This is a genomic window from Streptomyces antarcticus (genome assembly GCF_026627255.1).
Lineage (GTDB): Bacteria > Actinomycetota > Actinomycetes > Streptomycetales > Streptomycetaceae > Streptomyces > Streptomyces antarcticus.
The window spans coordinates 1-230,686 of record NZ_JAPNLM010000005.1 but is presented as its reverse complement, the minus strand read 5'-3'; the positions used below and the strand labels follow the sequence as shown (position 1 = coordinate 230,686).

Genomic DNA, 230,686 nt, shown 5'->3' with positions numbered 1-230,686 from the left:
GCCGTCAACCGCTTCGACGGCACGCCGATCCGGGAGGAAGGGGCGCTGCGCGAGGCCCTGGACCTGCTCGACGACACCCCGGTCGTCACCTGCGACGCGCGCGACCCCAAGTCGTCCGCGGACGCGCTGATCACCCTTGTCCGCTATTTGCTGGACCGCTCTCGCTAGGAACAGACATGGACGCTCAACACACCGCCCCCGTGCCCCCGCCCGGGTGCCCGGCCCACAACAGCGGCGGACGGGTGCCGTTGCACGGACCGGGGTTCGCGGCCGATCCGCAGGCGTACTACGCCTACATGCGTCACTACGGCCCCACCGCGCCCGTGGAGCTCGCCCCGGGGGTGGAGGCCACGCTCGTCACCGACTACTCGACGGCGCTGCAACTCCTCCAGGACTCGGGGTCGTTCCGCAAGGACGCGCGCCGCTGGCGGGACCTCGACGAGGGCCGGATCAGCCCGGACAATCCGGCCGTGCCCGTGCTGGCGTACCGGCCCAACTGCATGTTCAGCGACGGCCCCGAGCACCTGAGGCTGCGGCAGGCGGTCACGGACAGCATGGCCCGCGTCGACACGCGCAGGCTGAGCCACAGCACGGCGCAGGTCTCCAACTACCTCATCTCGCAGTTCGGTTCGCGCGGCTCGGCCGACCTCCTCGCCGACTACGCCAAGCAGCTGCCGCTGTTCGTGTTCAACGAACTGTTCGGCTGCCCCGCCGACATCGGCGACCGCGTGCTGTTCGGGGCCACCGGCATGTTCGACGGCGTCAACGCGGAGCGGGCGATCGAGGTGCTGTTCGGGGCCGTGGGCGAGCTGGTCGCCCTCAAGCGTGCGAGGCCGGGCGACGACGTCACCTCGTGGCTGATGCAGCACCAGGCGAAGTTGACCGACGAGGAGATGGTCCATCAGCTCGCTCTGCTCCTGGTGGCGGGCAACGAACCACTGCGCAACCTCATCGGCAACACCCTGCACCGGCTGCTCACGCACGACGCCTACGCCCACAAAGGCGGTCTGATCGACGAGGCGATCGACGACACACTGTGGGAGAACCCGCCGATGCAGAACCTCGCGGCGCACTACCCGGCGGCCGACATGGAGTTCGCGGGGCAGAAGCTGCGGGCGGGCGACCTCGTCCTGGTCAGTTTCGCGGCGGCCAACACTGGGCCGGCGCTGACGGCCGCACGTCAGGCCGGCAGCAACCGCGCCCACCTGGCGTGGAGCGCGGGCCCGCACGCCTGCCCGTCGAAGGAGCCCGCCCGGCAGATCACGGTGACCGCCATCGAGAACCTGCTCAATCGGCTCCCCGACGTCGAACTCGCCGTACCGGAGGACAGTCTCGTCTGGCGCCCGGGCCCCTTCAACCGGGGACTCGCCACGCTGCCCGTACGGTTCACCGCGGTCGGTCCGCGGCCCGGGACCTCCGCGGCCCCGCACACGGAGGCTCCGGGACCTTCCGAGACGGGCGGCCGGCGCGAACGGTCGGGGATGTGGAGCCAGTTCCTCACCTGGCTCACAAAGTGATCTACGCAACTCCCGTCAACTCCCCCACCACAGCATGAACGTTTCGCCTCGAGGGTAGTGAGCACCGCGTTGTTCCATCCTGCTCACGAGGCGAAAGGAGGTGTCGTGGACCACATGTCCGACGACGCCACTGTCATGCAACACCCCGCCGACCTCGGCCCCTTCGATACCCGCCCCTCCAGGCGGGTATCTTCTTGGGCGCTCCGGACCGCGGCGGGAGCCCCGGCTCCGGCGACGGGGTCCCGGCAGAACGGCCCGAAACCGCCCGACGTGGAGACACTGGGCGGACATGCGGCGAGACAGATGCTGCGGCTGTGCGAGGCCGCGGGGTTGAGCGGCGCCGACTGCGCGGACTACGCACGGACGCTTCTCGCGGTGCTCGGCCCCGCCGGTGAACGGCCGCTGGACCTGCCGCCCCCCGAGCGCTCCTTCCTCTCCGACGACCACACGCCGGTGGAGTTCTCGCTCTCCTTCGTGGCGAACGCGGCTCCGACCCTGCGGGTGTTGCTGGAGCCGGGGTTCGGCGCCGGCAGCCTGGAGCAGAACGGCCGCACCGGCCTGCGGGTCATCCACGAACTGGCCCGGCGGTGGGGGTTCGACACCACACGGCTGGACGAACTGGAGGACCTGTTCTTCCCGCCGGACCCCGAGGGCCCGCTGGCACTGTGGTGCGCGCTGGAGCTGCTCCCCGGCGGGGTCCCGAAGGTCAAGGTGTACCTGAACCCGGCGGCGTCCGGACGGGATCGTGCCGCCGCGACGGTGCGGGAGGCCCTGCACCGGCTCGGCCACCGGCAGGCGTTCGCGGCGCTCCCGGAGGGCGATCGTCACCTGTTCTTCGCCCTGGACCTGGGCGCCTGGGAAGAACCCCGGGTGAAGGTCTATCTCGCGCACCACGACCTGTCGGCCCCGGAGGCGGCCGGGCTGTCCCGCGTGGCCGCCGGCCCCGGTGCCGGTTCGGCAGCCGAGGTCAGCAGGTTCTTCGGCATGGCGGCCGGGCACGACACCGACGGCGGCGCCCTCGCGGCGGGGGACGGGCCGGACCCCCGGCTCGGCCGGCGGCCCGTCCAGTCCTGCCACGCCTTCACCGAGACGGCGACCGGCCTCCCCAGCGGCTTCACCCTGTACGTCCCGGTCCGCGACTACGCCCCGCACGACGGCGAGGCCCTCGACCGCGCGGTGGCCGTGCTCGGCCGGCACGGCATGGACGCCGCCCCGCTGGTCCGGTCGCTGTCCGCCGTCACGTCCCGGCGCCTGCACGACGGCGTGGGGCTCATCGCCTACCTGGGGCTCGCCCACCAGCAGGGGCGACCGGCGCGGGTGACCGCGTACATCTCCTCGGAGGCGTACCGGGTCAAGCCGCCGGTCGCCGCGGCGTCCACGCGGATCGAAGCCGTCCGCTGAGGCTTCCCGGCAGCCGCTACGCGTCCTGCAGCTCCCGGAGCTCCCGCAGGTACGGTCCGACGTCCACCTGGATGGAGGCCCCCTCGGTCCGCCCGTAGCGCTCCTCGACGCGGCTCAGGTAGGCGCCGATCTCCTCGCGCATGACGTCCGCCGACGGCAGGGCGACGTCGCCGTCGACGATCCGCGCCACCCACCGGGACTGCGCTTCCACCAGACGCGTGATCGAGCCCACGGGACGGATCAGACCGACGAAGTACAGGCCGCTCCGGTCGGGCGCGACCACGCGCCGGTAGAGCTCGACCGCCTTCCGCGGGCCCGCCGGACACCCGGCGGGCAGGAAGGGGAACGCCATGCGGAATCCGGTGCAGTAGACGATCGCGTCCACGTCGGCCGCGGTTCCGTCGGTGAAGCGCACCCGGCCGCCGTCCAGGGAGTCGATCGCGGGGCGCGGGACCACCCCGCCGTGCCGTATCCGGCTGAGGATCTCGTCCGAGATGGTCACGGCCGAGGAGAAGACGGGGTGGTCGGGCTCGGGCAGGCCGTAGCCGGACAGCCTGCCCCGGGCCACGAGCAGCGCCTGCTCCACGAAGCGGCGCTGGTCGGGGAAGGACATCTCGTTCCACCACGGCGCGTCGGCGATCAGGTCCACGGACATGCCGAAGAGCTGCTTGGGCACGACGTGCAGACCCCGGCGGACGGACAGCAGGGTCCGCGCGGCGTGCCGGGACAAGTCGGCGGCGATGTCCACCCCCGAGGCCCCCATCCCCACGACGACGACCCGCTGCCCGGCGAAGTCGCTGCCGTCGTGGTAGTCCATCGAGTGGAGGATCCGTCCGGTGAAGGAGTCGGAGCCCGGCGGCAGCGTACTCGGGAGCGACGCCTCGGTGTTGTGGCCCGAGGCGACGACGACCCGCTCGAAGCGCCGCACGGACTCGGTTCCGCGCGCGTCCCGGCTGGTGACCGTCCAGGCGCCGTCGGCGTCCTGCCGTACGGAGAGCACCTCGGTGCGCAGTTCGATGCGGGGCAACAGCCCGGCCCACTCGGCGAAGGACCGCAGGTAGGCGGCGACGTCGCTGTGACGGGGATAGAGGGGCAGTTCGGCCGCCATCGGGAAGTCGGCGTAGCCGGTGAGCTGTTTGGCGCTGTTCAGGTGCAACGACCGATAGGCCGGACCCCGTTCGCCCGCCCCCGGCTGCCGCCAGATCCCCCCGACGTCCGGCGCTTTCTCCAGGCAGACGAAGTCGATTCCCCTGGCCGACAGGGCGTGTGCGGTCGCCAGGCCCGCCAGGCCCGCACCGATGACGCATACGGTCGCGGCAGTGGGAACGTCGCCGGCACGTGACCCGTTCAAGGACCCCTCCACAGAACACCCTCCGTTGGTACGACGGGCGTTGACTTCCCCGCGTACGGGAGCCCGGACGCCTCACGATACCCATCGGCCCCCAGCGCGCGGGTGCGGAGGTCATGTGCCGCCCGGTGCCCGGCACGCGCTCCGTCACCGGGCAACAGGTGCGCCGGTCAGCCGACTCCGCGGGCCCACCGGGGCCGGCCCTCGCCGCCCGGCCCGCGCCTTACGCCTCGCGCCTCGCGCCTTGCGCCACTGCACTTCCTCGGCGGTGAACCTCCCGTACCGGGCGCGCAGGGCCTCGGCGACCAGAGTGCGGTCCCGGCGCGCGCCTGTGCACCTGGAGGGTACGGCGGCGGCCCGACCAGGGGCCGTCGGGGTGCCCCGGTGCGTTCACGGGGCGGATCATCGGCCTCCGGGCCGCGGAAAGCGTCGTGGAAGACGACGCGGCAAAAGGACGCGGAGGGTGGCGCGGAAGCCGCCCGGACGGCGGGGCGGGGCCTCGCCGAGGGGGTGGCAGGGGGCGGACAAGGGTTTTCCCTGTATCGGGTTCATCTCCGTGTTGCCTACTGTCTGCCCACCGGCGATCTTCCCCGGGGCCCGCGGCCCACACGTCACCCCACATGGACGTGAAGCCGCACCGACCCGGGGGAACACCGGTACCGCCCTCGTCCCTGCCGCCGTGCGACGCCCACCGGGCGGGCGGACGGGACAACACGGCACACGGCGGCGACCGGGACCGGACCGACCACCCCACCCCGGTCCCGCCGCTGCCGTACACCTCCCACATGCACCGACCGGCCGCTCCGGCCTGCCCGGAAGCGGCCCGCGAAAGGGAACACCGTGCACGCAACGAGACGCAGGCTCATATCCGTCGTGGCGATCTCCGTCACGCTCCTCGCCGGCACCGCCACCGCTTCCGTGGCCGTCGCCGCGGACTTCCCCGCCCCGGCCCCGGCCGGTGCCGGTGCCGCGGCCGCGGCTCCGGTGGAGAACCTCATCGTCGGGTACAAGGCCTCCGCCAGCGAAGCCAGTTCCAACACCGCCGCCGCCGACGACGCGGCCGCCAAGAGCAAGAAGGCCGGCAAGAAGGCGAAGTTCGACCGCCGTCTGGGCACCGGAGCCGCCCTCGTGAACCTCGGCCAGGCCGTCGCCCCCGCCGACGCCGCCGACGTCATCGCCCAGTTCCGCGCGGACCCCGACGTCGCCTACGTCGAACCCGACTCCCGCGCCTACGCCCTCGCCGCCACCCCCGACGACACCGACTACGCCAAGCAGTGGGACCTGTTCGAACCCACCGCCGGCATGAACGTCCCCGCCGCCTGGGACAAGACCACCGGCAGCGGCGTCACCGTCGCCGTCATCGACACCGGCTCCGTCGCCCACAGCGACCTCGCCGCCAACACCGTCGCCGGCTACGACTTCATCACCAGCTCCACCGCCGCCCGCGACGGCAACGGCCGCGACAACAACCCGGCCGACCAGGGCGACTGGAGCGCCGCCGGAGAGTGCAGCGCCACCTCCAAGGCCAGCGACTCCTCCTGGCACGGCACCCACGTCGCCGGCACCATCGCCGCCGCCACCGGCAACAGCAAGGGCATCGCCGGCATCGCGTACAACGCCCGCATCCAGCCCGTCCGCGTCCTGGGCAAGTGCGGCGGCGCGACCTCCGACATCGTCGACGCCATCACCTGGGCCTCCGGCGGCACCGTCCCCGGTGTCCCCGCCAACGCCACCCCGGCCAAGGTCATCAACATGAGCCTCGGTGGCTCCGGCGCCTGCGGCACCAGCTACCAGAACGCCATCAACGCCGCCGTGGGGCGTGGCACGACCGTCGTCGTCGCCGCCGGCAACAGCAACGCGGACGCCGCCGGGTTCTCCCCCGCCAGCTGCAACAACGTCATCAACGTCGCCGCCAGCAACCGCACCGGCGACCGTTCCTTCTACTCCAACTACGGCAGCATCATCGACGTCGCCGCCCCGGGCGGTGAGACCCGCCGGGCCACCGACACCCCCGGCACCGTCACCACCCCCGAGAACGGCATCCTCTCCACCCTCAACGCCGGCACCACCACCCCCGGCGCCGAGAACTACAAGCCCTACCAGGGCACCAGCATGGCCGCCCCCCACGTCGCGGGCCTCGCCGCCCTCCTCGTCGCGGCCAAGCCCACCCTGACCCCCGCCCAGATCGAGTCGGCGATCAAGACCAACGCCCGCCCGCTGGCCGGAACCTGCACCGGCGGCTGCGGCACCGGCCTCGCCGACGCCACCGCTACGGTCAACGCCGTCGCCACCACTCCCACCACCCCGACCTTCCAGAACACCACCGACGTGGCGATCGGCGACAACACCACCGTCGAAAGCCCCATCACCGTCACGGGTGTCACCGGCAACGCCCCCGCCACCCTCAAGGCCGGCGTCACCATCGCGCACACCTACACCGGCGACCTGAAGGTCGACCTCGTCGCCCCTGACGGCAGCGTCTACACGCTCCACAACCGCACCGGCGGCAGCGCCGACAACATCAGCCAGACCTACACCGTCAACGCCTCCACCGAAGCCGCCAACGGCACCTGGAAGCTCCGCGTCAACGACAACGCCAACGGAGACACCGGCAAGATCGACGCCTGGAACCTCACCTTCTAGGACCCCACGCCACCATCAGGTCCGAGCCCGGGCGGGAGCCCCGGCTCCGGCCCGGTGGCAGGCGGTACGGACCACACGAGCGCGCGGGCCTGCCGGTACCTCCCGTACCGGCAGGCCCGCGCGTGTGCGGGCCGGGCCGTACGGCTCCGCCCATCCGAGGGGCCGGGCGGAGCCGTACGGCCCGCAGGACGCGGGAACGCCTCACCCGGTGAGGCGTTCCCCGTCGCGTCAGGCGGGTTCGACCACGACGGCTCCGTCCACGATGAGGGGGGTCAGCGGGGAGGCCGGGTCCCCTCCGGCCGCGCCCCGTCGCTCCGGAAAGCGCCGAGGTGCTCGCGGAGGAAGGCCTCGAGGGTGCGGGGCGGCCGCCCGAGTATCCGGGAGACGGTGTCGTCGGGCTCTTCGGGGTGGGTGGTGGCCATCTGCTGGATCTCCACCACATGGGCGGCGAGCCAGTCGGGCATGCGGGCGGTGGAGACGAGGTGGCGGTGCAGTTCCGCACCGGTCAGGGCGACGTACCGCACCTCGCGCCGCAGCAAGGTGCCGAGCAGGCCGACGAGTTCGGGGTGGGAGTACGTCCGTCCGCCGGTGAGGGTGTAGGTGTACCCGGCGATCTCGGGCCGGGTCAGAGCGGCGGCCGCCACGTCGGCGATGTCGCGGCAGTCGATGTAGTTGCAGGCCGCGTCCCCCATGGCGCCGTGGACGACGCCGCCCGCGGCCACCCCGGGCGCGAGGAGGAGCAGCTTCTGCATGAACGCGTAGGGGCGCAGGACGGTACGCGTGACCCCCGAGCTCCGGAGGGCCTCCTCGACGGTGTGGTGCCCGCGGGCGACGGCCACGGGAGAGCCGGGGCCGGCGCCGGGGGCGGAGAGCTTGACGATGTGCCCGATGCCGCTGTCGCCGGCCGCCGCGATCGCGTTGGTCTCCAGGGTGACCTGGGCGGGGCCGTTGGCCATGGTGAGGAAGAGCCGGTTCGCGCCGGTGAAGGCGGCCCGCAGGGACGCGGGATCGGCGGCGTCGGCGGCCAGGACCTCGGTCCGCGCGAGGGCGGCGCTGCCGAGCCGGGCCCGGAGCCGGTCGGGATCGCGGCTCAACGCCCGGACGGGTCCGCCGAGTTCGGTCAGGCGGTGCAGGAGTGCGCTTCCGGTGGCTCCGGTGGCTCCCATGACGACGATCATTCGGTGTCCTTCCGTGGCGGTGCGGTGGATGGCGGGTGCGGTGGACTGCGGGTGCGGCAGACGGCGGTTGCGGCGGCGCGGCGGCAAGGCAGCGCGGATCAGCGCACGCCGCGGGTGGCTCCGCGCCAGCGCCAGGTGGTGATGGCGGCGGCGAGCGCGGCGGAGAGCGGAACGTCCAGCCGGAGGCGTCCGGGCCACGGCGAGCCGGACGGGAACGGAGCCGGCCACACCGTCAGGCCCCTGACGGCGAGGTGCGCGGCCCCGGCCGCGACGGCTGCCGCCATCAGCCCCGCGCCCGCCGCCAGTACGGCCTTCGGCAGGGAGGCGGCCCGGCGAGGACGGATGCCCGCGCGCCGGAGCCGGGCACCGGTGAGGGCGGCGACGAGGGCCGAAGTGCCCGCGATGGAGGTGAGGGCGGCAACGGTCAGGTCCTGCCGGCCCGAGGCCAGGCCCCCGGCACCGGCGGTGAGGGCGGGGGCCGCGTAGGCAACCAGCACCTCGCGCCAGAGGACGAAGCGTGCCGGTGGACGCTCCTCGACGTTCGGGGCGTTTCTTCGTGTACCCACGGAGATCTCTCCTCGGCTTGTAATTAGGAACCTAACTATATGGACATGCGAAACGACCCTCCCCCACCTCACGTGCGAGTGCGAGGAGCGGCACGCGTGCCACGCGAGGACGAGGGCACGCACCGGCGGGCACGGCGCGCCGCGCCGGCTACCGCTCGGTCAGCGCGCCGATGCCCCGGGTGACGCGCGAGAGCAGATCGAGGAAGACGGTCCGCTCCTCGACGCTGAGGCCGGCCACCATCGCCTGGAGGCGGCGGAAGTGGTCGGGGGCTAGGTCGCGCAGCTTCTGCGCGCCGCGCGCGGTCAGGACGACCACCGAGGCGCGCCCGTCCCGCGCGGACGGCCGCCGCAGGACCAGCCCGTCCCTCTCGAGGGAGTCGATGAGCCCGGTGACCGTCGCACGGGAGACGCCGAGGCTGGCGGCCAGGAGCGAGGGGGACTTCTCACCCTCGCTGTCCTCGAGGTCCGCGAGGAGGCGGTAGCGGCCGGTGGACAGGCCGAACCGGGAGAAGTGGACCTCGCTCGCCTGGCCGAGCCGGGCCCCGGCGGCCATCAGCCGCACCGCGACCAGTACGGCCTGCGGGTCGGAATCGAGACCGTAGTGCCGGATCTGGCGCCTGGCCTGATCCAGCGTCGGGGCCTCCTCGAACGAGGATTCATGTGCGTCCATGGAGATAATATGGATCCTAACCACCTTCCGCGTCAAGGGAGTCGATCACACCGCCGGAGGTAGGCTCACCCCTTGCCCGTTCCGGTCCCGCCGGCCGCCGCGACCCGGGCGATGCGCAGGGCGAGCTGGATCTCCAGCACCCGTTCCGGTGACTGCCAGTCGCGGCCGAGGAGTTGTCCGACGCGGTCCAGGCGCTGCACCACGGTGTTGATGTGAACGTGCAGCGCGTCCTTCGCCTTGGACTGGCTCATGCCCGCGGAGAAGTACGCCTGGAGGGTATGAAGAAGATCGGTGCCGCGTTTCGCGTCGTACTCGATCACGGGGCCCAGGGTCTGCTCGACGTAGCCGCCCAGGTCCGTCCGGTCTCCGAGCAGTACGCCGAGGAAGCCCAGTTCGGCCGGCGCGGCCCCGGTGCCGCCGCGGCCCAGGGCGAGCAGGGCTCCCAGGCAGCGGCGGGCTTCCGCGTGGGCGTCGGCGAAGCCCGCGGCGCCCGTCACCGGCCCCGCGGCGCCGACGGTGACCGGTGCGGCCACCGCCTGACCCAGCTCGTCCGCGAGGGTGCGGGCGTCGGCGCCGGGGGTCTCGGACGGGGCGACCAGCACCACCTCGTCGAGATGCTGCCCGGCGAGTCCCTTGCGGATCCGTACGGAACGGGCGGCCGCGGCCAGCAGCCGCCGACGGGGCACGGTCTCGGCGCGCAGGACGAACACCGCGTGCAAGTGGTCGAGGTTGACCCTGAGCCGGCGGGCCCGGGCGGCCAGGCTGGTGGGTTCCGCCGCCCCCGCGAGCAGGTCCCCGAGGAGTTCGCCGCGTACGCGGTCCTCGGCCTCGGCGACGGAGCGGCGCTGCAGCAGGAGCAGGGCGGTGACGACGCTGGCGCGCTCGAAGAGGCGGCGGTCCGCCTCACCGAGGTCGGCGCGGCCGGTCAGGGCGATGCTGCCGAGGAGTTCGGGCCCGGCCAGGACGGCGCACACCCAGGTTCCGTTCACGGGCACGGCCCGTCCGCCGGCCCGGGAGGCGGCGACGGCCCGCGCCGGCGGGAGCTGGGGCTCCGCGCCCGCCCGGGCGAGTTCGGCGCCGTCCGCGTCGTGGATGAGGGTCCCGCCCTGGAGGACGGCGCCGATGGCGGTCGCGACCTCCGCGATGTCCCCTCCGCGCAGGACGAGGTCCGTCAGCCGGTCATGGGCGTCCGCGGCCCGCCGCATGGCATCGCTGTGCGCCTCGATGGTCCGCGAGGCCTCGTTGAGGTCGACCAGCGCCGTGCGGGTCTCGTCGAGCAGCCGGGCACTGTCGATGGCGATGGCGGCGTGGTCGGCCAGCGAGGAGAGCAGGGCGACCTCGTCGGGCGCGAAGGCGCGGGCGGTGCGGTCCGCGGCGTACAGGACGCCGATCACCCGGGTCCCCAGGCGCAGCGGTACGCCGAGGATCGCCCGCAGCCCTTCCTCCGTGACGGCGGCGTCGATCGTCTCGGTGTGCTTGAAGCGCGGGTCTTCGCCGTAGTCGCCGGTGGTGTAGGGGCGGGCCGACTCGGCGACGAGTCCGCCCAGCCCCTCCCCCATCCCCAGTCGCACCCGCTGGAACGCCGCCGAGACGCAGCCGTCGGTCACCCGCATGTACGTGTCGCCCGCCTCCTCGTCGTTGAGGGACAGGTACGTGACGTCCGTGCCGAGGAGCAGCTTGGCCCGGTGCGTGATCGCCCGCAGTACGGCGTCCAGGTCCCTGAGCGCCGCCAGGTCGCCGGCGGTGTCGAAGAGCGCCGCGAGTTCGACCTCGCGGCGCCGGTGCTGGCCGAGCGTACGCCGTACGCGCAGCGCCACCTGGGTGGCCTCGACGATCGCGGCGGCCTCCGGCCCGCCCGCCGCGGCGTCCCGGGCCGCCTCGGCCGCCCGCGCGAAGTCCTCGGGCGGCGCGCCCTGCTCCAGCAGGTCCAGCAGCTGCCGCAGGGCGGTCCAGGCCGGGCCGGTGCCGGAGTTCTTCACGGTGGTGGGCATGGGCGCTCTCCGTGGCTCGGGAAGCCCGCCGCTGCCTGCGGGATACGGCGGGCGGGGCGCGGCGGGCGGCCGGAGCTCACCTGTCGGCCGGGATCGATTCGTGCGCGGGCCGGCGGCCGCCGGGGACCGTCGTGGCGGCCGGCTCGTGCTCCTGGGCCAGGCTACGCCCGCGGGTCTCCCTGGCCACCAGGACGGTCAGGGTGGTGACGAGCGTCGCCGCGGCGAGGTAGAGGGAGATCGGAAGGGACGAGCCGTAGCGGTCGAGCAGGGCGACGGCGACGATCGGGGCGAGCGCGCCGCCGATGATGGAGGCGAGCTGGGATCCCATCGAGGCGCCCGAGTAGCGGACCCTGGTGTCGAACATCTCGGAGATGAAGGCGGCCTGCGGTCCGTACATCGCGCCGTGGAGGACGAGTCCGATGGTGACGGCAGCGGCGATCACCGGGAAGGACTTGGTGTCCAGCATCGTGAAGAACACGAACGCCCAGCCGGTCATGCCGACCGAGCCGATCAGGGTGACCGGGCGGCGGCCGATGCGGTCGGACAGCGCGCCCCATGCCGGGATGGTGACGAAGTGGACGGCGGAACCGATGAGCGCGGCGTTCAGCCCCTGGCTCTTGGACAGCCCCAGGTGGGTCGTGACGTAGACGAGCAGGAACGCGGTGATGATGTAGTACGAGATGTTCTCCCCGAGGCGGGTCCCGATCGCGGTGAGCACGGCCCGCCAGTGCGACCGGAACACCTCGGCGATCGGCAGCTTCTCCTTGACGCCCGCGGCGGCCGCCTGTTCGGCGGCTTTCGCCCGGGCCTCGAGGAAGACCGGGGACTCGGAGACCGACACCCGGATCCACAGACCGATCACGACCAGCACACCGGAGAGCAGGAACGGGATCCGCCAGCCCCAGGCGAGGAACGCCTCCTCGGACTGCACGGCGGCCAGCAGCGCGAGGACGCCGGTGGCCAGCAGGTTGCCGCCGGGTGCGCCGGCCTGGGGCCAGGAGGCCCAGAAACCGCGGTTCTTGTCGTCCCCGTGCTCCGAGACCAGCAGGACCGCGCCGCCCCATTCGCCGCCGAGCGCGAAGCCCTGGACCAGGCGCAGCAGGGTCAACAGGACCGGTGCGCCGACGCCGATGCTCGCGTGGGTCGGGAGCAGGCCCATGGCGAAGGTGGCGCCGCCCATGAGGAACAGGCTGAGAACAAGGAGCTTCTTCCGGCCGATCTTGTCCCCGTAGTGGCCGAAGACCAGGCCGCCCAGCGGGCGGGCCGCGAACCCGATCGCGTAGGTCAGGAACGCGAGCAGGGTGCCGACCAGCGGTTCGCTGCTGGGGAAGAACAGCTTGTTGAAGACCAGTGCGGCGGCGGATCCGTAGAGGAAGAAGTCATACCACTCGATGGTGGTGCCGATGAGGCTCGCTGCGATGATTCTCCGGATGCCGGACGGGGCCTGCGTATCCGTTGCTGGGGTGACCATGTGCACCACTTCCGGGGTCTGCGGGGACGACGTTGTCGCCACAACGTAGAAGTCCGCAGGTCACCGGTACATGTGGCCGGTCCTCACAATCACCTCCACTCCGATGTGCCCGACCACCACACAACCGGAACGGGTTCGCTCCGGCCGGGCGGCGTAACCGGCGCTCTGCCGGCGGGCCGCCGCGGAGCACGGGAGCTCCGGGGCCGCTTCATCTTCGGCTGTTATAGTGCAGCCCTCCGGTGGGAAATCCCGGAGTGGTTGAGCGGTTCAGTCGCCGAGCGGCACCAACAGCAATGGGGGGCGTGGAGAATGCGCTGCGGGAAGACCCTGGCCCTCTGTGTCAACGCCGCCGTCTTTCTCGTGGTCTCCGTCTTCACTCTCGGATTCCTCAACCCGACGCCGCAGTCGGCCGAAGCAGCCGTGACGTCGTCCTCCCAGGCCCATTCCGCGTGGGACAACTCAGGGCTGGATCTTCCGGACGAATTCGAGGACGGGGACGTCGCGCTCCGCCACCGCAGTCAGGACGCTGAAGTCACCACGATTTCACCGCCCTCCAAGGAAGCGATGAGCTCCTCTGCGCCGGGCTGCCACGCGTCCGCTCCGGATTCCCCCTGCCAGGATTCCCGCGGCTGCGCCACCCCGCTCGTTTCTTCCCTGGTGCGGGTCCTTCGCTGCTGAGCGGCGCACCGGATTCCCTTCCGGTTGACGCCAGGGTGACCCGTGGCCCGAATCGCGCCGCAGCCGGTGCCCGCCGTAGCCCGTGCCCGTCGTAGCCCGCACTCCGGCTGCGCTCCCGCCCCGGCCCGTGGGCACCTCACGCCACGGCGGATGTGCCGTCGGCCCCGAGCGGTTCCGGTGCGCGGGGACGCCGTGCGCGGCGGCGGCGCGGTTCCCGGCGTCACCCGGTGACAGCCGCTGCGGGGGGAACTCGCCCGCGCCCGCTCCGCTCGAGCCGACGGGCCGTACATCTGAGCCGCCGAAGCCCATGCAGGGGCGATCGAAGCCCTGCCGCAACGCCCCCGCCGTGTGGCCGAAGAGCCCACAGAGCGTGGCCGAAGCCCACAGAGCCCGGAGTAGACACATGAAGGAATTCCCATTGGCCGCGGAACCCGCAGGCGGAATCGCGGGCTGGGCGGCGGACCTCGTCGACACGATGGGCGGCCCGGGAGCGGGACTCGCCATCGCGCTGGAGAACCTGTTCCCGCCCTTGCCGAGCGAGGTCATCCTGCCGTTGACGGGATTCGCCGCGGGGAAGGGAGTGATCAGCCTCTACTCCGCGCTCTTCTGGACCACCGCCGGTTCGGTGGTCGGCGCCCTCGCCCTTTACGGGATCGGCAACCTCTTCGGCCGGGAACGCATGTACTCCCTGTGGGCCCGGCTGCCCCTGGTCAAGACGTCCGACCTGGAGAAGACCGAGCAGTGGTTCGCCAAACACGGCACGAAAGCCGTGTTCTTCGGCCGGATGATTCCCATTTTCCGCAGCCTCATCAGCGTACCGGCCGGTCTCGAACGGATGCCCATACCACTGTTCCTGCTTCTCACCGCACTGGGCAGTTCCATCTGGAATTTCATCCTCATCATGGCCGGCTACTGGCTGGGGGACCAATGGGAAACAGTGGGGCAGTACGTGGGTATCCTCTCGAAGGTCATCTTGGTTCTCGTCGTGGTGGCTCTGGCCGTCACGATCGGACGGAAGGTGCGTTCCCGCCGGAAATCCCGGAATGCCCGGAACGAAAAGGCTGCGTGAATCCGGTCGCCATCCGGGACTTCGCCGGAAAGCGGTCACGTGCGCCCCCGCACGGCCGCCTTCGGTGGTCCGTGTGGGTTTCCGGGAACACCGGACGGGGCGTTGCACGACGAAGGGGCCGCGCGGCAAGCGCGCGGACAGGCATGCGATCGAAGAGGTGGCACGGATGGCAATGTGGGACCGCATCAAGGACCAGGCCAAGGGACGCCTTCAACAGCGGCCGCAGGGCTCCGGGGGGCACGGGCAACCGGGCGCCGGTTCCGGCGGGGGATCGAAGGCGCAGCTGGTGGACGTGTTCAAGTCTCAGCTCAGCACGCTCAAGACGGAACTCAAGAGCGGTGCCTACCGGGACGCCACCATGGCCGTGTGCGCTCTGGTCGCGGCCGCGGACGGGACGGTCGACGCGGCCGAGCGCCAGCAGGTGGAGTCGCTGATCCTGCAGAACGACGTCCTGCGGAACTTCCCGCCCGACCAGCTGCGGCAGCGGTTCAACAAGCACGCCGATCAGCTGGCCCTCAACCCCGCGCAGGGGAAGACCGAGGCCATGCAGGAGATCGCCAAGGCGGCGAAGAAGCCCGTGGAGGCCAAGGCGGTGGTTCAGACCGGCTTCGTGATCGCCGGCGCGGACGGATACATCTCCCCGGACGAGCAGCGGGTCCTGCGGGAAGCGTGTGCGGCGCTTGGTCTGTCCCCGCAGGAGTTCGGTCTCTGACCGGAACGGTGTGGCGCCTCGGGGCCCTTCGTGGGACGGGCCCCGGGGCGGTCAGGCGGCGGTCCAGCCGCCGTCCACGGGAAGGGAGGCGCCGGTGATGTATCCGGTGTGCGGACCGCAGAGCCATACGGCGACGGCCGCGACCTCCTCCGGCTCGATGAGGCGTTTGACCGCGGAGCGGCCGAGCAGCACTTCGCCGATCACCTGCCCGGCGTCGATGCGGTGGGCGGTGGCCTGCGCCGCGATCTGCCGCTCCACGAGGGGGGTGCGCACGTAGCCCGGGCTGATGCAGTTGCTGGTCACTCCGTGGGGCGCGCCTTCGAGGGCCGCGACCTTGCTGAGCCCTTCGAGGGCGTGCTTCGCGGTCACGTATCCGGCCTTGAACGCGCTGGCGCGCAGGCCGTGCACGCTGGAGATGTTGACGATCCGGCCCCAGCCCCGCGCGCTCATGTGCGGCAGTACCCGGCGGATCAGGAGGAACGGTGCCCGGACCATGACCTGTTGCATGAGTTCGAACTGTTCCGGGGGGAACTCGGCGAGCGGCGCCACGTGCTGGAGTCCGGCGTTGTTGACGAGGATGTCGACCTCGGTGGGGAGTTCCCCCAGGAGGTCGGCCCGGGCGAGGTCCACGACGTGTGCCCGGCCGCCGATCTCCTCGGCGGCGGCCGCGGCCGCCCGGGCATCGACGTCCACCACGTGGACGAGGGCTCCGGCGGCGGCGAGCGCCGTGGCACAGGCCCGTCCGATGCCGCTGCCGGCGCCGGTCACCATGGCGGTACGGCCCGCCAGGCCGGCGGCCGGTGTCCCCCCGGACGGGAGATTGATTCCGCGTGTCATGCCGGAAGCATGCGCGACGTGCGGTCGCCGCTTCCATGTGTACGCCCCACACAGTCGGCATCCGCCCTGTGGCGCGGTGCCCCACCGGGGCCGTCGCGGTCGCTCCTACCGCAGCAGGCGCTTCCAGTCCTCCGGGACCCGGCCGGCCGGGCCCGGGGCCGGCCGGTCCGCGGGATGCCCGGCGGGCGGCGCCAGCCTGGGACCGGACTCGTACAGCTCGCTCTCGGCGTAGTCCCAGAACCACGGTTCGCCCGGTTCGAAGCTATGCACCAGGGGTGGCCGGTGGACTTCCAGTGGGCGGTGGCGTGCCGGCCGGGCGAGGAGTCGCAGCATCCGATGTGGCCGCACTGGGCGCAGCGCCGCAGGTGGAACCACCAGCCGCCCGCCGCGTCGCAGTCGGCGCAGCCCGTTCCGGCGGGCGGGACTCCCGGGTCGATTCCGTTGGTTCCCTGGTTTCCGTCGGTGCCGTTGATTCCGTTGGTGCCGGTCATACGGGCTCCTCCTCAGTGGCGGTTCCGGGCCCGGTCTCGGGTTCCGGGTCGGTCAGGGGCAGCAGTACCTGGAACCGGGTGTCGCCCGGCGCGGACTCCACCTGGAGACTGCCGTGGTGCTTGTTGACGATGATCCGCCAGGAGATGTCCAGGCCGAGGCCGGCGCCCTCGCCGACCGGTTTGGTGGTGAAGAAGGGATCGAAGATGCGGCTGCGGATGTCCGCCGGGACGCCGGGTCCGGTGTCGCGGAACTCCACCAGCAGCCGGTCGCCCTGCCGGGCCGTGCGGACCGTCAGCGTGCCGTCGAGGCCGGTGCTGCGAAGAGCGAACACGGCGTTGTCGATGAGGTTGGTCCACACCTGGTTGAGTTCCGCCGGGTAGGCGGGCACGTCCGGGAGGGTCCGGTCGTACTCCTTGACCACGCGGATCCGGGGGCCGATCTTGCCGGTCAGCATCAACAGGGTGCTGTCGAGGAGTTCGTGGACGTCGACGACCCGGTGCGGAGCGCGGTCGAGCTGTGAGTACTGCTTGGCGGCGTCCACGAGGTGGGAGATGCGGGTGGTGGAGTCGTCGATCTCGTCCATCAGCAGCTCGGTCTCGACCGTGTAGTTGAGCCAGCCGATCGCCCCCGGCAGCATGTCCTCGGCCACGGTCGCGGCGACCTGCTCCAGCCAGTCCGTGTCCAGTCCGGCCTGTACGAAGGTCGGCGCGATCCGCCAGCCCTCCGCGATGCCGTGGCCGTCCAGCCAGTCGGCGAGTTCGTCCTCCCGGTCGGAGGCCTCCAGTGGGCTCAGCACCGGTGCCTTGGCGACGCGTTCGGCGGTGCGGTCCTGGATCTCGATGAGGTCGGCGAGCGCCTCGCGGGAGTAGGAGCCCTGGGCGATGACGGCCAGCTTGTGCCGCATACGGCCCACCCGCTCCCGCAGACCCGGGGGCCAACCGCCGGACCGCCCCGGTGCTGCCGCGCGCGGGGCGCTCGCCGTACGCGTTCCTCTCCGCCGGAGGGCCCGGGCGGGGGCCGGGGGTGCGCCGTACGCTGGTGGCAGGAACGAACCGGGAGGCTGCCGTGGCGGCCCATCAGCGCTTTCACCTGGATCAGGACGGGCACTCGATCACCGTCCTGTGCGACCTGCCGCGCCACCACGTCGAGGTCCTCGTGGACGGGAAGGCCGTCTCCTCGGTCCGCACCGGCCGCGCCGCGGTCACCCTTGTGCGGGGTGAGATCACCACCGAGCCGCCACGGCCGTTCACGGTCCGCCTCGAGCACCCCGACGACCCGGGCGGGATCCCGCTGTGCGTGCTGGAGACGGAATACATGCGCTACCTCATGCCGAACGTTCCGCTGACCCGGCAGGAGGAGTGGCCCGCCGAGCCCACGCCGTCGGCCCGCACGCCCGGGGAACTCCTCGCACGGTGGCGCGCCCGGTACCGGAACCGCCGCCCGCCCGGCGGGAACGGGCCGCGCTGACGGGAAGCCGGCCACCCCGAGAGTTCGTCCCCGGAGTTCGCCCCATGGGTTCGTCCCTGAAGTCCTGCCCTTGAGTTCGTCCCCTGAGTTCGTCCCTTGACGGACGCCTTCGTTTCGCGCATCCTGACTGAAACTTCAGTCAGGAATCTCCCGAAGGCGGCTCGCCGTGACCTCGTACGCACTCTTGTCCGTAGGGCCCGTTTTGTCGGCCTGCGTGACACTCCCGCGCCCGCCCTGGACGGAAGTACCCCTTCCGCCAGCCCACGATCGGAGTCCCCCGTGTCCTTCCAGCCCCCCACCCGTCGGACCCTCCTGCGCACCATCGCCGGAATCGGCGCCGCCATCGCGGGTGCTTCGGCCTGCGCCCCCGCGAACGGCGCCGAGCCCGCCGTCACGTCCGGGCCCCCCGCCGCGCCGGCGGCCGGCAAGCGCCGCCTGGGCGCCGAGTGGGAGAGCCACACCCGCACCTTCATGGCCTGGCCCGCGCTGACCTCGGTCTGGGCGGAGGACCTGCGGTACGTACGCGAGGACATCGCCCGCATCGCCCGGGCCGTCGGAGAGTACGAGGCGGTCGTCCTGATGGCCCGCCCGGACCAGGTGGCCGCAGCCCAGCGGGCCTGCGGCTCCCAGGTCGAGGTCATCCCGCTGGCCGTCGACGACATGTGGGCGCGCGACACCGTTCCCGTCTTCGTCGAGGAGGGCGGCAAGGTCCTCGGTGTCGACTTCAACTTCAACGGCTGGGGCAACAAGCAGGAGCACAAGAACGACGGGGCGGTCGGCCGCGCCGTGCTCCAGAAGTACGGGATCCCGCGCGTCCAGGCCCCTCTGGTCGCCGAGGGCGGCTCCTTCGAGCCCGACGGCGAGGGCACCCTGCTGATCACCGAGAGCTCGATCGTCAACGACAACCGCAACCGCGGCAAGAACCGGGACACGATCGAGAAGGAGCTCAAGCAGACCCTCGGCGTCGAGAAGGTGATCTGGCTGGCCGGCGTGCGGGGCGAGGACATCACCGACGCCCACGTCGACGGCCTCGTACGCTTCACCGAACCCGGGGTCATCCTGCTGGACCGCGCGCACCCCAGCACCCCGCCGGACTCGTGGTCGCGCTCCGCCGACCAGGCGAAGTCCGTTCTGACCAAGGCCACGGATGCCCGCGGCCGGCGTTTCGAGGTCATCGACCTCCCCCAGCCCGACCTGAACAGGATCACCGGCGAGGGTGACGACTTCGTGTCCACCTACGCCAACTTCTACGTCGCCAACGACGCCGTCTTCATGCCGAAGTTCGGTGACCGCAAGGCCGACGACAAGGCCCGCTCCATCCTGCGGGAGCACTTCCCCGAGCGGGACGTCGTCCCCGTCGGGATCGACACCATCGCCTCCGGCGGCGGCGGCATCCACTGCGCCACCCACGACCAGCCCGGCAAGCCCGCCGCCTGACCGCACGCAGCCGCACGCAACCGCACGCAACCGCACGCAACCGGAGCACACCGTGTCCCAGTCCAGACGCCCCACCCCAGCGCGTCGCCTCCCGCTGCTGCCCGGCCTGGTCCTGCCGGCCATCGTGGCGGCGGTCGCCGCGGGGGCTGCTCCAGTTCGGCGAACGCCAGGCCCTGGACACGGTGTACACCGCGGGCCGGTCCGATCCCGACCGGGTGGACGTCGAGGCGACGGTCCAGCGCGTCGACGCCGCCGGGCGGGAGCTGGTCCTGCGCATCCAGGTCACGCCCCGCGCCACGCTGGCCGAGGCCGGCGGGATCTCCCCCGCCGAGGACCTCACCCTCCAGACCTCGACGGCCACCCGGGCCGACCTGACGTTCAAGGCCCACCAGCGCATCTCCACCCTGGACGTGCCGGTCGCGATGACGGGCGGCTCCATCACGGACTATCCGTTCGACGCCTATGAGGCGGCCGTCGAGTTCACCGCGGTGCTCGGCGGGGAGAAGGTGCCGGTCCGCGTCCTGTTCTCCAACAACGACGTGCTCTTCTCCTCCGCCGTGGACGCCTCGGCGGAGGACGGCGCCGCCGTCCTCGACATCAGGCTGACCCGGTCCAACAGCGTGCTCGTCTTCGCGGTCTTCATGATGATCGCGATGTGGGCGCTCGCCGTGTCCGTCCTCATCGGCGGATGGTTCCTCGTCACCCGCCGCAAGGGGCTCACCTGGCCCGCCCTGGGCTGGATGGCCGCCACGCTGTTCGCCCTCGCGGCCTTCCGCAACACCGCCCCCGGCAGCCCGCCCATCGGCTGCCTGCTCGACTACTCGCGTTCCTCTGGGCGGAGACCGTCATCGCGTTCTGCCTGATCACCGTGGTGGTCGGGGGATCCGCGCCGAACCCCGCCGCACCGCCGACCCGCCGGTGCGAGCGGAACCCTGACGGCGCGGTCAGAGGTCCCACGACCTCGGGCGGTCCAGCACCTCCCACTCCGCGCGGAGCAGGGACAGCACGGCGACGTCCAGGCGGCGTCCGCGGTGCAGGCAGGCCGAGCGCCGCACTCCCTCGTGCACGAATCCCGCCTTGGCCAGGACGGTCAGCGCCGCCGCGTTGCCGGTATGGGTGATCGCCTCGATGCGCTGCATGGGCAGCTCGCCGAAAGCGAGGTCGGCCAGCGCGTCCAAGGCGTCTGTCCCGTGGCTCTGCCCCCGGTACCGCGGGTCCATCATCAGGTGGACCGACGCCGTGCCGTCGACCATGTCCTGGCCGACCAGGGCGATGTGGCCGATCGGGGTGCCGTCGGGGAGCAGCACCGTGAAGTCGTCCCGCTCGTGGTCGTCCCTGTCCCGCTCCATGCGCTCGCGGAGGGAAGAGAGGGACCGCGGCCAGAAGCCGATCTCGTGGGCGGCCACCGGGTCGGACCGCCAGGTCTGCATCAGCTCGGCGTCGTCGGCGTCGAGCGGTGCGAGGACGATCGCCCTCCCCCGCCAGCACGGCACCCGGTCCGTCCCGGCCACGTCGTTCGAGTCGTCATCGTTCACGGACGGATGTTACGGCTCCGCCGAACGGGCCGACCACCGGTTTACGCCGCCGGACGCGCACGCCGGGTGCGGGTGTCCTCCGGGCCGGACTGCCCCGTACCGGCCGCCGGACGCGGCGGGGGCCGGGAAAAATGCTCCGCAATGGACAGTTGGGCCCTGACGGGGCCGGGGTGCGGTGAATGATGGCCCCGACATGGCCGGAGCCCGTGCGGGAACCCTCTCGTGTCCGCGGCCCGCGCGACGGGGCGGACGATGGCCGCGGGCTGCCGTTTTCACGCTGCTCAGCGCGGTGTTGGCCGTCGTGGCCCATCAAGTGGCTGCGGAGGAGGCGGTGTCCGGGCCGGGGGCAGCGTTCGGGGCTGCTTTCGGTGCGGTGTTCGGGGCCGCGGCCTTCGGAACGGCGTTCGGGTCGGCGGGCGTCCTCGCCGTCGCGTGGCCCGCGGCCCGGTCCTCCCGTTGCCGGTGGCAGGTGCTCGCGGCCACGGGCGCCGCTCAACTCCTCGTGCACCGGGCCGTGTCCGTCCGGCACCCCGCACGACTCGGACACCCGGAAGGGCACGCCGGGGTGCCGCGCATCGTGCACGCGACGCACCACGGCTCGTGGACGATGACGGCCGCCCATGGTGTGGCGGCGTGCGTGATGGCCCTGCTCGTGTACCGCGCGGACCAGGTGCTCAGCCGATTGCCGGAGAAGGTGGGCCGCTGGGCCCGGACGAAGATCGCGGCCGCGGCCGCGGCTCTCGGCGCTCGCTGCCGGCTCCGCGTCCGGCCGCGTCCGCGGACCGTGTCCGTACCTCTCGACGGCCTGGCCCTTCGGCCGAGGGTGACCACGATGCTCTGTCACGCGGTGATCCGCCGGGGGCCTCCTGCCCGGTGTGCGGGAGACGTTCCCCTGATCCCGGCGGGCCGTGCACCTGCACGGTGAAGCCCGCCCCGCGCACCGAGAGGGTTCCTCCATCGTGAACCGATCCACATCAGTCCGCCGCGTGCACCGCCGCAGGCTGGGCCTCGGCGCCGCCGGCGCCCTGGTCGCCCTGGGCGTGGCCGCCGGACCGGCCGCCGCGCACGCCGGGGTGACCGCGTCCGACCCGCGCGCGCTCGCCGAGAACGTCACCCTGACCTTCACCTCCGAGGCGGAGTCGGACACGGCGGGCATCGCGGAGCTGCGCGTCGTCCTCCCCAAGGGCATCGCCCCCGACGCCGTGACGCTGAAGGAGGCGCCCGAGGAATGGAAGCTGACGGCCACCCCCGACGGGTACGCCATCGGCGGTGCGGCCCTGGCCACCGGTACGGACGCCGAGTACAGCATCACGGTGCGCCAGCTGCCCGACGAGAAGTCCCTGGTGTTCAAGACCCTGGAGACCTACGGCGACGGGAAGGTCTCCCGCTGGATCGAGGTGCCCACCAGCGGCGAGAAGGTCGACAACCCGGCCCCCGTACTCGCGCTGCGGGCCGCGGCACCCGGGGCCAGGCCGCCGGTGGCCCCGAGCCCGTCACCCTCGCCGACCGCGAGCGCCGCACCGCCCGCCCCGCCCGCCCCGCCCGTCCAGCCGTCCGCGGCGGCTCCCTCCGCTCCCGCCGCCCCAGGCCCGCGGACTTCGGGCGAGGGGGACGCGAGCAGCGGTACCGGCTTCGTCGTCGGCGGCGTCGCGGCCGTCGTACTGCTCGCCGCCGGCGGCGCCTTCTGGTGGCTGCGGCGCGGCCGTAGCGGGACCTGACCGGAGCGACCGTGGCCGAGGCCGCCGTGGCCCGCCCGGGCGCCGGCCACGGCGGCGGGGCCGTGCGCCGCCACGAACGCCAACATCAACACCGCACCGCCACCGTCACCGTGGCGAGGCTGTGATGCGGACGCTCTCGCGCACGGTGACCTGGTCGATGTCGGTGGTGCGCACCGTGAGGTTCAGGGTCCACTCGCCGGGCATGGGCAGCCGCAGGTCGTAGGCGGCCCAGTACCCCTTCTGGTTCTTGAGCCTGGCGTCGAGCGGGCCGATTCCCTGGTCCTCCTGCGTGAGGGTGAGGCGGAGTTCGGGGACGGTGGCCAGTCCCCCGTCCGCGCTGAACACCACGACCTCCACCGTGTTCTCGCCGACGCGTCCCGGCGCCAGTGTGATCTGCGCCGTGCCGCTCCGGCCGGCCGTCCCCATGTCGAACGGGACCGTGACCACCTTCGCCTGCGGCTCCCGCGCGGTGGCGGCCGCGGCCGTCCCGCCGGCGGCGCGGCTGGGCTGGGTGCCGGTGAGCAGGGTGGTGATCGCCAGAACCACGACCCCCAGTACGGCTTCGGCGGTCACCGTACGGCGCAGGCCGCGCCGGTACCGCTCGGCCTGCGGGGCGGGCGGCGTCCCGGTGTCGTCGCCCGGCTCCCCGCCGGCGGACGCGCCGGAGGAGTCCGCCGCGCCTGTCGACTCCGGGGAGGCCGGCGCTCCGATCGTCCGCGCGGTGCTCACCAGCCTGCGTTCGGGCACCACCTGCCACTCCGCGGCCGGCGGTTCCCCGGGAACGAGGCGGGCGGTCCACCGGCGGGCGAAGGAGGCCGCGCACAGGACGAGGACCACGGCGGCGATCTTGACGATGAGGATCCTGCCGTACGACGTGGTGGTCAGCGCCTCCCAGGAACCGACCTGCCGCCAGGACTGGTACACCCCGGTGGCGACCAGGACGGCGACGGCGGTGAAGGCCAGGGTCGAGAAGCGGCCGATGGCGGCAGCCGGAACGTCGCGGCCGCCGGGCCCCCGGTGCCGCAGCAGGAGCACCAGTGTGATCAGGCCGCCCAGCCAGACCCCCATGGCCAGCAGGTGCAGCACGGACACGGGAACGGCCAGCGGCACCTGGATTCCGGCGGAGGCGTGTTCGGCGGCGGCCCAGGTGAACGCCAGGCCCACGGCGAGCAGCGCTCCGGCCTGACGGACCCGGGCACCGGGGTCCCGCTGCCGCGGTCCCTCGTCCGGAGGGTCGAGTCGTAGGGCCGGGCTCCTCAGCCACACGGCGGCGGCCGCGAGGAGCGCGAGCCGTGCGAGGAGCGCGAGCCCGGGTCTCCCGGTGACGGTCCGGCCCAGGTCGGACAGGTCGAACACCGACGTGATCGGGCCCGCCGTCTCGTACGGTCCGCGCAGCAGCAACAGGGCCGCGGTGGACGCCACGAGCATCGCCCACCCCGTAACCAGCAGTCTGCGCACCGGTCGGGCCGCGGCCGCGCCGGGCCAGCACACCAGGACGAACGCGGCGGCTCCGACGAGGAGGGCGAGGCCGCTGTAGGCGACGTGGCGGAAGAAGCCGTACGCGCGGCTGGCCGCGGTGTCGTCCGGCGATCCGGTGGCCACCACGGCGGCGGTCTCCGACATCCGGCCGATGGAGAAGACGAACGCGCCGGAGATCGGGTGGCCGTCGGCGGAGACGACCCGCCAGGCCACGGTGTACGTGCCCTGGGGCAGTGTGCCGGACAGCTCCACCCGGGCGGTGTTCCCCTGGCCGTCCACGTGGTGGGCCTGACGCGGGTTCACGCGCTCGTTGTCCGGCGACAACACGCGCAGGGAGTCCTCGGAGAAGCCGACCGACTCGGTGAAGGTGAGGGTGACGTGCTGCGGAGCCGTCTTGAGGACGGTGCCGTCCGCGGGATCGGAGCCGCTGAGGCCGGTGTGCGCGAAGGCCGGCCCCGCCCCGCCGAGGACGAGGGCGAACAGGGCGAAGAGGGTGGCGACCAGCGCCAGGGCCTTGTGCGACGTCCTGGCGGGCGGCGGTCCAGTGTGCATGAAGAGGCAGTCTCCGGGGGCGGTCGCCGGCGGGGGCACCGCCGCCCGGGGCCGGTCGCGCACGGCAGGAGCCGGACGGTACGGCTCCCCTGTGGTGACGGGACGGACTCGGGCAGAGCAGGAACTCATGGCGAGATGTGGACGATAGTGCGGCCGGCGCCGGGTCCGAGCCGGTTGCGCAACATCGGCTAAAGGCGGCCCGGAGGGCCCGGGCCGGGGCCCTCTCCCTGTACCGTGCGCGCGCTCCGCGGCCGGTCGTCCGCCCCGGATCGCGTCACCGATCGCCGGATCCGGTGCGGTCCGGTGGAGAAGGCGGGTTTGAAAGCGCTCACGCCGAACAGACGGTGTTCTGACACAAGCTTTATACGACGAGGTAGGAGACACATCGTGGGCATCATCGCTTGGATCCTCATCGGGCTGCTGGCCGGCTTCATCGCGAAGGCTCTGATGCCGGGCAAGGACCCGGGCGGCATCATCATCACCATGCTCATCGGCGTCGCGGGCGGTCTCCTCGGCGGATGGCTCGGCAAGGTCATATTCGGCGTCGACTCCATCGACGGCTTCTTCGACCTCTCCACCTGGATCGCCGCCATCATCGGCTCGGTCATCCTCCTCGTCGTCTACCGCCTCGTCACCGGCGGCCGGCGCAGCCACGCCTGACACCGCGCCCCGCGCGGGCGTCACACGTACAGGGGTTCACCCGTTCACGGGCGAACCCCTGACGCGTGTCCGGCCCGCCGGCAGGGACCGCCCGAGCAGGCCTCAGGACACGTCGCCGCGGTGGTTCTCGCGGCCGAGCGGCGTTCCACCAGATCCCACGCCTACCGCGCCGGGCCGGACTGCGGGCCCGGGTCCACCGGGCGGGCGCGGCGCGGCGGGAAGGCGAGGCCGGTGGGGGTGTTGAGGCCCGTGGAGTCCAGGGTCGTCTGGGCGCCGTCGGCGGGCCGGACGCGGATGACGCGGTTGTTGAAGGCGTCGGCCACGTAGAGCATGCCCCGGCCGTCGAGGGCGAGGCCGAGCGGGCTGTTCAGGCCGGTGGTGGGAACGGTCGTCTGGGCGCCGGTGGCGGCGGCGATCCTCACCACCCGGTTGTTGCCGCTGTCGGAGACGTAGAGGTCTCCGTTCGTGCTCAGCGCCAGGCCGGTGGGCTGGGAGAGGCCGGTGGTGGGGACGGTGCTCTGGCCGCTCCCGTCGGCGGGGACCTTCACGACGCGGTCGTTGACGAAGTCGGAGACGTACAGGTCCCCGTCGGGTTCCAGGGCAAGCCCCCAGGGGTGCAGCAGCCCGGTGGTGGGAACGGTCGTCTGGGGGCTCCCGTCGGCGGGGACCTTCACGACGCGGTCGTTGAAGCTGTCGGCGACGTACAGCGCGCCGGCGCCGTCGACGGCGAGGCCCAGGGGGCGCGAGAGGCCCTCGGTGGGAACGGTGGACTGCCCGCTCCCGTCCGGGGACGAACGCACCACGCGGTTGTTGCCGGTGTCGGCGACGTAGAGGCGGCCCGTACGGTCCCAGGCCAGGCCCGTCGGGCGTACCAGGCCGTCCAGCGGGACGGTGGTCTGAGCGGCGCCGTCGGCGGGCAGGGTGACGACGCGGTTGTTGCCGTAGTCGGAGACGTACAGCGGCGGGTTGACGGGTGACCGTACGTCGTCCGGCCCGGCGGCGCCCACCGGACGCGCGGGCAGCGCGCACAGGAGCAGCAGTCCGGCGAGGGCGGCGAGGCGCCGGGTCAGCCGCGGCCGGGTCCGCCCGGCGGGGGTCCGGGGCTCGTGTGCGTGCGACTCGGCCGTGATGCGTTCCACGATTCCACCCGCCTGTTCCGGAGCGGTCGGCCGGAAGCCGTGCCGGCCTGGTCCCGCCGACCCTAGGCAGCCGCCGGGGGCCGAGCGGGAGCCACGCCCTCCGCCGCGGCGCGGGCCACTCCAATGCACCGCGCCTCCCGAGCACCGCGTCGCCCGAGCACCGCGCCGGCGACAGGCGCGATGGGCGGTGGTGCGCGTCGGACGGACCGTGCGGAGGTCTTGACGCGGGCGTACCGCGCACCTTGAATCAAGTAGTGAACAAAGAGGCCCGGACGGCCTGCTTCCGCGTTCACTCCCTGACAGATGTTTGTCATGGGCATGGCTTCGCCGCCTTATGGCACCGCTCCGCACACCCCCCCCCACACCCGAAGCGATGTGATGACCGTGCACCCCACCTGGCACCGGCGCGCGCTCTTATGCGCCCTCGCCCTCACCTGCTGGGGCGGCCTGGCCGCCCCCGCCACCGGCGCCGCCGACCCCGCCCCCGCCCCGATGGCGGCCGCCGCGGCCCCCGCGGCCGTGACCTTCTCCGACGACTTCGACGGACCGGCCGGAGCCGCCGTCGACCCCGGTAGATGGCAGGTCGAGACCGGCGACAACGTCAACAACCACGAGCGGCAGTACTACACGGCGGGCAACCGCAACGCGGCCCTCGACGGGCAGGGCCACCTGGTCATCACCGCACGCCGCGAGAACCCGTCCGACTACAGCTGCTGGTACGGCCGTTGCGAGTACACCTCGGCCCGGCTGAACACGGCGGGCCGCTTCACCCAGACGTACGGACACGTCGAGGCGAGGCTCAAGGTGCCGCGGGGCCAGGGCATGTGGCCCGCCTTCTGGATGCTCGGCAACGACATCGGCCAGGTCGGCTGGCCCAACTCCGGTGAGATCGACGTGATGGAGAACGTCGGCTTCGAACCGTCGACCGTGCACGGCACCCTCCACGGGCCCGGCTATTCCGGCGCCGGCGGCATCGGGGCGGCGTACTCCCTCCCCGGCGGCCAGGCCTTCGCCGACGCCTTCCACACCTTCGCCGTCGACTGGGCGCCCGACTCCGTCACCTGGTCCGTCGACGGCGTCGTCTACCAGCGGCGCACCCCCGCCGACCTGGGCGGGCGCAGCTGGGCCTTCAACAAGCCGTTCTTCCTGATCCTCAACCTCGCGGTGGGCGGCTACTGGCCGGGCGACCCCGACGGCAGCACGGCCTTCCCCCAGCAGCTGGTGGTCGACCACGTCCGCGTCACCTCGTACGACGGCGGCCCCGGCGGCCGGACCGGCCAGATCAGCGGGCTCGCCGGCAAGTGCGTCGACGTGGCCGCGGCGAACCCGGCCAACGGCACCCCGGTCCAGCTGTACGACTGCAACGGCACGGGCGCCCAGCGCTGGACCCTCGGCTCCGACGGAACCGTACGGGCGCTCGGCAAGTGCCTCGACGTCGCGAGCGGCGGCACCGCCGACGGCACCCCCCTCCAGCTGTACGACTGCAACGGGACCGGCGCCCAGCGCTGGGCGGTGTCCGGGGCCCGGGACATCGTCAACCCGCAGGCGAACAAGTGCCTCGACGTCTCCGGCGGCAACTCCGCCAACGGGACGCGGCTGCAGCTGTGGACCTGCACCGGGGCCGCCCAGCAGAAGTGGACGGTCCCGGCGGGCTGACCCGGCCCGGGACGCCCGGGGCGGAATCCGCGCGGCCGATGGGGATCCCCGGGGCGCCTCCTTCGCTCGAGGAAGCCCGAATCATCCCGATAGGCACCGACACCCCTCCACCGCACCCTCTGGCTTAGGTTAGCCTGACCTAAGCGAATGCGGCTGAAGGGGTGTCGCCGTGCCCGACCGCCGTCGGTCCGCCCCCGAACCGGCCGGGCGAGGGCCCGGCATCGAGCGAGCGCGAAGAGGGACCAGAAGCATGACGGTACGGGTCGCGGTGGCCGGAGCCAGCGGGTACGCCGGAGGGGAGATCCTGCGTCTCCTCTCCGCGCACCCCGGTGTGGAGATCGGCGCGCTGGCCGCGCACAGCAGTGCGGGCCGCCCGCTGGGGGAGGTGCAACCGCACCTGGCCCCGCTCGCGGACCGGGTGCTGGTGGAGACCTCGGCCGAGTCGCTCCGCGGGCACGACGTGGTGTTCCTGGCCCTGCCGCACGGCCGGTCGGCCGCGCTCGCCGCGCAGTTGGATCCCGCGACCCTGATCGTGGACTGCGGCGCGGACTTCCGGCTGCACGACCCCGCGCAGTGGCGGCGGTTCTACGGCTCGGACCACGCGGGCACCTGGCCGTACGGACTCCCCGAACTCCCCGGCGCCCGGGCCGAGCTGAAGGGAACGAACCGGATCGCCGTACCCGGCTGCTACCCGACTGCGGTGACCCTGGCGCTGTACCCGGCCTTCGCCGCGGGCCTGGTGGGGCCGGAGGCGGTGGTCGTCGCGGCGAGCGGTACCTCCGGCGCGGGCCGCGCGGCCCGGGCCCAGCTGCTGGGCTCGGAGGTGATGGGCTCGATGAGTCCGTACGGAGTCGGAGGCGGCCACCGGCACACGCCGGAGCTGACCCAGAACCTGTCCCGGGTGGCGGGCGAGCACGTGACCGTGTCGTTCACTCCCACGCTCGCGCCGATGCCCCGCGGCATCCTCGCCACCTGCTCGGCGCCCCTGCGCGAGGGCGCCGCCGCCGGGCCGCTCAAGGCGCGGGCCGCGTACGAGGACGCGTACGCCGGCGAACCGTTCGTCCGGCTGCTGCCGGCCGGGCAGTGGCCGCGGACCGCCGACGTGCTGGGGTCCAACAGCGTGCGGGTGCAGGTGGCGGTGGACGAGTACGCCGGCCGCCTGATCGCGGTCAGCGCGATCGACAACCTGACGAAGGGCACCGCCGGCGGCGCGGTGCAGAGCATGAACGTCGCCCTGGGCCTGCCGGAGTGGCTGGGCCTGCCCACGAATGGAGTGGCTCCGTGACCGTGACCGCCGCACAGGGATTCCTCGCGAGCGGTGTGGCCGCCGGGATCAAACAATCCGGTGACCCCGACCTGGCCTTGGTGGTGAACCGCGGCCCGTCGTACGCGGCCGCCGGCGTGTTCACCTCCAACCGGGTCCAGGCCGCGCCCGTCCGCTGGTCGCGCCAGGTGCTCGCGGACGGCCGGATATCCGCCGTCGTCCTCAACTCCGGCGGGGCCAACGCCTGCACCGGGCCCTCGGGCGCCGAGGACACCCGCGTGATGACCGAGCACACGGTGGACATGTCGGCGCGCGAGATCGTCATCACGATCGATCTGCGCGCCGGTGACGCGTCCGCCACGGTCTGGACCAACGACCTCACCGCCGAGTACGTCCACGAGAACAGCGCGTACAGCTCATGAGCGCGACGGGCACACGGACGGATCCCGTCGCCGCCGGGAACGCGAACACTGCGAACACGGCGGTCGCGGCTGTCACGGCTGTCACAGGGGTCACGGCTGTCCTGGAACCGCCCCTGCGGGAGCGGCTCCGGGTCGAGCACCTCCAGGGCCGGATCGTCGTGATCAAGTTCGGCGGCAACGCGATGGTGGACGAGGACCTCAAACGGACCTTCGCCCAGGACGTCGTGGACCTGCGGCGCGCCGGTCTGCTCCCGGTCGTCGTGCACGGCGGCGGTCCGCAGATCAGCGCCCTGCTCGGCCGGCTCGGCCTGGAGGTCCGCTTCGAGGCGGGCCTGCGGGTGACGACCCCGGAGGTGATGGACGTGGTCCGGATGGTCCTCACGGGCCGTGTCCAGCGGGAGCTGGTGGGCCTGGTCAACGCGCACGGGCCGTACGCGGTGGGGATGTCGGGCGAGGACGCGCACACCATGACCGCCGTCCGGCGGACGGCGTGGGTGGACGGCGAACCCGTGGACATCGGGCTGGTCGGCAACATCGTCGACGTGAACGCGGACACCGTCCGGGCACTCCTGGCTCAGGGGCGCATCCCGGTCGTCTCCCCCGTGGCGCGCGGGGCGGACGGACAGGTCTACAACATCAACGCCGACCTCGCGGCGGCGGCCCTGGCGGTCGCCCTCGACGCGGAGAAGCTGGTGATGCTCACCGACGTCGAGGGGCTGTACGCGGACTGGCCGCACAGCACCGAGGTCATCGGGCGGATGACGGCCGAAGAGGTCGAGAAGCTGCTGCCGGAGCTGGCGAGCGGCATGCTGCCCAAGATGGAGGGCTGCCTGCGGGCCGTCCGGGCGGGCGTGCGCTCGGCGCACGTCCTGGACGGCCGGGTGCCGCACTCCGTGCTGCGCGGGGTCGTCTCCGGCGACGTCCCCGGGACCACCGTGGTCCCGGACCTGGAGGAGAGAACGGCATGCCCCTCGGCAACGACGTGATCCGCCGGCCCGCCGCGGACGGGGACCGCGAGGCGCTGGCGGACCGCTGGCGCGCGGTGATGATGCACACCTACGGCACCCCTCCGCTGGCCCTGGTCCGCGGGGAGGGGAGCACCGTGTGGGACGAGGCGGGCCGGGCGTACGCCGACTTCACCGCCGGGATCGCGGTGAACGCCCTCGGCCACGCCCACCCCGCCGTGGTGGCGGCGGTCGCCGCGCAGGTGGCGCGGCTGGGCCACGTCTCCAACCTCTACGCCGCCGAGCCGCCGGTCGCGCTCGCGGAGCGGCTGCTGGGACTGCTGGGCAGGCCCGGCCGGGTGTTCTTCTCCAACTCCGGCGCGGAGGCGGTCGAAGCCGCCTTCAAGATTGCCCGGCGGACCGGGCGGACCGGGATGGTGGCCGCCGAGGGCGGTTTCCACGGGCGCACCATGGGCGCGCTCGCGCTCACCGGTCAGCCCGCCAAGCGCGAGCCGTTCCTGCCGCTGCCGGGCGATGTGTCGCACGTACCGTACGGCGACACGGACGCCCTGCGGGCCGCGGTGACGCGGGACACGGCGGCCGTGTTCATCGAGCCGGTCCAGGGCGAGGCCGGCGTGATCGTGCCGCCCGCGGGTTACCTGCGGGCGGCCCGTGAGATCACCCGGGCCACCGGGACGCTGCTGGTGATGGACGAGGTGCAGACCGGGATCGGCCGTACCGGGCACTGGTTCGCCCATCAGGCGGCGGACGGCGTCGACCCCGATGTGGTGGTCCTGGCCAAGGGGTTGGGCGGCGGCATGCCGATCGGCGCGACGATCGCCTTCGGGGCGGCCGCCGACCTGCTGACGCCGGGGCAGCACGGTTCGACCTTCGGCGGCAACCCGGTGGCCTGCGCGGCCGCCCTGGCGGTCCTGGAGACCATCGGGGCGCAGGACCTGCTCGCGCACGTCACCCGGCAGGGCGAGCGGCTCCGCCGCGGCATCCGGGCGCTCGGCCATCCCCGGGTGGCCGAAGTGCGGGGTGCGGGGCTGCTGCTGGGCATCGGCCTCACCGAACCGGTCGCGGCGCGCGTACAGCGGGCGGCCCAGGACGCGGGCTTCCTCGTCAACGCGGCCGGACCCGCGACCGTACGGCTCGCCCCGGCACTGACCGTCCCCGGCGCCCAGGTGGACGCGTTGCTCGCGGCGCTGCCGGACGCCCTCGGCGCCTGAGGCGGTGAGGGCCGGGCTTCCCCGCGGGGAAGCCCGGCCCTCACGCGTACCCGGCCCTCACGCGTACCCGGCCCTCACGCGTGCCCGGGGCGCCCGTCAGAGGGCGCGGGCGAGGATCCGCGAGTTCCGCCGGGGAGAGAGCGAGTTCGCCCAGTCCGCCGGGGCCCGGCCCGCGTCGGCCGGGGCGAAGCCGTGCCGGAGGAACAGCGCGCCGCCTCCCGTCGTCGCGGTGAACAGGGCGGTCAGGCCGCGGGAGTTCGCGCGGAGCAGCGCGCCGCGCAGGAGCATCGCCCCGATGCCGCGGCCCTGACTGCGGGGAGCTACGCAGAAGTTGTACAGGACGCCTGCGGGCCCGTGGCCGCGCGCCGGGTCGGCCGGGTGGGCACCGAGGCCCAGGCAGCCTTCGAGCGTCCCGTCGGAGGCCTCCACGAGAAGGAAGTCGGCGGCGTCCGACAGGTAGAGGGAGAAGGGGCGCGCACGCAGCGCCCCGGACCGCGCGAACGGCCGGGACAGGGCCGAGAGGGCGGCGGCGTCCCGGGGTTTCGCGGAGCGTACGGGAAGGGCGGCGGGCAGGGGGGTGCGGGCGGACCGGGGGGCGGTCCGCGCAGTGGCCGTGATCAAGGGTTCCCTTTCCTTACGGCTCCAGCACGCGCGGAAGGCGGCAGGATCGCCGCACCACCGGAGCCATCAACTAAGGGTAGCCTTACTTAAGCTGGCGGACCAAACTCCGCACCGGTCCCCGCCCGGGCCGCATCCCGTCCGGCCCCTACGCGCAGGGGCGGCCCGGATAGTCACGGCTCTCCGGCACACCGGCGTCGCGCATCCTGCGCAGCACCTCGGAATGGATCGCGTCGTCGTCGATGTGGACGGGGCAGTTGATCTCCCGGTCGAAGACCATGGTCTCCTCGTCCAGGTCCCAGATGACCCACCGGAGCCCGTCCTCGGGCTCCTGCCACAGGTAGGCGAACGCCTCGGCCTCCGCGGCGGTCTCCGTGCGCGCGCTCACAGCGACTTCGACCCTTCCGTCTTCAGGCCGTCCACGTACGTGGCCACCACCTCGATGTCACCGATGAGCGAGGTGTCGACGCGCCGCGGATCGTCGCCCAGCACCACCAGGTCGGCGCGCTTGCCCGGGGCGAGGCTGCCGGCGGCGCCGTCCCAGTGGCAGGCGTACGCCCCGGCGACCGTGTACGCGTACAGGGCCTCGTCGACCGTGATGCCCTCGTCCGGGCCGATGGACCGGCCCGACGACGAGGCGCGCTCGACCATGAACTGGACGGCCCGCAGCGGTGAGCCGTCGGTGACGGGGCGGTCGGAGCTGCCGACCAGGGTGACCCCGTGGTCCAGGAAGCCGCGGCCCCGGTACAGCCAGGGGGCCCGCTCCTCCCCCATGACGGCGGCGTAGTCGTCGCCGAAGGAGCGCAGGAAGTTCGGCTGGACCACCGCGCTCACCCCGAGGCGCGCGAAGCGCGGGAGCTGGTCGGGCCGGATCAGGCCGGCGTGTTCGACGCGGTGCCGGGCGTCGGGGCGTGGCCGCAGGTGCTGGGCGCGTTCGATGGCGTCGAGGGCGAGGTCGGCGGCGCGGTCGCCAATGGCGTGGACGGCGAGCTGCCATCCGGCGAGGTGGCCGTCGACGATGGTGTCGGCGAGGCGCTCTGGGTCGTCCTGGAGCTGCCCGGCGTGCTCCGAGCCGTGGTACGGGCTGGTGAGCGCGGCCGTACGGGCCATCATCCCGCCGTCGGTGTAGATCTTGAGCGCGCCGAGGGAGAGCCAGTCGTCGCCGAAGCCGGTGCGCATGCCGAGGTCGAGGGCGCGGGGAATGCCGTCGGAGGTCTGCGGCGTGACGGGCCGCAGGGTGTCGGCGGCCGCCATGAGCTGCACCCGCAGCGGCAGCCGGCCCTGGTCGCGCAGGAGTTGGTACGCCCCGAGCTCGACCGTGCTGTGGCCCAGCAGGCCGCCGCCGATGCCCGCCTCGGCGCAGGCGGTGACCCCCTCGGCCAGACAGGTCCGTGCGGCGCGCTCGACGGCGTCCGCGAGTTCCGCCTGTGCGTACGGCGGCCGCAGCGCCCGGGCGGCGCTCATGGCGCCCTCCACGAGGAAGCCGTTCTCATGCGGGACGTGGGCGGGGAGCCGTTCCAGCACGGCGCTGTTGACCACGCAGGCATGTCCGGAGTCGTGCGTCAGGAACACCGGGTGGCCGCCGCTGACCCGGTCCAGTTCGGCGGCGGTCAGGTGGCGCCCCAGCCCCCGCTGGTCGTACCCGGCGACGTCCACCCAGGCGCCGGGCACGCTCTGCCGGGAGACGGCCTCCGCGACGACCGCCAGGACGTCGTCGATCCGGGTGCACGGTGCGACGCTCGGGGTGCCCGCCTTCAGGCCCGTCCACGCGAGGTGCACGTGGCTGTCGATGAACCCGGGCAGCACGGTGGCGCCTTGGAGGTCGATCACCTCGCGCGCGGGGAGCGAGGTCACCGCGTCGTCCAGGCCCACGATCCGGCCGTGCCAGATGCCCAGGTCGTGGGCGACCGGGTGGTCCGGGTCCATCGTGAGGATGTTCGCGTTCGTCAGCCGGGTGGTGAGCATGCGGGTCCGTCCCTGGTGCTGTGGCCGGAAGGGTTTGCCGGGTCGTGGTGTCCGGTGCGGTGCGTCGCGAGGCGGAGGGCCACGCCCCGTACTGGACGTACCGGTGTGGTCCGACGACGCGGCGGGCGTGCGTGCCGGGCGCCGCACGGCGGGAACGAGTGTGACGCCACCCCCTAGGAGGTGGCGGGGGCGGCGGTCCGCCTGCGGGCGGTGGGCACCATCAGGGGCGTGCCGGTCTCGGGGTCTTCGATGATCCGGCAGGACAGGCCGAACACGTCCTCGATGAGCTCCTCGGTCATGATCTGCGAGGGGTCTCCCTCCGCGGCGACGATGCCGCCCGGCTTCATCACCACGAGGTGGGTGGCGTAGCGGCAGGCCTGGTTGAGGTCGTGCAGGACCGCGACGATCGTGTGGCCCTTGTGCTCGTGCAGATCGGCGCACAGGTCGAGCACCTCGACCTGGTGGGCGATGTCCAGGTAGGTCGTCGGTTCGTCCAGCAGCAGGATGGACGTCTGCTGCGCCAGCACCATGGACAGCCACACGCGTTGCCGCTGGCCGCCGGAGAGGTCGTCGACGGGCCGGTCGGCGAGGGAGAGCACGCCGGTCTGGCGCATCGCCTCGGCAACCGCGGACTCGTCCTCGGCGGACCACTGCTTCAGCAGTTTCTGGTGCGGATAGCGGCCGCGGGCCACCAGGTCGCCCACGGTGATGCCGCCCGGCGCGGTCGAGGACTGCGGGAGCAGGCCGAGCCGGCGGGCGACCTCGCGGGACCGGTAGGACGCGATGGCGGCCCCGTCGAGGTAGACCTCGCCGGCCTGGGGCTTGATCATTCTGGCCAGCGCCTTGAGCAGGGTGGACTTCCCGCAGGCGTTGGGCCCGATGATCACCGTGAAGGAGTGGTCGGGGATGACCACGTCCAGGGAGGTGGCCACGGTCCGCTGGTCGTAGGACAGTGTCAGGTCCTCGGCCCTCAGTCGGGCCGTGGGGGGAACGGTTCCGGTCATGCGCGGCTCTTTCGTGACTCCGTGACCAACAGCCAGATGAGGTACAGGCCGCCGATGGTGCCGGTCGCCGTGCCCACCGGCAGAAGGGCGGGAGAGAAGACGCGCTGGACGGCGAGGTCGCTTCCGGCCAGCAGGACGGCACCCATGGCCGCGGCCGGAACCAGGGCGGGGCCGGACGAACGGGTGAGTTTGCGGGCGATCTGGGGAGCCGCGAGGGCGACGAACCAGATGGGCCCGGTCACCGCGGTGGCGAAGGCCGCCAGCGCGACGCTGATGAGGAGCAGGGCCGTACGGCTGGCGCGTACGTTGACACCGAGCGCCCTGGCCGTGTCGTCGCCCATCTCCACCATGGAGAGCCTGCGGGCGAACAGCAGGGCGAGCGGGAGCAGTACGGCGACGGCGGCGCCGATCGCGGTCGCGTGGTCCCAGCCCCGGTTGCCCAGGCTGCCGATCAGCCAGGCCTGGGCCTCCAGCGCCTCCTGCCAGCTCGCCCGGGTGATCAGGTACGAGTTGGCGGCGAGCAGCAGGGAGCTGACCCCGATGCCGATGACGACGAGCCGGAAGCCCTGGAGCCCGCCGCCGACGACGAGGAGGTAGATGGCCGCGGCGGTGAGGAGGCCGCCGACGAGCGCCCCGATCGCGATCTGGGTCATGCTGCCGTGCAGGACGACGATGACGACGAGGGCTCCGGTCGCCGACCCGTTGGTGAAGCCGATGATGTCGGGACTGCCCAGCGGGTTGGCCGTCAGGCTCTGCAGGATGGCGCCGCTGACGGCCAGGGCCGCCCCGACGCACAGGGCCGTCACGAGCCGCGGCATGCGCAGCGTGTTGACGACGAAGTCGGCCGCGCCGCCGCCGCTGCCGAAGAGCGCCTCCAGCACCTCGCCGACGGACAGGTCGAAGTCTCCCGTCGTCAGGGTGATTCCCATGACGGCGACGAGGACGACCAGCAGGATGACGGTCACGGCCACGGTGCGGCCCTGCATCCGCAGGGAGTACCGGCCGCCCCGGGTGCGCAGGACCGAGCCGCTCAGGATGCGGGGGCCGGGCACGTGGGCGACGGCGGTACGGGACTCGTGGCCGTCGCCGGTACGGGACTCGTGGCCGTCGCCGGTACGGGACTCGTGGGCGACGGCGGTGTCGGCGTCGTGTGCGGCACTCACAGCATGACCAGCTTTCGGCGGCGGCACAGCGCGATGAACAGGGGTGCGCCGAGGAACGCGGTGACGATTCCGACCTGGACCTCGCCGGGCGCTCCGAGCACCCGGCCCAGCACGTCCGAACCGATCAGCAGGACGGGCGCGATCAGCATCGAGTACGCGAGCACCCAGCGCTGGTCGGGTCCCACCACGAACCGGGCCACGTGCGGAACGGCCAGGCCCACGAAGCCGATCGGGCCCGCGGCGGCGGTCGCCGCGCCGCAGAGCAGCATCACCGCGAGGGCGCCCAGCAGGCGGGTCCGGGTGACGTTCACCCCGAGGGCGCGGCCGACGTCGTCGCCCATGCCCAGGGCATTGAGCGAGGGGGCGAGCAGGAGGGCGATGAGCAGACCCGCGGCGACGAACGGCAGGATCACGTAGAGGAAGTCGAGGTCGCGGCCCGAGAGGGAGCCGACCGTCCAGAACCTGAACTTGTTGAAGGCCTGGGGATTGAGCAGCAGGACCGCCGTGTTGAAGGCGGTGAGCACCGCCGTGACGGCCGCTCCCGCGACGACCAACCGGTCGGGCGTGGCCAGCGACCGGCCGGACGAGCCCAGCAGGTAGACCACCACCGATGCGGTCGCGGCGCCCGCGAACGCGAACCAGACGTAGCCCAGGGCCGCTCCCACGCCGAGGAAGGCGATGGCGACGACCACGCCGGTGGAGGCGCCGAGGCTCACGCCGAGCAGGCCGGGGTCGGCGAGCGGGTTGCGGGTCAGTGCCTGCATCAGCGCACCGGACAGGCCCAGGGCCACGCCCACGGTGAGGCCGAGGAGGGTACGGGGGATGCGGTACTCGTGGATGATGACCGAGGTCTGCGACCCGTCGGGGTGCCACAGCACGTTCCAAGTCGACAGGAACGGGATCCCCTTGGTGCCGACCCACACGCTGAGCAGTCCGGTCAGGACCAGTGCGGCGAGCCCGACGAGAAGGCCCGCCGTCCGTACGGCCGTCACGGACCGGGACGTCGACGGCGCGATCGGACCGGCGGCCTCGCTTCCGGACGCCGCCCGGGTTTCGATCAACAACAGCGACTCTCCCTGGCGGCATCGCACCGGTTACGAGAACAGGACGTACGGATCAAAGGATACTTAGGCAACCCTAAGCGTATTCGCCCTACACGGTCAACGTGTCGACAGATGGCGCAAGTAGGGCATCCGGACCTGCACGCGGGGCCGGGGCGGAGTCCTGCTTAGACTAGCCTTACCTAACCATTCGACCATCTCGCGGAGGAACGCATGCTCGACGGAGGACCGACGGGGCGCCAAGTCCTCCGGAAGGCGGTCGGGGGTCAGCGACGCCGTGTCGCGACGGCCTCGTTGCTCGGCATGGCGCACCAGGGCTGCGAGGCCCTGGTGCCCGTGGTCATAGGCGTCATCATCGACCAGGCGGTGGCGACCGGCGCCACCGGGCCCCTGCTGCGCTGGCTCCTCGTCCTGGCCGCGCTCTTCTTCGCCCTGTCCACGTGCTACCGGATCGCCGCGAGGATCACCGACGGCTCCGCGGAGCACGCCTCCCACGGCCTGCGCCTCACCCTGGGCGCCAAGGTGCTCGACCCGCGCGGCGGCGCCGACAAGGGCCGGCTGCCCGGAGCGCTCACCGCCATCGCCACCGGCGACGCGACCCGGGTGGGCGCGACCGCGGCCGCGGTGACGTACGCCCTGTCGGCGACCGCCGGCCTCGTCATCAGCGCGGTGGCACTGCTGCGCATCTCGCTGCCGCTGGGCCTGCTGATCCTGCTCGGCGTCCCGCCCCTGCTGTGGCTGGGCCACCTCATCAGCCGGCCGCTCGAGGAGCGCAGCGAGGTCGAACAGGAGCGCGCCGCGCACGCCTCGGGCGTCGCCGCCGACCTCGTCGCGGGACTGCGGGTGCTCAAGGGCATGGGCGCCGAGGCGGCCGCGGTCTCCCGCTACCGGCGCACGAGCCAGGACTCGCTGGCCGCGGCCCTCCGCGCCGCCCGCAGCCGCGCCTGGCACGACGGTGCGATCCTCGCCCTGACCGGAACCTTCATCGCGATCATCGGGCTGGTCGGCGCGCACCTGGCGATGCGCGGCTCGATCAGCGTGGGCGAACTCGTCGCGGCCGTCGGCCTCGCCCAGTACCTGCTGGGCCCCTTCCAGCTCCTCACGTACGTCAACGGCGAGTTCGCCCAGGGCCGCGCCTCCGCGGACCGGATCGCCGAGGTGCTCGCCTCGCCGCCCGCCGTCACGGCCGGGACGACCGTGCTGCCGGATCCGGTCACCGGCCGGGTCCGGCTGCGCGGCGTCACGTACGGGGCGCTGCGCGGGCTGGACCTCGACGTCGCACCCGGCAGCCTGATCGGTGTCGTCGCCGGTGACCCGGCCGCCGCCAACGACCTGCTGTTGTGCCTGGGCCGCGAAGCGGACCCCGACGAGGGGGTGATCGAGCTCGACGGCGTACCGCTGACCGAGCTGGACCCCGACGACGCACGCCGGGCCATCCTGGTCGCCCACCACGACGCCGACCTGTTCGAAGGCAGCCTCCTCGACAACGTACGGGCCGCGATGGCTCCCGACGCGCGGGACGCCGGGCCGGCGCTGGCCGCCGCGGCGGCGGACGACGTCGCGCGGGCCCTGCCCCAGGGCGCCGACACCGTACTCACCGAACGCGGCCGCTCCCTGTCCGGCGGGCAGCGCCAGCGCGTGGCACTGGCGCGGGCGCTCGCCGCGGACCCCCCCGTGCTGGTCGTCCACGATCCGACCACCGCCGTCGACACCGTCACGGAGTCGCACATCGCCGCCCGCCTGCGGCTGCTGCGCCCCGACCGCACCACCTTCCTGGTCACCACGAGCCCCGCCCTGCTCGCCGGAACCGACCTGGTGGTGGTCCTCGACAGCGGCGCCGTCGGTGCGCGGGGCCGGCATCAGGACCTGGTCGCCGACGACACGGCCTACCGCGCGGCGGTGCTGGCATGACCGACACCGACGGAGCCGACACCGCGGCCGCCACGGGCGCGGTCACCGAAGACGCGGGAACCGAAGACGCGGACAACGAAGGACGGACGATGAACGGACCGAGCACCCCGGAGCGCGAGCTGCTGCCCACGGCCACCGGGGCGCAGACCGTCGCGGTCCTCGGCACCCTGCTCCGCGGTCACCGCCTGCTGGCCGTCACCGCGCTGGCCGTGCTGGTCCTGGGGACGGGCGTCGGTCTGCTGACCGCTCCGTTGCTCGGGCGCATCGTCGACCTGGTCGTCGAGCAGCGCGGCCCCGCCTCGCTGACCGTGCCGATGGTCCTGCTCCTCGTGGTGGCGGTGGCCCGTGGCGTCGCCACCGCGATCGGCAGCTCCCTCGTCGCCCGGCTCGGCGAGACGATCCTCGCGAGCCTGCGCGAGCGGTTCATCGCGCGGGCGCTGCGGCTTCCCCTCGAGCGCGTCGAGCGGGCCGGTTCCGGCGACCTGACCTCGCGGGTCACCCAGGACGTGACCGTCATCGCGCGTGCGGTGCGTCAGGCCCTCCCCGAGTTCGCGGGCGCCCTGCTCACCATCGCGCTGACGCTGGTCGGGCTGGCGGTCCTGGACTGGCGCTTCCTGGTAGCCGTCCTGCTCGCCGTGCCGGTCCACGTCCTGTCCGTGCGCTGGTACATCCCCCGCGCCTCGAAGGTGTACGCCGAGCACCGCGTGGCGACGGGCGCCCTGCAGCACCAGCTCCTCGACAGCATCGGCGGCGTGCGCACCGTCCGCGCGTTCCGGCTGGGCGGCCGGCACTCGCAGCTCCTCGAACAGCGGTCCCGGGAGGCCGTCGACCTCGCGCTGCGCGGCATCCGGCTCGTGTCCGGGTTCTTCTCGCGGCTCAACCTCGCCGAGTTCATCGGCCTGGCGGCGGTCCTGCTGACGGGGTTCTTCCTCGTCGACAACGGTTCGGTGAGCATCGGCACGGCGACCGCGGCCGCGCTCTACTTCCACAGCCTCTTCAACCCCGTCAACGCCGCGCTCTTCCTCATCGACGAGGCACAGTCGGCCGGCGCGAGCCTGGCCCGCCTGGTCGGCGTGTCGAGCCTGCCGGCCGAGCGGGAGGCCGGGGAACGGGACGTACGGATGGCCGGATCGGTTGAGGTCCGCGGCCTGAACCACGCGTACGTCCCCGGGCACGCGGTCCTGCGCGACGTCGACCTGGAGGTGCGCGACGGCGAGCGGGTGGCGCTGGTCGGCGCGAGCGGCGCCGGGAAGACCACCCTCGCGAAGCTGATCGCCGGCGTCCACGACCCGTCGGACGGCTCGATCCGCCTCGGAGGCGTGGACACCCGGGAGCTGGGCCCCGGCGGGATCCGGCAGGCGGTGACGCTGATCAGCCAGGAGGTCCACGTGTTCGCCGGACCCCTCTGCGAGGACATGCGGCTGGCCCGCCCGGAGGCCACCGAGGACGAACTCCGCGCGGCACTGGACCGGGTGGGCGCGCTGGACTGGGCGCTGGCACTCCCGGAAGGGCTGGACACGGTGGTCGGCGAGGGCGGGCACCGGCTCACGGTGACCCAGGCCCAGCACCTGGCCCTGGCCCGTCTCGTCCTCGCCGACCCGCCGGTGGCGATCCTGGACGAGGCCACCGCCGACGCCGGCAGCGCGGGCGCCCGCGTGCTGGAAACGGCCGCGCTGCGGGCCCTGGAGGGGCGTACCGGTCTGATGGTCGCCCACCGGCTGCCGCAGGCCGCGACCGCCGACCGCATCGTCGTCCTCGACCAGGGACGGGTCGTGGAGACCGGCACGCACGACGAACTCGTCGCGGCGGGCGGGCGGTACGCCGACCTCTGGGCAGCCTGGTCCGCCAGCCGCCGGGAGCCGGGTGACGCGACGCTGCCCGGGCCCCGGAAGGCCTCCCCGCCGGCCGCGTCGCCGCACTGAGCCGCCGCGAGAACCCACGGCCCGGCTGAACCGCCGCCCGTACGCCCGCACCCGGCCCGCGCCGTGTGCCGTCCCCCCGCCCGGCACCCGCCGGAGCCGCAGGACGGCGCACGGCGCTTTCGCGTACCGGCGAAGCCGCGAAGCCGCACCCGTGCGTTTCCCGTGCGTCCGCGTCCGGCCGGGGACGCACGGGGACGCACGGGAAACGCACGGGAAACGCACGGACGCCGCCCCCGGCGAGGAGGGTTCTCCTCGCCGGGGGCGGCGTCCGTGCTGCCGGAACGGGTCAGCTTTGCAGGGCGACCAGGCTCGCGGGGCGCAGGTCGGTCCAGTTCGTCTCGATGTACGTCAGGCAGGCCTCGCGGGTGTCCTCGCCGAACACGGTCCGCCAGCCCGCCGGCGCGTCGACGAAGGACGGCCACAGGGAGTGCTGGTTCTCGTCGTTGGCCAGGACCAGGAAGCGGCCCTGCGGGTCCTCGAACGGGTTGGTGGTCATGCGTTCTCACTCCTCGTGGACATAACGGTGAACAGCTCCGAGAGCGGCTGTCCGGGTTCGGCCACCACATGGCGCAGCAGCCGGTGAAGTTCTTCGGCCAGCCGACGGGCCTTGGCCCGGCCGAGCAGGTCGGTGGCGTGGATCAGTTCGCAGTGCACCGGCCCGTCGCCGCGCGGCTCGTAGAAGCTGAGCGTCAGCTCCGCCTTCGCCGACCCGGTCGGCACCGCGTGGAAGGATCCCACGCCGCCCTCCAGTTGTCCGAGGTCCGCCTGTTCGTGGTGGATCACCATGACCTGCGGTCCCCCGGCGGGCAGGGCGGTGGCGCGGACGACGGCGTCGAACGGGACGTCCTGCCGGTCCAGGGCGCTGAGCGTGGTCTCCCGCACCCGGCCCAGCAGCTCGGCGAAGGTGGGGTCCCCCGCCGTGTCGGTGCGCAGCACCACGGTGTTGAAGAAGCAGCCGACGAGGTCGGCGAGCTGTTCCTCGCCGCGGCCGGCGACCATCGTGCCGATCGGCAGGTCGGTGCCCGCGCCGTGGGCGGTGAGCAGGGCCGACAGGGCCGAGTGCAGCACCATGAACATGCTGGTGCCCGTCGCCTGGGCGAGGGCGTCCACGTCCGCGTGGAGCCGCTCGTCCAGGACGAAGGAGACGTAGTCGCCGCCCGGGCCGCGGACGGCCGGGGCCTGCGGGCGCGGCCGGTCGGCGGGGAGCGCCAGCTCCCGCGGGACGCCCTCCAGGTTCCGCTGCCACCAGGCGAGCTGGCGGCCGCCGGTGCTGGTGGGCTCGGCGAGGTCCCCGAGGACCTCCCGCGCCCAGGCCGCGTAGTCGCGGTAGCTGACGGGCAGCGGCTCCCAGGCGGGGGCGCGGCCCCGCTCCCGGGACTCGTAGGCGTCGGTCAGGTCGCGGAACAGGGGGACGACGGACCATTCGTCCACCGCGAGGTAGTGCGCGGTGAGCAGCAGCGCCTGGTCTCCCGAGGCGCCGGTGAGCAGCGTGGCGCGCAGGGGCGCCTCGCGGGTCAGGTCGGGGTGGAGCGCGGCGAGTTCGGCGAGCCGGGCGTCGAGGTCGGCGCAGGTCTCCGTCTGCAGTACCAGGTGCCCGGCGGGCTGCCGGTGAACGGCGCCGTCCCGCTCGGTGAAGCGGGTGCGCAGCGGCTCGTGGCGGGTCACCACGTCGTCGAGGGCGGCGGCCAGGGCGGCCGCGTCCAGGGCTCCGGGCGAGCGGAGCACCAGGCCGTGGTCGAAGCCGTCCCAGCGCCGGTACGCCGACCACTGCCAGCGCTGTACGGGCGCCGGGGCGGCGTCCTCGTCGGCGGGGGCCGGACGCAGGGCGGGGCGGGCGGCGGCCGCGCCGTCGAGCTTGGCGGCGAGGCCGGCGACGGTCAGGGCGTCGAAGACGTCGCGGATGCTCAGCTCGACGCCGAACTCGGAGCGGATGCGGCCCAGGAGGCGCATGGAGGCCATGGAGTGGCCGCCGAGGGCGAAGAAGTTGTCGTGGACGCCGACTTCGTCGAGCTGGAGGATCTCGCCGAAGAGGTCCGCGAGCTTCGCCTGGGTGGCGCCGACCGGCCGGGCCCCGCCGGACATGCCGGACCAGTCGGGTGCGGGCAGCGCCTTGTGGTCGAGCTTGCCGTTCGGGGTCAGCGGCAGCGGGCCGTCGAGGACGACGACGAGCGCGGGGACCATGTACTCGGGCAGCTGTCCGGCGACGTGCGCCCGCACGTCCTGCGGGTCGAGCGCGCCGTGCTCCGGGACGACGTACCCGACCAGGCGGACGATGTCCCCCGCGCGGTCCGGGACGACGGTGGCCTGGCCGACGCCGGGGTGTCCGGCGAGGGCCGCCTCGATCTCGCCGAGTTCGATGCGGAAGCCGCGGATCTTGACCTGGGTGTCGACCCGGCCGAGGAAGTCGAGGTTGCCGTCGCGGCGCCAGCGGGCCCGGTCACCGGTGCGGTACATGCGGCTGCCGGGCGCGCCGAACGGGTCGGCGACGAACCGCTCGGCGGTCAGCCCGAACCGGCCGAGGTAGCCGCGGGCCAGGCCGCGGCCGGACACGTACAGCTCGCCGACGACGCCGGGCGGGACGGGCTGGAGCCGGTCGTCCAGGACGTAGGCGGTGGTGTTGGGGTCCGGGATGCCGATCGGCACGCGCGCGCCGGGGCGCAGCCGCGCGTCCCGGGACTCCCACAGGGTGGAGTTGACGGTGGCCTCGGTCAGTCCGTAGGCGCAGATCAGGTTCGCGTGGTCGCCGAACCGCTCGAAGAGGTCCGGCGGCACGGTCTCGGTGCCGACCAGGACGGTCGACCCCTCGGGCAGGACGCAGCCGGCGGGCAGCGCGGAGACGAGGGACGGCGGCAGGATCATGTGGCTGATCGCGTGGTCGGCCAGGAAGTCCGTGAGGGCCGGTCCGGCCACCCGGGCCTCGTCGGTGATGAGGACGAGGCGGCCGCCGTGGCAGAGCGCCATCGCGACCTCGAAGACGAACACGTCGAAGCCGATGGAGGCGAACTGCAGGACGCTGCTGTCGCTTTCCAGGCCCATCCGGTCGACCGCGGTGGCGACCAGGCTGGCCATGCCCTCGTGGGGGACGACGACGCCCTTGGGGCGGCCGGTGGAGCCGGAGGTGTAGATGACGTACGCGGCCTGGTCCAGGGCCACCCGCGGGGCGGGCACGGCGGTTTCGGGCTGCCGCGCCAGGGCGTCGGCGGTGGCGTGCTCGTCGAGGAGCAGGACCGGGACGCCGGTGGCGGGGATCTTCCCGGCCACGGGCTCGGTGCCGACGACCAGGGTCGCCCGGGAGTCCTCGATCATGTAGCTGAGCCGGTCCGCGGGGTGGACCAGGTCGAGCGGCAGGAAGGCCGCGCCGAGCTTCAGGGCGGCGAGCACGGTGGCGATCATGTCCGCGGAGCGGGGTACGGCCACGCCGACCACGCTCTCCGTGCCGACGCCGTGGGCGGCCAGCAGGTGGGCGATCCGGTTGGACCGGGCGTCCAGCGCGGCATAGTCGAGGCGGGTGTCGCGGTCGACGACGGCGACCGCGCCGGGGCGCTCGGTGACGTGCCGGGCGAACAGGGCGGGCAGGGACAGCTCGTCGACCTCGCGCGGGGCTCCGTTGAAGCCCTCCAGGACCAGCGTCCGCTCGTCGCCCACCAGGAGCGGGGCGGCGGACACGGGCCGGTCGGGGGCGGCTGCGAGGGCGCCGGTGAGGGCCGCGAGGCGCTCGCCGATCAGCTCGGCGGTCTCCTGGTCGAAGAGTTCGGTGGCGAACTCCAGGCGGCATCCCAGGGATCCGCCGTCGCCGTCGGCGGCGGTCTCCTCGGTGAAGCTGAACACCAGGTCGAACTTGGCGGAGCGGATGCGGAACGGTACGTACTCCACGCCCAGGCCGGCCAGGTCCAGTTCGCCGTCGGTGCGGGCGTGGTAGCCGACCATCACCTGGAACAGCGGGTTGCGGGCCAGTGAGCGGGTGGGGTTGAGCTTCTCCACGACGGACTCGAAGGGGACGTCGGCGTGCGAGAAGGCGGCCAGGTCGGTGTCGCGGACCCGGCCGAGCAGCTCGGTGAAGGTGGGGTCGCCGCTGAGGTCGGTGCGCAGCACCAGGGTGTTGACGAAGAAGCCGACGAGGTCGTCGAGGGCCTCGTCGCCGCGGCCGGCGATGGGCGAGCCGAGCGGGATGTCGGTGCCGGCGCCGAGGCGGTGCAGCAGGGTCGCGACGGCCGCGTGGACCACCATGAACATGCTGACGCCGTTGTCCTTGGCGAGCCGCTTCAGGCCCTGGTAGGCGGCGCCGTCGAACGCGACGTCGAGTTCCGCGCCGGTGAAGGCGGGGCGGGCCGGACGCGGCCGGTCGGTCGGCAGTTCCAGTTCCTCGGGGGCGCCGTCCAGGGTGCGGTGCCAGTGGTCGAGCTGGCGGGCGGCGAGGCTCTGGGCGTCGGCGGGGTCGCCGAGCAGCTTCTGCTGCCAGAGCGCGTAGTCGGCGTACTGGACCGGGAGCGGCTCCCAGGCGGGGGCGCTGCCGGAGCGGCGGGCGGCGTAGGCGGCGGCCAGGTCGCCGAGGAAGGGGCGGTCGGACCACTCGTCGGTGGTGATGTGGTGCAGGAGGATCACGACGACGTGCTCTTCGGGCGCCACCTCGATGACGGTGGCGCGCAGCGGCAGCTCGGCGGCGAGGTCGAAGGGGCGGCCCACGGCCGCGTCGACGAGGGCGCGGGCCTCCTCCTCGGTGGCGCGCAGGTGCTCGACCGGCGGGTGGGCCTGCCCGGCGGGCAGGACCCGCTGGTACGCCCGGCCGTCGCGCTCGGCGAAGAGGGTGCGCAGGGCCTCGTGGCGGTCGGTGACGTCGGCGAGGGCGGCCCTCCAGGCGTCGGTGTCGAGGTTCCCGCGCAGCCGCATGACCAGCGGGAAGTTGTAGGCGGCGGAGGTGTCCTCGATCTGCTGGATGACCCACAGCCGCTGCTGGGCGTGGGACAGCGGCAGCTCGTCCGGGCGCTCGCCGGCGACGAGGGCGGGGCGTGCGTCGCTCTGCGAGCCGCCGGCGCGCAGGGCGAGTTCGGCGACGGTCGGGGCCTCGAAGAGGTCGCGGATCGCCAGCTCCGCGGAGAGCGCGGTGCGGGCCCGGGCGATGAGCCGGGTGGCGAGCAGCGAGTGTCCGCCGAGCTCGAAGAAGTTGGCGTCGATGCCGACGCTGCCCTCCGCGAGGCCGAGGACCTCGGCGAACAGCGCGCAGAGGGTCGTCTCCCGCGGGGTCCGCGGGGACCGGCCGGCGCCGGCGAACTCGGGGGCGGGCAGGGCCCGGGTGTCGAGCTTGCCGTTGACGGTCAGCGGCAGGGTGTCCACGGCCATCAGGGCGGCCGGGACCATGTAGTCGGGCAGGGTGGCCTTGAGGTGGTCGCGCAGGCTCTGGACGAGGGCTCCGCCGCGTTCGGCGGTCTGTTCGGGGACCACGTAGCCGACGAGGCGCTTGCCGGCGGCCTGCTCGTTCACGACGACGGCGGCGTGTGCCACGTCGGGGTGGGCCGACAGGGCGGTGGAGATCTCACCGAGCTCGATGCGGTAGCCGCGGATCTTGACCTGGTCGTCGGTGCGGCCGAGGAAGTCGATCAGGCCGTCGGGACGCTGGCGTACGAGGTCGCCCGTACGGTACATGCGCTCGCCGGGGGCGCCGAAGGGGTCGGCGACGAACCGCTCGGAGGTGAGCCCGGGCCGGTCGTGGTAGCCGCGGGCGAGGCCGGTGCCGGCGATGTAGAGCTCGCCGGGGCAGCCGGGCGGGACGGGGCGCAGCATGGCGTCGAGGACGTAGCCGCGGGTGTTGCGGATGGGGCGGCCGACCGTGGGGGTCGGGCTGTCGGCGGTGGAGCCGCCGAGGGTGTTGATCGTGTACTCGGTGGGGCCGTACAGGTTGTAGCCGTAGGTGTCCTCGGTGTCGGCGAGGCGGGTCCAGACGGTGTCGGAGACGGCCTCGCCGCCGAGCAGGACCAGCGCGGGCCGGTGCTTGCCGGCGCTCTCGTCCCGGTCGAGGAGCCCTTCCTCGATGAGGAGCTGGGCGTAGGTGGGGGTGACGTTGACGACGTCGATGCGGTGGTCGTCGCAGTAGGCGACCAGGGCCTCGGCGTCGCGGCGCAGTTCCTCGTCACAGACGTGGACCTCGTGGCCCTCGACGAGCCAGAGCAGCTCCTCCCACGACATGTCGAAGGCGAAGGAGACGGTGTGCGCGATGCGCAGGCGGCGTCCGCCGACCGCGGCGATGGCCGGGTCGAACACCTCCACCTGGTGGTTGAGCTGCATGTTCGTCAGGCCGCGGTACGGGGTGACGACGCCCTTGGGCTTGCCGGTGGAGCCGGAGGTGTAGATGACGTAGGCGGGGTGTTCCAGGCGGCCCGCGACCGAGTGCGCGAACGCGGGGCGCTCGGCGTCGGTGACCTCGCCGCCGGGGTGCCCGGCCAGCTCGGCGGCGACGGCCGGGTCGTCGAGGGCGACTTCGGGGGCGAGCGGGCCGCTGGCACCGTGCAGGGTCGGGGCGACCGCGAGGGTGGTGAGCAGGCACAGCGGCCCGGTGTCCTCGACCATCAGGCGCAGCCGGTCGGCGGGGTGGTCCAGGTCGAGCGGCAGGTAGGCGGCCCCGGTGCGCAGGACCGCGAACAGGGCGACGACCATCTCGATGGAGCGGGGCAGGGCCAGGGCCACGGTCCGCTCGGGGCCGGCGCCGCGGGCCAGCAGCAGCCGGGCCAGCCGGTTGATTCGGGCGTCGAGTTCGGCGTACGTGAGGGAGGTGTCGCCGAAGACGAGGGCGGCGGCGTCCGGGGTGCGGGCGACCTGCGCGGCGAGCATGTCGGCGACGGTCTCGTCGGGGACGGGCTGGTTGCTGGCGGCCCAGGCGGCGGTCAGCTCGGCGTGCTCGTCGGGGAGCAGCAGGTCCAGGGTGCCGACCGGGGCGGTGAGGTCGCCGAGGAGGCGCTCGACCAGGGTCCGGTAGCGGTTCAGGGTGGCGGCGGCCTGGTCGTCGTCGACGAGGTCGGGCCGGTACTCCAGCTTGACCTGGACGCGCTCGGCCGGGTTGACGATCAGGGTCATCGGGTAGTGCGTGGAGTCGACGCTGCCGACTCCGGTGATGCCGTGGCGGTCGGTGAGTTCGCGGAAGGCGCCCTCGTCTGCGAAGTTCTGGAGCACGTAGAGGGTGTCGAAGAGGACGGGGTGGCCGCCGGCCCGCTGGAGTTCGGCGAGGCCCAGGTACTCGTGGTCCATCAGCGCCATGCGCTCGGCCTGGACGCGCCGCAGCAGGTCGGCGACCGTCTCCTCGGGGCGCAGGGTGACGCGCAGCGGGACGGTGTTGAGGAACATGCCGATGGTCGATTCGGCGCCGCGCACCTCGGCGGGGCGGCCGGCGACGGTCGCGCCGAAGACGACGTCGCCGCGGCCGACGGCGGCGGACAGCACCAGGGCCCAGGCCGCCGACAGCACGGCGTTGATGGTGAGGCCGTGGGCGCGGGCGGAGCCGCGCAGCCGGTCGCTGAGGTCGGCGCCGAGGTCGAGGGAGTGGCGGCGCGGGATCGTCGGCTCGCCGCCGCGGCCCTTGGCGACGAGGGTGGGCTCCTCCAGGCCGGCGAGCGCGGTGCTCCACGTGGCGCGCGCCGCGTCGAAGTCCTGGCCGGCGAGCCAGCTCAGGTAGTCGCGGTAGCTGCCGGGGGCGGCGAGGCCGGTGTCGTCGCCGGACGCCGCGTAGAGGGCCAGCAGTTCGTCGAGGAACAGGGACTGGGACCAGCCGTCCCAGGCCACCAGGTGGTGGCTGAGCATCAGGCGGTCGGTGTTCTCGGTGAGCCGGATGAGCTGGAGCCGGAACAGCGGGGGCGCGGCCAGGTCGAAACGGCGCAGCCGGTCGGCGTCGGCGATCTCGGTGAGGCGGGTCTGCCGCCGCTCCTCGGTGAGGCCGGTCAGGTCGGTCTCGGTGAGCGGTACGGGGACCTCGCCGGCCGGGCCGACGAACTGTACGGGCGCGGGCAGCCCTTCGGAGGTGATGCCGGCGCGCAGGCCGGGGTGGCGGGCGAGCAGGGCGGCGCAGGCGGTGCGCAGCCGGTCCAGGTCCAGGCGGTGGCCGAAGTCGAAGCAGTCCTGGGCGGTGTAGACGTCCAGGCCGTCGGTGTCGTAGCTGGCGTGGAAGTGGATGCCCTCCTGGAGCGGGGACAGCGGCCAGATGTCGGCGACGGGGACCGGGCTGGTCTGCTGGACCCGGTCGATCTCGCCCTGGGTGAGCCGGACCAGGGGCAGGTCGGAGGGGGTCAGGGCGCCGGTGGCGGAGCCGGATCCGGCGGCCTGGGCGATGAGTTCCCGCAGGGCTTCGGCCCAGGCCAGGCCGAGGGCGCGGACATCCTCGTCGCCGAGGGTCCGGTCCGCCGGCCAGGTCCAGGTGGCCCGCAGTTCGGGGCCGTTCGGGGTGTCCGCGCAGACCGCGTTGACCTGGAGCGGGTACGGCATGGCGAGGCCGGCGTCCGCTTCCACGGAGAGGGCGTCGGACTCGGCGGCGGGCGCCCAGTCGACGGCCTGGTCGGCGGGGAGCCGGCCGAAGTAGTTGAACAGCACCTGGGCGGTGGACAGCTGGGCGAAGACGGGGGCGAGCTGCGGGTTGAGGTAGCGCAGCATGCCGTATCCGGCGCCGGAGTCGGGGGCCGAACGGACGGCTTCCTTCACGGCCTTGAGGGTGTCGAGGGCGCCGTCGGCGGCGGGCAGCCGGACCGGGTGCAGGGCGGTGAACCAGCCCACGGTGCGGGACAGGTCCAGGGCGGTGCCGTCGCGGCCGTGGCGTTCGAGGTCGACGAGCAGGTCGCCCGCCGCGTCGCCGCCGCGGCCGGACTGCCAGCGGGACACCGCCAGGCGCAGGGCGGCGAGGAGCACCTCGGTGACGTCGGCGCCCGCGCTGGCGGGGACGGCCGTCAGCAGGGCGCGGGTCTCCTCGGTGGTGAGGGTGACGGTGTGGTCGCGGGCGGATCCGGTGGTGCCGGTCCGGTCGGCGCCGGGGACCAGCTCGGCGCCGGGGGCCAGGGTCTTGGCCCAGTACGGGAGTTCGGCCTGCCGCTGCGGGGAGGTGGCCTGTTCGGCGATCTCCCGGGCGAAGCGGCGCAGCGAGGTCGGTACGGGCTCCAGTTCGGGGCGCTGCCCGGCGGCCTCGGCGTCCCAGGCGGCGGCGAGGTCGCCGAGCAGGACGCGCCAGGACACGCCGTCCACGACCAGGTGGTGGACGACGAGCAGCAGCCGTCCGGGCGCGCCGGTGCCCGCGTCGAACCAGACGGCCTGGAGCATCACGCCGGTGTCGGGGTCCAGGCGCCCGGCGGCCGCGTCCGACTCGCGGGCGATCAGGGCGCGCAGGGCGGTGTCGTCCAGTCCGGCGGCGTCGGCGCGGCGCAGTACGGCGGCGGCGTCGACGCTGCCGGCCGGGGTGGTGGCGGCGGACCAGAGGGCCGGGATGGCGGGGCCGAGGTCCATGCGGGTCAGGGACGTCCGCAGGCCGTCGTGGTGGTCCAGTACGGCTTGCAGGACGCGGGTCAGCCGGCCGGCGTCGGCGTCCGCGGGTGCCTGGAGCAGCATCGACAGGTTGAACCGGCCGATGGGGCCGCCGTCCTCGCGGAGCTGGTGGACGATCGGCAGCAGGGTGAGGTCGCCGACGCCGTCGGTGTCGGCGGCGGGAGCGGCGGCGTCCGCGCCGCCGGTGGCGGCGGCGAGGGCGGCCGGGGTGCGGTGCTCGAAGACCTCGCGGGGGCTGACCGACAGGCCGGCCTTGCGGGCGCGGCTGGAGACGGACATGGAGAGGATGCTGTCGCCGCCGAGCATGAAGAAGTCCTCGTCGGCGTCGACCGCGTCGAGGCCGAGCACCTCGGCGAAGATCGTGCAGAGCTCCTGCTCGCGTCCCTCCCGCGAGGAGCCGCGGCCGGTCTTGCGTCGGACCGCCGGGGCGGGCAGGGCCTTCAGGTCGGTCTTCCCGCCGGGGGTGAGCGGCAGCGCATCGAGGGCGACGAAGTGGCTCGGCACCATGGGGGCGGGCAGCGCGCCCGTCAGGGCGGTCCGTACGGCCTCGGTGTCGAACGCGTCGGCCGGGCCGCCCCCGGCCGGGACCAGGTAGGCGACCAGCTGCTTGACGCCGCGCTCGTCGTCGCGGGCGACGACCACCGCGTCGGCGACGTTCCGCTCGTCCCGCAGGCGGGCTTCGATTTCCCCGAGTTCCACTCGGTTTCCCCTGATCTTGACCTGGTGGTCGGTGCGCCCGAGGTAGGTGAGCACTCCGTCCGCGCTGAACTGGACCATGTCTCCGGTGCGGTACATCCGCGCGCCCGGAGTGCCGAACGGATCGGCGACGAAGCGTTCCGCGGTGAGCGCGGTGCGTCCGTGGTAGCCGCGGGCGAGCTGGTCGCCCGCGAGGTAGAGCTCGCCCGGTTCGCCCGGGGCCACCGGGCGCAGGTACCGGTCGAGGACGTGCAGCCGGGTGTTCCACACGGGCCGGCCGATGGGCACGGTGGCCGCTGTGGCGCTCTCGCCGCCCGCCCGCCAGCTGGTGACCTGGATGACCGCCTCGGTGGGCCCGTACACGTTGTACAGGGGGACGCCGGTGCGGTCCTGCCAGCGCCGGGCCAGCGGGACGGGCAGCGCCTCGCCGCCGCTGAAGGCGCGGCGCAGGCTCGCCCACCAGGGGGCGCCGTCCGCGTCCTCGGCGAGCAGGGCGGTGTACAGGGACGGCACGAGGTCGACGTTGGTGACCCGCTCGGAGCGGATCAGCCCGGCGAGGTAGGCGGGGTCGCGGTGCCCGTCGGGCCGGGCGACGACCACGGTGCCGCCGGTGAGCAGGGGGACGAAGATCTCCTGGACGGAGGGGTCGAAGCTGGTCGAGTACTGGTGCAGCACCCGCTCGCCGGGACCGAAGCCGAACTCCTCGGCGGTCCAGGCCAGCTGGCCGACGACGGCCCGGTGCGGGACGACCACGCCCTTGGGCAGGCCGGTGGAGCCGGAGGTGTACATCACGTACGCGGCGCCGTCGGGGTCGCCGGGGGCGAGCGCGCCCGTCGCGGGGGCGGCAGCGGCCGCCTCGGGGCCGTCGAGGAGGACGGGGGCGACCCCGTCGAGGGTGGGCAGCTTCGCCAGGGACCGCTCGGTGGTGACGACGGTGCGGGCGCCGGAGTCGGTGAGCATGTGGCGGACCCGGTCGGCCGGGTAGTCGACGTCGACGGGCAGGTAGGCGGCGCCGGCCTTCATGACGCCCAGCAGGGCGACGAGGGTCTCGGCGGACCGGGGCACGGCGACGGCGACCACGGATTCGGCGGCGACGCCGCGGGCGGCCAGCCGGTGCGCGAGCGCCTCGGCGCGCGCGTCGAGTTCGGCGTACGAGGTGTGGCCGTCCTCGTGGACCAGCGCGACGGCGTCGGGGGTACGGCGCGCCTGCGCGGCGAAGGCGCCGTGCACGGTGTCCGCGGGCCGCTGCCGCTCGGCTCCGGCGAGGGCGGCGAGGATGGTCCGCCGCTCGTCCGCGGACTGCGCGGCGAGCCGGCCGACCGGCAGGTGCGGGTCGGCGGTGACCTGTTCCAGCACGGCGAGCAGCCGGTCGGCGAAGCGGGCGGCGGCGCGGGCGTCCAGGCGGGCCGGGTCGTGGTCGAGCTGGAGCCGCAGCGCCGTGCCGGGCAGCACGGTGAGGGCGAGCGGGTAGTGCACCGCGTCGCGGATCTCGGATCCGAGGATCTGGATGAGGCCCCGCGGGTCGGCGGCGTCGCCGGCCTCGGGCAGGTTCTCGACGACGACGAGGGCGTCGAAGAGGTCGCCCCGGCCGACGGCCCGCTGGATCTCGGCGAGCCCGAGGTGCTGGTGGTCCAGCAGGTCGGCCTGGCCGTCCTGGAAGGCGGTGAGGACCTCGGCGAGGCTCTGCTCGGGGCGCCAGCCGAGCCGGGCGGGCACGGTGTTGATGAGCAGGCCGACGAGGGTCTCGATGTCCTGTACGGGGGCCTGGCGGCCGGAGACCGTGGTGCCGAGGACGAGGTCCTGGGCGCCGACGACGTCGCCGAGGACGAGGCCGAACGCGCCCTGCACGACGGCGGCGAGGGTCAGTCCGAGGCGGCGGGTCCCGGCGGTGAGCGCGGCCGTCCGCTCTGCGGACAGCTCGACGGTGACCCGGCCGGAGGCGGCGCCCGGCGTCTCGCCGGCGCGGAAGGGGAGGCCGTCGGTCGCGTCGAGGCCGGCCAGGGCGTCGCGCCAGGCGGCGCGGGCCAGGTCCCGGTCGAGGCCGCCCAGCCAGCCGGTGTACGCCCGGTAGACGGGGTCCGCCGCGGTCGCGGTGGCGGGGGCGCCGGGGCGGTAGCCGTCGAGCAGTTCCCGCATGACGAGGGAGACGGACCAGCCGTCGACGATGATGTGGTGCATCGTCAGGAGCAGTACGGAGCGCTGCGCGTCGAGCCGGAGCAGGGCCGCGCGCAGCAGCGGCGGGGCGCCGAGGTCGAAGCCGCGGCCGCGTTCGGCGGCGGCGGTCTCTTCGACGGCGGCCGCCTGCCGGGCCGGGTCCTGGCCGGTCAGGTCGGTGAACCGCCAGGGCAGGGCGACGTCGGCGCCGATGACCTGGACGACGGGGCCGTCGGGGTGCTGGCGGAAGGCGGCGCGCAGCAGCGGGTGGCGGTCGAGGAGGCGCTGCACGGCGGCCCGGAGGGCCTCGGGGTCGACGTCTCCGCCGAGTTGGACGGCGTCCTGGACGGCGTAGCCGTCGGCGCCGCCCCGGTCCATGGCCGCGTGGAAGTAGAACCCTTCCTGGAGCGGGGTGGCCGGGACCACGTCCAGCAGGTCGCCGATGCCCTCGGCGAACTCTGCGCGGTCTCCGTCGGTGAGCGGGACGAGGGTGAACGGCTCGGGCAGCGGCTCGGCGGCCCGTGGCACGTCCGGGGCGTCCCCGGCGGCGAGGGCGAGGGCGGCGACGGTACGGAGCCGGAACACCTCGCGGGGGCTGATCGCGAGGCCGGCGGCCCGGGCGCGGGTGACGAGCTGGATGGCGACGATGCTGTCGCCGCCGAGCTCGAAGAAGCTGTCGTGGACGCCGACCGACGGCAGGCCGAGAACCTCGGCGAAGAGCGTGGCGAGGGTGGTCTCGGCGGGGGTGGTGGGGGCCGCGTCGCCGGTCATGGCGGTCCACCGCGGGTCGGGCAGGGCGCGGGCGTCGAGCTTGCCGTTGGGGGTGAGTGGCAGCGGGCCGTCCATCCGGACGACGGCCGAGGGCACCATGTAGTCGGGCAGGTCCTGGTCGGCCTCCGCGCGGGCGGCGGTGACAGCGGCGTCGGCTCCGGCGGTGTCCAGGGAGGCGTCGGCGACGAGGTAGGCGACGAGCCGCTTGGCGGCGCGCTGGTCCTCGCGGACGAGGACGGCGGCCTGGGCGATGCCCGCGCAGGCCATGAACGCGCTCTCGATCTCGCCCGGTTCGATGCGGTGGCCGCGGATCTTGATCTGGCCGTCGGCGCGGCCGAGGAAGTCGAGGTTGCCCCCGGCGGTCCAGCGGACCCGGTCGCCGGTGCGGTACATGCGGGTGCCGGGCTCGCCGAACGGGTCGGCGACGAAGCGCTCGGAGGTCAGGCCGAAGCGGCCGAGGTAGCCGCGGGCCAGGCCGCGGCCGGCGACGTACAGCTCGCCCTCGACGCCGACGGGGACGGGCCGCAGCGCGGAGTCCAGCACGTAGGCGCGGGTGTTGGGGTCGGGCTCGCCGATCGGGACGGGCCCCTGCCAGTCGGGGCGGCCGAGCCAGAGGGTGGAGTTGACGCTCGCCTCGGTGAGGCCGTAGGCGACGACGATCCGAAGGCGGTGCGACCAGCGGGCGATCAGCTCGCTCGGGACGGCTTCGGTGCCGACGACGAGCACGCAGCCCTCGGGCAGTTCGCAGTCCTGCGGGAGCGCCGACACCAGCGAGGGCGGCAGGATCATGTGGGTGGCGCGGTGCGCCGCGATGTAGTCGGTGAGGGCGGGGCCCGCGACGCGGCGCTCGGTGGGGACGACGATGATCCGGCCGCCGACGCACAGCGACATGACCAGGTCCCACACCGTCACGTCGAAGCCGACGGAGGCGAACTGGACGACCCGGCTGTCCGGGCCGATGCCTATCCGCTCGGTGGCGGTGGCGATCAGGCTGCCGATGCCGTCGTGGGGGACGACGACGCCCTTGGGGCGGCCGGTGGAGCCGGAGGTGTAGATGACGTACGCGGCCCGGTCGAGCGGGATGTCCAGGCCGAGGGCGGCCGGGTCCTGCGCGGCGAGGGCGGCGGCGGTCCGCGGGTCGTCGAGCCGGAGCTGCTCCAGGCCGGGGAGCGCGGGCAGGCCCTCGGCCTGCTCCCGGGCGGTGACGACGGTGCGGGCGCCGGCGTCCTGGAGCATGTACGCGAGGCGGTCCTGCGGGTGGTCGGAGTCAAGCGGCAGGTAGGCGGCGCCGGTCTTCATCACGGCGAGCAGGGCGGTGACGAGTTCGGGCGAGCGGGGCAGGGCCACGCCGACGACGTCCTCGGCGCCCACGCCGCGGGCGGCAAGGAGGCGGGCGAGCCGGTTGGCGGCGGCGTCGAGCTGCGCGTAGGTCAGCTCGGTGTCCTCGCAGGCCAGGGCGACGGCCCCGGGGGCGCGGCTCACCTGCGCCTCGAAGGCGGCCGGCCAGGACAGTTCGGGGGAATCGCTCGGGGAGGTGCCGAAGTCCACCAGCAGCCGCTCGCGTTCGGCGGCGGTGGTGAGTTCGAGCCGGCCTATGAGCCGGTCGGGGTCCTCGGCGAAGGCGTCGAGGAGGATGCCGAAGCGCTCCTGGTGGGCGACGAGGCCGTCCTCGGTGCACTGGTCGGCGTCGGCGTCGAAGAGGACGCGGACGGCGCCGCGTACGGATTCGCCGACGCTGACGGCCAGGTCGCTGACCGCGCCGAGCCACTGGGGGCGCAGGTCGGACTGGTGGTCGCGGAAACGCAGCCAGTCGGTGCCGGGCAGGATGTTGACGGTGGGGCCGACGAGCTCGGACACGCCCTCGACCAGGCCGAGTTCCTTGGCGAGGTCCTCGGCGCGGTACCGGCCGTGGGTGACGGCCTCGGCGATCCGCGCGGAGGTCTGGGCGAGCAGCCCGGCGACGGTCGTGCCGGGGCGTACGGTCAGCCGCAGCGGCACGATGTTGGAGACCATGCCGGGGACGCCGAGGATGGCGCGGTCGCGGCGGGTGGTGACGGGCAGGCCCAGCACCAGGTCCTGTTCGCCGGTGGTGCGGTGGACGTACGCGGCCACGGCGGAGACCAGCAGGGCGGACAGCCGGACCCCGGACGCCTGGGCGGCGGCCTTGAGCCGGTCGGTGCCGGCCACGGAGAGTTCGGTGGTGCGCCGGTAGCGGCGCGTGATGATCTTCTGGCCGGGCTCGACCAGGCGGACCGGCTGCGGCCGGTCGGCGAAGCGCTCCAGCCAGTACGCGCGGTCCTCGGCGTACGCCTCGGAGGCGCGGTAGGCCTCTTCGGAGGCGGCGAGCCGGGTCACGTCCCAGGCCACGGGGGCGGTCTCGCGAGTACCGGTGTAGATCTCGCCGGCCCGGCGGGAGAGGAGGCCGATGCTCAGGCCGTCGATGACGAGGTGGTGGTAGCACTGGTACCAGAGCACCCGGTCGTCGGCGAGCCGGAGCAGGGTGTACGAGAACAGCGGGCCGTCCGCGAGCGACAGGGGACGGGCCCGGTGGGCGCCCATCCATTCCCAGGCGGCGTCCTCGGGGTGGGCTTCGGCGCGCAGGTCGACGACGGGCACGTCGACGGGCATGCGGCGGGGGAACTGGCGGGGGCTGCCGTCCCCGGTCGTCCCGAAGACGACGTGGAGGCAGTCCGCCTCCTCGACCACCTGCCGCACGGCGGCGGTCAGGCGGTCGAGGTCGACGTCACCGCGCAGTTCCAGGGTGAACGAGACGTTGAAGGCCGAACTGTCCGGCTCGATCCGCTGAGCGAGCCAGATTCCGGATTGTCCACCGGTGACGGGTGTTCCGGCGGCAGTGGTCCGGTCCGAGTCGGCGTCCATCATCGTTCGTTGGGCCTTTCCCTGGTCCTGCGTCAGTGGCTGGTCGTTACTTGATGGCTTCGAGCTTGGGGACGACCTGGTCGATGGCGTACGGGATGCTCAGCACGGTGTTGAAGGAGAGCGCCGCGCCGATGTCCGGGCTGTCGTAGGGCAGGAACAGGTCCCGCTTCTCCTGGTTGACCTTGGTCTTCGCGTACAGCGGGTCGGCCTTCATGGCCGCCTCGGTGTCCGGGGTGCCCAGCCAGACCGTGCGGTCGGCCTCCATCACGTCGAACCGCTCGGAGCTCAGGTCGGCGATGTTGTCCTTGCCCAGCGCCGTGCGGTACGCCTCGGAGGTCGTGAAGCCCATCTCGCTCAGGAAGATGACCTTCGGGTCCTTCGGCGAGAACGCCGAGAACTTGCCGGGCTCGACGGGCTCGCCCACCGCGACCGTCTTGTCCTTCCACTCCGGGTGCTTGTCACGAACCGTCTTGAACCGCGCGTCGATCCCGGCGATCAGCTTCTGCGTCTCGGCTTCCTTGCCCAGCGACTTGCCGATCTGCTGCGTCATCACCTGCCACGTCGCCTGGTAGTCCTCGGCGCCCTTCGGCTGCGCGACGACCTTCGCGATCTTCGACAGGGTGTCGTACTGCTCCTTCTTCATGCCCGAGTACTGGGCGATGATCAGGTCCGGCTTCAGCGCCGCGATCTTCTCCATGTTGTACTCGTCGCGCTCACCGACGACCTGCGGCGGCGTGGAGCCCCACAGGTCCTTCGACCACTGCCACTTGCCGTACGGGGTCTCCTTGAACCAGTCGACCGCGCCGACCGGCTTCACGCCCAGGGCCAGCACCGCGTCCTGGTCCGACAGGCCCAGCGTCACGACCTTCTTCGGCTCCGCGTCGATCGTCGTCGACCCGTACTTGTGCTCAACGGTGACCGGGAACGCGGCCGAGGACGTGCCGCCGGACGCCTCCCCGGACGGCTTGGACTCGGTCTTCTCCTCGCCACCGCCACACGCACTCAGAACGAGGGCGGCGGCGGCCGCGACGGCCACACGGGGAAGGTTTCTGACGATCCTCGTCAGCGCGGGGCGGGAACCTACGGACACGGGTGTTCCTTTCACGGGGGTTGCACAGTGCATGCCTCACGCCCGGCAGGACGGCGCTGCCAGGCAGGAGGAGAGGGTGGGGCGGGCGGGGACGACGGCCCCTAGCCGGAGGTGCCGATCCCGTCGGCGACCAGCTGGGCTTCGCCGACAGCCGGCTTGGGGGTCCTGTCGATGACCGACTCGAGGATCTCGCCGACCCTGATCGCGGTGTTCGACAGCAGGGACGAGGTGATGCCGTGCGTGTGCTCGGTACCGCCCTGGAGGTAGATGCCGCAGCGCAGTTCCGGGTCGGTCGTGATGCGGTAGTCGCGCTCGACGCGGACCCGGCCCTCCGCGTCGCGGTGGCAGAACCCTTCGACCTCGCCGAGGAGGCCGAGGGAGTCGGCGGGCCGGTATCCCGTGGCGTAGACCACGACGTCGGCGTCGAGGGGGGTCTCCTCGCCGGAGACCAGGGACTCGACGGTCACCTTGACGCCGTCGGGCGTCTCGACGACGTTCGAGAGCCGGGAGACGTTGAGGAAGCGCAGCCGCTCCTCGCCCAGGACCTTCTCCTGGTACGACTGGCGGTACAGGTCGTCGATCAGGTCGATGTCCACCACGGAGTAGTTGGTGTTGCCGTGGTAGTCCATCAGCCTGTTCTTGACCTCGCCGGGAGCCGTGTAGTACTCGTCCACGGCCGCGGGGTCGAAGATCCGGTTGGCGAACTTGCTGTCGTCCGCCGGGCTGTAGCCGTAGCGGGCGAACACGGCGCAGACCTCGGCCTCGGGGAAGCGGCGGTGCAGGAAGGCCACGTTCTCCGCGGCGCTCTGGCCCGCGCCGACCACGACGAACCGGGACGGGTCGGTACCGTCCAGGCCGTCGACGCGCCGCAGCAGATCGGAGTTGTGCCACACGCGCTCGGTGCGCTCGACGCCCTCGGGCATGTAGGGCCGCAGGCCGGTGCCGATGACCAGGTTGCGGGCCCGGTGGGTGACGAGCTCCGGGCCGGAACGGGCGGTCACGTCCACGTACTCGATGACGCCCTCGCGCACGACGGGCCGCACGGCGACCACTTCGTGACCGTAGGACACCATGTCGTCGACCTTGGCCGCGGCCCACTCGAAGTAGTCGTGGAACTCCAGCCGCAGCGGGAACAGGTTCTTGTGGTTGACGAAGTCGATCAGCCGGCCCTTGCTCTGCAGGTAGCAGAGGAAGCTGTACTCGCTCGACGGATTCCGCAGCGTCACCAGGTCCTTGAGGAACGAGACCTGCATCGTGGCGTCCTCGAACAGCATGCCCCGGTGCCAGCCGAACCGCGGCTGCTGCTCGAAGAAGTGGGCCGTCACCGCCTCCTGCCTGCCAACGCGTGCGTTGTGCTCGGTGAGCGCTATCGCCATGGCCACATTGGACGGCCCGAAGCCGATTCCAATGAGGTCGTGGATCACCGGTGCGTCACCAGGAAGAGCCTGTGACATGTCACTCCGATCATGCGAGACAGCCGCCTGTGAGGCGTCGAGGAGAATCAAAGGGCAGGGCACACCGACGAGCGACGGCCGAGCCAACTTAGGTAAAGCTAACCTGATCACGGCACCCTGTCGACCAGGCAAAACGGACAGATCGTTCATTAGACCTGCAAACAGCGCCGAGAATCAGGCACGTTGCATCCTTAGGTAAGGCTTGCTTTACTTTCTGGTGATCTCACGCTCTCCAGAGGAGGAACCCCATGCGGGTCGTCATGTTCGGTTATCAGACCTGGGGCCACCGCACCCTGCAAGCGCTCCTGGACTCCGAGCACGACGTGGTGATGGTCCTCACCCACCCCAAGAGCGAGCACGCCTACGAGAAGATCTGGAGTGACTCGGTCGCGGACCTGGCCGAAGAGCACGGCGTCCCCGTGGTGATCCGCAACCGCCCCGATGACGAGGAGCTGTTCACGCGCCTCAAGGAGTCCGATCCGGACATCATCGTGGCGAACAACTGGCGTACGTACATACCGTCACGCATCTTCGACCTCCCGCGTCACGGCACCCTCAACGTCCACGACTCGCTGCTGCCGAAGTACGCCGGCTTCTCCCCCCTGATCTGGGCACTCATCAACGGCGAGTCCGAAGTCGGCGTGACCGCACACATGATGGACGACGAGCTCGACGCCGGGGACATCGTCCTCCAGCAGTCGGTCGCGGTCGGCCCCACCGACACGGCCACCGACCTCTTCCACAAGACGGTCGACCTGATCGGACCCGTCACCGTCGGCGCGCTGGCCCGCATCGCCGCCGGGGAGAGCGACTTCACCAAGCAGGACCGCTCGCAGGCAAGCTTCTTCCACAAGCGTGCCGAGGAGGACATCCGGATCGACTGGAACTGGCCGGCGGACGTCCTGGAGCGCCTCGTGCGCGCCCAATCCGCCCCGTACCCGAGCGCGTTCACGTTCCACAAGGGCAAGCGTCTGGAGATCGTGTCCGCGGTCGTCTCCCAGGGCCGCTACGGCGGTACGCCGGGCCGCATCTTCTACCGCGAGGGCGAGGGCGTCGCGATCGTCGCCGGAGCCGACGCCCGCACCGGACGCAACCACGGCCTCGCCGTCACGCGCGTACGCACCGAGGAGGGCCAGGAGATGCCCGCCCTCGAGTACTTCACCACCATGGGCGGCTACCTCACGACCCGCCCCTGACCCACGGCGCACCCGGCCGGGACCGCTACCGGCCGGGTACGGCGGCGCCGGCCGGGCGCGCGGCTGCCGACCCGACGACACGGCCCGGCCGGCGCTCCGTGCCGCGGGGCGGCGGTCAACCGCACACGGCCGCGTACAGTCCGGCCTGGTGGTCGAGGCGGGTGGGGTCGCGACCCGTAGTGCTCCCGGGCGGCGGCCACGAAGGCCCGTACGCCGTCGGCGTCGGTGACGTCCAGCGTCTCCGCCCGACCGGGTCTGGGCACGCGGCGGCCCGCCAACCAGGACGCGCCGCACCCGGGCAGCACGCACCTCCGCGCCCCGGCCGCCCGGACGCGGGCCGCCCCCGCGCGCCGTCAGCCTTCGAGGTGGCGGGTGTCTCCGAGGCGGACGAGCTGGCGGTTGTGGAAGAAGTCGTCCTCGCGGAGGTGCGTGATGCTGCCCGAGGCGACCCGGAAGTTGACGTGGCCGAGGGAGTCGATCGGCATGCCGATCCAGGCGGCCACCACGAAGGTCAGCGCGAAGCCGTGCGTCACGATGGCCTGGTGCTCGTAGGGGCGCCGCAGGATCCCGTCCATGGCCTCGTAGATCCGTCCGGCGAACTCGGCCCGCGTCTCCGCTCCCTCGATGCCCTCGTCGTGACCCATCCGGTCGCCGGTCGCGGGCGGGGGGACGAACCGCTTGTCCAGCCACTCCTGGGGCCTGCCCTCGGCCTCTCCGTAGGACTTCTCCCGCAGCCGGGGGTCCAGGGCCGCTTCCACACCGAGCAGCCCGCCGATCTCCTGCGCGGTGCGCCGGGTCCGACGGAGGTCCGAGGAGATCAACTCGACTTCGGCGCCCTCGGGGATCTCGGTCCGCAGGGCGCGGGCGATCGCGGCCGCCTCCCGCAGTCCTTCGGGGGTCAGCGTCGAATCGTGCCATCCGCCGACCAGGCCCTCGACGTGGTGGCTCGCCTCCGGGTGGGTGACGCGTGGATGCTGCGCACCGGCGCACCTCTCTCTTGAAGGGGTCCTGCCCTGCTCCGGGACGGTACCGCGTGGGCGCGGCCCGGGTGACGGGTCTTACGGGAGGGACAGTTCCAGGATCATCAGGCCCCACACCAGCCGGGCCTGGTCGCGGCGGACGGCGTGCGCGTGATCAGGCCCAGTGATCAGGCCCAGTCAGCAGGCTCAGGAGACGCATCCGCTGCGGATGACGTAGGGGGACCGGATTCCTGCCCGTGTTCGTCCACGCCTGGCGAGGGTGCGAAGGTCCTGCGTCTACGTCGTCCGGGACCCGCACCGCTCCCCCTGCCGGGTCGCTCTCGCCGGCGACCCGCCGCCCGTCCTCGTCCGGTCGGGACAACCCCCGGCACCACTCGTTCGCCCCGCCGGGGTGTGCGGCTGATCGACCCGTAGCAGTACGGATGTTGACGGAGCATCAGGATTGATGACGCCGGAGACGTTTGGGCGGACGTCCGCACAGCTCGGCGTGTACATGACGGTCGATACCGGGCCGTGGACGGCTCTTGACGGTGTGTGGGTGTTGTGCGAATCTCTCGACAGGTCTGGACCAATTGTCTTCATCGGGCGGGGGCCTGAGCTACCGGACACCTCGGGGAACCCCGGGGTGTCCGGCGGTCCTGACCTCTCACGGCCGCCGGCCGGCCCCGGGGGTGGGCCGGACACCACACGGTGGCCGAAACCGTCACCGAACCCAGTTGCCGCAGCCTGCCGTTGGCGTCCGAAACCCCGACGTGCGGTAGCCCGCACCCAATGCCGCGTCCGCACGTTCACCGTGCCGCTCCTCCCCTCTGCTCCGACGTCCTAAGTGAGCTGTCGATGTCCGAAATCCCACTGCCCGACCGCACACCGGCCTCGCCGGCCCAGCAGGGCGTCTGGCTGACCGATCGGCTGGGACTGGCCCGCGAGGCGTTCCACATGCCGGTGCGGATCTCCTTCGACCGGATCGACACGGCGGCGCTGGTCCGCGCGGTGGCCGCGGTGGCCAGGCGCCATCCGGCCCTTGCCGCACGGCTGGTGGAGCGTGACGGCCAGGTCTGGCAGGAACCTGCGGCGCAGCGGCCCGGACTGGTGCGGCTCGAAGCGCCCGCGGACGAGGCCGACCTGGAGAAGCGGCTGGAGGAGGAGGCCGCCCGTCCGTTCGCCCTGGAGACCGGCCCGCTCAGCCGCTTCACGCTGCTCCAGCGCGCCGACGGCAGCGCCGAGCTGCTGGTCACCGCCCACCACTCGGTGTTCGACGGCAACTCCAAGGACGTCCTGATCCGGGACCTTGCAGCGGCGTACGGCTCGGCGCCCCTGCCCGTGACCACCGCACAGGCCGCACCGGCCGCACAGGGCACACCGACTGCACCGACGGCGGCACCGGACACCGTACGGAGGGCTGCTGAGTGGTACGGGCCGCGTTGGGCCGCCGCCACCGAACCCGTGCTGCCCGGGTCGCCGCGCACCCCGACCGTCGCCGGGGCCGGTGAGGCGGTCGAGTGGCGCCTCGACGGCACCCAGAGACGCGAGGTGGCCGCCGCGGCGGCCGTCACCGGCACCACCGTCTTCGAGTTCCTGCTCGCGGCCCTGCACGGGCTGCTGCGCCGCTACGGCGGCGAAGCGGTGCCGGTGTCCGTCCCGCTCTCCACCCGGAAACCTGAACTCGTGTCAGAAATAGGCCTGTTCGTCAATGAGCTGCCCGTCCACGCGCCCGCTGGCGATGGCTCACAGACCTTCACCGCTTTCGCCGCTGCCGTCCGGGCCGAGGTGCGGGCCGGCTATCCGTACCGCGGCGTGCCCTTCGGCACCGCGGTCGCCGGACTGGGCCCCCGCGTCGGCCTGACCGCGGTCTCGCTCGGCTACCGCCGGCGCGGCCCGGATCCGGACTTCGCCGGCACCGGTGCCCGGGTCGCCTGGGCCGTGCACAACCGTACCGCCCGCAACACGCTCCACCTCCAGATCGTCGAAGCCCCCGACACCCCCGGCACCCCGGGCGGCGGCATCGGCTTCAGCCTCCAGTACGACCCGGCCGTGCTCGCCCCGGACACCGCTCGCCGGATCGCCGGCCACTACAGGACGCTGCTCGCCGGGGCGCTCGCCGCACCCGGCACCCGGCTGCTGGACCTGCCTCTGCTGGACGCCGCCGAACTCCGGGCCGTCACCACCGTGCCGAACGCCACCGACCGGCCCTATGCGGCCGACCGGACCGTGCTCGATCTGTTCCGCGCCCAGGCCGCCGCCACCCCCGAGGCCATCGCGGTCAGCGTTACCGGCCGCCACCTCCGCTACCGCGAACTACTGTCCCGTACGGATCAGTTGGCAGCGGCACTGCGCGCCGGCGGTGTCCGGCCCGGCGACCTGGTCGCCCTCCACCTGGACCGCACCCCCGACCTGCCCGCCGCGCTGTTCGCCGTACTCGCCACCGGCGCGGCGTACCTGCCGCTGGACCCCGGCTACCCGGCCGAGCGCCTCGCCCTCGTCCTGCGCGACTCCGGAGCCGTTCTGGTGCTCGCCGACCGCGAGCCCTCGCCCGCCGTCGCCGCCGCGGCCCCCGCGGTCCTACGGCTCCCGGCGCCGTCGGCGCAGGACCCGGACGAGGCCGCCCCCGACACCGCCGACACGGCCACCGCCCCCCACGCCGCCCCCGGTCCGGACGATGTGGCGTACGTCCTCTACACCTCCGGCTCCACGGGCCGCCCCAAGGGCGTCACGGTCGGCCACCGGGCGTTGGTCAACCTGCTCACCTCTTTCGCCGACCGGCTCGACTCCGGCCCCCGGCACGCCTGGCTCGGCCTGACCTCGCTCTCGTTCGACATCTCCGCGCTGGAGCTCTACCTGCCGCTGATCACCGGCGGCCGCCTGGTCCTGGCCCCGGACGGCCTCGCCGTCGACGGCCCCGGCCTGCTCGCACTGATCGGCGCCGAGGGCGTCACCCACGTCCAGGCCACCCCGTCCGGATGGCGGGTGATGCTCACGGCAGGGACCGGCGCCGACGCGCTCACCCCCGTCACCGGCCTGGCCGGCGGCGAGGCGCTTGCGCTGCCGCTCGCCCGCCAACTGCGCGCGCGCACCGCCCGGCTGTTCAATGTGTACGGGCCCACCGAGACCACCATCTGGTCCACCTGCGCCGAACTCCCCGCCGAACCACAGCAGGTCAGGATCGGCCACCCGATCGCCAACACCCAGGCCTACATCGTCGACGAGCAGCTGAACCCCACCCCGCTCGGCATCCCCGGAGAGCTGCTGATCGGTGGAGACGGAGTCGCTCACGGCTACCTCGGACGGCCTGAACTCACCGCCGAACGCTTCGTGCGGAACCCGTTCGGCCCGCCCGGCGGCCGGCTCTACCGCACCGGGGACCGCGCCGTCTGGACGTCCGACGGCGAACTCGACTTCCTCGGCCGGATCGACGACCAGGTCAAGATCCGCGGCCACCGGATCGAACTCGGCGAGGTCGAGTCCGCCCTGCTGGACCACCCGGCGCTCGCCCAGGCCGCCGTTGCCGTCCGCGCCGAGGACGACGGTGAGCCCTTCCTCGCCGGCTACCTGGTCCCGGCCGCCGGCTCCCGGCCGCCCGCCCCCGCCGACCTGCGCGACCACCTGATGCGCACGCTGCCGGCCGCGATGGCGCCGCAGCGCTGGCTCACCATGGAGCGCCTGCCCCTCACCCCGAACGGCAAGCTGGATCGTCGGGCCCTGCCGGTGCCGCCGCGCGAGGCTCCGGCGCGGCAGGCCTCCGATGCGGCCGATCCCGGCGATCCCGGCGATCCCGGCGACGAGACGACCGCGACGATCCGCCGGATCTGGGCCGAGGTGCTGAACCTGCCCGATGTCGGCCCCGAGGAGGACCTGTTCGACCTCGGCGGTCATTCGCTGACGGTCATCCAGATCGCCGCCCGGATCCGCGACGCGTTCGGCGTTGAACTGGACTTCGACGTCTTCTTCGACGTCCCGACCCCGGCCGGCATCGGCGCCGCCGTCCGCGAGCTCCAGTAGGCCCTGCGCCCGGTACGCCGGGCGCAGGCCACTCGGCCGTGCCCAACCCCGCCGTGCCCGGCCCCGCCGTGCCCCGCCGCGCCCGCACCCTCCGACTCCCCCGCCGAACGCCCGAACAGGAACCCGATGACGGATACCCAGGACCTGCCCACCGACTGGTCCGCAGCCAAACGTGCCCTGCTCAGCCAGCGGCTGCGCGGCGCCGCGGCCCCCGCCCGGGTGGTGGACCCCCGCCCGGCCGACACCGCACCGCCGCTCTCCAGCGGCCAGGAGCGGCTCTGGTTCATGGACCAGCTCGCTCCCGGCTCCACGGCCTACACACTGGCGCCGGCCCGCCGGCTCCGCGGCCCGTTCGACCGCGCCGCGCTGGATGCCGCGCTGACCGACCTGGTGGCCCGGCACGAAAGCCTGCGGATGACCTTCCGCACCACCGAAGCCGGCACGGCCGAGGTCCGGGTCGCCGAGCCCGCGCTGTTCGCCGCCCAGCACCTGGACGCCAGCGCGGACCCGGACCCGGAGGCGCGCGCCACCGCCGAACTCGGCGCGCTGATCGCCGACCCCTTCGACCTCCAGGCCGGCCCGCTCCTGCGCGCCCTGGTGGTCCGGATCGCCGAGGACGATCACGTCCTCGCCCTGGTGATGCACCACATCATCTGCGACGGCTGGTCGATCGACCTCCTCAACCGCGAGCTCGACCTCCGCTACGCGCACCACGCCCACGGCGCCCCGGGTGAGTTGCCGTCTCTCGCCGTTCAGTTCGGCGACTACGCGGCCTGGCAGCGGGACCGCCTGGAGAACGGGCAGCTCGCCGCCTCGCGTGAGCACTGGCGCAACGAACTCGCCGGCGTCCCGGCCCTGGAGCTGCCCTCCGACCGGCCCCGCCCGCCGCTGTTCACCTTCGACGGGGCCGCGACCGAGTTCCACTGGAGCGCCGAACTCTCCCGCCAGGTCGGCGAGGCGGCGCGGGCCTACGGCGCCTCCACGTACATGGTGCTGATGGCCGCGTTCCAGGCCCTGCTGAGCCGGCACACCGGCCAGCGCGACTTCGCCGTCGGCTCCGCGGTCGCCGGCCGTCTCCACCGTGAACTCGAAGGCGTCGTCGGCGCGTTCGTCAACATGCTGCCGATCCGCGCCCGGCTCTCCGGCGACCTCGGCTTCGGCCAGCTGATCAGCCGGGTCCGCGAGACCACGCTCGACGCGTACGCGCACCAGGAGGTGCCGTTCGAGCAGATGGTGGGCGATCTCTCGGTGGAACGCGACGTCAGCCGCGCCGCCGTCTTCCAGACCACCTTCGCCTTCCAGAACTACGGCGACCCGGCCTCCACCCCCACCGCGGGCCTGGACTCCGAGGGCTTCGGCTACGAAGCCACCACCACCCACGCCGACCTCGCCCTCTACATGCGCGAGGAGCCGGACGGTGGCCTCTACGGCCTGTTCACCTACCGCACCGAGCTCTTCGACGCCGGCACCGTCGAGTGCCTCGCCGAGCGGTTCCGGCTGCTGACCGCGGCCGGCGTCGCCGACCCGGCACTGGCGGTCGACCGGCTCCCGCTGCTCACCGCGGCCGAGCGGACGGCCGTACTGGAGACATGGGCCGCCGGTCCCGCGCTGCCGGACGGCGGTCCCGCCACGCTCACCCAGGCGCTGTCACGGGCGGCGGCCCGGACGCCCGAGGCACCGGCGCTGGTCTTCGAGGACCGCACGCTGACCTACGGCGACCTCGACCGGCGCGCCAACGCCATGGCCCGGCGCCTACGGGCGCTGGGCGTGGGCGCGGACGACCGGGTGGCCGTCTGCCTGGAGCAGTCCCCCGAGCTGGCGGTCGCTCTGGTCGCCGTCCTCAAGGCCGGCGGCGGCTACCTGCCGCTCGACCCCGAGCAGCCCCCCGCCCGGCTCGCCCACCTGGTCGCCGACGCCGGAGCCAAGGTCCTGATCACCGACACCGTGCTGCGACCGCGGTTCGGCGACCACCCGGCGGTCGACCTGCTGACCGGCGACGGCGGCGAAGGCGGCGACGCGACGGAGCGGGACGGGGCGCCGCTGGAGGAGGTCTCCGGCGCCGACCACCTTGCGTACGTGATCTACACCTCGGGCTCCACCGGCGCGCCCAAGGGCGTGGCGGTGCAGCACCGCCAGGTCCTCAACTACCTGGCGGGCGCGGGCGAGCGGCTGCGGATCGAGCCCGGGGCGTCCTTCGGGCTGCTGCAGTCGCTGTCGTTCGACTTCAGCATCACCATGCTCTACCTGGCGCTCACGACCGGCGGCCGGGTACACCTGTTGCCGCGCCGGATCGCGGGCGTGGAACTGGCCGCGGAGATCGAGCGGGCCGGCATCGACTACCTGAAGATGACGCCCTCCCACCTGGCCGCGCTGACCGCCGACGCACCGCTTGAGCGGCTGCTGCCGCGCCGTGCGCTGGTCCTCGGCGGCGAGGCCAGCGGCTGGTCCTGGGCGGCGGGCATCGCCGCACTGGGCCGGTGCGCGGTGTTCAACCACTACGGGCCGACCGAGGCGACGGTGGGGATCACCGTCCACGAGGTCACCGCCGGCGGCCTGGACGCGCCGGGCAGCACCCCGATCGGCAGGCCGCTGGCCGGCGGGCGCTGCTACGTGCTGGACGAGGCCCGCAACCCCGTTCCGCCAGGTGTCACCGGCGAGTTGTACGTGGGCGGGGACCGGCTGGCCCGGGGCTACCTCGGGCGGCCGGACCTGACCACCGAGCGGTTCCTGCCCGACCCGTACACAGACCCGTACCCCGACCCGGCGGCCGACCCGTACGCCGGCCCGGCGGCCGGCCCGGCGGCCGGCCCGGCGGCCGGCCCGGCGGCCGGCCCGGCGGCCGGCCCGTCCGAAGACCCGTCCGGCGCGGAGCCGTCCGCGGCCGGCCCGACCGGTACCGGCCGGGGCGCCCCGGGGACCGGCGGCCCGCGGATGTACCGCACCGGCGACCTGGCGCGCTGGCGCACCGACGGGACCCTGGAGTACCTCGGCCGCGGCGACGACCAGATCAAGGTCCGCGGCTACCGGGTCGAGCCGGGTGAGATCGAGGCCGCGCTGACCGCCCTGCCCGGCATCACCCAGGCGGTGGTCCTGGCCCGCGGCGAGGGCGTCAGGCAGAACCTCGTCGCCTACCTGGAACGCCCCGCCGGCGGTGAACCGCCGGCCGCCGCCGAACTGCGCGCCGCCCTGGGCGAGGTGCTGCCGGACTACATGGTCCCGGCCCGCTACGTGGTGCTGGAGCGGCTGCCGCTGCTCGCCCACGGCAAGGTCGACCGCAAGGCGCTGCCCGCGCCCGCGGACGGCCCGGCCGCCGGGGCCCACGTCGACCCCGAGGGCGGGACCGAGCAGGTGATCGCCGCCATGTGGGCGGACCTGCTGGACCTCCCCCGAGTCGGCGCCCTGGACGACTTCTTCGAGCTCGGGGGTCATTCCCTGCTCGCCACCCAGGTGGTCGCCCGGATGCGCCGGGCCTTCCCCGACCTGGCCACCCCGGTCGGCGTGATGGACCTCTTCAAGCACCCGACGGTCCGCCGGCTCGCCGAACTGGTGGCCACCCCCGAGGCCGACCGCGGCCCGCGCCGGCTGCTCCACCTGCTGACCCCCGAGCGCCGCCAGGTGGCCGCGAGTGTGGTCTGCGCCCCCTACGGCGGCGGCAGCGCACTGATCTACAAGCCGCTCGCCGACGCCATGCCGGCGGACTGGGCCCTGCACTCCATCGCCGTCCCCGGCCACGAGCTGGGCGAGGAGGCGATGGACATCGACGAGGTCGCCCGGCTCTGCGCCGAGGAGATCGTCGCCCACGTCGCCGGACCGCTCGTGCTCTACGGGCACTGCGGGGTCGGTGTCCGGCTGACCGTGGAGATCGCCCGCCGGGTCGAGGCGGCCGGCCGGGAGATCGACGCCGTCCACCTCGGAGGCATCTTCCCGTTCGCCCGCCCGAAGGGCCGCGGCGCCGCGCTGGCCGAGCGTTTCGCCGAGCTGTCCGCCCGCCTGCGCAGCGACCAGGGGATGATCAACGCCCTGGCCGCGGCGGGCCTGGACGTGGACGAGGTCGACGAGGACCAGCTGCGGCTGATCGTGCACAACCGCCGGGTCGGCACCAAGGGCGCCGAGAGCTACTTCGGCGAGCTGTACGAGAGCGAGGGCGGCGCCCTGTCGGCGCCGGTGATCGCCGTCTGCGGCGACCGCGATCCGGCGACCGAGTTCTACGAGGAGCGGTTCCGCGAGTGGCACCGGATCACCGGGACCGCCGCTGTGGTGGTCCTGGACGAAGCCGGGCACTTCTACCTCAAGTACCGCGCCGCGGAGTTGGCCGACATCCTGACCGGGGTGCACCGCTCGATCGCCGCCGGCGAGGAGGCGCGCCACGAACGCACCGCCGACGCCACCTGGTGGCTGGCCGGCCTGTCCCGCGACGCCGCCGGGGCGGAGCCGGACCCCGGGCCCGGGCCGGAACCCGGGCAGCCGGAGGAGCCGGAGCGGGCCGGGACGCCGGAGAGGTCGCGGAAGGCCCGCGCGCGCGGCCCCGTCCGCCCGACGATGGGCCGCTTCCTGGCCATCGCCACCGGCCAGCAGCTCTCGATGATCGGTTCGGCGCTCACCGAGTTCGCCCTGCCGATCTGGGTCTACCTGCAGACCGGCTCGCTGTTCCAACTCGGCCTGCTCGCCGCCTTCGGCCTGGTGCCCGGCATCGTGGTCGCCCCGCTGGCGGGCGCCATCGTCGACCGCGGCGACCGCCGCCGGGTGATGCTGTGGGGCGACGTGGCGGCCGGCCTGACCCAGGCGGCGCTGCTGGTGCTCTACCTCAGCGGCTCGCTGGAGACCTGGCACTGCTACGTGATGATCTCCCTGCTCTCCGCCGCGCTCGCCTTCCAGCGCGTCGCCTGGGGTTCGGCGGTGCCGCAGCTGGTGCCCAAGCGCTTCCTCGGCCGCGCCAACGGTGTGGTCCAGATGGCTTTCGGCCTCGCCCAGTTCCTCGTTCCGCTGATCGCGGTAGGCATCCTGCACGTGATCGGTCTCGGCGGCATCCTCGTCTTCGATGTCGTCAGCTATCTGATCGCCACCGGTGTCACCCTGGCGGTGCGCTTCCCCGACGCGATGGCCGCCACCCGCCGCGAGAGCGTCGGCGCCGAGATCCGGGCGGGCTTCCAACGGGCCCTTGGAAACCGCTACTTCAGGGCCATGCTGTTCTGGTTCGCGGTGCTGAACATCTTCCTCTCCCCGCTCTTCCTGCTCGTCACCCCGCTGGTGCTCTCCTTCTCCTCGACCGCCTCCGCCGGATGGGTCTCCACCGCGGCCGGTCTGGGCGCCGTACTCGGCGGCCTCACCCTGCTGGTCTGGGGAGGCCCGCGCCGGATGCGTCTGCGCGGCGTCCTGTTGGCCACCCTCGGCCTCGCCGCCGCGTGCGTCGTCACCGGCCTGAGGCCCTCCGTGACCGTGGTCGCCGTCGGCGCGTTCGGCATGACCTACGGGCTGGCTCTGCTCAACGGCATCTACGCGACGGTCGTCCAGACCAAGGTGCCCATGCGGTTCCACGGCCGGGTGATCGCGGTGAACACCATGGTCGCCTGGTCCACCCTGCCGATCGGCTTCGCCCTGGTCGCCCCGGCCGGCCCCGGGCTGCTCCAGCCCCTGATGGACGAGGGCGGCGCGCTGGCTTCCAGCGTCGGCGCGCTGATCGGCACGGGTGACGGGCGCGGCATCGGCCTGCTCTACCTGGTGTTCGGCCTCGCCATGGCCGCACTGGTCCTGATCAGCCTCTGCATTCCCGTCCTGGCCCGCTTCGACCGGGAAGTCCCGGACGCCGAGTCGGACGACCTGATCGGCCTGGAGACCCTGCAGGCCCGCGCGAAGAGCGAGATGAGCACATGACCTTCCCGAACTCGATCACCCGTCATCCGCTGACCGACGAGCAGCGCCGCCTCTGGTTCCTCCAGCAACTGCACCCGGAGGACTCCGGGTTCAACATGTACCTGAACCGGCGCTGGAGCGGCCCGATCGACCCGGGGGCCCTGAGCTCGGCGCTCACCCGGCTCACGGCGCGGCACGGGGTGCTGCGCACCCGGTTCGCCCTGGACGGCGAGCGGCCCGTCCAGCTCGTGGAGCCCGTACGGGACGTCGAACTCACCCTGATCCCGATACCGGACGCCGTGGAGGAGTCCTTCACCGCGGCCTGCGCCCCCTTCGTGAACGCCCCCTTCGACCTGGGCGCGCGCCCGCCGCTGCGGGCCGTCCTGGTCAGCGCCGGCGAGCACGAGCACGCCCTGAGCGTGGTGGTCCACCACATCGTCTCCGACGGCTGGTCGTTCACCGTGCTGTGGCGTGAACTGCTCGCGCTGTACCGCGAGGAGATCGGCGAAGGCGCGGCCGAACTGCCGCAACTCAAGCTGCAGTTCGGTAACTACGCGCTCGCCGAGCGGGCCAGGCTGGACGGCGGTGCGGCGGAGGAGGCGGTCCGGCACTGGAGCGGGCGACTGGCGGGCGTCAGCGCCCTGCGGATGCCGCTGGACCACCCGAGGCCCGCCGATCCCGCCCACCCGGCCGGCTTCGCCGACCTCGCCCTGGGCCCCGACCTCGTCGCCGGACTCGACGCCCTGGCCCGCGAGCAGCGCTGCACCCCGTTCATGGTGCTGCTCGCCGCCTACCAGAGCGTGCTTGCCCGCTGGAGCGGCAGCTACGACTTCGCCGTCGGCACCCCGCTGGCCGGCCGCAACGAGACCACTCACGAGGCCCTGCTCGGCTACTTCTCCCGCACCGGGGTGATCCGTGCGGACCTCACCGGCGAGCCCGGCTTCCGCACCGTGCTGCGCCGGGTGCGCTCCGCCACGATGGCCGCGCTGAGCCATCAGGACGTCCCGGTCGAGCGGGTGGCCGCCGAACTGGGGCTGCCCGTGCTGCCCGGCGTGGGTCCGCTCTACCAGGCGGTGTTCGTCCACCAGAGCCAGTACGATCTGGCCGGCGCCGACGAGCGGACCGCGCTGCCCGCGGGCGTCCGGACGGCGAGCATGGACTCCGGTTTCGACCGGGCCAAGACCGATCTGCTGCTGGACAGTTGGCGTACCCCGGACGGCGGGATGACACTCTCGTTCTGCTTCGACCGGGAGCTCTTCGAGCGTGCGACGGTCGAGGCCCTGGCGCGCCGGATCCGCGACCTGCTCGCCCGGGCCGTCGTGGACGTGGAGGTCCCGCTGCACGGTGACTGGCTGCTGGCCGACGGGGAGCGCGCCGCGCTGCTCGCGCTCGGCGCCGGACCAGCCGTCGCTGAGGGCGACGCCCGCCCGGTCCTGCGCGGCTTCGCCGACCAGGTCGCCGCCCGCCCCGACGCACCCGCTGTCGAATGCGCGGGCAGCATCCGTACGTACGCCGAACTCGACCGCGCGTCCGATGACTTGGCCGTTCGACTGGGCCCGGTGGCCGGCCGCGCGGTGGGCGTCCGGATCGAGCCGTCCTTCGAACTGGTCATCGCTCTGCTGGCGATCTGGAAGGCCGGCGCCGGCTACCTGCCGCTCGACCCCGCGCACCCGGCCGAGCGCCAGCGGCTGATGCTCGGCGAGGCGGACGCCGCCCTGCTGCTCACCGGAGGCGAGCGTCCGGACCTGGGGGTGCCGGTACTGGCCGTCGGCGATCCGGACACCGGCGCCGGACAGGCCGGGGCCCAACCAGCCAGGGCCGCACAGGCCGGGGCCGGACATGCCGGGGCCGGACATGCCGGGGCCGCGGGCATCGCGTCCGGGAGCGCGGGGCCCGCTGGGGCCGCGCTGCCCGGAACCGACCCGCGCGGCCTCGCGTACGTCCTCTACACCTCGGGCTCCACCGGCGCCCCCAAGGGCGTCGCCGTCGAGCACGCCGCCCTGGCCGAGCGCGTCCGGTGGATGGCCGGACCGGAGGGCTACGGGCTCCGGCCGGGCGACCGGATCGTCCAGTTCGCCTCCATCGGCTTCGACACCCACGCCGAGGAGATCTGGCCCGCCCTCACCGCGGGTGCCTGTGTCGTCCTGCTGCCCGGCGGCGGCCGGATGCTTCCCGACCTGCTGCGCAGCGAGGCCGGGCGGTCCGTCACCGTACTCGACCTGCCCACCGCGTACTGGCAGGAACTGGTGTCGCTCGCAGACCGGACCCCGTGGCCGCCGGCGCTGCGCCTGGTGGTCCTCGGCGGTTCCGAGGCGCGCGCCGTCACCCTCGCCCAGTGGCGGGAGCGGCACGGCGACACCGTCCGGCTGGTCAACACCTACGGCCCGACCGAGGCCACCGTCATCGTCACCGCGGGCGAGCTCACCGGCGGTCCCGGTGGCCGCCCCGGCAGCGGGCAGGCCGCCGAGGAGCGTCCTCCGCTCGGCCGTCCGCTGCCGGGGGTGCGGCTCTACCTCCTGGACGAGCACGGCAGCCTGCTGCCCGCCGGCTCCGAGGGCGAGCTGTACATCGGCGGCAGCGGCCTCGCGCGCGGCTACCTGGCCCGGCCCGAGCTGACCGCGGAGGCCTTCCTCCCGGATCCGTTCGCCGACGCCCCGGACGGCCGGATGTACCGCACCGGCGACCGCGCCCGGTGGCGCACCGACGGACAGCTGGAGTTCCTCGGCCGCTCCGACGACCAGGTGAAGATCCGCGGATACCGGATCGAGCCCGCCGAGATCGAGGCCGCCCTCACCGCCCACCCGGCTGTCGGCCGCGTGGCCGTGCTGGTGCGCGACGGCCGCCGGCTGATCGCCTACGCGGTCCTGCGACCCGCCGCCGGGCAGCAGTCCGCGGCCGCGCCGTCGGCGGGCGAACTGCGCGAGTACCTGGCGCTGCGGTTGCCGGCCTTCATGGTGCCGGACGCCGTGGTGTTGCTCGACACCCTCCCGCTGACCGCCAACGGCAAGCTCGACGCCGCGGCTCTGCCCGACCCGGAACCGGCGGGCGCGGCAGCGGGGTACCTGGCGCCCCGTACCGATGCCGAGGCCCTGGTGGTCGACCTGTGGCAGGAGGTGCTCGGCGTACCGAAGGTCGGCGTACTGGACGACTTCCTCGCCCTCGGCGGGGACTCGCTCCTGGTCACCAGGGTCGCCGCCCGCATCAGGGCCGGCGTCGGCCTCGACGTGTCGATCCGCGACGTCTTCGAGAGCCCCACCCCGGCAGCCCTGGCAGCCCGGATCGAGGCCGTGCTGATCGCGGAGATCGACGCCCTCAGCGAGGAGGAGGCAGCCGGCCGGCTGGACTGACTCCGCGTCGGGTCCCGGGACGGTCCCGTCGCAGCCGGGCCCCGACGTTTCTATAGATCGTCAGAAGCATGACAGCGCACCACTGTTGCACCGCCCGTCGACCTCCCCGAACCTCAACGGAGTACGCCATCGCCACCATCGTGCCGCCCGCAGCGACGACCGTCCCGGATCTCCTCGACGCGCGGGCAACCGAAGAACCGGACCGTGTGGCGCTGCAGGTCGTCGGCGGCGGGGAGCTCACCTACCGGCGTTGGCGCGAGGAGGCGCTGCGCGCTGCCGTCGGGCTGGCCGCCGCCGGGGTCGGACCGCGCGACCGGGTGGTGCTGCGGTTCTCCAACGCGCGCTGGGAGCGGTACGCCGTCGCCTTCCTCGCCGTCCAGTACGCGGGCGGGGTACCCGTCCCCGTACGCGAGGACCTGTCCGAGACCGATGCCGCCGCCCTGGCCGCGCTGGCCGAAGCCGGCACGGTCCTGCGGGAGGGCGAACTGCTGCCGGTCCCGGGGCTGGTGGACCTGCGTCTGGAGGCCCTGCTGGGGGCGCACCCCGAGCCGCCGGCCGGCCCCCCGCACCGGGTCGGCCCGGCCGACCCGGCCCAGGTGATCGGGACCTCCGGAACCACCGGCGCGCCCAAGGGCGTGCTCGCCGTGCACGGAAACCTGACAGCCGGCCTGGCCACCCACCCCCGCCGCCGCGCCTACGCGCACTCGCGGCACGCCCTGCACGCCTTTCCGATCGGGACCAACGCGAGCCAGGTGATGCTGCTGGGCGCACTGACCGCCGCGCCCACCACGCTCAGCCTGCCGCGCTTCGACGCGGACCAGTTCGGCATCGCGGTCGAGAAGTTCGGGATCGGCACCGCCTTCCTGGTGCCCTCGATGGCCATCGAACTGGTCAACGCGGGCACCGCCGGGCGGTACGACCTGAGCAGTCTGCGCCTGGTCAACTCCTCCGCCGCCGCCCTGCCCGTGCCGGTGGCGGCCGCGCTGGCCGCCGCGCTGCCGGGCGCGACGCTGGTCAACACCTACACCTCCGCCGAGGCCTCGCCCGCGCAGATCTCCACCGTGGTCGACACCCGGCGCCCCGGTTCGCTGGGCCGCCCGGCGGACCCCCGTGACGTCCGGATCCTCGACGCGGACGGGCTGCCGCTGCCCGCCGGGCAGCCCGGCGAGGTCTGGTTGCGCCAGCCCGGACCGCCGCGCGCCTACCTGGGCGCCGCCGGGCAGAGCGCCCAGGTGTTCCGGGAGGGCTGGGTGCGGATGGGCGATGTCGGACGCCTCGACGCGGACGGTTACCTGTACTTGGTCGACCGGGAGAGCGACGTCATCAAGAGCGGTGCGCTGAAGGTCTCCACGCTGCGGATCGAGGAGGTGCTGCACGAGCACCCCGCGGTCGCGGACGCCGCCGCGCTCGGCCTGCCGCACCCCGTGATGGGCGCCGTCCCGGTGGCGGTCGTGGTGGCCGGGCCCGGGGGTCTGGATCTGGACGAGCTCCGGCTGTTCCTGAGCGCCCGGCTGAGCCGGCCCGAACTGCCGGTCCGGATCCTGCTCGCCGGCGAACTGCCGAGGAACCCGAGCGGCAAGGTGGTCAAGCACCGGCTGCGCCCGCTGTTCGACGCGCCCGCGGAGTCCACCGGTCCGGCGGTCGCCCCTGCCACCCCGACGGAACTGCGGCTGGCCGGGCTCTGGAGGCGGCTACTCGGCCGCCCGGTCACCGATGTGGCCGCCGAGTTCTTCGCGCTCGGCGGCGACTCCTTCCGGGCGGTGCAGCTCGCCACCGGCATCAGCTCCGAGTTCGGGGTCCGGGCGCGAACCGCCGTGGTCTTCGAGCGGCCCTCGCTGCGGTCCCAGGCGGCCTGGGTGGACCACCCCGACCGGCGGAAGACCGCTGCTGCCGGTGCGTCTGCCGGGACGGAGACCGTGACGCCCTACCTGGCCGCACTCCGTGCGCAGCCGCACGCCGTCGCACTCACCTCACAGCAGGAGAACTTCTTCCGCTGGATGGCCGAGGCCCCCGGGCGGGACGCCGGCGCGGTGACGGCGCTGTTCCGGGTGGCCGACCGGCTGGAGCCGGAGACCCTGGGCCGGGCGCTCACCGAGGCGGTCCGGCGTCATCCGGCGCTGCGGACCCGGTTCGAGGCGGCGGGCGGGGGGGTCGTGCGGGCGGTACTGGACGAGGAGCCCCGGGTGCGGATCACGCTGACCCGGGCCCCGGGGGCCACGGACGCGGAGGTGGACGCCCTGCTGCTGGCCGAACGCGACCGTCTCACCGACCTGGCCCGTGACCCGATGGCACGTCTCCTGGTGGTCAGCCGCTCGGAGACCGACCACGTGGTGCTGGTCGCGATGCACCACATGGTCTCCGACGGCTGGTCGGTCGGTGTGCTGCTGGCCGACCTCGGGGTGTTCTACTCCGCGCTGCGGCGGGGCCGGTCGGCCCCGCCGGCCCGATCCGGCCCGGGCTACCCGGAGTTGGTGGACTGGGCGAACGCGCACTGGCCGGCCTCCCGGGCCCACTTCGGGACCGCGCTGGCCGGGGCGCCGGAGGCCGTCGAGCAGTTCGCCGGCCGCCGGACGGTGGACGAAGTGCTCACCACGGCGCACGAGTTCGAGGTGTCGGCGCCGTTGGCCGAAGCCCTGCGGGCCCGGGCGGCCGAGCTGGGCGCCACACCCTTCCTGGCCGTCACGGCGGCCTGGACCGGACTACTGGCGAACCGCAGCGGCCGCCCCGACCTGGTGGTGATGACCCCGGTGCCCGGCCGCCCGCGCCCGGACTCCGAGCGAACGGTGGGCTGCTTCGTCCAGTCGCTGCTGCTCCGGGTGGACGCGAGCGGGGGACCCGGTTTCGCCGAACTGGTGGACCGACTGCGGGCGGTCTACAGCGAGGCGCTGGACCACCAGCTGTACCCGTTCGCCGAGTTCAGCCCGTCCGTACCGTTCGCGGCCTGGCTCCGCTACGAGGCGTGGGCCGCGCCCGCGCAGCTGCCCGGCCTGGCCTGCGAGCCCTGGGAGCTGCCGCGCGGCAGCACCGTGCCCTGGCCGCTGCCGGGCGGCGACCGTGGCGTGCCCGAGCTGACCGTGGTCGAGCAGCCGGACGGCGGCCTGCGGTGCTGGCTGCAGTACAACGCGCTCGCCTTCGACCTCCCGGTGATCACCGGGCTGGCCGGGGAGTTCACCGACGCGCTGACCGCCGCCTGCGGGTGACCTACGGCAGCGGGGCACGGACCGCGCGTCGCGGTCCGGGCCCCGCCCGTGCGGTGCCGCCTTGCGGCGGCGGTGTGCGTCAGCTCTGCGCGGTGTCGTCGCCCGCCTGCCCGGCGTCCTCGGCTGCGTCTGCCTTCTCGCGCATCTTGCGCACCAGCTCCGCCTTCTGGTCGGCGGCTCCCTGGCGGTCGAAATTGCGGTGCGGACCGTTGTTCTGCCGTTCGGCGCGGGACTGCCTCTTGCGCTGGCCGCCGCCCTGGCCCACGGGGTTGTTGATGTTCTTGCTCACGGTCACGGGTTCTCCCGGTAATGATGTGAAGTGATCTACGGATTCATCGGTGAGGGACGGGCGGCGACGCCGAAGGACGTCAGCAGGGGCCCATCACGCTCTCACTCGTGAATCGGCGCCTGGAAGAACATGACAAAGACGTTACCCGGTTCCTTCGGCCCCGCACACCAACCTGCTCGCCGCCCCGGCGCCGGCCGGACCTACGGCGATCTCCCGGGATCAGCCGTTTCCTGCCGGGAATCTCCGCACCGCCGCCACCCGCCGGTGGTCGCCACCCGCCTCACCGAAGCGGCCTCCGAGCGCGAGGCGGCCTCTGCCCGACCGGTCTCGTCTGATCGCCCGCTTCAGAAAGCCGCAGGTCAGCATACCCGACCCTACGCTTTCATCGGCACCGGGGGGAGCTGTGGCAGCGGAATCGGAGGGCCGTCGCAGCCCTTCACCTCGCCCTGGCGGATGCCTCGCGTCCAGTCCGCGCGGAACTGCCCGATGCCCGCCGGCTGCGCCCGGTCCAGGTCCAGGTCCAGAACAAGGTACGCGGGAGCGTTTTCGCAGGCCACGGGGGTCTCGAATCGCCAAGCAGGACAGGCCATCGCCCGTCGGGCCAGTGTCCACCCCGCGAAACGGTGGAACGCAACGGCGTGGACGCATTCGTCAGGCCAGGACCTCGACAACCTCTACGCCGTGGACACGGGCTTCTTCAACGGCTCGAGAGGCGAAGCGTGCCGGGCATACCAGACGCCATGGTCATCCACAGCCTCCGTCACCTCTTCGGTGTCCCTCCGGGCGGGACGCTCCCGCTCACTCCCCCGCGCGGCTCATGGACGCGACGCACAACGGCCCCAGCGGGGTCTCGCGCAGCGCGGTGAAGCCGAAGTGTCGGTAGAGGCGGACGTTCGCCGGGTCCGCCATGGTCAGGTACAGGCCGTGGGGTGCGGGGGTGGTCGCCAGGACGTGGTTCGGGAGGAGGCGGCCGGCCCCGCGTCCGGTCAGGCCGGGACGGGGACGGACGCCCACGAACTCCAGGGTCCAGGCTCCCGGGGGTGCGCCCGCGTCGGTGGTGCCCAGGTGGCGCAGGGTCCGGCCGAGGGCGCGCGGCCCGCAGCGCAGCCCGGTGCGGGCCCCGTCGCCGACCCTCTGGTGGACCCACCGATCGCCACTCCGCTGCGCTCGCGCCGAGCGGAAGGCCGTTTGCCGTTGCGGGAGTCGCCGCGATTCTCGCCTGCGGGATCGTGTGCCGGTAGAGCCGCCGGCCCTCGGCCTGGCCCGGGCCACGAGATCGCTCCGGGCCTCAAGGGACGTTCCAGAGGCGGACGGTGCCCTTGTCGCGTCCCGCCGCGAGGGTCTTGCCGTCGGGGCTGAACGCCAGCGCCCCGATGGGTTCGCCGCCGGTGAAGTCGGCGGTGGTCGACCCCGAGGCCGTGTCCCACAGGAAGGCCTTGCCGTCCCGGCCGGCACTGGCCAGGAGACGGCCGCCCGGGTGGAACGCGAGCGCCAGGATCTCGGCTTCGTGGCGTTCCAGCACGGCGATGTCCTGACGGGAAGCGGCGTTCCACAGACGCACCGTGTAGTGCCTCTGCGCGACGGCCAGGATCTGGCCGTCCGGGCTGAACGCCAGCAACTCCCCGACCTCGTTCGGATCTCCGGCGAGGGTCGCCACGGACTGGACGGCGGGCAACTGCCACAGCTGGACGGGGGCGCCTGAGGCCAGCAGGCCGCCGTCCGGGCCGAATCCCGTCGGCCCGCGCTTCGCGCCCTCCGGAAGCGGTCAGCCGGGTACCGGGCCGGCCGGGCACCGGGCCGGGCCGCTGGTACGACACTGCGCTCCACGCTGCTGGAGTTGCAAAGCCTCATGCCGTTTCAGCATGCTGGTGGGCATGGGCACCGAGAAGAAGGACCGGCTGGCAGCGGTCGGGCCGCGGCTGCGGGAGCTGCGACGGCGTCACCGGCTGACGCTGGCCGGCCTCGCCGAGCGGACCGGGATCAACGCGAGCACGCTTTCCCGCCTCGAAGGCGGCACCCGCAAACCGACCTTGGAGATGCTGCTCCCTCTTGCCGAGGTCTACGCCGTGCCCCTGGACGAGTTCGTCGGCGCACCCCGCACCGGTGATCCGCGCATCCACCTCAAGCCCGTCACCCGCAACGGCATGACCTTCGTGCCGCTCAGCCGCCCCGGCGGCACCCAGGCCCACAAACTCCTCATCCCGCCCCGGCCCGACACCGAACCACAGCTCAGCACCCACGAGGGCTTCGAATGGGTCTACGTTCTCGCCGGCCGGCTACGCCTGCTGCTGGGCGAGGAGACCGTGGTCCTCAAGCCGGGCGAGGCCGCTGAGTTCGACACGCACGTGCCGCACTGGCTCGGCTCGGACGACGAGCGGACCGTGGAACTCCTCATCCTGTTCGGCACCCAGGGGGAACGGGCCCACCTCAGGGCCCGCACCCCCTGACACCTGTACCCGTACGTCGGATTCCCCGGGCTCCTCGGCGTACAGGCGCTCGGCCGTTCCCCGTGCTGGTCGCCCTCGCGGACCTGAACGGACGCGGGATACGGCGGGTCCCTGCGCACGGGCGGGCCAGAACGCTTCGCTCGTGCGGGTGAATGACTCGACGCCTCTGCCCGCAGCGCCCGCAGTCCGGACATGGGACCCCGCTCGGTGCGATTCGCTGCGCGCGGTCCGCCGGTTTGGCTCGGTGCTCCGGATTCACCCGAAGGATGCGTCTCAGGGTTCACTTCCGGAGGGATCCGGGCGCAAGGGTGAACCGGCACTCTGTTCAACGGCCTCTGGGGAGGCCCGCCAGCCTGCGCGTGAGCACACTACCGTGCGTCGCGTGAGCAGTACGCACTCTGAAAGAAGCACCAAGCGGGCCCTGGTGGTCTGTCCGGTCTGCGGCGACACCGTCGGCCGCTACACGGTCGAGGAGGACCAGTACCTGGACCTCGACCTGCGCCAGGCACCCGCCTCCCTCGTTCCGCCGGGGTCAGGCTGGCAAGTCGATGAAGCGGGTGCACCGTTCAGGTGGGACGGAAACAACCATGCGGGACCCGTACACGTCCTGCACGAGGACGTCTGCCCGGCGCGCCGCCCCATCGGTCCCGACCCGCTGATCGCCTTCTGGGGCACGGATGAAGGCCGCGCCCAGACCCGGACGACACTGGCCCGCTTGCAGCAGCCCCTGCTCCTCCTCCGGCGCACCCCCCGCCAGGACGAGGTCCGGGAATCCGTGGCCTGTCCCCTGTGCCGGGCACAGGCCGGAAACCCCTGCAATCATGTCAGCGGAGCCGACCGCGCCGCCAACCACGCGCAACGGGTCACCGCCTACCGTGCCGCGCTCGCCTCGGACATGCCCCGCCAGTTGGGCGGGGAACACGTGAGGCCGGTGCACCCCGAAGAGGCGCGGACCATCGTCTGTCCCCGCTGCCGCGCACTGCCGGGCTGGGCATGCGTCAACGACGACGATCAACTGCGGGTGTGGCACCACCGTGAGCGCGTCGCCGCCTACGCGCGCGCTCCTGAACCGTGAGTGTCCGAGTCCCCCTCGCTCCTCAGATCCCGGTGAGGGCGCGAACGGTGAGACCGATCCCGACGAGGAGCACGAGTGCGGAAGTCGCGGCCGGTCCGATGCGCCCCAGGGTCTTCAGACGCTGGGAAGCCCGTTCGGCGGCGTGGACGGCGATACGGTCACGCAGGCGCACGAGGAGGAGTCCGGCGAGGGTGAGCGTGACGGCCATGCCGAGTCCGTAGCCGATGACGAGCAGGACGCCGAAGGCGGTACGGCCCAAGGCAATGGCCCCGAGGAGGACCACGAGCGCGGAGGGGCTGGGGACCAGGCCGCCGGCGATGCCGACTCCCACCAGGGCCCAGCGCCCTCTGCGGGCCGGAGAGCGGGCGGGGCCGGCAGCCTCGTGGCGGTCGCTGTGGCTGTGGCTGTGCGACGCCGGGGCGTGCTTGGTCAGGACCACCACGGAGCCGTCCGTCGATGGGGTGCCCGGCGCCCGGCGCGCCGGCGGCAGACCGGCCGGCGCGTCGTGCCCGTGCCCGTGGCCGTGACCGTGACCGGGCCCGTGGCCGTGCCCGGACCCGTGGCTGTGACCGGGCCCGTCATGGTCGCTGTGGTGGTCGTGACTGTGATGGCTGTGACTGTGGTGGTGGTGATGGTTCGCCTTACCACGAAGTGCGGAGCGCAGCAGTTGAAGGCCGATCGCGGTGACGAGCAAGCCGCTGGCGAGCCCGAGCCAGACGAGGACGGTTTCCCCCGCGAGGTGGGTGGCCAGCGGGAGGGCGAGGCCGAGGGCGAGGACCCCCGCGGTGTGGGTGAGGGTGACGGTGGCACCGACGGTGAAGGCGTCGCGCGGGGTGCCGCGTCGGCCGGCCAGATACGCGGCCATGATCGTCTTGCCGTGTCCCGGCATCGCCGCGTGAGAGGCACCGAGTACGACGGCGAGCAGCAGGGCGAGGAGGCCGACGGGCACGGTGAGTTCGCGGCTGCCGACCAGGGTGTCGAAGAGGGTGGAGACCTTGTTCAGGGCGGCGGTGGCAGGGCCCGACCCCGGCAGGCCGGGGGGCACGATCCGGGCTGCCGGCCCGTCGCCGGGAGTGGCCCGGAGCTCTGCCGTCCGCTGGTCGAGCGGGGCGGCGAGGGGATCTCGCGGATAGTGCCGCAACTGGTTGGTGGGTGAGGCCGCCGGAACGGTGGAGTCGGCGACGGTGACTCCCCGGCCGTTGGCGGTGATCTCGTGCCAGCCGACGCGCCGGGTGTCGTAGTGCGTGGTGACACGGATGGCGGTGGATGAACCGAGGTCCGCTTCGGCGGTGAGGTGGCACGCGAGGCGGCTGGTCTCCAGCCCGGCTTCGCCCGGGTGGAACGTCAGCATGCTGGGGCCGCTGTCCCAGCGCGCTTTTCTGCTGCCGATGTCGGCGCCCAGCTGCCTGGTCAGCACGGCGCACTCCTCGTCGGCGTACGCCTGTGCCTCCCCCTTCGTCACCGATCCGTCGTGATTCTGGTCGACGAGCGGTCGCTGTTGCGCCGCCGCGATCTCGGCGCGGTCGACCACGATCTCGGCATCGACCGCGTCCGGGCGCAGCGTGATGCTGGTCGAGTAGTTGACGGTGAAGTTGCCCAGGGGGTGGGCGGTGGCGGCCGGCGCCGCGGCGATCTGTGCGATCGGAACGAGGAGCACGGCTGCGAGAGGGACGGCTGTCAGGCGCCGGCGGGTGAGGAGGTTCATGAGGCGTCGTCGATTCGCCGGATCGAGGTGCGCGCCGCAGAGGCGTGCACCGGGTGGAAGTACGGGTCGGTGGCCAGGGCCCGTTCGAGGTCGCGCCGGGCGTCCGCGGTGTTGCCGAGGGACTGTCGGATGGTGCCGCGGTGAAAGAGGAAGAGCGCGCTGCGGGTGCCGAGGGCGAGGGCCTTGTCGGCTTGCGCGAGGGCCTCTTCGTCGCGTCCGGCGCGGTGCAGGGCCCAGGCATAGGCGTCGTGGACGGCGATGAAGGGGCGTTCGGACACGGCGGCTTCCGCCATGGCCACGGCCTGTCGGGGGGCGCCGTGGTCGGCTTCGAAGAGGATCGCGTCGACATCGGCGGGAGCGCCTTCGGCTCGGCGGATCTTCTCCTGAGCGCGCAGGACCGCGTACTGGCTCTCGGAATCGGCCCGGTGGCCCAGGGACTGCTGAAGTTCCCCCAGCCCCAGCAGGTACTGCGGCAGGGGTGCCACCGCGATGGCCGCGGTGTAGTCGGCGACGGCCTGCCCGGGCTGGCCGAGGGCCGCATGGGCTTTGGCCCGTGCCTCGAGCAGGCCGGGGTCCTGGGGTGCTTCGGCCAGGCCCCGCCGGGCCTCGCGCAACGCGGTCGCCGGATCGCCGCTCTCCAGGGCGAGTGAGGACAGGTGGGTGTGGGCGAAGGCCCGTTCACCCGGGGTGCCGGCCGCACGCAGGGCGCGTCCCATCACCGCCTTGGCCTGGAGCGTGTCGCCGCGGAGTTCGAAGGTGTAGGAGGCGCGGGCGAGGGAGGAACTGTCGGGGCGCAGATCGGCCATCGTCTGGACGGCCGTGTAGGAGTCCTCGTACTGGCCGAGCTGGGTGAGTGCGTCGGCCAGGATCCCGTAGGCGGCGGGGGTGGCGGGGCTGGTCACGATCGCCTTGCGAGCCCAGGTGAGGGCGTCGTGGAACTCGTGGCGTGCCGCGGCGAGCGCGCCCATGCCGATCTCCGCGTGGAGGTTCTCGCCCGGCTGGAGCGCGAGCGAGCGGCGCAGCGCCGCCTCCGCCTGCGTGTAGGCGGACTGATCGGCAGTGGTACGGGCCTGTTGCACCAGGGCCGTACCGAGGTCCGCCCAGCTGACGGGATCCGCCGGCAGGCGCCGTACCCGCTCCCGCAGCGCCTCGACACCCCGGACCTGGACTCCGGGTGCGGCCGAAGCCGAGCTTTCCGCCGCCCTGTTGACGCCTGCCGGGGAGGCCGCCACGGCGCCGGCGGTGAACATGGCCACCCCCAGGGCGATCGTGATCGCGCCGTTCCGCAGGGGTCTGCGCCGACGGATCGAGGGGGCGGGTTCGTCTTCGGGCCGGTGCACAGGGTCCTCCCCGGTGGGCTGGGCAGAGGTGTCCGGGCGGAAGGCGGGAGGTCAGCCCCGGTTCCCGCCCGGAACGGGCGGGTCAGCTGGTCTTGCGACTGCGGCGAAGGCGGAGGCCGCCCACGGCCAGGAGCAGGGCGCCGAGTCCGCCGAGGGCTGCGGCGTTCTTCGTTCCGGACTTCTGCAGGACGCCCGGCCCGCTGTTGACGGACTTGGTGTGCGGCAGCGCCAGGTACGGGAACGACGTGCCGAAGGGCACCTCGTTGGCATTGACCCTGTCGCCGTCGGCCAGCGCCGGGACGAGCTGACCGGTCTGGGCGGCGCCTTCGACGGCCTGGAGGGAGATGTCGATGACGTCGTCGGTCAGGCGGCGGCCGTTGGGGAAGCCCGCGAGGTCGCCGGCGAGGACGCCGTAACGGTTGGGCCGCGCGGTGGGCGGTACGGCCATGTTCAGGCGCAGTTCCTCGGCGGGCACGACGTCCCGACGGTTCGCGTCCCGGTTGAGGCGGTGGGCGTTGAGGTCGGCCTGGATCGGCCCGCAGGCCTTGCAGATGCCGGTCAGGTAGATCTCGAAGAGGTCCCGCCGGGGGGTGGCGGGGGCCGGGATTCCGTAGATCTGCTGGATCAGCTTGGGCAGGATCGGGTCGAGGACCTTGTCCACGACCGGCTGGACGGTGCGGTCCTGGTCGGGGTTGAGGGTGTTGAAGGCGTCCTTGAACTTGATGGGGACGACGACCTCGTTGACCAGGGGGTTGCCGAGGCGGGAGACCTGCTTCCAGTTGTCACCGTGCTTCGTGCGGGAGTCGGAGACCTGGACGCCCTGCCGGTCGGTCGTCGACCACACGCCGATGACCGGGTTGCGGCCGGTGTTCCCCTTCAGCGCGAGGAGTCTCTTGGGGACCTGGATGGCGACGGAGTTGACGTTGTAGCCGGCCAGGGTGTCCTGGCCGCGCTCGGACAGGTCGCCGCCGTACAGGAGGTCGAAGACGCGCAGGTCGGCGAAGAACGGGTCCTCGGCCTGGCCGGCGTACGTCTTGCCGCCGCCGGGGAGGTTGAGGATGGCCTGGTTGCGCAGGGACGCATAGTTCGGCATGGATGCCGGGCCGACGCGGGAGGGAGCGGCCGGCACGCCGGACAGGAGCACGGTGGACTTGCCGCCGGTGGTGACGACGAGGTCGTAGACCTGGCGGAAGTTCAGGTCCGGGTCGTTCAGCGTGGTGACCGGGCCGGTGTTGTACAGGAACTGGTTGGCGTCGTCGCGGTAGCTGCTGCGGAAGCGCCAGGTGTAGGTGACGTCCGCGTTTCCGTCACCAGTGTTGTCGATCTTGATGTTGTAGCGGGCGTCGTCCGCGAAGGGGTAGAAGTTGGGGCCGCCGTTGGGCTCCTCGAACGGGATCCAGTTCGCCAGGAGAGTGACCGTGTCGGCCTTGTCGGGGCTGGTGAACGCGTACACGTCGGTGTTGTCCGCGCGCGGGTCGCCCGCGATCAGCGGGGCCTCGCGGTGGCTGGAGGCGGCGCTGACCCCCGGGGCCAGCGTCATGGCGGCGAGGCCGGTCGCCAGAGCGCCCGCGCCCAGAACGAGGAGGGACTGGTCGAACACGCGCCGCGAACGGGGCCGTGCGGAGGTGGAATTCAAGGCTGATCCTCTCGACTGCGAACCGCGTCCGGCCGTGCACACGCGGCCGGGCGGGGACGTTCAGTTGGGGAGAAATTCGGTCGGTCAACAGGCCTGTGAGGCATGAGTGACGACTCAAGGCCCGCCGACCGCGTGTCGTTTTCACGCTCGGAACGTGCAAACGGAAGGAAAGCACGCAGCACCGGCGCCGGGTGACCGCATTCCCCTCCGGGATCGGGAAAGGGCCCCTCCCAACGACGCATTCGCACTGGCCACAGCCTTTTGGAGGCAAAACAGAAGGCGTCATAATCGTCGCGACACGCAGCGAAAACACTAGACCGACCGGGCGTCTCCGCGTTATTGCGACCCATTCGCAATAGAGAATGCGAGGGGATCGCCCCCCATCCATCGTCGGACCCAATTGACGGAATGCGGAAATGGAGTGACGGCACCCCGTCACCCCATTTCCGCACAGATTGCGGGCGGCTACGTCCCAGCTGGTACGGAGGCGGCGGGGGACGCGAGGCGCTTGCCGACGGGCAGGGAGAGGGCCGCCGGGGCGAGGACGGCGAGGGCGAGGAACGCCCAGCAGTACAGGGCGGCCGGCTCCCCGTCATTCTGCATCGGGAGGAGGCCCTGGCTCTGGCGCTCGGTGAAATAGGCGTAGGCCATGACACCCGAGCACAGGAGCGCCGCGGGGCGGACGGCCACGCCGGCGGCGACGAGGGTTCCCCCGCCGAGTTCGATGAGTCCGGCCCACCAGTACGGCCACCTGCCCACCGGTACGAGGTCGCCGCCGAGGACGCCGAAGAGCTTGGCCGCGCCGTGGCAGGCGAGGAGGGATCCGGTCACGATGCGGAACAGCGCCAGCAGGTGGGCGTCGCTGTGGCGTGGAACGTGGGGCAGGGGTGACTCCGGGGATCAGCGGACGGTGAGGGTTCCGGACATGAACTGGTGGATGTCGCAGACGTAGTCGTGCTTGCCGTGGGTGCGCGGCTGGGGCGCGACGAACGCCAGCGTGATCGCCAGGATCATCGTCTGGGCGTTGCCCCACATCAGGGCGGTTCCGATGACCATGCCGAGGATCTCGCCGATCACACATCCGGTCAGGCAGTGCAGCGTCGCCTTCGCGGCGGTCCCCCAGGTCACCCCGCCCGACCGGCGCCCGGCGTGACCCGCGTGCGCCTGGTTCGCGCTGCCATCGTGAGCGGTGCCGGTGTGGTGCGCACTGTGATCCATGACCGTCATCCCCAATCCCGTCCAGTGCGACCCCGCTCCGGCGGCCCCACACCCTCAACGCATACCCTCTGGGGGTATTCTCGCCAGGGCGTGAACCCCGCACGGGACGCAGGAGCGCGCGAGGGACGCAAGACCCCCGCACACCCCTCCGCCAGAGTGGGTCAGTTCTTGCCGAGCAGGCCGTTCATCCTGGCGATCTCGGCGGTCTGCGAGGTGATGATCGCATCCGCCATCACCTTGGCCTCAGGGAAGGCGCCTTCGGCCTTCTCCGCCTTCGCCATCGCCACGGCACCTTCGTGGTGCTTGATCATCATTTCCATGAAGGCGATGTCGAACGCCTTGCCCGACGCGCTCTTCAGCTCGCCCATCTCCTCGGCCGTCATCATCCCGGCCGTCCCGTGCGCCGAGTGGTCCGCGGCCCCCTCGGCGGGCACCGGCTCGCCCCATGAGGTCAGCCACCCCGACAGCGTCTTGATCTCCGGGCCCTGGGCCTTCTTGATCTCCTCCGCCAGCTGCTTGACCTCGGCTGATTCGGCCCTGGCGGGCGCGAGGCCGGCCATGTCCACGGCCTGGCGGTGGTGGGGGATCATCCCCTTGGCGAAGGCGACGTCGGCGGTGTTGCGCTGCCCCTGCGCGGCCTGAACGGAAGCCGAGGCGGTAGGCGACTGCGAGGTGTGGCCGTCGTGCCCGGCCGAGCTGTCGCCGCTCGACCCGCAGGCCGCGAGGACGAGTACGGCCGTACCGGCGGCCGCGACAGCGGCGCTGCGGCGGATGAGGGAACGGTTGGTGTTCATGGTGGTGCGACTCCTTGATGCGCCGCCCGGGCGGGCGGGCGCGATGCGGAACGGGCATGTGCCGGAGCGCGGCATCCCCCCGCCGGCCGAGCCGGGGCAAGGAGGTGCCGTGCGGGCGGTCCTATATCCGCAGGAGTTGCAGTTCAGCGAGGTCAGGCGGTGCCCGGCCGCTCTCGGCGGCCCCCGCCGCGCTGCGGGACAGCGCGGCAGGCACGGGCCCGGAATCGAGGGCAGCGGCCAGGACGGGAGGCGAGTACGCGGCGCCGACACCGGCCGCCGCGCACGTGGCATCCGCGTGGTCCGCGTGGCCCGTACCGCCATCGGAGTGCGAGCAGGCGCCCGCCACCTGCCGGGCGGATCCCTCGTGGGCCATCGCCATGTCGTGAACACCGGCGGCCGCCGGCGCCCTCGTGGGAACGGGGCCCGGACCGAGGCCGTGCATCGCCAGCACCCCGGCCAGCAACGCCAGCACAAGCAGCACGAAGCCGCGCCCGGCGGGGCGACGGCTCGACGGCTGCCTCGTGCTGGTCATACCGTCATCGTACGATCCGGCCCGGCGACTCCGCTTCCCCTGCCGGCCGGGATCCGCCGGCCGACCCCACCGGGCCGCCTGCCGGGTTCGTCCAGGCGGACGCGCGCAGAAGGCGCAGGCCGTTGAGGCCGACGATGACGGTGGACCCCTCGTGGCCTGCCACACCCAGTGGCAGCGGGAGCGTGGCGATCAGGTCCCAGGTCACGAGCACGGTGATGAAGATCCCGGCGATGACCAGGTTCTGCACCACCACACGGCGGGCCGTGCGGGACAGTGCCACGACGGCGGGGATGGCGGCGAGTTCGTCGCGCACGACGACAACGTCGGCGGTCTCCAGCGCGAGGTCGGAGCCGGCCCTTCCCATCGCGATACCGGTGTGCGCGGCGGCCAGGGCCGGGGCGTCGTTGACGCCGTCGCCGACCACCAGCACCCGGCGGCCCTCGGCCTCCCACTGCTTGACCGCGGCGGCCTTGTCCTGCGGGAACAGGCCGGCGCGGACGTCGGCGATGCCGACCGCCGCCGCCAAATGGCGGGCGGCGCGCTCGTTGTCCCCGGTCAGCAGGACCGGGGCCCGGCCGGCCAGTTCGGTGAGGGAGGCCACCGTCGCCTCGGCATCGGGTCGCAGGCGGTCGGCGATGCCCAGCACGCCGACCGGGATGTCGTCGCGCAGGACGACGACCGCGGTGCGTCCTTCGTCCTCCAGGGCCCGCACCGCGACGTCGATGTCCCGGTCTGCGGCCGCCTCGAGCCGGGCCGGGGATCCGATCCGGACGGTGCGGCCACCGACGTCGGCGGTGACACCCGACCCGGGGACCGAAGTGAAGCCGGTGCACGCGGCGAGCGTGAGGCCGCGGTCGCGGGCGGCCTGGACGACCGCGCGGGCCAGGGGGTGCTCGCTGGGGTACTCGGCCGCGGCCACCAGCGCCAGCAGCCCGTCCTCGTCGAGTCCGGAGGCGGGGTGGGGGCGGATGTCGGTGACCCGCGGGGCGCCCTCGGTGAGGGTGCCGGTCTTGTCCAGCGCGACGACGTCGATCTGACCCAGGCGCTCCATGACGACGGCGGACTTGACCAGGACACCGTGGCGGCCCGCGTTGGCGATGGCGGACAGCAGCGGCGGCATCGTGGAGAGCACCACCGCACACGGCGAGGCCACGATCATGAACGTCATCGCACGGAGCAGGGCCGGCCGCAGACCGTCGCCGAGGGCGAGAGGGAGCGCGAACACCGCCAGGGTCGCGACGACCATGCCGATCGAGTACCGCTGCTCGACCTTCTCGATGAACAGCTGGACGGGGGCCTTGGTCCCGGAGGCTTCCTCGACCATCTTCACGATCCGGGCGATCACCGAGTCCGCCGGGTCCCGCTCGACCCGCACGCGCAGGGCGCCGGTGCCGTTGACCGTGCCGGCGAGCACCTCGTCACCCACCTGCTTGGTCACCGGGAGCGGCTCGCCGGTGATGGTCGCCTGGTCGAGGTCACTGGTCCCGTCGAGGACCTGACCGTCGGCGCCGACCCGCTCGCCCGGCCGTACCAGGATGACGTCGCCGACCGCGAGGGTGTCGGCGGGAACGCTTTCCTCCCCGCCGTCCGGCCGGAGCCGGGTCGCGGTGCTCGGCGCCAGGTCGAGAAGGCCGCGCACCGAGTCGGCGGTCCGGGCCGTCGCCACGGCCTCCAGCGCACCAGAGGTGGCGAAGATGACGATCAACAGAGCCCCGTCGAGGACCTGCCCGATGGCCGCGGCGCCGAGCGCCGCGACGACCATCAGGAGATCCACGTCCAAGGTCTTGTGCTTCAGGGCCTTCAGGCCCTCCCAGCCCGGCTCCCAGCCGCCCGTGACGTAGACGGCGGCATACAGCGGAGCCCACAGCCAGGCCGGGGCCTCCAGGAGATCCAGTGGAAGGGCGATCAGGAACAGGACCAGTGCGGCCAGCGCCCACCGGGCCTCCGGCAGAGCCAGGAGCCGCGCGCGCCGTTTCGGCGGCTCGGGACACGGCCGGCTGGAGGGCGGCGCGGGCCGCGGGTCGAGGACAGCAGACATGACAAAGCAACCCTTCACGGGCGGATGAGGCAACGTTTCCACCATACAGGAACACCTGAACAGGTATTCACATATGGTCGGTATGCTGTCCCCATGGGCCACGGAACCAGCACCACCAGCAGCGCCAGCACCCGGGAGCGCCTCGATGCCGTCGGCACCGCCGACGTCGCCGCCACCTTGCAGGCCCTCGCCACGCCCTCGCGGCTCCACATCCTGGCCCGTCTCCAGGAAGGCCCCTGCTCCGTGAGCGACCTCGCCGAGACCGTGGGCATGGAAGCCTCCGCCTGCTCCCACCAGCTGCGGCTGCTGCGCAACCTCGGCCTGGTCACCGGAGAGCGCCACGGCCGCTCGATCGTCTACGCCCTCTACGACAGCCATGTCGCAGAACTCCTCGAGCAGGCCCTCTATCACGTTGAGCACCTTCGGCTCGGCGCACGCGACTCCGCTGCCCGCCGAACGGAACGCGCCGATACGGAGTGACGCACGGTTCCCCGCGGATCACGGGGAACAACCAGGCTCGCGCCGCAACCGGTCGGCACCCGTCCGCACCACGGCCACACAGACGAAGACATCGGTCGGGAGGCACCCTGTTGACGAACCCACCGCCGGGAAACGCGCGGCATCTGGACAGCTGGGCCAAGGACTTCATCGATCTGCTCGTGACGGAGGATGACGTCGACTGGGCCCTGCCCGCCGCGATCCACGGACACCCCGAGCTGTCCGCCGAAACCAGTCAGCGCCAGGCACACGCCGTGCACGCCGCCGCCATGGGCCTGGGTCATGCCGGATGCGCGGCGGCGGCAGGCGTCAGCCAATCCCTCCTCGACCGCTGGCGCACCGAGCCGGCCTTCGAGCAGGCCCTCACCGCGGCCACCGCCATGGCCGCCGCCAACGCTCCCCGGCCAGGGCAGATCAACAGCTATGGGCTGCGGATCCTGCTGCGTTCCCTCGCCCGGCACACCCCCGTCGGGGCGGCCGCGGCCACGATCGGCCTCACGCGCCGACAACTCGAACGTATCCGCCGGGCGAATCCCACCGTGAACAGCCTGATCGAGGCTGCCATCCTCCACGGACGCGGCCGCCCGGCCCGCGGGCCCGCCTACCGCCTGGTCCACCGCAGCGACTCCGCGCCCCCGCCTGCGGTCGAGTGAGGGTGCGGCCCTCCCCCGACCCGGCGCGAGACGGAGAGCGCGAACACGCGGTCCACCCCGGCCCCGGGCCGCCCAAGGGCGTACCCCTGGTCAGCCCCCGAGGGTGGTCTGCTCGCCCATGGGTGCCCCTGCCCGGCCACTTCACGAACGCGGGGCCGGTGCGCTCCGGATCCGCGGCGTTCTCCAGCCGCACAACGGCGAGTACCGCACACCGGCAGCCGGCATCAGACGAGTCCTGCGCGGCGGGCGGTGTCCTCGGACTGCTGCATGTGCCGGTGGGCGTCCTCACCGAGGGCCCGCATCACGCCGGCGATGACGGTTTCGACGACGGCCAGGGTCGGGACCAGGCTGTCGTAGGGGGAAACGGTGCCGACCTGGCTGGGCAGGACGACGTCCGCCTGGGAGGTCGCCGGAGAGAGCCAGGCGTCGGTGAAGACGATGACCTTGCCGCCGGCCTCACGCGTCATCTGCGCGATCGCCGCCTTGTCCTCCTCGTACCGCCGGTAGTCGAAGAGGACGACGGCGTCGCGCCGTGCCAGGTGGGTGAGTTGGGCCGTACGTTCCACGGCGCGGTCCGGCAGGAAGCCGAGGTGTTCGCTCATCTCGGCTTCCAGGGCCCGCTCCAGAACGGCCTTGGTGATCTCTGTCAGGAGCCCGCCCTCACCGAGCAGGGCCGCTCCCGAGGCGTCAGCTTTGTCGAGTAGCCGCTCGACCACCTCGTCGACCATCTTGTCGCCGGCCACGGACGCGGCCGCTTCGTCTTTGTCTGCCATGACTCGTCCGATCCGCCTGGCCCACAGGCCCGAGGCCGAGCCCGGGGCCAGGCTTCCACATCACGGACTTACACGATCTTTCAGACACGCTCGCCGATGCCGGCAGCTGGTGACCTGGGTGGCACACAGGGCGGGCAGGGCGGTGCGTGGCCGCGACTGGACCCCCGTCCCGGTCGCGGCCACGCCGGCGTGGAGGTGTGGCACGCCGGTCAGCAGCCGCCGGAAGAGGCCGGCGCACCGATGGTGAGCGTGGCCGGAGCCGCACAGCAGCCGCTACCGCTCTCCTCGGCGGCCGCAGGCTCGTCGAACAGGCCGGCTCCGCCGCACACGCCCGTCTCGGGGAGGGTGAGTTCGACGCGCGCGGCGGCTTCCCGGTCGCCGGCGAGGTGGGCGGCGATGGAGCGGACCTGCTCGTAGCCGGTCATGGCCAGGAACGTGGGCGCGCGGCCGTAGGACTTCATGCCGACGAGGTAGACGTCCTTCTCCGGGTGGGAGAGCTCGCCCACGCCGTGGGGGTAGACGGTGCCGCAGGAGTGCTGGTTCGGGTCGATCAGCGGCGCCAGCTCGACCGGGGCTTGGAGGCGCTCGTCCAGGCCGAGGCGCAGCTCGGAGACGAAGGACAAGTCGGGGCGCAGGCCGGTCAGGACGATGACCTCGTGGACCGGGTCTAGGCGGCGCCCGTCCTCGGCGACCACGACCAGGCGGCCGTCGGCGGCCCGCTCGATGGCGTCGGTACGGAAGCCGGTGACGGCGTCGGCGTACCCCTCGTCGACGGCGGCCTTCGCGGTGAGCCCAAGCGCGCCGCGGGCCGGGAGCTGGTCGGCGCTGCCGCCGCCGAAGGTGGAACCGCTGATGCCGCGGCGCAGGATCCAGGTGACGTGCGTCCCGGCACCGTCCTCGGACGTGGCGAGGTCGGCCAGGTAGGCCAGCGCGGTGAAGGCGGAGGCGCCGGAGCCGATGACGGCGGTGCGCCTGCCCGCGTACCGGGTGCGGGTGGCCGGGTCCTTGAGGTCGGGGATTCGGTAGGAGATCCGGTCGGCGGCCGCGTGCTCGCCGAGGGCCGGGAGGCCGTCGCCGCCGATGGGGCCGGGGGTGGACCAGGTGCCGGAGGCGTCGATGACGGCGCGGGCCAGGATCCGCTCCTCGCTGCCGTCCGCGTTGACCACGCGGACGGTGAACGGCTGCTGCTCGCGGTCGGCGTCAACGATCCGGTCGCGGCCCTGGCGGGAGACTCCGGTGACTGTGGCGCCGTAGCGGACCTTGTCTCCGAGGACGTCGGCGAGGGGCTGCAGGTAGAGGTTGGCCCAGTCGGCGCCGGAGGGGTAGGCCGTGCCGTCGGGGGCGGTCCATCCGGTGGGTGCGAGGAGCTTCTCGGCGGCCGGGTCGACGACCTCGGACCAGGTGGAGAAGAGCCGTACGTGACCCCACTCGCGCACCGCGGCGCCGGCGGCGGGCCCGGTTTCCAGGACGAGGGGTTCGATGCCGCGTCCGGTGAGGTGTGCGGCGGCGGCCAGGCCGGCCGGTCCTGCGCCGATCACCAGGACGGGCAGGGCTTCGGTGGATGCGTTCACGACGGGCTCCCGGATTGTTTCGACGTACGTCGATGTCCTGACGTCTCCCAGGTTGCCACTGGGTTCGAAGTTCGTCAACATAGACATCTGTCGAAGTTCGACGGATGATGGGGGCATGTCCACTGCGAAGGTGTTGCCGCTTGCGAAGGTGTTGCCGCCATTGGAGCCGGAGGCCGTGGCCCCTTGCTGCCCGTCCCTGACCGAGCGCCCGCTGACGTCCGACGAGGCCGAGCGGACCGCCGTCATGTTCAAGGCGCTCGGCGACCCGGTGCGCCTGCGCCTGTTCTCCGCGATCGCCTCCCACGAGGGCGGCGAGGCGTGCGTGTGCGACATCTCCGACGTCGGCGTCTCCCAGCCCACCGTCTCCCACCACCTCAAGAAGCTCCGCGAGGCCGGCCTGCTCTCCTCCGAGCGGCGTGGGACCTGGGTCTACTACCGCGTCGAACCCTCGGTGATCGCGGCCATGGGCCAGCTCCTCATCCGCGCGGCCGCCGCATGAGCATCGGCATCACCGTCGCCCCGCTCACCGCGGCACGCGCGGACGAGACCCTGGCCGTCTACCGGGCCGGGATCGACGAGGGCGACGCCACCTTCGAGACCACCGCCCCGACCTGGGCTGAGTTCGACGCGGCGAAGCTGCCCGGCCACCGCTTCGCCGCGCTCGACGCCGACGGCAAGCTGCTCGGCTGGGTGGCCGCGAGCCGGGTCTCGGACCGCAGCGCGTACGCGGGCGTCGTCGAGCACTCCGTCTACGTCCACCCCGCCGCCCGCGGCCGCGGCGTCGCCGGGCGCCTCCTGGCCGCGCTCGTGGAGTCGACCGAAGCGGCGGGGATCTGGACCGTCCAGTCCGGGATCTTCCCCGAGAACGCCGCCAGCCTCGCCGTCCACAAGCGGGCCGGCTTCCGGATCATCGGCACCCGCGAGCGCATCGGCCGCCACCACGGCGTCTGGCGGGATGTGGTTCTACTGGAGCGCCGCAGCCCGCTCCTCTCCTGAACGGATCAGCGCCGACCCGTACCCGGGCGGGGAAGGGAGGCGACGCCGCCGGTGTCGGTGCGGCCGGAGTCGAGGGCTCGGCGGCGGGCGGTGGTGGTGGCCGGCGGCGAGCCCGGACTGGCCGCCGCCGATCACCGCCACGTCGGTGCGCCACGTCATGGAGTGAGCTTGTGCTCCGCGAACTTCCTGCGCCAGGCCAGCGACACGTAGACGAGGGCGACGAGGACGGGGACCTCGATGAGCGGGCCGACGACACCGGAGAGGGCCTGGCCGCTGGTGACGCCGAAGGTGGCGATGGCGACCGCGATGGCGAGCTCGAAGTTGTTGCCCGCCGCGGTGAAGGCGAGGGTGGTGGTGCGGTCGTACGGCAGGCCGATCGCCTTGCCGAGCGCGAAGGTGCCGAACCACATCACCGCGAAGTAGACGAGCAGCGGGAGCGCGATCCGTGCGACGTCCAGGGGCTGGGAGGTGATGGTCTTGCCCTGGAGGGCGAAGAGGATGACGATCGTGAAGAGCAAGCCGTACAGGGCGAAGGGGCCGATCTTCGGCAGGAACTTCGCCTCGTAGGTCTCGCGACCGAGCTTCCTCTCGCCGATCCGGCGGGTGAGGAACCCGGCGAGCAGCGGGACGCCGAGGAAGATGACGACGTTCAGCGCGATCTTCCACATGGAGATGTCGAGGTGCTCGCCGTCGCCGAGGCCGAGCCAGCCGGGGAGCAGGTCGAGGTAGAACCAGCCCAGGACGCCGAAGGCGATGACCTGGAAGACCGAGTTCAGGGCGACGAGGACGGCGGCGGCCTCGCGGTCGCCGCAGGCGAGGTCGTTCCAGATGATGACCATGGCGATGCAGCGGGCGAGGCCGACGATGATCAGGCCGGTGCGGTACTCGGGCAGGTCCGCGAGGAAGATCCAGGCCAGGGCGAACATGAGCGCGGGGCCGAGGATCCAGTTGATGACCAGCGAGGAGATCATCAGCTTGCGGTCGCCGGTGACGGCGTCGAGCTTGTCGTAGCGGACCTTCGCCAGGACCGGGTACATCATGACCAGCAGGCCGACCGCGATCGGCAGGGAGATCCCACCGATCTCCACCTTGGCGAGCGCGTCGTTCAGGCCGGGGATCAGGCGGCCCAGGCCCAGGCCGAGACCCATGGCGAGCAGGATCCAGACCGCGAGGAAGCGGTCAAGGGTGGACAGCTTCTGGACGACCGAGGCGTCTTCGGTCGTCGCGGGAGCTTGGGTGGGGGTCACGGACAGGCCCTCTTGTTCTCGGCAGCGGTGCGAGCGGAGGCGGCCAGGTCGGCGAACTGGCCGGCGAGCTGGGCGATGACGTCCGGGCGCAGCTTGTAGTAGACGAAGCGGCCGCACGGCTCGGTGTCCACCAGCCCGGCCTCCCTGAGCACCTTCAGGTGGTTGGAGAGGTTGGTCTGCTTGGCACCGGTCTCCTCCACGAGGTGCGTGGTGCACAGCGTCTCGCGGGCGAGCAGGGTCACGATCCGGAGCCTGAGGGGGTCCGCGAGGACCCGGATCAGTTCAGTGTCGACTGACGTCATCATGGACTGATACTTTCACATCAGTAGTGACTGACACCACCAGGTGCTGATGTCATCATCAGCTGATAGCCATGTTGCCCGCCCGCCTGCCTGCCCGCCTGCCCGCCTGCCTGCCCCGCCTGCCTGGAGAAGAGACCCGCCGTGTCCGAGAAGCCCTCCGTCCTGTTCGTCTGCGTCCACAACGCCGGCCGCTCGCAGATGGCCGCCGCCTGGCTGACCCACCTCGCCGGGGACCGCGTCGAGGTCCGCTCCGCCGGCTCCGCCCCCGCAGGTTCCGTCAACCCGGCCGCGGTCGAGGCGATGCGCGAGGTCGGCATCGACATGTCCGCCCAGACGCCGAAGATCCTCACGATCGACGCGGTCAGGGCCTCGGACGTGTGCGTCACCATGGGCTGCGGCGACACCTGCCCCGTCTTCCCCGGCAAGCGCTACCTCGACTGGAAGCTCGAAGACCCCGCAGGCCAGGGCGTCGAGGCCGTCCGCCCGATCCGCGACGAGATCAAGGGACTCGTCGAGGGCCTGATCGCCGAGATCGCCCGCTCATGACCGATCGTCCGCGCTCTCGCGGAGCGACGGTTCGGTCACCGTCCCTTGTCCTTCCCCTTGGCCTTCCCCGGATTCTCCTTCGTCTTCGCCACCCCCGGCGCCTTCGCCGGGGGTGGCGGTGAGGAGTACGAGCCCGTCGGGCCGGCAGACGCTTGGAGTTCCCGTGTGATGGTCGGTGCTGCCTGCGACGGCTGCGGAGTTGACTCCGAGGCAGCGGGAAGCGGCGGCACACGCACCGCTGGCTGAGATCCTGCGGGGCCTGCCGCCTCGGTGTTCCTCGGCGCCGACGGTTCATCGCGCGAGGGTGCGGTGGGCGGCGTGTTCTCCCCGGCGGTAAGGCCGCCCACTGCCCAGGCGCAGCTGCCCGCGACGATCGCGGCCGCGAGGCTCAGCCCCACCGCATGTCGCCGGACGGTCGCTCTGCTCCGCAGTGGTGCGGGCGTACGTCCGGCGTGAGCGGCGAGCGGCGACGGAGGGGCTTGACGGGTGGAGGCGCCGGCAGGCGGCGCGCCCCCCGCGATGCGGGGCCGCGGTGGCTGTGCGATGTCTTGCAGGCGCTCGTGGACAGCGGCGGCGTCGGGGCGAGCCTGAGGGGCCTGTTCGGTCATCGCCTTCAACAGGCGGGCCAGGTCGTCCGGCAACCCTTCGGGGATTTGGGGCTGACGCAGGAGGTGGGCGGTGCCGATCTCCACGGGAGTTCCCTGGAACTCGCGGTGGCCGGTGAGCGCTTCGAGCAGGGTCACGCCCATGGCGTATATGTCGCTGGCCGCGCTCGCGCCCTGCCCGAGGAACTGCTCGGGGGCCATGTAGGCGAGCGTGCCGACCAGGGTGTCGGGTGCGCCGTGGGAGTGGTCGTGCACGGTCCTGGAAAGCCCGAAGTCGGCCAGGTGCGGGGCACCTTCCTCACCCAGCAGGATGTTGGAGGGTTTCACGTCGTGGTGGATCACGCCGTGGGCGTGCACGTGGTCCAGGGCTGACGAGATGTCGGAGCCGATCCGCGCGACCTGCACGGGGCTCAGGGGGCCGGCATCCATGCGGGCGCGCAAGGTGACGCCGCGGATCAGCTCCGTGACCATGTAGGCGCCATGCCCGTGACGTCCGGCATCGTAAACGGTGACGAGGGCGCGGTGGGACATGCGGGCCAGCGTGCGCGCCTCGTCGCAGAAGCGATCGGCAGTGACCGTGTCCGTGCCCGAGCGGAACACTTTGACGGCCACCTCACGGCCCAGGACCTCGTCGACACCGCAGAAGACGTCGGCTGTGCCTCCGGACCCTATGGGCCGCTGGAGCCGGTAGCGGCCGCCCAGGAGGACATCGTGCGGGGGCAGTGCTCCGTGCTCTGGGACGGACCTGGCCGTCATACGGGGTCCTCCTCCACTCGCGGGCAATGGCGCGCTTCTACCCTTCACAATCCGCGCCATGCAGTGGTCTGGGGGATCCAGGGGCTGCCGCCGGCGTGCCGCGCTCCGCAGGCCGCGCGCTCCGGGAGGGGCCGGGCCGTAGGAGTCGAATGCGGTCCGGCTACGAAGCCAGGGGGGAAGCCGCCCCTCCGAGGGCTTGGAGTTCGCGCTGGTAGGCGGCCAGCCTGCGGGTCCTGCCGATGGTCAGGGCGCCGATCAGATGCCCTTCCTTGTGGTAACTGACCTCGAGGCGGCGCTCTCCCACGAGTTCGTGCTCGGCGATCCTCGCCTCATCGGCGAGTCCAGGCAGGCCGACCGAGCGGATCCGGGCGCCGTGCAGGTCCGACCAGAAGGACGGGATCCCACTGAACGGCTCGGGCTCATCCGGGTGCAGCAAGGTGTGGGCGGCCGAGGCCGCTTGTTCCACGGCGTTGGTCCAGTGGCCCAGGGTGACCGGTGCGCCGCCGGCCAGCGGGTGCGGCACGCGCGTGACGTCACCGGCCGCGACGACACCGGGCACTGCCGTTCCGTCGGGGAGCAGGGCCCTCAGGTACGCGTCGCAGTGCACGCCGCCTTCGAGGGCGAGGCCGGAGTCCGCGAGCCACCCGGTGGCGGGCACGGCGCCGAGGGCCAGGACCGCCGCGTCCACCGGCAGTTCGCTGTGGTCGGAGAGGCGGACTCCGGTGATACGGCCGTCGTCGGTGGCAAGGAAACCGCTGACCGTGGTGTGGGTCCGCAGGTCGATGCCGGCTTCTCGGTGCATCGTGGCGACGAACCCGCCGGCGACCGTTCCGACGGCGCGCTCCAGAGGCTGCGCGGCCGACTCGATGAGCGTGACGTCCAGGCCGCGTGCGCGGGCCGCGGCGGCGACCTCGCCGCCGAGGAAGCCGGCGCCGATCACGGCGAGCTTCCGTCCGGGCGCGAGTTCGGCCCGCAGCGCGACCGCGTCCTGCCATCCGCGCAGGGTGAAGACACCGCGGGGCAGCGGGGGCCGGCGGGCGGGCCAGGTGCGGGCGGTGGAGCCGGTGGCGATGACCACCGCGTCGTACGGGAGCCGGGTGCCGTCGGCGAGGGTGACCGTACGGGCGCGCGGGTCGAGCCGGACGGCGGGCCGGCCGAGCTGCCAACGGGCGTCGAGTCCGTCGGGCAGGGGCAGTGCCGTGAACTGCGCCGGGTCCTGGGCCGTCAGGACGTCCTTGGACAGCGGGGGCCGGTCGTACGGCAGGTACGGTTCGTCGCCGACGATGGTCAGGGAGCCTGCGAAGCCGGCGGTGCGCAGCGCTTCGGCCGTCCGCAGGCCGGCGAGCGACGCACCTACGATCACGATGCTGCGCGGGGGCGTGAGGCTCGTGCTCACCGTGCGGCCGTGGTGTCGTCGGTCGTCGAGGGAGCCGGGGTGACGGTGATGGCGCGGGCGGGGCAGACCGCTGCTGCCTTCTCGGCCTTGTCCAGCAGGGCGTCGCTCGGGGCGGCGTCGTAGACGAGGTAGTCCTCGTCGTCGAAGGAGAAGACCTCGGGCGCCGCGAAGACGCACTGTCCGTGGCTCTCGCAGAGGTTCATGTCCACGGTGATCTGCATGAGTGGCTCCGTAGGGGGCGAGGACCGGCCCTGGTGCCGGGCCGGTGGGAAAGGTGGTCTCAGCTGACCGGGGGGTTGAAGCGGGAGTATCCGGGCTCGCTCCAGCGCAGGGGCGAGGCGGCGGAGATCTCGCGTACGTCCGTGACGGAGAACTCCACGAGGCGCTGCGCTCCGGGAACGCGGGACCGTTCCTCCTCGTCCCACACGGTGTGCGCGGTGCCGGAGAGGTGGAGGACCGAGCCTGTGGTCCAGTTCGGGAAGAGGATGCCGGCGGCCGGATTGAGGGCCAGGTTGCCGAGTGTCAGGAACATGGCGTTGCCGATGTAGTCGGGCCAGCGCAGCCTCGTCGGGGACAGCACCTGGACGAAGCCGGGGTTTCCGCCGCGGTGGCTCGCGTCGGCATCGCCGCTGTCAGAGGCCGTGGCGACGAAGAAGGTGTCGGCTTCGCGCACCGTCCGCTGCTGGGCCGCGCTGAGCGCGGTGCCGGAGGTGACCGTGCGGGCCGCCGCCCGCGCCTGGGCGTCGTCGGCCCGCAGGATCCGGAAGTCCCGCTTCTGCAGGTATTTGGGGCAGTTGGCGATGACCTGGTCGAGCGCGACGTGCAACCCGCCGACGCCCGGGAACGCCCTGCCGTTGAGCCGCATGCGACGCCGGGTGGCGGGTTCGATGGCGATCATGCCCAGCCGGACGGGCCGTTCCGCGTCCGCGGTCCCGGCGGGTGCGTCGGCCGGGCCGAGCAGGTCCGCGAGGGGATCCTCCGGAAGGGGGAGCGCATCGATGATGAGGGTGCGGGGGTCGGGCGACCGCAGGAAACCGGGGTCGCCGGTCAGCTGGGTGGCCCAGACGCGGCCCGCGCGGTCCGTGCCGCCGAGGATGATCATCGGCTGCTCAGCGAGGAAGTCCGCCGCTACGGCGGGGACGGACTCGCCGATGGCGCCCAGCGAGAAGGTCGCCTCGCCGGCGAGGTCCGCGCGGTGTTGCACCAGGAGTTCGCCGGGGTGGTAGCCGGTTGCCACGGCAGTTCCTTTCGTTCCGCCGCGACCGGGGACGCGGGCCCGCCTGGGCCCGGCCCCCGGTCGCACCTTGAGGTGCTGCTGGCGGCTCGTGTCTAGAAGAAGCCGCAGGTGGGCGCGCCCTGGGTGGGGGCGTCGGCCGGGTTGGCCCCGGTGGGGGCGTAGATCTCGAGGCGGATGCCGTCGGGGTCGGTGAAGAAGATGCCGCCGGAGGCGCCGTTCTCACCGTGCGGGACCACGCCGGCGTAGTTGAACTCGGCGTTCAGACCGCGCAGGACCTCTTCGGTGGCACGGACCTCTTCGATGGTCTCCACCTGGAAGGAGAGGTGATGCAGGCCCGGCAGGTCCGTGCCGAACGTGCCCGCGCTCTGCTGCCAGAGGGTGACGTGCATCTGGCCGTCGCGGCCGAGGAATGCCCAGCGCCGGTCCTCTTCCTTGCCTTCCGCCAGCACCTCGAAGTCGAAGACCTCGCGGTAGAAGGCCAGGGAGCGGTCCATGTCGGTGATGTTCAGGCCGACGTGTCCGGTCTGCAGGGTATTTGCCTTGCCCATGGTCGATCACTGCTTTCGGTCGGGGTTTCGAGGCGTTCTCTCAACCGCTGAAACAGACTTTAATGGTTAGACTTGGGGATCGTCAACCCTTGATCTTCGGATGACCGGTTATGGTTGGCCGGGCGTCCCCACAGAGAAGGAAGGAGCCCCCTGTGCTGCCACCCCCGGAGCCGGACCCCCGGCCACTGACCGGCGAACCGCTCTCCATCGATCTGCTCAACACCCGCTGGATCGACAGCGACGGTCGACACGATCTGCTGGAATCCGTCGAAGGACTGGGCATCTGGCTCGCCGGCCCGCTCGTCCGCCAAGAGCTCGGCGACCGGCAGGCAGTGGCCGACCGGCAGACGCTGGACGCGCTCCTCCAGGTCCGCGGCGCGCTCGATGGCCTCGTCGCCACCCCCGGGCCATGGGACGAGGCCACGATCGGCGCGCTCAATGCCGTACTGGCACACGGTCTCGTCCGCCGGCTGCTGCTGCCCGACGGAGCGGGTAGCGCCGTCGAGGTGGACCCTCCCTCGTGGCTGGCGGCCTGGACGGTGGCCGAGAACTTCCTGCACCTGCTCGGCGAGCGGCCCGAACGGATCCGCTCGTGCGCGAACCCGGAGTGCGTCCTGCACTTCTACGACGTCTCCAAGAACGGCACCCGGCGTTGGTGTTCCATGGCCGGCTGCGGCAACCGGGCCAAGGCGAACCGGCACTACGCGCGCCACAACCCCGGCTGACGGCGCGGGAACGGAACCGCGGAAGGCCCGGGGCCCGGGCTCACGCCCGGGCCCCGGGCCTTCGCGCCGAGGGACCCTAATCGTCGATCCGGTACTCCGTGCCGCCGCTCCCTGGCGCCCGGTCCCGCAGCTCGGCCCGGCGGACCTTGCCCGAGGTCGTCCGAGGCAGGGAGGGAACGAACTCCAGCACGCGCACCCATTTCTCGGGCGGCAACTCCCCCCGCACCAGGTCGAGGATCAAGCGCGCGCTCCGCGCCCCGGCCGGGTGATCGGGCGCGATGACCACGTACGCCTTGGGCGCCCACAGGCCCACCGGATCGGGAACCGGGACCACCGCGGCATCGGCCACCGCCGGATGGCGCAGGAGCACCGTCTCCAGCTCGCGCGGCGAGATCCGGTGGTCGAACGCCTTGAACATGTCATCGGAGCGTGCCAAGTGCGTCAGGCCGCCGTCCGGGGCACGGACCGCGAGATCCCCCGTGTGGTAGTGGCCGCCGGCCAGTGCCTTCGCCGTACGGGCCGCGTCCCCGACATAGCCGCGCATCAGCCCGAGCGGACGCGCCGAGAGCTCCAGGCATATCTCGCCCGGCTCACCGGCGGGAACGTGCAGGCCGGTCTCCGGGTCGAGCAGGACCACCGCGTAGCCGGGCAGCGGGAAGCCCATGCTGCCGGGGACGGGGGTGCGGCCCGGCGGGTTGCCGACCTGGCCGGTGGTCTCCGTCTGGCCGTATCCGTCACGCAGGTCGATCCCCCACTGCTCCCTCACCAGTTCGATCAGCGACGGTTCCAGGGGCTCGCCCGCGGCGACCGCCTCGCGCAGCGCGGGCGGCCGCGCACCGAGGCCCTGGGCGGCCATGCCCCGCCACACGGTGGGAGGTGCGCAGAAGGTGGAGACGTCGCGGGTGCGCAGGATGTCCAGGACGTCGGCCGGGCCGCTGCGGGCCGTGTCGAGTGCGATGACGGTCGCCTCCGCGTTCCACGGGACGAACAGCGAGCTCCACGAGTGCTTGGCCCAGCCCGGCGCCGAGATGTTGAGGTGCACGTCGCCGGGCTGTACGCCGTTCCAGTACATGCCGGACAAGTGGCCCACGGGGTAGCTCACGTGGGTGTGCTCGACCATCTTCGGCTTCGAGGTGGTGCCCGAGGTGAAGTACCTGAAGAGCGGCTCGTCCGCCATGGTCGGGCCGTCGGGGATGAACCCGGGGTCGGCCGAGTCCGCGCGCTCGTACGGGATCCAGTCCCGGACCCGGTCGCCGACGCTGATGCCGGACCAGTCCCCCGGTGCTCCGGCGAAGCGGTCCGTCAGTCCCGCCTCGGCGACGACGTACCGCACGTCGCCGCGCTCCAGCCGGTCCGCGATCTCCGCCGGGGTCGCCGTGATGTAGGTGGGAATGACGATCGCGCCGAGCTTCATGGCCGCGAGCATCGTCTCCCACACCTCCACCCGGTTGCCGAGCATGAGCAGCAGCGGATCGCCGCGCCGTACCCCGAGGGAGCGGAGCCAGGTGGCGACCTGGTCCGAGCGCCGGACCAGCTCACCGAACGTGAGCACCCGGTCGGTGGCGGGCCCGCCGTGCCCCACGATCCGCAGCGCCGGCCGGTCCGGTCCGGCGCCCAGGGTGTCGAACCAGTCGAGGGCCCAGTTGAACTCGGTCAACTCGGGCCAGCGGAACTCCCGGACCGCCTTGTCCAGGTCGGTGCGGTGCAGGAGCAGCAGGTCCCGGGCCGCCCGGAACCGCTCGGTGGGCGTGAGCGCGGCACCCGGCGCCCCGCTCACGCCGCGTCCCCCGGAACGAGGACGGACTCGGTCGCGGGCATGCCGCGCTCCGCGAGTGCGGCCGGCCGCAGCGCGTCCGCCGCGATGGCGTCGGCGTCCCGGTAGAAGAGCGTGTTGACGCCGGGGCGGCTCGAGCCGACCTGGGTGAACCAGCGGGTGTGCTCGGTGGGTATCCCGATGGCGTACAGGTCCCGCTGCGCCTCCCCGGCGGCGTCCACGACGTGGAACGGGGCCTCCGTCACGTCCAGGCCGCCGGTGACGTACGCGGTGTCCTGCGGCCCGTCGATCACGTACGGGCGTACCGCGCCCTCCCCGAGCAGCTGCCGCGTCAGGGGGGAGGTGTCGCGCGGCAGGTCCGGGGTGGGGATGCGGGCGTCGACGAGGGTCCGGACGATCCTCTCGGAGCCGGAGACCTGCGGGGACCCGACGCGGAAGCCGCCGGCCGCCCCGTCGGTCTCGAACCGGGTGGCGGGACCGGCGACCTCCACGACGCCCTGGCGGATCAGGGCGCGCAACTGCTCGACCCGGGACATCGGGGGGCCCGCCGACAGGAGGGCGTTGACCGGCAGGAAGCGGCGGTGGAAGAACCCGGTGTGCGACTCCGGCAGCAGCCCGCCGTAGTCGACCGCCTCGCGGACCACGTTGCGGATGTCGCGCAGGACGTCGAGGGCGGCCTTCAGCGGGCCGTCCGAAGTGCCGAGCGAGGCCGCGTCGAGGTCCCGGTCCATGACCTCCAGCAACTGCCCGCGGAACTCCTCGGGAGAGGCGAACCGCGTGTCGCCGAAGGGCCGGGCCAGCGCGTCCAGGTCGATGGGCGGTACGTCGGACAGCCCGGCCCCGGCCAGGAGCGCGGAGCGGTCCGTTCCGGCACGCAGTGCCGCGACGTGCTCCCGGGCGAACGCGTCGGCGGCCCCGGTGCCGCGGGAGGTCCGTACGTGCGTGACGTAGTAGACGTGCTCGATCTCCTGGAGCAGGAGGGGCAGTACGTCCTCGGCGAAGTCCAGCTGGCCACTGCCGGACACGCTGCGGCGGGCACGGGCGGCGGTGAGGGCGGAGCCTGTGAGGAACAGGGCGCGGTGGCTGAAGGAGGGCGCCTTCTGATTGCGGCCACGTGCCGGGATGGGCAGTCCGCTGCGCGATCCGGCGGTGATCCTGGGCTCGCGGCCGCTGGCCCGGTAGACGAGCGTGCCGTCCTCCCCGGTGGTGAACTCGCCGCCCCTGCCGACGGTCAGCGCGAGCATCACGTCGTAGAAGGACAGGCCCAGCCCGCGGATTCCGACGGCGCTGCCGGCCGGGATCGTCTCCTCGTCGAGCGCCATGTCGGCCGCCGAGTCACCGCACAGGTAGTGAGTGCCGGGGGTGCGTTCGGCGAAGTCGAGCATCTCGCGCTCGAAGTCGTCCGGGGCGTTGAACGGGTGTCCCGTGGCCAGTACGACGCGGTCGGCCTCCAGCAGGTGCGGCGCCGTGTCCAGGCTGAGCAGGTGGCCGCCGTCCGGGCCGGTGCGCAGCGCGGTGACCCGGCCGGTGACGGGCACCAGCTCGACGTGGTCGGGCAGGCTGCGGGCGATGGTCCGGTACACGTCGGTGAGGTAGTGGCCGTACCTGACGCGGGGTGCGTAGTCGTCGGGGCCCAGGGGCTCCTCGCCGAGCAGGGCGCGCGCCTCGATCCACTGCCCCAGGGAGGGGCCCGCGCCCGGGCGGGCGGGGCCGCCGTCAGGGTCGCCGGAGTACATCGTCACCTGGCTGATGACGGTGTTCATGGTGAACCAGTCGTCCTGGTCGGTGCGCCACACGCGGCCGGCGCCGACCTCCGTCGCGTCGATGAGGTGGATCCGTACGGGCCGGGGCGGTACGCCGCCGGTCTGGGCCGCCTCCGCGGTGGTGCGGACGGCGAGGCGTTCGAGGACGGATATGCCGCGCGGGCCGCTGCCGATGACGGCGAGGACGAGCGGGCGCGTATCGGAGGAGTATCCGGGCACAGGAGCTTCCTAAAGGTGAGGAGGACGCGCGGCACAGGGGCGCACCTGGACGGGCGCCGGGGCGGCGCGGACGTCGGCGCCTGCCCGGGTCGGGCGTCGAACGGCGGTGGCGGTGAGGGCGGCCGGTCAGGCAGGAAGCGCGGCGGTCCCGTCGCGCTGGTCGCCGGCGACCAGGGCGGCACGGTCGAAGGATTCCTGCGTGTACGAGAGCATCCCGAGCAGGTCGTCGGCGCGCAGCTGCGCGCGGCCCGGTGCCAGCAGGGCCGGGATGGGCATGGAACCGGTGGTGTGCCACTGGAGGCTGCCGCGCCCGTCGATGTAGCTGCGCGAGCGCTGGGCGTTGTCGGCGTGCAGGCAGTAGGGGACGTCCAGGATGCCCCGCCGGAAGGCCTCGGTCAGGGCGCGTCCGGTATCCGGGTGGATCTCCAGTACGGCCTCGACCAGAGCCCTGGCCTCGCCCAGAACCCCGAACTCGTCACTCACCACTGGGGATTGGCCCCGGTACGCCGCCGCTGCCGCGGACGCCTCCTCCAGCGCGTGGATGTTGTCCTCGATGGTGGGGATGCGGTGTGCTTCGGCCGGCGTCTTGACGATCATGCGTTCGGTGCCGGTGAGCGCGGCCAGGCGGGCGCTGTCGCGCAGCAGCCCCAGCGCCCCGCCGGTCGTCCGCGGGAAGACTCCCATGTACGTGTAGAGCACGACGTGCCAGTCGAGGCCGGCGAGGTGTTCCCCGGCGAGGGTGCGCAGGGCCAGCAGTGCCTCGACGTCCTGGACGTGGTGGGTCTGCTGGGCGTAGCTGAGGGAGATGCTGCGGAGCCCGTACTGCTTGAAGAAGATGCCCTCGAGTACCGAGAGGGCGACCAGCAGACCGGGAGGGCAGAGCTGACCGAGCATGCAGCCGCCGAAGCTCTCCAAGTGCGTGCCGGGGCGGGACGCCAGCAGTTCGCAGGTGCGTGCCCACGCCTCGACGGAATGGCGGATGGGCGTGCGGCTGTACGGCAGGCAGTACGAGATCGGGCCGCCCTCGGTGGCGTCGAGCCCGGCGTCCAGCAGGGCTTGGATGATGCCGATCGGGTTGGCGGAACCGTGGCGCACCTGGACGGCGAAACCGTCGCCCATGAGCGCTGAGGTGAGGTCGCGCGTGGTGGCGGGGCCGTGCGCGACGATGGGGTAGCCGTTGAGGTCGGTTCCCTCGATCAGCGCCCGCCGGGCGGACTCGTTGTCCCCGACGCGCGTGTAGCTGTCGATGGTGAGGGTGCCGACTGTACGGGCCCGGGCCGCCTTGACCGCATGGAGGCCCTGCCGCATCCGAGGAACGTCGGCGAAGCCCATCCGAGGCTGTACGACCAGCTCTCCGGCTCGCCCGGCGGCCGCGACAGCCTCGGCGAACGGACCCAGGGGTGCGGTGGACCCGGTGGACGCGGCTGTGAGCGCGCTCACGCCGCACTCGGCTCGAGCGCGGGTATGGCCGACTGGGCGAGGTAGCGGCGGAACTCCGCGACCCCCGCCGCGTCCTCGAAGACGGCGTCGAAACCGGCCGCCATCAGTTCCGGTCCGTAGGTGCCCGCCTCCGCGCCGCGCACCCCGAGCTTGCCGCCTATGACGACGCGCAGGTCCCGCAGGTCCTGCTGCTCTCGCAGGCGGCGGATCGCACGGGCTCCGTCGAGTGCCCCGTGTCCGTTGACACTGCTGACGACCACCAAGTCGGGCTGGACCCGGCGGCACTCCTCGATGAGCAGCTCGTCGGGTACGCACGAGCCGACGTTGATCACCTCGTGGCCCATCTCCTCGAGCAGCAGCTGGAGGAATACGAGGTTCCAGGTGTGGGAGTCGGAGGAGACGCTGGACACGAGTACACGACGGCCGGAGGGCTGTACCGCGTGCGGGGACTGGACGGCAGGGGTGGAGGTCCGGGTCTGGAGAGGGTGCGCATGCGCAGACAAGGCAATGCTCTTTCGGTCAGCGGGAGTTGGCGGGTGCGATGAAGCACGGGTGCGGCGAGATGGGCAGGCGCGGAGCGCGCGGCCGCGGAAAGCGGGGCGGGGCGGGGCGGCCGAGTCAGGGCATTGACGGCCGCCCCGCCCCGACCGGTCAGGGGGCCGCGCTGATGCCGACCGCGCGGATCGGCTTCTGGGGCTCGCGGGCAGCGGCGGGACGGGTACGGATGGCGAGCACGGTGCAGCCCGTTCGGCTGGACATCTGGTGCTCCGTGCCGGGGCCTTCCACGACCAGGTCGCCCTTGACGTACGAGATCCCGTCGCTGTGGTCCAGTACGCCGTCCAGGACCAGCATGAGCTCGTGGCCGAGGTGCTCGTGGAAGTCGCCGTGCGCGCCCGGCGGGAAGCGGAGGAGCAGGCCGACGGAGTCCTCGCCCGCGGACTCGTCCGGCGCCCACAGGACGTGGTGCTCGACGCCGATTCGGCCCGGCTCGCTCCATGCCACCCAGGTGAGGTCGTTCAGCTCGAAGCCGCTGCGGAACGCGTTTGCGATATAGGAAACATCCGACATCATTTCGCCTCTCTTCGGATACGTTTCAAGCCTATGCGCGCTGCCGCGTCCGGCTGAGCGAATCAATCGATCGCCGGTATCGATGTTTCTGATGGGTTTCCGGCGGGCTTCGGGAACAAAAAAGCAGCAAGGGTGAAACGGAATTCCGTTTCACCCTTGCTGCTTTCCCGCGCCGGCCTGTCAGGCCATCTGGCCGGCCTGCTCCCGGCCGAGGCGCGCCGCCACGTCGCACACGGCGGCGACCGCGGACATCGCCATGTCCTGCCCGGCCCACAGGGCGCGCACGCCGAGATGCACCCGGGGCAGGCCGGGGATGACGGCCAGGCCGCTTCCCTCCTCGGCCGGCCGCACCGACTCGGCGGGCAGCATCGCGATGCCGTAGCCGCTGCGGGCGAGTTCCCTCGCACCGCCGACCGAGCCCGCTTCGATGACCTGCGGATCGATGCCGTACAGCTCGCGCAGCGCTCCCACCAGTACCTGATGTGAGGCGCAGTCGGGGTCGACGGCGAGGACGCGGACCGAAGCCAGCGCCTTTGCCTGGTCGGCGGCGTGGGCCAGGGCAATGGAGGAGACGGGTACCACTTTGAGGGGCGGCAGCTCCTCCACGACGATGCCGCTGGACGGTGGTTCGGGCGTCGCCGAGAAGTCGCCGTGCACCAGGGCGAGGTCGGTCTCCCCGTCGCGGACGGACTCCCTGGCCCGGCTGATGACGAGCTGCCGGGGCGAGATCTGCACCTTCGGGTACCGGTAGCGGCAGTCGCGGATGAGGGAACCGACCCGCGACTCCAGAAGGAGCGCCGAGGCTCCTACCGATACGCGTCCCGCCATCTCACCGGAAGGATTGAGAGCACTGGCCATTTCGTCCACAACGTGAAATATTCTCCCCGTATAGTCGTGGAAGATTTCTCCGGCTGGAGTGAGTCTGACTCCGTGCGGAAGACGCTGGACTAACTGAATCCCTACACGTGACTCGAGAGAGCGGATGTGCGAGGTGACGCTGGACTGGGCATAGCCGAGACTTCGCGCGGCTTTGGTGAAACTGCTCAACCGGGCCACCTCCCGGAAGGTCCTCAGTTGATAAAGCGCAAGATCGAAGGTCACTTACTTCCCCCATGAGACACAAGACCTAATTCGCTCTCGGCCCATCCCAAGGTGATCCGGACGCACATGCCGGTGCGACCGGTACCTTCGGACCGGCTTTCCTACGGTTGGGGCGACCCCGCCCCCCGGGGATTGCCTTGACGCTAGACTAACGGTCTCATAGCTATGCAACCGTTAGGTTTAAGATCCTGCCATGAGGCATGTGCCCACGGCAACCCCAACTGCCCCGACGCGGCGAAGGACCGACATGTCTCCGCACACCCACACCCCGCCCCCAGACGGAGCCCCGCCCCTGCACGGGGAGCCCCTCCCGCTGGAGTTCGTCAACACGGTGTTCCCCGTCAGGGGCGTCCTCACCGACGGTTTCCGGACGCCGGAGCACCTCGCCTGGTGGCTGCGATCCTGCCGCGCCAGCCTGGCCACCCCCCTCCCGGACAACGCCGTGGACTCCCTGAGCACCACCGACACGCAGTCCTTCGTCATGCTGCGGGACGCCAGCCGCCGGCTGATCGACGCCTTCGTCAACCACCACGAGGCGGACTCCTGGGACGTCGCGCACCTCAACCGCGCGATCACCATGGATCGCTGCTGGCCCCTGCTGTGCTGGAACGCCGGGGAGCGCCCCGTCGCGGTGCACGTCACCACCGCCGCGCCCTTGATCGCCGTGCAGAGCGAGATCGCCCACGCCACGCTTCTCCTCCTGACGGGCTCCTCGGGCGTGGAGCCCAAGGCCTGTACGGCGCCCGGTTGCGTCTTCTTCTTCGACCATGCCCGCGCGCGTCGCGAGTGGTGTTCGACAGGATGCGGGAACCGCGCCCGGGCCGCCCGACACTACGCCCGGCGCCACCTCCACCCCGGCTGCTGAACCGATCGACCTGCGCCTTCCCGTTCCTCCCCAGATATAACGCCTCATTGCCACAAGGAGCGTTAGACCTGGTGGCCGATGGATGAATTCGGCGTAGCAACCTCTGACCCATCAGGTTTTTCGATTCCTGGCATCTACGAACGCCCCGTTGTGGAGTGCCGAACCGCCATACGTTTCATGGCGAGAACGCACCGCCGTGGCGACACCGAGTCGAAGTGTCACCAGGGCCTCCCACAGACAGGAACAGCTGATGCTCCGCTCCGCACGTCCGGGCAAGAAGACCGTCCTCAAAGCAGCAGTGGCCGCAGTGGCGTTCGCCGGGATTGCGCCCATGGTCCCCGCCAGTGCCGCCACGCCGACCGAGGATGTGACCACCGCCCCCACCGCGGCGGCCACCGCCACCTGGCAGGGTTCGAACGACCACGTCCTGTTCTGGAACAACGCGATCTTGGACGTCTTCCGCCAGGTCGGCGGCACGCCCGGCCCGCTCACCCGCGGCGGCGCCATGATGGACCTGGCCGTCTACGACGCCGTCAACTCCGTCCACACCATCGGCAAGCCGTATGCCGTCAAGGACGGTACCGCGGCCGGCGCCTACAGCTCGCTCAACAGCGCGATCGACTACGCGGCGTACACCGCTCTCCGGAACGCCTTCCCGGGCTACCCCGTGGCCAGTCTCGACGCCAAGCTCCAGCAGGCGCAGGCCATGCCCGACCACGCTTCGGCCGGCGCGAAGGAGCGCGGCCGCAAGCTCGGCGTCAAGACCGCCGAGGCGATCATCGCCAAGCGCACGGGCGACGGCTCCGCCGACACCACCCCGTACGTCACGATCGACGCCCCCGGCCACTGGCGTCCGGCCCCCGGAAAGCCCGCCGGCGCTCCCAACTGGGGCAAGGTCAAGCCCTTCGCCCTGACCTCCGGTTCCCAGTTCCGCCCCGGCAACATAGGCGGGTTCGCCAACCCCACCGACCTCCTGCAGAGCCCGGCGTACGCGGCGCAGGTCAACGAGATCAAGCGGATCGGCGGCAGGGACTCGACCGAGCGGACCGCCGACCAGACGCAGCTCGCGCACTACTGGGCGAACGACGTGGACGGCACCTACAAGCCGGTCGGCCAGCAGTACGACCACACCGCTGTGATCTTCCGCAAGTACCGGCCGTCCGGCACCTCCTTCGAAAGCGCCAAGCTGTTCGCCCTGACCTCGGTGTCCCTGGCCGACGCGGCGATCTCCATCTGGGACTCGAAGTACGGCACCGACTGGGACGTCTGGCGTCCGGCCGACGCCATCACCCGCGCCGACCTGGTCCCGAACCCGGGCATCGTCGCCGACCCGAACTGGAAGCCGGAGGAGAAGGACCTGGCGGGCAACAGCTTCAGCCCCAACTTCCCGACCTACGTCTCCGGGCACTCCGGTGTGGCCTCCGCCTGGGCGGGCATCCTCCGCAACTACTTCGGCCGTGACGACCTGTCCTTCACCGCCGGCACGGACGACCCGTACGCGGTGGGCGTCACCCGTTCCTTCCCGAGCCTGAGCGCCGCGGCGAAGGAGAAGGCCGACAGCCGCAAGTACATCGGCGTCCACTTCGAGTGGGACAACGCCGCCGCACTGGACCTGGGCTACAAGGTCTCCGACCAGGTCTACGCCAGCATCATCAACTAGTCGCCGCGGCACATCGCCGACCAGGGCAGGTGGGACGCCTCGGACGAGGCGTCCCACCTGCCCCGCACAGAGGGGCCGGGGCGCACGTTCCCCCGCCGGGGCCCGTTTGTCCGAAGGGGGAGTCGCGAGGGTCCGCCCCGGCACGGGTCACGCAGGGCGTGGTGTCCGTTTCAGCCACAAGTGCCGGTCTGCGTAGCCCTGTTGAGCCCGCGCACCCGGACGACCCGGATCCCCTGATGTAATCGTCTTCAGAAGACCGAGGACAACGGCCCCCCGTCAGCGGAGACAGCGCGCTGTCGGCCGGCCCCTCGTTTCATCCTTTGCCTGAACTCCGCGGAAGGGACACCATGTCCGACACACCCGTATCCGAAGCCGCGGCCCCGCGCAGCCTGGCCACCCTGCTCGCGGGCAAGGCCCCGGCACGCGCCGCGGGTGCCGCGATCTCGGTGGCGACCCTGGCAGGGGTCGCCGCCCTGCTCCTGCTCGTGGCCATCGGCTACGCGCTCGACCAGGCCGTGCTCATTCCGCCGCTCGCCGCGAGCGCCGCACTCGTCTTCGCCGCCCCGGCACTCCCGCTGGCACAGCCCCGCAGCGTCGTCGGAGGACAGCTGGTCTCCGCCGTCGTCGGCTTCCTCGTCCTCGCGGTCGCCGGACGTTCCCTGTGGAGCGCCGCCGTCGCCGGCGGCCTCGCCATCGGTGCGATGGCTCTGGCTCGGACACCGCACTCCCCCGCCGCCGCGACGTCTGTCATCGTCGTCCTCAGCCAGCCGGCGACCGTCACCTTCCTGATCCTGCTGCTGCTCGCGACGCTGGTCCTGGTCGGCGTGGGAATCCTGGCCGGTCGCAGCGGCAAGACCCCCCGCTACCCCACCTACTGGTGGTAACTCGATGACCAGCCGATACGCGCAGCTCCTCTTCACGCCCTCCGTGCAACGCCACCAGGCCGAGCACGGCAGCCGCGCCTCCTACGCGAACATGGCCCGCGGGCCCCGGGAAGCAGACCGGCTCGGTGAGCACGAGATGGCCTTCGCCGCTACCAGGGGCAGCTTCTACATGGCCAGTACGGGATCGACGGGCTGGCCGTACGTACAACACCGTGGAGGGCCACCGGGGTTCCTACGGGCCTTCGACGACCGGACGCTCGCCTTCGCGGACTACCGCGGCAACAAGCAGTACATCACCACGGGAAACCTGGACACCGACGACCGGGTGTCCTTGATCCTCATGGACTATCCGGCCAGGGCGCGCCTGAAGATCCTGGGCAGGGCCCGCGTGGTGGAGCCCGATCGCTGGCCGGCCCCCGAGGAACACCGGGCTGTCGTCGAGCGCGTCGTCCTGATCGACGTCGAGGCGTACGACTGGAACTGTCCCCAGCACATCGAGCCCCGGTACACCGTGGCTGAGCTGGAAGGCCAACTCGCGCCGATCCGCGAGCGCATGGCCCAGCTGGAACGGGAGAACGCGCGGCTCAGAGGGGAACCCGCGCCGGAGCGGGTGGCGGACTGACGCGCTGATGAACACGCACACGCCCCTCACCGAGGACCCCGCCTCCACGCACCCCCGCCCGGACGGACCGTCGCATCCCGGGATGGCGCGAGCCTTCCCCGAGGGCAGGATGGCCCTGGGCCTGATCGCGCCGCTGGAGTCCTTCACCGGTGACGTCCCCGTCATGGCGGGCCACCTGGAACTGGCCCGTGGGGCGGAGGACGCGGGATTCGCCTCGCTGTGGGTACGGGACGTCCCCTTCCTGGTCCCTGGCGAGGGCGACGGCGGCCAGCTGTTCGATCCGTGGGTGTACCTGGGTACGCTCGCGGCCGTCACCCACCGGATCACCCTCGGCACCGCGAGTACGGTGCTGCCGCTGCGCCACCCCGCCCACGTCGCCAAGGCGGCGGCGTCGGTGGACCGGCTGTCGTCCGGCCGGATGCTGCTGGGCCTCGCCTGCGGCGACCGTCCGGGCGAGGTGTCGGCCTTCGGCCCGGGCGACGCCGACCTGGGGGCCCGGCTGCGGGACGGCTGGCACTACATACGCCACGTCACCGGCCCGTCCTCGGAGGGCTTCGTGTCTCCTCTCGGCGAAGTGGCGCCCGGAATCGACCTGTTGCCCAAACCGCCGTACGGGCGGCTGCCCATGCTGATGACGGGCCGGGGCCGACAGACACCGGAGTGGACCGCGGAGCATGCCGACGGCTGGCTGTACACGGCACTGGACCCCGAGCGCCAGCGGGCCAACACCGCCCGCTGGCGGCGCCTGACCGGCGAGACCGACGGTGGCCGCTTCAAGCCGTACGCCCAGGCGGGCTATGTGGTCCTGCACGACGACCCGCGGTCCGCGCCGCGCCCGCTGATCCAGGGCTGGTCCATGGGGCGCGAGCCCCTGCTCGAACTGTTCAAAGCGTACGAAGCGGCCGGAGTCAACCAGCTGATGATGAACCTCCGTCACAACACACGGCCGGCGGCCGAGGTGATGGCTGAGATCGCTGAATGGCTGCTGCCTCACTTCCCCCCGGGGCCGGACCACTAGGCAGCTGCGCGGGGGGCCCACCGATCCGGAAGCCGAGGAACCCCGTGAGAAGAAGACCCAGATCCGTTGTGTCGCACGCCCCCGTGAACGCCACTCACAGGGCGGTGCGACGCCCGGCGGGGACTCTTCGCCGCCCCTGGTCGCGGCTGCCGGGCCTGCTCGTGTCCCGCTACCGGCGCCGCGAAACGGCCGCACTCCGAGTGAGCGTGGGCCTGCTGTACCTGTGGTTCGGCGTACTGAAGTTCCTGCCCGGGATGAGCCCGGCACAGGACATCGCCACCCGCGCGATGGGCGTCATGACGTTCGACACCGTTCCGGCGGCCGTCTCACAACCGCTGCTTGCGGCGATGGAGGTCCTGATCGGCCTGGGGCTCGTCATCGGCCGGCTGCTGCCGCTGACGCTCGGGGTCTTCTTCGTGCACATGGCGGGCGTCTTCGCGACCCTGGTGATCCTGCCGGGAGAGGTCTGGAAGTACCCCCTCGTCCCTTCCATGGAGGGTCAGTACATCCTCAAGAACCTGGTCCTGGTGGCGGCATGCCTGTCGGTGGCGACGGCGACGGCCCGCAGCACCGAACCCCGCAACGAGACTCGCGCCGCATCCCGCGGCGAGGCCCTCACACGGGAGCCGGCGCAGCCGGAGCAACCCCGCGAGGTCATACGGGCCGGCTGACGGGGCGGCGGCATCCCCACAGCGCGCCTCCCTGCGGCCCCCGTGCAAGCCTCGGACGCCGTGACCCCGCCCGTCATGTCCCGGGCGGGCTCAACGCCGAACAGCAGCGGCGGCTCGGCGTGAAGAAGGCCGTACGAGACGGCCGCCATGTCCTCCGAGACGCGCGCGGGCGCCCGGGGCGGGGCGGCAGCCATGCGGCCGCCCCGCCTGCCGGTTCCCTCTCCGGTGAACGACCCGCCGCCGGCCCAGCGGGGCTCGCGCACGAAACCAAGCCGAAACCGTGGGGGCCGTTCCCCGGAAGAGAAGTCGTTCACGGACGGGGAGGAGGTTCTACGGGAGTTCCCTGAAGGGCTTGCTCCGCAGAGTGCCCGGGGTGGGGGACGGCAGGAGTTGAATCCAGGCCTCGTCCCAGACGAAGTTCGCGCCGTTGGTGTCGCCGTGGGTCTGGTAGACGGTGCCGGCTGTGGTGAGCACCTTGATCCAGGCGTCGTTGCCCTGGTTCTGGATGGAGATGCTGCAGGCCCCGGCCGGGTAGCCGGGATTGTCCGCGTTGGTGAGGTCCTGCCAGACAGGGGCCCCGCCCGGCGTACTCGCCCGGCCCGCGTACGCGATGCCGTTCGTCAACGCGGCGCTGAACGACTCCGTGTCGTTCGGGTTCAGGCTGTCGATGTCGTTGCACGGTCCGGTGGGTCCGGTCGGGCCTCGGTCACCCTTGGGGCCGCGTGGGCCGCGTGGACCGCGAGGGCCTGTCGGTCCCTGGCACTTGCCGGGGTCAGCGGACATCGCCCGCGCGCCTGATCTGTCCTTCTTGCACTTGTCACCGGTGGACGGCGACTCGGCGGATGTCCTGACAGCCGGGGCGGCCGGGGCGGCCGCCATGGCCGGACTGGCGACACCCGTCAGCACCAGTGCGATCGAGGCGAAGGCACCCCCGGTGAGCCAGGCGGTCCGCCTGGGCAGCGGGCCCAGGGTTGAGTCGGTCCTGTCGACAGGACTCATGGCCACTCCTTTGTCGAAGCCGTGTCAAACACTGTTCGGGAGTCCGTACGCGTTCCCGGATCTCCGACGCCATCGTGGGAGCTCTGACCGGACATCGGCACACGCCTCGCCCGAACGTCAGCGGAACGGCTCAGCGACCGCAGCCACTCGGGTGCACCCGCCACGGCCGGCCGGGCCGGTCCACGGCGCGCCGCGCCCGGGACCAGCGGCGCATTGCCTAGGGTCACGCGCCGTGAAGCCGACCATCTGCCTGTGCATGATCGTCAAGAACGAAGCAGCCGTCATCGAGCGCTGTCTCTCCTCCGTCCGAGGCCTGATCGACACCTGGGTCATCTCCGACACCGGGTCCACCGACGGCACTCAAGATCTGATCCGGACAGCCCTGCACGGCATCCCGGGCGAACTCCGGGATGAGCCCTGGGTCGACTTCGGGCACAACCGCAGCCTCAACATTGCGCGGGCCGTCGGCCGAGCCGACTACCTGCTGCTCCTGGACGCCGATCTGGTCCTGCGCCAGGACCGCGCGATGCCCGCCCTGACCTCGGACTCCTACATGCTCCGTCACGAGGGCAACACGGAGTACCGCATCAAGCGTCTGGTCCGCGGGAATCTGCCCTGGCGCTATGTGGGTGTCACCCACGAGTACCTCACCTGCGACCGCGACGACCGTTCCGAAGAGCAGCGCAACCTGGACGCGCTCGTCATCGAGGACCATGCCGATGGCGGTTCCCGGCACGACAAGTTCGAGCGTGACGCCCGCCTGCTCGGCGCCGAGCTCGAACGGGATCCGTCCAATCCCCGCACCGTCTTCTACCTCGCCCAGACCATACGCGACATGGGCGACAGGGCTGCCGCGATCCGCTTGTACGAGCGCCGGGCGGCCATGGGCGGCTGGGCCGAAGAGGTCTACTACGCACTGTTCCAGGCCGGTGCGCTGCATGCCGAGTCCGGTGACTGGCCGGCCGCCATGGACGCGCTGTCCCGGGCCTGGGAGGTCCGGCCGGAACGCCTGGAAGCCTGCTACGACCTCGTCTCCGGGCTCCGCGTGATGGGCCGCTACCGCGCCGCCCATGCCATTGCCGCGTCCACTGTGGGAAAGCCCGTTCCGGACGACCTGCTCTTCGTGCAGCCGTGGGTGTACCGCTGGGGCCTGCTCTTCGAGTACTCCATCACCGCGTACTGGGTGGGGGACACGGCCGCGTCACTACGCGCGTGCGATCAGCTCCTGGCACTGCCCGACCTGCCCGATTCCTACCGAGAGCAGACCCTGGCGAACAGGGTATTCGCCCAGGAACGACTACCGTCCGCCCGGACCCGACTCAGCACGACGCACTGAAGACCGGACGTCCAGGAGGTACACGTCCTTGAACCCTCCGACCCCGCTGCCGGTCACAGCGCTCACCGGGTCGCCCGCATGTGACCGGCCTCTTCTCCACTCCTGAACGGCGCCAGGCGGTACAGTTGATAGTTGTCGCATGACAATTATGTAGAGGGAGCATCATCCGGATTTCGGGGCGGAACGGGTCTGGGGGTCTGCGCGTGCGAGAACCACTCCTCGCGCTCGGCTCCCTCCGCGCCACCGGGTCACCCCGGATGTCACCTCATCCGACAGCCCGCTCCTGGAAGAAATGACCCTGACCATGACGAACTTCCTGGCCGTGGAACGTGCTCTGCGCACGGCAGCGCCTCATGACCTTCTTCGCACGGTCCGCGCAGCCCTCATCGAGCACTTCCGTGCGATCGAAGTCGGACTCCTCATGGCCGACTACAGCCTCACGGTGCTGCAGCCGGTGACCGCTCTGCCGCACACCTCCGAGCCCTTGCCTGTCCAGGCCAGCTCCGAGGGCCGCGCGTTCGGCAGTCAGGAACCGTACGGGCAGTACGCCGCCCAGGACGGCGCGGTGGATCTTCATCTTCCGGTGACCGTACGCGGCGACCGCCTGGGCATCCTCACGGTGCGCATGCCCGAGGAAGCGTGCACCTCCGTGACTGTCGGTGAACTGACCGACCTGGCGGAACTGCTCGGACACGAGATCATCGTGGCCGAGCGCGATACCGACCTGTACCTCCAGGCGCGGCGCGCCAGCCGTCTCACCCTGGCGGCCGAGATGCAGTGGCAGCTGCTGCCGGCGCGGGCGTGCGCCCGGCCGGAGTACGCCATCGGGGCGCAGCTGGAGCCGGCGTACGACATCCACGGGGACAACTTCGACTGGTCCACCACCGCCGAGAGCCTCACGCTCACGGTCACCAACGGCATGGGTGAGGGGATCCAGGCCTCGCTCCTGACGAATCTTGCGATCAACGCGCTGCGCAACGCCCGAAGGGCCGGGATCAGCATCGCCGACCAGGCGGCGCTGGCCGACCAGGCCGTCTACGGGCAGTACCGGGGGCGTGAATTCGTGTCGACCCTCCTGCTGTGCTTCGAGCTGAGCACCGGGCGCGTGCAGGTCGTGGACGCCGGTTCTCCGCAGCTGTGGCGCTACCGGGACAGATCCGTCGAGCGCCTGGAATTCGAGGCACAGCTCCCCCTCGGGATGTTCGAGGAGTCCCCCTACACCGCGCAGGAGTTCCAGGCCCTGCCCGGCGACCGGTTGATCTTCGTCAGCGACGGTGTCTACGCGGCCGCGAGCGCGGGTGGCGAGGCGTACAGCGAACGCGCTCTCGCCCGGGCCATCCAGGCCACCAGCCTGCTGCCGGCCGCCGCCGTGCCCCGGGCCATCCTCGAGGAGCTGGCGGTCTACCGGGCTGCCGACGCCGATGATGATGCGATGGTGTTGTGCATGGACTGGTTCGGGCGGTCCGCCGCGGCCTGAGAGGTCACGCGGCGCGCCCGCTGCGGGGCGGGGCGGGCGTTCGGGTCACGCTGCGGGGATACTTTCGTGAAAGAGGGCAGACGAGGCGTATCCGTTCAGATAGAGACCTGTCACCGGCGGCGCCTTTCCCGAGGGGATGTGCGCTGCCTACAGGGAGTGACGCCACAGTGAGCCGCGCGGAACCGCCCGAGGATCCCCTGTACGAGACGGCCTGCGAGGTGGCAGAGGCCGCCGAGGCCTTGATGGACGTCTGGGAGCGGTCGGCGCAGAGTGCCCCTCCGCGTCTGTCCGCTCTTCAGCTGCGTGCGCTGGTGGCGGTGCGGGGTTCGCCCCGTATGAATCTCACGCGGCTCGCCGAGGACATCGATGCGACGGCACCTGCCACCAGCCGGTTGTGCGACCGGCTGGAGGCCGCAGGGCTGCTGCGTCGTGACCGCGGCGACTCGGACCGGCGCGAGATCGTCCTGGCGCTGACAGCGCAGGGCCGCCAGGCCATCGACGCGCTGGCCGAGCAGCGGTGTCACGCCATCCATGAGGTTCTCGAACGCATGCCCTCCGAGCAGTGCCGTGAGCTCGTGAACGGTCTGCGCGCCTTCACCCGGGCATCGGGGCGAGCCTCACCTGTCCGTGAGCTGTGAACGCGCGGCCATGGTCGGGCCGGGCATGGATGCCATCGGGTGTCACTGATCAGGCACGAGTGCTCAGCCGTCGAGGAGCTGCTGCCTTCCCCTCCAGTCCAGGCAGATCACCGCCGCGTCCTCGGGCAGATCGCTGCCGCCGTGGTGCTGCACGAGGCCGTCTACGAGCGCCCGGGCGGTCTCGTACGGCGAAGACCTCTGGGTGGCGGCGATCGTCTCGCGAAGGGCGCGTTCACCGAAGGCGCGACCGTCCTGGCCCGGGGAACCGTGTACGCCACTGCTCACGATCACCAGACGGTCCCCCGGCGAGACGCTGAAGGGCTGCTTGCGGTATTCGGTCTCCTGGAACATCCCCAGCGGCGTCTGGGTTTCGAGGACCACCTGCTCCACGAGGCTGTCGCGCACCCGAAATACGTGAGGTGACCCGGCGTCCACCGCATGCGCTGAACCTGTGGTCAGGTCGAAGCGCAGGAGCAGCGACGGCGCGCACTGCTTGCCCCCGTACTGGGCGTATACCGCCTCACTGGCGAGGGACGCCTGCTCTTCGAGAGGGACGCATGCCCGGCGGGCGTTGCGCAGTGCGCTGACGGCGAGGTTCGTCAGCAGAGCGGCGTCGATGCCGTGTCCCTGGCCGTCGGTGCACGTGACGGTCAGGACGTCGTCGGTGGTGCTCCAGTCGAAGTTGTCTCCCCCGATGGCGTAGGCCGGCTCCAAGTGGGCGCCGAGGGTGTACTCCTGCCGGCTCAGTCCGCGGCCCGGAAGGAGCTGCCACTGCATCTCGGCGGCCAGTGTGAGCCGACGGCGGCGGCGGGCCTGCAGGTAGAGGTCGGTGTCCCGTTCGGCCACGATCAGTTCATGCCCCAGGGCTGTGGCGAAGGCCGCGAGTTCCAGCATGCGGGAAGTTCCCTCGGCCGGCTCGGGAAGGCGCGCGGAGAGCACACCCAGCCGGTCGCCCCGAACGGTGACCGGCAAGTGGGCGATGACGATGCCGGGGTCGTCGGTGACCTCGACGACCGGAGCCTGGGCGGTGAACGCCCGGCCGGCCGGTGTCCCCTCGCGGACGGACACGTGGGATCCGGTGTGCGGCAGCTGCGTGACCGGTTGCAGCACGGAGAGGCCGTAGTCCGCGAGCAGGAGGGTGACCTCCTTCACCTGGGCGTACTGTGCCAGCAGTTCACCGGCCGCCGACAGGAGCGAGGTGGGGGGTGCAGCCCGCAGTGCGCTCTCCGCGGCTCCGAGCCAGACTTCGGAACGGTTGCTCATAGCCTCTTCCCTCATCACCCGCACGAGCCCGCCGGGTGGGCGTGAAGCCCAGCGGACCGGTCCGGAAGTGTGCCCGGTCCCCGGTGCTGGGATGCGGCAACCACGGGGCGCGACTCCCTCAGGATGCCTGTCGCCCGGTCATCATTGTCTGCGTTGCGAAGCGGGTCCGTCAGGCGGTTTCGCGGCGCTCGCCGCGTTCTCTCTCCTCGAGGCCTATGTGGAGGAGCGCCGCGGTGCGGAAGGTCTGCAGGCTCTCGGCCAGCGCTCCGAGGTCAGCTGCGGGGATCCTCGTCAGGACGGTTTCGATCTCGCTGGATCGCCAGGCGCGCATCTGCGCGAGGATTCTGTGCCCGCCGGGGCTCAGCCTCAGTTCGACTTCCCGGCGGTTGGCCGTGCCGCGGGAGCGCTGGATGAGGCCGGCTGCTTCCAGCCGGTCGCACAAGCGACTCACCGAAGGCGGCGTGGATCCGAGCGCTTCGCCGAGGTCGCGCAGGTTGACGCCGTCCCATTTCTCGATCACCGTCAGCGCGCGGAGCTGCGAGGGTGAGACTGGGGCGAGGTCGGGGGCTTCACCGCCTCGGCCCCACAGCACCTCCAGGATTTCCAGGAGGGTGCATGCCTCGAGAGCCACTTGGTCGTGGCCGGCGGACGGTATGACTCGGGGCATTCGCTCACTCTGACACCTGAATGCCTGTTTGTCAGTCGCCTCGTTGTCAAGCACCTGTAGGTACCTCTCGGTGGACGAGCTGGGGACGGCGTACGGCAGGAACCGGCTGACCGGAGCTGCCCGGAGTGGGGCGGGTGGGCCGGCGGCCTCTCTGCCGCTGGTGATGAGGCTAGCCGAGAGTCACCGGCTGGGTAACGCGAGGAGGCGAGGCACCCGCATCGGACCTTCTCCTCCTCAGAGCGGTGGGAGGGTGATGCGCAGTGCCATGGCCAGGGTGTCATCGGCGTGGAGAACGATGGTGTGCATGTCGGCGGCGATGGCGGTGGGAATGTCGGCCAGGGGCAGGTGGGCGTGGGTCCGCGCCGCTTGGACGAGCCTGATCTCGCCCTCCTCCACGTCCTTGCGGCTTTCCGTGAGGCCGTCGGTGTAGAGGAGAAGGAGGTCTCCCGGGTCCAGGTGCGCGGACAGCACACGATCGCTCCCGGGGAGGGGAAACCCGATGCCCCGGCCGCGCACCTCGAGGTACTGCGCGGTGTCGTCGGAACGGACGAGCAGGGCGGGTGGGTGGCTTCCGTTGGCAAGCTGGAGTTCTCCGGTCGCGGGGTCGATCCGGGCCAGGAGCACGGTCGCCATGAGTCTCGGGTCGAGGGGCATGAGGATGTCGTGGGTGCGGGCCAGGATCGACTGCAGGGGATGACCTTCGAGGGCCAGGGTTCTTACGGCGTGGGTGACGTTGAGGGCGCTGCGGGTGCTGCGTACGCCGTGGCCGACCGCGTCCACGATGGTGATGTGGAGGGTTCCGTCGGGGAGGGTGAACCAGTCGTAGAGGTCACCGCCGGTGGGTGCGCCGGGGTCGGCGGGGGCGTAGTGAACGGCGAGGTCGAGTCCGGGGATCAGAGGCGGCGGCGGCCGCAGGGCGTCCTCGAGTTCCCGCAGGACCTGTCCGTGGGCCTTGCGCAGTTGCTCGTCCTGCTCTTCGAGCTGCACGTAGAGGGCGACGACTCCGGCATTGGTCTCGGCGAGCTCGTGCTTCAGGAGACGGTGTCCGGCGGCGAGGGAATCGGCGAGGGCGAGGGCGGCCCGCAATTCCTCGTCGCTGTCGCGGGATTCGGCCGGCGGCAGGATCGGCGGGTCGGCGGGCGGGGGGTTCGGACCGTGGGTGCCCGCGCGGTGAGGGTCGGCGGCAGGCGTCGGAATGTGCCAGGTCGCCGTGGGGCCGGAGGTCGTGGGCGCGGGTAGGGGCAGGTCGCTGGTCGCCAGGGGGCCGGCGAAGCGGGACGCGTGGAAGGTGACCGCCAGGAGACCTCCGTCGCCGGGTCCGTTCTCGCAGGAGGCGGTGAGTGCGACGGGGCGTCCGGCATGGAACTCGGGTGCGGCGAGGGCGGTCACCGACAGCACGAGGCGGCCCCGGACATCTGCCGGCAGCCGGTGAGCGTGGGCCAGGGAACGCACCGCCTGCCGAAGCAGCGGCAACGTAGAGTAGCGATGGATGTTCACGAGGTCACCTGCCCCGGCCGGGCCGTCGACACCGTGGCGTCGTCCTGGAAGCGGAGCGCCGGTGGCGTTGGTGCGATTGCTGCCGCGAGAAGGGGCGGCGCCGGGCGCGGCGGGAAGTCCGTAGGCGTATGCGACCACTGCGGGTCGATGCCATCGGCGGGCAGGACTACGGCGGTTCCCGCGGGACGCAGAAGCTGTCGCGCATGTCGTGTATGTGGGGCGGGCGTGCGTCGGCCGACGATGCCGGGCCGGCCGGTCACCCGGCGGTGCACGTGGTGGGGAGAGAGGGTGCCCGTGCGGACGTCGCCGGTGCCGCTGCACTCGGCCCGCTCCGCGTGCGGGCGGGCGATGCCGACCGCGGTGCCCCGGGTGTGGCGCAGGGCGCGGTGCGGGGCGGTCAGGATGTGGGGAAGGGGTTGTTCCGCGGTATCTCGGAACGAACGCGGGGCGGCCTGGGCGGCTTCTGCGGCTTCGTGGCCGTGGCCGTGGCCCAGACCGTCGATGACGTCAGCGGTACGGGCGGTGCCGGTGTCCAGGACTGCGGCGGCGTTTGCGTCTGCGGCGGCGTCTGCGCAGTGCGTTCCAATGTCGGCGGGCAGGCTCACCAGTCCTGTGTCCTGGTGGGCGGCTTGACGGCGGCCGGGGAGGGCGAGCCGGGCGCGGACCAGGGTCCCGGTGCCGGGCCGGGTCTCGATGGTGAAGGTTGCGGCGACGCGGCTGACGGCGCCGAGGGTGCTGGTGGTGGTGAATCCGTCGGTACGGCACCGCTCAAGCTCGGGGCTGCCGGGGCCGTGGTCGGCGGCAAGGATCTCCAGGCCGCCGCCCAGCGGGAGCGGATGGATGGAGAGGGCGCCGTAGGTGGCGTGCTTGGCGATGTTCCTCGCCAGTTCGGATGCGATGACCGCGGCCTGGTGCGGCAGAGCACCGGTCAGGCCGCACTCCTGCGCTGAGGCGCGTGTGACCTCCGAGGCGACGCGTACGGGGCCGTAGTGGTCTATGCGGATGTACGCGGCCGGAACCGAGCAGGTCAGGGTCACGGACGGGCCCACCGGGTGACGGTGACCGTCGTACCTTGTCCCGGGGTGCTTCGAACGGCGAATTCGTCCATGAGGCGCTTGGCTCCACCCAGGCCGTGACCGAGTCCGCCCCCGGTCGTGAACCCGTCGGCGAGGGCTTCCTCGACGTCGCGGATTCCGGGTCCGCTGTCGCTTATCGTCAGCCGCAGCCCCTGCCTGCCGTTCTGGCGCGGGTACTCGATGAGCAGTGTCCCGCCCCCGCCGTGAACGTAGGCGTTGCGGGCCAGTTCACTGACCGCGGTGACCACCCGTGTCTGGTCCACGATCCCGAAGCCGACTTCGAGGGTCGCGGCGCGCACGGCGTGACGTACCGACAGCAGATCCTCTTCCGTGCGCAGGGCGATGTGCAGGGGTGCGTCAGGGACGGCGAAAGCAGGTGGAAGGCCGGGGAGGGCTGCGGGGGCGTGGGCGCTGTCAGCTCGCTGTGTCATATAGGGCCCCTTTCAGGGGCTGCTGGCTCGAATGCCATCCCAGAACGGTCATGGCCTGTTCCGCGTGGACGGTGGTTTCGACGCCGGTGAGTTCCAGGCCCAGCTCGACGGGCGTGACGGCCACCGCGGGCCGCATCCCGGACACGATCACCCGGGCTCCCATCAGGCGGGCCATGGCGGTGACTTCCATGAGCGTGCGGGCGGCGAAGGAGTCGATGATCTCCAGACGGGAGATGTCGATGACCACGCCACGGGCCCTGTCATCCGCGATGCGTTCGGCGAGCTCTCTGCTGAAGGCAGCCGCGTCCCTGTCTTCGAGATCGACAAGAAGGCCGGTGAGCAGGACTTCTCCCAGGCGGTCGGACCGGTCCAGCTGCAGCCGCACCCACCGGTCCGCTATCCCATCAGCGCGCCGCTGAAGCGCTTTTGTGACACGCTGCCGTACGTCGGTCCTGCCGCTGCTCACTCAGGTCCCTCACAGTCCTTGACGCTCCCCGCCCCGAGACAGCGGGGCGACGGGATGGGGTCTTCCCGCATTTACCCCGCACGCGCAACTATTGTCGTGCGACAAATATACGCACGGCCTCCAGGCGGAGGGAACCCGGCCGCACCTGCCCCTCCATCGCACAGTCGCGCCCCGCGGAGCCCGCCATGCCGCTCCAGCACCGCCATCACACGACAATCGGAGCGTGGCGCCGCAGGCGGATAGGAGAACGGGCGTCTCGGCGTGTCGCCCTGGGCGTCCTAGCCGGTGATGGTGATCTGGTTGGCAGTGTCGTAGCCGGGGGTCTGCGTGGCGGCGATGCGACAGGGGGCCGCGATCGGCGTCCCGTGGTCAACGAGTTGCCGGGGGCCCGGGCCACGATGCGGAGCCGGTAGCGGGAGTAGCGACGGTGGCCGCCGGCGGAGCGGAGCGGAGCGGGGTGACGCCGAGCAGCCCGGCAGCCCGGCCCATCGTGTAAGCGGGGCAGTCGTCGTCGAGACGGCCAAACGAGTCGTCTGCTGCCATCGAGCCTCTCGCGCGGAACACGCGGAGGGGCCCTGGCGCCGTACTGGCACCAGGGCCCCGAAGGAACTGCTACACCATCTGCCGGCCCTGATCCTGCGCCGGCCTTCTGTGTCCGCGTGCCCGACCGGAATGCTGCCGGGGCTGCGGGGATCGCGGTTGCTTGACCGGAGACCACCTCACTATCGATGTCCTGCGGTACCCGGACTCAACACTCCGTCCGGGCGATCCTGATGGCGCCCAATCCCTCCGTTCATCCCTCGGATGATCGACTACCTACTACTGGGAACTACTGGTACTGCGAACTACTCGTACTGCTTGTGGCCTGACCCAGCGCCACGTTCCGGCAGCCAGCCCCGTCGCCCGTCCTGCGTCTGCTCTGACTTGGAACCCCACTGCCGAACCTCCCGATGCGCGCGCCCGCAGCCGACGCCTTCACCGAGGTGCTGCTCACTGACTTCACTGCTGGGTACTTCTTGTACTGCGGTACTGCTAACCGCTTGGCACTGCGGCGTGGCCTGACCGAGCGCCACGTTCCGGCAGCCAGCCCCGTCGCCCGTCCTGCGTCTGCTCTGACTTGGAACCCCACTGCCGAACCTCCCGGTGCGGACGCCCACCATCGACACCTCACCGAGGTACTACTGGGTACTGCGAACCGCTTGTACTGCAACCACTGCGCGTGGTGGCCCCTTATGACTGCGGGCCACCCGGTCCGGTGATCAGTCCCGTCGCCGTCCTACGACAAACCTGGCTTCGACACTCCACCACCGCACCGTCATACGGGCACTACCTGTACTGCCTGCCCGGCAGTTCGTCTCTGCCAGGCCCTTCGGTCTCTCTGGGCTACGAGAGAAACCATAACTACACCACCGCCCAATGTCTACTCCGGCCGACACAGATTTCCGCGTGCGCGCCTCTGAGGTAATCGGGCGTTGTCGGGTTGAACGGCTACGGGCGGGGGCACAACGACCGGGCAGGCAGGGCCGGACGGACACCAACAACAACAACAGACCCGGAGCGCGCGATGACCACGATGAGCGCCGAGCGCACAGCCATGCGTTCTCTGTCAGCCGTAGCCACGGCACGTCAGGACGCCCGGGCGTTCCTCGAGACCCTCGGGCATCCGACCATCGGTCCGGAGCAGGCCGACACGGTCGTCCTGGTGGTCTCCGAGCTCGTGACCAACGCCCTGCGCCACGGTGGTGGTGCCTACATCCTCCGCCTCGCCGCCCACCCCGGCGCCATCGAGGTCGTCGTCGAGGATTCCAGCCCGCGGATGCCGCGAACGCGGACCCCCGACCTCGTCGACGGGACGGGTGGATTCGGCTGGCACATGGTCAACGACCTCGCCCACCGCGTCGTGGTCACGCCCGGGCCCGAGGGCGGGAAGACCATCCGAGCCCTTCTCCCCCGGTAGCCCGCTGTGCCCGTTGATGCCGAGGTGTTCCGTGTGCGGCCGGGACGGGCTTCCTCTCTCCGTACCGCGGCCCTCGTGAGCCCGGGCAGGACGATTAGGCCGCAGGCGACGCCCGCCAGGCCAGGGAGAAGGTTCTGTTCCGGGCGCCGGCGACGGTCCCCCACCCCCCGTCACTCGTCGGCGAGACCGGACGACTTGTGCCGTGTCCTGTGCTCGGAGGATGGATCCACGATCGTCGCCACCCCTCAGCCGGGGCGTTTTTGCTTCAGCCGTGGGAGATCGGCGTTGTCCGGGGTTGCTTGTGGAACGCGGACCGTACGATTCGGGCCGCGATGAAGCCGATCAGGGCTGTGGCTGCCGCCAGTCCGATGCCGGCCCGGTCGAGCGGTTCGGTTTCCAGGATCGACCGGAGTGCCGGTACGTATAGTGCGGCTGCCGCGAGGAGTGCGGAGGAGAGGACAGCCAGGGGGAGGAAGAGGTTCTCCCTGGTCAGTAGGCGGCCTCGAAGGCCCAGGACCACTCCGAGCTGGGCGGCGAGCAGGGCGAGGAAGAGCACGCTCTGCCACGGCAGGTCCCAGGCCCGTGCGGTGAGGGCTGCCGCGAGGCAGGAGGCGGTGACGACGGTGGCGAGCAGGAGGAGTCGCTGCCAGGCGCCGGCGCCGAGGATGTGCTGTCCGGTCGGACGGGGAGGTCTGTTCATGGCGCCCGGTGAGACGGGTTCGGCGCCCATGGCGACGCCGGTGAGGCCGTGGGTGAGGAGGTTGATCCAGAGGATCTGTCCGGCCCGCAGGGGCAGGGGGAGGCCGATGAGAGGGCCGGCGAGCATGACGAGGATCTCGGCCGTTCCGCCGGCCAGGCCGTAGATGAGGAAGCGCCGGATGTTGTCGTAGACGCGGCGTCCCTCCTCGACGGCTTTGACCACGGTCGACAGTTCGTCGTCGGTCAGTACGAGGTCGGCGGCCTGCCGGGCGACCTCTGTGCCGCGTGCGCCCATGGCGACGCCGATGTCGGCCTGGCGCAGGGCGGGTCCGTCGTTCACCCCGTCGCCGGTCATCGCGGTGACGGCGCCGTGGGAGCGCCAGGCTTCGACGATGTCCAGCTTCTGCTGGGGATTCGTACGGGCGAACACCCTGACGGCGGTGAGGTCCTCGACCTGGCCGGTGGCGATGTCCGCGCCGGTGACCACGTCCTTGGACGAGGTGTCGGCAGCGAGCAGTCCGACCTGGGCGGCCACGGCGCGAGCGGTGGCGGGGTGGTCGCCGGTGATGAGGATGGGGGTGATACCTGCGGCCCGGCAGGCGGCGATGGTGGCCGCGGCCTCCGGTTTGGGCGGATCGCTGATGGCGACCAGGCCGAGCAGGTGGAGGCCGGACTCGGCGTCGGCGGCGTCGTCCGGCATGGCGTCCCGTGTCCCGGAGGCGATGGCGAGGACGCGGAAGCCGCGTGCGGCCAGCAGCGCGGCCTGCTGTTCCGCCGTGTGCAGCAGGTCGGTGTCATCGTCGAGGACGGCGGGGTCGAGGATCGCCTCGGGTGCGCCTTTCAGGCAGACGAGCACCCGGTCCTCGGGCGTGGTGTGCAGGGTGGTCATGCGTTTGCGCAGGCTGTCGAAGGGGGCTTCGTCCGTGCGCGGGTGGCTTGCGTGGAGGTCGGCCTGGGCGGCGCAGCCTGCTTTGGCCGCGGCGGTCAGGAGGGCTGCCTCGGTGGGATCACCGATCGCGGTCCAGCGGTCGTCGGGCGGGACCGGTCCCGTAGGGGGCCGGATCGAGGCGTCGTTGCAGAGTGCCGCCGTGGTCAGCAGTTCGTGTAGAGGGTCCCATTCCGTCGGCGTAGGGGGGCGGCCGGCGATCTGGACGTCGCCTTTCGGCTCGTAGCCGAGACCGGAGAGGTCGGCCGTGGCCCTGGGTGTCCAGATGTGCTGGACCACCATGCGGCCTTCGGTGAGGGTGCCGGTCTTGTCCGTGGCGAGGACCGATACCGAGCCGAGTGTTTCCACGGCGGGAAGGCGGCGTACGAGGGCGTGCCGGGTGGCCATGCGGCGGGCGCCGAGTGCGAGGGCGAGGGTGACGACGGCCGGTAGGGATTCCGGTACCGCGGCCACCGCGAGGCTGATGGCGGTCACTGCCATGATCCCGACGGGCAGGCCTTGCAGGAGTCCGAGTACGAAGACGACCAGGCAGAGTCCGAGGGTGGCGGCGGCCAGGAGCCGGCCGAGGGAGCCGAGGCGGTGTTGCAGCGGGGTCGGCTCGCGCCCGCCGTCGAGGAGGGCGGCGATACGGCCGAGGGCGCTGGCCGCGCCGGTTGCCGTCACGGTGGCCACGCCTCTTCCCCGGACGACGACGGTTCCGGCGCTCAAGGTCGTACCCGGGTCCTTGTCCACCGCGAGGGACTCGCCGGTGAGCATGGATTCGTCGACGAGGAGGGCCGAGGCCTCGGTGAGGTCGGCGTCGGCGGCGACGATGTCGCCCTCGCCGAGCAGGAGGACATCGCCGGGAACGACGTCGGTGGCCGGGACTTCGCGTGGCGTGCCCTCTCTCCGTACGCGTGCTCCCGGGGCGGACATGGCCGAGAGGGCTGCCACCGCGTTGTCGGCGCGAATCTCCTGCGTCACGCCGACGGTGGTGTTGAAGAGGATCACCAGGCCGATGACGACGGAGTCGGCGTGGTCGCCGATGGCGATCGTGAGCAGGACCGCGCCGATCAGGACCATGATCAGGGGGTCGCGGAGCTGCGCGAGGATCCGCGCGTACAGGGGGGTGGCCGGCTGGGCGGCGACTTCATTGCGGCCGTGCTCGGCGAGCAGGCGCGCGGCCTCCCGTTCGGTGAGTCCGGCGGACTTCTGTGAGGTGGCGGGTGCCTGGCTGGCCGCGGGCGCGGACATCAGGTTCCCCGCGCAACGGGGACCGTGATGACCGGGCAGTGTGCCCGGTGCAGCAGTCCGTGGACGACGGAACCGAGCCGCATGCCCGTGTAGCCCCCGTTCCCCCGTCGGCCCAGAACCAGGGCCAGGGCGTGTTCGGCTGCCTCGGCGAGCTCCTCGACCGGGTGACCGGCCAGCACTTCGTGGGTGAGCGCGACGTCCGGGTACTTCTCCGACCACCCGGCGACGGTCTCGGACAGCAAGCGCCGCTGCATCTGCAGACCGACGTTCTTGTCCTGGAACGAGAGGAGGGGCTGGTGCCACACCGAGATCGCCCGCAGGGCGCATCCGCGTGCGTCCGCTTCCTCGAAAGCCACGGCCAGGGCCGCCTTCGACGACTCGCTGCCGTCGATCGCGACCACCACGTACGGCGCTTCCTGGCTGACGTGCTCGGCATCGCCCACGACGACGACCGGGCAGTGCGCCTGGGCGACGACGGGCACGACGAGGGAACCGGCGCTGAGGAACTCCTCGGTGCGGCTCAGGTGTCGTGAGCCGAGCACCACCATGGGGGCCTTTTGGGAGAGCCGGCCGAGGGCGGGCGCCGGGAATCCGTCGAGCAGATGGGTGGACACTTCGAGTTCCGGGTGCCGTGAGCGCGCCCACGCGGCGGCGGCTTCGAGGGTTTCCGATCCGGATCGGCGCAGGTCGACGCGGTGTGTGGTCCCGTCAACATGCCGGGGGTCGTGTTGCGGTGGCACTGCCAGTGCGAGACCCAGTCCGAGCGACCGGCGGTGCGCCTCGTCGGCGGCCCAGGCCAGGGCCATGTGCCAGTCCCTGACCGGGTCGATGCCGATGACGATCTCGTGGCCTGTGATGTTCTCGATCACGACTCGCTCCCCTGCTCGTTGGCGTGCCGCGGGATGAGCAGCACGGGGCAGTGCGCGTGGTGCACAAGGCTGTGGGTCGCGTGCCCGAGCGTGCGGCCGATGTAGCCCGGGGAGCGTCTTCCCCCGACGACCAGCAGGTCCGCGTGCCGGGATGCCTCGGCCAGTGCCCCGGCCACCGAGAAGTTCTTCTCGACGTCCGCCTGGACGGTCAGATCCGGGAACTCCTCGCGGATCAGGTTGGCCATGGCCGTCAGGCGGTGTGCGTGGCGTCCGCTGATCTCCTCGATGTCGTCGAGCATGCTCACGACGTTGCCGACGGACTGGAGCAGGTTCCACACGTGCATCAGCCGCAGCGATGCCTTGCGCAGCTCTGCTTCGCACGCGGCGTACCGGACACAGTCGAGGTCGTGTTCGTCGCGGACCCCGGCCAGCACGCTGCCCATCTCGACATCCCGGTGCGTACCCCGCACCACGGCGAGGGGCGTGGTGGCGCCGGCGGCGGCCTTGAGGGCGACGGAGCCGAGCATCAGCGAGGTGAACCCGCCGAGACCGCGGTTGCCGATGACGACGGTGCCGTGGATGCCGGCGGCCCGATGGAGGCTGGGCACCGCTGCGCTGCGGCTGAACTCCGTGGTGACGTGCAGATCGGGATGGAGTTCCGTGACGGCCGCGGCAGTCTCCTGGAGTAGCTCGCGGCCCGCTGCCCGGACCCGTTCGAGGGATTCCGCCGATGAGTAGACGGCTCTGCCGTCCGTGTCGGCGGCGTGGACGATGCGCAGGGTCGTCTCCCTCCGTTCGGCTTCGGCCGCGGCCCACAGGGCTGCCCCGCGTGCGGGCTCCGACCCGTCGACGCCGACGATGACCGTCCCGAGTTCCGGACCGGCGGTGATGCCATCCATGGTTTCTCCTGATCGAGGGCCATCGTGCTCCTCCTCTCACGCTGGCATCGCGGACGCGTGGTCTGCGAGGGCCATAGAGGCCAGTTCAAGGGCCGACTGGTCCCTCCCTCGCGCCCGGTACCGGCGTGAGCCGCCGAGACGGACCCGGTCGGCCCCCGTACAGGACCGTTCGGCCCTCGATTCGGTCGTCGGCTGGGCGGATGGTGGCTGGTACGGGTGGCGCACACCAGCCCTGTACGCCCCGGCGTGACGACGTACGGGAGGTCCGCTCGTGAGGCACACCCAGGTCGGCAGGTGAGCGAGGACGTGCTGTCCGACAGCATCGGGGCGCCCACCGGATCAGTGGACGTCCACGTCCTGGACGGTGTCGTGACCCTCACAGGTCGGCTGGAACGGCAGAGCCAGATCCCCTCGCCCCGCGACTCGCCGCACGACCGGACGGCGAGTCGTCGCCGTGGTGGAGACGAGCTGACAGCCCGCACGGACGATTCCCGTCTGATCCCGCCGGAGCGCGGAGCGCACCCCATCACCTGGTGCCGGCGAAGTGCTCCGCGCAGCCTGAGGAGTTCACCATCATGAACCACCACGTATCTGTCGGAGTCGACGGCACCTCCGCGAGCCTTTCCGCAGCCCGCTGGGCAGCCCGCGAGGCCACGCTCCGGCAGGCCCCGCTGCGGATCGTCCACGCCGAGGACTGGTCCTCGGGCACGCTGATACCCGAGCGGGATCCCGGGACGCGCGACCGTTGGGCCGACGAGGTCACCGAGACACCCGTCGTCCTCGTACGGGCGGAAGACGACGGGGGGGAACGCGGCCTCCACCCCGTACGGCGAGATCGTCGTGGGCGTCGACATCCACCAGGCCTGCGACAGGGTCCTGGCCTTCGCTTTCGAGGAAGCCTCACGCCGCGACTGCGCGCTGCGGGCAGTGCACAGCTGGAAGCTCCCTTCCGCATCCGGCTACTCACCCGTCCTCAGGCCCTCTGTCGCGCGCGAGGTCGACCGCACCGTTGCCCAGATGCTCGACGACATGCTCATGCCGTGGCGGCTGAAGTTCCCGGACGTGCGGCTTGAGGAGAAGACGTTCATCGGATCAGCGGGACGGGAGCTCGTCCAGGCCACCACGGGCGCGGACCTCGTCGTCATCGGACGCCGCATCCGCCGCTCGCCCATGGGTACACACCTCGGCCCGGTCGCCCACGCCGTCCTCCACCACACGGCCGCGCCGGTCGCCGTACTCGCCCACGACTGACCTCCCGGTTACCCGGCGCGCCTCGACATCGAGCGTACCCGCGCGACCTGTTCGACCTGTGACCTGTTCGACCTGGTGATCGGACTCAACCGCTGGGCGCTGCGCGTCATCGCGTACGCGGCGCTCATCGCGGACGATTACCGGCCCCTCCGACTCGACCTGGGCGGTCAAGATCCGCCGCTCGCCCCGGACGTCGCCCGGTAGGGGCCGGTCGGCTCCACAACGGTCCCCTCGGCCCCTCTCGAAACCCGTGGCCCGGGGCGGAGTCTGGAACTCACACGTCAACTGAGGGAGATGGCACCATGGCCAACCTTGTGACCGCCGGCCTCGACGGCTCGCGCGAAAGTGTCGCGGCGGCCCGATGGGCCGCGTGCGAAGCCGGCCTTCGAGGGGTACCGCTGGCTCTGGTCCACGTGGAGGAGTGGTTGGAGCGGCCCCCTCTCACCGTCGCGACCACCGAGGTCCAGCGCCAGTGGGCGGAGGGGCTGCTGCGCGAGGCATCCGCGGAGATCAAGCGGTTGTATCCGGATCTGGAAGTCACCTCCCGCCGGCTGTCGGGGATTCCGGCCACGGCTCTGGCTCATGCGGCCGCCTCTTCGGACATGCTGGTCCTCGGTTCCCGCGGACTCGGCAGCATCGCCGGCTTCTTCCTCGGGTCCGTCGGCGCCGACACCGTTGCCGCAGCCGATCAGCCGGTGGTCCTCGTAAGAGAACCCCACGGCCCGGCAACGCCCGACAAGGAACTCGGTACCGACGGCCCGATCGTGATGGGCGTGGACACAGGCCGACCTTGTGACGCGCTCCTCGCCTTCGCCTTCGATGAGGCATCACGACGTGGGTGCGTCCTGAAGGTCCTCCACGGCTGGGCACCGCCGCCGGTCATCGACTACGGCTCCGTGCTCAGCTTCGGCGCCCAGGAGGACATCGGTCGCGGGATGGTCACTGCTGTGGACGACATGATCCGCCCGTGGCGCGAGAAGTACCCTTCGGTGGAAGTCGCCCCCGAGGTGCGTATCGGCCAGCCCGCGATCCAGATGGTGGACGCCTCCCGCCACGCCGCGCTCGTCGTGGTCGGAAGGCGCATCAGGCGGTCCGCATACGGCACTCACATCGGCGCCATCACCCACGCGGTCCTGCACCACGCCGCCGCGCCCGTCGCCGTCATCGCCCACGAGTGACCCCCCGCACGTCGGGGCGTTCCAGCCCGCACAACAGCTGAGGCCCTGGCGGGCTTTCCGCCCGCCAGGGCCTCAGTCATCGTCGGCTCCCGATTCGGTGGGCAGCCGTCCGGACCAGCCGGGTTCCACGCCGTCGTATCCGCGGATGTCCCTGACCTCGCCGGCCGGGGCCACGACCGCGTCGATCCCGTCCTCGCGCAGCGACGTTCCGATCTGCTCCGCGATCCCGGCCGTCGCACCGTGCTTACTGCCATAGACGACCAGAACCCGTTTCGTGCTCATGCGCCTCCTCCTTCGGTCGTTCATGCGAGCCCGTACGGGGTGCGCCCGAGTGCTTCCACCGTCCACTCGGAGACCGCGCCGGCCGCAGGGGCCACTGGAGCCTGGTAGGGGCCGTTCGGCCCTCACGGGTCGTTGCGTCCGGGAGGGGGACTTCCGTGGTGCGGGGGTCAGTCCGACGGGAGACGGAACCAGTGCTCGTCTCCGGCCGCCGCCGCGACGGCGTTTTCCCCCGGCAGCACGAGGTTCACGGGACCCTCAAGAGATTGCGGCACGGTGATGCCGAGCCTGCCGGGGAGCAGCCGGATGCGGACGCCGCGGTGCCCCCGGTGGCAGAGCGTGAAGGAGACGGGCTCGATCTGCCCCAGGGGGACGGGTTCGACGTACAGGCCGGCGGGGCCGGTCTCCAGGCCTGTGACGCCTCGCTCCGCGAGGTCGAGGGTGCCGGCCATGGCACCCAGGTGGATGCCCTCACCGGTGGTTCCGCCCTGGATGTCGGTCACATCGCCCAGGAGCGCCTCCTCGCAGTGCTTCCAGGCGTCGGGCTCCTTCTGCCGGGCCAGCACCCAGCCGTGCACGAGGCTGCTGAGCGTCGATCCGTGGCTGGTGCGCGGCAGGTAGTACGCGACGGTGGCCCGCCAGGTCGCGTCGTCCAGCCGGTAGCCGAGCCGGTCGAAGAGGCCGTACAGCTCGGCGGGCCGGAAGAGGTAGCCGAGCATGATCACGTCGGCCTGTTTCGATGCCTGGTAGCGGTTGACCGTGTCCCCTTCGGATTCGAGGATCCGGTCGAGCCGGCGGACGTCGCGGTAGCGGGCGCGGTAGGCCTTCCAGTCCAGCTCGGCCAGGTCTCCGTACCCCTCGAACTGGCTGATGACGCCTCGGTGGAACGGGACGTACAGGCGGCGGGACACCTCGTCCCAGTGCTCCAGCGCGGCGCGGTCCAGGGTCAGGCCGCCGGTCAGCTCCGTCCGGCGCGCCGGGGGCAGCTCGTCGAGCAGTTCGAGCCCCTGCTGGATGACCCAGGCGGCCATCACGTTGGTGTAGGCGTTGTCGTCGATTCCGGGATTCGCGGCATCCGGATAGGCGTCGTGGTACTCGTCCGGGCCGAGCACACCGCGGATGTGGTACCGCTTTCGTTCCGGGTCGTAGGAGGCGGCTGCGGCCCAGAAGGCGGCGATCTCCAGGAGGAGTTCGGCGCCGGGGCCGTGGAGGAAGCCGGTGTCCCCGGTGGCGCGGCCGTACCGGCAGAGGTTCAGGGCGATCGCGGAGCCGACGTGGTGCTGCAGGTGTGAGTGGTCGGGCAGCCAGCGGCCCGAGCGGGGATTGAGGTGCAGGGCCTGGCTCTCCTCCTGTCCCGAGCTTCCGCTCTGCCAGGGGAACATGGCCCCGCTCTGCCCGGCTTGCCGGGCGGCGGTGCGGGCGGCCGGCAGCCGTCGGTGGCGGTACATGAGCAGGGCCCGCGCCACGTCGGGGAAGTGCAGGGTGATGTAGGGCAGGACGAAGAGTTCGTCCCAGAAGACGTGGCCCCGGTAGGCCTCGCCGTGCAGCCCCCGTGCGGGGACGCCCACGTCCAGCTCAGCGGTGTGCGGGGAGAGCGTCTGGAGCACGTGGAAGAGGTGGAGGCGCAGGATCCGGCCCTTCTCCCCCGAGACGCTGATCTCACCTTCTTCCCAAAGCCGTTCCCAGGCCGAGTGCTGTGCTGTGAGCAGTGCCGGGAATCCGGGTGCCCGTGAGGCGTGTGCCATCGCGCGCGCCAGGAGGTCTCCGGCGGGCCTGTCGAGGGAGGTGTACAGGGCCGCGGTCTTCACCAGCGTCGCGGATCGTCGGGGGGCCACGGGCAGCGTGAACGTCTGGACCGTTCCTGTCGCGGTGCGGCTCGTCACGACGGGTGCGCCGGGTCGGGTGACCGTCCTGGCCGCAAGGGCGATGTCGATCCGGGAGGAGGTGGTGCGGCAGGTGATCCAGGCGAGGCCGTGCGGTGCGAAGCCCGTCCGGTGTTCGGTGAGGTGGTGGCCGTCGAGCCCGCTGTAGCGGTCCACTCCCGCGTTGGTCACCGCTCCGTCGAGCCCTGATTCCACTTCGACCAGGCCGCTCCAGCCGTAGGCGCGGAATGTGGTTCGCTGGGCTGCGAGGAACGGGTCCCCCATGTGCACGATCCGGAGGTGGGTGACGCCGAGGCGGCGGCCTTGGCCGTCCTGGAAGAGCATGTGCCGGGTGAGTGTCCCGGCGCGCAGGTCGAGCACCACCTTGTAGTGCAGCATGCCGGGGTCGTCGGGAGTCAGCCAGTCGCCGGGGAGTCCGTCCTCGGCGATGCAGCGGTACCGCAGTACCGTCCAGTTGGGCAGGTTGACCATGTCTTCGTTGTCGACCCGCTGTCCGGCCACGTGCGAGGTGAGCCGGTTGTAGCAGCCGGCGGCATAGGTGGCGGGATAGTGAACGGGGCCCGCCGGGGCCTCGGGGGCCGCACCGCGCGTGGCGAACCTGCCGTTGCCCAGCGTGCACAGGGCCTCGACGAGGCGCTCCGTCTTGGGCTCGTAACGGCCGTACTCCCACGTCCACGAGGCGGTCACGGTCCTGCCCCGCTGACGGTGTCGGCGACGGCGAGGAGTTCGGCGGCGACCAGGCCCGCCCCGCGGTCCCGCAGTGCCCGCGCGGTGGTGGGGCTCGTCGTCCGGTCGAGGCCGACGACGAGGCCGAAGTGGCCGCGCCGGCCTGCTTCGACACCCGCGAGGGCGTCTTCCACCACCACGCAGCGGGCGGGTTCCACCCCGAGCCGTGCTGCCGCTTCGAGGAACAGGGAGGGGTCCGGTTTGCCGGCCAGTCCCAGTCGGGCAGCGTCCGTGCCGTCCACGACCACGTCGAAGAAGCCCAGGAGGGAAGCTGATCCGAGAAGTGGCCGGGCGTGCCGCGAGGCCGATACGGCGGCGCGGCCCACGCCGTGTGCCCGCAGCCGGGCGAGCGCCGGAGCGACGTCGGCGAAGGCCTCGACGGTCCCGGCTTCCAGGGTGCGTACGAACTCCGACTCCTTGCGCGCCGCGACCGCCCAGACCGTGTCCGCGCCCGGGGCGCTGTCGGGGCTGCCGGTCGGCAGGTCGATGCCGCGCGCGTTCAGGAAGGAGGCCGCTCCGTCCAGCCGAGGCTTGCCGTCGACCCACTGGCGGTACTCACGATCCGCGTCGAAGGGCGGCTGCCGTCCCTTCCCGGATGAGGCCCAGGCGTCCAGACAGCTGTCGAAGGCGGTCTTCCAGGCCGCGGCGTGCAGCCGTGCCGAGTCGAGCAGTACCCCGTCGGTGTCGAACACGACGGCACGTAGCGCGCTCACGCGGATCGCGCACGGCGGCCGCTGATCCGGGTGGGGGTGATGGACATCCAGTGCGTGCGGGGGCCTCCGGCCCAGGGGAGCGAGCGGGCGACCGAGAACAGGTGGCTGACGCGCGCCCCGTCCGTGACCCCGGACAACTCGCCGACGGCCATGACGCTCCAGCCTTCTCGCATCGCGTCGTCGATGTGGTCCACTTCGAAGGCGACCTCGGTCCCGGCTGCCTCGGCGAGCCGCGAGTTGGCTGCCGTGCGGAACGCGATCTCGTCTCCCACAACGACGTAGTTGACGGGGAAGACGGCAAGTCCTTCCAGGCCGGAGAACCCGACCCGGCCGATGCCGTGGGTGGAGAGCAGGCGGTGGCACTCGGCCTCACTCAGCACGGTCAGCTCGGAATCACGCATCGCGGTCCCCATGCCGGGGGGACTGTCGGCCGTTCTCCCGGTCAGCTCGGAAACGGTGGTGCCCAGGCCGTCCGCGAGACCCACGAGCATGGCCATGCTGGGCGCCGCCGCCCGTTCCTCCACGTAGGCGATGTACGACGCGGCCGCCCCGCAGCGTTCCGCGAGTTCTTCGCGCGTGATCCCCAGCTCTTCGCGGCGGGCGGTCACGCGCCGTCCGAGGTCGCCGCGGGCAGCGGGAACCTCGATCGGAGACGGATCTGCTGCGGTCTTTCCCATGATCGTCACACCCTTGCCATGTCGAAGCCGGTACAGGAGGGTCCCGTGGGCGTCTACCTCAGGCTGTACCCGCTGCCAGCGCGTGGCCAGGGCCGGTCGGCCCCCTCCCGGGGCCCGCCCGGCCCGCTTCCGCGGAGCGCGGACCTCGGGCACCTTCACTGTTCGAGAGGTCCGCTCCCCTGGTCCAATTCGGGGACCAGACGGCGATGGAGTTCCGTGGTCATCGCGTGTATGGCACGGGTCAGTTCCGTATTGGTCTTGAGTTCCAGCTCCTGCTGGACGAAGTCATGGTCGGCCTTCGCCTGCTGGAACACCGCCTGACGGTTCTGGCCGATCATCACGAACGTCGACAGGAAGATCGCCTCCAGGGAGACGGCGAGCGTCAGCATCGGCCAGGGGTTGGCCTCCACGAACAGCATCCAGAGGGTGAAGGCGACCGCGTGGAGATAGACGAACGGCATGGAGCCGGCGAACTTCGTGATCGCGTCAGCGACACGCAGCTGGACATCGGCTGCCAGGCTCGTACGGTGTGCGACAACAATCGGATGATGCCGCGCCCCGGTCTCGGTTCCGTTCACCTGGCGCGCCTCCTGGGGATCAGCACCCCTGAAACGCCCCAATAGCCCGTACCATCTCAAATTGGCCACCCTTCCAGGCATACCGCCGAAGCCCGCCCTCAGATGTGGCGGCCGCAGCCGACCCCGTGGCACGTGACCGGCGGACGACCGACTGCCCACACTCCGCCCCACGGTGATCGCGCAGAAGGGGCCGACCGGCCCTCATACCGGGGCCGGTCCTGCCCTTCCCGCCCCGGGCCCACGAGAGCAGCGTGTCAAGCATCGGCTCAGCCGACGCATGCCCCGGCCCGCGGTCCGAAGGAGCACCCATGACCACGTACCGAATCGCGGAGCTGGACGCGCACTGGCGCGCCGCGAACTACCTGGCCGCCGGCCAGATCTACCTCCTGGACAACCCGCTGCTCACGGAGCCACTGCGGCCGGAGCACATCAAGCCCAGGCTGCTCGGCCACTGGGGCACCGCACCCGGCCTGAACTTCGTCCACACCCACCTCAACCGGGTGATCAAAGAGCGTTCGCTGGAGGCCCTGTGCGTGTGGGGGCCCGGCCACGGCGGAGCGGCCGTGCTCGCCAACTCCTGGCTGGAGGGCACGTACAGCGAGACCTACCCGGACATCGGCCGCGACGCCGACGGGATGCGCAAGCTGTTCCGCCAGTTCTCCTTCCCCGGCGGCGTGCCGAGTCACGTCGCGCCGGAGACCCCCGGGTCCATCCACGAGGGCGGCGAGCTCGGCTATTCGCTGGCCCACGCCTACGGGGCCGCCTTCGACCACCCCGGCCTGCTGGTGGCCTGCGTCATCGGCGACGGCGAGGCGGAGACAGGGCCGCTGGCCGCCTCCTGGCACTCCGACAAGTTCCTGGACCCGGTCCACGACGGCGCCGTCCTGCCGGTCCTGCACCTCAACGGCTACAAGATCGCCAACCCGACCGTGCTGTCACGTATCCCCGAGGCGGAGCTCGACGCGCTGCTGCGCGGCTACGGGCACGACCCCCTCTACGTCTCCGGCAGCGACCCCGCCCTCGTCCACCCGGCCATGGCCAGGGCCATGGATCAGGCCCTGGACCGCATCCACGCCATCCAGCGGGAAGCGCGGGCCGCGGGTACGGATCCGGGCGGTGAGCGCGCACGCTGGCCGATGATCGTGCTGCGGACCCCCAAGGGCTGGACGGGGCCCGCGACCGTCGACGGTCAGCCGGTCGAAGGCACCTGGCGGGCACACCAGGTGCCGCTCGCCGGGGTCCGTGAGGACCCCGGACACCTGAAGCAGCTGGAGCGCTGGATGCGTTCCTACCGGCCGGAGGAGCTCTTCGAGGCCGGTGGCCGTCCCGCGGCCTCCGTGCTGGCCTGCGTACCGGAGGGAGCACGCCGCCTGGGCGCGAGCCCGTACGCCAACGGCGGCCGGCTGCTGCGCTCGCTCCCGCTGCCCGGTCTCGACGGGCACGCCGTCCCCGTGGAGAAGCCCGGAAGCACCCTGCACGAGCCGACCCGCGTCCTGGGCCGCTACCTCGCGCAGATCATGCGGGACACGGCAGGACGGCGGGACTTCCGCGTCGTCGGACCGGACGAGACCGCGAGCAACCACCTCGACGACCTGTACGACGTGACGGGCAAGGCCTGGCAGGACATGACGGAACCCACCGACCGGAACCTGTCCCGGGACGGCAGGGTCATGGAGATCCTCTCCGAGCACGTGTGCCAGGGCTGGCTGGAGGGATACCTCCTGACCGGCCGCCACGGCCTGTTCTCCACGTACGAGGCGTTCGCCCACATCGTCGACTCCATGGTCGGCCAGCACATCAAATGGCTGGGGAGCGCCCGCGAGCTGAGCTGGCGCGCGCCCATCGCCTCCCTGAACTACCTGCTCACCTCGCACGTCTGGCGCCAGGACAGCAACGGCTTCTCCCACCAGGCCCCCGGCTTCGTCGACCACGTCCTCAGCAAGAGCCCGGGTGTCGTACGCGTCTACCTGCCGCCGGACGCCAACACCCTCCTCGCCGTGGCCGACCACGCCCTGCGCAGCCGCGACCAGGTCAACGTGATCGTCGCCGGCAAACAGCCCTGCCACGACTGGCTGTCCATGGACGAAGCGCGCACGCACGTGGCACGGGGCGCGGGAATCTGGGAGTGGGCCGGCACGGACGACGGGGCCCGCGAGATCGACGTCGTGCTGGCCTGCGCCGGAGACGTGCCGACCCTGGAGGTGCTCGCCGCCACGGCCCTGCTGCGCCGGCACCTCCCGGAGCTGGCCGTGCGCGTGGTCAACGTCGTCGACATCGCCCGCCTGATGCCGCGGGAGGAGCATCCCCACGGGATGACCGACACGGAGTACGACGCCCTCTTCACCACCGACAGGCCGGTCGTCTTCGCCTACCACGGCTATCCGTGGCTGATCCACCGCCTCGCGTACCGACGCACCGGCCATCCGAACCTGCACGTCCGCGGCTACAAGGAATCCGGGACCACGACCACCCCCTTCGACATGGTCGTGCGCAACGACCTCGACCGCTACCGGCTCGTCATGGACGTCATCGACCGCGTCCCCGGCCTCGCCGGCCGGGCGGCGACCCTGCGCCAGAGCATGTCCGACCAGCGGATCCGCCACCACGACTGGATCCGCATCCACGGAACCGACCTGCCGGAGGTCGCCGACTGGTCCTGGCCCTACTGAGCACCGGCCAAGGCGGGACGGATGGGGCGGCGGGACAGGTGGGGCGGCGGGACAGGTGGGCCGTCCGGGCCGGAACGGGGACCGAACGGCCCTTCCCCGGCCGACCGCCACGGCGGAAGGTGGGGGTGGACCGAACGGAGAACCGTCATGAGCGCCTCTTCCCTCCACCGGCTCACCTCCTCCCCCGACCGCTCCTCCCCCGACCGCTTCACCCGCGCCCTGTCCCCGGAGCACCGTGGCAGCCTGCTGGCACTGGCCCACGAGGTGAACTTCCCCGCCGGCGCACGGCTGTTCAACCAGGGCGGGCACACCGGACATTTCTGGGTCATCCGGTCGGGCAGCGTCGGCATGGACGTGCACGTCCCCGGCAGGCAGGCCGCGGTGGTCGAGACGGTCGGCCCCGGCGAGCTCGTCGGCTGGTCCTGGCTGTTCCGCCCGTACACCTGGCACTTCGGCGCCGAGGCCATGACGCCGGTACGCACCGACGAGTTCGACGCCGCCGCCGTGCGCACGCTGATGGACGCCGACCCCGCGCTCGCCTCCGAGATGTGGCAGTGGGTGGGTCAGGTGCTGGCCCACCGGCTCGTCTCCGCCCAGATCCGGATCCTCGACCTGTACGCGCCCCACGGCAGCGGAAGCAGCATCTGAGACAATTGACCCCAGACGTGTCCCGATCCGAGGGTGTGGCGTGGATGTTCGATTCACCGGCTGCCACCCCGGCGCCCACCCGGGTGTTCCTCCTCGACGACCACGAGGTCGTCCGCCGGGGGCTCCACGATCTCCTGGACGCCGAGCCCGACATCGAAGTGGTCGGCGAGGCTGCCACGGCCGCGCAGGCCCTGGCCCGGGGGCCGGCCTTGAAGCCGGACGTCGCGGTGCTCGACGTACGGCTGCCCGACAGCGACGGCATCACCGTCTGCCGTGAGCTGCGCTCACGCATGCCGGGTCTCGCCTGCCTGATGCTCACGTCCTTCGACGACGAGGACGCCCTGCTCGACGCCATCATGGCCGGCGCCGCCGGGTACGTCCTGAAGCAGATCAGAGGCTCGGACCTGGTCGCCGCCATCCGGACGGTGGCGACGGGTCAGTCGATGCTCGACCCGGCGACGACCGCGCGCCTCATGCGCTCGCTCCGGGACCCCAGCGCCGGAAAGCCGCCCGAAGACCAGCGGCTGACGGTCCTCTCCGAGCGGGAGCGCGCCGTCCTGGAGCTCGTCGGCGAGGGCCTCACCAACCGGCAGATCGGCAAACGGCTCTTCCTCTCGGAAAAGACGGTCAAGAACCACATCTCGCGGCTTCTCGCCAAGCTGGGAGTCGAGCGGCGCGTCCAGGCGGCGGTCATCGCCGCCGAGGTGCGCGAGCGCGACGAACCGGGCCGCTGACGCCGTCACCGTCACTCACCCGGGAGGCCCGAGCGGGACCCGCCACTCCAGACGGGTTCCGCCGCCGTCCGGGCACGGCGCGACCGACAGCGCGCCCCCTCGGACCTCGGCGCGCTCCGTCAGATTGCGCAGACCACTCCGGCTGCCACCGTCCGCGACACCCACACCGTCATCACTCACCGTCACGGTGAGCGTGCCGTCCGCCACGACGATGGCGACTTCCGCCCGAGTCGCCCGTGCATGCCGGGCGATGTTGGCGAGGGCCTCGACCAGGACGGCGACCACGTCCTCGGCCACCGGGGGCGGCACATCGGTGTCGATCAGCCCCTCCATCCGCAGGGCGGGAGCGAAGCCGAGCACCGCCGCCGCCTCACCCACGGCCCGCACCGCGCGGACCCGGAGTCGGGCGGGGTGGCCCGGTGCCGCCTCGTGGTCGCGGAGCCCGAAGATCGTCGAACGGATGATCTTGATCGTCTCGTCCAGGTCGTCGATCGACCGGCTCAGCCGCTCGGACGCCTCGGGGTGCTCCACGAACCGCTGGGCGCTCTGCAGGGTCATCCCCGTCGCGAAGAGACGCTGGATCGCGAGATCGTGCAGGTCGCGGGCGATCCGGTCGCGGTCCGCGAGCAAGCTGACCTGGTCGGTGTCCCGGCGCCGGTCGGCCAGTTCCAGCGCCAGGGCGGCCTGCCCGGCAAAACCGGGCAGCGGTGCGACCTCGGCCGCGGCGAACGACGGGCGCCCGGTCCGCCGTGCCAGCATCAGCACCCCCCGCAGCATCTCCCGGGTGCCCACCGTGACCGCCACAGCCGGGCCGAAGCCCGTCCAGACCTCCGGCTGCGCCGCGACCCGGACGTCGGTGGCCACATCCGCGAAGGTGATCAGGCCGTCCCGCGCCGAGACCAGACCGGCGAGGATCCCCTCGCTGCCCGGCAGGACGACCCCCCGGTGCGCCTCGGCGCCCTCCCCCAGGGCCAGCGAGCCGTGCAGCTCGCCGCTGGGCTCCACCTGGTAGAAGACGCACATCTCGGCCGAGATGATGTCCCGGGCCCGCTCCAGCATGCCCTCCAGCACCTTTATCTCGGAGGAGCCCGACAACAGCGCGTTGGTGAAGTCGGAGTTCGCGGCCAGCCAGCGCTCCCGTAGCCGGACCTCCTCGTAGAGGCGGGCGTTGTCGATGGCGACGCCGGCGGCAACCGCGAGGGTCAACAGGACCCCTTCGTCCTCCGCGTCGAAGTCCGTACCGCCGCGTTTCTCCGTCAGGTAGAGGTTGCCGAACACCTCGTCCCGGGCCCGGATCGGTACACCGAGGAAGGAGCGCATCGGCGGGTGGTGCTCCGGGAAGCCGACGGAGGCCGCATGCTCCGAGAGGTCTCCCAGACGCAGTGGCCGCGGGTGCCTGATCAGCTCGCCCAGCAGTCCGTGGCCGGCCGGAAGGGCTCCGATCCGCGCCCGGAGCTGGTCGCTGATGCCCACCGGGATGAACGCGGCGAGTCGCTCGTCGTCCCCCACCACGCCCAGCGCACCGTACTCCGCGTCCACGAGGACCACCGCGGCCTCCACGATGCCGCGCAGCACCTGGTCCAGGTCCAGCTCCTGCCCCACCGACATGACAGCCTCGAGCAGCCCGTTCAGCCGGTCCCGGCTACCCCGTGCGTTGGTGACCTGTGCCTGGAGCGCGTCCAGTCTCCGCTGCGGGATGCGGCTCCGCGCCGCCTCGCGATCGTCCCCGACCATGGACACCTCCGGCGCCATCAAGGGGCTCTGCGGATCCGCCCACTTCAGCGTAGTCCTTGCACCAAGCTGCCAGTCACTTTCAGGACCGTGTGCGGGCATGAGGCGACCGGGCCGATCCCGACTGGATGCAACCCAACGGCGACTGAGCAGCCCCCGTTTACCCGCCAGGAATGGTGATCACCGGGCAGTTCGTTCGGTGCAGGAGACCGTGGACGACCGATCCGAGCCGGATGCCCGTGTAGCCGCCCCTGCCCCGCCGGCCCACGATCAGGGCCAGGGCGTACTCCGCCGCCTCGGCCAGACACTCCACCGGATGTCCGGTCGGGACCTCGCAGGTGAGCTTGACGTCCTGATACTCCTGTACCCAGCCGTCGGCCGTGTCGGTCAGCATGCGGTGCTGGGCCCTCACGGCCGCCGTCTCGTTCTGGAACGAGTAGACGGGCGGCTGCCACACCGAGACGGCGTGCAGCTCACAGCCACGGAGGCCGGCCTCCTGAAAGGCCATGGCCATGGCCGTCTTCGAGGACTCGCTGCCGTCGACTCCGACGACGAGGTAGGACGGCTCCCGGCTGCTGTGCTCGCCGTCGCCCACCACGACGACCGGGCAGTGAGCCTGCGCGGTGACGGGCAGCACGACGGAGCAGGCACTGAAGATCTCCTCCGGCCGCTTCAGGTGGCTCGAACCCAAGACGACCATGCGGGCGTGTCTGGACGTGCCGCAGAGCACGGGTGCCGGGTAGCCGTCGCGCAGGACGGTCGCCAGATCGGTCTCGGGGTGGCGCTCACGCGCCCATACGGCGGCTTCTTCCAGGGCGTCCAAGCCGGCCTGTCGTACGGCGTCGTACCGCGCTCCGCCGTCGGCGTGCCCGGTGTCGTCCGGCGAGGGTACGGCCAGGACCAGGCGGAGCCGGACCTTGCGGCGGTGTGCCTCGTCGGCTCCCCAGGCGAGGGGCAGGAGCCATCCTCCGGCAGGGTCGATCCCCACCGCGATCTCACGTCCCTCCCCGATGTCCCGTCTCTCCCCGGCAGCCGTCATGACGCGTCGCTCCCCTGCTCCTCATCGTGCCGTGGAATGAGCTCGACGGGGCAGTGCGCGTGGTGCAGGAGACTGTGCGTGACGCGCCCCAGCGTGGGCCCGAAGTAGCCGGGCGATCGGCGTCCTCCCATGACGAGCAGGTCGGCGTGGCTGGACGCTTCAACCAGGACGGAAGCCACCGACACGCTCTTCTCGGCATCCGCGTTCACCGGCAACGCGGGGAACTCCTCGCGTACGCGTCCGGCGACGGACTCCAGGCTGCGGACATGGCGGCCGGCGAACTCGTCGACGTCGTCGACGTCGTCGACGTCGTCGAGCATGGTGACGACGCTTCCGGCGTACTGAAGGATGTTCCACACGGTCAGCAGGCGCAGCGTCGCCTTGCGCAGTTCCGCTTCACGGGCGGCGTGTTGAGCGCATACGAGGTCGTACTCGTCGCGCACCGCGGCCAGCACCACCCCGTTCTCGGCGCGCTCCTCACCGCCGCGCACCACGATGACGGGGGTCGCGGCGCCTGCCGCGACCCTCAGACCGACCGAACCCAGCATCAGCGACTCGAAGCCGCCCAGCCCCCGGTGACCGACCACAGTGGTGCCATGCCGCGCCGCCACCCGGTGCAGGCCGGAGACCGGGTCCCGGCGGCTGTACTCCGTGGTGACGTGAAGCCTCGGGAATCGCTCCGACACCGCGGCGGCCGTGGCCTCCAAAAGGTCACGGCCGGCCACGTGGACCCGTTCGATGATCTCCGCCGACAGGTAGAAGATCCGGTCGGCGGTATCGGCCGCGTAGAGGATGTGCAGAGGGCTGTTGCGTCGGGCTGCCTCGGCGGCGGCCCACAATGCCGCTGTCCGCGCGGTCTCGGACCCGTCGACACCGACAACGACCGAACCGAAGTCCGAACGCTTTTGAGTGGCGCCTTCCATGGCTTCCTCCTCTGCCGGACAACGTCGAGGGTGTGCCTCCGGGCTGCCACCCGGGCCGGCCCGAGGAGTGGGCCACAGGGGTCAGCGAAGGGGCCGAAGGCCCCCTGTACGCCTCGCACCGTTTCGGCGACCGCGCAGCGCCGGGGACCGGTCAGTCCAGGCGCAGGACCGTTCGGCCCTCGCGCGGCGGGCGGGCCAGGGCGGATGGTGGCTGGTAAAGGCGCTCCGCACGGTGCGCCCGCCGGACGCAGCCGATAGGAGGCCACACATGAGGCACGCCAAAGTCGGCTTCCTGATGACCGACGAGGTCATATCGGTCGTCGGTCGGACTCCGTCCGCGGACATGGCCGCGCTGCTCGCCGAACACGACATCAGCGGACTGCCGGTCGTGGACGGGGACGACCGCGTCATCGGGGTCGTCTCGCAAACCGATCTCCTCGCCCGCGCCGACGTCACCGCCCAGGAAGTCCTGTCAGCGCCGGCCGTCACCATCCATGCCGAGCAGACCGTCACGGAGGCCGCCCGCCTCATGACCCGGCGCGGTGTGGAGAGACTCCCCGTCGTCGACGAGGAGGACCGCCTGGTCGGCATCGTGACCAGAAGAGACCTCCTCCGGGTATTCCTGCGCCCGGACCACGAGATACGCCGCTGCCTGATCGAGGACGTGCTCGGCGAGACCATGGGGCTGGGCGCCGACGCGGTGGACGTGCACGTCGTGGACGGGTTCGTCACCCTGGACGGCCTACTGGCAAGGAGCAGCCAGATTCCTGTCGTTCTGCGGCTGGCCCGGCAGGTGGACGGAGTCGTCGCGGTGACGGACCGGCTCACCGCCCGGTTCGACGATTCCCGCCGCGCCCCGCCGGATCGGAGTACCAACAGCGTCCCCCGGTGACCGCCGCCGGTGACCAAGCGGGTTTGCGCAAAGGCCTCAGGACATGTGGACCGTACGGCTCTCCGCGCAGCGGGCCGGATCAGGGCGGCGCTGGGCGTGCCTCTCATGTCCCCTGGGTTCTCATGTGCTCTGGGTTCTCATGTCCTCTGGGTTCTCATGTCCTCTGGGTTCGCGACGGGTTCGATACGGCGAGTTCGTCGTGCCGCGACCCGCCCAGTACTACCTTGAGCGCTCCCGTCTCGCCCGCGTGGGAGAACACCTCGTAGGCCTCTTCCATCTGCCGCAGCTCGTAGCGATGGGTGATCAGCGACGAAGTCGGCAGCCGCCCCGCCGCCAGCATGCGCAGCAGCATGGGCGTGGAGTAGGTGTCCACCAGCCCGGTGGTGATGGTGATGTCCTTGATCCACAGGTCTTCGAGGTGCAGGGTCGCCGGTTTGCCGTGGACGCCGATGTTCGCGACCCGGCCGCCGGGGCGGACCATACGGGTGCACATCTCGAAGGACTCGGGCACCCCGACGGCCTCCATGACGACGTCGGCGCCGAGGCCGTCGGTCAGGTCGGCCACGAGCTGTTCCGGTTCCTCGGCGGCGTTCACGATCGCGTCCGCGCCCAGTTCCCGGGCTTTCGCCAGCCGGGAGGGCTCGAGGTCGACGGCGATGACGCGGGCCGGCGAGTAGAGCCGGGCCGTGGCGATGGCCGCGAGCCCGATGGGGCCGGCGCCGACCACGACGACGGTGTCCCCGGGCCGCACGTTGCCGTTCAGCACTCCCACCTCGTAGGAGGTGGGGAGGATGTCCGCCAGCAGGACGGCGGCGGCGCTGTCGACCGTGCTGGGCAACGGGTACACGGAGAGGTCGGCGAACGGCACCCGGACGTACTCGGCCTGAGTGCCGTCGATGGTGTGGCCGAGTACCCAGCCACCGCCGCCGCGGCACTGGCCGTAGCGGCTCTCACGGCAGAAGCGGCACCGCCCGCACGAGGAGATGCAGGAAACGAGGACCCGGTCACCGGGGTGCACCGAGCGGACGTCACCGCCGCTCTCCACCACCGTTCCCACGGCCTCGTGACCGAGCACGCGGCCGGGAACCACTTCCGGCAGGTCACCCTTCACGATGTGCAGGTCCGTACCGCAGATGGTCACTGCGTCGACGCGCACGATCACATCTGCGGGATCCTTGAGGGCAGGATCCGGCACGTCCTGCCACACGGTCCGCCCCGGCCCCCCGAAGACGAGAGCTTTCATGACGCCGCCTCTCTTCCCGCTGCGCTCCGGCAAAGGTCCACCTCATGCTGTCCCCGGAGCCGGGCTCGCCCACAGGGGCCGGACGGCCCCCTCAGAGGCCCCGACCGGCCCGTCCGGGGCGGCTCCGGAAATGTGACGCTGGAGGTGTGCCCTCCTTCACCGAGGGCCTGCCACCCTCGCCCGCGAAGGTCCCTGGACTGCGCCCACAGCACGTCATCTCCGCAGACGGCCGTAGTCACGAATCTCTCTCCGAAGGGTCAGGCGCATGATCCAGGCAGCCGACATCCGAGAGTGGCGCAACCACGACGTCACGGACCCGGACGGACACAAGATCGGCGTCCTCGAAGCCGTCTACGTCGACACCAGTACGGACGAGCCGGCGATGGCCACCGTCCGTACCGGCCTCCCCACCCGGCAACGCCTGGTCTTCGTCCCCCTCGACAAAGCCATCCTCGGGCCGAATTACCTGAAGGTTGCCTACGTCAAGGCGACCGTGCGCAAGGCTCCGTCCATAGGAACGGATTCCATCCTGCCGGCCGTGGACGAACAAGCGATCTTCGAGTACTACGGCAAGCCCTACCAGCCCGGCGCCAACGGCGAACGGCAACTCGCGCGCCGGTGACCGCCGGCGCCGTCACAACGAAGGAGGCGTCCACCCCATGGCGGTATTCCTCTTCGTGATTCTGATCGCCATCGTCCTGGGCCTCATTGGAATCGCGGCCGAGAGTCTGAGCTACCTGCTGATCATCGGCATCATCCTGCTCATCATCGATGTGGCCTTCTTCAGCGCCCGCTGGATCCGCCGATCCCGCAAGCGCCCCATCCGGTAGGGCACTGCCAAGACCGACGGGGAGAGGCCGACGGCGGAATCGGTACGCGGCCCCTCATGCCGCGCCACTGCACGAAAAACCGGACAGCGGACCGGTGACTCCTCGCCACCAGGAATACCCGGTCAGACCGGCCTTCGATCTCCATACCGGAGTACGCTGGAAGCACCGGGAGTATCTCGCGCATCGGACACAACTCAGGTGTCGTTTCCGGCGATCAATACACCGGGCCGCCGAACTGCGGGTGGCCCGGAGACAGGTCTTCACCGTGACCGTCACCGTCGAACGCACCGCCCCTAGCGTCGTTCCCGCCACCCCCGGCCTTCGACCCGCGCGCCTGGCACTCACGCCGGCGACCGCCCTCGCCGGGCAACTGGACGGGGCCTGGTGGCCCCGCTCCCGCGATCTCAAGGCCGAGCTGCCCGCGCTGACGGCCGCACTCGCCGAGCCCTGGGGGAGTATCACGCGCGTCTGCGTGAACCCCGCCCGCTGGCCCGTCATCCCTCCGAAGGTGCCCGTCGCCGGGCACACCGTGCACGTGGGCTGGTTCACCGAGCAGGACCCCGACAAGCTGATCCTGCTCTCCTACACCGTCGGCCGCTGGGACCTGCTGGTCATCCCGCCCGAGACCGCACCCGCAGCCGCGGCCCGCATGATGGCGGCCGCCGCCGTACCCGGCAGCGTTCTGACTGCCCACGCGCTGATCGCGGCTGAAGCCGTCATCGCCCGAAGCCCCGAGCTTCGGATCCGGGAAGACGCCTGGGAGAACGATGGTGGTGCCTGCATGTCTCCCATCGGGCTCCCCGCCAGGCAACCGGTCGGCCCGCTGGCCGCCGGCACGTGGTGGTGAAGCAAAACACGGCTGGTGGACATTGCCGAACCGGCTCGCTCACCGGTGCGCGACGTGGTGGGGCTGCCAACAAACGCGGTGACGCAGCGGCTCCGCGTTCGTGATGACAAAGGCGGCTGTCACGGCTTGTCTGCTCTGGCCCCCGGGCGGGCCTCCCGGCTCGCCGCGGACGGGCAGCGGGCCGTCCCGCCGGAAGGCAGACAGACCGACGCGTGAAGGCCGCGGCCCGCGCGTCAGACGCCCCACCAGGTGAGGGAGTGCGTGGGCACGTGCACGTCGCGGGTACGGTGCGGGGTGGTGACTACGGTTCGCGCCCCGAGAACGCGGCGTCGAACGAGCGCGGAACACGCGGAACGCGGTGATCCGGCGGTCCGGCGGGCCTTGCGCGGGGCGGGCGGCGCCCTCGGCATCGCACTCGCGGGCGCCGTGAACCTGCTCGACCCGCAGGCCGTGGTCCTCGGCGGGTCGCTGTCGCGGCTGGCGCCCTGGTTGTTGCCCTCGCTGGAAAGGGAGTTGACGCGCCGCACCGCGGAACCAGCCGGACCCGCCCTGGTCGTCTCCCGGCTGGGCTCGGACGGACCCCTGCTCGGCGCCGCCTACTCCGTCGCACGGGCGGTCCTGGACGACCCCGCGGCCTACGCCCACGGGTGACGGGCCCGTCACCGCTCTCCGTACTGACGGGACGGGCCCCGGGAAGGAAGGAGCCGAGCAGCGGAGAACGGGGACGCGCTACGCCCCGTGCAGGTGCGACGCGTGCCCCAGTTCCTCGGACATCGCCCGGGGCGAGCGGAGGAGTTCCGCCGAGAGGCCGACGAGCGACTCCTGGAACGCTCGGTGACCGAGCTGGGCATGCGGGAAGCCCTGGTGAACGCGCACACCCAGGGCCGCTACCTCGACGACCCGCAACTGCGCGTGGTGTGGGAGCGCACCGAGGCGCTCGACGTGCCCCTCTACCTCCACCCCGCCAACGCGTCGGCACGCCGCACGTCATCGAAGGACACCCCGAGCTCATCGGTCCGATGTGGAGCTGGGGCACGGACACCGCCTCGCACTTCCTGAGGTGCGTCTTCGGACTGCAGCCTCGCAAGAGGCTCGCCCCCAGCAGCCCATGGCAGCCGACGGGCCCACAACGAAGCCCTTTCGCCCTCGCTGAGGGGCCACGTAAGCTCTCCCCTCCGCATATCCAACTACTCGTCAGTAGAGTCAGCAAAAGGTCAGCATTCGTTCAACCAAACCTGACCGCACCCTGCCGCACATGGGACTCGACCTCAAGATCAAGAGGCTTCTTCGGCGTCGGCGTCGGCGTCGGCTCTAAAGGAACCTCTAGAAGCGGAACGGACCGGCAACCATCGCGTCCCGGCCGCCTTGGACGGCATGTACGCAGTCAGCGCACTCTTCCCCTTGGCTTCAACCGAGTTGGGGGCAGTTCCGGAGCCGGAATCGGATGGCCGTCGTAGCCCTTCACCTCGCCGTAGCGGGTCCCGTTCATCCAGTCTTCGCGGAAGCCTGCGATGTCCTCTTGGGACCGTCCGATCCAGTTCCAGAACAAAGCGCGGCACAACAACGTTTTCGCAGGTCAATTGGGCCTCGGATAGCTGAAGGTCAGCAAACCGTCAGCATCGGTATCCGAGGAGTCCCAGGCTTATGGCAGCCAAGACGCTCGCCCGCGGAATGGGCACCTTTTACAAGGACTGTGAGCACCCCGCATCCCGCTGGGCGAAGTGCCCGCACTTCTACAAGGTCCGCTACAGAGGCCCCGGCGGGAATCAGGTCGAAGAGTCGGGCTTCCTGGACCAAGACAAGGCCATCGCACGACTGACCAGTGTCTACAACGCGAAGAAGGCCGCCCCGGCGAACCAGGCGAAGAGCGAGCGCATCGAGAAGTACGGTCAGATGCGGTTCCGCGAGTACACCACCGAGTGGAAGGCCGGCCAGCGTCACCTTGCCGCGGCGTCGCTCAGCCACCTCGACTCGCTCCTCCAGCATCACATCTTCCCCGCCCTCGCGACCCGTCGGATGAGCACGTTCGACCACAAGGTGGTGGACGGCTTCATCCGGACCATGGAGCGCAACGGCGTTGGCCTGGCCGCACAGTCCAATGCGTACGACAAGCTGAAGTCGATACTCCTCGACGCGCATCGCCTGGGCCTCTTCGACGACAACCCCCTCCTGGGCGTCAAGCCGCCTCAGTACGACCCCAAGCGTGCCGTCATCCCCTCCCCTGCGCAGCTCCAGGCCTTGCGCGGCGCCGGGGACGACGTGTTCCGACTCGTAGTGGAACTCATGAGCGGCTGCGGCCTACGCAACGGCGAGGCTGCTGCGGTCAACGTCAACAACATCGTGGCCGACGACGTCTACCGCGTCACCGAGCAGGTCAACCAAACAACCAAGAAGTACGACCGCCTCAAGCACCGCAAGCTCGGCGAGTACCGCGACGTCCCTCTTCCCCAGCGGACCAAGAACGCCATCGAGTGGTACGCCGAAAAACACGGCACCACCGACGGCTACCTACTGCGCCATCCACAGGACTCCGGCCGCCCCTTCCAGCCGTACCTCCTCCAGAACCAGTGGCAGCGGCTCAAGAGACGAGGCGAACTCGACATACCCGAAGGCATGGTCATCTACAGCCTCCGTCACTTCTTCGCCTCGAACTGCCTCAGGCACAACATCCCCATCACCGACGTCGCCGAGTGGATGGGACACAACAACATCGACATCACCTTCAAGATCTACCGACACCTCATGCCCGGCTCGATCGGCACAGCCGCCAAACTCCTCGACTCCGGTCTGGCCGCGTGACGCGCACATCCACCGTCGAGCTCTCTCGAAGCAGCCTGCAGAACGAGCCAGGGGAAGAACGCCTCCCGCCAACCGCTGGGCGCACTGTCCAGCCCGCCCTGGCCGCGGCAGTCCGACGGCCGACCCTTCGTACATAGCCGATGATCCCCGGTCAGCCAAACCGGGGATTCTCCACACCATGGACTTCACGACGTCCTAGCCAACGGAGGGGCACCATGCCGGCGCAGTTCATGACCGCGAAGGAACTTGCAGAACATCTCAACATGTCGCTGGTCTGGGTCTACCGAGAGGCCTCGAGATCGGGTCTGACGCCCTACAAGTTCGGCACGGGCCGCAACGCCAAGATCCAATTCAATGTGTCCGAGGTTCAGACATGGATCGGGCAGCAGAAGCTGCCCAGTGCCGCGTAACCCAACTGCAGCTGGAAGCACACCCTCGGAACGAAGGAAATTCACACGGTGACAACGAGGAACCTGGCTCGCGGGATGGGAACGTTCTTCAAGTCATGCGATCACCCACAGGCCAGGTGGTCGAAGTGTCCACACGACTACAAGATTCGATTCCGAGGCCCATCGGGGCGCCAAATTCAGGAATCTGGATTCGGAACTCAAGAGAAGGCCATCGGGAGACTTACCGAGGTCTACGACACCAAGAGAAAGAAACCTCACAGCCAGGCGAAAGCCGAGCGCATCGAAAAATACGGACGCATGTCGTTCAGCGAGTACGCCGCCCAGTGGCGAACCGGGCAGCGCCATCTGGCCGAGTCTTCAGCCAAGCAGCTCGACTCCTTGCTGGCAAACCACCTTCTGCCAGCCCTCAGAAGCAGGCGCATGAACAGCTTCGACCACAAGGTGGTCGAGGACTTCGTACGAAATATGGAGACCGCCGGCGTCGGCGTGGCCACACAGTCGAACGCCTTCGATAAGCTTGCTTCCATCCTGCTTGATGCGCATCGCCTGGGCATCTTCGACGAGAGCCCTCTGCGTGGCGTCAAGCCTCCCCAGTACAAGCCGAGCCGTAGCGTCATCCCGACTCCGAGCCAGCTTGCAGCGATACGATCCGGCGGTGACGACTCCTTCCAACTGCTCGTCGGTCTGATGAGTGGCTGCGGGATGCGCAACGGCGAAGCCGCCGCGGTCAACATCCGCAACATCGTGGACGACGATGTCTACCGGGTCACCGAGCAGGTCAACCAGACCACCAAGACGTACGGCCCGCTCAAACACCGAAATCCTGGCGAATACCGCGACGTCCCGCTGCCTGCGAGCGTCAAGGACGCCATCGAGTTGTACGCCAACAGGTACGGCACTATCGACGGCTACCTCCTCCGGCACCCCAAGGACGCCACCCGACCGTTCCCGCCATATCTCCTGCAAAACCAATGGCAGCGGCTCAAGAAGGGGCAGGAACTCACCATCCCTGAAGGCGTGGTTATCTACAGCCTCCGCCACTTCTTCGCCTCAAACTGCCTCATGCACAACATCCCCATCACCGACGTCGCCGAATGGATGGGACACAAAAGCATCGACATCACCTTCAAGATCTACCGACACCTCATGCCCGGGACGGTCGGGCAGGCAGCCAGGGTCCTGGACCTGGGTCTGGCCGCCTGAACTCAACACCTCGCGCAGCCGATCGTCTTGCCCTGCCTCGGGCCAATCGAGACCGGACACAGCAATAGGTCCTGCGAGCGACTCCGCCCGGCCACCTCGTGCACCATGACTGATCCCCAAAAATCGGCTGAGGAGCGGGCGTCGTACGACTGGGCGGGGCGGGCGATCACGCGGCACCGGTCGGAGATCCGGGCTGCGTACGGGTTCCGAAAGTCCAGCGAGGATGACCAGGCGTTGCTGGCAGAGTGGCTGAGGACGATGAGCGGAAGGTTTCAAGTCCAGTGAGACGGTCGTGAGGCTATGAGGTTTGTGGTGCGGGTTGATGGCGCTTGGCTGGGTCGTTGATCCAGGCGGTCTGGGGGATCTCGGGTGGTCGGGGGCGGCGGCCGAAGCGTTCGGGGTGGCGGGCGTATGCCTGGTCGAGGGTGACGGCCCGCTGGTCGCGGACCTCCTCGGCGGTCCCGAAGTGGACGGATGCCGGGGTGTGCCAGCCGATGCCCGAGTGCCGGTGCTCATGGTTGTAGTACGCGATGAACGCGTCGAACCACTCGCGGGCGTGGGCCAGCGAATCGAATCGCTCGGGGTAGTCGGACATGTACTTCGTGGTCTTGAACTGGGCCTCGCTGTAAGGATTGTCGTTGGAGACCTTCGGCCGCGAGTGCGACCGCGTGACACCCAGGTCGATCAGCAGCTGGGAGACCTTCTTGCTCGTCATCGAGGTGCCGCGGTCGGCGTGCACGGTCTCGGGCACGATGCCGTTGCGGGTGATGGTCTCGCGGATCAGCTCCTCGGCTCGTGCCGCCGACTCGGCCCGCTCGACGGTGTGGCCGACGATGTACCGGCTGAAGATGTCGATGACGACGTAGGCGTGATACCAGACGCCCTTGACCGGTCCGGCCGCCTTGGTGATGTCCCAGGTGAACACCTGCGAGGGCCCGGTGGCGACCAGCTCGGGGACCGCCTTGGCGGGATGGGTGGCCTGCCGTCGGCGCTCGCCGGTCTGCCCCTTCTCGCGCAGGATCCGGTACATCGTCGAGACCGGGCAGTGATAGCGCCCGGCATCCAGCTCGCGGGCCCAGATCTGCGCGGGCGCAAGCTCGGCGTACTCGTCGCCGTTCATCAACTCCACCACTGCGGCCCGCTCTTCGTCCGTCAGGGCCGACGGCTGCACCTGAGGGGAACGTTCTTTGCGTGGTGGCGGGGGCCGGAGCCGGCGGTAGTGGGTGGCCCTGGATCGGCCGGTCAGCCGGCAGGCGGCCGTAATGCCCAGCTCAGCCTCGACGCCGGTGAACGCCTCGTCCACGACAGGGCCAGTGGCAGGCTTCAGTCCGCGCTCTCGGAGATCATTTCCAAGAGCGCGGAAGCTTTTCCCATGACTTCCAGCGCGGCCTTGTTCCGGGCCAGTTCCTTCTCCAGCCGTTCCACCTGGCGGCGCAGCTTCTCGTTCTCCGTCTCGGCGGCCGACTTCTTCGGCCTCGCCGGGCTGGTGCGCTTGTCGACCAGCTTCTCCAGGGCCCCGGCATCCCGCGCGGCCCGCCACTCGGTGACGTGCGAGTGGTACAGGCGCTCGCGACGCAGGACTGCGCCCTTCTCGTTCTTCGGCGCGGCGTCGTACTCGGCCACGATCCGCAGCTTGTACTCCGGGCTGAAGGAGCGGCGCTTCGGTTTGGGAGCCGGGTCGGATCCGGTGGGCTTGGTGCTGGTCATGAGGGGGTGGTTCTCCTGTCGGTGTCCTCTCAGGCTAACCCGTCGAAACGGGACGTCTCACCCAAGGCTGACAGAGAGGGGGTGGGCAGCACCGACATCCGGTACCCCTCGGACTCGATGTCCATCTCCCCGATGCCCGGGATCTGCCAGGCGGTGATCTCGCGCCTGGGCGGATCGGGCTCCGCGCCCAGGACCGGTGTACAGCCATCCCACATGGCGCAACCTTTCGTGTCGGAGCAAGTCGGGGGGGGGGGGGGGGGGGCGGCCCCCCCCCCCCCCCCCACCCCCGAGTGTCCCATCAGAGCCCCCGGGCTTTCACAGCGAACAGCAGCTCCTCACTCGCCGCGGGCCACAGCAGGGAGCAGATCGCTGGTTGCGGCGAGCAAGACTCAAGGGCGAGCACTGGCCCGTACGATCGCCGTTACGCGCGCCAAAGGTAGAGATGCGGGGCTCATGAGGGATCCGATCGAAATCGACGCTCCGGACGACACGGGTTCTCAGACACTGGGCCGGTACGAGTACCAGACCCATGTAGCCGTCAGGTCTCTGCTCGAAATGCTGAGCGGGGGACCAGTCCTGCATGTGACCTGCGAGCACATCGAGGACATCGTGGTGGCCCGGGCCGATGGCGAAGGCACCGTGTGGGACTTCCTCCAGGTGAAGTCCCGTGACGGCGCAACGCCTTGGACCCTCGGCGGCGTGCTTCGCGCGGAGCCCTTGAAGAGCCTCTGGCGCAGCCACCAAGACATACGTGAGACGGTCGACCGATACCGCCTGACCATCGGCCTTGAGGGTGTTCTCAGTAGAACGGATCCTCACATCCTGGCCCTGGCACGCGGCGAAGGGGGCAAAGAACCGAAGCGCCTCGCACGCGTTGCGAAGCATCTCCAGGCCGACAGCGGGGCGGTATCCGCCTTCCTCAGGAAGGTCCGCATCCAGTGTCTTCCCACTCGCGAGGTCATCGCGCTGGGCAACATGGAGGCACTGGGCGAGATAGCCGGCCCCGACGTAACCCGCGGGGCGCTCAGAGCCCTGCACAGAGACCTTCTGGACCTGGCCCGGACGGCAGCACTGGGTGAGCTTGGTCCCCGGCTGCCTCGACTCCTCGGGCTCGAAGAACCTGGCATGCTGAATCCGCGCAAGAGAATCGACGAGACGCATCTCGCCTCTTTCCACCGCAGCATGGCCTCCCCCGACCTCCAGGCGCTCGTCCGTGCCAGCCAGGGGCGAATGGTCCATCGCTGGATCGCCTCAGGCATGCCACCGCGGATCGCTAAGGGGTTCGCCGACGATGCTTCGGTCGGTACGCCGACTGGCAACCTCGCCTCACTCCCGGCGCACGGAACGTTCGTCTTGGAGGGAGACTTCGGAGCGGGCAAGTCCCTGTTGGCCGAACGCATGCACCTCGCGGATATCGACACGGCCTTGGCGGACAGAGCGGCGCCCATCCCCGTCTACCTCCGCGCCAAGGACGTCCAGGGCGATCTGAGCGCGGCAGCGGAGACCGCTGCGCGCCGTATCGGAGACGTCCACGCCCGGGGGGCCCGCATCGTCCTGGACGGTCTCGATGAACCCGGCCCCGCCCGCAGCGAGGGTCTACTCCTTCAGGCCCGCGCACTCACCGCCGTGGCCCCTGGCTGGCGCGTCCTGGCCACCGCCCGGCCCGGCCTCCCTCTCTTCGACGACGAGCGCCACACCTGCCCTCTGCTGGATGATGACCAGGCGACAGCCCTCATCGAGCGAGCCGGTGGGAAGACCCGAGTACTCAGAGCTGCGTCAGAAGACGTGCGCGACGCGATCCGCAGGCCGCTGTTCGCCCTCATCGCGGCCGGCCTGAGTCAGAACGACCAAGAAATCCCGACTCAGCCGATTGGATTCTTGGACGCCCTCGTCACCCATGCGATCCGCGGGCCCGATCAGCTCAACTCCGAGGTCCGACAGCTGCTGGCCCGGCTGGCCGTCGGGACCATCACCGGGGGTGGACTCGTAGCCGCCGCGGATGTGGGAGGGGACACCGTCCAGGCGCTGCTCGACACCCGGCTCGTCATCCGGGAAGGGCGCTGCCTCGCTTTCGCACTTCCTGTTCTCGAACACTATTTCGCCGGACAAGCCGTGCTGTGCGGCGCCGTCCCCGACGCCTTGCTAAAGGACCCCGAGTCGCTGGGCAGGCTGCGCCACGGGCTTGCGCTGGCTGTCTCATCGAGCGGCTGGGAGCAAGCCACAACCCTGATGTCACCCTTGATCGCCTCTTTCCCTGGAGCGGCCGCTTGGGCACTGCAGGAGGCCGTCCCCACCATCACCGCCGAAGCTCCGTCGCCGCATGCAGACGACTCGACCGTCACACAGCGCCTGAATCAGGCATGGGACGCCTGGATGGAGGCACTGGCCCCAGCCTCCGGTCACCTCTTTTCCTTCTCGCCGGACCAAAGCGTGAACCTGGCCGTCGACGCCCGGCTCGACGGCCGCACCCTCAGCGCAATGCTCCTCAAGCGACGCGACGACGGATCAGTCCCGGCCCTCGACATCCCGTTCGCCCAGCGCTACGCCGAACCACGCTCGAGCTCACGTCGGCCACTGGGTTGGTTCCACGGCCCGGTTGCCACCGACTACGGCGCCTGGCCATGGCGCTGGCCCCTGAGCCCCATCTCGAACGCGCTTGGCCGGGTGTGCACCCATCACTCCCTCGCGGTTACTGGCTGCCACCCGTACGACGCCGAGCGGATCTGGGCCATCGGGAAGCAACTCCTCAACCGATCCGAGCGCGACCAGGCGCCCCTGCCCGTCGAGCTGGTCTTTCGCGAACTGCGGAGGCGACTCACCCAGAGCGGTCCGTCAGCCCACCACATATTCACCGGTCAGCTACGCAGTCATTCGGAAGAGCTCTCCCGCCTCGGTTCCGAGCTGGAACTGGGCACATGGTCAGGGGCCGACGGCCACATTCACCGGCCCTACCCCACGCCGGACCAGGAGCGGGAAGAGCGGGGATGGCGCTCGTACAGCCCCAGCCGCTTCCACTTGCTCACCACCCAAGTCCTCACCGCAATGCTGGAGATCCACTCAGCACTGGTGCATCAATGGCTCCCCCGACTGGCACCCACGCTCAACTTGGCCGGCTTGTCCCACGCCGGCATCGACGGAACCCTGCTCGTCTCCCGCGCTTCCGACCACGACCAAGACCCCGAGCTTCACGTCAGGCTCGCACCTCGGGACCAGGCCGACCCTGTACGTCTCCGGCTGGAAACAGCGGCCGACTTCGACACCTACGTGCCGGAATTCGCCACCGGTGCCACAGCGCCGATTCCCTTGGACCGCGGCAGTTGGAACCGCTCACCGACCGCGGTGGTCCGTTCCGAGCCAAAGGTTCTCAAGGACACACCAGCCACTGACTACGCTTTCGCGCAGCTACACCGTGATCTGGCCCGTCTCCATCTTGCGAAGCCACCTCTCTGGCACGACGAATTGTGAGGCCGGAACTTTCCACCGGCAAGGCGGGCGCACCGATGGACGCTGGCGCCCGCATCGCCATGGTTCGACACCGACCGGGTCAGAGAATGGACCAAGGGCGCTCGGCATCGCCCTGGCGCATCCCCTCGATTCGGCGTTGTACCTCCTCCAGCGTCCACGGCGCATGGCGCACCTTTCGGGCGTTGGTCGTCACCATGCGCAGCTCGCGAATTCGGGCCAGGGTGTCGTACCCTCGCAGGCTTCTGACGTCCGATCCGTAAGCTTCCGCGAACCGGGTGTAGTGGTCCACCCCGTAGCCGAATCGGCGGCAATGTACTTCGACTGTCACACAGTCCCATTCGGGATGCCCAATTGCGATCGTGTCCCAATCACAGAGCACGGCGTCATCACCTGCATGCAGGGCGTTGCGATGTTGCGGGTCGCCCTGAATCAGTCCCGCGGGTCGCTCGAAAGCAACGTCGCTCAGTTCCTTTTCCAGGATGTCAACCTGCTCGGAGAGGAATACGAGGTCCTCCGGAGGCAGCGCGGCGATCGACGTCAGGGACCGGCGGATAGCGGTGACGTTGTCGTGCCGCGGAAGCCCAAGATCGGGGACAGGAAGCGCGTGCAACGCCGCCAGGGGCCGCGCGAGCTGCACAGCAGCTACCGGCTCGGCCGGCTGGGGCAGGTAAGTCCAGAAGGTGACTGCGGCCCCGTCCACGACGAGGGGCTGCTCCACGGCTACGGGGTGAAGCGGCGCGGTGGGGAACCCCTGTTCCATGAGCCGGCGGACAAACCGAACCGTCCGTTCGACCTCCTGGTGTGGTGTGCCGCGGCGGGCGATCTTCATCACCACCGGCTCGTGCCGCAAGCGGATCACTGCGTTGGTGTGCCCGCGGAGAAGGTCAGCATCCCGGCAGTCCAGCCCCGCTGCCGCACCGGCCCCCTCCAGGAGGCACTGCAACTCGCTCTCGCTGTATCCGCCGGCAGTCCAGTCCAAAGCTGTCATGCCCACAGGCTGTCTGATTTTCGGCCCGACTGTCACATCGTCCCGATCGGCAGTTCCAAGAGTTCACGTAGCTCCCTGGCGGCGCGGGTGCGCGCGTTCGCTCCGGGGAGTACCTCGATCACCCGGCGGGCCCTGGCTCCGACGATTGGGGTCCTGTGGGGTTCTGGCAACCTCAGGTAGGTCGCGGAGGCCAGCTCGCACGCTTCCGTCGCGCTGCGATCGTGTGCCAGGCAGATGGCGCGCTCCAGCTGGAGCAGCGCTGGGTCGATGCCCGTGCGGGTTGGGTACAGGGCCAGCGCTTGTTCCTGGAACCTCCTGGCCCGGGAGCTCTCCCCCAGCGCGGTGTACGTGCCGCTGAGGTAGAGCATGAGGCGGCGGGCCGGGAACCCGAAAGCGTCGTCCTCTGGAGAAGGAGGAAGCCGGTCGAACAGGTCCTGGGCTTCCTGTGCTCGTGCTCTGGCCGCGGCAACGTTGCCTTGATGGGCGAGTGCCCGAGCCTCGGCTGCCGTGGCGAAGGCAGCGGTGGGCGACGGACGGCGGTGCATGGTCAGGAGACGGGCCTCGCGGGCCCACGCCACCGCGGCGTCGAGAGGCCCGTAGTAGAAGGGCAGCATCGCGGCCTGGGCCTTCACGCGAGCGCGGAGATCCACGTTCCCCGATTCCTCGGCAGCGTTTCGCGCTGTTTCGTACCAGCCCCGCGAGCGGCGAATGTCACCCAGTTTCATCAGTGAGTCGGCGATGAGGGTGGATAGGACTGCCGTCACCTCGGTCAGCCGTACGTGCACCGAGGTCGTCTGGCGCTCCTGCGAATAGCTTTCGACCTCGCCGAGTTCCAGGAGCAACTGGGCCAGCATCTCGGCCGGCGGCGTGTAAAGGTACTCGCCCCTCATTAGGAGGAGTCGCTCCTCCAGCAGGTCCAGCTGGCCCGGCGACGTGCTGCCACGGGCCAGTGTCCGGTCGGTCGCCCGCCGAGCGCCGTCAAGGTGCTCACCCAGCGAATCGGGGGCCGCCCGCACTGACGGAAACCCGTCGGAAGTACCGGGCCGTACCGCGATCACGGACGAGGGCGCGGCTACGGTGACATCGAGCTCGCCCAGGCCCAATTCGAGCGGCGTCGCCTCGTAGTACCTGCACAGCAGTTCCAGCGTCGGCAGCCTCGGTGCGCGAGTCCCGGTTTCCCACCAACCCAGTTGGTTTCGTTCGACCTTCGGGGCCGAAGGCGCGCTCCCGGCCAGCAGCCTCATACCCGCTGCGGCCTCGTCGAGCGTCTGGCCACGCGCAAGCCGGTGCGCCCGTAGCGGACTTACTCCGCAATGGTCGGCGATCGCCCTCGCGGCTTCCTTCACCGTACCGCCCGCGGCCACGATTTCGGCGCGGATCCGCTTCGCACAGGATGGCTTGTGGGGCTGGGTCGGAGCGGTCATCGGATCTCCTCTTGCTGGGCAAGCATCCGGGATCGCTGCCCATCACCCTGGCGAGTATCCAACGATGGCGTCGAAAGCGACGCGCATTCGGTGAACTGACGCCACGAGTCCGTTGTTTGCTACGCCCTCGTTGCTTGGGCCTGCCTCTCCCAGCCGCCAGTCTGTCCTCCGCCCGCCGGAAGCTCGGGCCTTCGGAACCACAGGTGTGCGTATCCCAGGAGGAAGCGGTGGAAGGACATCAGAGGCCCAGCCCTGACCGTTCGAACGCGGAGCCGGTCCTTGAACTCGGCAGGGCGTCCATCCAGTCCGAGGAGATTCTCGTCGAGAACTTCCGCCGGTTCGACACCGGGGCCGTGACGCATCGCCGCGTGCTCGACGGCTTGCAACGAGGACTGTGAGGTGGGCGGGGTGGACTTCGCTGTCGAAGCCTCCGGGCGCCGCCGGAGCCTGGTTTTGGACTCGGACGATCGGGCGCCGGCCATTGCCCGCGCCTTCACCCACAAGACCCTCTCCGGTTGGGGCCTCGAGGACCTGCTGGACCGCAGCCTGCTCATCGTCAGCGAGCTCACGACGAACGCCGAGCGGCACGGCCGGACCCCTGGCAACGTCCCTGAGCCGGAACGCGAGCGCATCACCGTGACCCTCGCCGCACGGGAAGGGGTAGTGGGAATCGAGGTCGAGGACAACTCCCCCTCCCCTCCGGTCCTCAAGCCGAGCAGTCCGGACGCGATCGGCGGACGAGGTCTGCTCCTCGTGCAAGCCGAGGCCGACTACTGGATGGCCAGACCCCACGAGGACGGGTCCGGCAAACGAGTTCTGGCGATCGTCAAGCGCCCCACGGTCGACATCGCGGACCGCGCGACCTCCGCCATTGAGTGACTTTCACGGCCGGGCATTGGCCCGGCCCCTTTCCCAGAGAGAGCCGCACATGCTGCTGTTCCCGTACGAGCCGCCCGAGCCGGAGACTCCACCACGGCGCGCGCTCATCTTCGACCTGGATGGTGTCCTGGTCGACACGCTGCCCGTCATGCGGCTGGCGTGGCAGGTGGTCCAGGACGTCCATGGCATTGCCAGGCCCTTCGAGGACTACGCGGCGCACCTGGGTCGTCCGTTCGCCGACATCATGGGCCTGCTGGGCATCGCCGACGTCGAGGCAGTGCACGCGACGTACTCCTCGGTTTCGGTGGCAGCGGCCCCGGCCGCGTCGGTATTCGACGGCGTCCAGGATGCGCTGCGTGCCTTCGCCGTCGCGGACTGGCTGCTAGCGGTCGTCACCTCCAAGCCCTTGGAGCGGGCTGCTCCTCTTGTCGGTCTGCTCGGTTGTCCGTTCGCGGCGATACACACCCCGTCCAGCCGGGGTCGGGGGAAGCCGTCCCCCGACCATCTGCTGCTCACTCTGGTGGACCTCGGAGTCGACCCGGCCGACGCGATCTTCGTCGGGGACATGCCGGCTGATCGCGAGGCTGCGCAGCGGGCGGGCCTGCGGTTCGTCCACGCTGCCTGGGGGTACGGCGGGCCTGGCACCGCGGCCGTTGAAGTCGCCCAGAGCCCGGCCGGTCTCCTGGCCCTCCTCGAAGACGGCTCTCGCCCCCTGACCGCAACCGTCGGAAGCCCGCGGTGATCGCGCCCATGCGCAGCAGGCTGGCGCTGGCCCGGGCCGCTGGCGGAGGGCAGGCGGCATGGTCGCTCATCGGCGAGGCCGCGGTGGGGAACGCGAGCAGTGCGTCGATCACTACGCAGCAGTTGGAGACACGTCCCGTCGATCGGCGTGAGACGGAAACGTACGTGGAGTCGGTGATGGCCGCGCTGGAGGAGTTCAGCGCCCACGCCGCCCGGACGGCCGCCGACGCCTCGTGGCTGCACGTCCAGCACGTGCCTGTCCGCCGCCTGGTGACCCAGCTGGTGCGCAAGCTCCTCGCGCTGGCCTCGTGGGAGCCGTTCGCACAGTCACCCGGCCCTCTGGCGCCAGCACCGTACGAGGGTCTGGTCAGTATCCGTCCGACCAGCTCGCGTGAGTATCGGGCTTACACCGTCACCTGGTCCGGTGTTGCCTACGCGTTGGGCGCCCCGACGCCGCACAGTCCACCGTTCTCCGCCGGCCTCCGTCGGATCACCGCTGAGCTGGTCTCGGAGGAGCAGGCCCCGGAGCCGCCGGCTGCCGTCCTGCCCAAAGCATCGGTGGTGGCTCTCTCCTGGTCCTCCCGGCATTGGCAGACGCTGCTACCGGTGCTGCGGGAGCTGGCCGCCGAGGGCAGGAAGTCCGTTCTGGTGGATCTGGCTTCGGATCCGGCGGAGCGCTGCCCGTCGACCGGAGCGGAGGCGGTACTCCTCCACTCCGGTCCAGCCGAGATGCTGGCGCAGACCGGCAGCGTCCCCGGCCTTGGTCTCGGCGCCGAAGGCGATGCCGGGAGCGGAGACGCGGCTGAGACCGTCGCCGTGGTGGTAGGACCGCACCGGGTGCGGCTCGACCGGCTGGCGCGACTGGCTGCTGCCGTCATGGAATCGAGCAGCGGATGCACACAGCCGTCGTGGCGGGCCTCCGTTCACGCGGAGCTGTGGCTGAACGACCTGCTCGGCCAAGTCGGCCCGCACACGGTTCTGGTCAGCAACGACACCAGCCCGCTCGGGGTGCTCGCCGTCCACTCCGCCGAGGCGCGCGGGCTCAACACGATGCTGGTCCAGCACGGTGCTTGGACCTCCGAATCGGTGACCTGGCCGGCGCTGCACAGTCGGCACATCGTGGTCATGGGCGAGCGGGACGTGGCCCCGGCCCGCGCGTGGGCGCGTCACCCGAAGGCCGAGATCCACGTGCTGGGTCAGCCCAGGTTCGACACCTTGATCGGCATCAGCCGCAAGGCGCAGCGCCGGTACCTGGAGAAGCTGCTCGCCCGCGCCAAGGAGCCGCCCGGTCAGATCATGGTCTGGGCCTGCCAGCCGCTCTCGCCCGAACAGCTCGAAGCCCAAGCGGACCTTCTCGTCACCGGCATGGCGCAGGCCACCGACCGGTGGGGATTGGTCATAGCCCCCCATCCCGCCCAGGGCCCCGAAGCCTTCGCCGCCATCCTGCGAAGGTATCCGCAGGTGGCCGTGGCCGATGGAGCGGTCGGCGCGCGGGGCTGCTTGGCCGCCGCTGATGCCTTGGTCAGCGTCTACTCGACCTGTGAGATCGAGGCCCTGCTGGTCGACGTACCGGTACTGGAGCTCAAGCTGCCCGGCCAGCGGACCCTGGGTCTGGCCGAACACGGCCTCGCCCGCCCCTGTTCGGAGGCGGCCGAGGTCACCCAGGCGCTGAACCAGCTCCGCACCACCCATCTCGCGGTGACCCGCGACTCCATCGATGCCGTATGCCGCTGGCGCGGCAACAGCGCGCTCGATGTGGCCCAGCTCATCGTCGCCCGAGGCCGGCGACCGCTCTCCGAAAGCGACCCGCACCATGCCACCGCGATCCCGCAGGGCAAAGAGGAGGAAGTAGTCCGATGACGGAACTGACGGCCGACAGCGTGGCCGAGATCTTCACCGGAGCCGTGGCCCTGGCGAGGACAGGCCAGCGCGTAAGTCCCCGCGGGATGGCCACCCGCGAGGTGCTCGACGTCAACTTCACGCTGACCCGGCCCCGTGCCCGGCTCTTCTACGCGCCTCCGGCCCGGATCATCAACCCTGCCTTCGCTGTGGCCGAGATGGTGTGGCACCTGTCCGGCTCCGACGCCCCGTGGATCTTCGACTACAACGGACGGCTGCGGCAGTACGCGGATGACGGCGTCCTGCGGGGCGCCTACGGGCCGCGAATGCGCAACTGGGGCGGAGCCGTCGACCAGCTCCGCCGGGTCGTGGAGGTCCTCCGGGAAGACCCGAGCTCGCGGCGGGCGGTGATCCAGCTCTACGATCCGGCGCAGGACGCCGCCGGTCACAGCGACGTGCCCTGCACGCTCGGCTTCCGCTTCCACCTGCGCGCCGGCCGCCTGGACATGTCCACCACGATGCGAGGCCAGGACGTGTGGGTCGGCCTGCCGTACGACCTCGTCTTCACGACCACCCTGCACGAGCTGGTAGCCGGCTGGCTGGGGGCCGAACTCGGCACGTATCACCACCACATCGACTCCCTGCACATCTACGAGCGCGACCTCGACCAGGCCGCCGGCCTCACCAGTGTGGCCAGCTACGAGATGGAAGCGCTGACCACGCCGTGGGAAGGGTTCGACAAGCTCCTCCGCCAGGTCGAAGACCGCGACGCGACCGGACACCCCGGATGGGACGCCGTGACGGAGACGATGCGCAGCTACCAGCTGTGGAAGGCCAGCGACCGGGAACAGGCCCGCCGGAGCGCCCTGGACATCGAGGGCCCGCTCGGCCACCTGCTCTCCTGCTGGTACCGCGAGCTGGAGCGGCGGAGTGCCGGCGCCACCCGCCCGGGAAGAGGAGCGGCCTGATGGGAGCGAACACGCACTCGCCCGCGGTCGTCCTCGGCCTGTGCTCCTTCACCCACGACTCCGCCGCCGCCCTCCTGGCCGACGGAGAGCTGCTCGGGTTCGTCGAAGAGGAGCGCCTCTCGCAGCGCAAGCACACGAAGGACTACCCGCGCCAGGCCATCGACTGGCTCCTGAGCGAAGCCGGGCTGACCGCGCACGACGTGGACACCGTCGCGTACAACTTCCAGCCTCTGCGGTATCTGGCCGAAGTTCCAGCCGCCGCGCGGCTGGCCCTCGCCACCGGCACCCGAGACCGTGCCCTGCACCGGGCATCCGGGTTCGCCAAGGTGGCGTACCGGACCCAGAAGCGGCTCCAGGACTTGGGGCGGCGGTTCCCGAATGCACGGGTGCGGCCTGTCCAGCACCACCGCGCCCACCAGCTGGCCGCGTTCGCCTCGTCTGGCTGGAGCGAGTCCGCGGTCCTGGTCGTGGACAGCCTCGGTGAACGGCAGACCACCACCATCGCCAGGGGCCTCGACGCGAATCGGCCCACCACCCGCACGCTGGAGGCGATCAACGATCCGGCCTCGCTCGGCTATGTGTACGGCGCGGTGACCGAGCACCTGGGCTGGCGACGCGGGGACGAGGAAGGCACCGTCATGGCGCTGGCCGCGCTTGGCGACCCCGCCCGCTTCCACAGCCTCTTCGCCCGCGCCGTCCGCACGACGCAGACCGGCTTCTTCGTCGACCCGTCGTACTTCCCGCCCCGGGTCCTGCACGGCGGGTTCGCCCGCATGACCCGGAGGTTCGTGGACGACACCTGCCCTGGCCGACAGCCGGACGAGCCGCTGCAGGACATCCACCGCGACCTCGCAGCCGCCCTGCAAGCACGCACGGAGGAGGTCATGGTGCACCTCGCCCGCAGGGCACAACTGGTCACCGGATCCCGGCGGCTGTGCCTGGGAGGCGGGGTAGCCACCAACTGCGTCTCCGTGGGACGGATCATCGAGGCGGACATCTTCGACGAGGTGTTCGTGCCGCCAGCGCCAGGCGATGCCGGAACCGCCATCGGGGCGGCTATTGCCACGCACTGCGACAGCGGTAACAGCAAGGGCATCGCCGGAGTGACCCGTAGCTGCTACCTCGGTCCTACGTACCCGGATCCGGCACTCGACCTGTCCCCCTGGCCGGGCCTCACGCAAAAGATCCTCGGCACGGAGACTGCGGAGTTCCTGGCGGACCAGCTCGCCCACGGGGTGATCGTCGGCCTGTTCCAGGGCGCGGTGGAAGCTGGGCCGCGCGCCCTGGGCAACCGGTCGATCCTCGCCTCACCTCTGGAGCCCGGCGTCGTCGAGCGGCTGAACGCGACGGTGAAGTTCCGCGAGCCGTTCCGCCCCTTCGCCCCCATGGTCGTGGCCGAGCGCGCCAAAGAGTTCTTCGCACTCGGGCAGGAGGCGCCGTTCATGTCCATGGCCTCCCAGGTAACCGAGGCCGCACGCCAGCGGATCCCCGCCATCGTTCATGCCAACGGGACAGCCCGGCTGCAGACCGTCACCGAGTGGCAGAACCCCTTCATGCACGAGGTGCTGACGGCCTTCGGCCGGATCACCGGCACTCCGGTGTTGATCAACACCTCCCTGAACGTGAAGGGCAAGCCGATCTGCGGCACCCCCGACATGGCGCTCGACTGCTTGGCCAACTCCGGCCTGGACGCTCTGCTCCTGGAGGGGAGGTGGATCACCAAGTGAAGATCGGATACAGCTTCTGGGGTTTCCTCGGCAACGGCATCACCGACACGCCCGACGGGGGCCGTAGCCATCGCCGGCCCCTGGTTGACGAGCTGCTTGCCCGCGGTCACGAGATCGTTTTCCTCCAGGCAGACCGCGACCGTCTCGAAGCCGGGGACGATCTCGCCAACACCTACGGCTTCGACGCCGGCCTGCCGGACATCGACCTGCTGTTCCTGGAGTGGCGCTGGCCGATCTTCGGCCGGAACACGACTCCCTGCGGCACTCCCGGGCACTCCTGCGACTTCCACCGCCAAGCCCAGCTGGTGCGCCAGTACGCGCTTAAGCACAAGGTGCCCACGGTGATCTGGGACAAGGACCGTCAGCTGCGCGCTGACAGCATCTGGCGCCGTACGCCGCACGTCGCCGTGTGCGAGGCCGCCCTCGACCCCACCCCCGGCGCGCACCGGCTTCTCTTCCCCGTGGCTGACCGACTCCTCGATCAGGCGGACCCGGCTCTGCTGGCCGCGGCCCCACGCCACGTGGCGCTCGGCTACGTGGGCAACCAGTACGACCGCGACGAGTGGTTCGGCAAGTACTTCGCGCCGGCGGCCGCGTGCTTTGAGCACCGCGTGGGCGGTAAGTGGCCAAACGCCACCCGCTGGCCCCACGTGAAGTTCCTGGGCCGGATTCCATTCGAGGAGGTCACCTGCCTCTATGGCGGCACGCTGGCCACACTGCTGCTGGTGCCCCAGCGTTATGCCGAGGCTGGGCAGATGACCCAGCGGATTTTCGAGGCCGTCCTGGCCGGCTGCCTACCGCTGGCTCCGTCCGACATCCAGGGAGCCGACCGCTTCGTGCCGACCGACTTGGTGGTGCGGGCCGGGAACCAGGTGATCCGGAAGATCACGGAGCTCCAGAAGATCGCAGGGACCGATCGGCACGTGCACCTCATCCAGGAATGCCTGGAACGGCTGGAGCTGTTCCGGCTCAGCCGGCAGGTGGACGCGCTGGAGACCGTGATGGCCACGATCACCGGCAGCACCGCAGTGCACCTGGGGGCTGCGTGATGCACAACGCCATCGGGGCTCTCGGGCCCGGATCATCCGATCGTGTTCCGGCGCACGTGCAGCCGGCGCACCAGGACACCCCTAGGGTGGAGAACCATGAAGAAGGTGGCCATCGTCGGCTGCGGCGGCAGCGGCAAATCCCACGTCGCGCGGCAGCTCGGCGCGATCCTCGACGCGCCGGTGACACATCTGGACGCGGTGTTCTACGACGACGCGTGGAACGCTCTGGATCAGGAGAAGTTCACGGCACTCCAGCGGGAGCTGGTGGCAGCGCCCAAGTGGGTGATCGACGGCAACTACAACTCCACGCTCCAGACCCGGTTGGAAGCCTGCGACACCGTGGTGCTGATGGACGTCTCCACCGTCGCGGCGCTGTGGGGCATCTTCTCCCGGCAGATCCGGCACGGCGCCGGGCACAAGGGCGACGGGGTGCACAACCGGATCCACTGGGGCGTGATCAAGTACGTCGCGACCTACCGGCGCAAAATGCGTCCACGGGTCATTGCGAAGATCGACGAGTTCGCCTGCGGTCATGCCGACGTGGTGCTGCTGACCGGGCGTCGGCACGCCCGCCGCTGGCTGCAGCAGGTGGCCGCGCAAAACTGACCCGAGGCTCTGTTGGGCGGGGGGACGGCCGATGACCGTCAACCCGTTCCTCGACACCTCCCGGCAGGCAGACCTCTACGGGCACCCGAGCCGACTGGCCGGCCGAACCAGCGCGCTCATGCGCGCCAAGACCGCCGGCCGACCGGTACCCGAGACGATCGCCGACCTGGTGGCCGCCCACGGCAAGGGCCCGGCCCGCCGACTGGGCACGGTGGCCGACATCGGATGCGGTCGCGGCACCAGCAGCCGGGTGCTGGCCGAGCGACTGCGGCCGCTACGCCTCGTGGGAATCGACGCGTCGGCCGCTCTGCTCGCCGCCGCCCGCGAGCGGGTCGGGAAGATCGCCGGCGTGGACGTGAGCTTCACCCAAGGTGACTTCCACCAACTGCCGATGGGCATCGGCACATGCGACGTGGCCGTGGCGGCGTTCTGCCTCTACCACTCGCCGCAGCCGGAACGCGTCATCGAGGAGCTCACCCGAGCACTGGCCCCACAGGGTCTGGCCGTTCTCGTCACCAAGTCGCTCGACAGCTACAGCGAGATGGACGGCTTGGTGGCCTCCTCCGGCCTCGACCCCTACGCCGGTGAACACGAGAGCCTCTACGCCTCCGCGCACAGCGGAAATCTCGCCGACCTGGCCAGATCCTGCCTCGACGTGGTCGCGGTGGCTCACGAGGAGCACGTCTTCCGCTTCGGCGGCCACGATCACGTGGCGGAGTACCTGGCGACCAATCCGAAGTACAACCTGGCACCGGGCCTGTACGGCAACCCGGCGACACTGGCGGCCTCGCTCCACGAGTTCCTCCCGGATCAGCCCGTGACCACTACGTCCGTGATCACCTACGTGGTCGCCCGGCGCCGGAAGGAGCAGGCATGACCTTGACCCGTTTCACCAAGCCGTACGAGAGCACCGAGGCCGCCGATGCTGCGGCCCGGCATCACCGCTGGCTGACAGTCCACGCCCCGTCGCTGCGGCAGCCAGAGCTGATCGCCCAGGGGCCGAACAGTCTCGCCTTCCAGTGGATCGACGGTCGGCATGCCCGGCCCGAGGACCTGGTGAGGCTCGCCGCGCTGCTCGGCGATGCCCACGGGGCGGCCTGGTCCACCGACCTGTACCGGGCTGTGCTCGACGAGCCGTACGCGTTCCGAGACGGTACGCCGTTCCCGGACTTCCTCTCCGTCCGGGAGGCCGTGCTGCGCCGGCGTCTGGAACAGGGCCACCTGCCCGGCCGCCCGGCCTTGCAGATGATGCTCTCCCGGTTGGAGCGGGCTGCCGAGGGCCCCGCCGCCTTCTACAAGGACAGCAACCCGCGGAACTTCCTGCTCACCGATGACGGCACGGTCTTCACGGTCGACACCGACGATCTCGGACTCGCGCCGTTCGGCTATGACCTGGCCAAGCTGATCGCGACGCTGATCATGATGTACGGCCCCGTCAATCCCAGCGCGATCGACGAAGCCCTCGCCGCCTACAACCGGGCCTGCGCCTCGCACGACCCGCTCCTCGGCACGACCAACCGCGAGCGGCTCGACGACTTCCTCGCCCTGCACACCGTGCTGACCGCCCCCTACCTGGGTCGGAACGGCTACCGCTTCGGCCACCTGCTCCTCGTCACCCACCCCGAAGGCACCCCGTGATCACCACCGAATTCGTCCTCCTCCGACACGGCCAGGCCCAGTGCAACGCCGACGGCGTCGTCGGCGGACCGGCGACCTGCACCGGCCTGACCGACCTCGGGTACCAGCAGGTCGAAGGCGCCGCAGCCCAGCTGGCCGCCGAACACCACGCCCGCCCCTTCACGGCGCTGTACGCCGGCCCACGGCTCCGGCTCCGTCAGACCGGCGAGATCCTCTCCCAGGCCCTTCGCCTGGAGATGCGAATAGAACCCGGCCTCGACGGCCCGGTACACGGTGCGGCCGACGGCAGGCCGTGGTTCGACGTGAAGACCGCTGCCGACGGCGGACCGCAGGCCCACCCCGACACGCCCTGGGCGGAGGGCTCCGACACCTGGAACGGCTACCTGCGCCGGGCGACCGCCTTCCTTCAGGAGCTCGCCGAGCGGCACGAGGGTGACCGCGTGCTCTTCGCAGCCCACGGCGAGACCATCATCGCCGCGCACACCCTTTTCCTCGGCCTGCTCCCAGGGAACGGGGCCAGCTTCACGGTCTCACACGCCTCCCTCACCCGCTGGGAGCGCCACCTGAACCGGCTCGACCAGAGGCGGTGGCTGCTCCGCACGCACAACGACACTTCCCACGTGGCCTCCTTACCGGTGCAGGCGGCATCGTGATTACCGCCTTCGAGGATCCGCGGATAGAGCTCGCTCGGCAGACGATTGGAACTGTCCGAGTCGTGCCGGACCCGAGTCTCCCCGGACACCTCCTGCGGCTGGTCGACACCCGCGGCACCGCCTACCTCGCCAAACAGCACGTCCAGCCGACCAGGTACGTCCAAGAGACCCACGCCTATCTCACCTGGAGCAGACACCTCCCCAGGCAGCTGCCCGAGCTGGTCGGACGCCACGACGGCTCGCGCACCCTCCTCCTCACCGCTCTGCCCGGCCACAGCGCAGAAGCAGCCGAGCCCAACACTGCGGTGGAGGAGCAGGCGCACCACGAAGCGGGGCGTGCGCTGGGCCTACTACACCGGGCCACGTCCGGGCCGACAGCGGGAGGCGGGGCGATCGGCGCCGAACTCGCCGGGCGCCTCGAAGCCTGGGTGGAGCGAGGAGACCGGGCCGACCTGTTCTCCGCCGTAGAGCGCCACCGACTGCTCAGTGTCGCTGGCCAGCTGTCCGGCACCCGCATGGACAGCGCCGTCTGCCATCTCGACTACCAGCCCCGGAACTGGCTCATCGGCGACGAGGGATTCTGGATCTGCGACCTGGAACACATGCGCCGCGACGCGCGGGTCCGCGACTTCGCCCGACTCGAGTTCCGGCGCTGGCAGGCGGCACCACGCCTTCGCGACGCCTTCTTCGCCGGGTACGGCGCCCGTCTCACCGGCACCGACCAACGGCTCCTGGAGAGCTTCGGCGCCATCGAAGCCATCACCGCGCTGGTTCGCGGCCACGAGCAGGGCGACCTTGCCCTCAGCGCGCACGGCCGCACCGTCCTGTCCCGTCTCGTCTGACCCACACCTCATGGAGACCCCCGTGTCTGAAGCGACCGCCCCTGCACCCGCCGCAGCCCCGAAACTCCGCAGAGTGGTGGTGACCGGCGCCGCCGGCTTCATCGGCTCCCACCTCGCCGCCGCCCTGCTCCGCACGGGCACCACCGTCATCGGCGTCGACCGCCGAGACCCCGCCAAGGAGCCCGGCGCGGCAGCGAACCTCTCCGTGCTGGGCGGCCTCCGCGGATACATACACATCCAGGCCGACCTGCTGGGCTGCGCGATCGACCCCTTCCTCATCGAAGCCGACGCCATCTTCCACCTCGCCGGAATCCCCGGCGTCCGGCCCTCCTGGGGTCCGCAGTTCAGCGAGTACGTGCAGTCCAACATCCTCGTCACCCAGCGGATCATGGACGCCGCCACCCGCATGAGGGTGCCCCGCATGGTCGTCGCCTCTTCCTCTAGCGTCTACGGCCCGACCAATGGCGGACCCAGCCTGGAGAGCGACCACCCGCGGCCGGCCTCCCCGTACGCGGTCACCAAGCTCGCCGAGGAGCAGCTCTGCCTCGCGCACGCCGCCCGGGGTGACTGCCCCACCAGCGTCGTCGCCCTCCGGTACTTCACCGTCTACGGCCCCCGCCAGCGGCCGGACATGTTCACCCACCGCGCCCTCACGGCCGCGCTCACCGGGCAGCCCCTCCGCCTCTACGGAGACGGCCACCAGCGCCGGGACTTCACCTACGTGAACGACGCCGTCGCGGCAACCATCGCCGCGGCCGGCGCCCCGGACGACGCTGGCATCCTCAACGTCGGCGGCGGCAGCGGAGCCTCCCTGATCGACGTCATCAACATCGCGCAGAGCCTGACCGGACGCGAGATCCAGGTCCAGCAGGGACACGTCCGTAACGGCGACGTCCTCGTCACCCGTGCCGACCCGCGCCGTATCCATCAGGTACTCGGCTGGCAGCCGGCAGTCGACCTCCATGCCGGGATGCGTGCCCAGATGCAGGCGCTCGCCCAGCCCGCGTATCCCGCGGCTGTCTGAGACCGCCCACCGAACAGGAGCTGCCGTGGACCGGATCGACAGGGCCCGACTCGACACCTACTTCCAGCAGATCATCCAGCGTTTCCCCATGCCGCGCGAGATCACCTCCCTTGTCATCACACACCTCCTCCCCGAGCGGCCGGCGTTCCTGGGTGCCTTATCGGGTATCACCCGAATCGCGGCCGTCCTTCCGAAGCCGCGCTCCATCGACCAGGCGACCCTCGAAGTGGTCCGGGCTCTTCACCCGGTCCACGAGCTCAGCCGTAAGCGGTTCGCCGACCCGGTCACGGCACTGCACTTCTTGGAGGACGTTGCCGCCGGCCAGCAGGTGGTCCTGCTGGACATCGGAGGCTACTTCGCCGATAGTCTCCACACCCTGGCCGAGAAGTTTTCGGGCCGTATCCTCGGCGTCGTCGAGGACACCGAGAACGGCCACCAGCAGTACGCCGCTCTCGACCGACTGCCCTGCCCGGTCGTGTCGGTGGCCCGATCGCCGCTGAAGGAACCCGAGGACCATCTCGTCGGCAGGTCGATCGTCTTCTCCACCGAGGCCCTGCTGCGGACTCGCGGCGACATCCTCACCGGCCGACAGGCAACCGTCATCGGCTTCGGGAAGATCGGCCGCTCGATCGCTCACACGCTCAGGGCCCAGGACCTGCACGTCACCGTCTTCGACAACAGTCCCCTGAAACAAGTTCAAGCCCACTCCCAGGGCTTCCGGACTGCTGAGTCGTGCCGCGAAGCAATCCGTGACGCCGGCCTCGTCATCTGCGCGACAGGCAACCTTGCCCTGCGCAAGGCCGACTTCGTCGCCCTGCGCAACGGTGCGTACCTCGCCGCGGCAACCTCGTCCGACGACGAGCTCGAACTGAGCGCGCTGAACGGGCTGTACCGCCGAAGAGGCACCAGCAATCACCTCACGCGCTACGAGAGGCACGGACACAGCTTCCATCTCCTCGCTGACGGCGGAGCCGTGAACTTCGTACACCGCGCTGTCGTCGGCACGTTCATCCACCTTGTCCAGGGCGAGATACTCGCCGCCGCCGCCTCGATCACGAAGGGCGGCATCGAAGCCGGGATCCACGAAGTGTCCACCGACGACCGCCAGGACATCGCGAGGATCTGGCTCAAGCACTTCCTGAGGTGATCACCATGGCGCTGTCCCGCACCCACATCCGCACCACCGTAGAGGCGTATCTCGCTCGCAACCCCGGCGCGCGAGGAGCCCTCGCTCCTCTGTTCAACGCCTTGGACGGCGACCCCGATCCAACGAGCCGCAGCACCGCTCCGGGGCACACCACGTGCAGCGCCATCGTCATCAACAACCGAAGGGAGGTCCTGCACATCCGCCACAAGGCCACGGCAAAGATGCTCGCGCCCGGCGGACACAACGAAGCCGATGACATCTCCCTCGCCCAGGCAGCCCTGCGCGAACTCACCGAAGAGGCCGGCATCCTCGCCACGGCGGTTTCTCCGCTCCCCGGGTTCGATGGCGTCCCGATCGACATCGACGTCCATGACATCGACGCCAACCCCACGAAGTACGAGCCGGCACACCAGCACTACGACCTGCGCTTCCCCTTCCTCTTGGCCGTCGGCCCCCATGCCGTCACCCTCCAGCAAGGCGAGGTCACCGGGTACGAATGGCGTCCGTTCTCCCTCACCAGCAGCCCCTCCCTCCGCGCCAAGCTCACGCTCCTCCCTCCCGACCATCTCCGCCCCTCCATCTGACAGGAGCCCCCTGTGGCCGCCACCACAGCCCTCGCGCGAGTCCGAGCGCGTAGGCACATAGCCGTCATCCCCTGCCGATGGGGCGCCTCCCGCTTCCCCGGCAAACCCCTGGCCATGCTCGGCGACAAGCCCATGCTCTGGCACGTCTACCAGCGCTGCCTCGAAGCGAAGCGACTCGACGATGCCTTCGTGGCGACGGACGACCAGCGCATCGAAGCCGCCTGCCAGGGCCTCGGCATCCCGTGCATGATGACCGGCGATCACCCCACAGGGACCGACCGCGTCGCCGAGTGCGCTGGCCGCCTCCAGGGCGACGCCTTCATCAACGTCCAGGGCGATGAGCCATTCATCGACCCGGCGGCCATCGACGCCGTCTCCGAAGCCCTGACCGGACTCGAAGCCGACGTCCTAGCCGTCAACGCGTTCGCCGCGCTCGACGGCGCAACGACGGCCGCCGTGCTCGACCACAACACCGTCAAGGTCGTCATCGACCAGCGCGGCAATGCCCTGATGTTCTCTCGCCAGCCAATCCCCTACCCCCGCAGCGGCCGGGCGACGTACCTTCGCCAACTCGGCCTCTACGCGTTCACCAGGGAGGGACTCGCAGCCTTCCGCAACCTCGGACAAGGGCCCCTTGAGCAGGCCGAGGGAGTCGAGATGCTCAGGCTCCTCGAACACGGACACCACGTTCGGATGGTCCCGGTCAGTGATCACGGAATCGCCGTCGACACACCTGAGGACCTGGCACGCGCCGGCGCCTTCCTGGATCTGGGACCGACGGTCACGGCAAGTGGCGACCTGCGATGAGCAGCACTCCCGCACGCCTCCGGACCACCGACTCCAGGTAGTCCGCACGCGGGTGGCAGCTCACTCTGCTCGGCGCCAGTCTGGACACCGATTTGGCCGCTCACGTCCAGGTGTTCGGTGATCCAGGTCTTGGCGGAGGAGCGGCTGAAGAAGGAGTCCAAGGTGTCGCAGCACACCTCGGCCGCGGGCCCGGAGCACCCGCGGCGGCCGACGAACACCCCCGCCGAGGCCAGCTCCCACACCATCTCCACCGGCGCGTGACGGCCCAGGCCCCCCGGCCCACCAGGTCGAGGCGTCCACTGGGCAGCAGTCGTCGCCCTCTCCTCGGGCAGGCCGGCTGCGGTCAGGTTCACACATTCATCTCCGGTAGCAGCACGAGACGACCTCCGGATTTCAGCACACTGAGTGATGTTGGTCATGCTCCAAGGTCAGCTGGGAACCAAGTGCGGCGTCCTTCGTTTGTCAGAGCGGTGGAAGCTGTCGAAAACGGCAGGGACAGCCGAGACACAGAAACCGCCGCCGTTGACTACGGCGGCCGAGGAACCGGGGGGTCAACGTCATGCGCTTGTCGCGCCTGCGCCCGAGCGACATCCACAGGGCGCTCCTGCCTCGCACCCGCGCGGGGCAGCGGCGGGCCGTGCAGGCGCTGATGCTGCTGTGCGTGCTCGCGCTGCTGCCCGCGACGTGGATGTTCACGGTGGCGGACGGCCGCCTGCGGACGGCGGCCGACGTCCCGCGCACTGATGTGGCCGTAGTCTTCGGCGCCGGCCTGATGTGGAACGGCGAGCCGTCGATATACCTGGCCAACCGCCTTGACGCGGCGGCGGAGCTGTACCACAAGGGACGCGTCGACGTGGTTCTGGTCACCGGCGACAACAGCAGCCATCACTATGACGAGCCACGGGCCATGCGCACCTACCTCACCCATAACGGCGTGCCCAACGCCCATATCGTCAGCGACTACGCCGGCTTCGACACCTGGGACTCCTGCGTGCGCGCCAAGAAGATCTTCGGTGTCGACCGCGCGATCCTCGTAAGCCAGGGCTTCCACATCCGGCGGGCGGTCGCCCTATGCCAGGAGGCGGGCATCGACTCGTACGGCGTAAGTGCGGTCGACCACCAGGACCCGCTCTGGTATTACGGCACCACACGCGAACTATTCGCCGCGAACAAGGCGGCCGCGGACGCCCTGTTCGAGCCGGAACCCCAGTTTCTCGGGCCGAAGGAACCGGGGGTGGAGCGTGCGCTGGCCAATGGCCGGTGATCAGGCGTCGGCTATCGACACCCGTCCGAAGCCAGGGCCGCGCAGGTTGACGACGGGGATGCGCCGCACGCAGCCCCAAGGGGTTACGTCAACCCTGCCCGTTGTGCACACCGGGGTGATGTTCACGACGACTCGCTCCTGATCCGGCGCGTGTCCACTAGGGCGTGCCAGCGAGCACCGACCCTTTCGCGGCACTGGGGACAGCTCAAAGAACGCGGACGGCGCCCGCCGGCATGTCGTAGCTCAGGGAGCGTTCGACAATGCCCGTGCTGGGGTTCTGCGCACCGACGTACTTGCCGCCGCCGACGTAGACGGCAACGTGATAGGCGCCGCTTCCCCTGCTGCCCCAGTACAGGATGTCGCCGGGCTGAAGGCTGCTCAGCGAGACCGAGCGGCCGAGCATCGACTGGTCCTGCGATACGCGGGGCAGCGATATGCCGGCCTGGCGGAAGGCAGCCTGGAGGAGGCTGGAGCAGTCCCACGAGTTGGGGCCGTTGCTGCCCAGCACGTAAGGCTTGCCGACCTGCGCGCGGGCGAAGTCAATGATGGCGGCGGCGGTGCCGGTGGCCGGGGTGCTGACGCCGTTGGAGCCCTTGACGGTGGCGGAGCCGGAGCCCTCGCCGGAAGCGCTCGTCAGGGAGGTGCGGACGGAGCTGCGGTTGGCGCGCTCGGCGGCGGACTTGCGGTCCGCCTCCTCCTTGGCCTTCTTCTCAGCGTCCGCTTTCGCCTGGGCGTCTTCCTTGGCCTTCTTCGCCTCGGCGGCAGCCCCGGTACGGGCGCTCTCCTCCTGGGCGGTCAGTTCGCCCTCGATGGCGGCGGCGCGGGTGTTCTCGGCGGTCGTGGTGACGGCGGAGGAGACCTCGGCGCCCAGGTTCAGGTTGAGGACCGGCATTTCGAGCGTCGTCTCAGTCACGGGCTCGGCGGTCGGGGACGCGCTCGCGGTGCCGGCCATGGCCAGGGTGCTGAGAACACCACCGGCAATTCCGGCGCGGACCGCGAGCGTGGAAGCGCTGCGGCGGGGCTTCCGGTGGCTTGGGATGTGAGCGGTGTGGGACATGAGTACAACCGCTATCAGGCGTTTGCGGTTCCCTTCAAGAAACTTGGGCTGCGCCACAGTTGCGCGCAAAGGAAGCCAAACGGGCCCGTCAGGCCTCGACCTGACGCCGTAACGGGCGAATCGGACCCGTCTTTACGAGCCTGCGATCATAGGCTTTCCGAAATAAGTCCGATTGATCCTCGGCCTACCATCCCTACACACAGATGGCCAAGCCCGCTTTTAGTGGCGCAAATATGGAGTGACTCAGGTCACACGAACGTCACGTTATGCGTGCGCCGTGACCGAGCCGTGATCTTGCTGTGAACCTGTGGCCTGATACGTGAACAGATGTACGCGTCGGCGGATTACGCGATCCGTCAACCTGGCCACACCAAACCACCAGGCTTTCGGCCCGTCCGCTGCGCTCGGCTCGGGCTGCTCTTTGACGATCTTTTGGCCTGCCCTTCACACGGTCGCGCTGGATGCCCCGGTGGTGCCTGTCAGCCTGGGGGCCGGCGGCCGCCTTGAGGTGTACCCAGTGACGGACAGGCGGCCGGCTGGTGGAAGGACACCGCCCCCGCGGGCAGCGCCGTAGGTGTCACCATCATCGCCGGACACCTCGACACCCGCCGCGGTGCAGCCGCCTTCGCGGCCCTGACCCGGGCCAAGCCGGGTCACCCGGTCCTGGTGACCACACCCGTCGGCCGGTCGGCTACCGGGGGCGGTCGCTCACCGTACGCAGGGCGCCGCGCTCCCCTCCCCGTACTTGGCCACGGCCGGGCCGCCCCGCCTGGTGATGGTCACCTGCACCGGACCGTACGAGGAAGGCAGCGGCTACCGAGACCGCCTCGACAACGAAGCCACCCCCGCCCTGCATCATCGCCGTCGCCAGGCGGCCGCACCCATGCGATGACAAGAGCAGGTCCTCCCGTTTGAACACCCGCGCCCGGTGTTACCCGTAGGGGACAGAACCGAGCCCTGCGAACTCACGGAGGCGCACAATGACCACCGCCGTCAAGGACATGCTCGACACCTACCCCGCCGACCTCGGCGGTGTGGACCGGGAGAAGCTGACCCGCTGTATCGAGGAATGCATCGCCTGCGCCCAGGCATGTACCGCCTGTTCAGATGCCTGCTTGTCCGAGGAAATGGTCGCCGAGCTCACCAAGTGCATCCGCACCAACGCCGACTGCGCCGACATCTGCACCGCCACCGCCGCAGTCCTCTCCCGCCACACCGGCTACGACGCCAACATCACCCGTGCCATCCTCAAAGCCTGCGCCACCGTCTGCAAAGCCTGCGGTGACGAGTGTGAACGCCACGCCGGCATGCACGACCACTGCCGCATCTGCGCCGAAGCCTGCCGCCGCTGCGAACAAGCCTGCAACGAGCTGATCGCCTCCCTGGGCTGACCCTGGGGCCCAAGCCACAGACACTGGGAACCCATGGGGGCGTGTCAGTCCGACTGCGCGGCTTGCGTCCGGGCGATCAGCAGGGCGACGTCGTCGTGGTCGCCGGGGTGGCGCAGCTCGCGCAGCAGGAGGTCGCAGGTGTCCTCCAGGTCGCGGCGGGGGCCGGCGAGCAGGGACAGGAGGAGACCGAAGCGTTCGTCGAGGGATTGGTCGCGGGTCTCCACCAGGCCGTCGGTGTAGAGGACCAACTGATCCCCGGGTCCCAGGTCGAGGCGGGTGGTGTGGAAGGGGACACCGCCCACCCCGAGCGGGGCGCCGGTGGGCAGGTCGAGCAGTTCCGGCGGGCGGCGGGAGCGCATGAGGACGGGCGGCAGGTGACCCGCCACCGAGATGCGGCAGCGCTGGTCGTGCGGGTCGTAGACGGCGTAGACGCAGGTGGTGAAGGTGTCGTCCATGCCAGCGGTGGCCTGGTCGAGGTGGTGCAGGACCTGGGCGGGGTCGAAGTCGAGCTGGGCCAGGGTCCGGGTGGCGGTGCGCAGCTGGCCCATGGTCGCTGCGGCGTCGATCCCACTACCCATGACGTCGCCGATGATCAGGGCGGTCTTGTCGCCCGGGAGGGGGATGACGTCGAACCAGTCGCCGCCGATCTCGCTGGTGGCGCCCGCCGGCTCGTAGCGGTGGGCGATGCCGAGCCCGGGCCGATGCGAGGGTCGGTTCGGCAGCAGGTTCCGCTGGAGGGTGAGGGCGGCATGACGCTGGCTCTGGAACCAGCGGGCGTTGTCGATGCACACGGCCGCGCGGGCAGCGAGCTCGGCGGCCAGAGTGACGTCGTCCTCGTCGAACGACGCCGGGTTACGGGCCCGCATCAGGCCGAGGGCGCCGATCACCTCGCCGCGGGCGACCAGCGGTAGCACGAGGTACGAGTGGACGCCGGCCGCGGCGAGAACCGCGGCCGAGTCATCGTCCCGGGCGATGCGGCGCAGGTCCTGACCGGTCACCCTCGCCCTGACGACGGGGCGCCCGGTGTTGACGCAGCGGGTCACCAGGCGGTCTGCGGCGTACTCGCCGAGGTCACCGACGGGGTCCGGGGCCCGTGCAGCCTCGGTGGGGTACGCCGACACCACCGCCAGGGCGCGGAAGCGCGCCGGACCGGTCGGCGCCCCGGCGGTGCGCAGGCCCTGCAGGACACTGTCGAGGACATCCACCGTGACCAGGTCGGCCACCTCGGGCACGCACACCCCGGCCAGCTCCCGGGCCGTCTGTCCCAGGTCGAGGGTGGTGCCGATCCGCGCCGACGCATCGGCGACGAGAGCCAGGCGGCGACGTGCCCGGGCGGCGTCGGCGGCCGCCTGGTGCTGCGCGGTGACGTCCACCACGGAGGTGGCCAGGCCCAGTACCCGTCTTGCGGGATCCTCCAGCCGGTAGAACGAGACCGACCAGGCACGCTCCTGACCGGGATCGTCCGGGGTGTCCCCGACCATGAACCGGTCCAGCGCCGGCACGCCCGTGGCCAGAACCTCGCGCATCACCGACTCGATGGCGTCCCCCCTCAGAAACGGCGGTGTCTCCCCCGCAGTGGGCCCGGCACGGTCCTGGGCAGGGCTGCCGTTCATGCCTTCCAGCGCTGGATTGACCAGCACGAACCGCAGCTCGGTGTCCATGACCCCCAGCCCGATCGGTGACTGGGAGATCAGCCGCAAGGACAGCGCCAGCTCCCGCTCCACACGCCGCAGCGTCACCTGGTCGGTGGCGATCCCCAACGCGTAGCGTCCTCCCCGGTCGTCCTGCAGCCGCATGTTGCGGAACTCCACCAACCGCGTACTGCCGTCCTTGTGGATGACGGGGAAGCCGCCCGCCCAGCGCCGTCCGCTCTCCATCACGCGGGCGAACAGCCCTATGACGAGATCGAGGTGCTGCTCGTCGACCAGCAGACGGCCCGCGAACTGCCCCAGCGCCTCGTCGGCGGAGTAACCGAACAGCTCCTCGGCCTGCGGGCTCCACAGCGCGATCCGCCCGCTGTCGTCCAGCACCACCGCGGCCAGGCTCAGCACATCTAGCAGCCCGCCAGGGGCCGCCGGACCCGTACCCGTACCCGTACCCGTCCCGCCGACCTCGGCCCGGAACGCATCGGACGTACTCATCCCGGCACCCTTCCGCTCACTGGTACGGCAGCAGCCCCGTACCGGCTAGACCCCAGACTCCGATCTCCTCTCGCCCGGCTCCCACCGTCTCATCGTCCCTCCGAACCGGCGGCGGGGCGCCTCACGGCTACCCACCGCATGCCCGGCACGTCGCAGAGCGTGACGGGAGGCCCCGCCGTGGTCAGGCGCTAGGGCCTGTGTGATGTCGTGATCATTCGGCGGTCTTGATCAGGTCGTCGATCCAGATCATTGCGGCGCGGAGGTGGAGGCCGGCAAGGTAGCTGTCCGGGGTCTTGTCGTATCGGGTGGCGATGCCGCGCCAGGCCTTCAGCTTGTTGATCAGGCGCTCGACCGTGTTCCGTTCCTTGTAGAGGTCGGTGTCGTGGCTGAAGGGCCGGCCGCCTTGTGCGCCCTTCTTCTTGCGGTTGGCGGCCTGGTCCCGCTTTTCCGGGATGACAGCTGTGATTCCGCGTCTGCGCAGGTAGGAGCGGTTGCCGCGGGACGAGTAGGCCTTATCCGCGGCGACCGCGTCGGGCGTCGTGCGGGGACAGCCCACGGGCAGGCGGACTTTCACCTTCGCGAGCACGGGTATGAACTGCGGGCTGTCCCCGGCCTGCCCCGGGGTCAGGATCAAGGCGAGCGGTCGGCACCTGCGGTCCGCGGCGAGGTGAATCTTGCTGGTCAGTCCGCCCCGGGACCGGCCGAGCAGGGCTTCCTTCAGGCGGAGCTTGCGTCTGCGCCGGATGCGCCGACGCTCGCCCTGTCCGTTCTGTTCCCCCGGCCCGCCCCCTTTTGCCGAGCGGTTTCCTGCTCCTGCGCGGCTTCTTCCAGGGCCTCCATGAGGTGCTTGCTGACGCGCATCCCCGCGGCGTCGTGGTGGGCACGAACCGTTGTGGAATCCACGCTGACCAGCGACAAGTCCGTTCTCCCCACGCGGGCGCCCTGCGCGATCAGGACTTCCAGCAGGGCGGCGAAGACACCAGCGTCCCGCCAGACGCGGAAGCGTCCGTAGACGGTGGCCCAGGGCCCGAACTCGGCAGGCATCTCCCGCCACTGGCCGCTGGATCGGAACCGCCAGATCACACCCTCGAACTGCTCCCGCAACCGCTCCGGATACGGTCCGTACCTACCGATCGGCAGGTACGGCTCGATGAACTTCCACTGGGCATTGGTGAGTTGCCTGCGCGTCACGACCACAGTCCTACCGGATTCCGCCTCGCGAAGAGAGCAGAACCCAGGAGTTGATCACGACATCACACAGGCCCTAGCAGACTCCTTCGATGATCTGCGTGGGGCCCAGCGCGGCGCGTTCGGCTCTGTCGTCGCCTTCTCCCGCGCCCGTGCCATCGCGTACGACGCGAACGTCGATGACGGCAGCTACCTGACGGTCAGCCGGCCTCAGCAGCCGCCTCTACGTCCTCGATGCCGCTCGGGCAGCCTGGCTGGACCCACCGGAGGTAGAACACGCCCATGACGATGGCAGCAGACCGGTGTCTGCGCCGGGCTCCAGCGGCCCCACCCGAACAGGGCGGGTTCTGGATCTGCTAGCGCAGCAACGGTCGGATCACCGCAGCTGCCTGCGTGGTCCACGGGACCGCATGGTGTCGAGGGTCCGCCAGGACTGGCTGGCGGACCCTTATCGCATGCTGTTCAGAGAGACGCCGGAGCCGAAGGTGCGGTCACGCTCCGGTGCCCTGTCCCGGCTGCCCTGGGCTCCAGTACCCGTTCGGCGAGGTGGCCGAAGATGAGGCCGAAGGAGGCCCACAGCGTGGCCTGAATCGCGAGCGCCGCGAGACGGAACTCCCACACCACATTGGCAGGGAAGTCCTTCGGCATCTCGTTGACGGCCGGGAGGAACGCGTAGGCCAGGATGAAGCAGGAGCCGGCCGCGATCGTGGCGCTCCAGTTGCCCAGGCGCGGCGCGAGGCGCTTGCCGAGGATTACCGTGGCTACGGCCAGCAGGGCACTGAGCACCATCATGAGGAAGTAGAGGGTGGTGCGCTGCCCGATGGTGTCGGCGTCGCTGACGCAGGAGGATTGCCCGGGTACTTCAGGAACGGCACGACGTAGACCGCGATCAGGGCGCCGAGCGACAGCAGGACAGCGGTCGCTCGCGCGCTGAAGCGGCCGATCCGGCCGAGGGCGAAGCAGAAGATCAGGGCCGCGATCCCGCCCAGCGCGACGCCGTAGATGAGGATGCCCGTGGCCAGGCCGGTAGTGGCCTGCATGGTGCGGCTGACCACTTCGATTCCATGTTCCGTGCTGTGGGCGTCCTCGTATGCGATGCCCGCGTCGACCTGCGGCTCGCCGAGGAAGTAGGCCACGGCAAGCGCGAGCAGCCCGGCGGCCAGGACGGCGAGCATGCCGCGCTCCGGCCAGGAACTTCCGCCGGATCTGCCGGACTGCGACAAGCCCATGCAGAGCACGTCTCTGCCGCCTGCCCACCAGACCTTCAGTCCGTCGGCATGACGCTGCCACACCGACGGGCTCTCGCCTCTTGCGTGTCGGTTAATCCTTTAATCACCCGTTTGGGAGACCGGGCATGCCTGCCACAGCATCTACTAGTCTACTAAATGGTTTAGCAAGAAGGCTTAAGGTTGCCCCATGACCGATCCGCATGCCCCTCGGCTGACCTCAGCGACGGGAGAGATACGCCTGCATGACTCGGTGCAGCGTCTTGTTGACAGCACCCTGCAGCGCCAGCTCCCACTCGCCGAGCGTCTCGACGACCTCGCCTCCGGTGCCGAGTTTCCAGCGCATCAGCCCGAAGGCGCGCTCCTGCGGATCCAAAGTCGCGGGCACACCGCGCATGTCGTATACCAACGCGCCCAGCGTGTGCGCGTCACGGATCATCCGCCACTGCAAGGCGTTGCTCGGCCGCACTTCACGACGGTGGTCGGCGGAAGCGCCCGTCTGGTACCAGACGCGCCGTCCCGCCACGATCATGGTGTGGGCGGCGAGCACCTCATCCGCATGCCGTGCGAGATACAGCCTGATACGTCCCGGTTCCTCCGCATTCAGCTCCCTGTACTGCCGCTGGAAGTAGTCCAGCGACCGTCCCAGTCGGAAGCCGTCGCGCCGCTCGGTGACCTGCAGCAGCTCGTAGAAGGTCGCCACGTCGTCGCCCGTGCCGAGGAAGGTCTCGACCCCGGCATTCGCCGCCTTCTTGATGTTGCGGCGCCACTCCTGGTTCAGACCGGACCACAGGTCGTCAGCGCTACGGCCGGCCAGTGGCACCTCGAAGAGGTAGCGGGGTTGGGCGTCGCCAGCACCGCCCTCCTCTCCGCAGCGTCGCCATCCGGCGGTCCGGAGCCGGTCGCCCACTGCCGCACCCACCGGATCCACGAGATCCGGCACCACGTCATCGACCCGGCGCCCCTGTCCCACGGCCGCTTTGAGCGTCGACGCATGCCAGCGCCGGTACGGCAGCGGCGGACCCATGCGCACGGCGAACGCCCCCGCGGAGCGCAAATGGTCCAGCAGCAGCTGGAGCATGTCCGTCAGCCTGGGATCGGCCCAGTCCAGCTGAGGCCCCTCCGGCAGATACGCAAAGTAGCGACGGGTGCCCGGCAGCGGCCGGTACAGCACCTGGGCGGCGCCGTGCTGGCGGCCCGAAGCGTCGAACCAGCCGAGCCGCTCCGCCGTCCAGCCTTCCTTGACAGCCGCCCAGGACGGCAGCTGCAGAAAGCTCACCTGGTCCACCGATGTGCGCCCACTGAGGTTACTGAGGTATCCACGGTGCTGCTCGGCGGTCGTGCGCACTATCTCGAAACCGCTGGTGCGTTCAGTCATCTGCGCCTCGGCCACGGCCATGTCGGAGGCCTCCTCAATCCGTTTCATGCCCCTCCGGCGGGAGAGCGGCGGGAGGGGCCCGCCTACCTCTTGCACGCCTGGCCGTCCTGTTGTGTGGCAGGAAATTTCTGGCCGCTTCCTGATGGGGTGCGGAGGGGCGGGGCGTGACGACGCCGGAGCGGACGGAGTCCGCACACAAGACACCACCGCAGGCCCGGGCCGGTCGGCTCCGCGGCGGCACCGTGATGATGCTCGGGTCGCTCGCGTCACGGATCACCGGCTTCGTGCGCAGCGCGGTCATCGTCGCCGCGCTGGGAACGGCGCTGCTCGGAGATGCCTACAACGTCGCCAACACCGTCCCGAACATCGTCTACATCCTGCTGATCGGCGGGGCGCTGAACTCGGTGTTCGTGCCGGAGCTGGTTCGTGCCGCGAAGGAGCATGCGGACGGCGGCGTCGCCTACACCGACAGGCTGATCACCCTGTGCCTCGGGGCACTGACCGCGATCACCGCGGCGGCCGTGCTCGCCGCGCCCTGGATCGTCGCCGCCTACACGGACTACACAGGTGCGCAGCGAGAGCTGACCATCACCCTGGCCCGCTACTGCCTGCCTCAGATCCTCTTCTACGGCGTGTTCACGGTGCTCGGCCAGGTGCTCAACGCGCGCGACCGGTTCGGCGCGATGATGTGGACCCCGGTGCTCAACAACGTGGTCGTCATCGCCGTCTTCGGCTTGTACCTGGCCGTGGCGGTCGAGGCAAGATCAGCGGGCGACGTGAGTGACGCCCATCTGCTCCTGCTCGGCGTCGGCAGCACCGCAGGCATCGCCGTCCAGGCGATGGCCCTGCTGCCCTCCTTGCGCGCAGCCGGATTCCGCTGGCACCCGAGATTCGACTGGCGTGGGTCGGGCCTCGGCCGGCCGCTGCGAGCTGCCGTGTGGACGCTGCTGCTCGTCCTGGCGAACCAGCTGGCCTACTGGGTGGTGACGCGACTGACCACGACCACCGGAGTGCGGGCCGTTGCCGACGGGGTCGTCGAAGGCGTGGGCTACACCGCCTACAGCAGCGCGTACCAGTTGTGGGTGGTGCCGCAGGGCATCATCACGGTCTCCCTGGTCACCGCCCTGTTGCCGCGGATGAGCCGGGCCGCCGCCGACGGTGACACGGCCGGAGTGAGCTCGGACCTGTCCCGAGGACTGCGGACGACGGCGGTCGCGATCGTCCCCGCCGCCGTGGTCTTCCTGACTCTCGCGCCCCAGCTGACCGGCGTGGCGTATCAATACGGACAGGTCAGCGAGGCCGATTCACAGGCGATCGGCTGGGTACTGGTGGCGTTCGCTCCGGGCTTGGCGGCATTCTCCGCCCAGTACGTGCTCTCTCGCGGCTTCTACGCACTGGGCGACACCCGGACCCCGTTCCTGTTGACGCTGGTCATCGCCGGGACCAACGCGGCCCTCTCGTCCGCCGCATACCTCCTGCTGCCACCACGGTGGGCCGTCGTCGGAATCGCGGGTGCCTATGCGGCTGCCTGCACGGCGGGCCTGTACTGCACGGTGCGTGCATTGAGACGTCGGTTGGGGCACCCCTTCAACGGCGTGCTCGGCACTCATGTGCGCATCGCTGTCGCGTGCCTGCCCGGAGCGATCGTGGCCTACGCCGGAGGCCGGTGGCTCACGGAACGGATGGGGCAGGGACTCACAGGCGACGCCGCCGGTCTGCTGCTGGGCACGAGCACGATCGTCGTGTCCGTTCTGGCGCTCGCCCGGCCCCTCCGTCTCACCGAGGTCGATGAATTGGTCGCCCCTCTGACACGGCGCTTCCGCCCGCACGGCCGGCACCGCGACGAGCCGCGGAGCCCTGGCCCATGAACGAACAGCCCGAGCAGAACAGGCAAAGGGACTTCGAGCGCTTCTACGCCGCGAGCGCCCAGCGGCTGGTGGCTGTCGTATACGCGGTGACCGGCGACGTCGGCGAGGCGGAGGATGCGGTCCAGGAGGCGTACGCCCGGGCATGGCCGCGGTGGGAACACCTGGCGGCGCACGGCGATCCCACACCATGGGTACGTACGGTCGCCCTGCGGCTCGCGGTCAGTTCTTGGCGCAGGACCCGCAACCGGCTCCGCGCTCACTTCCGGCACGGGCCGCCACCCGACCTCCCCGGGCTCGCCCCCGACCACGTCGCACTCGTCGCGGCGCTGCGGCGGCTCGGTCCGGAGCAGCGTCGTGCCATCGTGCTGCACCACTTGCTGGATCTCCCGGTGGAGGAGGTCGCCCGGCAGACCGGGTCGACGAGCACGGCGGTACGCTCGCGACTCATGCGGGCCCGCCGCATCCTCAACACCCATCTCGCCGAGACCACATATACGACCGAGCCGCTCCGCAGTGGCCCACCGGCGATCGCGTCGTACAAGCCACGGCAGGAGGCCTACCCGCATGAGTGACGGCTTTCGCCCGCTCCAGCAGGACGAACTGGGCGCCCAGTTGCGGGGATTCGTCGATGGCGTCGAGCCCCTCATCGCACTCAGTACAGGGGTGGACGATGTGCAAGACCGAGTACGGCGCCATCGGACACGCCGCCGAGCCGGGGCAGCCACACTCGCCGGGGCAGCCCTGTTCTCCGCCGGCTTGTGGGGACTTCCACGGTTGGTGAGTGACGCGCGTACCGAACAAGCCGGACAGACCAGCCCCGAACTCGTGTCGGCCGCAGCGATCCTTCCGTCCCCCGCCGCCGGACGTGGACTCCCCCGTACTGATCTGCTGTCGCCGGCCGCCTTGCCTTGGAACAGCACGTACCACTGGCACGCCATCGACGCAGGCGGGGGAACCGCTGCTCCCCTGCCCACTGGAGGTACACACGCCTGCACTCTTCCCTGGTTCGACGGTACCGGCGCAGAAGCAGAGATCACGCGCACATACCGGGGAACCAGCGATGCGAGCGCGCAACACCGCATCGTCGCATTCGCCGACAACGGCGCCGCCCGGCATGTCGCCGGGCAGCTCGCCGAGGCCCTGCGTAAGTGCGGCTGGCACCAGACCCGGGTCACCGGAGGCACGCTCTCCAGCCCCGCCGCACTCCTGCTGTACGAGTACGTCCTCTCGACCGGCCCGGGCGCCCCATTGCGTGTGACGCTGGTGCAGTCCGACCATCGGGTGGCCGTCCTCGTACTCGCGACCCGGCAAGTCGCCGATCACGCTCATCCGGACCCGAAGACTGAGCACTGTCTCGAAGAGGCAGTGAAATCCACGCAGCCACATGTGCCTTCCCCGTTCGGGGCGAAGCACTGCTGATGGGGAGGGGAGGGGAGGGGAGGGGAGGGGAGGGGAGGGGCGGCTGCGCACTACGTCTACTATTCAACTTCTTAGTTGAATAGTAGATAAAATCAAATCAGGCCAAGCTACACACGAACCGTTCACGCATTGTCCAAAATCACGTCAACTATTGCGCGAGAGAGCCGCTAAGATCACGGCATGGTTACAGCCCGGTCGCCCTATCGCGTGCCGCCGACCCGCTCGTCAATGGGTCTGCTGCGCCTGCTTGGGCTGGCCGCGCTGCTGCTGGGCCTGTTTTACACGCACGGCGTGCACATGGAGGGCGGGGCCGGGGGCCACGGAGGCCCCAGCGCATCCATCTCCTCCTCAACTCCCTCAGGCGGCAGTGCAGCCGCCCGGGTGGACCACGCGGGAGTTGACCACTCCGCACATGAGTGCACACCCAGGCTGCCGCGACAGGGAGCCACTGTTGACGCACCTCGCTTGTCTCCGCTGACCGGAGCCAGGTGTACCTTCGGCACCCCGCCCAGCCTGCCCGCGAGCGGCGAGTCAGGGCCGGTCGGCTCTTCGCTGGCACATTCCAGAACAACGCCCGTGCTCCAGGTGTAGACAACTCGGCAACGACTGGCGATGCCCGTATCACCATATTCGCGCCTCACCAGCGCTATGTTCGGGCCTGTGCAGATTTCGGCGCCCTGACGCCTTGCCCTCACAGCGGGCGACGGACGGGCCCCAACCATCGCTGTCCATACCGTCGACCTCGTGCCGCTTCCTCTGCCCCCATGGCCGCAGAAGCGACTGCCGCGCGGAGGAAAAGTGCCACGTCACCCGCTCGTACGACCCAGCCGCCGGCCCGCGCCCTGGCCGGGCCGTCTCCTCGCAGGCATCCTCAGCGCCCTGCTGCTGGCAGCGGTCCACTGCTCTTCCTACCTCGCCAGTGACGACCACGGGCACGTCGCCGCGACGGCATCAGCAAGTGAACTCACGCACCAGCATCCGGTCGACGTGCCGGTGGGCGGGCACCAGGAGCACGGTCACAGTTCTGCTTGCGTCTCTCCCGGACTAGCTCCCCAGCCTCAGAGCGGATCCCAGTCTGCGGCAGACGCGGCAGCAGTGCTCTCCCTCGCCATCGCCGGTGAGGCGGCGATGGCCGAGCCTCCGGCCGCGCCGCCCGGCACCAGCAGAACGCCGATAGCCCAGAGCGGCCGCTCCACGCTGACATGCATCTGTCGGTGGCGCATCTAGACCACTCGCTATGCAGCCGTACGACCGGCTGCCGCATGCCGATCTCAGGGCCGGGATACCCCCTGCCCTGCGCCAGCGGCATGCGACCCGAGCGAGTACTTGACGCGCATCACCGAATGAGAGCGAAACAATGCATTCCTCGACCACGGACGCGACACCCCCCACCCACTCCGCCCTGTCCGGGCTCGTGGGTAACACCCCGCTGCTTCGGATCACAGAGCCTGTCGCCCCGTCGGGGCGCGGCTTCTGGGCCAAGCTGGAGGGCTTCAACCCCGGCGGCATCAAGGACCGCCCCGGCCTGCACATGGTCGAACGGGCCCGCGCCCGCGGCGACCTCAAGCCGGGTGCCCGGATCATCGAGTCCACCAGCGGCACCCTCGGCCTGGGCCTGGCCTTGGCCGGCATGGTCTACGGACACCCGGTCACCCTGGTCACCGACCCGGGCCTGGAGGCATCCATGACCCGGCTGCTGTCCGCCTACGGAGCACAAGTCAACGTCGTCTCCGAGCCGCACCCCACCGGCGGTTGGCAGCAGGCCCGCCGTGACCGCGTAGCCCAACTCATGCAACAGCACCCGGACTCGTGGTGCCCGGACCAGTACAACAACCCCGACAACACCACCGCATACACACCGCTCGCTCTCGAACTGGCCACCGAGCTGGGGCACATCGATGTCCTGGTGTGCAGCGTGGGCACGGGTGGGCACTCCGCGGGCGTCTCCCGCGTACTGCGGCAGCTGTACCCCGACCTGACGCTGGTGGGCGTGGACACCATCGGTTCCACCATCTTCGGCCAGCCCGCCCGGACCCGGCTGATGCGTGGCCTCGGCTCGAGCATCTATCCCCGCAACGTCGCCTACGAGAACTTCTCCGAAGTGCACTGGGTCTCTCCGGCCGAGGCGGTGTGGACCTGCCGCCAACTCGCCTCCTCCCACTACGCCACCGGCGGATGGAGCGTGGGCGCTGTCGCCCTGGTCGCGGGCTGGCTGTCCCGCGCACTGCCGAAGGACACCCGAATTGCGGCGATCTTCCCCGACGGCCCGCAGCGCTATCTCAGCACCGTCTACGACGACGACTACTGCGCGGCCCACGGCCTGCTCGAGGCACCGCCGGCCCTCGAACCCGAAGTGATCGGGCGCCTGGACGAGAAGGAGGTCACCCGCTGGACTCGTTGCACCACCGTGGTCGACCCGCTCACCCTCACCGACGAGACGCGGGACACCGAGGTTGAGGCACCTGCCGACGAGGCCGAGCCGTTCATCGAGGCCGACTCGGAGGACACGGCCTGATGAAGGGCACGATCACACAGTTCCGAACCTACGAGCGCAGCGTCCAGCTGTTGATGGTGAATCAGTTCACCATCAACCTCGGCTTCTACATGCTCATGCCCTACCTGGCCACGCACCTGGCCGGCCCCCTCGGGCTCGCGGGCTGGCTCGTCGGGCTGATCCTCGGCGTACGCAACTTCAGCCAGCAGGGCATGTTCCTGATCGGCGGAACATTGGCCGACCGCCTCGGCTACAAGCCGCTGATCATCGCGGGGATGGTGCTCCGCGTTGCCGGTTTCGCGACCCTTGGGCTCGTTGACTCCGTACCCGCATTGATCGCCGCCTCCGCTGCGACGGGGCTGGCCGGAGCCCTGTTCAACCCCGCCAGCCGCGCGTATCTGGCCGCGGACGCGGGCGAGCGCCGAGTCGAGGCGTTCGCGCTGTTCAACGTGTTCTACCAGGCCGGCATCCTGCTGGGCCCGCTGGTGGGCATGGTGCTGACAGGCGTCGACTTCCGCGTCACCTGCATGACAGCTGCCGGAATTTTCGCCGTGCTGAGCATCGTGCAGATCCGCGCCCTGCCCGCCCGCCGAGGCAACGACGCGCAGGACCAGAAGGATGGCCGGCGCGAGAGCGTGCTCACCCAGTGGCGCGGCATCCTGGCCAACCGCCCGTTCCTTCTGTTCTCCGTGGCCATGATCGGCTCGTACGTCATGACCTTCCAGGTGTATCTGGCGCTCCCACTGGAAGTCCGACGCCTGGGTGGTGAAGGACAGTTCGGCACGGCTGCGGTGGCGGTGCTGTTCGCCGTATCGGGGCTGAGCACGGTCCTCTTCCAGACGAAGGTCACCGCCTGGTGCAAAGCCCGCATGGAGCCGGGCCACGCGCTCGCCTGGGGCTTGCTGGCGATGGGAGTGGCATTCCTGCCCCTGCTGGCTGCCACAGCAGTGCCTGTCCCGGACGACGGAGTAGGCCTGTGGCTGCTGGCAGCAGCGCCCCCGGCGGTGTCCGCCTTGCTGCTGGCCTTCGGCACGATGATCGCCTACCCGTTCGAGATGGACACGATCGTCCGGCTCTCCGGCGACCGCCTCGTGGCCACGCATTACGGGCTGTACAACACGATCTGCGGTGTGGGCATCGCGCTCGGCAACCTGCTCACCGGCGCGGCACTGGACGCGGCCCGGAACGCCGGCATGTCCGCGCTCCCGTGGCTGGCGCTCTTCGTCCTCGGCCTCGCGTGCACCGCCGCCGTCTACGGCCTGCACCGGACCGGTCGCCTCGCACCAGCCGTGCCTGAGGCGCGGGCCGAGGCCGTACCCGTCTGACCGAACGGCCAAGCACCAGAGGGGCGGGCATCTGCCCTCGCCCGCCCCTCTGCCCTGCCGTGCCCCCGCATCGGGAGTCAACTTTGATATCCGCCCCTCTTCGCCAGACCCCCACCGCATTGCAGCTCAGGCCTTTCCGGGCTGTGCGGTACGACTCGGCACGCGCCGGAGACCTGTCCAGTGTGATCAGTCCGCCGTACGACGACATGCCGATCGCCTACGCGCGGGCACAGCGTGGTCGGCCTCATCACATCGCCCGGCTGTTGTATGCCCACGACGTACCGGCCGCCGCCGGACAGTTGGACCGATGGCTGAACCGAGGCGTACTACGCCGGGATCCCCGGCCGGCCCTCTACGTATACCAACAGCGTCTCGGGCACCGGCTCTTGCAGCGTGGACTGATCGGTGAACTGCTGCTGTCCGACGAGAGCGCCGGAGCAGTTCTTCCCCACGAGGATGTCCAGCCCCATGTCGTCGGGCAACGCGCGGCTCACATGGCCGGACTGCGCGCCCAGTTGGAGCCCCTCCTCCTCAGCTACCACTCCTCGGATGACGCGGCGACCCGTCTTGCCGAGGAGATCACCAGCCGCCGGCCCACCGCATCCGCGCGTCTGGGAGCGATCACGCACACGCTGTGGAGCTGCACCGATCCCGCCGAGCAATCAGTGCTCACTGCCGGGCTGGCAGGCTGCCAGGCACTCATCGCCGACGGCCACCACCGCCACGCGAGCTGCCTGCGGCTCGGACAGGAGCGGGGAGGGAGCAGCACCTGGGACCGCACCCTGGCTCTCCTGGTCGATTCCGCCGCAACCCCCTTGCAGCTGACGGCAATCCACCGCGTCATCCCCGGCCTGGAACCCGACAAGGCCGCTGCGGCGGCCGCAGACGTGGCACGGGTCCGTCCGTTGACCTCCGGTTGGCGACTGCCCGACCCTGATGAGCTGGTGGTCACCGGTAACGGCCGGGCCTGGAGCATCTCGGCCCCTGACCCACAAGCACTGGCTGAAGCGCTGGCAGCACGGCCGCACGAATGGCATCAACTGCCCGCCGCCATCGCGGACCACCTGCTTCTCGCTCGCGCCTGGTCAGTGCCCGACCTCCCCGGCGCTGTGCGGCATGTACACGACGCGGACCAGGCGACTGCGGCCGTGGCCCCGCCCGGGGGCGGGACCGCACTCCTGCTCCCCGCTGTCACCGAGGACACAGTGAGGAGACTCGCAGCGAAGGGAGTCCTCCTCCCCCGCAAATCAACCTCGTTCGGCCCGAAGCCAGCTGCGGGACTGGCCATGCGAGTCCTCGCGTCCAGATAGTGCCTGGCCGAAACGCCGCGGCGCGGTCGGCGGAGTGCTCCGCCGACCGTGCCGCCTCAACGACTCAGCTCGTGCCGAGCATCTTCTTCATCTGCTCGATCTCGGCCGTCTGCGCCTTGATCACGTCGTCAGCCAGCTTCTTGGCGGGCTCGTACTTGCCGCCCGTCTTCTCGGCCTTGGCCATTTCGATGGCGCCCTCGTGATGCTTGATCATCATCTCGGCGAACATCTTGTCGAACTCGGCACCCGTCGAGTTCTTCAGCTTGTCCATGTCGGCCATGCTCATCATTCCGGGCATGCCGGAGGACATGTCGTGGCCCTGGCTCGGCATGTCAGCGGGGACTTCCTCGCCCCACGAGGTGAGCCATCCGGACATGGTCTTGATCTCCGGGTCCTGGGCACCCTTGATCTTCGTGGCCAGGTCCTTGGTCTCGGCGGACGAGGCACGGGTGTCGGCCAGCTCGGCCATCTCCACCGCCTGGCGGTGGTGCTGGATCATGTCCTTGGCGAAGGAGACGTCTGCCGCGTTGTGGTCTCCGGCCGTGGCGGAAGCAGTGGCGGACGGCGAGGCGGTGGGCTGGCCCATCGCTCCCATGTCGTGAGCGCTGTTACCGCCGTTTCCGCCGCAGGCGGCCAGGACGAGGGCAACCACTCCGGTGCCGGCGACGAGTGCGGTACGACGGATCATCTTGCGGTGCGCTTTCATGCGGAATCTCCTCGATTTGATCTGTGGAAGGGCATGGCGAATCGCGACGCCGCGCCCGGTACGGGCTCATTCCGGCGGCGCGTGGCCTGTCCTATATCCGCAGGAGTTGCAGCTCTGAGAGAGAGGGAGGTGCCCGACCCCCGTCTGGACCGCCGGCGCGGGCGGTGATCGGTCCCTCTGCCGACGGGGGAAGACCGATGGCTTTGGGAACGAGGGGCGGAAACACAAAGGCCGCCGCCACGGCGCCGGAGGCGCAGGTCGGATCGGCATGGTCGGCGGGCTGGTGTTGCCCGGAGCAGTCATGGCCGCACTCATCCGGCTCGGCCACGACAGCTGCCGCGCGCCCGATCTCCGCATTGCGCCCGTGCGTGCTCTGCCGTGCTGCGGCCGGGGCAAACCCCAGGCCGTGCATCCCGAGCAGCCCTATGAGGAGGCCGAGGACGAGCAGCCCGCTGAGCCGCAACACTGGTCGCGGCTTCGCGGGCTTCTCATTGCGTGACATCGGCGCCATCGTAAGCACCAGCACGCCCACATGGCATGCCGATCGCGTCCGAACAGGTAGGAGGGCCAGTCCGAGCCCATTCGCGCGGTCTACTATGTAGTTGCGTACAACAATGGCGAAAGGATTCGGCTCATGCGTCGGCTGGGGGAACTTGAGGCGGAGATCATGGACCGCCTCTGGAGATGGAACCGTCCCGCCACGGTGCGTGAGATCGTCGACGACATAAACGAACAGCGGAACATCGCCTACACGACCGTGATGACCGTCACCAACATCCTGTTCCACAAGGGCTGGCTCCTGCGTGGCATGGAGGGGCGGGCCTGGCTGTACACGCCGGTGCGCAGCCGCGAGGCGTACTCGGCGCTTTTGATGGAGGACGCTCTGGGAGCCAGCGAGGACCGGCCGGCCGCGCTGGTCCAGTTCGTCGAGAACATGTCCGCCGACGAGGTGGCAGCTCTGCGCACGGCGCTGCGCAGCGTGGGACGACGGCCGAAGCCATGAACGCCGCGCCCGCTCTGGTCGCCTACACGGCGGCTGTCGGCTTCCTCGCCCCGCGGATCATGCTGCGCAGCGCCTGGCCGCACCGGGCTCCTGCCCTCGCGGTGGCCGCATGGCACGCACTGGCCCTCTCGTTCTCCGTCTCCGTGGCGCTCGCGGCGTACCACCTCGCTACGCCGACCGAGCACCTCCACGCGGGACTCGTAGGCCTGCTGCACGCCTGTGGGCTGGGGGCCGGCACAGCCGCGCCCGATCCGACCACCGCCGACAAGCTGGCCGTGGCCTTGCCCAGCGCGGTGGTGCTGGCCTTGGTCGCGAGCTTTGCCTTCCACATGGCCCGCGCCGGACGTGCGCGAGCCCGGCACCGCGACGTATTGGACAAGGTGGGGACCCACTCCGCCCGCCTGCGTGCCACTGTCCTGGCCCACAAAACGCCGGCCGCATACTGTCTGCCGGGCCGCCGCTCCAGGATCGTCGTCAGCGACGCGGCCGTGCGCTTGCTCTCCGACGAACAGCTCAACGCCGTCCTCGAGCACGAGCGTGCCCACGTCGCGGGCCGCCACCACCTGGTACTCGCCGCGGCAGAGGCCTTCGCCACCGTGTTCCGTTGGGTACCGCTGGCCCGCCACGCCAAGGAGCAGACGGCGATCCTGCTGGAGATGATCGCGGACGACCGAGCGCTGCGGAGCCATGAGCACGATGTGCTCGCGACCGCGATGTACGAGATGGCTGCGGGGCGTGCCCCCAAGGGCGCGTTCGGCGCGGGCGGGCACACCGCCCTGATCCGCATGCAGCGCATCCTGGGACGGCGCGATGACGCCCATCCAGTGCTCTGGGGTTCTGTGGCTGCCGTGGCCGCTGTGGTGCCTCTGCTGCCGCTGCTGGTCGCCTGCCCTCCCGGTCTCTGACAGGAGACACGATTTCCGTCCTACACCTGGCTGCCTTCCACTTGCCTCTCGTCTACGAAGTTACTAAGTTTTTACTCGTTGAGCCGAAGGTTAGTGCGAAGCCCGAATCCGCCCGCGTGCACCAACCGCTCCATCACCACGAGGACCCCGTGACCGTACGTCTCCGTTTCCGTACCGTGTTCGCCGCCACGGCCGCCACACTCGCCGCGGTCACGCTCGCCGCCTGCGGTGCCGGGTCCAGTGGAGACGAATCAGCCGATGCATCGCCGCCGCTCGCGCATGTCCACGGTCTCGGCGTCGATCCTGCGGACGGCCGCGTGTACGTCGCCACGCACGTCGGTCTGTACAGCGTCAGCGCAGGCACGGACCCGAAGCTCGTCGGGGACCGCAAGGACGACTTCATGGGCTTCACCGTGACAGGCAAGGGCACCTTCATCGCCAGCGGCCACGGCGCACCGGGAGGTGGCCAGCCGGGCAATCTTGGCCTGATCGAGAGCACGGACGCGGGTCGTACGTGGACGTCCAGGTCGCTCGCCGACGAAGCCGACTTCCACTCCCTCGACTCCGCCGGGGGCACCGTGTACGGGTACGAGGGCGGCCGAATCCGAGTCACGACCGATCTCAAGACCTGGGACGACCGGGCCAGCCTCAAGGCCCTCGACCTGGCAGCAGGTCCGGGAGGGGGCGAGCGGCTGCTGGCCACGACCTCCGAGGGCGTGGCGGCCAGCGCCGACGGAGGCCGTACGTTCGGCAAGGCCACGGGTGCGGTGCAGGCGTACGTGTCATGGCCGGAGGAGAAGGTCCTCTTCGGCATCGATCCGGCCGGAAAGCTGAGCCGCAGCGAAGACGGCGGCACGTCGTGGACCGTGATCACGACCGTGCCCGGCGGAGCGCCCCAAGCGCTCACCGCGGTGGACGCCCGGCACGTCCTCGCCGCGACCCAGGACGGGGTGTACGAGTCGCGTGACGGCGGCCAGACGTTCACCCCACTCTCGCCGCCCTCCTCCTGACCCGCTTCGAAGCAGCCTGGGCCGTCTGCTTCGAATCAAGCCCGGTACCTCGAGGACGCAGGGCGAGGAAGATCAGCAGGGCGAAGGCTGCGAACGCGACTCCGGTGCATGCGTAGTTGAACGCCCCCCCCGCGCGACAGGATCTCCGCATGGTCTGCGGGGGCGGAGGTCGTTCTGACGTTAGTGCGCCCCGGGGCGGACGCCAGCGGGGTGGTCGACTCGGCCTCCGTGTCGGTGGAGTCGGGCTTGGCGGACGCCGTCACCCTGCAGCGCCGCCGTCAGGCCCGTATGTCCGCCAACGTCGAGGGAGGCTTCTTCCCCGACACGCTCTCGGAGTACCAGTGACCCGGGACGCGGCCGGGCTGGCGCCGACGACGCTCGACGACCTGCTCAAGCCGGTGGTGGAGGTCTGCGAGTACTACGGCACCGTGCCGTGGCAGCTCTCCCGCGCGAGGTCGATTGCTATTTCGCCGGACCAGGCAAACAGGCGCCCTCGACAGTGCGCGGCCAGATCAACAAGATCAACACATACTTCGCGTTCGGGATCACGGAGCAGACCGCGATGCGGTACGTCGGCACCGCCCACCCCGAGCGGAGGGCGAAGCTGCCCCGGTAGACGATGTCCTGGTTTCAGTCGGCGCTTACGGGATCGGGCACGCCGCCGCGGGTGTCGCGGATGCCCATTCGCAGGTGCTCGACGTGGTAGAGCGCCTGATCGAGGAGTTCGGCGACGTGGTTGTCGTAGAGGGCGTAGATGATCGAGCGGCCGTGGCGTTCGCCGGTGACCAGTCCGAGGTTGCGCAGCAGGCGGAGCTGGTGCGAGCAGGCGGAGGCTTCCATGCCGACGGCCTCGGCCAGGTCGCCGACCGAGCAGGCACCTTCCTGGAGGCGGGCCAGGATGTGCAGCCGCGAGGGCGTGGCGAGGGCCTGGAGAGTGGCGGCGACATCGGCCGTGCCGACGGCGTCGAGGCGCTCGCGGGTGGTGGCGCTGCTGGCGGTGCCGGTTCCGTGACCCATACGGACATCATACCCATGACACCTGAAGACCTATTCAGACGTTCCTGTATGGTGAAGGTGTTGCCCCATCCGCCCGTGAAGGGTTGTTTTGTCATGTCTTCTGTCCTTGACCAGCGGCCCGCGCCGGCCGCTGCCGGGCCGCGTCCGACGCCGCCCAAGCGGCGTACGCGCATCCTGGAGCTGCCGGAGGCCCGGTGGGCGCTGGCCGCCTTGGTGCTGTTCCTGATCGCCCTCCCGCTGGATCTCCTCGGCGCCCCCGCCTGGCTGTGGGGTCCGCTGTATGCCGCCGTCTACATCACAGGCGGTTGGGAGCCGGGATGGGAGGGCCTGAAGGCCCTGAAGGACAAGACCTTGGACGTGGATCTGCTGATGGTCGTCGCGGCGCTCGGCGCCGCCGCCATCGGCCAGGTCCTCGACGGCGCGCTGCTGATCGTCATCTTCGCCACCTCCGGAGCCCTGGAAGGCGTCGCTACCGCGCGCACGGCCGACTCGGTACGCGGCCTCCTCGACCTCACCCCGACCACCGCGACCCGCCTCCCGTCCGGCGGTGGGGAGGAGGTCGTCCTGGCGGATTCCCTCACCGTTGGCGACGTCATCCTGGTGCGGCCCGGTGAGCGGGTCGGTGGCGACGGACAGGTCCTCGAGGGGGCAAGTGACGTCGACCAGGCCACCATCACCGGCGAGCCCCTCCCTGTGGCCAAGCAGGTCGGCGACGAGGTGTTCGCCGGTACCGTGAACGGCATTGGCGCCCTGCGCGTACGGGTCGATCGGGACCCGGCGGACTCGGTGATCGCGCGGATCGTGAAGATGGTCGAGGAAGCCTCCGAGACGAAGGCGCCCACGCAGCTGTTCATCGAGAAGGTCGAGCAGCGGTACTCGATCGGCATGGTCATCGCCACGCTGGCCGTCTTCGCGATCCCGCTCTCCTTCGGCGACGAACTCCAGTCGGCCCTGCTCCGCGCGATGACCTTCATGATCGTGGCCTCACCGTGTGCTGTGGTGCTCTCCACGATGCCGCCGCTGCTGTCCGCGATCGCCAACGCGGGCCGCCACGGCATCCTCGCGAAGTCCGCCGTCGTCATGGAACGCCTGGGCCAGATCGACGCCGTCGCGCTGGACAAGACCGGCACCCTGACCGAGGGCACACCGCGCGTCACCGTCAGCCGCCCGCAGCATGCATCGGGCCTGGACGAGAACGAGCTGCTGGCGTTGGCGGCCGCGGTCGAGCACCCCAGCGAGCACCCCCTGGCCCGTGCCGTCGTCCAGGCCGCCCGCGACCGCGGCCTCACCCTCGCCGAGGCGACCGGCTTCACCTCCACTCCCGGTGCCGGTGTCACCGGCACCGTCGGCGGCCGTCGCGTTCAGGTCGGCTCACCGACTCGTCTCGCCGTTGCCGACGGCCCGGAGACCAGCGGCGTGGTGAAGGCGCTTGAGGATGCGGGCCGTACAGCGGTCCTCGTCCTGCGCGATGGCACGCCGGTGGGTGTGCTGGGCATCACCGACCGACTGCGCCCCGACGCGAAGGCGATGGTGGCCGCGCTCACCGAACTGACTGGCCGGGCGCCGGTCCTGCTGACCGGCGACAATGAGCGGGCCGCCCGCCAGCTGGCCGCCGAGGTCGGCATCACCGACGTCCGCGCCAACCTGCTTCCGCAGGACAAAGTGACTGCAGTCCAGGCGTGGGAGGCCGAAGGGCGCCGGGTGCTGGTGGTCGGCGACGGCGTCAACGACGCGCCCGCGCTGGCCGCCGCGCACGCCGGCATCGCGATGGGCAAGGCCGGCTCCGACCTCGCACTGGAGACTGCAGACGCCGTCGTCGTGCGCGATGAACTCGCAACGATTCCCGCCGTCGTGGCTCTCTCCCGCAAGGCCCGCCGCCTGGTGGTGCAGAACTTGGTCATCGCCGGGGTCTTCATCTCCGTGCTGGTGGCCTGGGACCTGATCGGCACGCTTCCGCTGCCGCTCGGTGTCGCCGGCCACGAAGGCTCCACTGTCATCGTCGGCCTCAACGGCCTGCGCCTGCTGCGCGAGTACGCCTGGACCAGCTCCCTCGGCAAGGACACCACGTGAGCAAGAGCATCCGCCGCAATCGCACGGCCGCCCCGACCAGGGCCGCCGATGCCCGCTGCACCGTCACTGTCTGCCGGGGGTGCTGCTGCGGCACCATGGCCAAGGTCCCCCACCTTGACCACGAAGCCCAGATCACCGACCTGCGGACCGCGCTGGCCGCCGTGGCGATGGTGCGGCGTACTGACTGCCTGGACGCGTGCGAGCGCGCCAACGTCATCGTCATCCAGCCCTCCACCGAAGGACGGAAGGCCGGCGCGCGTCCCGTCTGGCTCGGCGAGGTCAACGACTCCGGTGCCGCCGCCGACATCACCGCCTGGGTCAACGACGGCGGGCCGGGCCTGGCCGAACCACCAGGTGTCCTGGACCTGTACGCCTTTCAGCCCTCGCGCCGCGTCCGGCACGAACTCGACGACGAATAGAGACTGCCCCCGGCACCGCTGGGGGGCGTGGTCGTGGCGCCGGCTCGTCGAGCACCGCAGTCCCGACTCGCGGTCAGGGCTCTCACCCTTCGCACGAATTCGCTATGGCCTCCGAGGGAGGGAGTTGAGCGGATGTGCAGGACGAGAGGCAGCTTGACCGTTGACGCTGGTCCAGTCATGACACGTCCGGAACAGAGCATCTCGCAGCCTGGCGCCACGCGGGCCGTCTCGACGGCGACGGGTGCACGGATGCTGATGTTCTCCTCCGTACATACGGCGTTGGCAGTCGCGGGACATCATCTGGTGTTCGGCGGCACACCGTCGTGGGGCGCCTGGCTGACCGCCCTCCTGGTGCTGGGTGCGACGGCTTGGCGGATCTTCTTCCGGACGCGGTCCCTGCGGAGCCACGTAGCGGGCGGCGTCGTTGCGCAGGCCGGTGCGATGGCCGGGTTCCACGCCGACACGGCCGCCATCGGTGAGGCGGCGCACGGCGACGGCGGCTGGGCTGTGGGGTATCTGGCCTGCATGGTGCTCGTGGCATGGATGCTGCACCTTGCCGATGCCGACAACCAGCAGCTGTACCAGGCGGCCCAGCAACAGCTCGCCGCCCTCACGGACGCGCTTCGCTGTCTGCTGTTCCCCCTGGTTGCCGTTACCGACCCCGGCGTACCTCTCCTGCCGGGTTGGGGCGCGAGTCACGAACGGGCACCCGCAGCGCATGAGGCGATGCTGGCGGACGCGGTCGTGCGCAGAGGTCCCCCTGCACTGCGGCTGCCGGCCGTCTGAGGACGTTCGAGTCGGTCAGGCAGCGCCGTCACGCCAGTGCAGTGCACGCGTCACTGCGTCATTCGGCCTGCCCGCCTGACGGGGCCGGGCCGCGTTGATAGGGGACATCCATGCCCAACACCATTGCTGTGATCGGGGCCGGCCCGTACGGTCTGTCCGCCGCCGCCCACCTGCGCGCGCTCGGTCTGCCCGTACGCGTCTTCGGCTCACCCATGACGAGCTGGTCGTCGCACATGCCCGAAGGCATGATCTTGAAGTCGTCACCCGCCGCGTCCTCGTTGTCTGCACCCCAGCCCGGCTACCAGCTCGCCGACTTCTGCCGGAAGACAGGCGTGCGGGAACTCAGCGGAACCCACCAGGTCCCCAAGGAGCTGTTCGTCCGCTACGGCCTGTGGTTCCGCGACCGCTTGGTCCCCGACGTCGAAGACGTACAGGTCACCGGAGTCGACCAGGAGAAGCGCGGCTTTCGGGTCAAACTGTCCTCGGGTGAGGAGATGACCGCTGCCGCCGTCGTCGTCGCCAGCGGGCTGACCGGCCTGGCCCACCTGCCCGCGGAGCTGGCCGCGGCCGTCCCGGACGGGCCGTCGATTGCGGGACTCGTCTCCCACAGCAGTCAGCACACCGACCTCACGCGTCTGGCGGGCAGGCACGTCGTAGTCGTGGGAGCCGGCCAGTCCGCTCTGGAGAGTGCGGCGCTGCTTGGCGAAGCGGGCGTGCAGGTACGGCTGCTGACCCGTGCCGAGCGTCCGCGGTTCGCCGCCGCACCGGCTGGGCGGCTCTCCTGGCAGCCGGACACGCCGCTCGGGCGGTCCTGGTCGCTGTATCCGCTGGCCCGCCAGGCCCCGCTGCTGCGGCATCTGCCCGCCCCGGCGCGGCTGCACCTGGCGCAACGGGTCCTGGGCCCGAGCGGGGCATGGTGGCTCAAGAACCGTGTCGCCGGGAAGGTCCCGCTCCTGGGGGCACGGCAGATCACCGGCGCCTTGGCCTCAGGCGACGGTGTCGTACTGACAACCAGGTCGGCTGACGGGAGGGTGCGGCAGGTCGAAGCCGACCACGTCCTGGCCGCCACCGGGTACCAGATGCGGCTGGATGCACTGGAGTTCCTCTCGCCGGAACTGCGGACCCGCCTTATCCGGGTCGGCGGGTATCCCCGGCTGGACGGCGGGTTCGCCTCCTCGGTGCCGGGTCTGTACTTCACCGGCCTCGCGGCGGCGGCGACCTTCGGCCCGGTGGTCCGGTTCGTTTGCGGGACCAGCGTGGCCTCGCCCCGCCTCGCCGCCGCAGTGGCGGCCACGGCCTGACCGCCGGCGGCAGCGGTTGGGTGATCCGGAACGGGTTTGCCTACTGGTCTGCAGTGTCCCAGGGCGCTCGTCCATGATGGGTGCCGCGACCCCGAGCAGGACGTCCGCGATCGTTCCGCTGCCCGCTGTGCGGGCAGCGGTGTTCGCCGTCCTGTCGACGGTCCTTGGTGTCTTCGCGCACCACACCCTCGCCGAGGGTCCTGTTCCCTGGGGGCGCGCCCTGGGGTGCGGCGCAGTTGTTCCTGGCCGGTTTCGCCGCAGGGCAGCGGCCCGGCTCCGCCTTCGGCCTGGCCTCGCTCACCTCACTGGCCACCTCCCAGGGGGCGGGAGCGCTCGGGAACTTGCCCGCCCTCACCGACGGATTCAGCGCCGCGTTCCTCACCGCCGCGGGCATCGCCGCCACCGGCGCACTCGCCACCCTCGCCCTCATGCGAGGCAAGCCGCATCCGACCGACGCCCCGGCGGCATCCGTACCGGCCCAGGGCGAAACCGAGTCCCGCCAAAAGGCCGCCAACTGACCGCGGTCAGGCCGTCGCCGTCACTTCACGCACAGCCCGCGAACCGAACAGGGCGGGTCCCGCCGGGTACACCCGGCGGGACCCGCCCTGTTCGGTTCAGGCGCCAGAGCACGCGGCAGCGGGATCGTCGTTGGCGTCGGCGCAGGTGGGAGCACCTTGCCAGGCCTGTCGCTCCGCGCGGGCCAGACGATGACGGCCAGCAGACGGGCAACTTGACAAAGAAGTCCCACAGCGTGTGCGCGACCATCTCCGCCCTTCGCGGAAGGCGGCCCTGCACCCTGCACCCCCTCGACACATACCCCCCTGGGGTATACTGTCACGGTGAGGCCGTGGGGATGCCGGTCAAACTGGACGCGATTGGGGATGAAGGACATGGATCACAGCGCACATCACGACGCCGCTCACGACCACTCCGCACACCAGGCCCACGCCGACGGGCACGACCACGCCGCACATCACACCCACGAGGGTCATGGCGGGCACTCCATGGGGACAGTGACCTGGGGAGCTGCCGCCAAGGCGACGCTGCACTGCCTGACCGGATGCGCCATCGGCGAGATCCTCGGCATGGTCATCGGCACCGCCCTGATGTGGAGCAACGTGGCGACCATGGTCCTGGCGATCACGCTCGCGTTCGTCTTCGGCTACTCCTTCACCCTGTTGGCGGTGCGCAAGGCCGGGCTGGACTTCAAGACCGCCCTCAAGGTCGCACTCGCCGCCGACACCGTCTCCATCGCGGTGATGGAACTCGTCGACAACGGCATCATCGCCCTGACTCCCGGCGCCATGGACGCCCACCTGTCCGACGCACTGTTCTGGACCGCGCTCCTGGGCGGCTTCGCCGTCGCTTTCCTGATCACCACCCCCGTGAACAAGTGGATGATCGGCCGCGGCAAGGGCCACGCCGTCGTCCACGCGTACCACTGACGCCCTCGCCGCCAGCCGGCCCCTGAGGCCGCTCCTCGATCGTGAGGAGCGGCCTCCGCCACGTCTGTGCGACATCCCGTGAGTTCCCCTGAGTCCTGCTGAGTTCTTGTCCCAGTGGCCAGGGGGTTCTTCCCCCTTCGTGCGCTTCGTGGGCTTGTGACGCAACTTCGGATTTCCTGAAGCATTCTCATCTCGTCTGACCAATTCGCAGTCGGGGCGAAGGCGAGGAGGCTCGGGTTGGCGCTGGCTGCCGTACGCGACCTGCGCGAGTTCCGCGATCCGGTCTCGGCGGAAGAACTGGACCAGTTCGAGACCGACGTGCTGGCCGGGTTCGTCCTCGCACGAGCCTCGGCGGGTCTGGCGGACGGCACGATCCGCGGGGACGTTGGTCATCTTGATCAGATGCGGGCCTGGTTCGGCCGACCGCTGTGGGCCATGGAGCTGGCCGACGCCGACGTGTCCTTCGGGAAGGTACTGCGACACTCGCCGAGCGGCACCCGGCTGGGCCCGTCGCAGGCGCTGAACACGTACTTCCTGTTTCTGGAGCTGCGGCACAAGGTCGAGCTCCACCGGATGACCGCCCGGGTGGTCGAGTGCCCGATCGACGAGATGAACCGGCCGCGCGGGGCCATGGACGCCCAGCTGCCGATCCCGCCGAGTGAGCCGGAGGTCGGGACATTGTTCACCGGCCCACGTGCAGCAGACCCGGTCGAGGACGCCTGGGTCGCCGGGATGGAACGGGCCGCGAAGCGGCTGGAAGGACTGGCCCGATATGAGGTGGAACCTGCGGCTGAACGCCGCGAACAAGGGCATCTGGAAGGCGTCCGAGCTCCCGTCTCCCCATGACGGGGGATCATGCCACGGCGACGTACAGGCACTGTGGGAGGGGCATAAGGAGGGGCCCCGGCCATGTCGGCCGGGGCCCCCTCCTTGCGGTAGCTAGCGGGTCTCCTCTTCGCGGTGTCGCTCGGCGCTCTCGGTTCTCACGGTGTGGTCCAGCGATCGCATAACTCTCCTGATCAGCATGACCACGACTACGCCGCCTATGAAAATGGCCGCGATACCTACGTTGGCGGACTCGAAGCTTTGACCGAACAGCTTGAGCAGAGTGTCACCCGTCGCGCCGGACGAATTGAAGTAGACAGCTGCGGCCGTGATCCCGAGTACCACCGTGATACTTCCGACGATCACGACTACATAGATGCTGCGAGATGCCTCGATGAGCCTGGCCATGATCCCCCCTTACTGATGCTGTTCAGAGTTTGGCCCAGAGCGCACCTAGAGATGCCGGTTTGGTCGATTCTGTTACGCGGGCTACTCCTTCTCCGACTTGTTGAACAGCCACCGCATCGACCGCATCGCTACTGTGCGACATCCCGTGAGTTGTTCTGAGCCTCACTGAGTCTCGGCTGCTGTGGCCAGGGGGTTCTTCCACTTCCGGGTGCCTTATCGCCAAGTGAAGCGCCCGGGGCCCGACCCTCGCCGGCGACGGCGACACACCCACTGCCAGCGTGTACATCGTCGGCCTACCCGATCCCGCCGCCGCCCGCGCGTTCGCTTGCAACGAGCCGAACTACCAGGCAGGCGTCCACCGGAACGTGCTGCTGCGACGGTGGCGCAACACGCTGGGGCGCACCATGTGGGACTTCCCCGGCGGCCCGACCGGCGGCAACCGGTACCTGGTGCTCGGCCTCGGCCTCGGCGCGGGACAAGCCGCCGACCTCGCGGTGCCTCCCGACCGGGACGAGGCCGAGATAGGTGTGGCCGGTCATGTGGCACCACGCGGGCAGGTCGAGCGGGGCGGCGGCGGGGTCGGTGGCTATGGCGCGGACGACTATGCCCGCGACGGCGCCGGCGATGCCGGCACGCAGCCTCAGCAGGAGGGTGACGCACAGCGGGCCGGTGCCGTCGACGGTGATGTCCGCCGACGGCGCGGGGTCCCGGTCATCGGGGCAGGGTCTGGGTGACGCGCCACAGACGGCGGGGCAGCTCGCCTTCCTCGAAGGCGTGGACCTCGTTCAGCATCCAGCCGTCGGCGAGGGCCTCGACCAGGGTGCGGCCGAAGAAGTGGACCGCGAAGCCGCCGTGCTCGAAGATGTCGTCGCCGTGCACGGTGCCGGTGCCGTAGTGGGCGTCGCCGGTGTGCCGCACGGTGTAGACGAAGACGCCACCGGGCCGCAGAACACGGTGGACCTCGCCGACCAGGGCGTGGATCTCGTGCGTCGACAGCGCCATGCACAGCAGCATGTGCGCGAAGACGGCGTCCACCGAGGCGTCGGGGAGCGCCAGCGGCTCGCGTACGTCGTGTACCGCGGTGATCACCCGCGCGTCGACTCCCTGAGAGCGGGCTACGTCGCGCAGCTGCTCCAGCCCGACGGGGCTGAAGTCGGTCGCCTGGACGGTGAAGCCCTCGCGGGCGAAGAACAGCGCGTCGCGGCCGTGCCCGGCCCCCAGCTCCAGCACGTCCCTGGCTTCCGCCGCACTGAACACGGCGGCGGCGTGGACGGCGGGGGTGGACGGCTCCTCGCCGTACATGCCCGGGTGCGCGGCATAAGTGTCCTGCCAGTGCCGCCGCTGGATCTCAGCCAGCTCCTGCTCGTCCGCCACGGTCTTTCCCCTCCCGGTAGGCGCGTGAGCAGCCTAGACGTGCCACCGCCCCGGGCATCTGCCAGGGCAGGCCGGTTTCCGCGCGGGCCTGCGCGGAGAGGGCTTGTGGTGCCGGCGGTCGTTCTCCGGCCTCTTGTACCGGCCTTTCGCCATCGGCGTCGGCAAGGACCCGGGGCGGTCGCGCGGTCGGCGGGCCGTTCTCTGGTACCGACGCCTCTCAGGCGGCGGGCAGGGCGTTCAGGGCGGCGTCCAGGCGCGCGGTGGCTTCCTCGGCGACCGGCTTGAGGGTGTCGAGGCCGGTGAGGGTGGCCATGGTGCCCGGATCGAGGGCCTGGACGAGCGTGTGGTCGCCGTCGCGGCGGACGACGACGTTGCACGGCAGGAGCAGGCCGATGGAGCGGTCGGCTTCCAGTGCCCGGTGGGCGAGCGGCGGGTTGCAGGCGCCCAGGATCAGGTAGTCCTCCATGTCGTGACCGAGTTTGGCCTTCAGGGTGGCCCTCACGTCGATCTCGGTGAGAATGCCGAACCCCTGGTCGGCCAGTGCCTGGCGGACCGCGGCGGTGGCGGTGTCGAAGTCGGTGGTGGCCAGGCGGACGGTGCGGTCGTAGGACACGGTGCGCTGCTCCTTCGGGTCGGTGCACAAGGGAATCCCCTGATACCCCACCGGGTACCCGCCGAGGTGGACGCAATGTCGAACAGGGCCTCCCGACCCCAGGAATACCCCCCTGGGTATCGCTGTTAGGGTGAGTATCAAATACCCCCGGGGGTAAATCCCATCTGGTGAAGGAGTCGTAGCCGTGTATTTCGTCGACACCCTGGAGTTCGAGGGCCTGGGCAACCGCAGCTACCTGGCCGGCGACGCCCGCAGTGCGGTCGTCATCGACCCGCCCCGCGACATCGACCAGGTGATCGCCGCCGCCGCGAGGCGCGGGGTGCGCATCGCGTACGTGGCGGAGACCCACGTGCACAACGACTACGTCAGCGGCGGCCTGGAACTGGCCCGTGTCACCGGCGCCGCCTACCTGGTGCCGACCGCGGCCAACGTGTCCTTCGCCCGCACCCCCGTCGCCGACGGTGACACGGTCGGCGTGGACGGGCACCTGGTGCTGCGTGCGGTCGCCACCCCGGGGCACACCCCGCACCACACCTCCTACGTGCTGGAGGAGGACGGGCGCGGTGTGGCGGCGTTCACCGGCGGGTCGCTGCTGATCGGCACGGTGGGCCGCCCCGACCTGGTCGAGCCGCGGCTGACCGAGGAACTGGCCCGGGCCCAGCACGCCTCCGCCCACCGCCTGGCCGACGAGCTGGACGATGCGGTGCCGGTGCTGCCCACCCACGGGTTCGGCAGTTTCTGCTCCTCCTCCCAGGCCGAGGGGGAGGCGACGACAATCGGCCAGGAGCGCACAAGCAACGACGCGCTCACCCTGGACGTGGACACCTTCGTCGCGCGGATGCTCGCCGGCCTGGAGGACGTGCCCGCCTACTACGCGCACATGGGCCCGGCCAACGCCGCCGGCCCCGCCCCCATCGACCTGACCCCGCCCGCGCCGGCCGATGCCGAGCGGATCGCGAAGCGGCTCGCGGCCGGGGAGTGGGTGGTGGACCTGCGCAGCCGGGTCGCTTTCGCCGAAGGCCATGTGGCCGGGGCGTTCAACTTCGAGGGCGAGGGCAAGCTCGCCACGTATCTGGCCTGGCTGATCCCGTGGGGCAAGCCCGTCACCCTGCTCGCCGACACTCCCGGGCAGATCGCCCAGGCGCAGCGTGAGCTGGCCCGGGTCGGCATCGACCGCCCGACCGCTGCCGCCACCGGCGACCCGGCTTCCTGGGTCCGCGAGGGCGAGGAGCTTGCCTCCTTCCCCCGCGCGACCTTCGCCGACCTCGCCGGGGTGCGTGAGCGCGGGGAGGAAGTGGTGGTGCTGGATGTGCGCCGGGATTCCGAGCGCGCGAACGGCTACGTCGAGGACTCGGTGCACATTCCGATCCACGAGCTGCACGGCCGGACCGGCGAAGTGCCGCAGGGCACCGTGTGGGTGCACTGCGCGGGCGGGATGCGCGCGGCGATCGCCGCCTCGCTCCTGGACGCCGCCGGACGCGACGTGGTCGCCGTCGACGACAGCTTCGACGCCGCCCGCGCCGCGCACCTGACCGTCACCCGCCCCTGTCCCTGACCGCACCCCGCACACAAGCAAGGGCACGTCATGTTCCTTTTCCGACACCGCACAGACCGCCTCACCCCCCAGCAGGCGCGCGCCCGCACCGGCGATGCCGCCGCGGTGCTGCTCGATGTCCGCGAAGTGCCGGAGTGGAAGGCCGGGCACGCGCCCGGCGCCGTTCATCTGCCGCTGACCCGCCTGCTGGCCGGCACCGTCCTGCCGGCCGCGGTGCAGGGCCGGCCGGTGGTGGCGATCTGCCGCTCCGGGCACCGCTCTCAGCAGGCCGCCAAGATCCTGACCTCCCGCGGCATCGACGCCGTCGACGTCGCCGGCGGCATGAACGCCTGGGCGAAGGCCGGGCTGCCGGTCGTGGACGAGCGCGGGCAGGACGGCCGGATAGCGTGAGTGCTCTGATCCTGGCCCTGGTTGCGGGTGCCGTGGTCGGCCTGGCGCTCGGCGCGCTCGGCGGTGGCGGCAGCGTCCTGGCGGTGCCCGCGCTGATCTACCTGCTCGGCTTCACCCCCGCGGCGGCCACCACCGCAAGCCTGGTCATCGTCACCGCCACCTCCGCCACCGCCCTGTACACCCACGCCCTGGCCGGGCACGTGCGGTGGAAGGCCGGAGCGGCGTTCGCCGCCGCCGGTATCCTCCCCGCCGCCCTCGCCGGAGCCGCAGCGGCCCGCCTGCCCCAGGCCGCCCTCACCGTCGCCTTCGCGGCCGTCGCCGCCCTCGCCGCAGCCAGAATGCTCCGGCCCGCCGACACGGCCGGTGCCACCGGCGGCGGGGTGCGGCCGGGCAGGGCCGCAGGGACCGGGGCGGGCCTGGGGGCGCTGACCGGACTGCTGGGCGTGGGCGGCGGGTTCCTCGCCGTCCCCGCCCTGGTCACCGTGCTGGCCTTCGAGATGCAAGCAGCCGTCGGCACCAGCCTGCTGGTCATCACGGTCAACTCCCTGGCCTCCCTCGCCACCCGCTCCGGCGCCGCCTTCTCGCTCGACTGGGCTGTGATCGGCCCGTTCATCGGAGCCGCAATTCTGGGCGCCTGGGACGGCAAACGCCTCGCCGCCAGGGTTTCCGGACCCCGTCTGCAGCGCCTCTTCGCGTTCCTCCTGCTGGCCGTGGCCGCCTTCATGCTCGCCGACGCCCTGACATGAGGTGCCCTGCGGCTCAGGCCAGCGACAGGAACAGCTTCTCCAGACGGGCGCGCATCTGGTCCCGGTCCCCGGCCGCCTGCCCGCCCTCGGCCATGCAGTGCTGCAGACCCGTCGCGATGATCGCGAACCCGGCCCGGTCCAGCGCCCGGGAGACCGCCGCCAGCTGCGTGATCACATCCTCGCAGTCCCGGCCTTCCTCGATCATCTTGATGATCCCCGCGATCTGCCCCTGCGCCCGCCGCAACCGGTTGAGCACGCTTCTGAGCTCATCGGCCGCCATCTCCAGCTCCATACTTCCTCCTCCATAGATACCCCCTAGGGTATTCTAGTCCGTTCGGGACACCCGTGACCCGGACGAAGAACCGAAAGGGAAACCCACACTCATGAGCACCCCCGCCGCCATCCACCCCACCCAGGCCGCCGACCGCCTGAGCACCTACACCGTCATCGACGTGCGCACCCCCAGCGAATACGCCGCCGGCCACCTCCCCGGCGCCCACAACATCCCCCTCGACCACCTGCACACCGCCCTGCCCGCCCTCAAAGCCGCAGCCGCCCGCGGCGAACTGCTCATGGTGTGCGCCTCCGGCAACCGCTCCGCCACCGCCTGCGAGCAGCTCAGCGCCGCCGACATCCCCGCCACCACCCTCACCGGCGGCACCACCGCCTGGACCGCACAGGGCCACCGGGTCGACCGCGACACCGCCGCCAGGACCACCTGGCCCATGGAACGCCAGGTCCGCCTCGCCGCCGGCTCCCTCGTCGTCGCCGGCCTCGCGCTCGGCACCCGCTACCGGCCCGCCCGCTGGCTGTCCGCCGCGATCGGAGGCGGCCTGGTCTTCTCCGCCGCCACCAACACTTGCGGCATGGCCGCCCTGCTCGCCAAACTCCCCCACAACCAGCCCCGCACCGCCGACCTCGCCGCCACCCTCGACGCCCTCAGCCGGTAGCGCCTACCGGCGGCCGTCGCCCGGGGCAAGCAGGCCCTGACGGGGCAGCGACGCCCGGCGAAGTCCAGGTCCTTGATGTTCACGCCCGGGATCTCCTCCGCTCTCTCGTAGAGCATCCGCCACAGCGTCTTCTCCCGCAGGTGGACGTCGCGGCGGGCGATCAGCCGGTCGATCATCATCTTCGAGTGCACCGGGGTGTCCGAGTCGGGAGGCGGCAGCCGCTTCGCCCATCCCGGGACGGCGGGCCCGTCGTAGCCGCGCTCCGCGCACCAGCCGGTCCAGGAGAGCACCGCGCCCCGGCGGGCGTTCCAGGTACTCACCGCCGAGCGGCCCCATAGCAGTTCCAGCGCCTCGCCGATCTCGTCGTCCGCCACCGAGGCGAACGGCCGGCCCCCGCCGATCCGCTCGGCGGTCTTCCCGACGGCGATGCCGTAGTTCCGGACGGTGTTCGGATTGCCGAGCGAGTCGAGGAAGGCGTCGGCTGCCGTCCGGACAGTCAGTGCCTTCCCGGTCGGCAACAGAACGCCGGAGGACACCGCTTCTCCCTTGGCACAGATAACAGGGCGCTTCACGCAGCGTGCGGAAGACATCCCCGCAGGTCGCACTCAGGGATACCGCAGATGATAGGGCGTTATCTGTGGGAAGACTTCAGACTGCCCCCGCCGCCGACACTCCGTCAGCCGCCCGCCAGGGCCGACGCAGGCTTACGACGTGGTGCACGACTGAGGTCGGGGCGTGTTGGCCTGGCGGGTCGGCTGGTGGGTGATCACCGCTCTGCGGTGCGGTCGGAGACGAGTCCGGCGATCGCCAGGTGGGTCTGGTCGTAGTACTCGCGGCGTCCGGTGTACCGCTGGAGGGGCCGCCACTGCTTGTGCTCGGCGTTGGCGTGCTCGACGCAGATCCGCTCCGAGGACTGCCGCTTGCGCGCCTCCTCCCACACCTTGACCTCCTCGGCGGGGGCGTCCTTCCCGGGCTTCTTCGGCGGTGCCTGAACCTGGTCGGGAAACCGTTTGGCCAGGCCCCGGTATCCGGCGTCGACCTTGGCCTTGACCTTGGGATATTGCTCGAACAGGTCGCCGATCCCCTCGGTTCACCGCCGTCTGATCGTGCATACGGCCCGGCCGGATCGCGCCCGTCCACAGGGTGCGGCCCTTCTCGTCGGTGATGACGGTGGCCTTCTTCGTGTTCTGCCGCATCTTGCCGGAGACGAAGGCCCGCCGTCCGGGCCGACCTGCCTTCGGGCGTCGTACGCGCACCTCGGTGCCGTCGAGCCGCAGCTCAACGCCCTGCGCGTCGGCGTAGGCGAAGACGTCAGCCAGCGTGTGCAGGCGCAGTCCGGCCTCGCCGGGGATCGCGAAGCCGCGGCGGGCCAGCAGGGGGCGGATCTCGTGGACGGCCCGGGTGATGGTGGAGCGGTCCACGCCGTAGAAGACGGCCAGAGCCGCATGTGGTAGCTGGAACCGCAGGACCACCAGGGTGGCGATCACCCGATCGGTGAAGACCAGTTGATGGCCAGGTCCGCCGCCCTCGGCCCGCAGACGCTCATGACCTCGGCGTTCACGCAGCCGAGAGTCTTCCCGCGCCATCCACGGGTCAGCCAACCCGACGATGAGGGCGCCAAGTCGACGCCGAGAGATGCCAGTACAGATACGATGCGAGAGAGCCGTACGGGCCAGGTATTGCGTCACAACAACACCAACCCGTACGGCTCTCTTCACGTCACGGCCCGGCCGTCCCCGCTCTCGTACACCACGCCGTTAGCGCACGATCTGACATGGATGTTCCTCAAGCCCCGTCTTGACGACGCCACGCTGCACCCCAAGGGCGCGCAGTTACGCCGTCCTCCACCAGCCGCCGCCTTCGGCGGGCGCGCGACGGAACAAGAACCGGGCCCCGATGTCAGCGCCACTTCCCGGGCTGGCTATCATCACGGCGTGGTCACGAAACCGACGGTCGCAGCCCTGCCGGCCACCCGCTCCCGGGTGCCGCAGCTGTCCCGTCTGCTGTGGCTCGGAGCGCTGCTCCTCGGGCTGCTGTACACCCACGGCATGGACAGCGGAAGTGCCGCCGCGCATCTCTCCTCAGGCGTCGTCGCCGCTGCCCCCACCAGCGCTACAGGCTTGCCGACCACCGACGAATGCCACGACGGCAGCCACGAGTCTCCGCACACCATTGAGGTCTGCGCGGCTGGTCAGCCGACCGGCGGCTTCAATGTGTCCGCGCCGGCCGTGTCGCCTCTCGGAGCAACTCTCCCGAATCACCAGGCAGCGGGCTCTCTCGCAGGCTCCGCCATGGCCGTGCAACCCGGCGGCCCGAGTGGCGCGCCAGCGATCCTGCGCGTTTAGCCCGCTCACAGCCTCCCCCCACCTTCGCCCCTTCCCCGCCACGTCCGGTCGGCCTGCCAAGGCCCCCTGAGACGTTCGCTCGCTGCACGCTCCAGCGGCAGCTCCGTCGGCGGATTCCCTTCCTTCTCGTACCGGCTCGCACCTACGCGCCCCCGTCCGGGCTCGCGGGTCACTTGCCCATGCCTCAGATCATGAAAGGCCTCGTCTTGTCGCTCCTCACCGACCAGCCGACTCCGCGCCTCGCGCCTCAGCCCGCGTCCGGAGGCCGTGCCGCCGCAAGGCAGCGGGCCCGGTCGCATCGCGCCCGCCGCACTCCTCCCCTGGCCGGCCGCTACATCGGGTACGTGCTGTACTTCGTCGGCGCCGGTCTCATCAGCGGGGCTGTCGTCCACCACCCGCTGGATCCGGCCAGATACACGGTCGTGGGCGTCATCGGTGTCTTCGTCTTCTTGCTCGCCACATTGGTCAACGAATTCCTGCTCGCCAGCGACCGACCCTCCCTGCCACGGGCACTCATGGTGATCGGCGCCTCGCTCCTGCTGTCGTTCGGGATCGGCATGCTGAGCGGCGGCCTGCAGCACTTCGACGACTTCCCCGCCCGAGGCGCCGCACTCGTCCCCATGGGCATAGTGGTTTCCTTCGTGGCCTTCGTGCTCAAAGACGCGGACGCCTCCTGGCGCCGCATCTTCGGCCCCATGGGACTCGCCGTACTGCTCATCGCGGCAGGTGCCTACTTCGGCCTGAACGTGATTGCCGACGGGATGGCCGCCGAGACGTCCGGAGGCGGCCACAGTCACGGCGGAGGCGCCGAAGAGCCTGACGACCACGGCACAGAAAACGAATCCCCCGCATCCCCCGGAGGATCCACGGCCCCGAAGGATCCCGCTGCCCCGAGTCAGGGTGGGACAGCCGAGGCGGACGACGGTCACGCTCACTGACCGACCGAGGGGGCGCCAGCCCCCGAAGCGACCGCGGCGTTCGCCTGTCCGGCCACTCCTGGAAACCGGGAACCAGGTCGCGCCGACAGTCGTCTACTAAGACACTTAGCTTATTAGGAATGGAGACAAGACGTCATGCAGCAGAGTCCGCCAAGGGGCCGTAGGGGCGTACGATCGCTCGCGCTCACCGCGGCCGTCGGCCTTGCCCTGGCCGGGTGCAGCGCGGCCGGACAGAACAAGAGCGGCTCCAGCACAACTGCCGTCGAGGACGCCAAGAACAGTGGCCCTTCCGCGATAGTCGTGGACACCGGCTCCGGCGAAACCCCGGTGCCCGTGTCGCAGAAGATCACCGTCAAGGCCGAAGGGGGCTCCCTGACCTCCGTGGAGGTGAGCTCACCCGGCCACGGCACGGTCGCGGGCACCTTGTCCCCGGACAAGTCCGTCTGGACTTCCTCGAGTCCACTCGCTCCAGGCGCCGAGTACACGGTGACAGCGCAGGGCGCGGATAACGGCGGGGCCAAGCTGACCAAGACCGCTTCCTTCACCACGCAAGCGGCTGCGAACACTTTCGTCGGCACGTACAACGTCAACAAGGGCTCGACCGTGGGCGTCGCGATGCCCGTCTCGATCACCTTCAACAAACCCATTCAGGACAAGGCGGCCGTCGAGCGCAAGCTGGCGGTCACCGCGTCGCCGGCTGTTGACGGATCGTGGAGCTGGATGAAGGACCGCGACGGGAAGGACCGTGTCGACTACCGGCCGAAGGAGTACTGGAAGCCCGGGACCGACGTCACCCTGCGCATGGACCTTGCCGGAGTCGACGCCGGCGGCGGCGTGTACGGCACGCAGCAGCGTGAGGTGAACTTCCGCATCGGTGACGCAGTGACCAGCACGGTCGATGTCGAGAAGAAGACCATGACCGTCGCCAAGAACGGCAAGGTACTCAGGACGCTGAACGTCTCCACCGGCAAGAAGGACTTCGAGACCTGGAACGGCACCATGGTCGTCCTGAGCAAGGTCCCGTCCATCCGGATGAACTCCGCCACGGTCGGCATCTTCGGGCCTGAGGCGTACGACATGGAGGACGTGAAGTGGGACGTCCAGCTCACTCCGTCGGGCACGTACGCGCACGCGGCCCCGTGGAACGAGGGCAAGTTCGGCCGCGTCAACGCCAGCCACGGTTGCATCGGCATGAGCACCGAGGACGCCAAGTGGTTCTACGACCAGGTCAATCCCGGTGATCCCGTGACGGTTGTGAACTCGGTGGACACGGTGGCCGTCAACAACGGCTACGGCGACTGGAACGTCGACTGGGTCACGTGGAAGAAGGGCAGCGCTCTCTCGTAGCACGCCCGTCGGCAGCCGACCCCCCCAAAGGCGTACACGCCGCCTCCATCGCCCTATGCGGCCTGGCGGCGGCGATCCTCTTGGCCGTTGCCCGGTCCGGTCGAGCAGCATGCGGCCCCGACGCTCACCATCGTCGGCCATTCCCGCGGTCCACGCCACGGCGGTGACATTCGACACCGTTGCTACTAAACAACTTCGTAATTTACTATGTGGGTCAGCCGTCGGCCGGCAATGATGAGCAGGCTCCCCCGTCCAGCTCAACCGGTCGGCGGCTCCCCTCGAAGGAGCCACACATGGGCAGCTGGCCCGCCCGTAGATGGGCCGTCGCGGCTGCGGTCGCCGTGCTCGCCGCCCTTGTCATCGGAGTCCCCACCGGTGTGGTGGCTTCGCCGTTCTACACGCGCATGACGCCGGTGCTGTGGTGGAACTATCCGGTGTGGCTGGTGAGCTCCCTCCTCGAGGGTCTGCTCGTAGCCACGTACGTCCGCGCCGGCGAGCCGTCATCCGCCGAGGCGGAGACGAAGGAGCGTCCGGCGACGGCCCGCGCCCTGGGCGCCGGCCTGCTGTCGGCGTTCGCGGTCGGCTGCCCCATCTGCAACAAGCTGGTTGTCCTGGCCATCGGGGTGACCGGTGCGCTCTCGTACTGGGCGCCGCTTCAGCCACTGCTTGCCGTGGCCTCGGTCGGCCTCCTGCTCTTCGCGCTGATCCGCCGACTCCGTACGGCCGCCAGCTGCCCCGTTCCTTCGTGAGCAGCAGCGAGCGCCATGCACGACCGCCTCGCACGACCCTGAGTACCTGGGCAGCGGCGGCGCTCGGCGGCCTCCTCCTCTACGCCTCGTTCCCGCCCGTCGGCATGTGGTTCCTCGCACCGCTCGGGCCGGCGCTACTGATCGTCGCGGTCCGGGGCAGGTCCTGCCGGTCGGCCTTCGCCGCCGGCGCCGTCTTCGGAACAGCCTTCTTCGGTCCGCTGATCGTCTGGCTCTCCAATCTCGGCGTGCTGCCATGGCTCGCGCTGACCGCGGTCCAGACCCTGCTCGTGGCCCTCGCCGCGATGCTCCTGCCGCGGCTGCTCTCTCTGCGTGCGTGGCCGTTGTTCACCGCTGCCTGGTGGGTCGCGGTCGAGGCGCTTCGGGGGCGTGCCCCGCTCGGCGGTTTCCCGTGGGGCAGGCTCGCCTTCGGCCAGGCGGATGCGCCGTGGGGCGAGTGGGCCTCGGTCGGTGGCGCTGCCGCGCTCTCCTTCGTCACGGCGCTGCTGGGGTCGCTGCTGGTGTACGGCGTGACGACCTGGCGGGGCGGTCACCGGCGGTCGAGTGCGGTCGCGTCGTGCGGTGTGGTCGCACTGGTGGTCGCACCGCTGCTGATCCCTGCCGCGGCGCCGTCGGGGCGGAGCGCGGTGGTGGCCGTCGTGCAGGGCAATGTCGAACGCGAGCGCTCGCTGGCCGAGCAAGCGCGTGTCCGCGGGGTGGCACAGAACCATGCCCGGCAGACCCAGGAGCTGGCCAACGCCGTCCGCCGAGGTGAGGTTCCCAGTCCCGACGTGGTGCTGTGGCCCGAGAACTCCCTGGACAGCGATCCCCAGCGAGACCTGGAGCTGGGCGCCCTGGTGGCGGATTCCGTGCGGCAGCTGGACCGTCCGCTGCTGATCGGGGCCATCCCGGACGGGCCGGGCGACCAGTCGTACAACGCGGGACAGCTTTGGCTGCCTGAGCAGGGACCGGTCGCTTCGTACGCCAAACGCCAGCTCGTCCCGTTCGGCGAGTACATCCCGGCACGGTCGCTGCTCGGCGGGTTCGGCGCGCTGCAGCTCATCCCCCGGGACTTCGCCGCCGGGTCCTCGCAGGCACCTCTAATCGCGGGCCCGGTACGGCTCGGCGATGTGATCTGCTACGAGATCGCTTACGACGGGCGAGTCCGCGACACCGTACTGGCGGGAGCCAATCTTCTGGTCGTCCAGACCAACAACGCCACGTACGAGCGCGGCGTGCAGGCCGGCCAGTCCGAGCAGCAGCTCGCCATGGCCCGGATCCGTGCGATCGAGTACGGACGGTCGGTCGCGCTGGCGTCCACGAGCGGTGTCAGCGCCCTCGTCACGCCGGACGGGAGGGTCACCGACCGGCTGGGCACCTGGCGCGGCGGTTACCTGGTGGAGCGACTTCCGCTCGCCGAGGGGAACACCTTGGCCGCCCGGCTCGGCGCGTGGCCGGAGCTCCTGCTGGGCGCACCGGCCCTCGCGGGCCTCGCGACCCTGCTGCGGCTACGGCGAAGGGCACGTGCGAATCCGCCGACGGCGGACCTCAAGCGTGACGAAGGTCTTACTAATCTACTTAGCTGAATCTCGTATAGTGCAGAAATGGACCTCGCCTTTTTGCCCAGCCCGTCGACCGGCGTCGTCAACCTGGGACCCATTCCACTGAGGGCTTACGCCTTCTGCATCATCCTCGGCATTTTCGTCGCCGTATGGCTCGGCAGCCGACGCTGGGCGGCACGGGGCGGGTACAAGGAGACGATAGGCGACATCGCCATATGGGCCGTCCCCTTCGGCCTGGTCGGCGGACGGTTGTACCACGTGATCACCAGCCCGGAGGCGTACTTCGGAGCGGGCGGCGATCCGATCCGCGCGCTCTACATCTGGGAGGGCGGTCTGGGCATCTGGGGGGCGATCGCGCTGGGTGGCGTCGGCGCGTGGATCGGCTGCCGACGGCACGGCGTGTCATTCCTTGCCTTCGCGGACACCGTCGCGCCCGGAGTCGCGCTGGCCCAGGCGATCGGCCGGTGGGGCAACTGGTTCAACCAAGAGCTTTACGGCAAGCCCACCACACTCCCCTGGGGCCTGGAGATCGACCGCGACCACCGGCCGTCCGAGACCATCGACCTGGCGACGTACCACCCCACTTTCCTCTACGAATCGCTGTGGAACGTGGGCGTGGCGGTACTGCTGATCTGGGCGAGCCGCAGGTGGGCCCTTGGGCACGGCAGGACCTTCGCCCTCTATGCGGCGGCGTACAGCGCCGGGCGCTTCTGGATCGAGTACCTGCGGATCGATGAAGCCCACAGCTTCCTCGGGTTCCGGCTGAACAACTGGACGTCTGTCGTGGTCTTCGTGGGCGCCGTCGCGTATCTCGTGATCTCGGCGCGTCGGCACCCGGGTGTGGAGGACGTGTCGGAGGACGGGGCCGAGACCGAGCCCTCGCAGAAGCAAGCGGTCGGAAGGTGACCTGGCGACCGGGAGCCTCGCCGTAACGGCAGAGGGAATTGTCCCGGTCTCTATGGTGTTGCGCGCTCCGTCCGACGGAGTCGGCTGAGATGCTGCGTCCCGGTGGTCGTGCTGAGACCCGACCGCCGGGAAGGGGCTCGGGTGCAAACCTCCGACTGGCAGCCGGTCTTCATCCTGCTCGTGCTGGTCCTTGCGGCGATCGCCCTGCTCCACGCTGTCGCCATCGCGGTGTGCGCCGTTCGTGAACCCCTGCGCACCGGCCCGTTCAGCGGAGGACTCGAGCCTCGGGAGCACCCGCTCTCGCGATTCCACGTGCGCTGGTATCCCGTGACGATGGTCTTTCTCGCCTTCGACATGGAAATGCTCTTCATGTACCCGTGGACGAAGGTCGTCTCCGAGGTCGGCCCAAGTGCGGTCATCGAGATGTTCCTCTTCCTCGGAGTGCTCCTCGCCGGAGTGGGTTACGCCTGGCGTGAGGGGGCGTTCCGGTGGAGTTGAAGAGCCGGCTCCTCCGGGCGGCCACGGCGCGGCCGGGTGTCCTGTTGGCGGTGCGTCCCGGGGCCACTCGGGAGCGGTTGTTCGTCGAGGCGGAGTTGGTGCGCCGGGGCTGGCCATGTGCCGCAGGGCCTGCCTCCGCGAATCTGCTCGTCTGCGTAGGCGAGGCCACGACCGCAGAGGATGACTGGGCCGAGCGACTGTGGCTCGGTATTCCGGCGCCCAAGGCTCGCGTGACCGCCTCGGCGGTGGAACGGGCCGTCGAGGCCCTCGATCGGGGGCGCGCCGACCTGCTCAGCGGAGCGCACCAGCACCACGTCGGCCGCCACGAGCAGACCGACGGCGACCTCCACCGCGGACATCATGAGCATCAGGAGAGCCCGGATCCCGCCCCGGAATCCGGTCGGCATACACACGACGACCACAACTCGCACGGCAGTGAGCACACCAACGGCAGCTCCGCGGGAGCGCATCAGCATGGCGCGCACGAGGGACACGCGTCACACGAAGGCCACAACGGTCACGCCGCGCACGGTATGCACGGCGACCACGACATGGGGGTTGTCGCCGGGCTGCCCATGGCGGCACGGGCGGATGACCGCGACGGCCTTCGGCTCGACCGGCTGCATGTACCTCTCGGGCCGGTGCTGGCCGACTGGCCGGCAGGGCTCGTACTGCGGCTGGAGCTCCAAGGCGATGTCGTGCAGCAAGCCGCCGTCGAACGGATCGCCGCCCCCATCACTGCCCGTCCGCCCTTCTGGAACGAGCCCTGGCTACGTGCATCCGCCGGCGAGCGCGTAGCCCGCGGCGATGCGGCGCGGCGGCTGTGTGCGGCTCATCTGGACAGCCTCGGCCGGTTCCTCGCCGTGGCCGGCTGGGACGACGCGGCAGCCGAAGCGCGGCACGTACGCGATCGCGCGCTGGCAGGTGTGGCAGCCACCGAACTCACGTCGTCCGTAGTCCCCTTGATCCGTCGCATCCGGCGTTCGCGGACGTTGCGGTGGCTGACAGCAGGGCTCGGCGTCCTGCCCAGCGAGCATGCACACCACCTCGGCGTGACAGGTCCTGCGCTGGTGGCGGACGGGGACGTGCACGGCAGGGTGCTCGTCTGGCTCGACCAGATCGAGCGCAGCGCGGGCGACTGCGATGCCCCCGGCACGCTCGGCGCAGCCGACGTGACCGGTCCTCGGGGAAGAACCGACGGTGCGAACCTCCCGTCGCAGGCGCTGCTGGATGTGCTCCCGGGCCTTTTGGAGGGTGCTGAGTTCGCCTGTGCGCGGCTCATCGTCGCGAGCCTCGATCCCGACCTCGATGAGTTCACCTGGGCGGCTCCGCCCGTGCGGGGGCCGGCCGATGACTGATCCGGCTCCGCTGTGGGCCGTGCTCGCCCTGCCGGCGGTCCTGGCTGGTGCGGCCTGGGCTGTCGCCTCCTTCGACGCCGTGCTCGGGGCGGGAGCTCGGGCGGCATGGCCGGGCCGCGAAGCGCTACGACTGCTCGTTCAGCAGCCCCGCCGCACGCGTGCGGCCGATGTGCCGCTGACTCGGTTGGGGAGCACGCTGCTTCCGGTGGCGGCCGTCCTGGCCGCGGTCGTCCTACCGCTCGGTTTCCGGTCGGTGAGCGATCTACCGGAGGGGATCGTCTGGTTCAACGCGATGGAGGCGCTTGCCTGGGCGGCGGTATGGCTGACCGGATGGGGCCCCAACTCGACGCTTTCGCTGATCGGCGGCTATCGGTTTCTGGCTCAGGGGCTGGCGTACGAGCTGCCGCACATGCTGGCGATCACCACCGCCGCGCTGGGCGCTGAGTCTCTGCGGGTAGGCGATGTGGTGGACGCCCAGGCCGGGTTGTGGTTCGCGGTGTGGATGCCGGCGGCGTTCGGGATCTACCTGCTGAGCGCGCTCGCGATGTCCTTCTGGGGCCCGTTCGACCAGCCGGCCGGACGCGATGTGGCAGGAGGAGCGGCGGCCGAGCTGTCGGGCGTGGACCGGATTGTGTTCCTCAGCGGGCGCTGGCTGTTGTTCGTGGTCGCGGCCGCATTCAGCGTGCCGCTCTTCCTGGGCGGCGGTCACGGCCCGCTGCTTCCCGGCTGGGCCTGGACGCTGCTGAAGACGGCCGTTGTGCTGGCCTTTCTGGTGTGGGCTCGGCGGAGGATTCCGACCGTACGGATGGAGCGCTATGTGGAGCTGGCATGGGTCGTGCTGACGCCGCTGGCGGTGGCCCAGGCCCTGGTGGTTGCCGTGGTGGTGCTGAACCGATGACAGGACGGAGGTGCCCCGCACGATGAATGACGTGGCTTTCGGCCTGCTGGCCGCCCTGGCGGTGGTCAGCGGTGTCATGGTCTTCCGGTTCGATTCCATGGCGCGCGCGACGTTCTCGCTGCTGACCTCGCTGCTGTGCGTGGGTGGGGAGATGCTTCTGCTCGGCCTCGACTACCTAGGCATCGTCACCGTGCTGATGATGACCATCGAGATGGCCATCATGGCCGTCTTCATGGTGATGTTCATGATGAATCCGGCCGGGCTCATGCCGATGACGATGACGCACAACAAGAAGGGCGCGGCCGTCATCTGCGGTATCGCCTTTGTCCTGCTGGCTGCCGGTGTCCTGCTGGCACCCTGGCCCGCCAGGCAGGGCAAGCCCCCGGCAGACCCGACCATGGACCTCGGGATGTCCCTGATGGGGCCGCAGATGCTCACGATGATGGTCCTGGGCATGGCCCTGTTCGCCACCATCGTCGCCACGGTGGTACTGGCCACCCGGCGCGGGCGCTACGACCGCTTCGGCGACGATCTGCGGGCGCCGCAGGCCTCCGATCCGGTACGGGGCGGCGTCGGCCGGTGAACCTCGAACTGTTCCTGCTCCTCGCCTCCGCGTTGTTCTGCGTCGGCCTGTTCGGCGCTCTGACGCAGCAGTCGATCGTGATGCTGATGATGGGCCTGGAGCTGATGCTCGGCGGGGTGATCCTCGCGGCCGCTTCCGCCTGGCGTTACATCGCTCCGGCCGCGGCCGAGGGGCAGGTGCTCGTGGTCGTCGCGATCACGGCGATGGCCCTGGAGATGGCGACAGGGTTCGCCGTGGTCACCGCCCTCTTCCGGTCCCGTGAGATCGATATGACGGACATGGCGGCGGAGCTGAAGGAGTGAGCGTTCTACTGTGGGCGCTCATCGCCCTACCGCTGGCCGCGGGTGCGCTGCTCGCGCTGACCGGACGGGCCGCGGACCGGGTCGCGCCGGGCGTAGCGGTCGGTGTCGGCGTTGCCGCCCTCGGCCTGGCGGTGGCGACCGCGGTGCGGCAACCGGCCGCCGAGGCGCCACTGCTCGAACAGCTTCCAGTACGACTGGCGGTGGACGGGCTGTCCGGAGTGTTGGTGGTCACCGTCACCGCGGTCACTCTGGCTGTTCTGCTCTACAGCGCGGCCGAGTTCGGGGCCGACGAGGCACGCGCCCGTTTCTTCGGGCTGATGCTCCTTTTCGCCGGGAGCATGCTGGTCGCCGTCACCGCCGTCACTCTTCCGGTTCTGCTCATGGGCTGGGAGGTGATGGGCGCGACCTCCTGGGCACTGATCGGCTACTGGTGGCGGGAGCCGGAGCATACCGCTGCCGCCAATACCGCGTTCCTGACCACACGCACCGCCGACATCGGCCTCTATCTGGCCGCGGGCGCGGCCCTCGCCAGCGGCCAGGGCGGCACTCTCACCCTCGACGGCCTCGCTCGGGTCGGCGACCCTTGGCTGTCCCTCATCACCGCGGGCGTCATCGCTGCGGCCTTCGGTAAGTCCGCTCAACTCCCCTTCAGTTTCTGGCTGTCGCGGGCGATGCAGGGACCCAGCCCGGTCTCCGCGCTGCTGCACTCCGCAGCCATGGTCGTGGCCGGCGCGTACCTGCTGCTGCGGACCGGAACACTGTTGGATGCCTCGGGATGGGGCAGCGATGTCGTGGCCTGGACAGGGGCGGCCACGGCCATTGCCCTCGGTCTCGTCGCGGTGGCCCAGACCGATCTCAAGCAGTTGCTCGCCGCGTCCACCTGTGCCCAGATCGGTTTCATGGTGCTCGCCGCCGGAGTAGGGGCCACCACCGGAGGAACACTGCAACTCGTCGCGCACGCCGCCGCGAAGGGCCTGCTGTTCCTCGTGGCGGGTGTCTGGCTGGCCGCATGGGGAACCCAACGACTCCCCTCGCTGCGCGGAGCCGCTCGCTACCACCGGGCGGTGGGCGTGATCTGCACCGTGGGCGCCGTATCGCTGGCCGGGCTGCCTCCCCTGTCCTTGTGGGCCGCGAAGGACGTGCTGCTCGCCGGCGCCCTTGCCCGTGATCCGTGGCTGTATGCCGCCGGGCTGGCCGCTGCCGTGCTGTCCGCCGTCTACAGCGCCAAGCTCCTGTGGTTCGTATGGCATCCGGCCGCACGGCGCGATGATGTCCGCCCCGTTCCCGGCGGCGTGGTGCCGCCGCTGGCTGTGCTCGCCGTCGCCTGCGTTGCCCTGACACCCCTGGCCTTCCCTCCCGTGCTCGACGCGTTCGGACGCGTCCTCGGCGCCCCGGGTCGACCAGCACCGCACGCCTGGGAGCTGGCGGCGTCCGGCGCTCTTGCCCTCGCCGCGGCCGGGGCCACCTGGACCTGGGGGTCCCGCCGGCTTCCGCTGCCGCCCCAGGTGAAGGCAGCATGCCGGGACTGGCTGGGCTTGGAGCGTGCCGCCCACGCCCTTGTCGTGTCGCCCGTCATGTGGACCGCCCGTACCGCGGCCACCCTCGACGACCGGATTCTCGACCGAGGTGTCAGCCGTACGGCCACAGGCGCCCTCCACTTCGCACGCTGGACGAACAGCACCGTGGAACGGGCCGTCGACAGAAGCGTCAGCGGTACCGCCAGGGGCGGCCTGCACCTCGCTCGCTGGACGAACGGCGTCCTGGAGCGGGCGGTCGACGGCGGCGTCGGCGCCGTGGCGGGTGCGGCTCGGGCGCTCGGCCGTTGGGCCCGTCGACCGCAGACCGGTCAGCTGCACCAGTACCTCGCCCAGGCCGTCACCGGCTTTACCGTCCTCGCTGTCGTGCTCGTCCTCGTGAGGTGACCGCTTGCTCACCGTCCTTGTCTTCGCGCCAACCGCCGTCGCGCTGGTGTTCCTTGGTCTGCCGCGCCGTACCCCACAGACGCTGTTCCGTACCGTCTGGGTGGCAGCGACCGCAGCGGAACTCGCTCTGGTCATCGCCCTGTGGGCCGGTTACCGCTCGGGCGGCGGCATGCAGTACGAGGTACGCACACGGTGGATTCCCAACGCCGGTGTGGGCTACCACGTAGGCGTCGACGGACTGTCGTTGCCGCTGCTCGCGATGACCTGCGTGCTGTTCTTCGCGTGCGCCCTGTACTCACTGCGGGAGACCCGCCGGATCCGTGAGTTCGCCGCGCTCTTCCTCTTCCTGCAGACCACCTGTCTCGGGCTCTTCGTCGCCCTCGACCTGATCCTGTTCTTCGTCTTCTTCGACCTGTCCATCGTGGCGATGTACTTCATCATCGTGGGATGGGGCCACCGGGACGCGGCCCGCGCGGCGCTGAAGTTCTTCCTCTACACCTTCATCGGCTCACTCGCTCTGCTGCTCGGCTTCATCGGCCTGTACCTGGCCGCCTCCCCGCACACCTTCGACATGGTCGAGCTGACGAAGCAGAACCCGCTCGCGGGCCGGTCCCTATATGGCGGCCTGGTCCTCCTCGCGATCGTCGTCGGGCTGGCCGTGAAAACCCCGACGGTGCCCTTCCACACCTGGCTGCCGCCCGCGCACACCGAGGCGCCCGCCGTCGGCTCCGCGATCCTCGCCGGAGTCCTCCTGAAGATGGGCACGTACGGGTTCCTGCGCATCGCCATGCCCATGCTTCCGGACGCGTGGCGCCGTTACGCCCTGGTGCTCGTCGTCATCGGGGTCGTCTCGGTCCTCCACGGAGCGCTGGTCGCTCTCGCCCAGACGGACTTCAAGCGCATGGTCGCGTACACCTCCGTCAACCACATGGGGTACATCATCCTCGCGGTCGGCGCTGCCGCCGCGACCGCGCAGGGGCCCGTACAAGCCCGGTCACTCGCGATCACCGGATCGGTCACCCAGATGGTCAGCCATGGACTGATCACCGGCGCACTGTTCCTGCTCGCCGGTGTTCTGTACGACCGCGGCCGCACGCACGACATGGGCGCCTACTCCGGGATCGCCGTCGCCGCGCCCGTCTTCGCCGCCATGACCGGCGTGGCCGCGTTCGCCTCACTGGGGCTGCCGGGGTTCTCCGGCTTCATCGCGGAATTCCAGATCTTCACGGGAAGCCTCGGTCCACGGCCTGTGGCCACCGCGCTCTGCGTCCTGGGCATCGTGCTCACGGCCGGGCTGTTCCTCCGCGCGCTGCAGCAGATCTTCATGGGTCCCCTGCGGCTGCCCGACGCCCCGGGCACTCCGCGTACGTTCCCCGACATCCGCCTCCATGAGAGCGCCGCCATCGTTCCACTGCTGGTCCTGGCCGTGATCCTCGGCGTGACCCCGCGCTTCCTCCTCGACGTCATCGAGCCGGCCTCCCAGGCCGTGCTGGAGCTGCTCGCCCGATGACCGACATGAACGAGAACCCTCTCGCCATCCTCCCCGAGCTCCTGCTCGCGGCCTCGGCCGTCCTCGGACTGCTGCTCGGTGCCTGGCTGCCCCGGAACCGGCAGTGGATCGTCGGCGCACTGGCAGTTGTCGCCTGCGTCGGCGGGATCACCGCCGCCGCTGTGGCGGCGAGCGGTCCGCCCCTGACGGCCTTCGGCGACGCGTACGCCGTCGACCCGGTCACCAGCACGTCCCGGATCGTGATCATTGGCGGCGCCGTGCTGGTACTCGCCCTCAGCGCGAGCCCGCTGCACGCGCACCCCCGGGAGAGCGAGTTCTTCGTCCTCATCCAGCTCACGGCCCTCGGCTCCCTCGTTCTGGCCGGGGCACAGGACCTGCTTCTGCTCGCCGCCGGGTATCTCCTCGCGAGCATCCCCGCCTATACCCTCGCCGGCTTCCGCAAGGACGGCCCCGGTACGGAGGCGGCGCTCAAGTACTACGTGATCGGCGCCCTGCTGGGCGTCCTCATGCTGACCGGTATCACCATCCTGTATGCGACCGGACGTGCCACCGCCTACCCGGCCCTCGGCGCCGCCCTTCGCGACGCGCCCGAAGTACTCGTCGCCACCGGAACCATCGGGCTCCTCGCCGGGATCCTGTTCAAGGCCGGAGCCGCGCCGGCCCACTTCTGGGTGCCGGACGCGGTGCAGGGAAGCAGCCCTCCCGTCGCCGCGCTGCTCACCACGCTGCCGAAAATCGGCGCCCTGGCGGCCCTCTTCCGTCTCGGCGATGTCGTCCTGTCGGGGAGTACGCTCCCGTGGCCGGCGCTCATCTCCGTGATCGCCGCCGTATCCATGAGCCTCGGCAATCTGGCCGCCTTCTTCCAGCAGGACGTCAAGCGTCTGCTGGCCTACTCGACGATCAGCCAGGTCGGCTACCTGCTGATGCCGGTGGCCATGGCGGGACGCTCGGACCTGGCTCAGGAAGCACTGTTGTTCTACGCGGCCGCGTACGCCGTCACCAATCTCGGCGCCTTCGCGGTGGTCTGCGCCCTCCCCCGGGCCCTGAGCGTCGACGATTACCGCGGCCTGGCCCGGCAGCGCCCGCTGCTGGCCGTCAGTCTCGTCATCTGTCTGCTGGGCCTCGTGGGCACCCCGCCCACCGCGGTCTTCGTCGGCAAGCTCGAAGCGTTCAGCGCCGCCTTCGACGGCGACTACGCCTGGCTCGCCGTGCTGGCCGCCGTGAACACGGTCGCCTCCCTCTTCTACTACCTGCGGTGGATCATGCCCGCCCTGTCACGCGGCACCGGGAACAAGCTCCGCGGCGGTGACCGTGGGGCGCGCGGAGCCGCATACACGGCCACCGCGGTCTCCATCGGTCTCGGCCTGGCCGGGGGCCCGGTCCTGGCTGTTCTCGACGGTCCACTCGCCACCTAGTGCGTTGTCCACGAACGTTCGCCGGGCTGGGTGACCGGGCGGTTGGTGTTCGGGATGCTGGTTCTGTCAGCCTCACTCTCGATGGCAACATGTTCGCTGTTGAGGGTGGGGTCGTGGATGGCA

Annotated in this window: 187 protein-coding genes and 16 pseudogenes (1 of these 203 cut by a window edge); 113 read left to right on the top strand and 90 right to left on the bottom strand. The window is 71.1% G+C overall.

Annotation, left to right across the window (positions count from 1 at the left end):
• The 3 genes from OTB16_RS10950 to OTB16_RS10940 all read left to right on the top strand — a co-directional run.
• On the top strand, positions 1 to 168 hold the 3' portion of the coding sequence (locus OTB16_RS10950) for a GTP-binding protein (protein ID WP_267719840.1). 426 nt of this gene lie to the left of the window's left edge; 168 of the gene's 594 nt are visible here — the last part of the coding sequence; its start codon lies beyond the left edge, outside the window; it ends in the stop codon at positions 166 to 168.
• A gap of 8 nt (positions 169 to 176) precedes the next feature.
• Positions 177 to 1,517 carry a cytochrome P450 gene (locus tag OTB16_RS10945; RefSeq protein ID WP_267719839.1) on the top strand — a complete coding sequence of 447 codons (1,341 nt, stop codon included), beginning with the start codon at positions 177 to 179 and terminating at the stop codon, positions 1,515 to 1,517.
• Between the two features lie 270 nt (positions 1,518 to 1,787).
• A complete protein-coding gene (locus OTB16_RS10940) occupies positions 1,788 to 2,918 on the top strand; it encodes a tryptophan dimethylallyltransferase family protein (RefSeq protein WP_267719838.1) in 1,131 nt (376 codons plus the stop codon).
• A 16-nt stretch (positions 2,919 to 2,934) separates the two neighbouring features.
• On the opposite strand, the gene OTB16_RS10935 is transcribed toward OTB16_RS10940, so the two are convergent.
• A complete protein-coding gene (locus tag OTB16_RS10935; RefSeq protein WP_267719837.1) occupies positions 2,935 to 4,269 on the bottom strand; it encodes a flavin-containing monooxygenase in 1,335 nt (444 codons plus the stop codon).
• Positions 4,270 to 5,106: 837 nt separating this feature from the next.
• Here OTB16_RS10935 and OTB16_RS10930 point away from each other — a divergent pair.
• Complete coding sequence (locus tag OTB16_RS10930) at positions 5,107 to 6,909, top strand: S8 family peptidase (protein WP_267719836.1); 1,803 nt, start codon at positions 5,107 to 5,109, stop codon at positions 6,907 to 6,909.
• Between the two features lie 272 nt (positions 6,910 to 7,181).
• Here the strand turns inward: OTB16_RS10930 and OTB16_RS10925 are convergent, their stop codons facing one another.
• The 5 genes from OTB16_RS10925 to OTB16_RS10905 form a co-directional block, all read right to left on the bottom strand.
• A complete protein-coding gene (locus OTB16_RS10925) occupies positions 7,182 to 8,087 on the bottom strand; it encodes an NmrA family NAD(P)-binding protein (RefSeq protein WP_267719835.1) in 906 nt (301 codons plus the stop codon).
• A gap of 98 nt (positions 8,088 to 8,185) precedes the next feature.
• Positions 8,186 to 8,653: a hypothetical protein gene (locus tag OTB16_RS10920; protein ID WP_267719834.1), complete on the bottom strand. Its 468-nt coding sequence runs from the start codon at positions 8,651 to 8,653 to the stop codon at positions 8,186 to 8,188.
• 148 nt (positions 8,654 to 8,801) lie between these two features.
• A complete protein-coding gene (locus tag OTB16_RS10915; protein WP_267719832.1) occupies positions 8,802 to 9,323 on the bottom strand; it encodes a MarR family winged helix-turn-helix transcriptional regulator in 522 nt (173 codons plus the stop codon).
• A 65-nt stretch (positions 9,324 to 9,388) separates the two neighbouring features.
• Positions 9,389 to 11,314 (bottom strand): helix-turn-helix domain-containing protein, encoded by a 1,926-nt coding sequence (locus tag OTB16_RS10910; RefSeq protein ID WP_267719831.1) that lies wholly within the window; start codon positions 11,312 to 11,314, stop codon positions 9,389 to 9,391.
• 76 nt (positions 11,315 to 11,390) lie between these two features.
• Positions 11,391 to 12,785 (bottom strand): MFS transporter, encoded by a 1,395-nt coding sequence (locus OTB16_RS10905; protein WP_267719830.1) that lies wholly within the window; start codon positions 12,783 to 12,785, stop codon positions 11,391 to 11,393.
• A gap of 1,081 nt (positions 12,786 to 13,866) precedes the next feature.
• Between OTB16_RS10905 and OTB16_RS10900 the strand changes: the two genes are divergently transcribed.
• Positions 13,867 to 14,532, top strand: coding sequence for a DedA family protein (locus OTB16_RS10900; protein ID WP_267719829.1), 666 nt, complete (start codon positions 13,867 to 13,869; stop codon positions 14,530 to 14,532).
• A 166-nt stretch (positions 14,533 to 14,698) separates the two neighbouring features.
• Entirely contained in the window at positions 14,699 to 15,244 is a 546-nt protein-coding gene (locus OTB16_RS10895; RefSeq protein ID WP_267719828.1) for a tellurite resistance TerB family protein, read from the top strand.
• 51 nt (positions 15,245 to 15,295) lie between these two features.
• Here the strand turns inward: OTB16_RS10895 and OTB16_RS10890 are convergent, their stop codons facing one another.
• The 3 genes and pseudogenes from OTB16_RS10890 to OTB16_RS10880 form a co-directional block, all read right to left on the bottom strand.
• Positions 15,296 to 16,081: a 3-hydroxybutyrate dehydrogenase gene (locus OTB16_RS10890; RefSeq protein WP_267719827.1), complete on the bottom strand. Its 786-nt coding sequence runs from the start codon at positions 16,079 to 16,081 to the stop codon at positions 15,296 to 15,298.
• A 105-nt stretch (positions 16,082 to 16,186) separates the two neighbouring features.
• Positions 16,187 to 16,572 (bottom strand): annotated as a pseudogene (locus tag OTB16_RS10885) (UBP-type zinc finger domain-containing protein).
• Positions 16,569 to 17,498, bottom strand: a pseudogene (locus tag OTB16_RS10880) (sensor histidine kinase); the annotation flags it as partial. The pseudogenes OTB16_RS10885 and OTB16_RS10880, both read right to left, overlap by 4 nt.
• Before the next feature lie 140 nt (positions 17,499 to 17,638).
• On the opposite strand from OTB16_RS10880, the gene OTB16_RS10875 reads away from it, so the two are divergent.
• The 3 genes from OTB16_RS10875 (at position 17,639) to OTB16_RS10865 (ending at position 20,340) form a co-directional block, all read left to right on the top strand.
• Positions 17,639 to 18,040: a hypothetical protein gene (locus OTB16_RS10875; protein WP_267719826.1), complete on the top strand. Its 402-nt coding sequence runs from the start codon at positions 17,639 to 17,641 to the stop codon at positions 18,038 to 18,040.
• Positions 18,041 to 18,319: 279 nt separating this feature from the next.
• The gene (locus OTB16_RS10870; protein WP_267719824.1) at positions 18,320 to 19,477 is read left to right on the top strand and encodes an agmatine deiminase family protein; all 1,158 of its coding nucleotides are present in this window, start codon (positions 18,320 to 18,322) and stop codon (positions 19,475 to 19,477) included.
• Positions 19,478 to 19,659: 182 nt separating this feature from the next.
• On the top strand, positions 19,660 to 20,340 hold the full coding sequence (locus OTB16_RS10865) for a DUF4436 family protein (RefSeq protein ID WP_324290797.1): 681 nt from the start codon (positions 19,660 to 19,662) through the stop codon (positions 20,338 to 20,340).
• A gap of 81 nt (positions 20,341 to 20,421) precedes the next feature.
• On the opposite strand, the gene OTB16_RS10860 is transcribed toward OTB16_RS10865, so the two are convergent.
• Positions 20,422 to 21,012, bottom strand: a complete 591-nt coding sequence (locus tag OTB16_RS10860) for a GNAT family N-acetyltransferase (protein ID WP_267719823.1) — start codon at positions 21,010 to 21,012, stop codon at positions 20,422 to 20,424.
• Positions 21,013 to 21,971: 959 nt separating this feature from the next.
• Here OTB16_RS10860 and OTB16_RS10855 point away from each other — a divergent pair.
• On the top strand, positions 21,972 to 22,730 hold the full coding sequence (locus OTB16_RS10855) for a DUF1775 domain-containing protein (RefSeq protein ID WP_267719822.1): 759 nt from the start codon (positions 21,972 to 21,974) through the stop codon (positions 22,728 to 22,730).
• A gap of 105 nt (positions 22,731 to 22,835) precedes the next feature.
• Here OTB16_RS10855 and OTB16_RS10850 read toward each other — a convergent pair whose 3' ends face one another.
• Positions 22,836 to 24,761 carry a copper resistance CopC/CopD family protein gene (locus OTB16_RS10850; protein WP_267719821.1) on the bottom strand — a complete coding sequence of 642 codons (1,926 nt, stop codon included), beginning with the start codon at positions 24,759 to 24,761 and terminating at the stop codon, positions 22,836 to 22,838.
• Positions 24,762 to 25,148: 387 nt separating this feature from the next.
• On the opposite strand from OTB16_RS10850, the gene OTB16_RS10845 reads away from it, so the two are divergent.
• Entirely contained in the window at positions 25,149 to 25,421 is a 273-nt protein-coding gene (locus OTB16_RS10845; RefSeq protein ID WP_267719820.1) for a GlsB/YeaQ/YmgE family stress response membrane protein, read from the top strand.
• Between the two features lie 161 nt (positions 25,422 to 25,582).
• Here the strand turns inward: OTB16_RS10845 and OTB16_RS10840 are convergent, their stop codons facing one another.
• Complete coding sequence (locus OTB16_RS10840; protein ID WP_267719819.1) at positions 25,583 to 26,560, bottom strand: virginiamycin B lyase family protein; 978 nt, start codon at positions 26,558 to 26,560, stop codon at positions 25,583 to 25,585.
• A gap of 378 nt (positions 26,561 to 26,938) precedes the next feature.
• Here OTB16_RS10840 and OTB16_RS10835 point away from each other — a divergent pair, with 378 nt between their 5' ends.
• The 6 genes and pseudogenes from OTB16_RS10835 (at position 26,939) to OTB16_RS10815 (ending at position 32,078) form a co-directional block, all read left to right on the top strand.
• Positions 26,939 to 28,216 carry an RICIN domain-containing protein gene (locus OTB16_RS10835; protein WP_267719818.1) on the top strand — a complete coding sequence of 426 codons (1,278 nt, stop codon included), beginning with the start codon at positions 26,939 to 26,941 and terminating at the stop codon, positions 28,214 to 28,216.
• A gap of 250 nt (positions 28,217 to 28,466) precedes the next feature.
• Positions 28,467 to 29,501 (top strand): N-acetyl-gamma-glutamyl-phosphate reductase, encoded by a 1,035-nt coding sequence (gene argC, locus OTB16_RS10830; RefSeq protein WP_267719817.1) that lies wholly within the window; start codon positions 28,467 to 28,469, stop codon positions 29,499 to 29,501.
• Positions 29,498 to 29,785 (top strand): annotated as a pseudogene (locus OTB16_RS10825) (bifunctional ornithine acetyltransferase/N-acetylglutamate synthase); the annotation flags it as partial. The gene argC and the pseudogene OTB16_RS10825, both read left to right, overlap by 4 nt.
• Entirely contained in the window at positions 29,762 to 29,902 is a 141-nt protein-coding gene (locus tag OTB16_RS39505; RefSeq protein ID WP_420717674.1) for a bifunctional ornithine acetyltransferase/N-acetylglutamate synthase, read from the top strand. The pseudogene OTB16_RS10825 and the gene OTB16_RS39505, both read left to right, overlap by 24 nt.
• The gene (gene argB / locus OTB16_RS10820) at positions 29,899 to 30,888 is read left to right on the top strand and encodes an acetylglutamate kinase (RefSeq protein ID WP_420717667.1); all 990 of its coding nucleotides are present in this window, start codon (positions 29,899 to 29,901) and stop codon (positions 30,886 to 30,888) included. The genes OTB16_RS39505 and argB overlap by 4 nt, the downstream gene beginning before the upstream one ends.
• Entirely contained in the window at positions 30,867 to 32,078 is a 1,212-nt protein-coding gene (locus OTB16_RS10815) for an acetylornithine transaminase (protein WP_267719815.1), read from the top strand. The genes argB and OTB16_RS10815 overlap by 22 nt, the downstream gene beginning before the upstream one ends.
• Positions 32,079 to 32,174: 96 nt before the next feature.
• Here the strand turns inward: OTB16_RS10815 and OTB16_RS10810 are convergent, their stop codons facing one another.
• From OTB16_RS10810 to OTB16_RS10785, 6 genes are all read right to left on the bottom strand, one after another.
• The gene (locus OTB16_RS10810) at positions 32,175 to 32,696 is read right to left on the bottom strand and encodes a GNAT family N-acetyltransferase (RefSeq protein WP_420717673.1); all 522 of its coding nucleotides are present in this window, start codon (positions 32,694 to 32,696) and stop codon (positions 32,175 to 32,177) included.
• Between the two features lie 148 nt (positions 32,697 to 32,844).
• Positions 32,845 to 33,084 (bottom strand): hypothetical protein, encoded by a 240-nt coding sequence (locus OTB16_RS10805; protein WP_267719814.1) that lies wholly within the window; start codon positions 33,082 to 33,084, stop codon positions 32,845 to 32,847.
• Entirely contained in the window at positions 33,081 to 34,661 is a 1,581-nt protein-coding gene (locus OTB16_RS10800) for an amidohydrolase (RefSeq protein WP_267719813.1), read from the bottom strand. Before OTB16_RS10800 ends, OTB16_RS10805 begins: the two co-directional genes overlap by 4 nt.
• A gap of 173 nt (positions 34,662 to 34,834) precedes the next feature.
• On the bottom strand, positions 34,835 to 35,665 hold the full coding sequence (locus OTB16_RS10795; protein WP_267719812.1) for an ABC transporter ATP-binding protein: 831 nt from the start codon (positions 35,663 to 35,665) through the stop codon (positions 34,835 to 34,837).
• Positions 35,662 to 36,651: a FecCD family ABC transporter permease gene (locus OTB16_RS10790; protein ID WP_383909291.1), complete on the bottom strand. Its 990-nt coding sequence runs from the start codon at positions 36,649 to 36,651 to the stop codon at positions 35,662 to 35,664. Before OTB16_RS10790 ends, OTB16_RS10795 begins: the two co-directional genes overlap by 4 nt.
• 173 nt (positions 36,652 to 36,824) lie before the next feature.
• A complete protein-coding gene (locus OTB16_RS10785; protein WP_267719811.1) occupies positions 36,825 to 37,892 on the bottom strand; it encodes a FecCD family ABC transporter permease in 1,068 nt (355 codons plus the stop codon).
• Between the two features lie 210 nt (positions 37,893 to 38,102).
• On the opposite strand from OTB16_RS10785, the gene OTB16_RS10780 reads away from it, so the two are divergent.
• Entirely contained in the window at positions 38,103 to 39,800 is a 1,698-nt protein-coding gene (locus OTB16_RS10780; RefSeq protein ID WP_267719810.1) for an ABC transporter ATP-binding protein, read from the top strand.
• Positions 39,801 to 39,889: 89 nt separating this feature from the next.
• Positions 39,890 to 41,722, top strand: a complete 1,833-nt coding sequence (locus OTB16_RS10775; RefSeq protein ID WP_267720014.1) for an ABC transporter ATP-binding protein — start codon at positions 39,890 to 39,892, stop codon at positions 41,720 to 41,722.
• A gap of 286 nt (positions 41,723 to 42,008) precedes the next feature.
• On the opposite strand, the gene OTB16_RS10770 is transcribed toward OTB16_RS10775, so the two are convergent.
• The 4 genes from OTB16_RS10770 to OTB16_RS10755 all read right to left on the bottom strand — a co-directional run bounded on the left by OTB16_RS10770 (position 42,009) and on the right by OTB16_RS10755 (position 60,274).
• Positions 42,009 to 42,218 (bottom strand): MbtH family protein, encoded by a 210-nt coding sequence (locus OTB16_RS10770; protein ID WP_267719809.1) that lies wholly within the window; start codon positions 42,216 to 42,218, stop codon positions 42,009 to 42,011.
• On the bottom strand, positions 42,215 to 57,733 hold the full coding sequence (locus OTB16_RS10765) for a non-ribosomal peptide synthetase (RefSeq protein WP_267719808.1): 15,519 nt from the start codon (positions 57,731 to 57,733) through the stop codon (positions 42,215 to 42,217). Before OTB16_RS10765 ends, OTB16_RS10770 begins: the two co-directional genes overlap by 4 nt.
• Positions 57,734 to 57,776: 43 nt before the next feature.
• Entirely contained in the window at positions 57,777 to 58,820 is a 1,044-nt protein-coding gene (locus OTB16_RS10760; RefSeq protein WP_267719807.1) for an iron-siderophore ABC transporter substrate-binding protein, read from the bottom strand.
• 101 nt (positions 58,821 to 58,921) lie between these two features.
• Positions 58,922 to 60,274 (bottom strand): lysine N(6)-hydroxylase/L-ornithine N(5)-oxygenase family protein, encoded by a 1,353-nt coding sequence (locus OTB16_RS10755; protein ID WP_267719806.1) that lies wholly within the window; start codon positions 60,272 to 60,274, stop codon positions 58,922 to 58,924.
• A 248-nt stretch (positions 60,275 to 60,522) separates the two neighbouring features.
• Between OTB16_RS10755 and OTB16_RS10750 the strand changes: the two genes are divergently transcribed.
• A complete protein-coding gene (locus OTB16_RS10750) occupies positions 60,523 to 61,470 on the top strand; it encodes a methionyl-tRNA formyltransferase (protein ID WP_267719805.1) in 948 nt (315 codons plus the stop codon).
• A gap of 353 nt (positions 61,471 to 61,823) precedes the next feature.
• On the opposite strand, the pseudogene OTB16_RS10745 reads toward OTB16_RS10750, so the two are convergent.
• Positions 61,824 to 62,417, bottom strand: a pseudogene (locus tag OTB16_RS10745) (histidine phosphatase family protein); the annotation flags it as partial.
• Between the two features lie 870 nt (positions 62,418 to 63,287).
• Between OTB16_RS10745 and OTB16_RS10735 the strand changes: the two are divergent.
• From OTB16_RS10735 to OTB16_RS10720, 4 genes are all read left to right on the top strand, one after another.
• Positions 63,288 to 66,446: a non-ribosomal peptide synthetase gene (locus tag OTB16_RS10735; RefSeq protein WP_267719802.1), complete on the top strand. Its 3,159-nt coding sequence runs from the start codon at positions 63,288 to 63,290 to the stop codon at positions 66,444 to 66,446.
• Positions 66,447 to 66,572: 126 nt separating this feature from the next.
• Positions 66,573 to 72,317, top strand: a complete 5,745-nt coding sequence (locus tag OTB16_RS10730) for a non-ribosomal peptide synthetase/MFS transporter (RefSeq protein ID WP_267719801.1) — start codon at positions 66,573 to 66,575, stop codon at positions 72,315 to 72,317.
• Positions 72,314 to 75,643: an amino acid adenylation domain-containing protein gene (locus tag OTB16_RS10725; protein WP_267719800.1), complete on the top strand. Its 3,330-nt coding sequence runs from the start codon at positions 72,314 to 72,316 to the stop codon at positions 75,641 to 75,643. Before OTB16_RS10730 ends, OTB16_RS10725 begins: the two co-directional genes overlap by 4 nt.
• A 68-nt stretch (positions 75,644 to 75,711) precedes the next feature.
• Entirely contained in the window at positions 75,712 to 78,843 is a 3,132-nt protein-coding gene (locus tag OTB16_RS10720) for a class I adenylate-forming enzyme family protein (RefSeq protein WP_267719799.1), read from the top strand.
• A 79-nt stretch (positions 78,844 to 78,922) separates the two neighbouring features.
• Here the strand turns inward: OTB16_RS10720 and OTB16_RS10715 are convergent, their stop codons facing one another.
• From OTB16_RS10715 to OTB16_RS10705, 3 genes are all read right to left on the bottom strand, one after another.
• On the bottom strand, positions 78,923 to 79,138 hold the full coding sequence (locus OTB16_RS10715; protein WP_267719798.1) for a DUF6243 family protein: 216 nt from the start codon (positions 79,136 to 79,138) through the stop codon (positions 78,923 to 78,925).
• Positions 79,139 to 79,930: 792 nt separating this feature from the next.
• Positions 79,931 to 80,146: a hypothetical protein gene (locus OTB16_RS10710; RefSeq protein ID WP_267719797.1), complete on the bottom strand. Its 216-nt coding sequence runs from the start codon at positions 80,144 to 80,146 to the stop codon at positions 79,931 to 79,933.
• Positions 80,147 to 80,420: 274 nt separating this feature from the next.
• Positions 80,421 to 80,789, bottom strand: coding sequence for a WD40 repeat domain-containing protein (locus tag OTB16_RS10705; RefSeq protein WP_267719796.1), 369 nt, complete (start codon positions 80,787 to 80,789; stop codon positions 80,421 to 80,423).
• A 217-nt stretch (positions 80,790 to 81,006) separates the two neighbouring features.
• On the opposite strand from OTB16_RS10705, the gene OTB16_RS10700 reads away from it, so the two are divergent.
• Entirely contained in the window at positions 81,007 to 81,579 is a 573-nt protein-coding gene (locus tag OTB16_RS10700) for an XRE family transcriptional regulator (RefSeq protein WP_267719795.1), read from the top strand.
• A gap of 382 nt (positions 81,580 to 81,961) precedes the next feature.
• Entirely contained in the window at positions 81,962 to 82,654 is a 693-nt protein-coding gene (locus OTB16_RS10695; RefSeq protein ID WP_267719794.1) for a zinc finger domain-containing protein, read from the top strand.
• Between the two features lie 22 nt (positions 82,655 to 82,676).
• Here OTB16_RS10695 and OTB16_RS10690 read toward each other — a convergent pair whose 3' ends face one another.
• The 8 genes and pseudogenes from OTB16_RS10690 to OTB16_RS10655 form a co-directional block, all read right to left on the bottom strand.
• Positions 82,677 to 84,359: a nickel/cobalt transporter gene (locus OTB16_RS10690; RefSeq protein ID WP_267719793.1), complete on the bottom strand. Its 1,683-nt coding sequence runs from the start codon at positions 84,357 to 84,359 to the stop codon at positions 82,677 to 82,679.
• Positions 84,356 to 85,699, bottom strand: a complete 1,344-nt coding sequence (locus tag OTB16_RS10685; RefSeq protein ID WP_267719791.1) for a tetratricopeptide repeat protein — start codon at positions 85,697 to 85,699, stop codon at positions 84,356 to 84,358. The genes OTB16_RS10690 and OTB16_RS10685 overlap by 4 nt, the downstream gene beginning before the upstream one ends.
• Positions 85,700 to 85,781: 82 nt before the next feature.
• A complete protein-coding gene (locus OTB16_RS10680) occupies positions 85,782 to 87,335 on the bottom strand; it encodes a DUF4331 domain-containing protein (RefSeq protein ID WP_267719790.1) in 1,554 nt (517 codons plus the stop codon).
• Positions 87,336 to 87,800: 465 nt separating this feature from the next.
• The gene (locus tag OTB16_RS10675) at positions 87,801 to 88,178 is read right to left on the bottom strand and encodes a DoxX family protein (protein WP_420717672.1); all 378 of its coding nucleotides are present in this window, start codon (positions 88,176 to 88,178) and stop codon (positions 87,801 to 87,803) included.
• A gap of 141 nt (positions 88,179 to 88,319) precedes the next feature.
• Positions 88,320 to 88,553: pseudogene (locus OTB16_RS10670) on the bottom strand (DUF4396 domain-containing protein); the annotation flags it as partial.
• Between the two features lie 161 nt (positions 88,554 to 88,714).
• Entirely contained in the window at positions 88,715 to 89,347 is a 633-nt protein-coding gene (locus OTB16_RS10665) for a DUF305 domain-containing protein (RefSeq protein ID WP_267719789.1), read from the bottom strand.
• Positions 89,348 to 89,468: 121 nt separating this feature from the next.
• Positions 89,469 to 89,879 (bottom strand): DUF6153 family protein, encoded by a 411-nt coding sequence (locus OTB16_RS10660; protein WP_267719788.1) that lies wholly within the window; start codon positions 89,877 to 89,879, stop codon positions 89,469 to 89,471.
• A 4-nt stretch (positions 89,880 to 89,883) separates the two neighbouring features.
• Entirely contained in the window at positions 89,884 to 91,917 is a 2,034-nt protein-coding gene (locus OTB16_RS10655) for a heavy metal translocating P-type ATPase (RefSeq protein WP_267719787.1), read from the bottom strand.
• 93 nt (positions 91,918 to 92,010) lie between these two features.
• Here OTB16_RS10655 and OTB16_RS10650 point away from each other — a divergent pair, with 93 nt between their 5' ends.
• Entirely contained in the window at positions 92,011 to 92,397 is a 387-nt protein-coding gene (locus tag OTB16_RS10650; RefSeq protein WP_267719786.1) for an ArsR/SmtB family transcription factor, read from the top strand.
• Positions 92,398 to 92,507: 110 nt separating this feature from the next.
• Positions 92,508 to 93,068, top strand: a complete 561-nt coding sequence (locus tag OTB16_RS10645) for a hypothetical protein (protein ID WP_267719785.1) — start codon at positions 92,508 to 92,510, stop codon at positions 93,066 to 93,068.
• Positions 93,069 to 93,292: 224 nt separating this feature from the next.
• Here the strand turns inward: OTB16_RS10645 and OTB16_RS10640 are convergent, their stop codons facing one another.
• From OTB16_RS10640 to OTB16_RS10635, 3 genes and pseudogenes are all read right to left on the bottom strand, one after another.
• Positions 93,293 to 93,670: a MurR/RpiR family transcriptional regulator gene (locus tag OTB16_RS10640; protein ID WP_420717671.1), complete on the bottom strand. Its 378-nt coding sequence runs from the start codon at positions 93,668 to 93,670 to the stop codon at positions 93,293 to 93,295.
• A pseudogene (locus tag OTB16_RS39500) lies at positions 93,650 to 93,841 on the bottom strand (IS256 family transposase); the annotation flags it as partial. The gene OTB16_RS10640 and the pseudogene OTB16_RS39500, both read right to left, overlap by 21 nt.
• 209 nt (positions 93,842 to 94,050) lie before the next feature.
• Positions 94,051 to 95,412 (bottom strand): NAD(P)-binding domain-containing protein, encoded by a 1,362-nt coding sequence (locus tag OTB16_RS10635; RefSeq protein ID WP_267719783.1) that lies wholly within the window; start codon positions 95,410 to 95,412, stop codon positions 94,051 to 94,053.
• 115 nt (positions 95,413 to 95,527) lie between these two features.
• Between OTB16_RS10635 and OTB16_RS10630 the strand changes: the two genes are divergently transcribed.
• Entirely contained in the window at positions 95,528 to 95,911 is a 384-nt protein-coding gene (locus OTB16_RS10630) for an ArsR/SmtB family transcription factor (RefSeq protein ID WP_267719782.1), read from the top strand.
• Entirely contained in the window at positions 95,908 to 96,408 is a 501-nt protein-coding gene (locus tag OTB16_RS10625) for a GNAT family N-acetyltransferase (protein ID WP_267719781.1), read from the top strand. The genes OTB16_RS10630 and OTB16_RS10625 overlap by 4 nt, the downstream gene beginning before the upstream one ends.
• Before the next feature lie 155 nt (positions 96,409 to 96,563).
• Here OTB16_RS10625 and arsB read toward each other — a convergent pair whose 3' ends face one another.
• Positions 96,564 to 97,655, bottom strand: coding sequence for an ACR3 family arsenite efflux transporter (gene arsB, locus OTB16_RS10620; protein WP_267719780.1), 1,092 nt, complete (start codon positions 97,653 to 97,655; stop codon positions 96,564 to 96,566).
• Positions 97,652 to 97,960: an ArsR/SmtB family transcription factor gene (locus OTB16_RS10615; RefSeq protein WP_267719779.1), complete on the bottom strand. Its 309-nt coding sequence runs from the start codon at positions 97,958 to 97,960 to the stop codon at positions 97,652 to 97,654. Before OTB16_RS10615 ends, arsB begins: the two co-directional genes overlap by 4 nt.
• Before the next feature lie 138 nt (positions 97,961 to 98,098).
• On the opposite strand from OTB16_RS10615, the gene OTB16_RS10610 reads away from it, so the two are divergent.
• Positions 98,099 to 98,503 carry an arsenate reductase ArsC gene (locus OTB16_RS10610; RefSeq protein WP_267719778.1) on the top strand — a complete coding sequence of 135 codons (405 nt, stop codon included), beginning with the start codon at positions 98,099 to 98,101 and terminating at the stop codon, positions 98,501 to 98,503.
• A gap of 35 nt (positions 98,504 to 98,538) precedes the next feature.
• Here the strand turns inward: OTB16_RS10610 and OTB16_RS10605 are convergent, their stop codons facing one another.
• From OTB16_RS10605 to OTB16_RS10585, 5 genes are all read right to left on the bottom strand, one after another.
• Positions 98,539 to 99,864, bottom strand: coding sequence for a serine/threonine-protein kinase (locus tag OTB16_RS10605; RefSeq protein ID WP_267719777.1), 1,326 nt, complete (start codon positions 99,862 to 99,864; stop codon positions 98,539 to 98,541).
• A 160-nt stretch (positions 99,865 to 100,024) separates the two neighbouring features.
• Positions 100,025 to 101,260 carry an NAD(P)/FAD-dependent oxidoreductase gene (locus tag OTB16_RS10600; RefSeq protein ID WP_267719776.1) on the bottom strand — a complete coding sequence of 412 codons (1,236 nt, stop codon included), beginning with the start codon at positions 101,258 to 101,260 and terminating at the stop codon, positions 100,025 to 100,027.
• Positions 101,257 to 101,481: a ferredoxin gene (locus tag OTB16_RS10595; RefSeq protein ID WP_267719775.1), complete on the bottom strand. Its 225-nt coding sequence runs from the start codon at positions 101,479 to 101,481 to the stop codon at positions 101,257 to 101,259. Before OTB16_RS10595 ends, OTB16_RS10600 begins: the two co-directional genes overlap by 4 nt.
• Positions 101,482 to 101,540: 59 nt before the next feature.
• A complete protein-coding gene (locus OTB16_RS10590) occupies positions 101,541 to 102,497 on the bottom strand; it encodes a pyridoxamine 5'-phosphate oxidase family protein (RefSeq protein ID WP_267719774.1) in 957 nt (318 codons plus the stop codon).
• Between the two features lie 92 nt (positions 102,498 to 102,589).
• A complete protein-coding gene (locus tag OTB16_RS10585) occupies positions 102,590 to 103,045 on the bottom strand; it encodes a VOC family protein (RefSeq protein ID WP_267719772.1) in 456 nt (151 codons plus the stop codon).
• Between the two features lie 152 nt (positions 103,046 to 103,197).
• On the opposite strand from OTB16_RS10585, the gene OTB16_RS10580 reads away from it, so the two are divergent.
• Positions 103,198 to 103,770 (top strand): CGNR zinc finger domain-containing protein, encoded by a 573-nt coding sequence (locus OTB16_RS10580; RefSeq protein ID WP_267719771.1) that lies wholly within the window; start codon positions 103,198 to 103,200, stop codon positions 103,768 to 103,770.
• A 76-nt stretch (positions 103,771 to 103,846) separates the two neighbouring features.
• On the opposite strand, the gene OTB16_RS10575 is transcribed toward OTB16_RS10580, so the two are convergent.
• The 7 genes and pseudogenes from OTB16_RS10575 to OTB16_RS10545 all read right to left on the bottom strand — a co-directional run.
• Positions 103,847 to 105,547, bottom strand: a complete 1,701-nt coding sequence (locus OTB16_RS10575) for an AMP-binding protein (protein WP_267719770.1) — start codon at positions 105,545 to 105,547, stop codon at positions 103,847 to 103,849.
• The gene (locus OTB16_RS10570; protein WP_267719769.1) at positions 105,544 to 107,526 is read right to left on the bottom strand and encodes an FAD/NAD(P)-binding protein; all 1,983 of its coding nucleotides are present in this window, start codon (positions 107,524 to 107,526) and stop codon (positions 105,544 to 105,546) included. Before OTB16_RS10570 ends, OTB16_RS10575 begins: the two co-directional genes overlap by 4 nt.
• Positions 107,527 to 107,652: 126 nt before the next feature.
• Positions 107,653 to 108,966: a methylaspartate mutase gene (locus OTB16_RS10565; protein ID WP_267719768.1), complete on the bottom strand. Its 1,314-nt coding sequence runs from the start codon at positions 108,964 to 108,966 to the stop codon at positions 107,653 to 107,655.
• Positions 108,963 to 109,469 carry a cobalamin B12-binding domain-containing protein gene (locus OTB16_RS10560; protein WP_383899682.1) on the bottom strand — a complete coding sequence of 169 codons (507 nt, stop codon included), beginning with the start codon at positions 109,467 to 109,469 and terminating at the stop codon, positions 108,963 to 108,965. Before OTB16_RS10560 ends, OTB16_RS10565 begins: the two co-directional genes overlap by 4 nt.
• A gap of 148 nt (positions 109,470 to 109,617) precedes the next feature.
• Positions 109,618 to 110,037 carry a cupin domain-containing protein gene (locus OTB16_RS10555; RefSeq protein WP_267719767.1) on the bottom strand — a complete coding sequence of 140 codons (420 nt, stop codon included), beginning with the start codon at positions 110,035 to 110,037 and terminating at the stop codon, positions 109,618 to 109,620.
• Positions 110,038 to 110,214: 177 nt separating this feature from the next.
• Positions 110,215 to 110,862, bottom strand: coding sequence for a substrate-binding domain-containing protein (locus OTB16_RS10550; RefSeq protein ID WP_267720011.1), 648 nt, complete (start codon positions 110,860 to 110,862; stop codon positions 110,215 to 110,217).
• 87 nt (positions 110,863 to 110,949) lie between these two features.
• Positions 110,950 to 111,135 (bottom strand): annotated as a pseudogene (locus tag OTB16_RS10545) (helix-turn-helix domain-containing protein); the annotation flags it as partial.
• A gap of 247 nt (positions 111,136 to 111,382) precedes the next feature.
• On the opposite strand from OTB16_RS10545, the gene OTB16_RS10540 reads away from it, so the two are divergent.
• The 6 genes from OTB16_RS10540 to OTB16_RS10515 all read left to right on the top strand — a co-directional run bounded on the left by OTB16_RS10540 (position 111,383) and on the right by OTB16_RS10515 (position 116,855).
• Positions 111,383 to 112,000, top strand: a complete 618-nt coding sequence (locus tag OTB16_RS10540) for a CGNR zinc finger domain-containing protein (protein WP_267719766.1) — start codon at positions 111,383 to 111,385, stop codon at positions 111,998 to 112,000.
• A 250-nt stretch (positions 112,001 to 112,250) separates the two neighbouring features.
• On the top strand, positions 112,251 to 113,660 hold the full coding sequence (locus OTB16_RS10535) for a vanadium-dependent haloperoxidase (protein WP_267719765.1): 1,410 nt from the start codon (positions 112,251 to 112,253) through the stop codon (positions 113,658 to 113,660).
• A 347-nt stretch (positions 113,661 to 114,007) separates the two neighbouring features.
• Complete coding sequence (locus OTB16_RS10530; protein ID WP_267719764.1) at positions 114,008 to 114,544, top strand: HPP family protein; 537 nt, start codon at positions 114,008 to 114,010, stop codon at positions 114,542 to 114,544.
• Positions 114,545 to 114,548: 4 nt separating this feature from the next.
• Complete coding sequence (locus tag OTB16_RS10525; RefSeq protein ID WP_267719763.1) at positions 114,549 to 115,166, top strand: pyridoxamine 5'-phosphate oxidase family protein; 618 nt, start codon at positions 114,549 to 114,551, stop codon at positions 115,164 to 115,166.
• A gap of 7 nt (positions 115,167 to 115,173) precedes the next feature.
• Positions 115,174 to 116,184: a TIGR03571 family LLM class oxidoreductase gene (locus tag OTB16_RS10520; RefSeq protein WP_267719762.1), complete on the top strand. Its 1,011-nt coding sequence runs from the start codon at positions 115,174 to 115,176 to the stop codon at positions 116,182 to 116,184.
• 83 nt (positions 116,185 to 116,267) lie between these two features.
• Positions 116,268 to 116,855: a DoxX family protein gene (locus OTB16_RS10515; protein WP_267719761.1), complete on the top strand. Its 588-nt coding sequence runs from the start codon at positions 116,268 to 116,270 to the stop codon at positions 116,853 to 116,855.
• A 330-nt stretch (positions 116,856 to 117,185) separates the two neighbouring features.
• Here the strand turns inward: OTB16_RS10515 and OTB16_RS10510 are convergent, their stop codons facing one another.
• Entirely contained in the window at positions 117,186 to 117,854 is a 669-nt protein-coding gene (locus OTB16_RS10510) for a hypothetical protein (protein WP_267719760.1), read from the bottom strand.
• 232 nt (positions 117,855 to 118,086) lie between these two features.
• On the opposite strand from OTB16_RS10510, the gene OTB16_RS10505 reads away from it, so the two are divergent.
• The 3 genes from OTB16_RS10505 to OTB16_RS10495 all read left to right on the top strand — a co-directional run bounded on the left by OTB16_RS10505 (position 118,087) and on the right by OTB16_RS10495 (position 121,305).
• Positions 118,087 to 119,190 (top strand): tetratricopeptide repeat-containing glycosyltransferase, encoded by a 1,104-nt coding sequence (locus OTB16_RS10505; RefSeq protein WP_267719759.1) that lies wholly within the window; start codon positions 118,087 to 118,089, stop codon positions 119,188 to 119,190.
• Between the two features lie 292 nt (positions 119,191 to 119,482).
• Positions 119,483 to 120,667: a PP2C family protein-serine/threonine phosphatase gene (locus tag OTB16_RS10500; RefSeq protein WP_267719757.1), complete on the top strand. Its 1,185-nt coding sequence runs from the start codon at positions 119,483 to 119,485 to the stop codon at positions 120,665 to 120,667.
• A gap of 167 nt (positions 120,668 to 120,834) precedes the next feature.
• Positions 120,835 to 121,305, top strand: a complete 471-nt coding sequence (locus OTB16_RS10495; protein WP_267719756.1) for a MarR family winged helix-turn-helix transcriptional regulator — start codon at positions 120,835 to 120,837, stop codon at positions 121,303 to 121,305.
• Between the two features lie 63 nt (positions 121,306 to 121,368).
• Here OTB16_RS10495 and OTB16_RS10490 read toward each other — a convergent pair whose 3' ends face one another.
• The 7 genes and pseudogenes from OTB16_RS10490 to OTB16_RS10460 form a co-directional block, all read right to left on the bottom strand.
• Complete coding sequence (locus tag OTB16_RS10490; protein ID WP_267719755.1) at positions 121,369 to 122,568, bottom strand: PP2C family protein-serine/threonine phosphatase; 1,200 nt, start codon at positions 122,566 to 122,568, stop codon at positions 121,369 to 121,371.
• Between the two features lie 169 nt (positions 122,569 to 122,737).
• Complete coding sequence (locus OTB16_RS10485; RefSeq protein WP_267719754.1) at positions 122,738 to 123,289, bottom strand: MarR family winged helix-turn-helix transcriptional regulator; 552 nt, start codon at positions 123,287 to 123,289, stop codon at positions 122,738 to 122,740.
• Between the two features lie 180 nt (positions 123,290 to 123,469).
• Positions 123,470 to 124,732, bottom strand: coding sequence for a PP2C family protein-serine/threonine phosphatase (locus OTB16_RS10480; RefSeq protein WP_267719753.1), 1,263 nt, complete (start codon positions 124,730 to 124,732; stop codon positions 123,470 to 123,472).
• Complete coding sequence (locus OTB16_RS10475) at positions 124,729 to 125,781, bottom strand: ATP-binding protein (RefSeq protein ID WP_267719752.1); 1,053 nt, start codon at positions 125,779 to 125,781, stop codon at positions 124,729 to 124,731. Before OTB16_RS10475 ends, OTB16_RS10480 begins: the two co-directional genes overlap by 4 nt.
• Positions 125,766 to 126,239, bottom strand: a complete 474-nt coding sequence (locus tag OTB16_RS10470) for an ATP-binding protein (RefSeq protein WP_267719751.1) — start codon at positions 126,237 to 126,239, stop codon at positions 125,766 to 125,768. The genes OTB16_RS10475 and OTB16_RS10470 overlap by 16 nt, the downstream gene beginning before the upstream one ends.
• Positions 126,223 to 126,624, bottom strand: a complete 402-nt coding sequence (locus OTB16_RS10465) for an STAS domain-containing protein (protein ID WP_267719750.1) — start codon at positions 126,622 to 126,624, stop codon at positions 126,223 to 126,225. The genes OTB16_RS10470 and OTB16_RS10465 overlap by 17 nt, the downstream gene beginning before the upstream one ends.
• A 359-nt stretch (positions 126,625 to 126,983) precedes the next feature.
• A pseudogene (locus OTB16_RS10460) lies at positions 126,984 to 127,248 on the bottom strand (MerR family transcriptional regulator).
• A gap of 1,021 nt (positions 127,249 to 128,269) precedes the next feature.
• Here OTB16_RS10460 and OTB16_RS10455 point away from each other — a divergent pair.
• Positions 128,270 to 128,662 (top strand): ATP-binding protein, encoded by a 393-nt coding sequence (locus tag OTB16_RS10455; RefSeq protein ID WP_267719749.1) that lies wholly within the window; start codon positions 128,270 to 128,272, stop codon positions 128,660 to 128,662.
• Between the two features lie 265 nt (positions 128,663 to 128,927).
• Here the strand turns inward: OTB16_RS10455 and OTB16_RS10450 are convergent, their stop codons facing one another.
• From OTB16_RS10450 to OTB16_RS10440, 3 genes are read right to left on the bottom strand one after another with little or no spacing between them, the layout of a single operon-like run.
• Positions 128,928 to 131,540: a cation-translocating P-type ATPase gene (locus OTB16_RS10450; RefSeq protein WP_267719748.1), complete on the bottom strand. Its 2,613-nt coding sequence runs from the start codon at positions 131,538 to 131,540 to the stop codon at positions 128,928 to 128,930.
• Positions 131,540 to 132,406, bottom strand: coding sequence for a universal stress protein (locus OTB16_RS10445; RefSeq protein WP_267720010.1), 867 nt, complete (start codon positions 132,404 to 132,406; stop codon positions 131,540 to 131,542). The genes OTB16_RS10450 and OTB16_RS10445 overlap by 1 nt, the downstream gene beginning before the upstream one ends.
• Positions 132,406 to 133,308, bottom strand: a complete 903-nt coding sequence (locus OTB16_RS10440) for a universal stress protein (RefSeq protein WP_267719747.1) — start codon at positions 133,306 to 133,308, stop codon at positions 132,406 to 132,408. Before OTB16_RS10440 ends, OTB16_RS10445 begins: the two co-directional genes overlap by 1 nt.
• Positions 133,309 to 133,883: 575 nt before the next feature.
• Between OTB16_RS10440 and OTB16_RS39230 the strand changes: the two are divergent.
• The 4 genes and pseudogenes from OTB16_RS39230 to OTB16_RS10425 form a co-directional block, all read left to right on the top strand.
• Positions 133,884 to 134,033 (top strand): annotated as a pseudogene (locus OTB16_RS39230) (universal stress protein); the annotation flags it as partial.
• 115 nt (positions 134,034 to 134,148) lie between these two features.
• The gene (locus tag OTB16_RS39225) at positions 134,149 to 134,559 is read left to right on the top strand and encodes a universal stress protein (protein ID WP_324290796.1); all 411 of its coding nucleotides are present in this window, start codon (positions 134,149 to 134,151) and stop codon (positions 134,557 to 134,559) included.
• 75 nt (positions 134,560 to 134,634) lie between these two features.
• Positions 134,635 to 134,763 carry a hypothetical protein gene (locus OTB16_RS10430; RefSeq protein WP_420717666.1) on the top strand — a complete coding sequence of 43 codons (129 nt, stop codon included), beginning with the start codon at positions 134,635 to 134,637 and terminating at the stop codon, positions 134,761 to 134,763.
• A gap of 98 nt (positions 134,764 to 134,861) precedes the next feature.
• Positions 134,862 to 135,737, top strand: a complete 876-nt coding sequence (locus tag OTB16_RS10425; protein WP_267719746.1) for a universal stress protein — start codon at positions 134,862 to 134,864, stop codon at positions 135,735 to 135,737.
• 72 nt (positions 135,738 to 135,809) lie between these two features.
• Here OTB16_RS10425 and OTB16_RS10420 read toward each other — a convergent pair whose 3' ends face one another.
• From OTB16_RS10420 to OTB16_RS10400, 5 genes are all read right to left on the bottom strand, one after another.
• A complete protein-coding gene (locus tag OTB16_RS10420; RefSeq protein ID WP_267719745.1) occupies positions 135,810 to 136,019 on the bottom strand; it encodes a flavodoxin domain-containing protein in 210 nt (69 codons plus the stop codon).
• A gap of 167 nt (positions 136,020 to 136,186) precedes the next feature.
• On the bottom strand, positions 136,187 to 138,586 hold the full coding sequence (locus OTB16_RS10415; protein WP_267719744.1) for a glycoside hydrolase family 65 protein: 2,400 nt from the start codon (positions 138,584 to 138,586) through the stop codon (positions 136,187 to 136,189).
• Entirely contained in the window at positions 138,583 to 139,338 is a 756-nt protein-coding gene (locus OTB16_RS10410) for an HAD family hydrolase (protein WP_267719743.1), read from the bottom strand. Before OTB16_RS10410 ends, OTB16_RS10415 begins: the two co-directional genes overlap by 4 nt.
• Positions 139,335 to 140,015: a helix-turn-helix domain-containing protein gene (locus OTB16_RS10405; RefSeq protein ID WP_267719742.1), complete on the bottom strand. Its 681-nt coding sequence runs from the start codon at positions 140,013 to 140,015 to the stop codon at positions 139,335 to 139,337. Before OTB16_RS10405 ends, OTB16_RS10410 begins: the two co-directional genes overlap by 4 nt.
• Positions 140,016 to 140,170: 155 nt before the next feature.
• Complete coding sequence (locus OTB16_RS10400) at positions 140,171 to 140,593, bottom strand: DUF1003 domain-containing protein (RefSeq protein ID WP_324290795.1); 423 nt, start codon at positions 140,591 to 140,593, stop codon at positions 140,171 to 140,173.
• A 251-nt stretch (positions 140,594 to 140,844) separates the two neighbouring features.
• Here OTB16_RS10400 and OTB16_RS10395 point away from each other — a divergent pair, with 251 nt between their 5' ends.
• From OTB16_RS10395 to OTB16_RS10385, 3 genes are all read left to right on the top strand, one after another.
• Positions 140,845 to 143,262, top strand: a complete 2,418-nt coding sequence (locus OTB16_RS10395) for a phosphoketolase family protein (protein ID WP_267719741.1) — start codon at positions 140,845 to 140,847, stop codon at positions 143,260 to 143,262.
• Positions 143,263 to 143,409: 147 nt separating this feature from the next.
• Complete coding sequence (locus OTB16_RS10390; protein ID WP_267719739.1) at positions 143,410 to 143,910, top strand: Crp/Fnr family transcriptional regulator; 501 nt, start codon at positions 143,410 to 143,412, stop codon at positions 143,908 to 143,910.
• Positions 143,911 to 143,954: 44 nt separating this feature from the next.
• Positions 143,955 to 144,644, top strand: coding sequence for a response regulator (locus tag OTB16_RS10385; protein WP_267719738.1), 690 nt, complete (start codon positions 143,955 to 143,957; stop codon positions 144,642 to 144,644).
• 15 nt (positions 144,645 to 144,659) lie between these two features.
• On the opposite strand, the gene OTB16_RS10380 is transcribed toward OTB16_RS10385, so the two are convergent.
• From OTB16_RS10380 to OTB16_RS10370, 3 genes are all read right to left on the bottom strand, one after another.
• Complete coding sequence (locus OTB16_RS10380) at positions 144,660 to 146,378, bottom strand: sensor histidine kinase (protein WP_267719737.1); 1,719 nt, start codon at positions 146,376 to 146,378, stop codon at positions 144,660 to 144,662.
• Positions 146,379 to 146,535: 157 nt separating this feature from the next.
• Entirely contained in the window at positions 146,536 to 147,414 is an 879-nt protein-coding gene (locus OTB16_RS10375) for a universal stress protein (protein WP_267719735.1), read from the bottom strand.
• A complete protein-coding gene (locus OTB16_RS10370; RefSeq protein ID WP_267719734.1) occupies positions 147,411 to 148,337 on the bottom strand; it encodes a universal stress protein in 927 nt (308 codons plus the stop codon). The genes OTB16_RS10375 and OTB16_RS10370 overlap by 4 nt, the downstream gene beginning before the upstream one ends.
• A gap of 268 nt (positions 148,338 to 148,605) precedes the next feature.
• Here OTB16_RS10370 and OTB16_RS10365 point away from each other — a divergent pair, with 268 nt between their 5' ends.
• The gene (locus OTB16_RS10365) at positions 148,606 to 149,229 is read left to right on the top strand and encodes a CBS domain-containing protein (RefSeq protein ID WP_267719733.1); all 624 of its coding nucleotides are present in this window, start codon (positions 148,606 to 148,608) and stop codon (positions 149,227 to 149,229) included.
• A gap of 154 nt (positions 149,230 to 149,383) precedes the next feature.
• On the opposite strand, the gene OTB16_RS10360 is transcribed toward OTB16_RS10365, so the two are convergent.
• Positions 149,384 to 150,472, bottom strand: a complete 1,089-nt coding sequence (locus tag OTB16_RS10360) for a zinc-dependent alcohol dehydrogenase family protein (protein WP_267719732.1) — start codon at positions 150,470 to 150,472, stop codon at positions 149,384 to 149,386.
• A gap of 265 nt (positions 150,473 to 150,737) precedes the next feature.
• On the opposite strand from OTB16_RS10360, the gene OTB16_RS10355 reads away from it, so the two are divergent.
• The 5 genes and pseudogenes from OTB16_RS10355 to OTB16_RS10335 all read left to right on the top strand — a co-directional run bounded on the left by OTB16_RS10355 (position 150,738) and on the right by OTB16_RS10335 (position 153,208).
• Positions 150,738 to 151,094 carry a PRC-barrel domain-containing protein gene (locus OTB16_RS10355; protein ID WP_267719731.1) on the top strand — a complete coding sequence of 119 codons (357 nt, stop codon included), beginning with the start codon at positions 150,738 to 150,740 and terminating at the stop codon, positions 151,092 to 151,094.
• Positions 151,095 to 151,131: 37 nt separating this feature from the next.
• The gene (locus OTB16_RS10350) at positions 151,132 to 151,302 is read left to right on the top strand and encodes a hypothetical protein (RefSeq protein ID WP_267719730.1); all 171 of its coding nucleotides are present in this window, start codon (positions 151,132 to 151,134) and stop codon (positions 151,300 to 151,302) included.
• 265 nt (positions 151,303 to 151,567) lie between these two features.
• Complete coding sequence (locus OTB16_RS10345) at positions 151,568 to 152,149, top strand: DUF5994 family protein (RefSeq protein WP_267719729.1); 582 nt, start codon at positions 151,568 to 151,570, stop codon at positions 152,147 to 152,149.
• 339 nt (positions 152,150 to 152,488) lie between these two features.
• Positions 152,489 to 152,800: pseudogene (locus tag OTB16_RS10340) on the top strand (ROK family protein); the annotation flags it as partial.
• A 102-nt stretch (positions 152,801 to 152,902) separates the two neighbouring features.
• A complete protein-coding gene (locus OTB16_RS10335) occupies positions 152,903 to 153,208 on the top strand; it encodes an amidohydrolase family protein (protein WP_267719727.1) in 306 nt (101 codons plus the stop codon).
• 325 nt (positions 153,209 to 153,533) lie between these two features.
• On the opposite strand, the pseudogene OTB16_RS10330 reads toward OTB16_RS10335, so the two are convergent.
• Positions 153,534 to 153,698 (bottom strand): annotated as a pseudogene (locus OTB16_RS10330) (pirin family protein); the annotation flags it as partial.
• Between the two features lie 95 nt (positions 153,699 to 153,793).
• Between OTB16_RS10330 and OTB16_RS10325 the strand changes: the two are divergent.
• The 3 genes from OTB16_RS10325 (at position 153,794) to OTB16_RS10315 (ending at position 156,561) form a co-directional block, all read left to right on the top strand.
• Positions 153,794 to 154,948 carry a tyrosine-type recombinase/integrase gene (locus tag OTB16_RS10325; RefSeq protein WP_266494625.1) on the top strand — a complete coding sequence of 385 codons (1,155 nt, stop codon included), beginning with the start codon at positions 153,794 to 153,796 and terminating at the stop codon, positions 154,946 to 154,948.
• Positions 154,949 to 155,163: 215 nt separating this feature from the next.
• Positions 155,164 to 155,358, top strand: a complete 195-nt coding sequence (locus OTB16_RS10320) for a helix-turn-helix domain-containing protein (protein ID WP_266448518.1) — start codon at positions 155,164 to 155,166, stop codon at positions 155,356 to 155,358.
• A 297-nt stretch (positions 155,359 to 155,655) separates the two neighbouring features.
• A complete protein-coding gene (locus tag OTB16_RS10315) occupies positions 155,656 to 156,561 on the top strand; it encodes a tyrosine-type recombinase/integrase (RefSeq protein WP_267719726.1) in 906 nt (301 codons plus the stop codon).
• 298 nt (positions 156,562 to 156,859) lie between these two features.
• On the opposite strand, the gene OTB16_RS10310 is transcribed toward OTB16_RS10315, so the two are convergent.
• On the bottom strand, positions 156,860 to 157,864 hold the full coding sequence (locus tag OTB16_RS10310; RefSeq protein WP_267719725.1) for an IS3 family transposase: 1,005 nt from the start codon (positions 157,862 to 157,864) through the stop codon (positions 156,860 to 156,862).
• A 20-nt stretch (positions 157,865 to 157,884) separates the two neighbouring features.
• Entirely contained in the window at positions 157,885 to 158,268 is a 384-nt protein-coding gene (locus OTB16_RS10305; RefSeq protein WP_267719724.1) for a hypothetical protein, read from the bottom strand.
• 453 nt (positions 158,269 to 158,721) lie between these two features.
• On the opposite strand from OTB16_RS10305, the gene OTB16_RS10300 reads away from it, so the two are divergent.
• A complete protein-coding gene (locus OTB16_RS10300) occupies positions 158,722 to 161,733 on the top strand; it encodes a dsDNA nuclease domain-containing protein (protein WP_267719723.1) in 3,012 nt (1,003 codons plus the stop codon).
• Between the two features lie 79 nt (positions 161,734 to 161,812).
• Here the strand turns inward: OTB16_RS10300 and OTB16_RS10295 are convergent, their stop codons facing one another.
• Positions 161,813 to 162,721 carry a phosphotransferase family protein gene (locus OTB16_RS10295; RefSeq protein ID WP_267719722.1) on the bottom strand — a complete coding sequence of 303 codons (909 nt, stop codon included), beginning with the start codon at positions 162,719 to 162,721 and terminating at the stop codon, positions 161,813 to 161,815.
• A gap of 32 nt (positions 162,722 to 162,753) precedes the next feature.
• Positions 162,754 to 164,145: a helix-turn-helix domain-containing protein gene (locus OTB16_RS10290; protein ID WP_267719721.1), complete on the bottom strand. Its 1,392-nt coding sequence runs from the start codon at positions 164,143 to 164,145 to the stop codon at positions 162,754 to 162,756.
• Between the two features lie 227 nt (positions 164,146 to 164,372).
• Between OTB16_RS10290 and OTB16_RS10285 the strand changes: the two genes are divergently transcribed.
• The 18 genes from OTB16_RS10285 (at position 164,373) to OTB16_RS10200 (ending at position 179,913) form a co-directional block, all read left to right on the top strand.
• Positions 164,373 to 164,543 (top strand): hypothetical protein, encoded by a 171-nt coding sequence (locus tag OTB16_RS10285; protein ID WP_267719720.1) that lies wholly within the window; start codon positions 164,373 to 164,375, stop codon positions 164,541 to 164,543.
• 55 nt (positions 164,544 to 164,598) lie between these two features.
• On the top strand, positions 164,599 to 165,024 hold the full coding sequence (locus tag OTB16_RS10280) for an ATP-binding protein (RefSeq protein ID WP_267719719.1): 426 nt from the start codon (positions 164,599 to 164,601) through the stop codon (positions 165,022 to 165,024).
• A gap of 49 nt (positions 165,025 to 165,073) precedes the next feature.
• Positions 165,074 to 165,766: an HAD family hydrolase gene (locus OTB16_RS10275; RefSeq protein ID WP_267719718.1), complete on the top strand. Its 693-nt coding sequence runs from the start codon at positions 165,074 to 165,076 to the stop codon at positions 165,764 to 165,766.
• A gap of 176 nt (positions 165,767 to 165,942) precedes the next feature.
• On the top strand, positions 165,943 to 167,625 hold the full coding sequence (locus tag OTB16_RS10270) for a glycosyltransferase family protein (RefSeq protein WP_267719717.1): 1,683 nt from the start codon (positions 165,943 to 165,945) through the stop codon (positions 167,623 to 167,625).
• Positions 167,622 to 168,572 (top strand): thymidylate synthase, encoded by a 951-nt coding sequence (locus OTB16_RS10265; RefSeq protein ID WP_267719716.1) that lies wholly within the window; start codon positions 167,622 to 167,624, stop codon positions 168,570 to 168,572. Before OTB16_RS10270 ends, OTB16_RS10265 begins: the two co-directional genes overlap by 4 nt.
• Positions 168,572 to 170,299: a carbamoyltransferase family protein gene (locus OTB16_RS10260; RefSeq protein ID WP_267719715.1), complete on the top strand. Its 1,728-nt coding sequence runs from the start codon at positions 168,572 to 168,574 to the stop codon at positions 170,297 to 170,299. Before OTB16_RS10265 ends, OTB16_RS10260 begins: the two co-directional genes overlap by 1 nt.
• Positions 170,296 to 171,348 (top strand): hypothetical protein, encoded by a 1,053-nt coding sequence (locus tag OTB16_RS10255; protein ID WP_267719714.1) that lies wholly within the window; start codon positions 170,296 to 170,298, stop codon positions 171,346 to 171,348. Before OTB16_RS10260 ends, OTB16_RS10255 begins: the two co-directional genes overlap by 4 nt.
• Before the next feature lie 96 nt (positions 171,349 to 171,444).
• Positions 171,445 to 171,954: a P-loop NTPase family protein gene (locus tag OTB16_RS10250; protein ID WP_267719713.1), complete on the top strand. Its 510-nt coding sequence runs from the start codon at positions 171,445 to 171,447 to the stop codon at positions 171,952 to 171,954.
• A 31-nt stretch (positions 171,955 to 171,985) separates the two neighbouring features.
• Positions 171,986 to 172,831 carry a class I SAM-dependent methyltransferase gene (locus OTB16_RS10245; RefSeq protein WP_267719712.1) on the top strand — a complete coding sequence of 282 codons (846 nt, stop codon included), beginning with the start codon at positions 171,986 to 171,988 and terminating at the stop codon, positions 172,829 to 172,831.
• Entirely contained in the window at positions 172,828 to 173,592 is a 765-nt protein-coding gene (locus OTB16_RS10240) for a phosphotransferase family protein (RefSeq protein ID WP_267719711.1), read from the top strand. Before OTB16_RS10245 ends, OTB16_RS10240 begins: the two co-directional genes overlap by 4 nt.
• Positions 173,589 to 174,245, top strand: coding sequence for a histidine phosphatase family protein (locus OTB16_RS10235; protein WP_267719708.1), 657 nt, complete (start codon positions 173,589 to 173,591; stop codon positions 174,243 to 174,245). The genes OTB16_RS10240 and OTB16_RS10235 overlap by 4 nt, the downstream gene beginning before the upstream one ends.
• A 62-nt stretch (positions 174,246 to 174,307) precedes the next feature.
• Positions 174,308 to 175,087 (top strand): phosphotransferase, encoded by a 780-nt coding sequence (locus OTB16_RS10230; protein ID WP_267719706.1) that lies wholly within the window; start codon positions 174,308 to 174,310, stop codon positions 175,085 to 175,087.
• A 22-nt stretch (positions 175,088 to 175,109) separates the two neighbouring features.
• Positions 175,110 to 176,111, top strand: a complete 1,002-nt coding sequence (locus OTB16_RS10225) for an NAD-dependent epimerase/dehydratase family protein (RefSeq protein ID WP_267719705.1) — start codon at positions 175,110 to 175,112, stop codon at positions 176,109 to 176,111.
• A gap of 25 nt (positions 176,112 to 176,136) precedes the next feature.
• Positions 176,137 to 177,258, top strand: a complete 1,122-nt coding sequence (locus OTB16_RS10220; protein ID WP_267719704.1) for an adenosylhomocysteinase — start codon at positions 176,137 to 176,139, stop codon at positions 177,256 to 177,258.
• 5 nt (positions 177,259 to 177,263) lie between these two features.
• Positions 177,264 to 177,842: an NUDIX hydrolase gene (locus OTB16_RS10215; RefSeq protein WP_267719703.1), complete on the top strand. Its 579-nt coding sequence runs from the start codon at positions 177,264 to 177,266 to the stop codon at positions 177,840 to 177,842.
• A 12-nt stretch (positions 177,843 to 177,854) separates the two neighbouring features.
• Positions 177,855 to 178,649: a 3-deoxy-manno-octulosonate cytidylyltransferase gene (locus tag OTB16_RS10210; RefSeq protein WP_267719702.1), complete on the top strand. Its 795-nt coding sequence runs from the start codon at positions 177,855 to 177,857 to the stop codon at positions 178,647 to 178,649.
• A gap of 117 nt (positions 178,650 to 178,766) precedes the next feature.
• Entirely contained in the window at positions 178,767 to 178,910 is a 144-nt protein-coding gene (locus OTB16_RS10205; RefSeq protein WP_267719701.1) for a hypothetical protein, read from the top strand.
• A 298-nt stretch (positions 178,911 to 179,208) separates the two neighbouring features.
• Complete coding sequence (locus OTB16_RS10200) at positions 179,209 to 179,913, top strand: SanA/YdcF family protein (protein ID WP_267719700.1); 705 nt, start codon at positions 179,209 to 179,211, stop codon at positions 179,911 to 179,913.
• A 205-nt stretch (positions 179,914 to 180,118) separates the two neighbouring features.
• Here the strand turns inward: OTB16_RS10200 and OTB16_RS10195 are convergent, their stop codons facing one another.
• Positions 180,119 to 180,970, bottom strand: coding sequence for a C40 family peptidase (locus OTB16_RS10195; RefSeq protein WP_267719699.1), 852 nt, complete (start codon positions 180,968 to 180,970; stop codon positions 180,119 to 180,121).
• Between the two features lie 980 nt (positions 180,971 to 181,950).
• Here OTB16_RS10195 and OTB16_RS10190 point away from each other — a divergent pair.
• Entirely contained in the window at positions 181,951 to 182,361 is a 411-nt protein-coding gene (locus OTB16_RS10190) for a four-helix bundle copper-binding protein (protein ID WP_267719697.1), read from the top strand.
• A 44-nt stretch (positions 182,362 to 182,405) separates the two neighbouring features.
• Here OTB16_RS10190 and OTB16_RS10185 read toward each other — a convergent pair whose 3' ends face one another.
• The 4 genes and pseudogenes from OTB16_RS10185 to OTB16_RS10170 form a co-directional block, all read right to left on the bottom strand.
• The gene (locus tag OTB16_RS10185; protein ID WP_267719695.1) at positions 182,406 to 184,502 is read right to left on the bottom strand and encodes a SpoIIE family protein phosphatase; all 2,097 of its coding nucleotides are present in this window, start codon (positions 184,500 to 184,502) and stop codon (positions 182,406 to 182,408) included.
• Between the two features lie 211 nt (positions 184,503 to 184,713).
• A pseudogene (locus tag OTB16_RS10180) lies at positions 184,714 to 185,693 on the bottom strand (IS5 family transposase).
• Positions 185,694 to 186,152: 459 nt separating this feature from the next.
• Positions 186,153 to 186,865: pseudogene (locus OTB16_RS10175) on the bottom strand (CbtA family protein).
• 271 nt (positions 186,866 to 187,136) lie between these two features.
• Positions 187,137 to 188,315 carry a lipid II:glycine glycyltransferase FemX gene (locus tag OTB16_RS10170; protein WP_267719694.1) on the bottom strand — a complete coding sequence of 393 codons (1,179 nt, stop codon included), beginning with the start codon at positions 188,313 to 188,315 and terminating at the stop codon, positions 187,137 to 187,139.
• Positions 188,316 to 188,539: 224 nt separating this feature from the next.
• Between OTB16_RS10170 and murJ the strand changes: the two genes are divergently transcribed.
• From murJ to OTB16_RS10140, 6 genes are all read left to right on the top strand, one after another.
• Complete coding sequence (gene murJ / locus OTB16_RS10165; RefSeq protein ID WP_420717670.1) at positions 188,540 to 190,162, top strand: murein biosynthesis integral membrane protein MurJ; 1,623 nt, start codon at positions 188,540 to 188,542, stop codon at positions 190,160 to 190,162.
• Entirely contained in the window at positions 190,159 to 190,734 is a 576-nt protein-coding gene (locus OTB16_RS10160; RefSeq protein WP_267719691.1) for a SigE family RNA polymerase sigma factor, read from the top strand. The genes murJ and OTB16_RS10160 overlap by 4 nt, the downstream gene beginning before the upstream one ends.
• Positions 190,727 to 191,581 carry a hypothetical protein gene (locus OTB16_RS10155; RefSeq protein WP_267719690.1) on the top strand — a complete coding sequence of 285 codons (855 nt, stop codon included), beginning with the start codon at positions 190,727 to 190,729 and terminating at the stop codon, positions 191,579 to 191,581. Before OTB16_RS10160 ends, OTB16_RS10155 begins: the two co-directional genes overlap by 8 nt.
• 1,357 nt (positions 191,582 to 192,938) lie before the next feature.
• Complete coding sequence (locus OTB16_RS10150; protein WP_267719688.1) at positions 192,939 to 194,096, top strand: PLP-dependent cysteine synthase family protein; 1,158 nt, start codon at positions 192,939 to 192,941, stop codon at positions 194,094 to 194,096.
• Positions 194,096 to 195,400: an MDR family MFS transporter gene (locus OTB16_RS10145; RefSeq protein ID WP_267719686.1), complete on the top strand. Its 1,305-nt coding sequence runs from the start codon at positions 194,096 to 194,098 to the stop codon at positions 195,398 to 195,400. The genes OTB16_RS10150 and OTB16_RS10145 overlap by 1 nt, the downstream gene beginning before the upstream one ends.
• Before the next feature lie 182 nt (positions 195,401 to 195,582).
• Entirely contained in the window at positions 195,583 to 196,710 is a 1,128-nt protein-coding gene (locus OTB16_RS10140) for a DUF1015 domain-containing protein (RefSeq protein ID WP_267719685.1), read from the top strand.
• Between the two features lie 64 nt (positions 196,711 to 196,774).
• Here the strand turns inward: OTB16_RS10140 and OTB16_RS10135 are convergent, their stop codons facing one another.
• Both OTB16_RS10135 and OTB16_RS10130 read right to left on the bottom strand, forming a co-directional pair.
• Positions 196,775 to 197,416: a DUF305 domain-containing protein gene (locus OTB16_RS10135; RefSeq protein WP_267719683.1), complete on the bottom strand. Its 642-nt coding sequence runs from the start codon at positions 197,414 to 197,416 to the stop codon at positions 196,775 to 196,777.
• A gap of 91 nt (positions 197,417 to 197,507) precedes the next feature.
• Complete coding sequence (locus OTB16_RS10130) at positions 197,508 to 197,828, bottom strand: DUF6153 family protein (RefSeq protein ID WP_267720008.1); 321 nt, start codon at positions 197,826 to 197,828, stop codon at positions 197,508 to 197,510.
• Between the two features lie 222 nt (positions 197,829 to 198,050).
• On the opposite strand from OTB16_RS10130, the gene OTB16_RS10125 reads away from it, so the two are divergent.
• The 3 genes from OTB16_RS10125 (at position 198,051) to OTB16_RS10115 (ending at position 200,334) form a co-directional block, all read left to right on the top strand.
• Entirely contained in the window at positions 198,051 to 198,419 is a 369-nt protein-coding gene (locus OTB16_RS10125) for a BlaI/MecI/CopY family transcriptional regulator (protein ID WP_267719682.1), read from the top strand.
• A complete protein-coding gene (locus OTB16_RS10120; protein WP_267719681.1) occupies positions 198,416 to 199,324 on the top strand; it encodes a M56 family metallopeptidase in 909 nt (302 codons plus the stop codon). Before OTB16_RS10125 ends, OTB16_RS10120 begins: the two co-directional genes overlap by 4 nt.
• Before the next feature lie 149 nt (positions 199,325 to 199,473).
• Positions 199,474 to 200,334, top strand: coding sequence for a F510_1955 family glycosylhydrolase (locus OTB16_RS10115; RefSeq protein ID WP_267719679.1), 861 nt, complete (start codon positions 199,474 to 199,476; stop codon positions 200,332 to 200,334).
• Between the two features lie 630 nt (positions 200,335 to 200,964).
• On the opposite strand, the gene OTB16_RS10110 is transcribed toward OTB16_RS10115, so the two are convergent.
• The gene (locus OTB16_RS10110; protein ID WP_267719678.1) at positions 200,965 to 201,351 is read right to left on the bottom strand and encodes an ArsR/SmtB family transcription factor; all 387 of its coding nucleotides are present in this window, start codon (positions 201,349 to 201,351) and stop codon (positions 200,965 to 200,967) included.
• Between the two features lie 93 nt (positions 201,352 to 201,444).
• On the opposite strand from OTB16_RS10110, the gene OTB16_RS10105 reads away from it, so the two are divergent.
• From OTB16_RS10105 to OTB16_RS10075, 7 genes are all read left to right on the top strand, one after another.
• On the top strand, positions 201,445 to 203,421 hold the full coding sequence (locus tag OTB16_RS10105) for a heavy metal translocating P-type ATPase (protein ID WP_267719676.1): 1,977 nt from the start codon (positions 201,445 to 201,447) through the stop codon (positions 203,419 to 203,421).
• Positions 203,418 to 203,840 (top strand): (2Fe-2S) ferredoxin domain-containing protein, encoded by a 423-nt coding sequence (locus OTB16_RS10100; protein ID WP_420717665.1) that lies wholly within the window; start codon positions 203,418 to 203,420, stop codon positions 203,838 to 203,840. The genes OTB16_RS10105 and OTB16_RS10100 overlap by 4 nt, the downstream gene beginning before the upstream one ends.
• A 249-nt stretch (positions 203,841 to 204,089) precedes the next feature.
• Positions 204,090 to 204,626 (top strand): hypothetical protein, encoded by a 537-nt coding sequence (locus tag OTB16_RS10095; RefSeq protein WP_267719675.1) that lies wholly within the window; start codon positions 204,090 to 204,092, stop codon positions 204,624 to 204,626.
• A gap of 110 nt (positions 204,627 to 204,736) precedes the next feature.
• Positions 204,737 to 205,927: an FAD-dependent oxidoreductase gene (locus OTB16_RS10090; RefSeq protein WP_267719674.1), complete on the top strand. Its 1,191-nt coding sequence runs from the start codon at positions 204,737 to 204,739 to the stop codon at positions 205,925 to 205,927.
• Positions 205,928 to 206,094: 167 nt separating this feature from the next.
• Positions 206,095 to 206,445 (top strand): hypothetical protein, encoded by a 351-nt coding sequence (locus OTB16_RS10085; RefSeq protein ID WP_267719673.1) that lies wholly within the window; start codon positions 206,095 to 206,097, stop codon positions 206,443 to 206,445.
• A gap of 372 nt (positions 206,446 to 206,817) precedes the next feature.
• Positions 206,818 to 207,372, top strand: coding sequence for a DUF4396 domain-containing protein (locus tag OTB16_RS10080; RefSeq protein WP_420717664.1), 555 nt, complete (start codon positions 206,818 to 206,820; stop codon positions 207,370 to 207,372).
• A 237-nt stretch (positions 207,373 to 207,609) separates the two neighbouring features.
• Complete coding sequence (locus tag OTB16_RS10075) at positions 207,610 to 208,218, top strand: hypothetical protein (RefSeq protein ID WP_267719670.1); 609 nt, start codon at positions 207,610 to 207,612, stop codon at positions 208,216 to 208,218.
• Between the two features lie 93 nt (positions 208,219 to 208,311).
• Here the strand turns inward: OTB16_RS10075 and OTB16_RS10070 are convergent, their stop codons facing one another.
• A complete protein-coding gene (locus OTB16_RS10070) occupies positions 208,312 to 208,605 on the bottom strand; it encodes a hypothetical protein (RefSeq protein ID WP_267719669.1) in 294 nt (97 codons plus the stop codon).
• 230 nt (positions 208,606 to 208,835) lie between these two features.
• Between OTB16_RS10070 and OTB16_RS39495 the strand changes: the two are divergent.
• Positions 208,836 to 209,339 (top strand): annotated as a pseudogene (locus OTB16_RS39495) (YciI family protein); the annotation flags it as partial.
• Here OTB16_RS39495 and OTB16_RS10060 read toward each other — a convergent pair.
• Both OTB16_RS10060 and OTB16_RS10055 read right to left on the bottom strand, forming a co-directional pair.
• Entirely contained in the window at positions 209,317 to 209,979 is a 663-nt protein-coding gene (locus tag OTB16_RS10060) for a class I SAM-dependent methyltransferase (RefSeq protein WP_267719668.1), read from the bottom strand. The pseudogene OTB16_RS39495 and the gene OTB16_RS10060 overlap by 23 nt on opposite strands.
• Before the next feature lie 217 nt (positions 209,980 to 210,196).
• Positions 210,197 to 210,592 (bottom strand): DUF302 domain-containing protein, encoded by a 396-nt coding sequence (locus OTB16_RS10055; RefSeq protein WP_267720006.1) that lies wholly within the window; start codon positions 210,590 to 210,592, stop codon positions 210,197 to 210,199.
• Between the two features lie 184 nt (positions 210,593 to 210,776).
• Between OTB16_RS10055 and OTB16_RS10050 the strand changes: the two genes are divergently transcribed.
• The 3 genes from OTB16_RS10050 to OTB16_RS10040 are packed head-to-tail and all read left to right on the top strand — an operon-like array spanning position 210,777 to position 213,283.
• Complete coding sequence (locus tag OTB16_RS10050) at positions 210,777 to 212,147, top strand: MBL fold metallo-hydrolase (RefSeq protein ID WP_267719667.1); 1,371 nt, start codon at positions 210,777 to 210,779, stop codon at positions 212,145 to 212,147.
• Between the two features lie 30 nt (positions 212,148 to 212,177).
• The gene (locus OTB16_RS10045; RefSeq protein ID WP_267719666.1) at positions 212,178 to 212,537 is read left to right on the top strand and encodes a rhodanese-like domain-containing protein; all 360 of its coding nucleotides are present in this window, start codon (positions 212,178 to 212,180) and stop codon (positions 212,535 to 212,537) included.
• Positions 212,534 to 213,283, top strand: coding sequence for a sulfite exporter TauE/SafE family protein (locus tag OTB16_RS10040; protein ID WP_267719665.1), 750 nt, complete (start codon positions 212,534 to 212,536; stop codon positions 213,281 to 213,283). The genes OTB16_RS10045 and OTB16_RS10040 overlap by 4 nt, the downstream gene beginning before the upstream one ends.
• Before the next feature lie 13 nt (positions 213,284 to 213,296).
• On the opposite strand, the gene OTB16_RS10035 is transcribed toward OTB16_RS10040, so the two are convergent.
• Entirely contained in the window at positions 213,297 to 213,575 is a 279-nt protein-coding gene (locus tag OTB16_RS10035; protein WP_267719664.1) for a metal-sensitive transcriptional regulator, read from the bottom strand.
• 91 nt (positions 213,576 to 213,666) lie between these two features.
• Here OTB16_RS10035 and OTB16_RS10030 point away from each other — a divergent pair, with 91 nt between their 5' ends.
• Positions 213,667 to 214,233 carry a rhodanese-like domain-containing protein gene (locus tag OTB16_RS10030; RefSeq protein ID WP_267719663.1) on the top strand — a complete coding sequence of 189 codons (567 nt, stop codon included), beginning with the start codon at positions 213,667 to 213,669 and terminating at the stop codon, positions 214,231 to 214,233.
• Positions 214,234 to 214,265: 32 nt separating this feature from the next.
• On the opposite strand, the pseudogene OTB16_RS10025 reads toward OTB16_RS10030, so the two are convergent.
• Positions 214,266 to 214,769 (bottom strand): annotated as a pseudogene (locus OTB16_RS10025) (site-specific integrase); the annotation flags it as partial.
• A 230-nt stretch (positions 214,770 to 214,999) separates the two neighbouring features.
• Positions 215,000 to 215,819: pseudogene (locus OTB16_RS10020) on the bottom strand (transposase).
• On the opposite strand from OTB16_RS10020, the gene OTB16_RS10015 reads away from it, so the two are divergent.
• From OTB16_RS10015 to OTB16_RS09950, 14 genes are all read left to right on the top strand, one after another.
• Positions 215,778 to 216,578 (top strand): hypothetical protein, encoded by an 801-nt coding sequence (locus OTB16_RS10015; RefSeq protein ID WP_267720028.1) that lies wholly within the window; start codon positions 215,778 to 215,780, stop codon positions 216,576 to 216,578. The pseudogene OTB16_RS10020 and the gene OTB16_RS10015 sit on opposite strands and share 42 nt — an antisense overlap.
• Positions 216,579 to 216,922: 344 nt before the next feature.
• Entirely contained in the window at positions 216,923 to 217,516 is a 594-nt protein-coding gene (locus OTB16_RS10010; RefSeq protein WP_267719662.1) for a hypothetical protein, read from the top strand.
• 135 nt (positions 217,517 to 217,651) lie between these two features.
• Positions 217,652 to 218,863 (top strand): L,D-transpeptidase, encoded by a 1,212-nt coding sequence (locus tag OTB16_RS10005; RefSeq protein ID WP_267719661.1) that lies wholly within the window; start codon positions 217,652 to 217,654, stop codon positions 218,861 to 218,863.
• A 293-nt stretch (positions 218,864 to 219,156) separates the two neighbouring features.
• Positions 219,157 to 219,612, top strand: coding sequence for a hypothetical protein (locus tag OTB16_RS10000; RefSeq protein ID WP_267719660.1), 456 nt, complete (start codon positions 219,157 to 219,159; stop codon positions 219,610 to 219,612).
• On the top strand, positions 219,609 to 221,195 hold the full coding sequence (gene lnt / locus OTB16_RS09995) for an apolipoprotein N-acyltransferase (RefSeq protein WP_267719659.1): 1,587 nt from the start codon (positions 219,609 to 219,611) through the stop codon (positions 221,193 to 221,195). Before OTB16_RS10000 ends, lnt begins: the two co-directional genes overlap by 4 nt.
• Positions 221,196 to 221,213: 18 nt before the next feature.
• Positions 221,214 to 222,077 (top strand): prolipoprotein diacylglyceryl transferase, encoded by an 864-nt coding sequence (lgt, locus tag OTB16_RS09990; RefSeq protein ID WP_267719658.1) that lies wholly within the window; start codon positions 221,214 to 221,216, stop codon positions 222,075 to 222,077.
• Between the two features lie 141 nt (positions 222,078 to 222,218).
• Positions 222,219 to 222,575 (top strand): NADH-quinone oxidoreductase subunit A, encoded by a 357-nt coding sequence (locus OTB16_RS09985; RefSeq protein ID WP_267719657.1) that lies wholly within the window; start codon positions 222,219 to 222,221, stop codon positions 222,573 to 222,575.
• Complete coding sequence (locus tag OTB16_RS09980) at positions 222,566 to 223,933, top strand: hypothetical protein (RefSeq protein WP_267719656.1); 1,368 nt, start codon at positions 222,566 to 222,568, stop codon at positions 223,931 to 223,933. The genes OTB16_RS09985 and OTB16_RS09980 overlap by 10 nt, the downstream gene beginning before the upstream one ends.
• The gene (locus OTB16_RS09975; protein WP_267719655.1) at positions 223,926 to 224,831 is read left to right on the top strand and encodes an NADH-quinone oxidoreductase subunit H; all 906 of its coding nucleotides are present in this window, start codon (positions 223,926 to 223,928) and stop codon (positions 224,829 to 224,831) included. The genes OTB16_RS09980 and OTB16_RS09975 overlap by 8 nt, the downstream gene beginning before the upstream one ends.
• A gap of 22 nt (positions 224,832 to 224,853) precedes the next feature.
• Positions 224,854 to 225,414 carry an NADH-quinone oxidoreductase subunit J gene (locus OTB16_RS09970; RefSeq protein WP_267719654.1) on the top strand — a complete coding sequence of 187 codons (561 nt, stop codon included), beginning with the start codon at positions 224,854 to 224,856 and terminating at the stop codon, positions 225,412 to 225,414.
• Positions 225,411 to 225,716 (top strand): NADH-quinone oxidoreductase subunit NuoK, encoded by a 306-nt coding sequence (locus OTB16_RS09965; protein WP_266448361.1) that lies wholly within the window; start codon positions 225,411 to 225,413, stop codon positions 225,714 to 225,716. Before OTB16_RS09970 ends, OTB16_RS09965 begins: the two co-directional genes overlap by 4 nt.
• Positions 225,713 to 227,638: an NADH-quinone oxidoreductase subunit 5 family protein gene (locus OTB16_RS09960; protein WP_267719653.1), complete on the top strand. Its 1,926-nt coding sequence runs from the start codon at positions 225,713 to 225,715 to the stop codon at positions 227,636 to 227,638. The genes OTB16_RS09965 and OTB16_RS09960 overlap by 4 nt, the downstream gene beginning before the upstream one ends.
• Before the next feature lie 4 nt (positions 227,639 to 227,642).
• Positions 227,643 to 229,148 carry a complex I subunit 4 family protein gene (locus OTB16_RS09955; protein ID WP_267719651.1) on the top strand — a complete coding sequence of 502 codons (1,506 nt, stop codon included), beginning with the start codon at positions 227,643 to 227,645 and terminating at the stop codon, positions 229,146 to 229,148.
• The gene (locus OTB16_RS09950; RefSeq protein WP_267719650.1) at positions 229,145 to 230,563 is read left to right on the top strand and encodes an NADH-quinone oxidoreductase subunit N; all 1,419 of its coding nucleotides are present in this window, start codon (positions 229,145 to 229,147) and stop codon (positions 230,561 to 230,563) included. Before OTB16_RS09955 ends, OTB16_RS09950 begins: the two co-directional genes overlap by 4 nt.
• Positions 230,564 to 230,686 lie beyond the last annotated feature (123 nt).

Bases quoted from the DNA above. Each gene is read 5' to 3' on its own strand.
- OTB16_RS10945 (WP_267719839.1), top strand. From the start codon at position 177: ATGGACGCTCAACACACCGCCCCCGTGCCCCCGCCCGGGTGCCCGGCC.
- OTB16_RS10925 (WP_267719835.1), bottom strand. From the start codon at position 8,087: ATGATCGTCGTCATGGGAGCCACCGGAGCCACCGGAAGCGCACTCCTG.
- OTB16_RS10915 (WP_267719832.1), bottom strand. From the start codon at position 9,323: ATGGACGCACATGAATCCTCGTTCGAGGAGGCCCCGACGCTGGATCAG.
- OTB16_RS10910 (WP_267719831.1), bottom strand. From the start codon at position 11,314: ATGCCCACCACCGTGAAGAACTCCGGCACCGGCCCGGCCTGGACCGCC.
- OTB16_RS10905 (WP_267719830.1), bottom strand. From the start codon at position 12,785: ATGGTCACCCCAGCAACGGATACGCAGGCCCCGTCCGGCATCCGGAGA.
- OTB16_RS10900 (WP_267719829.1), top strand. From the start codon at position 13,867: ATGAAGGAATTCCCATTGGCCGCGGAACCCGCAGGCGGAATCGCGGGC.
- OTB16_RS10895 (WP_267719828.1), top strand. From the start codon at position 14,699: ATGGCAATGTGGGACCGCATCAAGGACCAGGCCAAGGGACGCCTTCAA.
- OTB16_RS10890 (WP_267719827.1), bottom strand. From the start codon at position 16,081: ATGACACGCGGAATCAATCTCCCGTCCGGGGGGACACCGGCCGCCGGC.
- OTB16_RS10850 (WP_267719821.1), bottom strand. From the start codon at position 24,761: ATGCACACTGGACCGCCGCCCGCCAGGACGTCGCACAAGGCCCTGGCG.
- OTB16_RS10835 (WP_267719818.1), top strand. From the start codon at position 26,939: ATGACCGTGCACCCCACCTGGCACCGGCGCGCGCTCTTATGCGCCCTC.
- argC (WP_267719817.1), top strand. From the start codon at position 28,467: ATGACGGTACGGGTCGCGGTGGCCGGAGCCAGCGGGTACGCCGGAGGG.
- OTB16_RS39505 (WP_420717674.1), top strand. From the start codon at position 29,762: ATGACCGAGCACACGGTGGACATGTCGGCGCGCGAGATCGTCATCACG.
- argB (WP_420717667.1), top strand. From the start codon at position 29,899: ATGAGCGCGACGGGCACACGGACGGATCCCGTCGCCGCCGGGAACGCG.
- OTB16_RS10815 (WP_267719815.1), top strand. From the start codon at position 30,867: ATGCCCCTCGGCAACGACGTGATCCGCCGGCCCGCCGCGGACGGGGAC.
- OTB16_RS10800 (WP_267719813.1), bottom strand. From the start codon at position 34,661: ATGCTCACCACCCGGCTGACGAACGCGAACATCCTCACGATGGACCCG.
- OTB16_RS10795 (WP_267719812.1), bottom strand. From the start codon at position 35,665: ATGACCGGAACCGTTCCCCCCACGGCCCGACTGAGGGCCGAGGACCTG.
- OTB16_RS10790 (WP_383909291.1), bottom strand. From the start codon at position 36,651: ATGCAGGGCCGCACCGTGGCCGTGACCGTCATCCTGCTGGTCGTCCTC.
- OTB16_RS10780 (WP_267719810.1), top strand. From the start codon at position 38,103: ATGCTCGACGGAGGACCGACGGGGCGCCAAGTCCTCCGGAAGGCGGTC.
- OTB16_RS10775 (WP_267720014.1), top strand. From the start codon at position 39,890: ATGAACGGACCGAGCACCCCGGAGCGCGAGCTGCTGCCCACGGCCACC.
- OTB16_RS10770 (WP_267719809.1), bottom strand. From the start codon at position 42,218: ATGACCACCAACCCGTTCGAGGACCCGCAGGGCCGCTTCCTGGTCCTG.
- OTB16_RS10765 (WP_267719808.1), bottom strand. From the start codon at position 57,733: ATGATGGACGCCGACTCGGACCGGACCACTGCCGCCGGAACACCCGTC.
- OTB16_RS10755 (WP_267719806.1), bottom strand. From the start codon at position 60,274: ATGTCACAGGCTCTTCCTGGTGACGCACCGGTGATCCACGACCTCATT.
- OTB16_RS10750 (WP_267719805.1), top strand. From the start codon at position 60,523: ATGCGGGTCGTCATGTTCGGTTATCAGACCTGGGGCCACCGCACCCTG.
- OTB16_RS10735 (WP_267719802.1), top strand. From the start codon at position 63,288: ATGTCCGAAATCCCACTGCCCGACCGCACACCGGCCTCGCCGGCCCAG.
- OTB16_RS10730 (WP_267719801.1), top strand. From the start codon at position 66,573: ATGACGGATACCCAGGACCTGCCCACCGACTGGTCCGCAGCCAAACGT.
- OTB16_RS10725 (WP_267719800.1), top strand. From the start codon at position 72,314: ATGACCTTCCCGAACTCGATCACCCGTCATCCGCTGACCGACGAGCAG.
- OTB16_RS10720 (WP_267719799.1), top strand. From the start codon at position 75,712: ATGACAGCGCACCACTGTTGCACCGCCCGTCGACCTCCCCGAACCTCA.
- OTB16_RS10700 (WP_267719795.1), top strand. From the start codon at position 81,007: ATGGGCACCGAGAAGAAGGACCGGCTGGCAGCGGTCGGGCCGCGGCTG.
- OTB16_RS10690 (WP_267719793.1), bottom strand. From the start codon at position 84,359: ATGAACCTCCTCACCCGCCGGCGCCTGACAGCCGTCCCTCTCGCAGCC.
- OTB16_RS10665 (WP_267719789.1), bottom strand. From the start codon at position 89,347: ATGAACACCAACCGTTCCCTCATCCGCCGCAGCGCCGCTGTCGCGGCC.
- OTB16_RS10660 (WP_267719788.1), bottom strand. From the start codon at position 89,879: ATGACCAGCACGAGGCAGCCGTCGAGCCGTCGCCCCGCCGGGCGCGGC.
- OTB16_RS10655 (WP_267719787.1), bottom strand. From the start codon at position 91,917: ATGTCTGCTGTCCTCGACCCGCGGCCCGCGCCGCCCTCCAGCCGGCCG.
- OTB16_RS10650 (WP_267719786.1), top strand. From the start codon at position 92,011: ATGGGCCACGGAACCAGCACCACCAGCAGCGCCAGCACCCGGGAGCGC.
- OTB16_RS10640 (WP_420717671.1), bottom strand. From the start codon at position 93,670: ATGAGCGAACACCTCGGCTTCCTGCCGGACCGCGCCGTGGAACGTACG.
- OTB16_RS10630 (WP_267719782.1), top strand. From the start codon at position 95,528: ATGTCCACTGCGAAGGTGTTGCCGCTTGCGAAGGTGTTGCCGCCATTG.
- OTB16_RS10625 (WP_267719781.1), top strand. From the start codon at position 95,908: ATGAGCATCGGCATCACCGTCGCCCCGCTCACCGCGGCACGCGCGGAC.
- OTB16_RS10615 (WP_267719779.1), bottom strand. From the start codon at position 97,960: ATGATGACGTCAGTCGACACTGAACTGATCCGGGTCCTCGCGGACCCC.
- OTB16_RS10605 (WP_267719777.1), bottom strand. From the start codon at position 99,864: ATGACGGCCAGGTCCGTCCCAGAGCACGGAGCACTGCCCCCGCACGAT.
- OTB16_RS10595 (WP_267719775.1), bottom strand. From the start codon at position 101,481: ATGCAGATCACCGTGGACATGAACCTCTGCGAGAGCCACGGACAGTGC.
- OTB16_RS10585 (WP_267719772.1), bottom strand. From the start codon at position 103,045: ATGGGCAAGGCAAATACCCTGCAGACCGGACACGTCGGCCTGAACATC.
- OTB16_RS10555 (WP_267719767.1), bottom strand. From the start codon at position 110,037: ATGATGTCGGATGTTTCCTATATCGCAAACGCGTTCCGCAGCGGCTTC.
- OTB16_RS10550 (WP_267720011.1), bottom strand. From the start codon at position 110,862: ATGGCGGGACGCGTATCGGTAGGAGCCTCGGCGCTCCTTCTGGAGTCG.
- OTB16_RS10540 (WP_267719766.1), top strand. From the start codon at position 111,383: ATGTCTCCGCACACCCACACCCCGCCCCCAGACGGAGCCCCGCCCCTG.
- OTB16_RS10535 (WP_267719765.1), top strand. From the start codon at position 112,251: ATGCTCCGCTCCGCACGTCCGGGCAAGAAGACCGTCCTCAAAGCAGCA.
- OTB16_RS10530 (WP_267719764.1), top strand. From the start codon at position 114,008: ATGTCCGACACACCCGTATCCGAAGCCGCGGCCCCGCGCAGCCTGGCC.
- OTB16_RS10525 (WP_267719763.1), top strand. From the start codon at position 114,549: ATGACCAGCCGATACGCGCAGCTCCTCTTCACGCCCTCCGTGCAACGC.
- OTB16_RS10520 (WP_267719762.1), top strand. From the start codon at position 115,174: ATGAACACGCACACGCCCCTCACCGAGGACCCCGCCTCCACGCACCCC.
- OTB16_RS10510 (WP_267719760.1), bottom strand. From the start codon at position 117,854: ATGAGTCCTGTCGACAGGACCGACTCAACCCTGGGCCCGCTGCCCAGG.
- OTB16_RS10500 (WP_267719757.1), top strand. From the start codon at position 119,483: ATGACCCTGACCATGACGAACTTCCTGGCCGTGGAACGTGCTCTGCGC.
- OTB16_RS10490 (WP_267719755.1), bottom strand. From the start codon at position 122,568: ATGAGCAACCGTTCCGAAGTCTGGCTCGGAGCCGCGGAGAGCGCACTG.
- OTB16_RS10470 (WP_267719751.1), bottom strand. From the start codon at position 126,239: ATGACACAGCGAGCTGACAGCGCCCACGCCCCCGCAGCCCTCCCCGGC.
- OTB16_RS10455 (WP_267719749.1), top strand. From the start codon at position 128,270: ATGACCACGATGAGCGCCGAGCGCACAGCCATGCGTTCTCTGTCAGCC.
- OTB16_RS10450 (WP_267719748.1), bottom strand. From the start codon at position 131,540: ATGTCCGCGCCCGCGGCCAGCCAGGCACCCGCCACCTCACAGAAGTCC.
- OTB16_RS10440 (WP_267719747.1), bottom strand. From the start codon at position 133,308: ATGGATGGCATCACCGCCGGTCCGGAACTCGGGACGGTCATCGTCGGC.
- OTB16_RS10425 (WP_267719746.1), top strand. From the start codon at position 134,862: ATGGCCAACCTTGTGACCGCCGGCCTCGACGGCTCGCGCGAAAGTGTC.
- OTB16_RS10420 (WP_267719745.1), bottom strand. From the start codon at position 136,019: ATGAGCACGAAACGGGTTCTGGTCGTCTATGGCAGTAAGCACGGTGCG.
- OTB16_RS10405 (WP_267719742.1), bottom strand. From the start codon at position 140,015: ATGGGAAAGACCGCAGCAGATCCGTCTCCGATCGAGGTTCCCGCTGCC.
- OTB16_RS10390 (WP_267719739.1), top strand. From the start codon at position 143,410: ATGAGCGCCTCTTCCCTCCACCGGCTCACCTCCTCCCCCGACCGCTCC.
- OTB16_RS10385 (WP_267719738.1), top strand. From the start codon at position 143,955: ATGTTCGATTCACCGGCTGCCACCCCGGCGCCCACCCGGGTGTTCCTC.
- OTB16_RS10380 (WP_267719737.1), bottom strand. From the start codon at position 146,378: ATGGTCGGGGACGATCGCGAGGCGGCGCGGAGCCGCATCCCGCAGCGG.
- OTB16_RS10375 (WP_267719735.1), bottom strand. From the start codon at position 147,414: ATGACGGCTGCCGGGGAGAGACGGGACATCGGGGAGGGACGTGAGATC.
- OTB16_RS10370 (WP_267719734.1), bottom strand. From the start codon at position 148,337: ATGGAAGGCGCCACTCAAAAGCGTTCGGACTTCGGTTCGGTCGTTGTC.
- OTB16_RS10365 (WP_267719733.1), top strand. From the start codon at position 148,606: ATGAGGCACGCCAAAGTCGGCTTCCTGATGACCGACGAGGTCATATCG.
- OTB16_RS10360 (WP_267719732.1), bottom strand. From the start codon at position 150,472: ATGAAAGCTCTCGTCTTCGGGGGGCCGGGGCGGACCGTGTGGCAGGAC.
- OTB16_RS10355 (WP_267719731.1), top strand. From the start codon at position 150,738: ATGATCCAGGCAGCCGACATCCGAGAGTGGCGCAACCACGACGTCACG.
- OTB16_RS10350 (WP_267719730.1), top strand. From the start codon at position 151,132: ATGGCGGTATTCCTCTTCGTGATTCTGATCGCCATCGTCCTGGGCCTC.
- OTB16_RS10325 (WP_266494625.1), top strand. From the start codon at position 153,794: ATGGCAGCCAAGACGCTCGCCCGCGGAATGGGCACCTTTTACAAGGAC.
- OTB16_RS10320 (WP_266448518.1), top strand. From the start codon at position 155,164: ATGCCGGCGCAGTTCATGACCGCGAAGGAACTTGCAGAACATCTCAAC.
- OTB16_RS10315 (WP_267719726.1), top strand. From the start codon at position 155,656: ATGTCGTTCAGCGAGTACGCCGCCCAGTGGCGAACCGGGCAGCGCCAT.
- OTB16_RS10305 (WP_267719724.1), bottom strand. From the start codon at position 158,268: ATGACCAGCACCAAGCCCACCGGATCCGACCCGGCTCCCAAACCGAAG.
- OTB16_RS10300 (WP_267719723.1), top strand. From the start codon at position 158,722: ATGAGGGATCCGATCGAAATCGACGCTCCGGACGACACGGGTTCTCAG.
- OTB16_RS10295 (WP_267719722.1), bottom strand. From the start codon at position 162,721: ATGACAGCTTTGGACTGGACTGCCGGCGGATACAGCGAGAGCGAGTTG.
- OTB16_RS10290 (WP_267719721.1), bottom strand. From the start codon at position 164,145: ATGACCGCTCCGACCCAGCCCCACAAGCCATCCTGTGCGAAGCGGATC.
- OTB16_RS10275 (WP_267719718.1), top strand. From the start codon at position 165,074: ATGCTGCTGTTCCCGTACGAGCCGCCCGAGCCGGAGACTCCACCACGG.
- OTB16_RS10270 (WP_267719717.1), top strand. From the start codon at position 165,943: ATGGCCGCGCTGGAGGAGTTCAGCGCCCACGCCGCCCGGACGGCCGCC.
- OTB16_RS10265 (WP_267719716.1), top strand. From the start codon at position 167,622: ATGACGGAACTGACGGCCGACAGCGTGGCCGAGATCTTCACCGGAGCC.
- OTB16_RS10260 (WP_267719715.1), top strand. From the start codon at position 168,572: ATGGGAGCGAACACGCACTCGCCCGCGGTCGTCCTCGGCCTGTGCTCC.
- OTB16_RS10250 (WP_267719713.1), top strand. From the start codon at position 171,445: ATGAAGAAGGTGGCCATCGTCGGCTGCGGCGGCAGCGGCAAATCCCAC.
- OTB16_RS10245 (WP_267719712.1), top strand. From the start codon at position 171,986: ATGACCGTCAACCCGTTCCTCGACACCTCCCGGCAGGCAGACCTCTAC.
- OTB16_RS10240 (WP_267719711.1), top strand. From the start codon at position 172,828: ATGACCTTGACCCGTTTCACCAAGCCGTACGAGAGCACCGAGGCCGCC.
- OTB16_RS10215 (WP_267719703.1), top strand. From the start codon at position 177,264: ATGGCGCTGTCCCGCACCCACATCCGCACCACCGTAGAGGCGTATCTC.
- OTB16_RS10200 (WP_267719700.1), top strand. From the start codon at position 179,209: ATGCGCTTGTCGCGCCTGCGCCCGAGCGACATCCACAGGGCGCTCCTG.
- OTB16_RS10195 (WP_267719699.1), bottom strand. From the start codon at position 180,970: ATGTCCCACACCGCTCACATCCCAAGCCACCGGAAGCCCCGCCGCAGC.
- OTB16_RS10190 (WP_267719697.1), top strand. From the start codon at position 181,951: ATGACCACCGCCGTCAAGGACATGCTCGACACCTACCCCGCCGACCTC.
- OTB16_RS10185 (WP_267719695.1), bottom strand. From the start codon at position 184,502: ATGAGTACGTCCGATGCGTTCCGGGCCGAGGTCGGCGGGACGGGTACG.
- OTB16_RS10170 (WP_267719694.1), bottom strand. From the start codon at position 188,315: ATGGCCGTGGCCGAGGCGCAGATGACTGAACGCACCAGCGGTTTCGAG.
- murJ (WP_420717670.1), top strand. From the start codon at position 188,540: ATGATGCTCGGGTCGCTCGCGTCACGGATCACCGGCTTCGTGCGCAGC.
- OTB16_RS10160 (WP_267719691.1), top strand. From the start codon at position 190,159: ATGAACGAACAGCCCGAGCAGAACAGGCAAAGGGACTTCGAGCGCTTC.
- OTB16_RS10155 (WP_267719690.1), top strand. From the start codon at position 190,727: ATGAGTGACGGCTTTCGCCCGCTCCAGCAGGACGAACTGGGCGCCCAG.
- OTB16_RS10150 (WP_267719688.1), top strand. From the start codon at position 192,939: ATGCATTCCTCGACCACGGACGCGACACCCCCCACCCACTCCGCCCTG.
- OTB16_RS10145 (WP_267719686.1), top strand. From the start codon at position 194,096: ATGAAGGGCACGATCACACAGTTCCGAACCTACGAGCGCAGCGTCCAG.
- OTB16_RS10135 (WP_267719683.1), bottom strand. From the start codon at position 197,416: ATGAAAGCGCACCGCAAGATGATCCGTCGTACCGCACTCGTCGCCGGC.
- OTB16_RS10130 (WP_267720008.1), bottom strand. From the start codon at position 197,828: ATGCACGGCCTGGGGTTTGCCCCGGCCGCAGCACGGCAGAGCACGCAC.
- OTB16_RS10125 (WP_267719682.1), top strand. From the start codon at position 198,051: ATGCGTCGGCTGGGGGAACTTGAGGCGGAGATCATGGACCGCCTCTGG.
- OTB16_RS10120 (WP_267719681.1), top strand. From the start codon at position 198,416: ATGAACGCCGCGCCCGCTCTGGTCGCCTACACGGCGGCTGTCGGCTTC.
- OTB16_RS10110 (WP_267719678.1), bottom strand. From the start codon at position 201,351: ATGGGTCACGGAACCGGCACCGCCAGCAGCGCCACCACCCGCGAGCGC.
- OTB16_RS10105 (WP_267719676.1), top strand. From the start codon at position 201,445: ATGTCTTCTGTCCTTGACCAGCGGCCCGCGCCGGCCGCTGCCGGGCCG.
- OTB16_RS10095 (WP_267719675.1), top strand. From the start codon at position 204,090: ATGCTGATGTTCTCCTCCGTACATACGGCGTTGGCAGTCGCGGGACAT.
- OTB16_RS10090 (WP_267719674.1), top strand. From the start codon at position 204,737: ATGCCCAACACCATTGCTGTGATCGGGGCCGGCCCGTACGGTCTGTCC.
- OTB16_RS10080 (WP_420717664.1), top strand. From the start codon at position 206,818: ATGGATCACAGCGCACATCACGACGCCGCTCACGACCACTCCGCACAC.
- OTB16_RS10070 (WP_267719669.1), bottom strand. From the start codon at position 208,605: ATGGCCAGGCTCATCGAGGCATCTCGCAGCATCTATGTAGTCGTGATC.
- OTB16_RS10045 (WP_267719666.1), top strand. From the start codon at position 212,178: ATGTTCCTTTTCCGACACCGCACAGACCGCCTCACCCCCCAGCAGGCG.
- OTB16_RS10035 (WP_267719664.1), bottom strand. From the start codon at position 213,575: ATGGAGCTGGAGATGGCGGCCGATGAGCTCAGAAGCGTGCTCAACCGG.
- OTB16_RS10030 (WP_267719663.1), top strand. From the start codon at position 213,667: ATGAGCACCCCCGCCGCCATCCACCCCACCCAGGCCGCCGACCGCCTG.
- OTB16_RS10015 (WP_267720028.1), top strand. From the start codon at position 215,778: ATGACCTCGGCGTTCACGCAGCCGAGAGTCTTCCCGCGCCATCCACGG.
- OTB16_RS10005 (WP_267719661.1), top strand. From the start codon at position 217,652: ATGCAGCAGAGTCCGCCAAGGGGCCGTAGGGGCGTACGATCGCTCGCG.
- OTB16_RS10000 (WP_267719660.1), top strand. From the start codon at position 219,157: ATGGGCAGCTGGCCCGCCCGTAGATGGGCCGTCGCGGCTGCGGTCGCC.
- lgt (WP_267719658.1), top strand. From the start codon at position 221,214: ATGGACCTCGCCTTTTTGCCCAGCCCGTCGACCGGCGTCGTCAACCTG.
- OTB16_RS09975 (WP_267719655.1), top strand. From the start codon at position 223,926: ATGACTGATCCGGCTCCGCTGTGGGCCGTGCTCGCCCTGCCGGCGGTC.
- OTB16_RS09970 (WP_267719654.1), top strand. From the start codon at position 224,854: ATGAATGACGTGGCTTTCGGCCTGCTGGCCGCCCTGGCGGTGGTCAGC.
- OTB16_RS09950 (WP_267719650.1), top strand. From the start codon at position 229,145: ATGACCGACATGAACGAGAACCCTCTCGCCATCCTCCCCGAGCTCCTG.